The sequence below is a fragment of the Pseudooceanicola atlanticus genome (assembly GCF_000768315.1).
GTDB classification, from domain to species: domain Bacteria; phylum Pseudomonadota; class Alphaproteobacteria; order Rhodobacterales; family Rhodobacteraceae; genus Pseudooceanicola; species Pseudooceanicola atlanticus.
This window is the reverse complement of record NZ_AQQX01000001.1, coordinates 615,919-840,931: the sequence shown is the minus strand read 5'-3', so window position 1 is coordinate 840,931 and position 225,013 is coordinate 615,919. Positions and strand designations below refer to the sequence as shown.

Sequence of the window (225,013 nt, the reverse complement as noted above, 5' to 3'; positions counted from 1 at the left end):
AAGGTGCTCTACTTCTTCGTCAGCCATCTCAGCCTGAAACCAGAGAGCGTTGACGGCGGTGGTGGATACTGGCTCGGAATGCACGAAGGGCTGCTCCCAGATTATGAAATCGTTCAGAGCATCAAATGCGACCACGAGGAAAGGGAACGCGTCGACATCGGCGCGCCGGAACCTGTCCAGTAAACCCGGAGGCAACTATGAAACGCTTTAGAGTCACAATCGAAGAGATGGGCGAAGAAGTCCGCACTATCGGCAAGGCATGGGAGAAAGGTGCCGGAGAAGGCCCTGAGGCTTACGGCTACACCCCTGAGACACAAGCGACCCGGCAGTACAACCGCACGATCTACGAGCAAACCGTCGAAGAGCTCGACATCGGCCGTGTCGTCAGCGTCGTGAATGACTTGCCTGGCTAACCCCGCGAGGCAACTATGAAACGCTTTAAAGTCACAATCGAAGAGATGGGCGAAGAGGTCCGCACTATTGGAAAAACGTGGGAGAAAGGTGCCGGAGACAGCCCTGAGGCTTACAGCGTCTCCAAATCCTCTTCGCGCTCCCGGTCGATCTCGCCCCGGCGTGCATAGGTAGCCAATGAGCCACCAGTCTTCCGTTGGGTCGCTGGAGGCACCGGAAGACTTTTGTTTGTCACTGCTCGCGAAAGTGGCACGCCGCCCCGCACGAGGCAGTTGCCGAAAAGGGCCGTTGCGTGGTATAAATACTCTATCCCAAATGCACATTTTTACGTTCATTATTTATTGTTCGAGGTTTCACGATGACTACCTACTATTACGATGGCTCGTTCCTAGAAAATCTACACTTGGGCCCTGAATCCGGGTTCAATGCATTCTCCGACAACTTTTGGTCCGCCGTTACGGCCGACAACCAAAGCAACACGTTCAACCTCACAGGTATCCAAGCATACTTCGACTTGACCACATTCGAGCTTTATGATGGCGATGACACCTTTGCAGGGTCAGAGTTGGCTGAGATAATTCATGCCGGAGATGACAACGATGAAATACACGCCAATGGAGGCGATGACGTCATTACGGCGACTGACGGTACAAATATGCTCTTCGGCGGCTCCGGCGCGGACACATTGCTCGGCGGCGTCGGCGAGGATGTTCTAGACGGAGGTTCCGGGGACGATCAGATCAGGTTTGGATCTGGCGGGAGCAAGGATACAATTCTTGGCGGGACCGGATTTGATACGGCAATTTATGATGGCTCGTATCTCCAAGGTATGGAGCTCGGCGCGGCTGCGTCCATCGAGGTCTTGACAGGTATGGGCCACGGTGGGTTCTACGGCAATGCAGCTGCGAACGACTTTAATGTCAGCGGGGTCCAAGCTTACGGCCAAGAGGCGAACTTCCTGCTCGGCGGCGGGGCTGACACTTTCCAAGGGTCTGGGAATTCGGAAACCGTATATTCCGAGAATGGCCGTGACTTCCTCCGTGGCGGCGGGGGCAACGACCTGTTGTATGGCGGATCAGGCGACGACACGTTGAACGGCTCCTCCGGCGACGACACGTTAAACGGCTCATCTGGAAACGACACGCTGGACGGCGGCACCGGGGCGGACCTGCTGATCGGCGGGCAGGGCTCGGACCTGATCTTTGTCGATGACGTGGGCGATCGGGTGGCCGAAAGCCGCAAGTGGGCAGGCAGTGACATGGTGGTCTCGACAGTCGATTTCCGCATGGGCAGCAAGCACATCGAGGATCTCGAGCTCAGGGGCGACGCCACGATCGGTGCCGGCAACGGGCTGAAGAACGTGATCACCGGCAACCACGAGAACAATATCCTTGACGGGGGCAAAAACAACGACACGCTTGTCGGAGGGGAAGGGGACGACACATACATCCTGCGCGCGCCCGGCGACACTGCGGTGGAGGAGGCCGTTGGCGGGATTGACATCGTGAAGGCCTATGGCTCTTTCGCGCTGATGGCCCATGTCGAGAAACTCTACATGCAGAACGTTCTATCGAAGGAGGGCACCCCGGTGAACTTCAATGGGATCGGCAACGGGCTCGATAACACGATCGTGGGCACCCCGTTCGACAACACCATCGTCGGCCGCGAGGGGCGTGACGTGCTGAAGGGCCAGGCCGGAGCGGACACCTTCGTCTTCGACCGGGCGATCGGGGCGGAAAATGTCGATCGGATCATCGACTTCAACACCAACGAGGCCGACGAGGGCGACATTCTGAAGATGAAGGGTACGGTATTCGGCGGGCTGGCGGCGGGCATTCTCAACGCGGACCACTTCGTGGCCGGGACGGCGGCGGCGGATGTGGACGACCGCTTCGTCTTCGACCAGGCCTCGGGGCTATTATGGTTCGACGGTGATGGCGCCGGTGGTGCCGTGCAGGAGCTGGTCGCCACCTTCGAGCAAAACGCCCTGGTGACGGCCGCGGATATCGAGATTTTCTGAGTGGATTCCACTAGTCAACCCCGATTGGCGTAGCAGATGCCGGGCCATCCCAGTTTCAAGCGAGGTTATGTGGATTGCGGCGAAGGCCCACTTCAAGCCCGAAGCGGTCATCGGCGCAAGATGCAGCGAATGTCGACCAGGTGCCCTCATTAGCGTTTCTCGGAAGCGCTGCTAAGGTCAGCTTTCGGTAGGCGAAGGCATCAAACTCGGAAGGGTCGGGCTCCGGTAGGAACAGCACTACAAATCTGCGGCTAGCCATACACTTGAGCCTCTACTGACCGACCTATCGCCTAATGACCCGCGTGATCTGCATGGCCCCTGCCGTTAGGAAGTAAAACCCGGCGATGGTCTGGCCGAGGATCCGTTCGTTGTCGCCCAAGCCGTCGGTGACGCCGAGGCCGAAGATCTTGTCCCAGACGATCACCTTCCAAGTGAAAAGGATGAACGGCAGTGCCCATGCGGCCTGCATCACGGCCGTGACCTTGCCGCCGTTTATCAGCACCTTCTGACGGGCCTGCAGCTGCTCGATCTCCACGTCGGCCCGGATGCGCTCCGCCTCGGTATTGGCGTTCTGCTTCGCCTCATAGGCGCGGGCCAGGCGGTCGGCGATGCCCGTCAGCGGCGAGATCAGCCCGATCAGCCGGCCGATCATTCCTTCCGACCCAGCGGGGTCGTCGTCACCCGGCGCAGCTGCATGTTCACGATGGCGATGAACAGCGCGTAGAACGGCTGCCAGCCTTCCGGCAGGATCGCCGCGACCTCGGGCAAGTTGAGGATCGGGACCAGGAACACGCAGAACACGTTGAAGGCGATGGTACGCCAGCCTTTGGGGATAATCATTTCGAGAACCTTTCCATGATGAGTTGCAGGAGTGCCGACAGCCAATTGCCGGCCGGGGGCGGCGCGCTCGGCGCCGGGACTGCGTCGATGACCTCGATCCCGAGGCGCGGCATTGTCTTGAGGTGGCGATGCAGGGCGGCGCGGGTCTTCGGACCACAGATGCCGTCGGCGACGAGCCCCTGCCCCGCCTGGAAGCGAACAAGGCTTTCGATCTCGGCGAGCTCCTGTGCGACCACGTCGTAGAGCGCCAGCCGGTCGCTGTACCCGTTAAGCCCGCCGTTGATGCTACGGGTGACCATTTCGATATCGCCCGCCTCGACGTATTTTGCGGGGACCCGGGTCGTCCAATACCAGAGCGCCCCGAGACCAAGATATTGCGGATCGGTCAGCAGATCGGGCTGTGCTTCGAAATCAGGCGTGTCACGGCCCGTCTCGCGGCACCAGGCAGTCAGGGCCCGGTAATTGTAGCGACCGGTGATCTGCATCATATCGCGGCCCATGAAGAGCTTGCCGTCACCCTTCCGGGTGTTGCCGAGATCGCGCCGCCCCTCATAGCGCCTCTGCGCCTGGGTCGGCTTCCAGAGCTCCTGGACGTATTTCAGGCGCCCGCTTTCATGCAACACCTGGGGCAGGAACTGCGCGGCCGCGTGGCGCGGCATCAGCACGGCCGTTGTGTTGACGAGCTCGGCCAGGCGCGATTTGCGCGCGCCATATCGGGTATGGCCGGTCACCCGGTCCAAAAAAGGAACGTCGATCTTCATGGGATCCTCCAATAGAAAAAGCACGCTCGAAGGCGGGCTGTCTGGCGTGTGCAGTGCGAGGGCCGTTACCGGTCGCCGAGCTTGGCGCGTCGGTAGATCGTCAACAGGAAGGTTACGGCCAACAGACCCTTGGTCACCACGATCAGCCAGGGCACCACGGGCGCGCCGCCGATCGCCAGGTTGCGGATGACGAGCGTAAAGAGCACGCTGATCCCGATCAGCGCATAGCCTGCGGCGATAGCTCGTCCGGGCGGCCGGGAACGGCCGTTGATATGAGCAAGCCACCAGCACGCGAGGATGACCACGGCCGAGCTGACGTTGTTCGCAATCAGAAGCCAGTTCATTTGGCGCCCCCCTTTTCCAGAATGAAGCGGCGGAATCCCCGAATGGCGGCGATACCGCCCTCCCCCATCACGAAGCCGGCGGCCAGGTAGGCCCAGGTACCCCCGCCGGTGATGCTGTCGAGGACATGCCCGACCAGCCCGCCGAGGAAGATTGCGCCGAAGGCGCCGGCGACACCTTCCACGATGCGCCGCCGCCATGAAGCCTCCGGGGCAAAGACAGCCCGGACATAGGCGCCCGCAGCGCCGGACAACAGTAGCGCGCTGATTTGCTCGGGCATCTGGTCCAGCAGCTGGCGCGCAGCAATGACCAGGCTAGCCATCGTCACCGGGTCCTTGGTCGGATCACTCATCGGAGCCCCTCTTGAGTATGGAGCTGGCAAAGTTCTGGCTGATCATAGCGGCCCCTTTTCGGTTTTTTGTGGCGGCTCTCGGCCTGTCGTGCTGGAAAGGGGCAGGGGCACTTGGCTCAAACGCGAGCCAGCCTTTTCGGACAGCTCTGACAAATCGACCGGGGGCATCAGGGCAGAAACTCTGCAGAGTTAAGGCCCGCCTTCAATTCATCGACCATTTTCAATACTTTCATTTCGTTTGCGATTGCGCACTTGACCCTATGGCGCGTCAAGGCTGGTTAACCGATCAGCCAATTTGTCCCGTCGAAATAGACCGGCACCGTATTTGCCCCGCCGCCCGCCACCGTGCTAGCGAATGCCGTTGCGTTGGCGTCAGTTACCACAGCTTTCCGAAACCCTGCGTTGGCAGGAATATTCGCAAGGCTTGCGACGGTGGGAAGCCCTCCTCCGACGTAGTATTGGTCAAGGTCCATCAGGACGCCGCCCCCGCCCGAAGTGTTGGTCATGAGTGAACCGGACGTGAGAAACTTGCCTTGAATTTCCACCGGATTTGCGCCAACCGTGCCGGTTGCATTGATGGCTACAAGGTTGCCGGAGCCATCCGTACTATGCAGGCCAGTAATTTGCAGGGCCTTGTCCGGCAAGTCGCCACACACTATCTGGAATAATGGCTTGTTACCCATGTTCAGGAACGAAACGCCATTAAAACGGATTCCTGATATCGAATTCGAGACGCGGGTGTCCGTGATATAGACGCCCGCTCGTTGAGCGTCTGCCAAGTGTGACCCGTAAAAATCCAATTCGGCGCAACTATCAATGTGAATGAGATCATACCCCCCATTACCACTGCCATCGTCGTTTCCGTGACCGAAGTTAAAAACTCGGACACCTACGCACTCCTCAAGACGCAAGCCATCCTCGTTAATTCCTGCCGCGCTGGCATTGTGTGCATTTGCGCCGTAAACATTGCGCAGGACGACGTCCCCCCAACCTCGTAGCTTGACCGCGCACTGACCAGAACCACGAACCCTTATGTTGTCCATCGTCAGGCCGTAAACAGGGGCAGCGAAACTGCCAGAAGTGGAGAGGTAGATCGCGTGTTCTCCACTATCCTCAATGACAACATTCTTGACCACCATGTCAGCCGTGCCGCCAGTAATAGCGTTCTTGCCGGGATCCGGTGTGGCATTGGCGTTTTTAGAATATACTGTCAGGCCGTTCAGGTGAAATTTTTCTATACCTTGGAGAGATATGCCCGAAGCATAACGCCGAAGCTTACAGTTTAGGATGCGAATGTCTGACGGAGAACCTCCAGCCCAACCGTCGGCGCACTGGTAAATTCCATCCCATTCGACGCATTCGAGCTCGATGTCAGTTCCGTCGAACCGAACACAAGTGTCGTACCCAGAGTCATCAACACTAGCGGGCTGGTCCGTATCCGCACTGAACTTTACATGGCGAAGTCTGGTTCCGACTTTAAGGGCGAGAAAGCGTTCAAAGTAGTGCCCACTGCCACCGTTATCCGTCCAGCGAAAGTTTAAATTTTCGATGACCCCACCATTACCCAAAATGCCACGCTGATTATTGCTAGTGTCGGTTTCTGAGAATTGAATGGTCGCGCCATTCCCATCAACAACCGAACCCGCAGGAAATGCTAAGGATGCGCCCGCAGAAACAAGATCACTGGCCGCGTAAATGGTGTTCGACCTCAATTCCTTTTTAAGGACACTCGTGTCCGCCGCCCACTCAACAAGTGCAGTGCGCATATTTGTTGTGCCAGGCGTGTTGTTGTCAGCAAAGTGATCTGGCGTAGAAGGCGCTACAGGCTTAACCCCTGGCATGCCGCTAATGAAAGCATATACCGCCACGACAGACGGCACGCTGTTTGCGCCAAGCGCGCCGCTGAGTGAACCGGTAAGCTCGTTGGACGTATCGAAGTCGCCGACAACAGAGGTTACTACGAAAGACGAGCCCGTACCGCCCTCCTTCACGATACCCGTCGCTCCGCTGGTCGCTTGGGTCAGCGTCTCGCCGGTAGCTACCGTCACGGATCCGGTTAGGGTCAAAGTCCTGGCTTTATCCCACAAAAACCGTAGATCTCCGGCGTCGGAAACCACGCCATTTGCGAAGACACCCCCGGCCGCGATGAAGTCCTCAAGTTCGGAGCGTGCCAGAAAACCGCCCGAGCGATTGACGATCTGCCAGCCGGCCGGCGCCTCGCCCGGTGTCGCGGCCACCCCGGCCTTGGCCTGCAGCGTGGTGAAAGCGCCCGTCGTCGGATTGGAGATGAAGGCGACCCGGCCGTCGAGCTGGGAGAACCCGTCAGTAATCGCGTTGGTCATTTCCGTGACGCTGGTGAAGGTGCGGGTTTCCGTGAACCCGGCCTCTTCGCCGTGCACCACCGTGATCATGCCGCCCCGCGCGATGTTCTCGGCATCGATCGCCGCCTTCACGTTGTTGGGCACAAGACAGCCGGTCAGGTTCAGATAGGTCAGACCGGGCGGCATGTCTTCGGCGATGAAGTCGCTGAAGTCCAGGCCGGGCGCATCCTGCAGGCGCAGGGTCTCGACCGTGCGCGGGATGTCAGCCGCGATCACCCTGCCCTTCAGGTTCGTCGGGCCCGTCAGGTAAATCTGCGACAGCGGCGCATCCGGCGGGATGACGAGCGAGGTCAGGGAATTCTCCCCGGCCGGCTCCCCTGCCCCGATGTTCAGGCGCACCGGGTTGTCGCGTGCAGCAGCGGCCGCCGCGTAGGCGCGCAGCCGCACCCGGTTCGTGCTGTCGACCGTGTGACTGTAGGACGGCGATCCGCCCGTCGTCGTTCCGCCGTCGCGCGTAATCGTGCCGCCATCGTCCTTGACGTAGAGGACCGGAATGCCATTGGCGCCCGACGCAACCTGGACCTCGTCCGGGTCACCGCCGTCGTCGTCGGGATCGGTCGGGTCGAACAACATTTCGCCCAGCAGCACCATGGGTTGAGCCCGGAAGGTTTCGGTGTTCGGAAGCCCGCGCGGATAGCTGCTGTCGGAGGTCACACCCGCCGACTTGCCCAGGAAGATATCTGCCGTGCGGTAGCCAAGCTCCTGCAGAGACGCGCCATCGAAGTGCACCTGCAGCCCGACATCCTCACCAGTCAGCGCCAGGCCATCACTCGGCACCACGGCAAAGTTGGCGTATTTGCCCGAGGCCGCGATCTTGATCCATTCACGCGACACCTGCCAGGCGTCCCCGCCATCGGCCTCCTGGACAGGAAGGGTCGCAGCAAAGAAGATATCCTCTGACGCCCAGGACGCCGCCTTTGCGGCGGTGATGATCTCAGGCAGCCGGCTATCGCCCAGCGTCCACATGTTGGTCGTCAGATTGTAGGCATCCTCGCCCCAACCCATCATGAACAGATCGACCTTTTCCGTGCCCCAGAGATCGCCGTCAGCCAGGGCATCGGTGATGGCCGTGTCCATGGCGCTCCAGAACCCGCCCGAGGACGGGTCCCAATCGTTGATGCCGGTGCCGCCGACAGCCGTCATGACGATCAGGACCGGTCGACGCAGCGCAACGGACATCCGGTGTGCTGCGTGGAAGGCCATATTGTTCACCGTACCCTCGGCGGTGGTGAACGGCACAGCCCCTAGCGCCGCTTCGACGATCGCATCGCCGGCAACTTCGACCGCAGCCCCGGTTGTGCCCGCCGTGTAGCCGTTCCAGACCCAGACATCGCCGGCCCCGGTCTTGTCGCCGTTGGTCGCGGCTGAATTGCCCTTGGGATTCGACTGGCCAGTGACGAGAACCGTGAGCCAGTCGGGCGAGTACCAGGTAGACCCGATCTGGACTTTGTAATTCGCGTGCGACGGCTCGGTCGTGCCGCGCGACTTCCACCCCTGTTCGGTCACGCCCTTTATCGCGGCATCGAGTTGCGGGATCGCCGCGACGGCCGTGGCGCTGGCGCCGCTGCGACGGTAGAGATCGACCAGGTTCTCGCCAACGACCGAAAAGGTCTCGCCATCCGCAACACCGGCAATCCCCTCGGCCGTGCTGTCAAAGGTCGGAAACCCCAGGGTCGCCGCGATCGACAGCGCATCGATGCGCGATTGGAGCGTCGCGAATCCGGAATTGATACCCGCCTCAAGGTTGCCCTTGGACGCAATCTTGGGAACGCCGCCCGTGGTGGACAGCGAGAATACAGGGGCCGTGGCCATACGGATTTTCCTTATGCAGTCGTTGCCGACACCGCCGCGGTGAACGCCGAGGCGGATGAGAAATCGCCGCGCGAGCGGGCGAAGTAATAGCGGGTCACACCGGAGCCGAGACCGTTTTCCTCAAGGGCGATCACGGTGTTCTGCGCCGCATAGACCGGATCATCGAGCGCGGCCGCGTCCTCGGGATCGGAGGTGGGTCCGGCGAAGATTTCCAGGCCGCGGACGTCGGGATCATTGGGCAGCCTGAAGCTGACCGCGATCGTTCCCGGATCGGTTTCGCTGGCCTTGCCATTGGTGGGCAGATCGAGGTCGATTGACACGATCGCCGTCTGGTTTTCGAGAACCCGGAAGTCGCTCTTGCCGTTCGGGGTGATCGTCCGAACCCGGAAGTCCTGCGCCACGGCCGCGACGCCCGGCACATAGACAAACACGTCGTCCGACCCGTTCCGCACGTCGGCCGGGATCAGGCCCGATTGCTCGCCCCAGCTGCCGCCCGTCGTGGTCCGCATCTGCCATTCGTAGTATTCGACGCCGGAGGACCCGGACGGATCGAACTCATACAGGATCCGGGGTGTGATCGTGCCACCGCTGTCGAGATTGGCAGCAGCACCCGTCGTGGCGGTGATCGTGCCGGGCATCTGCACCGCGCTACGCGTGCCGTCATAGGGCTCGTCGACAACGGCCTCCTCATCGGTCGCCGGGTCCCAGTCGTAAATATCGGCCGAGTGCCGCACCAGCTTGACCGGCAGCCGCATGGCGACCTCGCCATCCTGGCCCAGCGGATCGAGGGCCGGGTTGATGCTTTCGATCTCGTAGACACCGTCGAGATCGGCAAAGGCGGCGTGCCCGGCCGCAATCGTCACCGTGGCGCCGCCGACCAGGTCGAAAGCCTCTGGTGGCAACACGCCCGAGAGGCGCCCCTGCCGGCGCAGTCGACCGCCCGCAATCTTTCGAACACGCATGGCCTGCGTCGCCGACGGACAATAGCTCAGCGGCAGGTCCTTCACCGACGGGATGCCGCCATCCTCGGTCAGCGCGCCGGGGATTTCCCAGGGCTGCAGGTCAGCGGTTTCATAGCCGCGGTCCGGGCTGAGATAGGTGACGCGCAGCGTGTTGGTCAGCTCATCTTCTGGCGCGAGGTCGGTTTCCTCGATCCCGCCCTGCAGGAAGTCCGTCACCGTGATCGTCGGCGCGCGGTACTCGCCCGCCGCATAGCCCAGCTTGCCACCGATACGGATGATATCGGCCGCGCCCGATGCGAAGAGCGGCAGAACGTGATCTTCGAACTCGCCAGTGTCGAACAGCATGGTTCCCGCCGCCCGATACCGCGCTTCGGACCCTCCGGCATTCAGCCCCACGCTTTCGTCGCAGGTCTCGGCACCATCGATGAAGCTCTGCAGATGCAGGCTCCCCACCTGGTAGGCCCGCACCGGGTGCTGCCGGACCGCGTCCAGGCAGATCAGGGCGTGATTGTCTGACCAGGTCCAGGTCGACGGATCATCGCCATCCTGCTCTTCGTCCCGTGGGTCCCACACCAGCGAGAACTTGCCCTCGACCTCGACGATCGGCGGCGTGTTCGGCCAGCGCTCCTGGCGGGTTTCGTTGGGGCCCGCATTGAAGGCGATCCAGATCACCGTCCGGCCTTGCCAGCCATCTGTCGCCTTCCACAATTCTTCATCGGCGCCCTCGGCCCAGGGCGCCTGTTCCCGGAACCAACGGGGCGGCGTCGTCTGGTCGCCCCGCCCGATCCAGCAATGGGCCCAATTGTCGAACGGCGCATTGCTGGCAATGGCACCGCCGTAATCCGATCCCGACCCTTCAAAGTCGAAGGCATCGCCGGTCAGGGTCACTGCGCGTTCATCCAGGTAGAGCGTGAAATCCGGCAGGTAGGATGGACGGCTGTTGAGGATCCAGCACCCCCAGATAAGCGGCCCCCGCACCGGCGTGCCGACGGGCGTGCCGGTTGCACGGGTCTCGCCATAGACAAAGCGATAGGCCGGGGCCGTGGTTGGCGCGGGCAATTCCCGCTTGTAATCCTGCGCGGTCTGGCCCCGGCCCGCCTGCAGGGCATTGACGGCCGTGTTGATCAACAGCGAGGCACCGATCCGCAGAAGCGCCCCGCCGAGGCCCAGGCCGCTGGCCGCGGTCGCCGCGCCACCGATGCCCAGACCACCGAGGAAGCCGGACCCCCAGAGACCACCCGACAGAAGACTGGCCAGGCCGGTTGTCAGGAACGGCATGTCATGACCCCCACGATATCTCCGCAATGAAACCGCACGCCCTCAGCGCCCTGGGCGGCCGCGACCTGGGCATCGATCGCAAGGCCCAGCACGATCCCGAACGGCGGGCGAAATTCCAGAAAGACCAGATCGCCCGGCGCCGGCACATCGCGCGGCATCAAGCCGTTGCGGGTGAAGTGGTGGCGACACCAGGCTTCATACCCGCCGAACCGCCGCGCGAGGCGGAGGGCCGACACCGGGCCGGAATAATCGAGCTCTGCCCCGGCCAGCGGATCGACCCCCCAGAGGCCACGGAACGCCCTGACAGGCCCGCGCAGGCAATCGCGGCGCGTCCAGTCGAAGGCCCCGGCCATATGCATCCGTGCCGCCTGCAGGGCGGCCGCTGATGTGACTGTCACGCCGCGGGCCAGACGCTCGGGTTCCGCGCCCGCTTCAGCGCGTTCTGCACCTGGCGCCCGGCCGTATCGCCTGGATAGGCCGCGATCTGGTCTTCATAGCCGTGTGTGATCGATGCGCGTGCCCGCGCGGCCGGCCCGATCCCGAGCTGCAGGATCATGTCGTGCAGGAAGGCTTCGGCCCCGCCCGAAAAGGAAAACGACCGCCCCGCGAAATACCCGGCGAAGATCTCGACCGGATCGCTCACCAGAGTGGTGCCGGCCCGCTCCGTCGTGGCCCCGAAATAGACCGTGAACGACCGATTGCGCAGCGCGACACCTTTTTCCGCCCGGATCGCATCCAGCGGCCCGGCCACGCGCACGCTGGCATCGCCCGTGGCCAGCCCGCCCTCCTCGGCCGGCAGATCAGGCCGCAGCAGCGAAATCAGCTTGCCGTCGCGGGTGATACTCGTCCCCGAATAGACATTGCCACCCCAGGTCAGATCGCCGACGCCGCTATGCAGGCGAACGACCTGGTCGGGCCAGTCCGCCACCATCAGCACGACCGGATGGAAATGACCCGCCAGGGCTGCGATCAGCGCAGCGGGGGCGCCCCGTGTCAGGCCCATGGGTTCAGCTCCGTCCAGCTTTCATATTCGTCCTCGAACACTTCGCGGAATTCCCAGGTGTAGCCGAAGGTGCCCCGCGCCGGCTGAACCGAGCGCGGCATGTTCAGCGCCTCGAAGACGATGGATTCGCGGCCGCCAATCGTGACATACCCGCTGGCCGTCACCGCCTCAAACAGGCGGATCGTGGCCACACCGTCCGCATCCGAAGTGGCCGGTGCCAGGACATGCCCGCCTTGGGTCGTCTCTCCATCAGTCACCGTGAGGTATTGCGACGGACGAGCCACGACCGTGTTGGCCGGCAATCCCGTGACCTGGATCGCAGGCCAGACCCCGTCCGTGGTCGGTTCACCGTATGGGCCGTAATCGCCCTCCAGGAACAGCACGTCATCACCGGAATAGGACCACAGCAGGTCGTCGGATTCGGCGGACCATTCGAGAACTGCATTGGTCAGATCCAAGCGACCGGCGGCGATGACCCAGAGCGGAGCGAGGGCCTCGACACGCACAAGATGTTCGCCGCCATCCAGCAACCGCTTCAGATTTTCCACGTAACCCGCGCCGTTACGGTCTGATCCGATCCCGGTAATCGTCGCAGTGGCCAATCGATGCGGCCGCTGGAACGACGACGTTCGCGACTTTCCCGAGAACATCATCTGCGACCGCGCGCCCGGCGCATTCCAGGACAGCTCCCAGGCGGTCAGACCCCATGGAGGGCAGGCGTAGACGTTCGTCATGCCAGACCAGTAATGGCTTTGGGCTGATTGCGCATGCGCTTTGCGATCGCATCCACGGTCCGGGCCTGTCCCTCGGACGCCATGACCCTGAACTGCGCCATGATTGCTCCGTCATCCGATAGGGTCAGATCGCCACCAACAACCCGAACCTCTGTGACGCCCGACTGCATGGATTGGCCTCTGGTGTGGTCGATGACGGTTTCCTGCGGGTGAAGAAGGCCCCAGAATCCACCTCTTCCATCGACACCGCCAACTCGGGGACCATCGCCCGTGTAGCCGCCGCCGTCGAAACTGAAGACGGATTTCAGCAGGCTGCCAAACAGCCCCCCTCCTGACTTCTTCGTCGCACCAAAGCCAAACGTCTCCATCAGCAGCGACTTGATGCCTGACGACAGCAGGTCAGCGGCGATCTGTTTGAACACCTGCCCCATGGCCTCGCCGAGGTTTTCGCCATTCACGATCGCATCGGCGATGGCGTCGGAGAAGGATTCGATGCCGTCGATGACATCGGCGAACTCGATTTCGCGAAGCTTTTGGCCCGTCAGATCGATGGCCTGAGCCAATTCTTGTTCGCTCAGGTAGCCCGCCTCTTTCAGCTTGGTCAGGTCGGCCACCTCATCAGCGTACCGCTCGGTGTAGGGCATCGCTTTTCGAGTGGCTTCGGTCAGCTCGTCGCGCACCTTTCTTGCCGTACGCTCCATCTGGGTCTCTTCGGCGGTCTTGCGAGCCGATGACGAGCCTCCGCGCCCTCCCCGGGTCACCCTGTGGGCCTCGTTGTACGAGAAGGCTGTCCCCAGAGCCCTTGCCCGGGCGGCCGCGCCTGGGTCCTGAGTTACCGGCATGCCCATCAGCGCATCCTCGTCCGACATCATCGGGGTGGTGGTCGACAGCGCGATGGCGCGGGTCAGCGAAATTCCTAGCCATTCGGCGAGCGCGCGCGCCTCATCAGTGGCCGGTGCAATGCCGCCTGCCATGTCGGTGCTGGCGAGGGAAATTGCCGCCTGAAGCGCACCCAGAAGGCTGTCGTAAACGTGGCGAGCCTCTTCGTCAGTGGCAGCTGCGCCGCCGGTCGCTTGATCCAGGAAGCGAACGACGTCGCCCAAGGCAATTGCCTGCGCCTCGAACGTGCCCGCTTGCCTGACCGCACGAAGCATTTCGTCAAGGCGGATCGCTTCGGATATCGTCATTCCCAGATCGTCGCTGAGATCGCCGGCGGCTGCGGCCACGTCTCGGATCGCCCGTGATGCGTCGACTTCCTCGACCATGCCCAAGCTGTCCGCCAAGAGCGCGGCCTCGCGCCGCAGAGAAGCTAGGATTGTCGCGCCCTGATCGAACCCACTGCCGGTCGCGATGCGGCTCTGCGCGTCACCCAGGGCTGCCAGGCGGTCAATCAGTGAAGATGTCGCCTCGCTCGTTTTTTCGGCCCCTTCGGTCGCTGCCTCGCCGACGTTTGCGATGGCGTGATCCGTGGCCGACAAGCGGGCCTCTGCCTCGATCAGTGCGGCTTCGAGTTCCTTCACTGCGGCGCTCGACCCAGCCAATTGCTCTCCAAGCTGCGTGGTATACCCCCCGACGCCCGGGATTGCGTTCACGAGGCTGCGCCAAGTCGTGTTGAAGATACCTTGATCAGACTGCGCCTGCGCACGTGCCACATCGAGCGCCGCCGCCACCTGGTCCCGCGCGGCCTGAGCTGCGGCTTTCATCGCAGCTGCGTTCGCCTGCGTCGTGTTGCGGTAGAATGCCTCGGTCGCTTCGTTCAAGCCCTCCTGGGCGCCCTTCGCCTGGTCCAGCGCTTCAGCCAGCTCCCGGGCCAACTGCGCGCGATCCGAGAAGGCGCTGTAGATGCTGGCCGCCGCGACCGCGAATGCGACATGAGGCACAGCCAGGCTCGCCACCCGGAAGGCCGCCATTGCCCCCGCAGCGACCCCGGCAGCCGTCGTGATGCCCGTCATCCCGGCAATGATCGCAGGCGCGGTGGTCAAAGCAAGGAAGCCCCCCGCCACCGCCATGTCATCGAAGCTGTCGGCGGCAAACTCGACAGCGGGCACCATGACGGTCAAGATCGCGCTGCCGACGTCCAGCATGTTGTCCGAAATCTCGGACATGGCGACGTTCAGGCGGTGTGCATCGTCCTGCGCCATCCGGCCAAAAGCGGTTGATGCCGCCCCTGCCTTCTGAGCCATATCGTCCAGGATTTCATTCAGCTTGATGCCCCCGCCGCCCGCGAACGACAGCACCGCATTCAGCGCCTCGACCGACCCGAACAGTTGCGCAAGGGATTCCTGTGACCCGTCCGACGCTTCGATCACCTCATTCAGGAAGGTCGCCAAGCCGACTTCATTCAGGCGGTCAACGCTGAAAGCGACCTTCAACCGCTCTGCCTCTTTGGCGGCCTGGGACGTGGGGCTGATGATAGCCGCGAGAACCTGGCGCAGCCCTGTCACCGCGACGTTGGTGGATTGGCCCTGCGTCGTCAGCGCTGCCGTAGCCGCCACCACCTCTTCGAATGACACCCCTGCCGCTGCAGCAATCGGCACCACATTCCCAAGCGCGCCGGCCATCTCGCCGATGGTCGTTTTGCCGGCCTTCATGCCAACGAATAGCGTGTCGGAAACCTCAGCGGCCTGAAGGCCAGACGAAGCGTAGGTGTTCATCGCGGTGGTCAGAATGTCCACGCCAGTCGTGACATCCGTCACGCCGCCGATAGCCAGCTGGTTGGCGACGTCCAACAGCTGTGCAGCCTCTTCGACCGACCCAGCACCAGCAGAGATTGCCTGGTAGAACGCTTTCGCCTGATCGGTTGCGGTCCCGCCGTAGGTCTGCGCAAGCCGCCGCGTTTCAGCTTCCAAGGCCGCCATTTCGGACGCCTCGCCAGACAAGAGCGTCGACACCTCGGAAATTGCAGTGCCCAGCTCTCGCCGCATCGCGATAGACTTCGAGGTTATGGCGCCGAACGCGATGCCGCCAATTGCCGAAGAGACGACGCCGGCCGCGATCTTTGCGGCCCGACCAATCATTGCCATGTCGTCCGAGACGCCCTTCGCGGCCCGGCCTGTACGCTTCTCCATGCGCTCGGCCGCATCGCCGAAGGAATCCTGGCGCTTTACACCGCGATCCAGATCCTCGGTGTCGGCCTTGATGCCTATATAGTGAACATCGGTCATGAGGTGCTTTCTGCGAGTTCCATAGGGGAGAAGGCGAATGGGTCTTTGCCCAAGGAAAGGCCGCTGCAGTACGCCCGGGACATCCCATGCAAGATGCGGCACTCAGGGCCGGTCAGGCCGCCGTATGCACGAAGCTCCGTCAGCGGGATGGGGGTCGGCCCAAACCCAGAGCCAACCGCGTAGCCCAGCTCCGCGAAGACCTCGAGGAGGCCTGTTGCATCGCCAAGGTCCGGGAATTCAAGCCGGGCGAACTTTTGTTGCCGCGTCTCCGTCCAGCCGTCCGGTTTCGAGCGGTAATAGCCTAGCTGCCGGGCGAAGAGAGTCAGTCGGTCCCGTCGCCCGGCCGCACGTTTCCCACATCACCCATATGGTCGATGATCTGGATTTGAATGTTGTCCGAGTTGCGCAGGACTGAATCCCGGTTGGCGTCATTGAACGGGTACTCTGCCCCGCCATCCATAAGGTTCTGCCAACCGGTCAGCGCCACCCGCGCCACGCGAAAGACTGCTTCTTTGGCCGGGATGCGCGCGCCGTTCGATTGTTCCTCTTCCATGGCGCGGCGCTCGGCCTGAACGGCGGACGCCTCGTTGCCCAGGACGTGGAACAGGACTGGCTTGTCCTTGTCCCGGTACAGCAGCGCGCCGCCAGTCTTGTGAGTGTCGCCGCGCCCCGGCTTTCCGAACGGATCGCGCAGGTGCATGTCGGAGCCGCGATCGGACGCGGCCCGTGCGTTCAGCTTCGAAATATCCATGGATTAAGCCGCCGGCTCGACATCGATGACAGCGAAATCGTTGGTGCGGAAGCTTGCGGAGAAGCCCTCGAAGCTGGTCGTGGTCGGCTGGTTCGGCAGGTAGCTGTGAAGAACACCCTGCGCGTACACCACGGGGTCGCCTTCGGCCAGCGCACCGCCGGTGCCAGATCCGACACCCATCTTGATCGACACGATCCCGTCGTTGTCGTTCGCTTGCGCCAGAACCGTGCCTTGGCCCGTATCGGACGGGACCTGCCGGAATTGCGCCTGGCTGTCGGTGCCGGTGGCGGCTCCCTTCACCGCTGTGGTGAAGCCCGTCAGAAGATCGGGGATGTCGATCATCGCGTGGGAGATGCCGAACTGGAAGCCCTGGATCAGCCCGTTCACCTGAACCCAGGTCAGGGCTTCATACCCAGCCTTGTCATTCGTCGCGGGCGCGGCAGTGGCGATGTAGAGCGAAGTGCCGATGGAATTGTTGGTCATTGGTCTACCCTTTCAGGTCTGTGATTGAGGTCGTCAGTCGCCACTGGCGTCCTGAGCGGGGGTATCGCCCGAGGCTTGCCCGGGTCCGATTTCAGGGGAGGTTCGCTGCCAGCCCTTGGCCAGCCACACATCCAGGTGCTCTTTGAGCGGCCGCGCAATGGCGCCTGTCTTTGGCCACACGATTTCGATCCGCTCAGTGGCGGGGGATTTCTGTTTCGTCATGATGGTTCTCCTAGAAGCTGTACTGCCCGCGGATGCGGATTGGCACCGCGTAGATACCCCTCGTCGTAGGCAACGCGGGTCGCGGCAGCGGCGCGTCGATGATCGTCACGCCATCGAAGCGATCGCCGGGGCGGAAGAGGGCGACCAGGGCGGCAACCAGCTCCGCGTTTTCCACGCTATATTTGGTGTTGGTCTCGACCCGAACGATAATTTCCGGGGTGCTGTCGGTATGCCCGTCCAGGCCCACCGTGCGTTGCGCCCCGCCCGCCTCTTGCACCACGTAGCGGGGGCAATCAGCAGCAGGGCCAGCTGGCAGAACGAGGTTGGGCCGCCCTGGCATATTGATGATGCGGGCGATCATGGCCTGCTGGCCGGCGGTCAATGACATGATGTACCCCTTGATCCCCAACAATGCCGCCGCGTAGGTTCCCTTTGACGAAGGGAGAATGTGATGGAAGCTATCCTTGGTGTGCTTGGCGCGATGGCCGTTCTTGCGGGGGGCGTTTTTGCGTTCGCCCCGACAGGCATCGGCAATATGACGCTTGGTGTCGCTCTGATCTGCGCGGGGTTAGGCTTCCTTGCCACGGCGAAGATCATCACTGTTCTGATGGAAATCCGGGATCGCCTCCCCGAACCTAAGACACCGCCTAAACCTTAAACGGCGCCACGTTCATGTCGAAGATAGTCGGCCACTGCTGAACGGCCCGCAGGACAAAGAACCGGCCAGGATGGTTGAACGTCCGGCCCAGCTTGTCTTCGCCACTGAACCCGTATTCGATCCGCCGGGCGTGAGGTGCGGTGTAAACCGCCTCGATCACGTCACCGACCTGCATCCCGGATATCAGTGCCACGTAGCTGACGTCCCCCTGCCCTACGACGCCGCCGTTGATCGCGACCTCTTGGCTCTGAATGAGCTCGGATGAGACAACCGGCACGAACCCTTCGATGAACGCGCCCCCATCTGCCAGGCCTTCAACCCGACGCGACATGAGCTCGCAAACGTCTTGGATTGCACCGCGCGCGATGTACTCGATCTTGTCCTGGGCAACATCCAAGGATTGCCTGATGCCAGCAGAGAAGGTTTGTGTCATGCTGCCTCCAAAAACATCAAGAAAACCAGAAGGGGTATTTGAAATATGTGGAAAGTAATTTCGGCTTGCATCCTATGCGCGCTCGGCTTCCCTGTTGTTGCCCAAGACAATCCTGCGGCTGACTACTTGGAATGCTTCAATATCAAAGATTCTGACGACGATAGGCTAACCTGCTACGATAGCTTGTCCCGAAAGATGCTTATTTTATCTAATTCCTTACGAGGCCGAATTCACAATAGCTCTGGCGGATGTAAAATTGAGGCGTGGAATTTCAAAAATCAATCAAACACAATAAAATTAACGGGATCGACAACCTGCTCATCTGGTCGGTTGGACTACCGCCTATACACCGAAAATGGCGGCCAGTTTATTACATCAGGCTTTACATACATTAAGGGATTTGCCTTTCAAACCTACGCTGACGGCTCGCCCCAAGACGAATTGCTGATTCGATACACCATCGAATAATCGCCATGCTGCCTCCGAATGTGTGAAGCGGCCCCCGAAGGAGCCGCTTTTGTCACCTCTACAGGTGGTGGGGGCTTCGTTTATGCTGCTTCGTCGCCTTTGGCGAAGATCTGCGCCAGCCTGGCCATCCCTTTCGGCGTGATCACCAGCGTCGCCGATACCTTATCCTCGCCGGTGTGCTGATCGGTGTACCGGCCAAGCTTGTGATCCAGATATCCGGCGTTTCGTTTCTCCACGTAGGCTTGCAGCGGCCCGCGACCGCCCTGCCGGAAGGCCCACCTGTTCAGTTCCAGCCACTTGGTGAACTTGTGCTCGGGAACGCCCAGCACCTTTGCTGCCGGCCGAACGGTCAAATTTCCCTCCGCCGTGTCGAGCCGGTCAAAGGCCTCGGCCTTCGGCGACATCTCCGTAACCTTGGCTTCCGCGATCTGGGTGCGCTGCGCATAGCTGGTCAGGAGGGGCACCAGTTGTGCTGGATCGTCCAGATTGATCGTCGCCGCCTGACTTACATCGTAAGAGCCCGTCTTGCGGATCGTCGGCAGGATTTCGTCCATCACCATCGCCTCGAACCGCTCGGCCGAGGGAAGCTTGGATCGGACGATCAGCCGGTAGACGTCACCTTCCGGGATGATCTTGGTCTGCGGGTCCAGATCGGAGGGGTGAACGTTTTGTTCACCCCCAACATCTTGTGCCTTTCGGCAATGGTCACGCACGGCCTTCTGCGGGTTGCTGTAGCCGAGCGCCCCAGCCACGTCCTTGCCGACGAACCACGGGTCACCGCTGATTTCCATGACGCGGATCGGTGCGCCGTCGAAGTTGAACGGAACGATCCCTCCCATCAGACTGCCCCCTCAAGCCGGACGCCCAGGCCGGGAAACCAATCGTGCCGAACACCAGGGCGTAGGTACAGCAGTTCGCCACCGCGCCGGGCGGTCGCCCAGACCGTCTCCTGGTTAATCTTGTCGTGCGCGTCGTTCCTGTACTGGAGGCCGACGAGGCGGGCACCATCGGGGAGCGTCTGCCGAAGGTGGCGGTTCAGGTTGATCAGATCCACTACCGCGTTCATCAGCGGGTCGCTGGTCGAGTCTTCCGTGAGGCGCTTTTTCCACCAGTCTGGAAGATCGGGTGTTTGCTCGTCGGGCATCTGGTAAGCCAGAGCCGGGATTGCGTTGGCCGCGAAGGCGGCGGCGGGTGCGAGCTTGAAAAGGTCGCGTCGTTGCAGTAAGCTCATTTCTGAACCTTTCGTCATTGTACGGTTTCACATTCAAAGCCGTCGGGATTGCAGTCCCGGCGGCTTTACTTTTCTGGCTTCTCGCTCAGCCGCATCACGATGTGCGTATTGAGCGATCGACCAAGGGCTTTCGCCTCCTTCTTCAGTTCTTCTCGGAGCATGAACGGAAGCCGAAGAGAAACTTGCGCCACTCCCTGCCCGCCCTGCGATCCGATAATGGTTTCCATATCTGCGTCCTCTCGTGATGCTATCAATACAGTTACAATCGTTTTGATTGCATTGACTGTCAAGCCTAAAAAATCACTTTGATTGCAGCGCAAGGAATCATCATGACAGACGACAGCAGCCAAAAACCAACAGTTCAGATCGCCCTTCGCCTCTCTCCAGACCTTCGCGACCGGATCAAGGGCGCAGCTCAATCGAACAACCGGTCAGTGAACAGTGAGCTTATTGCTGTTCTCGAAGAAAAGTACCCAGCCCCACGCCGATTGAGCGCAGTTGCGCAAGACCTTCTGGAAACCATTCGTGCCTACGAGAAAAAAACTGGCGTTCGCTTTTATGATGCGGTCGGTCCTGAAAAGGCTGAGGAACTGAAGGTTCAGCTTAAAACACTCGTCGCGTTGATGGACACGAAGCTGGAAGAGATCGATCGCGAAAATACTCCACCCACCACCTAACTCGCCACCATGGCCCAATCGATCCTGATGCGCTCAGAACACCGGCAATTCACCGTCTCGGCCGCCGGTGCTTCAGGGTCGTGTGGATGGGCCAAGAACGCCCCCGTCACAGGGCTTTGAAACTTCGCCTGCCAGCGGACTTCCTGACCTTGCATCGCCCGGTGGCTGTCGCGCGTCCTCGGCCCTGGCGTCGAATCCCAGATGCGTGTGATCGCCTCGACCGGAACCTTGCCGCTGTCGATCATCTGCTGCGTGGCCTCATGGCGCCCTGCGTTCATCGCGCCGTTGCCCTCGGTGCGGGCGATCATGTCGGCCCGGAGGCGTAGAAGCCGATCACTGTAACGGCCCGTGATCTTGTCGACATCAGCCTGCGAAAGAGGCCGGCCTTCCTTGATGGCCTTGCGCACCGTTCCGTCAAATCGGCGGTCCCGTTTCGCCCGGCGGAAATAGCAGCTATCCAGCGCCTCCAGTTCGACCCGTGCCTTTCGCACCGCTGCGGCCTGGCGACTGTGCAGTCCGATCAGCCCGCCCTTGCGCTGGTTGCCCTCGGTGCGCCCGATCAGGTCAAGTGTCGTCGCTCGGTAGCTCCGGTTCGTCTCCCGCGCCTCGACCAGCGTCTCCCGGATCACGGTCTCCACGCTTTCGCTGATCTCGGTGATCAGACGCCCAGCCAGACGGCGCGTCGTTTCGATGGCTCTCTCGTGGAACCCGTCGAACCGCACCACCAGCTTCGGCGCGGTATTTAATGCCCGCTTTGGGAGCAACCCCTGTTGGTACAGCCCCCCGGCAATGAAGGCGTTGGAGTGCGCCCGATCTAGGGGGGCGTAGAAGCCTCGCGCTGCGAACCCGATTGCAGCCCGCATGTCGAGAATAGCCGCCTCGATGTCCCCGGTCTCGGTGTACCGCTGCACGATCTCCTCAAGGGTCCGCTGAGCCGCAGCTGAACGCATGTCCGCGAAGGCCTCGATAAAGGCGTTCTCGATCTGGGTCAGATGCGGCGCCAGGGCTTCAAGAAACCGGCGGCGGGTATCGCGGGGCATTAGCTATCTCCACTCGCTGCCTGGCACTTCCAGTACAGCACTGTACCCCCCGGCTGTAGCGGATCGACAGCCTTGACGTGCAATGTGCGTCCGTCGCTCAAAACCACCGTATCGCCATTCTGCGGTTCAGTCACGTTGCCCGCGCTGTCGGCCAGCGGGACGGTCAGCATCAGCTTCACGTCCCGCTCGGTGATATCCGTCCCCTGACGATCCATCGCGCTGTACTGGTTGATCATGGCGACCGCCGAGTAGTCAGTTGGCTGGCCGGGGACGATGACAGGGTAGTTGCTCACGTCGTCCTCGCCAGGGCGGGTGATGGTGGCGATCAGCGGGTTGCCGTTGCCGACTTCTGCCGTGGCCTCAGCGACGGCCGCGAGGACCTCTGCTGCGATGTCAGCACCGCTCATACCGCCCACGCCCCGATGCCAACGATCCGCATGTAAGGCGCCAGCATGGCCTCAACCTTCGTGCTGACTGGCATGGCCCCCATGGCGCCCGAAGCGTCACCCCGCACGGTCCATTGGACATCACCAACCTTGGTCAGCGTCTTTTGCTGATCCGGGGTGAAGGTCTTTGACCAGAAGCCGGGTGTGGCCAGCTCCAGCTTGGCCAATTCGTAGACCGCCGCGTCAGCAATGGCATCCGGCGGGGCAGCGGACAGGCGCGGCAGCAGAGCATAGGTGTAGTGATCCTGAGCCCGCACGAGCGCCGCCGCACTGTCTGCGTCATCCGCCACCGCGTCACCGCGAGCCGCGGCATAGGCAATCCAGTCCTCGACGGAGGCAGTCATGGGTTAACCAGCGGTCCGTGCTGCCATGACTTCGTCCTTGACGCCTGGCCAGAGAGCATCGCGCTCTTCGGCAGTGAACGGCGCCGCATCGTCGGTCAGTTCGTCATTCAGAGCGCGCACATCGGGACGGCCGTCGGCGATGAAGTCGTCACCCGCAATTTCCATCGCGGCCAGCTTCAGCAGCTCCTGGCGCTCGACGCCGGACGGCGCGGGTTCGACGGGTACTGCGCCTTCAACAGGGTTCGTCACGGCAACCTTACCCACGGGGCGGCACTTGCCGACCAAGAAAGGCGGAATCTTGTCGCCTTCGAATTCCACGACCTCCCCAACGGGGATTTCGTCGCGCCCCTCGAAGACGCCCTTTTCAGTGATTTCGACCTTCATGTTGATGCCCTCCGGCTTTCTGGTGATCTCATGAAAGGGGCCAGGTCACCCCAGCCCCTCGCTCAGATCATCAGGAAGAATGCGCGATCCCTGATTGGTCTGCGGTGTCGTAGCGCACCTCGACCACAGCAGCCCCCATGGACATGAAGTTGTAATCGTCATGCGGGTTGGCGCGGAACAACGGCACTGTCGTCGGCGGCATCGCATTCAGCACCCGGATCAGCGTCGGGTCCTTGACAACAGCGATGATCTCATCGGCCGCAACGGACGACGACGGCACCACATTCGCCACACCGCTTTCGAGGACGCGCTGCGCGATCGTCTTGCCAGGATAGGACGTCGAGAAATCCGTCTCGCGTGCATATTTCCAGTCATTGATGTTCACGTAGAGGGTCGGCTCGGCGAAGACGTTCTTCGCGTAGAGCAGCGCCGTGGTCGCGTTGACATCCGCCAGCCACTCAGCACCGGTGCAGGTCGACAGATCGTTCGTCGTGGACCGGGTCGAACGCTTGGGGTGCGTGCGGATGCCGTAAAGCGGAGCCCCTGCGACCACCATCTTGGCGTTGCCATCCAGCGCCCAGGTCTCCAGGGTCTCGGAGATCTTGCGGTTGGAGTTCAGCCGGCCTGCATCATCCAGCTGGACGCCTTCGGTCTGAGCTGCTGCTACTTGCCGCCAGCCATAGCTGAACGTCGAATTGACGATCGGAACCGGGGTGCCGACATAGGCGTAGGTTTGCTGGTCCGTACGGGCGGTCGAGCGACCGTCCAGAGACACATTGACCTCTCCGGAGTCGCTGATCTGCTGGAAGTAGCTGATCAGCTTGCCGATCGGAAACGGACGGGCAACGGACGCGGCCAGGTCGTTGAACACGGCCAGCATCGACCGCTGAACCATCAGGCCATCGTTGTCCCATTCACCCCAGACATCGCGGGGCATCGGCGAGGCGTTGCCAAGCAGGTTCGCACCTTCCGCGGTGAGGCGGTGCGTTTCCGCCATTGCGATCTGCTGGGCGTTGAAGGCACGGCGCTGATTGACGACCGCGGCCTGCTGTTCTTCGGTGAAGCGAAGCATGTTTGCGGCCTCCTTATGCCGATGCCGTCAGGAAGCTGTTGGCGATGCGGACATCAGCCAGAGCCCCTGCGGAGATTGCGCCGGCGGTGCCGTCGAAGAACGCGAGGACGCGCTCCGACGCACCGGCAGCAGTGAGATAGCCCGAGGCGCCCACCGTCAGGGGAGCGCCTTTGGCGTAGGTCGCTGCCGCCAGGCGCGCCTGGTACACCTCGCCCGGCTTCGGCCGGTAGGCCACGCCCGTATCACCCGAGGCATAGGCCGTGGTGATGTCCTGGTCGTAGAACTGGCGGTTGCTGAGAATTAGCAGCTCGGCCTCGATGTCAGCTGCAGTTGCGACGGTGAACTCGTCACCGTCTTCAGTCACGAGGATGCCGGGCAAATAGGCGCCGGCGACGGTCATGTTGGAAACCGTTTCCGGCTCCTGATTGACCGGGTGGCGATAGATGACGTTGGCCATTATGCGGCCTCCTTCTTTTTGCCGTCGATGGCCGCGTTCAGCGAGTAGTCGGCCCACTCGTCATCGTCGCCGCCGGAACCGCCCGATGCGCCGTTGAGCGCGGCCGCCTTGCCGGGCTCCGCCTTCTTGGCGAGGGCGCGGGCCGCATTGAGCGTCAGCTCTTTCGCGGTGTCCTCGTCCATGAGGTTGGCTTTCACGATCTTGGCTGTCAGATCGGCCAGCTCGGCCTGTTCCTTCGCCTTGTTGGCCGCGTCGATCTGGTCGACGTGCTCCTTGATCGGCTTCACGGCCTCGGTAACGGCATTTGCGACCGTATCGCCGATGCCCTTGATGCTGTCCGAGAGGGATTTGACCTCTTCGGAAAGCGCGTTGAACTGTTCGTCAGAAACAGCCATGTCAGCTTCTCCATTTGCTGCTGAGGTTTCCCGCTCGGAGGCTCCGCGAAGAGCCTCTTTGATGGCGGATGCGATGCGCTCGACGATGGAAGCGCGTTCCATCTTGTCGACCGCGCGGATGGCCCAGTCGGCCGCCCACTCCAGTTCGCGCTCGGCCTCTTCGAGCGCGGAATTGATGACCTCGATTTCCTCGGTCTCGCCTTTGGCGTTGACCAGCATGCCGACACCCTGATCGGGAGTGGCCGCGCCCTCTTCGTTCAGCAGGATCGCGTCGTGGTCGAATTCGATATCGCGGGCGATGAAGTCGAACTTCTTTCCGTCACCCTCTTCCAGATTGCAGAGCAGCCCTGTCGAGGTGTGGATCGGTTCACCCTTATTGATGGCGTCGATGACCGCCTTGCCTTCGTCAGACCGGTTGGCCACCGTCACGTCGATGACCTTGTCGAGGAACACTCGCCCGTTCTCACGCCGCGCGTTTTCGTTCCACGCGCCTATGTACCCGACATTGATCCCCTCCGGATCGCGCGCGCTGACAAACCGGTTGCCAATCATCGGGTGGCCGTGCGGAGCCGGGGTGCGGTTCAGGCTGCGAAAGCTCTTCTCGATCTCGTCTGCCGGATACTGGATGCGGTTCATCACCACGTCGTCAGGCAACGTGGCCGAAGGAACGATAATGACCTGGCGCCCGTTCCGGGTTTCCCGGCGCACAGCGTTGGTGTTGGCCAACGAGCGAACGTTGACCCTGACCCGTTTCGTCATGGGCTTTCTCCTGTTCAGGTTTCGTCGTCGGCAGGGTCAAGCTCAGGCTCGACACCCATTTCATCGTCACTCGGCTCTGGCGCAGGGCCTTCCATGTCGATGGCCCCGCGGATTTCGTCGCCGGTAAAAACGTCGTCGCCGTTTGTCTGGTTGATGCCGGCCATCTTCACGGCCCTCTCAATCTTCTCTGCCATGCTGGCCTCGGTGAGGTCGGTCCAACTGAGGAACCAATCGCGCTCCGGCAGGATCCCGAACCGCTCAAGCCTGTTCACGAACTCCATGATCGTCGGAACAGTCACATCTGACCGGCGCCCCATGCAGGTCTGCGCCCACTCCCGGGCGTCTTCCTGGCTGGCTCTCTCTCCGGTCTGCATCCCGATGAGGATCTTCACCGGCATTTCGACCGAGGCCGCGAAGGAGTTCAGCGCCACCCCGTAGAAGTGTTCCGGGCTCGGCAGGTTAACCGGCAGAGTCTTTGCTGTAATGCCCTGCACCATGAGCAGCTTGTCGAAGCCTTTCTGCCAGGCCTCGGTCTGCTCATTCATGGCGTCGGTCAGTTCGGCCAGCTCAACGCCCATGGCCTGCGCCATCTCGGTCAGCTTTGCCTCTTTGTCCACCTCGAGGACTGGCGAGGACTTGGCGTTTTTCCAGAACCCTTCACCGCCAGCGCCAGAAACCTTCTCCAGGGTCATCAGGTCGTTGTAGCCGGCTTCCAGAAGGCTTTCGCCGAAGACCGTGCCGTCCTTGGAGAAGATGACCACCCGATCCGGGTGCACGCTGAAGGTTCGGCCACGCGACTTTGCGCCGGTCCCCACGGCCACCTCTCGGAACTCGAAAATTTTCGGCTGACCGTAGGTCTCGGACCTCTGGTCATCGTCCCATTCGGAAACGGTCAGCTGGTTTTCCCAGGCTGGAATGACCTCGACCAGCGCATCCAAGCCGCCCGACACCCGGTCAACCGGTTCGCGAAACTCCTTGCTGTCTGCCACCCTCAGGATCAGAGCGCCATAGTTTCCGACCAAGGACCGCCGCTCGGCCTCGGCTACCCGCTGCCAGACGCGCAGATCAGCGAACCGCTGGCGCAGCTCAGCCTCAAACTTCGTCTCTTCGTGCTGGTCTTCCCGCTCCTGCAGAAAGGGATAATCCTGCCAGACCTTGCGGGACGTCTTGCTCACCGCCGCCTTGGCGATCGAGTTGCGCCGCCAAGCCGAATACAGCTGGTCAAAGGTCAGCGTCGTCGGCCAACCAAAATCCGCGTAGTGGTTATGCTTGGCGTTCTGAAAGTAGCCCGGGAACATCGCCGACAGGTTGCGGGTCAGTGCATTGCTCAGCAGCGCATTGCGCAGCAGCTCGCTCACGTTCAGGACGGGCTTGTTCATGCTGTGGCCCTCCGCTTGCGTAGGAACATTTGCGCCGGAGCCGACTGCCCAAGCATCAATTCAGTAAGAGCCCAGACCAGCGCGTCGGCCCGGTCGGGCGAACCGCCCCCAACGAAGCCCGCCGAGGTGAAGTTGCACATTTGGTCCTCGAGGTCGGGGAAGTCCCCAACGTGGTGCACCCTGCCCTGCTCATAGAGCGCGCTGATCGGCTCCGCCCGCACCGCCTTGCCGCGGCTGGCCACCACTTCCTTGAACGAAGCATTCTTATCGGCGGTGGCGACCGTGAAGCGGACCATATCGCCGCCGAAGTTCCGCTCTCCGACGATCCGATCCGCGCCGTGGTGGTCGTACCTCTCCACGGCCCGGCGCCCCCAGCCTTCCGGCGACATCTGGCAGGTCGCATCCTCCAGGATATAGCCATGCCCATCGACACCGAGCCCAGCGACAACAATCCCGATGTCATCGCCACCGTCATCCCCCCGAGTCCCTGAAGGGTCCACTGCCACTACGATCCGTTGCAGCTCCGGCGCCGAAGCGACCCGCAAGCTGTCGAGACCGGGCATTGTCTTGCCATCAGGTGCCTTGCGGTCCTCAAGCGCCCAAAGCGCACCGTTGACCTCGCTGGCCCATTCGCCCGCCTCGAAACGCAACCGCTTGGCGGCCGACATGCTGGCCAGGACGTCGAAGTATTCAGCCGGAAGGTTGTCGACGTTGTCGGCCGGGTTCACCAGCATTTCGGCGTAGTCAGCCGGATTCGGCAGCGCTTCCTTGGTCCCGGGTTTCAGCTTCGCCCGAAACATCTGATAGGACCAATGTAGCTTCGATGGCGGGTTACAGTCGAAGTAGGCCTTGAGCGCCAAGGTCGCGCGGCCGGTCACCTCAGCGATTTCCGGCGCCAGCATGCATTTCTGAGCCAAGCGCGACATTGCTGTCTCGACAGACCCCCAAGGTATCTGACTGCTCTCATTGAAATACAGGGTGGCGTATTCCTGGCCGAGGATCTTCTCCACCCGCTCCTTATCGTCGAGACCCGCGATCCAGATTTGAGAGCCGTTCGGCAGCTCCACATAGAAGTCCGTCTTGTCGAACCTCACCCGAAGATCGGGAAAGCATAGCTTCAGAACCTTCGGAAGCGTGTCCGACCAAACCGAGGTCTTTGCGTGGTTGAACCTGAACCGGAAGATCGCATGGCGCGACCCTGGAGCGTTGATGGCCCGTTGGATGATGGCCCGGATCAGGATGAACGTCTTGCCCGAGCGCGACCCACCCCGGAGCATGATGTTGCGGGCCTTGCTCGCGAGTAGCTTGTTGGCCTCGCGCTGCTTGGGCGTCAGGGTCGCGATTGGCGGGCCGCCGTTGTGCCCGATACTGCTCACAGCTCGGCGTCGTCCTTGTTGACCGTCAAGCTGATCCCGCCCTTGTGCTCGACCTGGTCGCGGAAGGCTTGCACCTCGACATGCTTGCCGATGAGCTCAATCCGCTTGATGCGGTCGGAGATCTTGATCTTCTTCACATGCCCGACGACCTGGCCCTCGACGGTGATCTCTTCCACGTCCAGGCCAGCTACCAGGCCTTTGCGCCAGATGGCGGGCCATTCGTGGACCGGCTTCAGGTTTCCGTTATCGTCGTAGAGATCGGCCATGTCGGCATCTGCCTCATCCGCCAACCGTTTCAGCACCCAATCACTGTCGATCTTGGTCCGATCTGAGCGCTCACCCTTCGCGGAAGCTATCGCTTCAGCGATCTTAGGTTTTCTCAGGTTCTCATGGCCAACCGCGGCTGCCGTCTTCCCGCTGTAGCCGGCCCTGATAGCCGCCTGTGTCGCGTTCAGGTCGATGAGGTACTCTTCGACGAAACGCGCCTGTTTCGCCGTGAGGCTCATGCGCCAATTCCTTGTGCTGTGATGATCCCCACGCGCCTCGAATTCCCGGAAAAGGTCATGAAACCATCCCCAGCCACTCCGGGTTTACGCTGCCGCGCATAAGAGACTATGACCGCCGCGTGGGGGATGACGGGGGTAAGGACGGACTGGGAATGAAAAACGCCCGAGAGGGGTTTCCTCCGGGCGCATACGTCTTCCGATTATGCCAAGCATTGTGCCAAAATTAGTCGGATAGTCAATACCTGCGTATTGCCTCCCACATATCGCGCATCGCCTCCTTCTTGGCCGCATGCAGTGCCTGCTTTGACAACCCGGTTGCCGCGCAGACGGACCGGTCTCTTACACCGCATGCCTTCAGATAGACCGCCTTCTTTAGGCGCGACTTGGCGCCCTTCCTGGAAAGTGCGTATCCGTGCCAGACATCCAGAACAAAGGTGGCCCGATCGATCTGCTGAGACGAAGGGATCGGCTTGGCGGATACCTCCGAGGGCGCATCCTCCACCTCGCCTTTGATGTAGGCCATCATCAGATGCCAATAGGATACATCGTCGGGCGCATCAGGCATGGCAGACTTCGCCGGGAACCCGGTCCGTGGCGGCGCTGTAAAGGCCCGAGACGATACGTCTGCGGCCTCGCACAACAAAGCCCACATGACGTGGCTCTCATCCATCTTCACGTCGCTTCGGACCATGTCCTGGGCCATTTCCGTGCCAGCGGCGATCATGGCGCGAAGGTCGTTTTCCGCCAGCTTTCGCATCTGCATACCCATACGCCGTCCCCTTCTCTACGTTCGAACGTTGCTTTTTTTGTCTCTGTCCATCAGTTCAGCCCGTTGTGACGGGCATAGGACGACCAGCCCCAGCGAACGCTGAGGTTGGTCCCTGCACCCGCCGCAGTCTTGACCTGTCCATTCAGACGAGCCCGCCGCTTCAGGCCCAACAGGTCGCGCGTTCACGCCTGTCGGTTGGTGGCTACTTGCGGCGCTCGAACGCTGCGCCGGGGATCGGGCTTCCACCTTTCGGACTGCCCTTTGCCTTTGATCCCGCCCCGTGGTAGGCTTTCCGCAATATCTGGTGCCACTGTCTGTCAAACCGTCCACCAGTTGCGGCCCCGCGTTCCGAGAGCGCGGGGCCTCTCCATGCTCAACCCCCTCGCACTTCTCGCAAATGCACCGCCACAGCGCGGAGGCCGTGCTCTTGATGCATATCGTTGAAATCCCCAAGCGCGGGCGGCATGGTCCACACCCGCCCGCTCTTGGCCGCGTAGAACTCACCCGTGCCCTTCCCGTGCAACTGCTCGAGCGGCTTGTCATGGTCGGCGGCGATGATGCTGCCGGACAGCCCCTCAGCCACCTTCGCGACGTTGGCCGCAGAGAATGCGCTGAGGACGGTCGCTGAACGCCCCAGGAGGCGCAGAGCGGCACGCACAGACAGCGCGGTCGCATAGCCCTCAGCCACCCAGGTTTCTCGCCCGGTTGCCAGCCTGTGTGCCGCTCCCTTCATCGGAGCGGCCTTCATGTTCAGCTTGGCGCCCTCGGCATCGATCAGCTGGACCGTAACAACCTGCTTCGCGATCCGGCCCGGGATGACCAGGAAAGGCCCGGCCATCTGGCTTACCTGATAGCGCATGCCGTCGAAGAACTCGCCAGACGGGATCAGTCGCGCCGGATCATCCAGCACGTTGCCGATCTCGTCTGGGAAACCCTTCCGCTCAAGGTATGGATGGGCGAGAGGTTCACAGGCTGCTACCATTGCCGCTGATGCCCGCACGGCCGCCTGCCGGCGCTCCTGGTCTATACGCTCCGCCTCGGGGTCACGGCGTGGCGGCTTGACCTCACCAGGCCCAGCCAATCCATCCAGCTTGAAGCGCTGCTGCTGCCCCGAGGACCAATTCCACGCAATTCCGCCTCGTCCATCGTCGAAGATCAGAACTCGCCCGGCGCCGTTAGAACGCCCCTTTCCCACGACTGGGCAAGCAACCCACTCACCCGCCTTGGCCTTCCGGGGCGGTTCAATCTGCACTGCAGCGCAGGCTTGAAGCATGGCGTCGTGAATACTCATCGGATCACGCCTTCGGAGGGAAAGAACCGATGGCAATGTAGCCAGGAGGAAGCAGGGTCACTGCTCCATCCGAGACACGGACGGCTCCGGCGACCTCCATGCGGCGCAATGCCCTCAACGTAGACGGCCGATCCCGGTCGATCCGCTCGCTCAAAGCGGCGAGATCGCACCCCCCCCCAAGCACCCTCAGGTTGTCGATGATGCGGCCTCGCAGTTCGGTGATCCTCATGCCGCTCTCCGTGAATTCTTCCGGAAGCGCTTCACTTCGCGATCAATCAACGCGAGCGCCGAAGGATCGACGGACTGGGGGATCGGAGCATCGAACCACCCGAAGGGCAGTTTCTGGCCGGGGTAAATGTCCCTGAACACTCCATAACTCCAGCGCCGCGCGTGATCCTCTCCCTTCCTTGTCCGCTCGGACGTGAAGAAGAGGGCTGCGTCCCAGACCATGCGCGGGTTCTTGAGGCAGTCGGCGCGAAGCCCTGGCCGGGGCTCCATCAGCATTTCCTGAGGCTTGAACTCGTGCATTTCGCCAGCGACATTGACGACACCAGACCGCGCGGGCTTCTCCCACCCGCACGCCATGCAGGTGTTGCCTCTCAGCGTGCCACTGCACTCCGGACAAACGACCTTTTCGCGAACGTGCTCGCCGCGATCCCTCGGCTTGCTGTCGCGCTTGGCAGCATGAGACAGTTCGCCAACGCCATTTTCCCAGATGTCGAACATGTCGACACCAAACCGCTCGATGTTGCCCGAGTGATCAAGCCAGAGCGCGCCTTCCTTGTCGTCGTGCGTTCGCATGATCCGCCCGATCTCCTGCATGTGGCTCGACAGGCTCTTGCGGTAGGGCTTGCAGGATATGCCGCACTTCACGTCCGGCACGTCAAAACCCTTTGTCAGGACACCGCAGGAGACCAGACCGTCGATGATGCTGTCTGGCCGGCGGAACTCGGCAATCTTCTCGGCCCGCTCTTCGTCGCTGCGGTCGAGATAGCTGATCTGCTGAAAATTGAAGCCCGCTGCGGAAAACGCGGCGCACAATTCCCGCCCATGCTCGACAGTCGGCGAAAACACGATCGTCTTGACCGGCCCGCCGAATTCCTCGCGCGTCTTTGTGATCCACTCCTGGACCACATCACCGACGATCTGGATGCCGGCGGTCGAGGCGCTGCTGTCTGAGAACTCTCCGTAGCTGTTGAGCCCAAGCTCAGCGTCCTCAGGGGATTTCGCGATGAAGATCTTCGGCTCGACCAGAAACCCGTCGTCAATAAGCTTGCGGGTCGGGATGACGTTGACGACATCGTCCCAGTCATCAGCCATTCCGGCAGTGAACGGGGTAGCTGTCAGACCGATTTTCACCGCATCAGGATGCCGGGCGATGTATTCAAGCGTTGCCTTGTACCGGCAATGCGCCTCGTCCACCACGATTACAGCGGGGTCTCTCGGCAAGGTTCGGCGCGCCAGCGTCTGTGCGGAGCAAACCTGAACATTCTCGTTCGGCATCCATCGGTCGTTGATGCCCTGCACGATCCCGTGCTGAATGCCGTACTCGTCGAATACGGCGCTGGTCTGGTCGACCAGGGCAACCCGATCCACGATGAACAGCGCATAGCTACCCTTCCGGTCTGCCTCCTGCAGCAGATGCGCGGCGGTCAGCGTTTTTCCTGCCCCGGTTCCAGCACACAGCAATAGGCGCCGCTTTCCGTCCCTGATCCCGTTGCGCAGGTTCTCGATCGCGTCTGCCTGGTAGGGGCGCAAGTTGATCTCTTTGGGTTCCTTGAAGTTCAGCATTTGGCGGCCTCCCGCTTCATGATTTCCTCATAGGCTGCAGTTTCCGCTTCATGGCGGGCCTGGCCTCCGTCGAATTCCCTGATCGCAGCTCGCTCCAGCCAGTCGTCATATGATGGCCAGACCTCGCGCATGAGCTCGTCCCTGCGCTCTCCAATCCACTTGATCGCCGCATCGGTGAGACGGCCGCGCCGGAGCCTGATCCGCCATTGATCTCGGACGACCTCGCCTCCGTTGGCGCGTATGCGGTCGAGGATGCTCAAAGGGGTATCTCCTGCCCCTCAAGCTGCTTTCTGAGCCTGTCGATTTCGGTTTTCTGCGCGTTGACTTGGCGTTGCAGGCGGGCGGCGTTGGCTTGATGCTCCTTCGATCGCCCTTCGGACTCGCGCAGTGCGCGTCGAGCGTTGCCAAGGGCCCGGCCGCCCTCGAGGTCATCGAAGGCTTTGAGTTGGGCTTTCAGTTCTTTCACCTCGGACTGCGCCGCCTTGCGCTTGGCCTTCTCGTCCTGCAGGTCCGCCCGTAGGCCGATGACCTCGTCCTCAAGTCCCTCGCGCGACAGTTTCGAAAGCTCTTTGCGTTCCTTGGCGTGGGGGTCAGGTAGCGTATCGGGGGCTTTCGGTTGCGGATCTTCGGATTTCGGCTCCGGTTCGGCTCCGGTCGGTTGATGATCCGGCTGGGGTTCAGGCACGGGGGCGCTCTCCGCGGGGGGGCGCACCGCCTCTGCAGGCTTGCCGATCTTGGCCGTGTTCATGGTGGCCTCGGTGCCGTGCTTGGTGGTGTAGGTGCGCGGCTCACTGTCCAATTGGACAGTGACGGATTCCGATCGGTACTTAGAAACCGTCGTGGGTGAAGCGCCAACGTGCCGGGCTATTTCCCTGTCGGACCACCGCCCCCATTCCTCATCCTCCAGCATCATCATGATTGCCCGCCGCCTATCCTCGCGCGACCGCCGAAGACCGTGGGCCTTGTTGGCAGCAGCGGAGTGCAGCATCGCCCGACGCCGGTCTCCCTGACGGACCTCTGCCGGCACTTCCGTGCGCCCGACGCGGGCCCATGCCGCGACCCGATGAAAGCCATCGGCCAGCCAATAGCTCTTGCCGTCGTAGTAGACGATGCAAGGCGGGAAAACCGTGTCCGGATCAGCCATGGCCTCCGCGTACTCAGCCACGGTCTCCTCATGGATTTGGGCGCGCGACTGCGTCCCGCCGTCAGTTCGAATTTTCGCCAGTTCGATCATCGTGCATGTCCTTCTGAATCCTGCCCACGCACTTTCCTCCGGCTCCTCCGTGCGCCGAATGCACAGCCCTTCGAGCCAGCCGGGTTGATGCCAAGAGCCTTGCCCCGCGCCAGGAGCGCCGCCCGCTCGCCGGGAAGTTCGGCTCGGTATTTGCCGAGAACGCTCCACCAGCCTTCGACCTCACCAGCGGAGAGAGTGGCGATTTGATCGAGCTTGGGTGACGCGGCCATGTTCAATGCTCCACGAACGCGACCGGGCCACGGCTGGCCCAGCAAAAGCCGCAGTTGCCGCAGTGGCGCCCGTCGTCATCGCCGTTCATGGATGCCGTTTGCTCAGGGCAGACGATGGCATCCCCGATGCGCTTCTTCTCGGTCGGGAAGTCGATCGTGAAGCTGCCCCATTCGCCGGATCGCCCGCTCGTGCGGATCATGAAGCGGTCGGGACAATCAGACCGAAGGGCGTTGATCGCATCACCGATCGGTGTGCCCGAGGGGCGCGCGGTAAAGCCGAAAGCATTAAGGTTCGGCAGTTCGGCCAGCATGCTCCGCCAGAATTCGACGTATTCCACCGACCAGAAATCCCCGAGGATATGCAGCCGTACCAGGACCATTTCGTTGACCCGGCAAGCATCCTTCAGTTCTTCTGCCAGCTTGCGCATCAAGCCCGGGCCATGGGCAAACCGATGCGCATATTGCATGCCGTTGCCGTAGCACTCCCGGTAAACCAGGCAGGATCTCGGGCAGGTCGCCCGCTCCTCCAGCGTCAGGGTGAGGATCTTGGCCCCCTTCAAACGCCCCTTCAAAACGCCGCCACCGATTTTCGATGAATTCGCCCCGTCCTTCAGGACGGTCTGGCTTCCGTCCAACGGGTCCCGGCGCGAATGCGGGAACATGGTTTCGTGAAGATCCTGAGGCGCCAGCCGCGAGGCCTGGCCGGTTGGCACCGGTGTCGTCTTGAACCGCCGCCGGTCACGAACTTCTGCACGCTTACGCTCCGCCTTCCGGGCCTTCTCTTCTGCGATGTGATCAACCCGACCAGCTGCTCGGCCCCTCCGCGGGATCGAAATGCCGAGTTCAGTGCAGTCCTTGTAAATGGTCGCGCGGCTGCAACCGAGGCGCTGCGCGATTTGGGGGCCAGTCAGGCCTTCCTCGATCAGGCGGGGGATCTGAGCCCGTCGCCCCTCATTGCCGCCAGCATCCCGGCGCTGCGTCCGGTTCGGCGAAAGGCCGAGGCGCTTGCAATCCGCGCTGATGGCCGAGGTGCTGACACCGAACTTCTCGGCCAGCTGAGGATTGGTCATGCCGGATGCGACCAGAGCCGGCAGTTGAGATCGGCGCTCAATCGCCTCTTTCAGTTCGCGCTTGTAGGGTGAGGGTGGCGTCAGGCCGAGTGCCGACAGGTGACTTTTCACCGTCCGGATATGGATGCCGGTTTCCCGCCCAATCTGCGCTGCCGTTTTCTTGCCGTCGAAGGCGTCCCGGATTGCCGCCCGGTTCTTTTCGACGCGAGGGTCGTGCCGGGACTTCGCGGCGATGGCCTTGGGCGCAGTCTGGGCCGTCAATGCGGGCTTCGGCTTCGGTGCAGCCCGCCTTCTCGTCTTCTGTTGCTGCTTCACGCCCAGACCGAGGACGGAGCAATCCTTGTAGATGACTTGGAGGCTGACCCCGAGGGCATCCGCCGCTTCCTGGGCCGTCTTGCCATCGTGGATCAGGTCAGAAACCTTGATGCGGCGGGCCGCAACCTCTGGCGTTGTACCGCTCTTGCGGCTCTTGCGACGGTTCGCCTCCCGCCAGCTTGGGCCGGTGGATTCGAGCGTTCTTCCGTTCCAGACATACGGCGCTTGCGAAGTGGTCCCGGCTGGAACCTTGGTCACCTGGTTCTTTGCCAGAAAGGCATCGATCAAGGCTTGGTCGGATGAGGAGACAGCGTCAGGCATGGTTACGACACCGTCCGGGTTACCGGCAGAATACCGGCGCGGTGGTCGAGGTCCCGGATTGCATCGGAACAGGCGTCGCGGGCCTCGATGAGTTCGCGCCGCGTCTGATGCGGGCATGCACCGGAGTTCAGCGCAATGACGGCCTCGGAGTGCTCTTTGACGATGGCCGACACGTGCTGCGAAACGGACTGCGCCGGGGCTTGGTCGTGCGCGGTGAATGCGCCCCCGGCCAGCGCCGCGAAATGCTCGGCGATGGCGCGGGCATAGGCGGGATCAATGCGGCCAAGGCGGTCGAGGTAGTTGACCCCCAACCCACCTGGGCGGTGATCGTTGACCTCAGTGCCATAGCTTGCCGTCGAGAGAGCGATGCCGAGAAGCTCTGCGGCTTCTTCGACACCACCCGCTGCCCGATAGGTGGCCGCAACGGCGCTCTGGATTGTTCCTGCCTTCGTTGGCCTCATGTGAAAAATCCTCTGTCGGTTTCGCTTGGCGGCGGGAAAAGGGGCGCTCATTCTCGCCGGTATGTCAGTGAGCGATGCATATTCAGGCCGTTCAGGCGGCTGGGATGCGGATCGGCGAAAGCCGAATGATCCGTGTGATTTCGAGGCTTCCGACTTTGTGACGGATCTCGATTTCCTCGGCCTGGGCGGCGAAACGGTCCAGCACGTCCCAGAATTCAGAACGATTATCGTCGGAGACTTCTGTGGCCGTCGCCGCTGGTTCAGGTGTACCGCTCAAGCTGCCACCTCTCGATCCGGAGGAGGGTTGTCTGCCATGTACCGGCGGAGCCGTTCCTCGGCATCCTCTTCTCGCTCGAGTTTCTTCCGAAGCCGGTCGAAGTACCGACTGTTGTTCAGCACGCGCACCGCCAGAGTGGCCGGGCTGATACGCGCGGCGTCGCAGTATTCTTCGACGTCTTTGATGAGTTGCTCGGTCATGGCTCAATAAATGGCCAATTGTCCAGAATCTGTCAAGGACAAATGGCCAGTAGAATTGGCCTGCGCTACTGCATTTAGTGGCCACATGGCCAAAAACATCAGAGACCAGTTCCTTGACTACCTAGGCGCTACGGGAATGTCCGTCGCAGAGTTCTCCCGACGCTCTGGCGTGAGTTACGATGTGCTGAACAAGCTGAAGCGTCGCGACAGCTCAAGCACATCGGCTGAAAATGCTGAGAGAATTCGCAATGTGATCGAGACGGTAGTCGAATCGCAATACGAAGCGCAGATCGCAGCCCCAAGCCTCAATGAGGACACCCCCGCTTTCCAGCGCGTCGAACCAGGGGAACCCGTCCAGACCGAAATCGACCTTGTGCCAGTGTACGACCTATCCGCCAGCGCGGGATACGGCGCGGTAATAGACCAAGAGACTGAGGTCTACTCCCTCGCCTTCCCACCCGCCTATCTAAAACGCCTGACCAGCAGCAGTCCCGGCAACCTCGCCATCATCAGCGTGAAGGGCGAGAGCATGGAACCGACGCTCCTGGACGACGACATCGTCCTGCTCGACGCGAGCAAGACGAACCTCAGCTTTGACGGCCTGTTCGTGCTGCGCTTCAACGACGCCCTACACGTAAAGCGCGTGGGAAGGTCGGTGAAGCGGGGCCATGTCATGATCATCTCGGATAACCGGGAACTATATCCGCCTCTCGACGCTGCTGTCGATGACATCGAGCCAGTCGGGAAGGTGCTCTGGTATGGGCGCAAGGTATGACCCCGGAACAACGCATCCTTGCCTTGGAACGCGAGCTGGCCGACACCCGCTCCGCTTCCGCCCGCATGGTGGCGGATATCATCCGGGGCCTCGTTGAGACAGAGGCTGGCAGAGCCGAGGTGGCCGACGACTTGCTCGCCAGCGCAAACGACAGCAGGACGGCGCCGATCGAGGCCAGACTGGCAAGGCTGATGGCGGCTGCGTTGAGGGGGTGATATGGATTTTGCGGAGAATACCTGTTTTCGTTTGGCAGACGTGTACGCCGCGATCGCTGAATCAGATCCCAAAGGCAACCTTGTGCAGGGTCTTGCCGCGGCATTCCCAGAAGTCGACTCGGATGAGGCTCGGATCGCGATCATCCATTTGTTCGATGACGCCATTGAGGAGATTGCTCACCTGCCTGGCCTGCCCGAGCAGAATGTTCGTGACATGCTTAGCAGTGTCCGCCACTTTCAAGGATTAGCGCTGAAGGGACTTGCGCAAAATGCCGTCAAAGAGTTCGTGGCGGCCTCTCAGGCCAAGAACGTGATTGGAACCCTTCGCCTAGTCGGAAACACAGTCGCGACAAGCCGGATAGCTACGACACAGAAATTTGACCGACAAGAATTCATAGGAACTACCGAAACCATGCTGGAAGCCGTTAGGGCTTCTACACTTCCCGAGATGCAGAAGGCCGTCGTCGCCCTGAAACTGTCTGCATTGCTCCGCATCATGCATGAACGCGAAGGCGCTTCAGATGATCAGATTCGCCGTCGATTGAAGGGAATTTTCGCGGATCTGCGAGACGAGTTTGAAAACGTAGACGGCGAGCAAGCCGAATTTCTGGAAAAGTTCAGAGCATGGGTTGCATCTTCAATGAAGGGCGGTGCGTTCGCACTGGGATTGACGTCTGATGTCCTGACCCTGGCAATGATTGCAGGCCCTGTAGCCTTGGCGATTACCAACCAGAACTCGGAAGTCAAGTTGATCGAAGGTCCGGGTGCGGACGGTCAAATTAACACCAAGCCGACCGACGAGAAAACAGCGAACGACTGATCGCAGCCCCCTGCAGGATACCAAAAAGGTAAACTTGGGCCGGTGACAGCCAGCCCTCTATAACAAAGAAGAAGGTCATAGGTAGAGCGACCAACGCCGCTGCCAGAATTATCAACCTCATCCACCCTCTCCCGCCCGGCCCTGCGCCGGGCTTTTTCATGTCCGCCAGCACCGCGCTGACACCGGAACTGTAGCACAGCGATTCGGGATTGGCCAATTAAGTTTGGCCATTTGTCCTTTTTCTTGCTTGACGTTTGGCCAATTGTCCTATTATGCTATACCCATCACCCGCCGAAGACGCCACCCGGCAGATCGCGGAAACCGATGGAGAGAAGCACATGCTCACCTTGAACGAAGCCCTCAGCAAGATCGACCAAGGCTGGAACCTCAGCCGCGAGATCTCCGAACGCGCTGTCATTGTCCGGTCCCACGCTCAGAAGGGCCATGTTGAGCGGGCTGAAGAAGTTGCTTTCGAAATCGACACCCTTCAGCGCGCCATGTTCCACCGGAGCAACCCGACGAGCGTGTGGGAAGGCGACCGCACCGACGGTATCGTCTGGCGCATGTCCACCGCAGCCTGGGCCGACAAGGCCGTGCACGGCTATCTTCTTTCCCGCTACCTGGTCACGCCATTCGGCACGTCCCACGACAACGCTGAGGCGCTGGCTCGCCGCATTCTTCGCCCCCGGCTTCCGCTCAGCCTTGAGCGCGTCGACCAGTTTCAGCGGGTGGCGGCATGACCCCCGAACACTCACGGAACCCTGCCCGCTCCTCCTCCCTGGGTGGGTCCGTCGGACAGGGGCTCTCCTCCTCCCTGCCCCTGTCCGCCCCGATCACCGGAGAAGTCGGCGACTGGCTCATCAAGAGCCGCCGCGACCTCCGCATCCGCAACGCCGTCAAGGCCTGCCGCGAAGGAACGAAGATGCCGGGATACACCCCTTCCAGCAAACCTATCGCGGAGATCCCGCCGAAGCCTGCCAAGGCCTACTGGTTCGACCGCCCCAGTGCGTTCATGGCCGTCTGTGCTGTCATCAGCCTGATTGGCCTCGCGATCATCGCTTGGAGCGCTTGACCATGACCGGCAATGCCCATTTCATCGCCAGCTTGTACGGCGCGACGCGGGCGCACACCCGTTATCACGCGGAGCTCCTGTCATTCGAAGCGGGAAACCCCGCCAGACGGGTCGACCTCGGTTGTCCGCCCCACGTCGCCACTGCCACCGCCAAGGCTTTCAACCGCGCGATGCAGGCGCAGCTCGTCGAGACGTCCAATCGCCCTGTCTACGAATACCGCGGTTTCCTGTTCTGGCCGGATGGCCTCGACGACGCCTGGGAGCTTCGCCGCAAAGATTGCGTGATGGACGATATCCGGCCTGCCGCAGGCCTCTTCGACGCCATGGACCAGATCGACGCAATTCTCGACCGGGACGAAACCACGAACTCGGAGGACGCCGCATGACCACCCAGCAGAAAGTCAAAACCGACGGCGCAGCAGAAGTGCAGCCCAAGCCGACCGGCCTGGACCTTCTTCGTCAGCCGTTCGCCGCCCATCATATCTCGAAGCTTCCGAAACCCACCAGGAAGCAGACCGAGGAAGTCAGAGCGGATTTCAAGAAGGGCATCCGCTGCCAGCAGTGCGGCCAGTGGCATCATCCGCAGGTCCAGCACCTGGATTACGTCGGCCATGCCGCCCTGACCGACCGCCTTCTCGATTGCGATCCCAACTGGAACTGGGAGCCCGTGGCCTTCTCGGATAACGGCACTCCGCTCCTGGATGAGAACGGGGGCATGTGGATCAAGCTGACCGTCTGCGATCAGACCCGCCTTGGTTACGGCCACCCCGACGGCAAAAAGGGTGGCGACGCAATCAAGGAGGTGATCGGCGACGCGCTGCGGAATGCCGCGATGCGTTTCGGTGCCGCTCTCGACCTCTGGCACAAGGGCGACCTTCACGCCGATGAGCCCACGCCTGACGCAGATAGCGCCGACAAACGGACCCAGCAGCAGCCTGACAACCAGGTGCCCGAGTTCAATGCCAAGTCGGAGACCGACAACGTCATCGGCAAGCTTCAGGAGGCGCGCGGTATCGACACGCTGACCGAGCTTTGGCGGGAAGCCGGCGAAACCATTCTGAAAATCAAGGGCGCGTCGAAAGCCGAATACGACCGCCTCTCAGCCGAGAAAGATCGCCTGAAGGCCAAGCTCACCCAGACTCGCAACCACGATCTCGGCGACGACGAGATCCCGTTCTGAAAGGACGCCTCATGTTTATCACCTGCAGCTTCAAATCCGACGGCTCCGGTCGCGCATACACCTACCGGCATGAACTCGAAGAGCCTGTCGCGCCTGGCGACCGCGTGACGGTCCTTGGCCCTGACGGTGTCGAGAAGATCGTCACTGTGGTCGAGGTCGATGTCGATGAGCCCGCCTTCGCCTGCAAGGCGACCACAGGCATCTACCAGCCCGAGACCTCCGAAGAGCAGGAGACCTGAGCCATGGATGGATCGAACCCTGCTGTCGGGCACAATCGCCCGCCAGACCCGATAGACGAGGCTTTGGCCCCCTTCTCGGATGCCATCGCAGAAGCTGAAAACTGGCTGGATGGCGAGCCGGTCGAGAACGAAGGTCAGATGAAAGCCGTGGATGCGCTGATTGCCGACATCCGTAAGGCCGGAACTGCCCTCGCCAGCGCCAAGAAATCATCGACTGCCCCGCTCCATGACGCGTGGAAGGCGGAGATCGCCCGCTGGAAGCCGACGGAAGATGACATCGAGCGGATCAAGAAGAGCCTTGTCGCTCTCGTCGATCCGTTCAAACGCAAGCTTGCAGCCGAAAAAGCCGAGGCGGAACGGAAGGCCCGTGAAGAGGCCGAGGCCAAGCGTCGGGAAGCAGAGGCCAAGGCCCGTGAAGCCCGTGCAGGCGATATCGAAAGCCAGCGCGAGGCCGCTCGAGCCCAGGCGGAAGCCGAGGTGTCACAGAAGGCTGCGGCCAAGGCTGGCAAAGACAAGCCGAAGGGCCTCCGGACGGTCACGAAGTTCGAGATCACCAGCCACCGTGACCTCCTTGCCTGGCTCTACAAGAACCGACCCGACGACATCGCCGCCTTCCTCGAAGAGTGGGCGCGCCGGAACCATCGCGAGACCCAACAGGCTGACGGGCTGCGGGTCTGGCAGGAGAAGGAGGCATACTGATGCCAGCTCTTTCCGACGCCGACCTTCTCGCTGAAATCGAGCGCCGAGCCGAAGGAGCTGACCCGATGTGCGGCCCTGACTACCACGCGATCGTCAGCGACTTGGCCGAAGAGGCCGGCCTGCCGTTCGAGCATGTCCGGGGGATTTGGCTGGACAGCTGGAACATGAGCGGGGTGGCGTGAAATGGCGACACGCGTGATCCGTGATCCAGACGACATCGGAAAGCTGGCGACGTTCCTGTCGGCCCGGACAAAGTTCCCGTTGACGCTCACGGTTACGCAAGGTGTCAGCCGCCGTCCGGCTCAGAATCGCCTGGCACAACGCTGGTACACCGACGTGTCGCGCCAGTTGGGCGATCAGACCCATGAGGAAGTCCGTGCCTTCTGCAAGCTGCACTTCGGCGTGCCGATCCTCCGGTCAGAAAACGAGGCGTTCCGCCAGTCCTATGACCGGACGATGAAGCACCTGCCTTATGAGGAAAAGCTGGCCGCGGTTCAGGCCTTCGATCTGCCCGTGACGCGCCTCATGACGGTCAAGCAGATGACTGCGTTCATGGATGAAATGCAGCGCCATTGGGCTGGCCTGGGTGTCAGGCTGACCGATCCGGAAGCCCTCAAGTATGAGGAGGAATTCGCATGACCACAAAGGCAATACATTGCTGCGGGTGCGGTCTTGAGGTCGCCGCCCGGCTGACGAATGGAGCAGAGGTTTATCCGCATCGATCCGACCTGGCGAAACTGCCCTTCTGGCGGTGTGACGCATGTGGGAACTGGGTCGGGTGTCACCACAAGACAAAGAACCGCACCAACCCTCTAGGGTGTATCCCAACACCTGAGCTGAAGGCCGCGCGCCAGCACATCCACCGCGTTCTGGATCCGATCTGGCAGTCTGGAGATATGGAGCGAGGGGAGGTCTACCGCGCGATTGAGAGCCGACTTGGCATGACGACGCGATATCACACCGCCCAAATCCGAACGGTTGATGAAGCTCGCCAAGTCTACACGGCTGTACGTGACATCGCGGCCGAGAACGGTGGAGCTGTAATCGAATGAAACGCAGCATGTCCACCACCCGCCGCGCGCGCATCTTCGCAGCAGCAAACGGTATCTGCCACATCTGCGGTCAGCCAATCGATGGGACGAAGGAAGCATGGGATGCCGACCACGTCATCCCCTTGGAAATCTCGCGCGACGACAGCGACGACAACCTGCGTCCAGCACACAAGCGGTGCCATTCCAGGAAAACGGCTGAGAGCGACATGCCCGCCATCGCGAAGGCAAAGCGGGTGAAAGCGAAGCACGAGGGCGCGTTCAAAACCAGAAATCCGCTGCCTGGAAGCCGCGGCTCGGCGCTCAAGAAGCGCATCGACGGAACTGTCGTCAGGCGAGGGCCTGGATGAAAGCCATTCGACTACAACAACTGCTCGGCATGAGCTGAGCCCCACCCCGGCGCCAGTGGCGTCCCCCTATTTCATCAACCGGCGCAATAGCGCCCCCAAGCATGGCAGCGAGGGCAAGGGGGATCGAGGCGGCAGCGCCTCGGCCGGGACCAGATTTCAACGGAAGGACGGCCCATGAAAAAGACAGCCCGCGTTCTGATCGGTTGCGAGCGCAGCGGCATCGTCCGCAATGCCTTCCTGGCGCTCGGATACGACGCATGGTCCTGCGACCTGGAGGCGTCCGACGATGGGTCCAACCGCCATATCCGCGCCGATGTTCGCGACCTTCTGCAGGATGGCTGGGACCTGATGACCGTCATGCATCCCCCCTGCACCAGGCTGACTAACAGCGGCGTCCGGTGGTTGCACGTGCCGCCTCCAGGGCGGGACCTGTCGGACATGTGGGCCGAGCTGGACGAAGGTGCCGCTCTGTTCTCAGCCTGCTGGAACGCGCCGATCCCGTGCATCGCGGTCGAGAACCCCGTCATGCATCGTCACGCCAAGGAACGGATTACGAATTTCGAGCCGCACGCCCAGAGCGTCCAACCTTGGCAATTCGGCACGGACTCATCCGGCCCGGACAACGTCAAGAAGCGGACGTGCTTCTGGCTGCGCCGCCTGCCCCCGCTTGTGCCGACCGGATCGCTGGACGGCACGACCGCCCGGCCGGAAATCCATCGCGCCAGCCCTGGACCGGAGCGAGCCCGAATCCGCAGCCGATTTTTCCCCGGCCTCGCAGCCGCGATGGCAGACCAGTGGGGCCGAGCAGCAACGCAGGAGGCGGCGGCATGACCACCGCCACGCTCACAGGTTCCACCGTGCGACTGACCCTGCACACCTGGTCCGAGACGTTCCCGCTGGAACTCCTGCCCAGCCGAATTGCGCTCTATCGCGGACTACGGGACCGGGACGGCGGCGCATATGCCGCGATCTATGAACCGACCGTGGCCGCGCTGGAGGACTTGGAGCAGGGCGACTCCAAGTCAGTCGGAACATCCGGCGAAAAACCACAAGTGGAGGGCTGACGGATGGGCGCGCTGCCAGATTGGGCCATCGAACCGATCATCGGGATCGACAATGCCGCGCGCGTTCTCGGCATGTCACCGCGCGCTCTGTCTGACCTTCTGAAGTCGAATCCCTTTTATGAGCAACGCGGCCGCGCTTATGCTTTCTACCCGGAACACATCGCCAAGCTGAGGAACGCCCGATGCCGCTCAAACTCGACAAGGTCAAAGGCTCCGACAACTGGTATGCGATTGGAACCGTCGCCGGTCAGCGCATACGAAAAAGCCTTGGCACTCGCGACCGCCAAAGAGCGGAGGAACTGAGGGCACAGATCGAAGCGCGGGCCTGGAATGCCTCAGTCTATGGTGAAGCGTCCGTCGCCGTATTCGAGGATGCCGCCCTGTCCTATCTGGAAGATGGCCATGACGGCAGGTTCGTCGCACCTTTACTGCAGCACTTTCGCGGCCGTCCTTTGCGGGAAATCACCGGGAAGGAAATCCGGGACGCCGCAAAAGCGATCTACCCCAAAGCCTCGAACGCAACACGAAACCGCCAGGCCATCACGCCCGCGAGGGCCATCATCAACCACGCGGCCGACCAGGGCCTATGCAGCGCGATCCGCGTCAAACAGTTCCCCGTCGACAAATCACCCCGACAGGCAGCCACGCTGGACTGGCTGACGGCCTTTCGATCGATTGCCAGCGAGCGCAACCCGCGACTGGCCGCCCTGGCCTGGTTCATGTTCGAAACCGGCGCCCGGCTTGGCGAGGCCGTCGCCCTGTCCCCCGAGCGGATCGACCACATCAACTGCCGGGCAGACCTCGGCCGGACAAAGAACGGCGAACGGTATCATGCGGATTTCTCGGCCGAGCTGCGAACCGAGCTGATCCGCCTGGCGGCTAGGAACGGCAAGGTCTTCGGATACAAGAGCCGACATTCGGTTTATGGCCCATGGCAGACGACATGCCGCCTGGCCGAAATCCCCTACATACCGCCGCACCAGGCGGGCCGGCACAGCTTGGCGACACTTCTGAATGACATGGGGTGGACGGCCAACGACATCGCGGAAGCCGGTCGCTGGAAGAGCGTGCGGCTGGTGCAGGAAACCTACGTGCATCCGGATGGAAAAGGTAAGGCCGCAGCGGGCCTGATTGGCAAAAAAATGACAAAGCCCACCGGGCAGACCGGGCAGAAACGCAAGGAAATCAAGAGGAAGGGAGATAAGGGATAATCCCTTAGCAGGGGAGCGCCTTCGACCACTCGGCCACGTCTCCGTCGACCCGTGTAACCAGTGTACGACAGCGGAACAAGGGGATTTTGCCGGGTTTCGGGAAAATCCAACAGGATGCAATGCAGAAGGTTCGCGGGCCCGAAACACGGACCGGCGACAGGTGGCCGCCGGTCACGACCACCCCAGCAAGAGCCGCGCGGGCCCCAGCTCATGGGCAAAGGGCCGGCCTGCGCGCGGGCGATGGCTTATTCCGACGCGATCACCTCGGCAAAGGCGACGCGCAGGCTGTCGGTGGAATAGGGCTTCTGCACCACCTTCACATCCGGGAAGGTCTGCCGCATCGCGCCGGTTTCGCCATAGCCGGTGGCCAGCAGGTAGGGGATGCCCAGGGCCGCAAGACGTTCCGCCACGGCGACCGAGGTCTCCTGGCCGAGGTTGACGTCGACAAGTGCGACAGTGACATCGGTGCCGTCTTCGAGGAAGGAGAGCGCCTCGGCATTCGTGGCGGCGACGCTGACATCGTCACAGCCCAGCTCCTTCATCATGTCGGTCGCGTCGAGGGCGATGATCATCGTGTCCTCGACCACCAGCCCGTGCCCCTCCAGCGGGTGATCGGGCAGGGCCATCGCATTGTCGACCTCGGTCAGGGGCGATGTGCCCTCGGCATCCCCGCCCACATGACGTTCGGGGATCGAGAACTCCGCCACTAGGCCGGCGATGTTGTAATCGACCCGCGCCGTGCCCTGAAGCTCGTGCGGGACAGTGCGTTCGATGATGGCCGACCCGAAACCGCGCCGCTTGGGCGCGCGCACCGGCGGGCCGCCGCGTTCGGACCACAGGATCCGCAGAGCGCCATCATTGGCCCGCATCAACTGCACCGCAACACGGCCCGACTCCGTGCTGAGCGCACCGTACTTGACCGAGTTGGTGACCAGTTCGTGGAAGACCAGCGCCATGCCCGAATACGCCGCAGGCGACAGCAGAGGCGTCGTGCCCGAAATCTCGACCCGGTCGGGATTATCGGCCAGGAAGGCGCGGATCTCGACCTCGACCAGTTCGCGCAGGCTGACGGCGGACCAATCCTGGCGTGTCAGCTGATCATGGGCGCGGGCCAGCGACTGGATGCGTCCATCGAGACTGGCGATATAGGTTTCGACGCTGTCATCATCCACGCGGCTTTGCGACACCAGCCCGCGGATCAGGTTCAGGATATTGCGCACGCGGTGATTCAGCTCCGCGATCAGCAGCTCCTGCTGGTCATGGGCGCGCTTGTTGTCCGCGTTGGCCTTGTCGGTGATCTTGAGGACCACCTCCAGCAGGGTAACGCGCAGCGCATCAGCCATCCGGACCTCCGCATCCGTCCAGGGGGCGGAACAGCCGGTCACGGTCTGCTGCCAGGCCTCGAAGGATTTGCGCGGGGTCAGGCGCTGGCCGTTCGGGCCACCGGCCTCGACGGGCTTGTCGGGATTGCCCGCCCAGGTCACCTGCTGCATCAGTTCCTTGCGGAACAGCACGATATAGTCGCGCGGCGTGCGCGAAATCGGCAGGGCCAGCATCCCGCAGGCCCGGTCCGAAAAGCTTTCGCCCATCGGGTAGACCCGAGAAATCTCGTTCGTGGAATAGACCCGCGACAGCGGCGCGGTGTTCAGGAACCGCGCAAGGCCCAGGAACTCCTCCTTCGTGGGGGCAGAGCCATAGGCCTTGTACGCGCCACCGCTGAAGATCGCGATGCCGTCATGAGCAATGCTTTCGGACACGTCTTCGGCAAAATCGGAGAAGAACTCCAACAGCCCCTCCCCGTCCGCCATGCGGGAAATCACCCGGTCATGCAGCCCTTGAGCGCGCTGAAGCTCGACTGTTTCGGCCTCGCTTTCCCATTGCGCCAGCTCATAGGCGAACAGCTGGCCGAACAGCTCGATCGCGGTGCGTTTCTCGAAGTCGATGTAATGCGGTGTGCGGTTGTGGCAGGCCAGCAGGCCCCACAGCTTGCCCCGCCGCAGGATCGACACGGACATGGAGGCCTGAACCCCCATGTTCCGCAGGTATTCCAGATGGATGGGCGACACGGCCCGGGTCGCGGCGAGCGACAGGTCCAGCGGCTCCCCCTCCGGGTTCACGGCCGGGGTCACGGCCGAAACCGGCGCGTTCACATCGGCGATCAGGCGCAGCAGGTTGCGGGTGTAGAGCGCGCGGGCCTGTTTCGGGATGTCGGAGGCCGGGAACCGCAGGCCCCGGTAGCTTTCCAGCGACCTCTCTTTTGCCTCGGCCACGACCTCACCGCTGTCATCGGCGGCGAACTTGTAGACCATCACGCGATCGAACCCGCTGATCATGCGGATACCCTGCGCGGCCTGATCCAACATCTCCTGCATGGAGCCGCGGGTCGAGATTCGGTGAACCAGCGCCTGCACCGCGCCCAGATCGTCGCGGTCGGGGCTCAGATCGGCCTTCTGTTCGACCTCCAGAACGAAGGACCGGCCCGATTGGTGGATGGCGGCATCAAAACGACGGCCGTCCTCGAACAGGTCGAAATCAATGATCCGGACGGTCGCATCCTCATGCAGCAGGCCCTGCATCTTGGCCCGCATCTTGCGAATGGAGGCCTCGGGCAGCAGGTCGGCCACGGGCACGCCGTTGATCTCCTGTGCCGTCTGGCCCAGCAGGTCCGCAATGTTGTCGGATGCATGCGCAACGATCCAATCCGGCGACAGGGCCAGAAGATAGCCGTAGGTCTGAATTGTCCCGAGGATGTGGATCGGTTCCCGCTCGCAATTGGTCAGGTCGACCTGATCCGCGTCGAAGGCCCGTTCAGGGGTTGGTGGGGTCACGCGTGGCGTCTCCTTTCGGTGCGGAGGCTGTCCGCACCCTGATGTCCCCGGACCGGTCCCACCCGGTCGCAAAGAACTCGAAAATCTGTTCCGCATCCCCAGTGATACGGTCGGCCCGGTCGCCGCTGGCCGGTAGATCGCCCAGGTGCATGACAAGGTCACGCCAGGGCTGCGGCGGGCGCGGCAGGGTAAAATACTGCCCTGCGGCCCGAACGTCATCGTCGGTGCCCTCGGCCCAGCTGCGTCGCAGGACGGTGGTGCCAAGGCCCGATCCAAGAACCATGTAGTCGATGGCCAGACCCGACAGCGGCGGCTCGTCCGCCTCGGGCCGGTCTTCCTGCCCCGCCACGTCCCGCGCATCGGGCGCGTCCAGCGTGGCCAGATCGGCATCCAGCGCCTCGGCGATCCGGGACAGCAGCGGCGCGGTCGCCGGCGGATCCTGATCGTCCAGGCGGGCCATCACCTGCCTGAACCCGAACGATTGTGCAAACAGGAAACGCCGCAACCCCTGGCCTGTCGTCAGGTCGGCAAGCGACAGCCGGCTGTCCAACCGTTCGTGCACGTGGCTAAGGTCATCGCGCAACCTGGTGCGCAAAGACCGCTGATCCTGGAAAGGCATGTGAGTGTCCTAATCGCGCAGGGCCAAGCCCTATGATTCTACCGTAGGTTCAAGCGTCCTTATGTCAAAGAGACAAAGGCTAAAAGTTAATTTGGGACTATTCTTTTCCTGCCGGTTTTCTCGTTCTAGGGTGGTCCAAACGTTTGGCAGGAGACATTCATGATCGTGGCGGAATCCATCGGCTTCTCGGCAACCCACTCTATTTCCGAGATTTTGTCCGAGATACCGGGCTACGAGGTCAGCCATGGCTCCCAGCATTTCGTGAAGAAATGCCCACTGGGCCAAGGCAGCCAATCCGTTAACGAATTCATCGACAGCATGGCCGCCTCCGACGCGGCTGGAAACCGCACTGTCGCTGTGCATACCTTGTTTCCACCACAGGACCTGAAACCGGTCTGCCAGGCAGCGGGGGGCGACTACTGGTTGCTTGTCCGCGAACCGGTCGCGCAGATCGAAAGCTGCTTTGCCTGGATCTCCAACGGGGTGCTCAGCGGCAATCCCGGGCATTTCCAGCATGTGCTGAAGGCATCGCTGGCCGAACTGGCCCGGATCGGCGCGCCGGTGAGCCTGCCAAACGCCTGTTATTATTACGCAATAAACCATGTCCTAAGCTACAACCTCGTGGCGCTTGGCATGGAAACCCCGGTCCGGCGGATGGAGGACTTGCTGTCCGACGAGGCAGCGTTCCGCGCCGCCTTTGCCGTCCCCGAGGACGTGGAAATCCCTCATTTTCAAGGGGATGAGGTCCACCGCTCGTCGCATCGCAGCGAAAAGAAGCTGCAGGCGATGGCGGACCCCGATCGAGAGGCGCTGCGGGAAGGGTTCCAGATCAACCTGGCCGGCCGCAATTACGGTTTGCAGATCATGGAACGGCTGCTCGGCTACGCGGCCTGAGCCGCCCCCGGATCACCCGTTGAAAAGGAAGTGCAGGACGTCGCCGTCCTTCACGATATAGCTTTTGCCTTCCGCCCGCAGCTTGCCCTTGTCGCGCGCCCCGGCCTCGCCGTTGCATTCGACAAAATCGTCGTAAGCCACTGTTTCCGCGCGGATAAAGCCCTTCTCGAAATCCCCATGGATCACGCCCGCAGCCTGCGGAGCAGCGGTGCCGGACTTGATCGTCCAGGCCCGCGCCTCTTTCGGGCCAACGGTGAAATAGGTCTCAAGGTGGAGCAGTTCATAGCCCGCGCGGATCAGGCGGTCGAGGCCCGGTTCTTCCAGGCCCATCTCGCCCAGGAACATCTCGGCCTCTTCAGCGTCGAGCTGGCTGATCTCTTCCTCGATCCGGGCAGAGATGATCACGTGGGAATTGCCCTGCTCGGCGGCCATGGCGGCGACGGCGGCGGAGTGTTCGTTGCCCTCCCCGGCCTCTTCCTCGGACACGTTGCAGACGTAGAGCACCGGTTTCGTCGTCAGAAGTTGCAGCATTTTCCATGCCTTGGCGTCTTCTGCATCCACCTCGACGACGCGGGCGGGGCGGCCGTCCTCCAGGACTTCCTGCGCCGCGGCGAGAAGCCGATCCTGCTGCTGGGCTTCCTTGTCGCTGCCCTTGAGTTTGCGCACCAGGTTGGCGCGGCGCTTCTCGATCGACTCGAGGTCGGCCAGCATCAATTCGGTCTCGATGGTCTGGGCGTCGGCGACGGGGTCGACGCGGCCTTCGACATGGGTGACGTCGCCATCCTCGAAGCAGCGCAGCACGTGCGCGATGGCGTCAACCTCCCGAATATTCGCAAGAAATTGGTTCCCGAGGCCTTCACCCTTGGACGCGCCCTTCACTAGGCCAGCAATGTCGACAAAGGTCATCCGCGTGGGGATGATCTCCTTGGATTGGGCGATCTTGGCGAGGGTGTCCAGGCGGGCATCGGGGACCGCGACCTCACCGACATTGGGTTCGATCGTGCAGAAGGGAAAATTCGCCGCTTGCGCCGCGGCGGTCTTCGTCAATGCATTGAAAAGAGTGGATTTACCGACATTCGGCAGCCCCACGATCCCCATCTTGAACCCCATCGGATCCCCCTGATTTCGCACGTTTGGCGCTGTCTACGCCGCGGGGTCCGGCGAAGCAAGAGAGCGGTGCAAAACAAGGGCGGAACGGGCGTGAAAGCCGCAGGGAGAGGTGCCAGGACACCCCCATCGGTATCGCGTCGGTATGACGTCGGTATCACGTCGGTACTGCAGCGCAGCATCGGGGCGGCGCCGAAAGATCTGGTTACAGGGAAAAAGCCGGGCCAAACGGTCCGGTCAGGTCAGGCGCAGCGGCCTGCCCGGGGTCGAGCGCCCGCGCCGCGGCGCAGGCCGTGGCGTCAGACGTCCCAGTCGTCGCGTTCCGCGACCTCACCGATGGCCATCCATCCGATCCGGGCCCGCGCGATGCGGGTATCGCCCCATGTACGGAACACGATGTCGAAGCCGTTTCCGTCGATGCATTGCGCGGTGACATCGGCGCGCACATTGGCGCTGTTGTCCACGTCCCACATCGTCATCGAACAATGAACGACGGGCTGCCCCCGGAACCGTTCCTTGAAGATGATACGCTGGCGGCTTTCGCGGCTGCCTTCGCCCGTCCACATCTCACCGCCACTTTCACAGTCGGAAAACAGCACGGATTCGCCCTGTGCCACGCCAATCGAGTTGTTGTTGAGCTTCTGCATTGGAGTCTTCCTTGGTCTTGCCGACCCTGTGTGACCCAGAAATCCGGCAACAATGGGACGAAGAAATGGGAAATATCCGGTCGGCCGGCACAATTTCATACTCTCCGGTATGCCCGGCAAGACCCTGACGATCCTCACTTATTTACCTTACGTCATCCGGAGTCCCGGTGTGCAACGCCCGGTGCCGCGCGCCCGCAGCACATGAAATTCTTGCTTACCGGCCGGTCAATAAGTAGCCTCAGGGGACAAGAGCCGGTTTCAAACGGCCTGACATAGCCGCCCGTGAAAACAACCATGACGGGCGGTCCGGAGTTCAAGGGAGGAGAACCAGATGAACTTTCGTTTTGCACCTGTCGCCGCGGCGGCAGCCGGTATCGCTTTGGCTGCCAGTGCCGGGATGGCGCGCGAGCTGACCTATGGCAGCTATACCTCGCCCACGCATACGACCTATGTGAACGGCACCCTGCCGACGATGGAGCGCATCACCGAGCGCACCAATGGCGAGCTGACCTTCGAGAAATTCCCCGGCGGCGCCATGGGCGGGCCGAAGGAATTGCTGAACAACGTGGGCAATTCGATCCTCGACAGTGCCAGCGTCGTCGACATCTACGTCAAGGCATCCCTGCCCGTGTCGTCGATGCTGTCGGGCATGATCGTTGTGGGCGAAGACCCCAAGGTCATGGCCGCCGCGATGAACGAGATGCAGCTGCTGCATTGCCCCGATTGCGTGAAGGAACGCGAGAAGAACAATGTCGTGGGCCTGAGCTGGTCGGCCACCGGGTCCTACCACGTGATCTGCAAGGACCCGATCGACGGGCTGGACGACATCCAGGGCGTGAAGATCCGTGCGACATCGTCGGTGGGCCGCGGCATGCAGGCCATCGGCGCGGCGCCGGTGTCGATCACCACCGCCGAGATGTACGAGGCGATGCAGCGGGGCCAGATCAGCTGTGCCGCGGGGTCGACCGCCTGGCTGAACACCTACAACCTGAAGGATTTCGCCAAGGCCGCCTGGACCACATCGCTTGGGTCGTATTTCGGCACCATGAACTTTGCCATGAACGCCGACAGCTGGGAGGACCTGACCCAGGAACAGCGTGACATCTTCATGAGCGAGATGTCCCAGAACGTGGCAGATATCATGTGGGCCTATGTCGCCGATGGCGAGGCCGGCATGGACTGGCTGCGCGAGAACGGCGGCACGGTGGCCCCGGCGGATGACGCCTTTGTCGCCGCCTGGGACGAGGTGCAGGCCAACGCGGTCGCCGACACCATCGCCCAGGGCCAGGAAGACGGCATCGAGAATGCCGAGGAGATCGTCATGACCTTCATGGGCCTGGTCGAGAAGTGGACCGAGATCGTGGCCGAGGTCGGCCAGGACAAGGACGCCTATCGCGACGCCCTGGAAGCCGAGATCTTCTCCAAGCTGTGAGTTGCCGGGGCCGGGCCATCGGGTCCGGCCCCCTTCCCTCTCAAATATCCAAGGAACACCGATATGCGTGCGATCGAATCCGTCGCAAGCCGTGTTTCCGGCCTGGTCGCCTTGGTCGGCGGCGCCGTCATCGTGTTGATGATGCTTCAGATTTCTCTGGACGTGGCCATGAAATACATCTTCCACAAACCCATCACCGGCACGCTGGAGATCGTGTCCGCCTATTACATGGTTGCCCTGGTCTGGCTGCCGCTGGGGGCCGTGACACGCGATCACGAGCACCTGGAGGTCGAGCTGTTCACCCAGCACCTGGCCCCGCGCAAGCTGGCCTGGTTCAAGCTGTTCGGCTGCACGATCGGCGGCATCTACGCCGCGATCCTCTGCGTTCAGGGGTTCGAGGAAGCCCTGCACCAGACCGAGATCGGCGAGGTCTGGGAAACCGCCACCTTCGACATCCCCGTCTGGGGCGCGCGCTGGTTCTTCCCGCTGGGGACGTTCCTGGCCGCCGTCTACCTGGCGATCTACGCGCTGGACAACCTGGTCTTTGCCCTGCGCGGGGACAGGATCGTGCCGGACCGGTCGCTGCATTCCTCGGTCGAGGCGGCGCTGGCCGAAGCCGAGAAGGCCACGGCCAACAGGGGCGATGACGGCAATATCGGTGTCGGGCGGGGCGGCGGCTCTGCCGACTGAGCCCCCCTTATTCAGACAATGACGCCCTGCCCGGCGGCCCCGAGAGAGGGACCGGAGCAGCGGCGCAACAGGGAAGCTGACAGATGGATTCACTAACGATTGGTTTCATGGGCATAGGCGCCATCCTGGTGCTGCTGGCGGCACGGGTGCCGATTGCCTTCGCGCTCGGGTCGGTCTCGTTCGTCGGGATCATCATCGTGCGCAACGAACGCGCGGCCTTTGCCATGGTGGGGTCGCTGCCGCACGAGTTCACCTCGTCCTGGGAATTGTCGGCGATCCCGATGTTCCTGCTGATGGGGGCGATTGCCTACAAGACGGGGCTGACCTCGTCGCTATACGCTGCGGCGCGGGTCTGGCTGAACGCCTTGCCGGGCGGGCTGGCGGTGGCCACGAATTTCACCGCCGCGGGGTTCGCCGCGGCATCCGGATCGTCGGTGGCAACCTCGGCGGCCGTGGGGCGGCTGGCGATCCCGGAGATGCTGCGCTTCGGCTATGACAAGTCGCTGGCCACCGGGACGGTTGCGGCCTCGGGGACGCTGGGGGCGCTGATCCCGCCCTCGATCGCCTTCGTGATCTACGGCTTCTTCACCGAACAATCGGTGGGGCGGCTGCTGATCGCCGGGCTGATCCCCGGCCTGCTGACGGCGGGGGCCTACACGATCATGATCGTGGGCCGCTGCATCGTCTGGCCTGAGCTGGCGCCCAAGGTGCAGATGACCGTGACCTGGGCGGACCGGATCCGGGTACTGCGGGACATCTGGCCGCTGCCGCTGCTGGTGCTGGGCGTCGTCGGGTCGATCTATGCCGGCGTCGCCACCCCGACCGAGGCCGGAGCGCTTGGCGCGCTCTTTGCCATCGTGATCGGCTGGGCGCAGGGACGGGCATCGTGGGACGTGCTGAAGAGCTCGGTCATGGATGCGCTCAGGACAACGTCGTCACTGTTCTTCCTGGCGATCGGGGCGGTGCTGCTGACACGGTTCCTGGCGATGGCGGGGGTGCCCTCCTACATCGCCAACCTGGTGGCGAGCTACGACCTGGGAGAAATCCAGCTGGTGATCGCGCTGGCGGTGATCTACCTGATCCTAGGCATGTTCCTGGACCCGCTGGGGATCATGCTGCTGACCCTGCCGGTCTTCCTGCCGGCCTTCGACGCGATGAACGTGAACCTGATCTGGATCGGCGTGATCGTGGTGAAGATGATCGAGATCGGGTTGCTGACGCCACCGGTGGGGCTGAACGTCTATATCGTGAAGAACGTGGTCGGGGACGCGGTGCCGTTATCGACGATCTTCAAGGGGGTCGGCTGGTTCCTGGTCTGCGAGTTCTTCATCATGTGGCTGCTGATCTACAACCAGGGCCTGTCGCTCTGGCTGCCAAGCCTGATGATGGACGGGTGACGGATTGGAGAGGGGGCTTAGGCCTCCTCTTCTGCTTTTGTGGGGACGTGGCGGCCACCGAGGTTATCAACACGATCCTTGGCACGGGCTGAAAGCCCGGGCCGCGCCCGATCCTCCCCCCGGGAGGGCGCGGCCCTTGGTGAGGAGCGGCGGCTGGCCCATCCAAGTTCTGCGCTTGGCCCCGCGCCCGGCGCTGCTAAGGTCCGGGCACGCAACGCGAGACCCAGCCCTTGACCCGCCTCAATATCGAACAGCTCCGCAGTTTTCTCGAAGTCGTCCGGCTGGGCGGGGTGCGGCGGGCGGCGCAGAGCCTGAATGTCACCCAGCCCGCCGTCTCGGCCCGGATCAAAGCGCTGGAAACCGCGCTCGGGGTCGAGCTGTTCGACCGCAAGGGCGCGGGGCTCGTGCTGACCAAGCGGGGCGACATGCTGGTGCGCTACGCGGAGCAGTTCGAGACGCTGTCGGAACAGGTCACCGCCCATATCATCGCCCCCGAGGGGATCGAGCGGCAGTTGCGGCTGGGCGTGGCGGAAACCGTTGCGCAATCCTGGCTGCCGGATTTCGTCGCGGCCCTGCACCAGCGGTTCTCCAAGGTCGAGATCGAGGTCAATGTCGATGTCTCGACCAACCTGCGGGCCGGGCTGCTGGACCGCGAGATCGACCTGGCGATCCTGCTGGGCCCGATCTCGGAGGCGTCGGTGACCAACGTGATGCTGCCGGGATTCGACCTGGCCTGGTACGTGGCTGCTGAAACAATAAGCCCTCCGGGCGGCGATGCGGCCCTGATCGCCACGCGACCGGTGATCACCTATGCCCGCAACACCCGCCCGCACAGAGAGCTGAAACGCGAATTGTTCGACCGGGTCGGGACACAAGTGCAGGTCTTCACTTCGTCTTCGCTGTCGGCCTGTTTCCGCATGGTCGAGGCCGGGCTGGGCGTCGCGCCCCTGCCCCGCGCCCTGGGTCATGACCTTGAAAAGAGGGGGCTTTTGCGGGTCTTCGATCCCGGCTGGCTGCCCGCGCCGCTGCAATTCACGGCCTCTTACCTGGGCGATCCGAAAAGCCACGTGGTGGAAAGTGCCGGGCAGATGGCACTGGAGGTCGCGCAGGCCCATGCGCACAGCCGATAAAATTTCCTTATCGCAAACGCAAAAAATTCTGAGTTTGATTTAATAATTTTCCACGGCAACGCTTTGGCCAGACGCACCAAGCGCCAGATCAAAAGCGGATGCCTGCCCTGATGCCCAGACCCCGGATCACCATCGCCGTCGATATCGGCGGGACCTTCACGGACCTCGAATTCCGCGATGCCGCGACGGGCCGGGCACATAGCCTGAAATCGCCGACCACGCCGGACAACCCGGCGCGCGGCCTGACCGACGCGATCACTCAGGCGGGCGAGCGGTTCGGCTTTGGCACCGAGGATATCGCGCTGATCCTGCATGGCACGACCATCGCCACCAACGCGGTGCTGACCCGCGACCTGCCCCCCGGCGCGCTGATCACCACCGAAGGGTTCGAGGATGTGCTGGAGATCGGCCGCCATGCCCGCACCGACATCTACGCGCTGAAGGCGCCGGAACGGTCGGTGCTGATCCCGCGCCGCCACCGCTTTGGCGCGCCGGGCCGCATCGGCGCGGGCGGCGAGGTCATCCGCGAGATCGACGCGGCGGCACTGGATGCGGTCATCGACCAGGTTGCGGCCTCGGGCGCGGAGGCGGTGGCGATCTGCCTGCTGAACGCCTTTGCAAACCCCGAACAGGAAATCGCGATCCGCGACCGTTTGCTGGAGCGCTGCCCGGACCTGGCGGTGTCGTGCAGCCACGAGGTCTCGCCCGAGATCCGCGAATTCGAACGCACCGCGACCACGGTGCTGAACGCCCTGCTGGTGCCGGTCATCGCCCGCTATGTCGCCGCGCTGCGCACCCGGATGGCCGAGGCGGACATCACCGCGCCGCTCTACCTGATCCAGTCCAATGGCGGCGCGATCAGCCTTGAGGCGGCGGTGCAGGCGCCGGTCAAGCTGTTGCTGTCCGGCCCGTCGGGCGGGGTGCTGGCGGCGCAGAAACTGGCGCGGCGGCTGGACACGCCGGACGTGGTGGGCGTCGACATGGGCGGGACGAGCTATGACGTGGCGGTGGTTTCGGACGGGGTCCGGTCGGTCGTCACCCAGGGCGAGATCGACGGCCTGCCCGTGCGCGTGCCCATGGTCGAAATGCACACGATCGGCGCGGGCGGCGGCAGCGTCGCCTTTGTCGATCCGTCGGGCCGCTTGCAGGTGGGCCCGCGCAGCGCGGGTGCCGTGCCCGGCCCCGTCTGCTATGGACGCGGCGGCACCGAACCCACGGTGACGGATGTGAACCTGATCCTCGGACGGCTGGACCCGGCGACCTTCCTGGGCGGGCGGTTCGCGCTGGACCTGGACGGGGCCCGCGCCGCGCTGCATGACCGGATCGAGGCGCCGCTGGGGCTGAGCGCGGATCACGCGGCCTCGGGCATCCTGGCGGTGGTGAACGCGAAGCTGGCCGCGTCGATCAAGTTCTCTCTGTTCGCCAAGGGCCTGGACCCGCGGGATTTCGCGCTGATGAGCTTTGGCGGCGCGGGCGGTCTGCACGCGGTCGAGGTGGCAGAGGAGCTGGGGATCACGCGGGTGATCTTTCCGCGCGATCCGTCGACCTTTTCGGCGCATGGGATCCTGTTCTCGGACATTCAGCACGACCTGTCGCGGACCGAGATCCTGCCGCTGGTCCCCGACAGCCTGCCCGCGCTCGAGGCCATCGCGGCAGAGCTGCGCGAGAAGGGCCAGGCGCTGCTGGACGAGGATGGCATGGCCGCCGACCGGCGCCGCCTGATCCTGACCGGCGATCTGCGCTATGCCGGCCAGGCCTTCGAGCTGACGGTGCCGCTGCCCGAGGGCGGCCTGGACGCGGACGGGTTGGTGCAGTTGCGCGCCCGGTTCGAGGACGAGCATCGCCAGCGGTTTTCCTTCGACGATCCGAAAGAGGCGGTGGAGCTGGTGACACTGCGCCTGACCGCCATCGGTGTGCTGGGCGAGGATGACCTGCCCACCGACGATTACGCCCCAAGCGAGGCGGCTGTCGACCATACCCGCCCCGTCCACGTCAACGGCGCCTGGACGGACACGCCGGTGCATCGCCAGCTGTCGCTGGCCCCCGGGGCCCGGATCGACGGCCCGGCGATCATCGAACAGGAATACACCACCATGCTGCTGCCGGCGGGCTGGTCGATGACCATGACCCCGTCCGGTGACATGACCGCGAGGAAAGAGACATGAGCCGCCCCGATCCCGTCCTGCTGGAAATCGTCTCGGCCGCGCTGGTGTCGGTCGCCGAAGAAATGTCGGTGACGGTCTGGCGCACCTCGCGTTCGACCACCGTGCGCGAGCTGCTGGATTACTCGACCGCCGTCTTCGACGCAGAGGGCCGCAACGTGGCGCAGGCGGCGCGGATGCCGGTGCACCTGAACTCGATGGAGCTGTGCCTGCGCCACGTGATCGCCAATCACATCCCGCTGAAGGACTGGGCCGAGGGCGACGTGATCGTGACCAACGACCCCTATTGCGGCGGCCAGCACCTGCCAGATTTCATCGCCTTCAAGCCGGTCTTCGAGAACGGCCGCCGGATCGCCATCACCTGCGTGCTGATCCACCATGTCGATGTCGGCGGCGGGGCGGCGGGGGGCTATACGGCCAGCGCGGTCGAGGTCTTCCAGGAGGGGCTGCGCCTGCCCCCGGTGCGCATCGTGAAGGGCGGCGAGATGCAGGAGGACCTGTTCGCCACCATCCTTCAGAACGTGCGCGAACCCGAAACTTTCCGCGGCGATTTCCTGTCCCAGATCGCGGCACTGGATGTCGGCGCGCGGGCGATGCTGCGGCTGGCCGACCGCTATGGCACCGACACCCTGGAAGAAATCGGCGCCGCCCTGCTGGACCATGCTGAACACGAGATGCGCAGCGCGATCGAGGCGCTGCCCGACGGCAGCTGGACGGCCGAAGATTTCACCGATGCCGAGGTGTCGGGCGGAGAGCCGCTGCGCATCGCGGTGACGCTGACCATCGAGGGCAGCGAGATCGCCATCGACTTCACCGGCACCGCGCCGCAGGCCCGCGGGCCGATCAACGCGACCATGGCGACCACGACCTCGGCCGTCTATTACGCCGTCATCGCCGCGTGTGGGGTGACCGCGACGGTCAATGCCGGCTGCTATCGCCCGATCACCGTGACCGCGCCGGAGGGATCGCTGGTCAATGCCAGCTTCCCCGCGCCGGTGGCGATGCGGATGCTGCCAGGCCACAAGACCGCGACCGCCGTGCTGCGCGCCTTTGCCGGGGTCATCCCCGACCGCATCCCCGCCAGCTATTACGGCACGACCTTCAACCACGCGGTGAACATCCGCCACGCCGATGGCCGCCGCCAGGTCTATTTCGACGCCGAGCTGGGCGGCTGGGGCGCGCATCCCGAAAAGGACGGCGCCAACGGCCTGGCCGCGGGGTTCCACAATGGCCAGAACACCCCCGTCGAGATGATCGAGGCGCTGTTCCCGCTGCGGTTCACGCGCTACGGGCTGATCTCGGGGTCTGGCGGGGCGGGCCGGATGCGCGGCGGGCTGGGCATCGTGCGGGAATGGGAGTTCCTGGCCGAAAGCGGCTTGCTGAACTCGGCCTTCGACGTGTTCGACACGCGGCCTTACGGGCTGGATGGCGGCGCCGAGGGGCGCGGCGGGTCCCTGAGCGTGACCCGCGACGGCGAGACCGCACAGCTGAGCGCCAAGACGGTCGGACATCCCCTGCAGGCGGGCGATATCGTGCGGATGGAGACCCCCGGCGGCGGCGGTCACGGCGCCCCGTCCGAGCGCGACCCGGAGGCCCGGGCCGAGGATGAGGCGGATGGCTATGTCTGAGGCGGCAGGGATGGACCGGAGCGGGACCGCTGCGACGGGGGACATCCCTGCGGCCCTGGCGATGCGCCATGACGCGCCGAGGACCGCCGACGCAAAAGGGTCGTCCATCCTCTTGGCAGGATTGGTTGCACTCTGCCGCGCACCAGTGCTGAGGGCCGCGACCGGCCCGACGGGCGCGCGAAGTCGCGGCCCGTCCCAGCAAAAGTGGGGCAGACCAATTCGGCGTGCCGACCACGCGACGGGGCCGATCGGCGATGCACGGTGTGACCGCCGCACGGGACATGGGATCATCGGCCAGCAAGGCAAACAGCGCCTCACGCGCAGGGGGCGCGCGATTGCCAACGTCCTGCACCGGCACATGCAATCCAATTCACCTCTCCGCCCCTTCCGCACCGAGGCGCTCAAGACAAGGATGGACAGGGGCCACGCGGCATGCTCCGGTTTCCGCAACGGAGGCGCCGCATGACCGATCCCCTGGTGAACCGCATATCCCAATGGCTGGCCTGGATTGCCGGCGCGGTGGTCCTGTTCGGATGCGCCGTGCCGATCACGATCGACGTGCTGTCGCGCTATTTCTTCAACCGCAGCGCGGTGGAAAGCTTTGAAATCTCGGGCTTTGGCCTTGCCGCCTGTATCGGGCTGGGCATGGCGCACACGGTCACGACCAAGGCGCATATCCGGGTCGATTTCCTGGTCGCCCGCCTGCCCTTTGCCCTGCGCGCGGCCTGTGACCTGCTGGCCGCCTGCGTGCTGGCCGTCGTGGCCGCGGCGCTGGCCTGGTACGCCTGGAAGACCCTGGCACAGAGTTGGGACATGGGGGCGCGGTCGATTTCGCTTCTGCGGATCCCGATGGTGATCCCGCAGGGCCTGTGGTGGATCGGGCTGTTCTGGTTCGCCTTCGTCGCGGTGCTGGCGCCGATCCGGGCCGTGCTGCGGCTGGTGCGCGGGGATCGCGACGGGTTCCATGCCATCGTCGGCAGCGCCGATATCGACGCCGAGATCACCGATGCCGTGCACGCGGCGGAGGGGGGCCGATGATTTCGACCGCGCTCCTCCTGCTGCTGGGCATGATCGCGCTGAGCCTGCCGGTCGCGGCGGTGCTGGCGCTGACCGGCTATATCCTGTCCGAGAACTACGCCTTCTTCCCGATGACCGGGGCGGCGGGTGAGCTGGCGTGGAATTCGTCGGAGGATTTCATCCTCGTCGCCGCACCGATGTTCATCATGATGGGCGAGCTGATGCACCGGTCGGGCGTGTCGGGGCGGCTGTTCGATGCGCTGACACCGTGGTTCGCGCGGCTGCCGGGGCGGCTGATGCACACCAACGTGGCGTCCTCGGCCGTGTTTGCGGCGACCTCCGGTTCGTCACTGGCGACGGCGGCGACCATCGGTACGGTGGCGATCCCGCAGATGGACAAGGGGGGCTATAACCGGCCGCTCTTCCTCGGCTCCATCGCCGCGGGGGGCACGCTGGGCATCCTGATCCCGCCGTCGATCAACATGATCATCTACGCGGTGCTGACCGATACCTCTGTCACCGATCTCTACGCGGCGGGGTTCCTGCCCGGGCTGATGCTGGCGGGGCTGTTTTCCGGCATCATCCTGGCGCTGGTCCTGTGGCGGCGCGATTGGGGCGGGCACAAGATCGAACGCCGGGGCCTGTGGGGCGAACGGCTGCGCGGGCTGCCGCACCTGGTGCCGCCCATCGGGCTCTTCGCCATCGTGGTCGGGTCGATCTATGCCGGCCTTGCCACCCCGACCGAGGCCTCGGCCCTGGGGCTGGTGGCGACCATCGGGCTGGTGGCGCTGAACCGCAAGCTGACCCTGCCCGTGCTGCTGGAAGCCTTCGAGGGCACCGCGCGCACCACCTGCATGATCATGCTGATCGTGATCGCCGCGTCCTTCTTGAACTTCGTCATGGTCTCCATCGGCCTGGTCCAGGCGATTTCCGACGCGGTGCTGGGGCTGGGCTTCAGCCCGCTGGGCATGTTGCTGGCGATCATCTGCTTCTACCTCGTGCTGGGCTGTTTCATGGAAACCCTCAGCATGATGATCGCCACCACCCCGATCATCGCCCCCGTCGTGGTCAGCCTGGGCTATTCGCCGGTCTGGTGGGGCGTCGTCTTCGTCATCCTGATCGAAGCCGCACTGATCACCCCGCCCGTGGGCATGAACCTTTACGTGGTGCAGGCCGTCCGCAAGGGCGGCGGCGCCTTCACCGATCTTTTCAAGGGCGCGGCGCCGTTCCTGATCGCGATGCTGATCATGATCGCCCTGCTCATCTCGTTTCCGCAGCTGGCGCTGTGGTTGCCCACCATCGTCAATCCGAAGACCGGCGGATAACGCCGCAACCAACCAGGGAGATTATCCATGAAGTCCTTACTGCCCCTTGCCCTCACCGCCGCCATGGCCGTGCCCGCGCTTGCGCAGGACATGCCCGAGACGGAATTCAACGTCGTCGGCTCCATCGGCAGCCTGTCGATGTACATCGACAAGGAACTGCCCTTCTGGACCGAAACGGTCCCCGCCGAGACCGACGGCAAGATCACGGTCAACGTGAAACCCTTCACTGAACTGGGCTTCAAGGGCGGCGAGATCTTCCGCCTGGTCAGCAACGGCACGCTGCAGATGGCCACCACGGTGCTGGCCTACAATTCCGGCGAAGTGCCGATGAACGAATCCGCCGACCTCGTGGGCCTTCTGGGCAGCGTCGAGGAACTGGCCGAGGTCACCGGCGCCTGGCGCGAGGCCTATGCCGACTTCCTCGAGACCGAGCACAACATCAAGCTTCTGGGCTTCGGCACCTACCAGGCGCAGGTGATCTATTGCCGCGACGAATTCACCGCCATCGCAGATCTCGCCGGTCGCAAGGTGCGCGCCTCGGGGGCGTCGCAGCAGGCCTTTGTCAGCAGCCTCGGCGGTTCGCCCGTGTCGATGGCCTTCGCCGAGGTGCAATCCTCGCTGGCCAGCGGCGTGGTCGATTGCGCCATCACCGGCGCGCTGTCGGGCTACAAGGCGAAGTGGAGCGAGAGCGCGAAGTTCATCTCTCCGATGCCGGTCAATTTCGGCCTCGCCGCACAGCTGGCCAACCTGGACTGGTGGAACGGCCTGGACGCGTCGGTGCAGGACTACCTGACCGAGGGGCTGCTTGAACTTGAAGGCTCGATCTTCGACCTGGCTGCGACGGAAACCGAGACGGGCCTGGCCTGCAACACCTCCGGCCCCTGCCCCCATGGCGACCCGGCCGGCATGACGCTGGTCCCCCTGACCGAAGCCGACGAGGCGCTGGTGGCCGAAAGCGTGCAGACCGCGATCCTGCCGGCCTTCGCCGAGCGCTGTGGCGCGGAGTGCGTGACCACCTGGAACGCCACCATCGGCGAGACCATGGGCGTGACCATCGAATGATCGGCTAGAGCCATCCAATACGCGTAGACAGGCGCGCGGTCCGGCAACGGGCCGCGCGTCTTGCGTTTAGGCCGGTCGATGAGGCCCGGATCAGTCGGCAGGGCCCGGGATCAGGTCGGACGGCAGGCTGTCCTGTGCTGTCTGGATGAAGGCGCGGGTACCATCCACGTGCCAGGCCTGTGCGATACCGGAGGCAAGCGTTTCCAGCCGGAAGGCATTGACCGCCCCGCCCCGGAACGCGTCGTAGCGGGTCCAGTAGGTGTCGCCGTCGACCCCGTAGACCCCGCCCTCCGCCCGGCCATCGGCAAAGCGCAGGCGGCAGGTGCCGTCCGGGTCATAGGCCACCTGTGCGACCCGGTCGCCGGTGGCGGGGTCGAAGGCGTATAGGTCTTGGCCCGTCAGGAAGGCGCGCAGATCGTCGGCGTTCATCATAGGGCATGGATAGCGCGATTGCGCCGCGTGGGACAGGGGAACCGGCCCTGACCGCTGCGCTAGGCAGCCAGGGTTCCCACACGGCCCGGACCGCACCGCTAGGCGCCCCCGCGATCATCCCCCGGATGATCGCAAGGCATCGCGTGCGCCGCAGGCGCGCCGCTTGGCAACGGTTCAAAAAGAAAAGGCCCCGGAGCGGGTCCGGGGCCTTTCAAATCCGTCATGCGGATCGGATCAGAGGTTCGCCTGGGACGAATCCAGACCGATATGGCCACCCACGGCAACCATGTCGGCCAGCAGCTTGGCCGCGCTGTCGGCGGCGTCGCCGGAAGCCGCCTGGTGGGCTTCCTTTGCTTCCTTGACCCAATCGTTGAAGATGTCTTGCGTCATCTCCTTCTGGTGCAGCGCACGTTCCACCAGGACGGTGACGCCTTCGGCCGAGATCTCGGCGAAGCCGCCGGTGACGACGTAATCGTCGTCCCCGTCCGGACCGGACACATGCAGCAGCCCGGGGCGCAGAGTGGTGATCAGCGGGGCATGGCCTGCCATCGCCGTCAGGTCACCATCGGCGCCCGGGATCTGCACCTCTTTCGCAGACCCGGAGGCGAGGCTCCGTTCCGGCGAAACAAGGCTGAAGGTGAGGGTATCTGCCATGATGTCAGACCCTTACGCTGCTTCCGCGGCCAGCTTCTCAGCCTTGGCTTTCACTTCCTCGATGCCGCCAACCATGTAGAAGGCCGCTTCGGGCAGGTGGTCGTATTCGCCGGCCACAACGGCCTTGAACGACTTGACCGTGTCTTCCAGCGGAACCTGCACACCGTCAGAGCCGGTGAACACTTTCGCCACGTCGAACGGCTGCGAGAGGAAACGCTGGATTTTCCGGGCGCGGGCCACGGTCAGCTTGTCCTCTTCCGACAGTTCGTCCATCCCGAGGATCGCGATGATGTCCTGCAGCGACTTGTAGCGCTGGAGGATACCCTGCACGTCACGGGCAACCTGGTAGTGCTCCTCGCCGATCACCTGCGGGTCCATCAGACGCGAGGTGGAGTCGAGCGGGTCCACGGCCGGGTAGATGCCAAGCTCGGAGATCGCACGGTTGAGAACCGTGGTTGCATCGAGGTGGGCGAAGGTCGTGGCCGGTGCCGGGTCGGTAAGGTCGTCCGCGGGAACGTAGACGGCCTGGATCGAGGTGATCGAGCCGTTTTTCGTGGACGTAATCCGTTCCTGCATCGCACCCATGTCGGTGGCCAGCGTCGGCTGGTAACCCACAGCGGAGGGGATACGACCCAGCAGTGCGGACATTTCCGAACCGGCCTGGGTGAAGCGGAAGATGTTGTCGACGAAGAACAGAACGTCGGTCCCGGTTGCGTCGCGGAACTGCTCTGCCAGCGTCAGGCCGGTCAGGGCGATCCGTGCACGGGCTCCCGGCGGCTCGTTCATCTGGCCGAAGCACAGGGCGATCTTGGAGTCCGGCAGGTTGTCCGGGGTCAGAACGCCGGATTCGATCATCTCGTGGTAGAGGTCGTTCCCTTCACGGGTCCGCTCGCCCACGCCGGCGAACACGGACAGACCCGAGTGCACCTTCGCGATGTTGTTGATCAGTTCCTGGATGAGAACCGTCTTGCCCACGCCGGCGCCGCCGAACAGGCCGATCTTGCCGCCTTTTGCGTAGGGGGCCAGCAGGTCGATCACCTTGATGCCGGTCACGAGGACCTCGGCTTCGGTCGCCTGGTCGGCAAAATCCGGTGCCGGGGCGTGGATCGGGCGGTATTCGTCTGCCTCGACCGGGCCCTTTTCGTCGACCGGCTCGCCGATCACGTTCAGGATGCGGCCCAGGGTTGCGGTGCCGACCGGAACCGAGATCGGTCCGTCGGTGTCGGTCACTTCCTGGCCGCGGACCAGACCTTCGGTCGCGTCCATTGCGATGGTGCGGACGGTGTTTTCACCGAGGTGCTGCGCCACTTCCAGAACCAGCTTGCTGCCGTTGTTGTCGGTGGTCAGTGCGTTGAGGATCTCCGGCAGGTGATCGTCGAACTGCACGTCCACAACGGCGCCGATGACCTGGGTCACTTTGCCTTTTGCGTTTGCCATGTTTCGTCTCCGGTTCCGTTAAAGCGCTTCCGCGCCCGAGATAATTTCGATCAGTTCGTTGGTGATGACGGCCTGACGCGAGCGGTTGTACTCGATCGTCAGCTTGTCGATCATTTCGCCCGCGTTCCGGGTCGCGTTGTCCATTGCGGACATCCGCGCGCCCTGTTCCGAGGCTGCGTTTTCCAGCAGGGCCGCAAAGATCTGCGTTGCGACACCACGGGGCAGCAGGTCGGCGAGGATGGTTTCCTCGTCCGGCTCGTAATCGTACTGCACGCCACCATCGGCCTCGGCCCCGTCTTCCGCGGCCTCGAAGGTGGCCGGGATGATCTGCTGGGCCGTCGGCACCTGGCTGACGACGTTCACGAACTCCGAGTAGAAGATCGTGCAGACGTCGAATTCCTCGTCCTCGAACTTGCCCAGCAGGTCCTTGGCGATGTCCTGCGCATTGCCGTAGCCAATGCGCTTGACCTCGGTCAGGTCCACGTGGCCGACGAAGAGATCGGCATATTCCCGTTTCAGCTGCTCGCGGCCCTTCTTGCCGACGGTCAGGATCTTGACCGTCTTGCCGGAGGCCTTGAGCTCCGCGATCTTCTGTTTGGCGAGCTTCACGATATTGGTGTTGAAGCCACCGCACAGACCCCGTTCCGCCGTCATGACGACCAGGAGCTGCACATCATCCTTGCCCGTGCCGCGCAGCAGCTTGGGCGCGCTGTCGGACCCGCCGACAGACGCTGCGAGCTGACCCAGAACGGCGTTGAACCGTTCCGCGTACGGGCGCGCATTTTCGGCCGCATCCTGGGCCCGCCGCAGTTTTGCGGCGGCCACCATCTGCATGGCCTTGGTGATCTTACGAGTCGATTTGATCGACTCGATTCTGATCTTTAGGTCCTTAAGAGAAGGCATATCGCGATCTCCTTAAGCGAAGTCTTTGGCGAATTCGTCGATAGCAGCCTTCAGCTTGTCCGCGGCGTCGCCCTTGATCTTGGGATCCTCGTTGGTGATCCAGTCAAGCACGTCCTTCTTGGAGTTGCGCATGAACTTCAGCAGGTCGGCTTCGAACCGGGCCACATCGCCAAGCGGCAGGTCATCGAGGTAGCCGTTGGTGCCGGCGAAGATGACGCAGACGATTTCCGCGTTGGTCAGCGGCGCGTATTGCGGCTGCTTCATCAGCTCGGTCAGGCGCGCACCACGGGCCAGCAGACGCTGGGTGGAGGCATCGAGGTCGGAGCCGAACTGGGCGAACGCGGCCATCTCGCGGTACTGGGCGAGCGACAGTTTCACCGGGCCCGCAACCGAGGACATCGCCTTGGTCTGAGCGGACGAACCCACACGAGACACCGACAGACCGGTGTTCACGGCCGGGCGGATACCCTGGTAGAACAGTTCCGTTTCCAGGAAGATCTGACCGTCGGTGATCGAGATCACGTTGGTCGGAATGAACGCGGACACGTCGCCGCCCTGGGTTTCGATGACCGGCAGAGCGGTCAGCGAGCCGGAGCCGAAATCTTCGTTCAGCTTGGCCGAACGTTCCAGCAGGCGCGAGTGGAGGTAGAAAACGTCACCCGGGTAGGCTTCACGCCCCGGCGGACGACGCAGCAGCAGGGACATCTGACGATAGGACACGGCCTGCTTGGACAGGTCATCGTACACGATCAGGGCGTGCTTGCCGTTGTCGCGGAAGTACTCGGCCATCGCGGTTGCGGTGTAGGGGGCCAGGTACTGCATCGGCGCGGGGTCGGATGCGGTTGCGGCGACGACGATCGAGTATTCGATGGCGCCGGTTTCTTCCAGTTTCTTCACCAACTGGGCCACGGTGGACCGCTTCTGGCCGACGGCCACGTAGACGCAGTAGAGCTTCTTGCTCTCGTCGTCGCCGGCGGCGTCGTTGTAGGATTTCTGGTTCAGGATCGCGTCGAGGGCCACGGCGGTCTTGCCGGTCTGACGGTCGCCGATGATCAGCTCGCGCTGGCCACGGCCGATCGGGATCATGGAGTCGACAGCCTTGAGGCCGGTCGCCATCGGCTCGTGCACCGATTTACGCGGGATGATGCCCGGCGCCTTGGAGTCCGCGATGCGGCGCTCGGAGGCCTCGATCGGGCCCTTGCCGTCCAGCGGGTTGCCCAGACCGTCGACAACGCGGCCCAGCATCGCTTCGCCGGCGGGAACGTCCACGATGGCGTTCGTGCGCTTGACGGTGTCGCCTTCCTTGATGTCACGGTCGGAGCCGAAGATCACGATACCGACGTTGTCGGCTTCGAGGTTCAGGGCCATCCCGCGGATACCACCGGGGAATTCGACCATTTCACCGGCCTGCACGCTGTCCAGGCCGTGCACACGGGCGATCCCGTCACCGACGCTGAGCACGCGGCCCACTTCTGCAACTTCGGCTTCCTGACCGAAGTTGGAAATCTGCTCCTTTAGGATGGCAGAAATTTCGGCAGCTTGGATTCCCATTATCCGACCTCTTTCATAGCATTCTGGAGGGATGCGAGCTTGGATTTGACCGACGTGTCGATCATCTTCGAGCCCACTTTCACGACGAGACCACCGATGAGGCTTTCATCGACGGCAGTATTCAGTTTCACGTCCTTGCCGACCTGGGTCGACAGAACCTTGGCAAGTTTGGTTTCCTGGGTCTTGGTCAGGGCCTTGGCGCTGGTCACCTGCGCGGTCACTTCGCCTTTGTGCTCTGCGATCTGCTCGCGCAGCTGGGCGACCAGCTGGGGCAGAACGAACAGGCGGCGCTTTTGCGCCATCAGGCCGAGGCTGTTCTTCAGGACCTGCGGCAGGCCCATCTTGTCGGCCACGGCCGCGATCGCCTTGCCCTGCGCTTCGCGCGAATAGACCGGGGAAGTCGTCAGATCCCGCAGGTCCGCGCTGTCGGCCAGGGCAGTGCCCAGGTCATCGACGCCGGATTCCAGCGAGGCGAGATCATTGTTTTCGCGGGCAATTTCGAAAATCGCTTTGGCATAGCGCGCGGCGATGCCGGATGAAATCGAAGCTGGTTCGGACACGTCCACCCTTCCGATGTCTTGGCCCCTTTACGCGCGAGTGTGGCGCAGGCAGGGGGCGTTATGCCTCGGCCAAGGCCAAAGCGGTAAAATCGGCGTGGGTGTAGCAGAGGCCTTCCCCCCTATCAACCCGCTATGGAGAGCCTTTGAAAACGCCTGTTTTTCGGGCTGTTCCGGGATCGGATGGTCCTCCGCAATCCGCGATATGCGTGCATCCGGGACCCCGGGACCCGAAAAAGGATTGCGATTCCGTTACCTTTCAAAGCGCCCGGCCTCTCGCGGCGTCATTCACCCCGTCGCGGACCGGGCCGGACGGTTACCGCAAACATCATTCAGGCCCGCCGGCACACCTGCGGCATTAAGTGTCACTTTCTTCAGCAGAGCCCCGGTCGGGCGGTCACTGATTCTGCCCGGCGCCGCGGGAAATGCCACATTTCCGCTGCCTTAGATCGGAGGTCCGGTATTGATTCATGTGCGGCGCAACTTGCCAATGGCACCCCGGGAGGAAAGGTCAGGACGTCGCAGGCCCTTGAACCCCTCGTGTTTCCGCCGTCGGGATGACAGGAAGATGCCGCAACAGGTCATTTTGCGGGCGGTTTGGGTGACACCATTGCGGCAAACGACAGGGGCAAGTGTCGCATCGGCGCCGATTGGACCAGCCGAAACGCCCAGCATTTCAACGCCATCGTTAATTCTTGCACCTTCAGATACGACGAAAACCCCGTCGCACGTGAGACAAGAAACAATGCGTTTCCGGGGCCTTATATACAAACTTGCAACTTGCTGAATGTACGGGAAAGGTTAATATCCTCCCCAGACCAAGGCCCGACCTTTTCTATTTCCGCGCCTCTGGTTCATTTCAACATCGTTCGGTCTGGGGGCTGACATGGGGTTTCTATTCCTTTTTCTGGTCGGCGCGATCATCGCGTCGACAGCTGGCACATCAGATGCCGATGATGAACCGACACCGCAGGAGCCGCAGCCGGAACCGACCGGCCCGCAGGCCACGGATGGCGTCGATGTCTACAACCTCGGCCCGAACCCGCTCTTTTTCGAAGCGCAGGGCGGTGACGACGTCATTTCCAAGTCCGAGCGCGGGATCGTCTACGGTGAAAGCGGCGACGACCTGCTGACCGCCTATGCCGGCACCCGGGTCGAGGGCGGGATCGGCGACGACCATGTGCGCGCCGAAGGTGCCGGGGCCAAGGCCTTCGGCAATTCCGGTGACGACAGTGTCTGGGCCGAAGCCAATTCGCTAGGCTCCGGCGGGGTGGGCGATGATGCGATGACGCTCTGGGGCCAGGCCGATGGCTATGGCGGGGCGGGTGACGACAGCCTCACCGTCTACGAAAACGCCCGCGGCTTTGGCGACGCGGGCAATGACAGCACGACGCTCTACCAGGATGGGCGCGGCTTCGGCGGCTCCGGCGACGATTTCTTCCGTGTCTACGGCGATGGCAAGGCCTTCGGCGAAGAGGGCGACGACACGATCAGCGTCAGCAGCCGCGGCACGGGCCTGGGCGGATCGGGCGACGATTCCCTGCGCGTCTGGGGCGACGGGTTTGCCCGCGGCCAGCAGGGCGATGACAGTTTCTACATTCGGCACGAGGGCGTCGGGCGCGGCGATTCCGGCCAGGACAGCTTTGTCGTCGGCGACAGCGGGACCGCCTATGGCGGCGTGGATTCCGACACCTTCCATAGCTTCAACAAATCGACCTCCTACGGTGGTGAAGGCGCGGACAGCTTTATCGGCTTCCAGGATGCCAAGATCTACGGCGGGTCGGGGGACGACACCTACCTGAACCGCGAGGACGGCGACAGCGACGGTGCGGCCTATGGCGGCCAGGGCGATGATACGCTGGACGGGGGCGACGTGGACTTCATCCGCAATTTCCCCGACCGGGGCGTTCCGCCGGTGAACCTGCCCGACCACGTGGACCTGGAGGCCCAGGGCTACGCGCTTTTTGACGCCACGACATCGGTCGATGTCTACGGCGGCTCCGGCGACGACGTGCTGAGCGTCGGGCTGGAGGGCACCGGCGAAGGCGGGATCGGCGACGACGTGATCTCGGGCCGCGGCGAGATGTCGGGCCAGGCCGGCAAGGACACGATCACCGCCTATGGCCATGGCGAGATGGATGGCGGATCGGGCGACGACGCCCTGACCTTCGACCGCAAGGTCCACGCGGACGCGTTGCAGGGGGCGATCGACCTTTATGAAACCGGGTCCGAGGACATGATCGACATGACCGCGACCGGCGGCGCCGGGGCGGATACCTTTACGATCTCGAACCAGTTGTTCACACCCCAGATCGACTACCAGGACGGCCCCGCCGCTGCCGGGTCGGACGCGGAGGCCGATATCCTCGCCACCGCCTTCCCCGGTTCGGACATGGTCGGCACGATCACCGATTTCGACCCGGACGAGGACATATTGGTCCTGGAACTGCCCGAGGCCGCAACCGGCTACAGCCTGAGCGACATGACCGCCACAAAGGTCGACGGCGAAGAGGCCGTGGACCTGGCGATCACCATGAAGCACGGCACGGATGCGACCCAGCCGGACCTCATCCGCACGATCCGCCTGACCGGGCTGACCAGCTTCGACACCGACACAGTACTGCAGCTGAGCGCGGACCCGCCGCCGGTTGCCGTGGTGTGACGCTTCGGCCCCGGGCTTGTCCCGAGGGTGCCCGTTTCGAATGCCATCCGCCCCGGGCTTTGTCCCGGGGCGGTTGCTTTTGGGGGCCCGGAAACGCTTTCAACTGAGCGCCACCACCAACCGAAGCGATGCGGACAGCGGCGTGCCGCCGGGCGGCACCTGGGGGCATTGGTGGTCGCCAGGACCATGATCGAAGGCGGACGCAGAGGCCCCCTTTTAGCCTCCCCCCGTCAAACCTTCCGCGCCGGCTCCGGCTTGGGCGAGGTCAGTCCCTCCAGCACCTTCAGCCCCGAGGGCCGCGCCACCCGCTCGCCCGGGCCGGACGGCATGTAGACCCGTTTCGACGCCTCCACGATCAGCACCCCACCGGTCAGCACCATCGAGAACCGGCCGCCCATCTTCTCCCAGAAGGCGCCGGTCTTGCGCCAGAACCGTCGATGCGAGGGCGGCTGGTAAAGCGTGGCGGCATGGCGTTCGGGCAGGAAGGAATGGCGCTTCAGCTGTGCCTCCAGCTGGCCCTGGCTGTAGGGACGGCCATAACCGAAGGGCGTCTTGTCGGACCGGGACCAGAGCCCCGAGCGATGCGGCACGATGAAGAGCGCCTTGCCCCCCGGCCCCAGCACGCGGAAACATTCCTCCAGCAGGTCCGAGGGGTTCTCGGAGGTCTCGAGCCCGTGCAGCAGGATCAGCTTGTCGACATGGCCGGTTTCCAGCGGCCATTGCGTTTCCTCGCAGAGCACCGATATATTGGGCATCCCCGCGGGCCAGGGCATCACGCCCTGGGGGCCGGGCATCAGCCCGATCACCCGCTTCGCATCCGGCAGGTAGGGCCGCAGCAGCGGCACCGCAAAGCCGAAACCGGCCACGGTCTGGCCCTGTGCCTCGGGCCACAGCCGCAGCACTTCGCGCCGGACATGGGTCTGCGCCGCACGGCCCAGGGTCGAGCGGTAATAGAAATTGCGCAGGTCCTGTACGTCCAGGTGCATTGCAAGTCGCCCCTGTCTGGGTTTCCATGGGGGCACCATAACAACGAGGAGGCCAATTGCCATGCCCCTGGACATCGTCACGATCCCCTGCCGGTCCGATAATTACGCCTACCTCGTGAAAGGCCCCGACGGGATCTGCATCATCGACGCGCCCGACGCCGCCCCGATCATCGCCGCCGCGCAGGAGCGGGGCTGGGAACCGGGCGTGCTGATGATCACCCATCACCACGGCGACCACACCGAGGGCACCGCCGCGCTGAAAGAGGCCTTTCCCGGCCTCAAGGTCATGGGCCCCAAAGCCGAAGAGGCCAAGCTGCCGCCGCTCGACATGGCACTGACCGAGGGCATGAACGGCGGTGAGGGCGAAGGCTATACCGTGCCGCTGGACGTTCCCGGCCATACGCTGGGGCATATGGCGTTCCACTTCCCAAAGGCCGGGGTGATCTTTACCGCCGACAGCCTGATGTCCTGGGGATGCGGCCGTGTCTTCGAGGGCACGATGGAGATGATGCACGAGACGCTCAGCAAGCTGGCGGCCCTGCCCCCCGAGACGATGATCTATTCGGGCCACGAATATACGCTGGCGAACATGAAATTCGCCCTGTCGATCGAACCGGACAATCCCGACCTCAAGGCGCGGGCCGAAAAGGTGCAGGCACAGCGCGATGCCGGAGAGCCGACCGTGCCGGTCTCGCTGGCCGAGGAACTGGCCACGAACCCCTTCCTGCGGGCCCATACCGATGCCGTCGCAAAGGCCGTGGGCCTTGAAGGCGCCCCCGCGGCAGAGGTCTTTGCCGAGGTTCGGCGCAGAAAAGACAACTTCTGAATCGCTGCAAAGACAGGCCCAAATGACGTCAAGCAGATAAATGTGATGAGAACGCCGAAGAAAACCCTTGAAGAACGGCCAATATCGACCAAACTTTAATACTATGAGGCCATGGTTGATGCCGGGGCCGATACCCCCGCGCTCCAACCCAGATCGAAAAGGAGCATGCGAGTGCCCTCATTCTCGAACACGCTTGAACAGGCTATTCACGCGGCCCTGGCTCTGGCCAATGCGCGCCGCCATGAATTCGCAACGCTGGAGCATTTGCTGCTGGCCCTGATCGATGAACCGGACGCGGCCCGCGTGATGCAGGCCTGTTCCGTGGATGTCGAGGACCTGCGCAAGACCCTGCTGGAATTCGTCGAAGAAGACCTGTCCAACCTGGTAACCGATGTCGACGGCTCCGAAGCCGTGCCGACAGCGGCGTTCCAGCGCGTCATCCAGCGCGCCGCCATCCACGTCCAGTCCTCGGGCCGGACCGAAGTGACGGGCGCCAACGTGCTGGTCGCGATCTTCGCCGAACGCGAAAGCAACGCCGCCTACTTCCTCCAGGAACAGGACATGACCCGCTACGACGCGGTCAACTTCATCGCCCACGGTGTCGCCAAGGACCCGGCCTACGGCGAAAGCCGTCCGGTCACCGGCGCCGAGGAAGAAGAAGCACAGTCCCAGGCCGCCTCTGCCGCGCCCGAAGGCGACGGCAAGGAAAGCGCCCTGGCCAAGTACTGCGTCGACCTGAACGCCAAGTCGCGTCACGGCGACGTGGACCCGCTGATCGGCCGCGAATCCGAGGTGGAGCGCTGCATCCAGGTGCTGTGCCGCCGCCGCAAGAACAACCCGCTGCTGGTGGGCGATCCGGGCGTCGGCAAGACCGCCATCGCGGAAGGCCTGGCGCGCAAGATCGTGTCGGGTGAAACCCCGTCGGTCCTGGCCAACACCACGATCTACTCGCTCGACATGGGGGCGCTGCTGGCCGGCACCCGCTATCGCGGCGATTTCGAGGAACGGCTGAAGGCCGTCGTGACCGAGCTTGAGGATCACGAGGACGCGGTTCTGTTCATCGACGAGATCCACACCGTGATCGGCGCCGGCGCGACCTCCGGCGGGGCGATGGATGCCTCCAACCTGCTGAAACCCGCCCTGCAGGGCGGCAAGCTGCGGTGCATGGGCTCCACCACCTACAAGGAGTTCCGTCAGCACTTCGAAAAGGACCGCGCGCTGTCGCGCCGGTTCCAGAAGATCGACGTGAACGAACCGTCGGTGGATGATGCGGTGAAGATCCTCCAGGGCCTCAAGCCCTATTTCGAGGAGCATCACGCGATCCGCTACACCCACGACGCGATCAAGACCGCGGTGGAGCTGTCGGCCCGTTACATCAACGACCGCAAGCTGCCCGACAAGGCCATCGACGTCATCGACGAGGCCGGTGCCGCCCAGCACCTGGTCGCGGAATCCAAGCGCCGCAAGACCATCGGCGCCAAGGATATCGAGGCCGTCGTCGCCAAGATCGCCCGCGTCCCCCCGAAGAACGTCTCCAAGGACGATGCGGAGGTGCTCAAGGATCTCGAAACCTCGCTCAAGCGCGTGGTCTTCGGCCAGGACGATGCCATCGTGGCGCTGTCTTCGGCGATCAAGCTGGCCCGCGCGGGCCTGCGCGAGCCGGAAAAGCCCATCGGCAACTACCTGTTCGCGGGTCCCACCGGCGTCGGCAAGACCGAGGTCGCCAAGCAGCTGGCCGATACGCTTGGCGTCGAACTGCTGCGTTTCGACATGTCGGAATACATGGAGAAACACGCGGTCTCGCGCCTGATCGGCGCGCCTCCGGGCTATGTCGGGTTCGACCAGGGTGGCCTGCTGACCGATGGCGTGGACCAGCATCCGCATTGCGTGCTGCTGCTCGACGAGATCGAAAAGGCGCACCCGGATGTCTACAACATCCTGCTGCAGGTGATGGATAACGGCCAGCTGACCGACCATAACGGCCGGACGGTGAACTTCCGCAACGTGATCCTGATCATGACCTCCAACGCCGGGGCGTCGGAACAGGCGAAGGCCGCGATCGGCTTTGGCCGCGACCGCCGCGAAGGCGAGGATACGGCCGCGATCGAACGCACCTTCACGCCGGAATTCCGCAACCGCCTGGACGCCGTCATCAGCTTCCAGCCGCTGCCGAAGGACACGATCCTTCAGGTGGTCGAGAAGTTCGTGCTTCAGCTTGAAGCGCAACTCATGGATCGCGGCGTGAGCATCGAACTGACCAAGCCCGCCGCCGAATGGCTGGCCAAAAAGGGCTACGACGACAAGATGGGCGCACGTCCCCTGGGTCGCGTGATCCAGGAAAACATCAAGAAACCGCTGGCGGAGGAGCTGCTCTTCGGCACGCTCGCCAAGGGCGGTGTCGTCAAGGTTGGCGTCAAGGACGGCAAGATCGACCTCCGCATGGAGGGTCCGGGCAGGCCGCGCCTGTCGGGCAACAAGCCCCCGCTGCTGACCGCGGAATGATGTTCAAGGCACCGATAAGGGCGGGGATTTTCCCCGCCCTTTTGCTTGCCCTCGCCCCTGCCGCGCAGGGGCAGGACGACGCCCCTGCCCTTCAGCAGCCCATCGATTGCACGCTGGGGGACACCTGTTTCATCCAGAACTACGTCGACACCGATCCTGGCCCCGAATACCGCGATTTCACCTGTGCCGCGCTCAGCTATGATGGCCACAAGGGCACCGATTTCGCCCTGCCCTCGCTGGCCGCGATGGAGGCCGGCGTCGATGTCTACGCCGCCGCGCCCGGCGTGGTCCGGGGCCTGCGCGACGGCATGATCGACCGGCTCTACACGCGCGAGGAAGACACCCGGATCGACGGGCGCGATTGCGGCAACGGCATGGTGCTGGATCACGGCAATGGCTGGCAGACCCAGTATTGCCACATGAAGCAGGGCTCCGTCACCGTGGCCAAGGGCGACCGGGTCGAGGCCGGGCAGGTGCTGGGCCAGGTCGGCATTTCGGGCCGCAGCCAGTTCCCGCATCTGCATATCTCCGTCCGCAAGGATGGCGAGGTCGTGGACCCGTTCCTGCCCGGGCAGGCGCCCGATACGTGTGGCGCGCCGGGCGGCGATACGATGTGGTTCGGCGACATCGCCTACCAGGCCGGGGGTATCCTCTCTGCCGGGTTCGCCACTGCCGTGCCCGCCTATGACGACATCAAGGCCGGCACCGCCCACAGTGCCCGCATCGCGGCCACAGCGCCCGCCATCGTGGTCTGGGGCTATGCTTTCGGCGGTCGCCAGGCCGACGTGATGGAGCTGACGATCGACGGTCCGCAGGGGCGCATCTTCGACACCCGCCAGCTGATCAAGGGCAATAAGGCGCAGTTCTTCCGTGCCGCGGGCCGCCGCCTGTCGGACCCGCTAACCCCCGGCGCCTATACCGGCACGGTCAAGCTGGAGCGGCGCGGAGAGGTGATCTCCACCAAGACGGTGCCGCTGATGGTGGAGTGATCCACGGCTGACACACGGGGGACTTGGTCACGCCCTGACACCCTCGCTGCCCGGCCTTGCCGCCGGGCGGGACAACAGATCATGGGTCTTGTCAGTTAGAGGGTGGCGTCGCCTCCAAGCGTGCAGGACGCGTCTCTTGCACCCAAAGGCCAGTCGCGGCCCGACGAACGGCCCCTCACCGCTCCGTAAACTTCAGCTCGATCCGGCGGTTGCGGGCGCGGGCCTCGGAGGAATCGCCCTCGGCGATCGGCTGGTATTGCCCGAACCCGTTGGCCGACAGGCGTTCCGGCGGGAAGCCCAGGAAATCTTCCATGTAACGCACGACCGACAGGGCGCGGGCCTGGCTGAGTTCCCAGTTATCCGCGAACTCCGCCGCACCCGACAGCGGCACGTTGTCGGTGTGGCCGTCGACGCGCAGCACCCAGTCGATATTGTCGGGGATCTCGTCGGCCAGCGACCGCAGCGTTTGCGCGATCCCGGCGATCTGACGACGTCCGCCTTCCGAAAGGTTGGCCTTGCCCGGCGCGAACAGCACCTCGGAGGAGAAGACGAAGCGGTCGCCCACGATCTGCACGCCTTCCTGCCCGGCAAAGACGTCGCGAAGCTGGCCGAAGAACTCGGACTTGTACTTCTCGAGCCGCTTGCGTTCCGCCTCTTCCAGCTCCCGCCGGCGGCGTTCCTCGGCGGCTTTCTGGGCCAGCGCGGCGTTCAGGTCGGACCCCAGCGACTGGATCTGCACCTGGTTGGCCGCATCGCGATCCTTGTAATCGTCCAGGAGCGCCTGAAGGCTGGCCAGCTGCGTACGCATCTGCGCCACCTGCTGGTTTAGCAGGGCGGTGCGGCGGGCGCTTTCGCTCGAGGCGGCCTGTTCCTCGTCCAGCTCCTGCCGGGCCTGGCGCAGCAGGGCGGCGCGCTGTTCGGCCTCGGTCAGGGTCTCTTCCAGCTCCTGTTCGGCGGCGAGTTTCGCGGCAAGTGCTGCGGCCAGCTGACGGCGCACCTCGTCCCGGTCGGCGATCTGGGCCTGGGCGGCCTTTTCGGCGGCCACGGCCTCGGCCAGGCGTTGGCGCAGGCTGGCGATCTCTTCCTCGGACCGGGCGGCGGCGGCATCGCGGTCAGCCGTGGTGCGTTCGACCAGCGCCTCCAGCGTGGCGATGCGCTGTTCCAGCGTGCCGATCTGGTTCGAGGCGGTTTCGACATCGGCCTGCGCCGCGTCCAGCGCCTGTTCCAGCGACGCCTTGTCCTGGCGCAGCGCCTCGGCCTGGTCCTGGCTTTCCAGCGCCCCGGCCAGCCTGTCGCGCAGCCCCTCGGTTTCCGAATTGGCCCGGGCCAGCGCGGATTCCAGCGCGACGATCCGCAGTTCTACCGCGTCCAGCTCAGACACCTGTTCGCCCAGCCGGGCGCGCGCCAGGTCGAGCTCCGATTGCAGGGCCTGCTGGTCCTCGGCGGCCTGTGCGCGCAGGGTGGCGATCTCGGCCTCCAGTTCCTCCCGGGTGGCGCTGGCCAGGTCCTGCGCACGGGTCGCGCGATCCTCGGCGGCTTGCCGGGCCAGGCGTTCCTGGGCCAGTTGATCGTTCAGCGCCCCGGTCTCGTCGGCCAGCTGCGTCTGCAGCGCGTCGCGGTCGCTTTCCGCTGTCGCCAGCGCACGTTCCAGCACCCCCAGCCGCGCCGACAATTCCGCCAGCCGCGCGTCGCGATCCTCGACATCGTTCAGCGCCGCGGCCAGTTCCTGTTCCAGCCGCGAGAGCTGCCCGAAGGTGACCTGACGCCCCTCCTCGACCTCGGCCAGGCGGTCGCGGGTCTGGTCCAGATCGGCGGTGCGCTGGTCCAGCGCCGCTTCGGTTTCATCGAGGTTCAGCAGCGCCGCCGCCAGCCGCGCATCCAGATCGTCCGAAGCCTCCTGCGCCGCGGCCAGCATGGTCAGCGTGTCCTCGGCCCGCTTGCGTTCGGCCTCCAACGCCATGGTCATGGCGGTCAGCTCTGTCTCTGCGTTCTTCAGGCGCTCGCGCAGGGCCTCTGCCGCGGCGGCCTCCGCGATGCGGGCCTGTTCCTCTTCGCTCAGCTCGGTTTCCAGGTCGTCGACCCGGCCGGCCAGCGCGCCGCGCGTATCCGCGTTCTCGGCCGCCTGTTGTTCCAGGTCGGCAATCATCGCCTCAAGCGCCTCGCGGCGGGCGGCGGCCAGCCGGGCTTCCTCGGCCGAGGCGTCGATTTCGTCCCGCGCCTGGCTCAACGCCAGTTGCAGCGCCTCCTGGTCCGACAGCAATTCCTCGCGCTCCGCCTGCAACTCGGAAACGGTCCCGCGCGCCGCGTCCCGCTGGGACAGCAGCGATGCGACCTGGGATTCGAAACTGGTGATCCGGGCGCGGGCGGCCTCGAGCGCGACGTCCTGATCGGCGCGCGCCTGGGTCAGCGAGGCGATCAGCGCCGATTGCTCGTCGATTTCCGCCTCGGCCTCCGCCAGGGTGCGGTTGGCGGTGCCCAGCTGCGTCTCAAGCTGCGTGTTGCGGTCGCGCGCCAGGCCAAGCGCCTGCGACAGCGCCGCCACTTCGGACGACAGCTGATCCAGCTCGCTTTCCTGCCCGGTGATCGTCTCGCGCAGGACGAACTGCACCACCATGAAGATCGTCAGCACGAAGGTCAGGACCATCAGCAGCCCCGTCACCGCGTCCACGTAGCCGGGCCAGATGGAGCCCTGGAAACGGTTGCCGGATCTGCGTGACAGGGCCATGGATCAGCCCTCCTGCTCCTGGGAGTTGCGCGGATTGGCCGAGGTCGGGCGCCCGCCCCGCTGCGCGCCCGAGATCACCCGGCTGAGCGCCGCGATATCGGTGCGCAGCTCGGCCATGGTTTCCTGCCGCCCGGCCGAAATTTCTTCGAGGATACGCAGCATCTGCACGTCGATGGACCGCAGGCGCATCCGGCTTTCGGGGTCCATGCCTTCCGCCGACCCGCCAGAGCGCTGCATCTCGTGGATCAGCGCCTCCTGCCCCTGCGCGACGCGCAGCAGCGTGTCATGCAGCGGCCCCTGTTCGCCCAGCCGGTGGGTCAGCCGTTCGACACTGTCGGCCAGGTGGCCGATCTTTTCGTCGACCAGCGCGCGGCTGTAATCGGACTGGGTGAAGATATTCTGCAGCGCCTCGATCTGTTCGTTCATCGTATCGACAACCGCCGACAAGACCTGCGTATCGGTGCCGCCCTCGCCCTCGACCGAGGACAGGCCGACGCGGGTGATCGTGGACAGCCATTCCTCGAGCTCGCGGTAGAACCGGTTCTGGCCATGGCCCGCGAACAGCTCCAGCAGGCCGACGATCAGCGACCCGGTCAGGCCCAGCAGCGACGATCCGAAGGCCACGCCCATGCCGCCCAGCTGGCTTTCCAGCCCCTTCATCAGGCGGTTGAAGACATCCAGGCTCTGCTCCCCTTCCTGGGGGGCGAGGCTGCGGATCGTGTCTACCACCGCCGGAACGGTCGTGGCCAGACCGTAGAACGTGCCCAGAAGGCCAAGGAAAATCAGCAGGTTGACCAGGTAGCGGGTCATCTCCCGCGCTTCTTCCACGCGGGTCGCGACGGAATCGAGGATCGACGAGGTCGACGATGACGACAGGTGCATCCGCTTGTTGCGCGACCGCAGCAGCGTGGCCAGCGGCGCCAGCAATTGCGGCGCCCGGCGTCCCTCTTCCTCGAGCGTGCCGTTGGTGAAGGCCTCGATCCAGCGGACAGAGGCGACCAGCTGTGCGACCTGCCAGAAACAGGCCAGCACGCCCACCACGAAGACGAAGGCGATCAGACCGTTCAGATAGGGGTTGGCCTCGAAGATCGGCAACACCGATGGCGCGGCGAAAAACCCCGCGGTCACCGCCAGCCCCAATGCGATCAGCATCAGGATGATCTGGCGGACGGGTTGCGAAAATTGCGGCTCGGCCTCGCGGTCCGGCTGGTCCATATGGACAGCTCCCGACACTGTTCTACTGCCCTCAAACTAGGCGCTTTAACCTTTTAAGCCAAGCGATTATCCACAATCTCCCTGACCAGTGAGGACAATTGCGTCAACTCGTCATCGGCGATGCCCAGTTGCGCCAGGTGATCGGCGGTCTGCCACAGGTAGTCACGGTTCGGCCCCTTGCCCCCGGTGGCGCCCGCGATGATCCGGGCCTGGTCCTCCAGTGTGAGGTGCGCGCAATATTGCACGTGGTCGGGGTCGATCACGTAGGCCAGCGCCTGCACCTCGCGCCCGTCATCCAGAGCCAGCGTCACGGTCTGTTCCACATAGGCCGAGGAGACAAGCTCGCGTTCGCGCAGCCGTTCCAGGATCGCCGCCTCGCCCGCATCGGGGATCTGCAGCGCCACGCCGCGGCACTCAGCCTGCGGTGCGGCGTCCAGTGCCAGCACAAGGCCCGGCACCTCGACGCTGCCGCGATGGTGGATCGAGGACATGCAGAACGACCGGTGATAGCCCTTCAGCGTCGCGATGCACCGATCCGCCGGGTCGAATTCCGGGTTCCAGATCAAAGAGCCGTAGCCGAATACCCACGTTGCCATTTTGCTGGTCCTCCTGTCGCAACGCCCTATAAACACCCTGATGCGCCAAGAAAAAAGGGGCGGTTGTGAAACGTCTGTTGATTGTGATCCTGATCGCCGCCGGTCTCTGGTCCGGCTACTGGTTCGTGGGCGCAACCGGCGCGAAATCAGGCTTCGAGGCCTGGTTCGAGGCGCGCCGCGCCGAAGGCTGGGTCGCCGATTATACCGATTTCTCGCTACAGGGCTTTCCCAACCGCTTCGATGCCAGCTGGGAGGGGCTGACCCTGGCCGATCCGCAGACCGGCGTCGCCGTGGATATGCCGTTCTTCCAGGTGCTGGCCCTGTCCTACCGCCCGACCCATGTCATCGCCGTCGCCCCGCAAGAGATGCAGGTATCGACCCCCTACGAGAAATTCGGTGTGCAAAGCGAAGACCTGCGCGCCTCGCTCCGCCTGCGGCCCAACACCGCGCTGGAGCTGGAGAACGCGGTGCTGCACGGCGACCACCTGCGCATCACCGGGGCGCAGGACGCGGCGCTGCGCGAATTGCGCCTGGCCGCGGAACGCACCGGCGACACCACCTATCGCTACGGGGTCGAGGCGTTCGACCTGTCGCCCCCCGCGCCGGTGCTGCAACGCCTCGCCGGGCAGGAGGCCCTGCCCGAGGTGATCGAGGTCGCCTCGCTCGATGCGACGGTCAGCTTCGACAAGCCGTGGGATATCTCTGCTCTGGAGGTCGCGCGCCCCCAGCCCACCCGCATCGACCTGTCGGACATGCGCGCGATCTGGGGCGTGATGGAGTTCCGCGCGGCCGGCGAGATCGAGGTCGACGCCCAGGGGCTGGGCACCGGCACCGTGAACATCCAGGCCGAGAACTGGCGCGACATGCTGCGGGTCGCCGTCAATTCCGGCGCAGTCCCGGAAAACGCAGCGACCGCCACGGAACGTGCGCTCGGCATGCTGGCGGGGATGAAGGGCAACCCCAATTCCATCGACGCCACGCTCGAGCTGAAGAACGGACAGGTCTTCATCGGTTTCATCCCGCTCGGCCCCGCCCCGGTATTCCGGTTGCGGTGAGGGTGAGTTCGGAACGACCTTTCCAAACGCCCCGCCCCGTTCTGTTTCACAACGCGCGACCCTCCGAACTGAGGGCAGCGACCGACCCGAGGGGGGCGCAAAAGCGCCGCCCTGTGGGGCGGGTCGGCGCTGCCCGGTGTTGCCGCCGGGCGGTGAGATATGGCGGGCGTGTCTAGCGGAAACTACGCCGGTTCGCGCGGGGTCAAACAAAGGTCCAGAGCACGACGTCACCGATACAGGTTACGTCAGCAAGCCGTGACCCACCCCCTACCGACAATAAGACCCGGACCGATACCGCGCGGTGTCGAAATGGAAGTGATCCCGGTGAAACCGGTTCGCATCCGGGCCCAGCACCGTACCGAACGGACCGCAGGCCGAGCGGTGCATCTGGCGCAGCACGCCGCCATCCTTCTTCGTGTTCCACCCCGTCAGGACCGAGATCTCGGACCCGTCGCGCAAGGTGAACCCCGCAATGTCGATCGCGTGTCCCTTGGCGTGTTCCGACAGCTTCGCGCCCTTCTGGCTGTTGCGCGTGCGGCAGGCGTAATGGGCCACGACCCGCAGCTCGGACACCCCGCCGCCACGCCGCTTCACGGCCGGCTTCATCCCGGTTTCCACCCAGCGTTTCAACGACTTGGCCGTGGTGCAATCCATCACCGCATGGGTCGACAACCCGACCCCCGTGACCGAGGAGATGCGCACCGCATCCGACACGCCGCAGCCGCCAGGGCCGCCCACGGGTCCGATGGACACGCCCTGGATATCCAGGTCACCGCAGACCGCCCCCTTGCGGCGCAGCGCCGCGCGGGCGCGCCCGGTCTCTTCGACCTCGCGGGTCCGCTGCTTGGGGCGCAGCGCGCCGAACAGGCGGAATTTCTTGCGCGGCTCGGCCTCGGGCTTCACGCCCAGCGTCTCGGGGCTGGCAGTGCGGGGCGGGCGCGGACGGGTCAGCGCCTCGGCATCCAGGACCACGCCATTGCCGGTCACCTGCCCCCGCGCCACGGGCCGAAGCGAGGTCTCGGGCGGGCGGGCCAGCGACGGCCCGGCCAGCGCCAGGCACAGCAGGATCAGCCCCGCCCGCTTCACCGGGTGCCCTTGACCCGGCCGAAATCCGGGGCATCCGTATCCTGACCCGCCTCGATGATGCCGCGCCGGATGGCACGGGTGCGGGTGAAGTAATCGTGCAGCAGGTCGCCATCGCCGGTGCGGATTGCCCGTTGCAGGGCGAACAGCTCTTCGGTGAACCGGCCGAGGATCTCCAGCGTCGCGTCCTTGTTGGTCAGGAAGACGTCGCGCCACATCGTCGGGTCCGAGGCCGCGATCCGGGTGAAATCCCGGAACCCGGCGGCGGAATACTTGATGACCTCGCTGTCGGTGACGCGCCGCAGGTCATCGGCCACGCCGACCATCGTGTAGGCGATCAGGTGCGGCGTATGCGAGGTGACGGCCAGCACCAGGTCGTGGTGATCGGGGTCCATTTCCTCGACATTGGCGCCCATGCCTTCCCAAAGCGCGCGCAGCCGCGCGACGGCCTCGGGGTCCGATCCTTCGGTCGGCACGATCAGCAACCAGCGGTTGGCGAACAGTTCCGCAAACCCGGATTCCGGGCCGGAATGCTCGGTCCCGGCCAGCGGGTGGGCGGGGATGAAATGCACGCCCTCGGGGATATGCGGCGCCACGGTCGAGATCACGTCGCGCTTGACCGATCCCACATCCGACACGGTCGCGCCCGGTTTCAGCGCCGGGGCCATCTCCGCGGCAACTGCCCCCATGGCCCCCACCGGCACGCAGAGCACGACAAGATCCGCGCCCTCCACCGCCTCGGTGACGCTGTCGCACACCCGGTCGCACAAACCAATGCGGCGGGCCGTGTCCCGGGTCGCCTCGGACCGGGCATAGCCGGTGACTTCGCCTGCCAGCCCGGCGCGTTTCATCGCCCAGTACATGGACGACGCGATCAGGCCCAGGCCGATCAGGGCGACGCGATCATAGACCTGGCTCATCGCGCACCGCCCTTGAACTGGCCGATCGCATGGGCGACGCGGCGGCACGCGCTTTCGTCGCCGACGGTGATCCGCAGGCAGCGGCCCAGCCCGTAATCCGACACCAGCCGCACGATCAGCCCCTGGGATTTCAGGTAGGCGTCGCAGGCGGCGGCCTCGTCCTCGCTGCCGAAACGGGCGAGGATGAAATTGGCGCAGGACGTGTCCGAGGGCACGCCATGTTCCGCCAACGCCTCGGCCAGCCAGGCGCGCAGGCGGGTGTTGTTCTCGCGCGACTTGATGACGTGGGCAGTGTCCTTCACCGCGGCCTCGGCCACCATCAGCTGGGTGTTGGACAGGTTGAAGGGCTGGCGCACTCGGTTCAGCACGTCCACGATCGCCGCTGGGCCATAGCCCCAGCCGATGCGCAGACCGCCCAGGCCGTAGATCTTGGACAGGGTCCGGGTCATCACCACGTTCTGCCGCGCCTCGACCAGCGCGGCCCCGCCATCATAGCCCTCGACATATTCCGCATAGGCGCCGTCCAGCACCAGGATCGCCTGCGGCGGCAGGCTGTCGGCCAGGCGCGCGACCTCGTTGGCGCCGATCATCGTGCCGGTCGGGTTGTTGGGATTGGCAACATAGACCAGCCGTGTCTTGTCGTTGCAGGCCGCCAGGATCGCATCGACATCGACGACCCGTTCGTGTTCCTGCACCTTGACCGGGGTCGCGCCCACGATATTGGCGATGATCGGGTAGAGCGTGAAGCCATGCTCGGTGTAGATCACCTCGTCGCCGGGCCCGGCAAAGGCCTGGGCCAGCAGGGTCAGGATCTCGTCCGAGCCGACGCCACAGATGATGCGGTCCGGGTCCAGCGCGTATTCCTGCGCCAGCGCCTGGCGCAGGCCGGAATGGTCGGTGGGCGGATAGCGATGCAGATCGTGACCGGCGCGCAGATAGGCCTCGCGCGCGCCCTCCCCCGGGCCATAGGGGTTTTCGTTCGACGACAGTTTCACCACGTCGTTGATCCCGTCGATCTTGGAGGCGCCGCCCTTGTAGAGCTTGATCTCCATGATCCGGGGCTGGGGTTCGATCCGATCGCTCATCGTACTTCCAAACTAGGTTACCGCGCGGTTCTAACCAGACCCGCGGGCCAAGGCCAGACGTCCTTTGCCCGCGCGGCCTTTGATCGCGGGTTATTGCGTTTGTCCGGCAACAGCGCGTCTTTGTCCCTCCGGCGCAGGACAGACAGAGCCCCTTGCGGACAGGGTGACAGCACAACCGCCGCCCGCGAAAGGACCCCGCCCATGTACGTCGCCCTCGTCGATTTCCCAGTCACCGATTCCGCCGCCGCCACCGCGATCCTGCAACGCGATGCCGCCGCTGCCCGCGCCATGGCCGGCAACCTCGATTACCGTGCCCTCACCGATGCCGAGGACCCGACCCGAGTGCTGATCCTGCACCGCTGGACCGACAAGGCGGGGTTCGACGCCTACCTCGCATCCGACCTTTTCGCGGAAATGGGCGGCGCCCTGCGCGCGCTGATGTCGGGCCCGCCCGTATCGCTTCGCCTGACCGCGCAGCAAGACGCCACCGTCAACGGCTAGACCCGGCGCCGAGGGGGGCTAAACTCCCCCATGACCCCGCCACGCGTAAGGAGCGCCCATGACCACCCTGATCCTCGTCCTCGCCTGCTTGCTGGGCCTGGCCCATATCATCGCCGCGATCATGGTCGAAACCCGCATCCGCGGCACCGACTGGAATGCCGGCGCGCGGGACGAACCGGCCCCCGACCTGCCGCCCATCGTCGGGCGGCTGCAACGCGCCCAGACCAACTTCCTGGAAACCTTCCCGTTCTTCGCCGCGCTGTTGCTGGCCTGCATGATCCAGGGTGTCGCCGACTGGCGGGTGATCGCGGGCGGCTGGATCTACCTCGCCGCGCGGGCGATCTACCTGCCGCTCTACGCGCAGGGTGTGCCCAAGGTGCGCACGTTGATCTGGCTCGTTGCGATGCTGGGCGTCGCCCTTGTCGGCTGGGCCGCCGCGCTGCCATGACCCAGGCCCCGCCCGCCCAGGTGGTCCACGGCGATTTCCCGGCGGGCGGGCCGATCGATTTCTGCCCCGACCGGCATTACCTGCTCTATGCCCGCGACGGGGTGCTGCGCCTCGACGATGGCGGCCGGGTCTGGAGCCTGCCGCCCGCCCGCGCCGCCCTGATCGCCGCGACACGGCCGATCACCTTCTGGCTGCCCCGGCCGGTCACGGCACTTTCGGTGCTCTTCGATGCAACCCATGGCCCGGCCCCCGCCGCCGACCTGTCGGTCTTCGACATGTCCCCCCTCGCCCGCGCCCTGCTGGAGGAGCTGCGGCATTGCACCGACGGCCCCACGGACGCCCATGAACAGGCACTGTTCGACACGCTTCGCAAGGTCGTCTGGCGGCTGGCCGAAACCCCGTCGCCGGCGCAGCGCCCGGCGGGGCGGTCCGACCTGGTGCGCCGCGCGCTGGACCGGACGGAGGCGCAGCTGGACAGCCAGCCCTCCTTCGCCGCCCTGGCCGAAGACCTGGCCGTGACCCAGCGCACCCTCGCCCGTCACATCCTGGCCGAGACGGGCATGACCTGGCGCGCCAACCTGCGCCGGATGCGGGTGATCCGCGCCATCGAATGGCTGGCCGACCCGGATCGCAGCATCACCGATATCGCGCTTGGCACCGGCTATGCCTCGCTATCGGCCTTCAACGCGGCGTTTCGCGAGATCACCGGCCAGACCCCGTCGGACTACCGCGACAGCTTTCGCACCTAGCTGCCCCCCAGCTCAGAACGTATTCCAGCTGACCCCGACGAAGACCTCCTTCGCGCGGAACTTGTAGCCCGCCCGCAGCGCCACATCCGTGCCTTCCAGCGGCACCGACAGGGCCAGGGCGGTTTCGCGGAACCCGTCGTCGTCGCCCTGGTGGGTCAGCTCGACCGCCAGCCCCGCATCGCGCAACCCGACCGAGGCCAGCGCGAAATAGGCGTTGTCGATGGTGGAATATTCCCCCAGCAGGAAGATGTTGCCGAACTCGGTGGGCCGGTAATGTTCCGCCACGATCCGCGCCCCGGCCTTCCAGGTCTTCAGCCCCTCATATTGCACCGCAGGCCCGACACGCAGCGTCACCGGCGCGTTCGGGTCCCCCAGGGCAAAGGCGTAGGACAGCTGGAAGTTCAGGTCCGCCCCGTTGCCGTAATCGCTGTAGACCGTGCCATAACTCAGCCGCCCGCGCTGCGCGCTCAGCACCGCGGTGACGTCGCCCGGTGCCACGTCCAGCTGGGCGAACATGCCATCGGCGCGCGCCTCACCCGCCGGGCCAAGGGCCACGGCACCGGCCAGCGTCATGGCGGACAGCAGGGTCGCACGGGATCGGATCGGCATGGAACGCTCCTTAGATGTCATGGGCCCAGCATCGGGCCACGGCGCCAGAGGTCAATGCCCCGACCCCGAATGGAAGGAAAAACGCCGGGCGATATCCGACACCATTTCGGACAGGCGCACCGCGACGATCCCCGGCGTGTTGTCCGTCGCATGCAGCCTCAGCATCAGCGCCTCGCGCTGGTCCAGATCCGGGCGCAGCGCCAGGCGCACGCCGTCCTCGGTCTGCGATTTCACTTCGGCGCGGACGGGTCCGACCTCGTCCAGCGTCACCACGCCCTCGGTGCCGATCTCGTAGCGATGGCCACGCAGCCGGGCGCTGTCCATGGTCAGGCTGGCCAGCCAGACCGGCCGGTCCTTGCCCGCGGCGGCAAAGCTCACCCTCTCGGGCCGGTCGGCCACGTGGCGTTCGCGGCGCGGCAGCTCCACGCAGGCGACGCTGCAGATGATCAGCACGAACAGGTTGTAGATGGTCCAGAACAGGATCACCCATTTGCCGTCGCCCGCATCGTTGAACGCGAACCGGTCGAAGACCAGCCCCAGCACGAGCCCTATCAGGGTCAGTGCCAGCAGGCTGCCGAAGAACCGCATCATTCGCCATTGCACCACGACCTTGCTGCGGTCGCCGCCCTTTGCCGTCACGCTGAACGGGTGGCCGTTGGGCCACAACAGCCCCGTGACCGCCGCGCGGGTGATCGGCCATGCGCCGATCAGCTGGCTCACATCGTTCAGCAGCGGCACCACGGTGCCCCGCGACAGCAGGTTCAGCACCAGCAGCGTCCACAGGTAATAGGTGCCGAAATAGCTGATCACGTCGGGCAGGCGCGCATCCACCACGGTGATGTTGAAGAACCAGTAGAGCAGCGGATAGATCACCGCCGCCAGCCGGAAGGGAAAGGTCGTCAGCCAGTAAAAGACCGAATCCAGCACGCTCCACCGGTCGCGCAGGCGCAGCCCGTTGCGGCGCAGCGGGCCCAGGCTGGACCGGGCGATCTGCATCAGGCCGAGACACCAGCGCGCCCGCTGGGTCACGTATTCCTTCAGGCCTTCCGGGGCCAGCCCCTCGGTCAGGGCCTCGTTCAGGTAGACGGTCCGCCAGCCCCCGTTCTGAAGCGCCAGGGTCAGCATGAAATCCTCGGTCACGCTTTCGCGGGGGAAGCCGCCGATATCCTTCAGCGCGCTGAACCGGATGACCGAGGACGTGCCGCAGCAGAAGGCGATCCCCCAGCCGTCCCGCGACGGCTGCATGTGGTCGAAGAAGAAGCGCTGCTCGTCCGGGTAGGTTTCGCTGATCCCGAGGTTGTGCTGGATCGGGTCGGCGTTGAAGAAATGCTGCGGCGTCTGCACCAGACCGACCGACGGGTCGTGAAACAGCGCCAGCGAACGCGAGATGAACCCCCTGTGCGGCACGAAATCCGCATCCAGAACGGCCACGAAATCGGGCGGCACGGTGCGTTCCGACAGCCGCGCCAGCGCGTGGTTGATATTGCCGGCCTTGGCATCCAGGTTGTCCGGCCGGCGCATGTATCCCACGCCCTGAGCGGCGCAGAAATCCTGCAACCAGTCGCGCCGGCCATCATCCAGAACCAGGATCTCCTTGCTCTTGTGGCGCAGCGCCTTGGCCCCGATGATCGTGCGTTCCAGCACCTCCAGCTCTTCGTTGTAGGTGGCGATCATCAGCACCACATGCGGCTCTGCCCGGCTGCCCCACCACCCGGCATTGCGCGTCGCCTCCTCTCCGCGGTCGCGGTAGCGCATCATGATGATGAAGGCGCTGAAGGACCCGATCATCGCCAGGAACTCCATCGCGAAGAGAGACCAGCTCGCCGCCCAGTCGACGGTCAGGCCCAGCGGCGCGATGGTCTCCGTCGCGCGCCACCACAGGTAGCGCAGCGACAGTGCCATGGCGATGACGAACAGCGCCGTCCTCTGCACCCCGCTGCGCGGATTGACCAGGCCGGGCAGGATCAGCGCCGCGCCCAGAACCGGCAGCAGGTGCAGGACGCTCGACCCCGCTTCGCTTAGGTACAACGGCGGCAAGGGCTCAGTTCCACAGATCGCGCAGGAAGTTCAGCGGCCGGTCGTCGAAGAACACGCGCCCGGTGCGCCCGATCGGGCAGCCCTCTTCGGGCGTGTCCCGCAGCTCGGGCACCAGCAGGGTCACGTCGTAGCGTTCCAGGTGCTTCTGCGACGGCGCCACGGCCAGTTCGCGATAGACCGTCGCCGCGCCCGACCCGGCCAGCCGCGCCACCGTGCCCTGCATCGTCTGGCTCGACCCGTTGAAGCGGAACGTCGCCGCATCGCCGGTCTGTAGCGTGTTGTAGACGTTTTCCGTCACCGACAGCGTCACCAGGACCGCTTCGCAATTGGCGATGCGCAGCATCGGATCGCCCCGCTGAAGCACCACCCCGTCGGCCACCAGCCGTTCCCACAGCACGCCATGCACGGGGGTCGACACGTTCGCCCCGGCCAGCAGGTTCACCCGCTCCCGTTCCCGTTCGATCCGTGCCTCGTAGGCCGTAACCCGCGCCAGGGCCTCCTTCAGCTCCGCATCCGACACGCCCAGTGCCAGCGACGCCTCGAGGCTCCGCATCTGGTAGGACCAGACCGGGTTCGCCGACCCGTCCAGGTAGGTGCCCTTTTCGACCTCGTCGCGGCGGAATTGCTGTACCGACTGGCTCTCGGACGGGGCCGACCCCGCCCCGCGACGCGGCGGTTCCGGGTCGACCTGCAGCGGTTGCGCGGCCTCCTCGATCCGGTCCAGGCCCTCGCTCGGCACGACCTTGTCGCTTTCGAAGGCCGGCACCTCGCCAGACGTTGCCTCCCCCGACATCGCGGCCAGTTCCCGCCAGCGCGCCTCGCGGTAGGCCCGTGCCAGACCCGAGACCTCGCCGAAATGGTTGCTGCGCCGGTCGCGCACCGTGCGCAGACGGTTCAACTCCGCCAGGGCGAGGTCGCGTTCCATCAGCAGGTCGTTCAGCCGCACCCGGTCAGCCTGATTGTCGCGGATCTCGGCCAGCGGTTCGTCCCGCGTCACTACGGCGCCCAGGGCCAGCGGCGACAGGTCCAGCTGCCCGGCAATCGGGCTGCGCAGCGTCACCACGGGCGCATTGACGACCGCGTTGCTGCTGGCCCCGGCCATCTGTTCCACGACAATAAGATAGAGCGCGCCAACAATGACGACCGCTCCAAGCAAAAGGCGCAAATACCGCAAACCTACGTCTCCTTCACGGGACAACAAACATCCGAAGGAAGTGATTAACCATAGTATAGGGCAAACTTGAGGCAACTTGGCGGAAAGCAGCAAAAAATTGCCGTCAGGCGCAGCCCCCTTCGCGTCGGGCAATTGCCGCCAACCGGCCCAGGGTGGCGGGGTAATAGGGCTGGCTCGGCATCGCCCCGGGCAGGGGAATGCAGCGCACCAGCGCCCGCAGGGCCCGGAACCCCGCATAGTCGCTGACCTCCTGAACAATGCCGTCGGATGTCGCCACCACCGGCACCGGCCCGGCCTGATCGTAAAGCACCGCGCTGCGTGCCACGGCCGGATGGTCGCCACGCCCCGACCAGATCAGGTACAGCGCGACCCGCGCCGCATCGTACCCGTGCAGCGCCGAATGCCGCGGCGAGGGGCGGAACCCGTCTGGCGTCACCAGCGTCCAGTCGGGCACCAGCCCCTCCGCGCTGAGTTCGGCCAGAACCGTCTCTCCGTGATCCGCCGCGCGGATCAGCATGGGGGCGCCATGGGCCTGCCCCAGTTCGCGCAGCGCCCGGGACATGATGTAGGACGGGTTGAACAGCACCCCCGGCGCGCCGCGAGGGCTGTCGGCGGCGGGGGTCAGCAACGGTTCGTCCTCGGTGCGCGGATCGACCGCCAGGCAGTGCGACACCAGCCCCGCCACGATCGCCTCTCCCCGGCCCGCGAATTCGGTCCAGCCCGATTGATGCACCGCGCGCCACAGCGCCCAGGCCCGAAACAGATCGCCATCGGTGGCGGTCTGCGGATCGGGTGCCGCCTGCCCCGGCCGCCAGCGCCAGGACATCAGGCCATCATCGCGCACTGCCAGGACCTGCGCGGCCCAGGTCTCCATCCGCGCGAAAGCGGCCCGGTCTCCTTCGGCCTGGGCCAGCACCATGCCGTATCCCTGGCCCTCGGAATGGCTGGCGGCGTCCTGAAGATCGTCCACCACGCGCCCGTCGGGCCGCAGAAACGCATCCTTCCAGACCTGCCACCCCCGCGCGTCGCCGGCGCTGAGACCCGTCGCCAGGAAAGCGCCGCAACCGGCCAGAACTTGACGTCGCGGAAGCCTCAAATTCCCCTCAAACATTTCTAAAATTGCATCTTTCGGCCATCTTCTTAGCATAGCGTTAACCATCTCAGATCAAGAAGTGACTCGCAGACACGACAAAGTTAGGGCTTAGGCTAGAATGGCACAGAGCGACACCAATACCATCATCCCGACGCTGCCGCGCCCGCCACGGCTGCATAACGCCTTTGTCGGCGCCACCCTGATTTTCGGGATTGTCGCGGTGCTGGTCATTCTCGGCCCCATGGCCCGCTACGGCCGCACGTTCCAGGCCGAGGTTCAGGCCGAAAACGCCCTGCGCGGCGCCCTCGCGCTCGAGGTTGCGATGTCGCGCGCCATCGAACGGGAATGGGACAGTCTTCAGGCCGTGGCCAATGCCGCGGGTTCCGGCAATCTCGACGACATGCGCGAATTTGCCGATGCGGTGCTGGGCGCCGGGGGCCGGATCGCCTGGGCCGGTTTCGCCAATCGCAGCGGCACCATCGTCGTCGGGTCCAACGGCACCCGCCAGGGTGACCAGGTCGGCGAACGCCGCTGGTTCCGCGAGGGCCTGCAAGGCGGGTCCATCGGCAACGTCTACCGTGCCTCGAAGCCGCGCCCCGGATCGAATTACCAGATCGAAGAACTGCTGAACCTCTCGACCCCCGTTACCAACGAGGACGGAGAGGTCATCGGCGTCTTCGCCTACAACCTCCGCATGCCCTGGCTGGACGGCTATCTGAAATCCACGGCCGAGGAATTGCGCCTCGATGCCTTCGTCCTGAACCGCGAAGGCACCATCCTGGTGCAACGGCTTGGTCAGGGCGCGTCGCCGCTTGCCGAGACGACGATTGACCGGTTGCAACTGAACCGGACCCAGGTGATCCCCTCGGAAAGCCCTGCTGGCGATCGCGAAATCCTTGCCATCGTGCCCAATTTCGGGACTGACTCGATGCCGCCGCTGAACTGGTCGCTGATCGTGCGGATGCCCGCCGCTGTCATGGTCTTCGACGGACGGTCCCTGCCGATGACCCTGTTCATGAGCCTGGTCAGCCTCATGGCCCTGCTGCTGGTCTTCACCCTGGTCTTCGCGCGGCATTTCCTCGACCCGTTCGAGCGGCTCGCCGAAACCTCCCGCGCCATGGCCGAAGATCACGACGTCTACCCGGAGGAATTCTCGTCCTCCCGCGAAAGCTCCCTCCTGTCGCAATCGCTCAGCCGCCTGCAATCGCGCATCCCCGACTGACAGGCGCCTGCCCCTGCCCCTGCCCCAGCCGTGACGTGTCCGTCCCCTGTCGTGACCTGTCCGTTGCCCCTGTGACGGTCGTGCCAGCGATGCGCGACCGCACCGACCGGATACCGACGCAATACCGACGTGATACCGACGTCCCGTTCGGGGCGTTAACCCGATCTCTCGCTGCGCTGCGTCAAAGCAATGTGCAAGCGCGGCAAAAATGAAACATACAATGCAAATACTGCATATATTGACCTAGCGGCCCTGTAGATATTTTCAGGTATTTCAGGCACGAAGCAATCAATGAGCAGCGGCGCGTCTCCCCCGACGCGCATAGGATAAAAAACAAATAAAATAGGCACTTACCACGATGATCGGATTGCTTCTTCAAGGTGTCCTGGAGACCCGCGCCAACTTCATTCTGGCCGCCGCCGCCGTCTGTACGGTAATGGCCATGACCCTCGTGCTGCTGATGCGAAACAGCGCCACCGCGACCACCCGCCAGCGCCTGTTCGGCGCCGCCTGGATCGCGCTTGTCGCCGGGGTCGGTGTCTGGACCACCCATTTCGTCGCCATGATCGGCTACCGCCCCGACGCCGCCCTCACCTATGACCTTGAATTGACGTCGATTTCCATCCTCGTCGGCATCGTTTTCGTGGGCCTGCCCATCGCCGCGAGCGAGATTTTCCGCGACCGCCTGGAACGCATGGGCCTCGGCGCCTTCACCGCCCTCGGCGTGGCCGGCATGCACCTCACCGGGATGACCGCGGTCGAAAACTGCCTGCCCACCTATAACCCCCTTGTTCTGACGGCAGGAATCGTGATCTCGATCCTCTGTTTCAGCTTCGCGCTGACCCGCGTCGACACCGATTCCAAGGGTCTTCTGGGCAAGGCCGCGGGCATCATCGCCGGTGTCTGCAGCCTGCATTTCATCGCCATGGCCAGCGTGTCCCTGAACATGTTCGACATGGGCGAAACCGGCATCGGCGGCGTGACCCTGTCGATCATGGTCGCCATCGTCGCACTCAGCGTTTTCGCGGCCACGATGATCGGCACGTTCAACCACCGCCGCGCCCTCGCCACCGGCCGTCTGCAGGGCGATGACACGCTGGTGGCCTGAGCATAAAAACGCAGAAATCTCATTGAAATCAATAGGCTAACGCGATCCCACCAAAAACAAAGGCCCGCCAATGGCGGGCCTTTTAGCGTCAGGCCATGGCGGCTAGCTCCGGGATCGGCGGGTTCAGGTCCCCGGCAAAGTGGCAGGCCACCTAGTGCCCGTTCGTTACCTTGGACAGAACCGGTCTCTCGGTCCGGCACTTGTCCTGGGCGAAGGGACAGCGCCCCGCGAAACGGCATCCGGGCGGCGGGTTGATGGGCGATGGCGGCTCTCCTTCCACGGTGAACCTCTCGCGCCCCTGGTCCCGATCATCCGGCGACAGGGCCGCAGCCATCAGCGACCAGGTGTAGGGATGCTGGGCGCCCGAAAAGATCTCTTCCACCGGGCCGGTTTCCACGAACTCGCCCAGGTACATCACCGCGACATGGGTGCAGATATTCTGCACCACGGCGAGGTCGTGAGAGATGAAGATATAGGTCAGGTTCTTGGTTTTCTGCAGCCCTTTCAAAAGGTTCAGGATCTGCGCCTGGATCGCCACGTCGAGCGCAGGGACGGGTTCGTCACAGACGACAAGCCGCGGTTCGGTCACCATGGCCCACGCAATGCACAGCCGCTGTCGTTGCCCGCCCGAGAACTGGTGCGGGAATAGCCGCTTGGCATCGGGATGCAGGCCCACGGCTTCGAACATCTCGTCCACGCGGGCCTCGCGCTCGGCCTTGGTGCCGAAATCCATCAGGTCCAGCGGTTCCCGCACCGCACGCCCTGCCCGCAGTCGCGGGTTCAGCGAGGAGAAGGGATCCTGGAACACCGTCTGGATGTCCTTGTGTGCCTTGCGCAGCGGTTCGCCCTCTAGCCCCGACAGGCTGTGTGGGCCCAAAGACATGGACCCCGCGACCGGGTCCACCAACCGCATGAGCGCCTGCGCGGTCGTCGATTTTCCCGACCCGCTTTCGCCGACGATCCCAAAGCTCGACCCGGCCTCGACTCGGAAGGTCACGCCATCGACGGCCTTGACCACGTCGCCCGAGGCCAGCGGAAAATGGACCTTGAGGTCCTGAACATCAACGAGACTCATGCCAGGGCCTCCTCTTTCGCGTACCAGCAAAGGGCGGTTTGAGCGGTGCCGACGGGCAGCCGCGGCGGGTCTTCGGACCGGCAGCGTTCATCCGCCAGCGCGCAGCGCGGCGCAAAGCGGCAGGCCTTGGGGAACCGGCCCAGCGGCGGCACCATGCCGGGGATTTCGCCCAGCGACCCGGCATCGGGCAGACGCGCCGCCGCGCCCAGTTTCAGCCGCGGGGTGCGGGACATCAGGCCACGGGTATAGGGGTGGGCCGGCCGGTCGAGGATATCGCCCACCGGGCCGCTTTCGATCGACTTGCCGGCGCAGAACACCGCGACCTCGTCCGCCATTTCTGCCACCGCGCCAAGGTCATGGGTGATCAGCATGATCGCGGTTTCTGTATCCATCTGCAGGTCTCGCAACAGGCGGAAGATCTGAGCCTGCACCGTCACGTCGAGCGCGGTGGTCGGTTCGTCCGCGATGATGACCTTGGGGCGGCAGGCCAGAGCGATGGCGATCATCACCCGCTGCCGCATTCTGCCCAATAATTCATGGGGATAAGCGGCCAGACGGTCCTCCGGCGACGGGATCGGGATAGCGCGCAGCATCTCCAGCGCGATCTCGCGGGCCTTGGTCTTGTGCTGGTGCGGTTCGACCACCTCGGCAATCTGGCGTTCCACCGTCAGCAGCGGGTTGAGCGAGGTCATCAGCTCCTGGAAGATCATAGAGATCATGTTGCCGCGCAATTGCCGCAGCCGGGCGGGCTTGATCGTCGTCATCTCTTCGCCCGCCAGTTGGATGGAGCCGGACGCGACCGAAAACCGGTCGGGCAGCAGTCCCATCGTGGCCAGCGCGGTCATCGACTTGCCGCAACCGGATTCACCGACCACGCCCAATGTCTTGCCGGGAAAGAGGTCGAGGGACACGCCGTCAAGAACCCGGTGGACCTGGATCCCGGTACCCACGTCGACGCAGAGGTCACGGACAGAAAGGATGGGGTCCATCAGCGTCTCCAAAGTTTGGGGTTGAGGGCGTCGTTGATGCCATCGCCGACCAGCGAAATGCCCAGCACGGTGAGGAAGATCGCAATGCCGGGCAGCGTCACCGTCCACCAGGCATCGCGCAGGTAGTTGCGGTTCTCGCCGATGATCAGGCCCCAGCTCATCTCGTTGGGATCGCCAAGGCCGAGGAAGGCGAGGCCCGCCTCGAACAGGATCGCGCCACCGATGGCCAGGCCGGCGGCAACGATCAGCGGCGGCAGGGCGGGCAGGATCTGGAAGAACTCGGTCACCTTCAGCAGCGCGACATCGACCTAGCCGCCGAAATAGCCTGCGCAGGAGCCAATCAGGATGCCGACCACCACCGAAAGTCAGAGGATCGCTAGCAACTCCGGGTCGTCGCGGCGCAGAATGGCTCCAAAGGCCTCCCGGCCAACGCCGTGCCAGTTGAACACCGTCTCAACCAGCACGGCACCGGCCAGAAGCTGACCATCTGCAGGCCCAGCTTGGTGACCACGGGGATCTGCCCGTTGCGCAGGCCGTGGCGATAGGTGACCTGCCGTCCCGACAGCCCCTGGTGCGCGATACGGATGTCATCGGCTCCAAACACGTCGAGCATGGAGGCCCGTGCCAACCGCGAACAAAGCGCGATGTAGATCGAGGGGGCCTGGCGAGGATGGGTTTCATGGGATGCGTCGTGAGCGCGGACCGCGCCGATGTTTGGCATGCCGTGGTACAGCAATAGGCCTTTGATATCGACGCCCCCTGCGCAATCCTGGAGGGCAAGGGCCTGAAGGTTTGGGACCAGGCAGGACGCAAATTCCTCGACGCCGTGCCGGGCGGCTTCGACTACACCAACTCCGGGTCCGAGGCGAACGAGAAGGCGTTCAAGATCGTTCGCCAGATTGCCCATAAGAAGTATGGTGGCAAGAAGACCAAGTTCCTGTGCCGCGAACGCGATTACCACGGCAGCTCGATCGGCGGCCAGCCGGAGCGGGTCGCGCAATACGGCCCCCTCGCCCCCGGTTTCGTCGAGGTGCTGCATTACTTGGAATACCGGGCCCAATGAGATGTGGAAAATTATGGCGAACGCGCCGCCGACGCCATCGAAGAGGTCATCCTGCGCGAGGGGCCGGACACGGTCGGCGCGCTCTGCCTTGGACCGATCACTACGGGTGGCGGCGTCATCGCCCCGCCCGAAGGCTAATGGCCCCGCGTGCAGGAGATCTGGCGCAAGTACGATATCCTGCTGCATCTCGGCTTTCGGGGGGTGCACCGCCGGGCCCGCCACCGCTCTGGAAAACCTGCGCATCATCGAGGACGAGGACCTGCTGGGCAATTGCACCCGGATGGGAGAGCATCTGATGAAGCGGCTGAAGGACAGGCTCGCCATCATCGGTGACGTGCGCGGCAAGGGCCTGTTCCAGAAGCTGCATCTGGTGGCAGACCGCACGACCAAGGAACCGCTAGCCGCAAGGCTGTTCGCCCAGGTCTTTGCCGAATGCGTTGCGCGGGGCGTGTTGGTGGGGATGACGAACCGGTCGCTGCCGGGGCTGAACAACACGATCTGCCTGTCCCCTGCCCTGACCGTCACCGAAGACGAAATCGACCAGATTGCCGATACGCTAGACCTCGCCCTGGGCGTAGTCGGTGACGATATCTGTCAAGGCGTCCGGGCTGCCCTTTCCGAACATGACCGTTCCCTTCCGGACCTAGCAGCCTGACCGAGGCTTGTGGCGGCACTGCCCCGGCGGGTTGCCGCAGGCTGTTTGGAGCAACAAGAAACGACGTCCCTTTTTGCTTCGAACCGAAAATACTCGGACATGTGTCACATTTTCGATCAGGGTGCTTTTCGAGGCCGAATTCCAGCCCTCCGATCACTCCGCACATGCAGTCAATGTCCCCAACCATGAAGTTCCAGAAAGGCAACGAACGGCCTGTATACTTCACTATGACGAAGACTGGTCGTCCAGCGATGTAACGATCGCGCCGTCTGCATGCGATCCATATCGCGGGTAAGTTATTTCAGTCTACCGTTCGACAAGAAACCTAAAACCAAGAAATCAACTACTAATTCAAAATTGTTTTCTTGACCCATCAATTACCCGCGTGGTTCGCTATTGCTTACGCAAGGACCGGCGCTCGCTCACATTTTGTCGCCCGTCCAGCGCATGCATTTGAAAGGACATTTCCATGGGGACTTTGGACACGGTCAGTGGCTACCTGACTGTAGGCTCGTCAATTTTCCAAGCGGCAAGTATCGCAAACGGGCTGATCCAAGGCTTCGCCAACGGAGAGATCGACAGTCCTGAAGATTTCTTCAATGTGCTGTTCGGCGGTGGCACGGACGCTGCAAATCAAGAGATAAACCAGAAGCTCGACCAATTGCTGGTTGCTGTCGATGAGATCAGTTCACAGATCGATGTCCTTGGCGCCGAACTCAAGCAGATGATCGAAGAGCAAACCGACCTGCTGGTCGGTGTCGAGATGGCGCAACTCTTGTCCGACGTGTCGCGCGAACGAGAGCGGTTGGCGAGTTTCGACCCTTACGCAGAGCCGGGAGAGACTGGCTATGTCGCGCCAGATCAGCTCGACGGCTATTTCCAGGGTTATGTTGACGAATCCAGCCGACTGCTGGGCCGAATTTCGGCTATAGCGAACGAAGTTCTGGATATCCCTGGAACCGAAGCGAACGAGAAGCTGGAATTGAACGCCTCAATGGTGCTGGCGATCAATCACGCTTTGGAGCTACGGTTCCAAGTCGCCGCACGTTTTGAACAGGAAACCCTCGGTTCTACCCAGCTGACCTCGGTTCTCCAGGATGCGATCGCGCCGCTTGAAAAAGCGGTTAACAACATCCGAGGCATTGGCCCCAGCGTCTATGATCACGAGGTGTACTCGGAAAGTGTCAATTCCGAAGACCTGGACGGGCCCGTTTACATGGATATGAACGGCGACAACGTCGCCGATGAGGTTCATTTCTCCTACACATATTACGGCGTGCGACCTGATGCCAACAGCCTGAGTCCGATCCAATTTTCGACCTATCGCGACCCTGAGATCGCTCTGGCCGAGAACCTGCAGATTCCCATCTTTGCCCCGCCGATCCACATAGACCAAAACTACACGCTGGTTCAGGATCTCGGCAACGGGACATATAACGCAGTTATTGTCGACCACATCGCCAAGTACGAAAGCAGCATCCCAGGTATTGATGGCATCGAAAATCCGCTGGAGCCGGGCGACCCCAACCTAAGTCTGCGATGGCCCGACGACATTGATGATATCCTGAACGCCTTGCAGTCGATTGGTTACTACGAAACCGTCAACCGTCTCGGCGTGGAGCTGTGGCGCGAGCCGTTCGAGGTGCAATCCGCCTTCGGGGGAATCCTCGAGGTACTGAGGGACATGACCGGTGGTATCGAAAGCGACACCCCTGATGACCTTGGACACATCATTGGTAGTCAGTCCCGCGACTACTTGCGCGGTGATCCCGATGGCAACTTGATATCGGGTTTGTCCGACAACGACACCGTGCGCGGTCGCGATGGCGACGACACATTGTTCGGCGGCCCCGGCGATGACCTGGTCAAGGGTGACAGCGGAAACGATGAAATCTATGGAGGTGTCGGGGCAAACTACCTACTCGGTGGCAGTGGCGACGACACGATCGAAGCCGAAGAAGTCAGCCGTATGGAGGGGGGCTTCGGCAATGACATTCTTGATGCAAAAGGTGTTGGCTTCAGCGCTTTTGGTCATGATCTTCGCGGTGACGAGGGCAACGACACACTTCGCGGCAGTTCCAAAGGGGATGTCCTGATCGGCGGGGCGGACGACGACCTTCTCCTCGGGCGCGACGGGGACGACTTGATGAGCCCCGGTACGGGCAATGACTACGTCATCGGGGGCGTTGGCTTTGATACAGTTGTGTATGATGGGCCAATTGCAGATTTCGTCATCAGCGATGTGCAATTTGGATTCGACCCTGACTTGACGACGCCTTTCACCGGTTTCGGGGCCCAGGTCACTGGTCCGATGACGTCCGATTTACTGCATACGGATATCGAAAAGCTGGTCTTTTCGGATGACGAAATCGTTTTCGGCGTACGCCAGCTCTCAGGTGAGCGCGCTCCGACCGAAGGCATGGATATCCTTTTTGCCCCACCGTCGAACGACGTTATCGACATGTTGGGCGGCAACGACGCCATCCATGGCTGGCGCGGCGACGATACAATACGCGGCGGCACCGGCAACGACACCATGATCGGGGGCGAAGGCCTGGACGAATTGTTCGGCCAGAGCGGTGACGACGATCTGGATGGCGGCGAAGGCGCCGATACCATGACCGGCGCTGAGGGTTCCGACACGTACCACGTCGATGACATTGGCGACCTCGTGGTCGAGGTTGAGGGGCATGCTGGCCGCGATCACGTTCGCAGTGCTGTCGACTTCAGGATAGGCAGCTCGCATATCGAGGATGTCAGCCTTATAGGCTCCGCACGCATTGCGGTCGGGAATGCACTCGGCAACCAGCTTGTCGGTCACTACCTCGACAACATCTTGGACGGGATGGGTGGTGACGACACGATGATGGGCGGCACCGGTAACGACACTTACGTACGGAGAGACGCTGGCGATCGTATCATCGAGTACGAAAACCAGGGGCATGACCTTGTCAGGGCCCTGATGAATACCGGTCTGATGGACTTCGTAGAGGATCTCGAACTTCTCGGTGCGGATGACTTGAACGGCACTGGCAACGAACTCAACAACGTTCTTACCGGCAATTCAGGCAATAACCGGCTGAACGGCAAGGCCGGTAACGACACCATCTATGGAGGCGACGGCGAGGACGAAATGATCGGCGGTGCCGGAATCGACGTCATGAATGGCGGAAAGGGTGGAGACGTCTACCGCATCGATCACGCCGATGACCGGATTATCGAAAGCCGCAGCTGGACAGGCACCGACACGGCGATATCCTCCGTCGACTTCCGGACCGGCAACCGCCATATCGAGAATGTGGAATTGGTCGGCAGCGCCAAGGTCGGCGCCGGCAACGGGCTTCAAAACCACATCAAAGGCAACGCCGAGGACAACATCTTGGATGGCGGCAAGAACAATGACACCCTGGAGGGCGGCACTGGAGATGACCGCTACCTCGTCAGGGCTCCTGGTGACACTGTCATCGAAGCTGCCGACGAAGGTATAGATACCGTACTGGCATTCCGCAGTTACGCGATGGAGGCGCATGTCGAAAAGCTCTTCATGCAGACCGTCTACACGAAGGACGGCGACCCCGCGATCTTCAACGGGATCGGCAACGCGCTCGACAATACGATCGTGGGCACCCCCTTCGACAATTTCGTTATCGGGCGCGAAGGGCGCGACACCCTGAAAGGACAGGGCGGCGCGGACAGTTTCGTATTTGACCGTGCAATAGGCGCCTCCAATGTCGACCGGATCATAGATTTCAACACAAACAGCGCCAATGAAGGCGACAGGCTGTTGATGAAGAGTTCAGAATTTGGCGGCATGACCACCGGCTCACTTGGCGCAAGTGCGTTTGTCACAGGAACTGTCGCCGCTGACGCCTCGGACCGGTTCATCTTCGATCAAGCCGCGGGTCAGTTGTGGTTCGACGCCGATGGTTCTGGTGGAGCAGAAAAAGTACTGGTCGCCACATTCGAGCAAAACGCCACAGTGTCGGCTAGTGACATCGAGATTTTCTGATCTTGGACATACATGTATCGGAGGCTCCGCAGCCTCCAAGACGACGACAACAGCCGTGTCAACGGCTGCCGCGGAGATGCGGCTGGTTTACTGAATCTGCGGCGCCGAGCATCACGGCGCCAAAATCGAAACTGCCATTTGCAAACTAGCCCTTTTGATCTTTCGGCAGCGCCGCGGCCAGCTTGACCAGTTCGACCAGTGACCGAACGGCCAGCTTTTCCAATATGCGGGCGCGGTGATGGTCGACGGTCCGCGGACTGATCCCGAGGGCCGCCGCGATTTCCTTGCTCGAGGCTTCGGCCGGCTTGGCCAGGACCTGGTCGACGATCTCGGCCTCCCGTTCGGTCAAACGGGAAAACCGGGCGCGGATCTCGTCCGCTTCGGCGGTGGAGGCGCGTTTTGCCTCGGCCATGTCCAGCGCGACTTCGATCCGCTCGACCAGTTCGGACTGGCGGAACGGCTTTTCCAGGAAATCCACCGCGCCGCTCTTCATCGCCTGAACGGATTCGCGCACGCCGCCATGGCCGGTGATGAAAACGATCGCCAGGGGCCATCCGCGGGAGTTCAGCTCTTCCTGAAGCTCCAGCCCATTCACATCGGGCATGCCGTAATCCAGCACGAGACAGGCGGATCGGCTGCCGTCAAAGCCCGAGAGGAACGCCTTGGCGGACTCGAACGCTTCGACCTCGAAGCCACGTTGCCGCAAGGCCCGGGTCAGCGAGGTTCGGATATCCTGATCGTCATCGACGACAAAAACGAGGCGGTCCTGCTCGGTCATGCAACCCTGGTTTCCGGTTCTGCGACGCCCACGGTGAAATAGAAACGGGCGCCATGCGGCTCGCGACTTTCATGCCACAAGCGGCCTCCATTGGCTTGCACGATTGACTGACAAATCGAAAGCCCCAATCCCATTCCAGTGGGTTTCGTGGTTTCGAAATCGGCAAAAAGATTAATCTTCGGGTCAACACCCGGGCCATTGTCCGAAACGATCATCAGGATCTGGTTGTCCTGGCAATGCGCCGTCAGGTGCACGTGCCGATCCGCCTGATCCGTCGAGGCCAGCGCCTCGATCGCATTGCGAATGAGATTGACCAGCACCTGCGCAATCTGAAGGCGATTGGCGTGGACCGGGGGCAACCGCCCCAGATCCGCCGAGATCGAGACATTGGCCGCCCGCGCCTCTGCAATGACGAGGTGCCGGGTCTGTTCGACGAGGCCAGCCAGGTCGAAATCGCTGCGGATACCCTCGTCGCGGCGAATGAAGGCGCGCAGGGCCTTGATGATCTCGCCCGCCCGCATGGATTGTTCCGCGATTTCCTCGAGCGTATTGCGCAATTCCTTGTCGGGATTGCCCAGTTGATCGACCGAATAAAGCGCGGAATCCGCGTTTTGCGTGATCGCGGTCAGGGGCTGGTTCAATTCATGCGCCAGCCCGGCGGCGACCTGCCCCATCGTGTTGTCGCGTGACAGGTTCGACAATTCACGGCTGAGTTCCGCGATCTGGTCCTCGGTCTGCTTGGACTGGGTGATGTCCTCCATCGTGAGGACGTAATGCAGCGGCTTGCCGTCGTGGTTGAAGATCATGATGGCGTTGACCGCGACCCAGATCACCTCTCCGTCGCTGCGCAGGCAGCGCAGTTCGTGGTTGATCTCCTGCGGGACCTCGGGCTGCGCGGTGTCGAAGAGCAGGAAGAGCGGATCGTCCGGATGGGCCAGGTCGCCGAAATCCATCTGCATCAGGGCCTCGGCATCATAGCCGGTGATGGATGAGAATTTCTCGTTCACGCGCAGGAAGCGGCCTGTCTCGGTGTCGATCTGGGCCATCCCGCGCGAGGACAATTCGAAGGTGCGGCCATATTCGATTTCCGTCGCCCGCCGCGCCGCGATCTGCTGCATCAGGGTGCTATTGGCCTTTTCCAATTCGTCATAGGTTTTCGGCAGGGGATCGGCCGGGTCCAGTTCTCCCTGCGAAATCAGCGCGGATCGGACGGCAAAGGCGCGCACGGGCTTGTAGATGTAATTGGCCAGCCCCAGACCGGCCAGCCCGGTGATGGCGGCCACCAGCGCAGCGATCCAGATATTGTCCAGGCGGTTCTGCTTGATCACCTCGGTGAAATCGCTTTCAGGCGCGTAGGCGGCAGTGATCCAGGACAGGTTTTCATTGATCGGCGGCATGACGACCGAAACATAGGTTTCGCCGTTATAGGTGAATTGAGACAGCGTCTCTTCCTCGACCGAAACTGTGCCGCTATCCATCAGATGGGCAAAGGCGGCCCTGGCAATCGGGTCTTCGAATTGCCTGATATCGACAAATCGCAACGTGCCGTCCGCGTCCTGCGTTTTCAGCAAGTCCTTGTTCGGATGCGCGATCACGTCGCCATTGCTGTGGATGATCAACGCCCGGCCAGAGGCGCCGATCCTCAACCGGGCCAGGAAGTCAGAGATTTCGCTGATCTCGATGTCGACCCCGACGATTCCGCGGATCGCCTCCGGCCCGCCAAGCACCGGAGAGGCCAGAGTGATCCCCGGCCTCTGGGAGGAGAAGAAGATATAGGGATCGGTCCAGACCGTCGTCAGCCGTTCCCGCGCCAGCGTGTACCAGGGCCGCGTGCGGGGGTCATATGGATCGTCCGGGTCCATCCGCCGCTCGATCACGTTGAAATCCTTGTCGCGCCAGATCAGTTCCACCGTGCGGGTTTCGCCCTCGTTGCGGATGATCTTGGTGCGGAACGGCCCCGGCGATTCGCTGCGCATGACGTAGACGAAGCTGCCATCCTCGGTCCCGTGATAGAGACCGGAAAATTGCGGGGCCAACTGCAATTGCTGAAACAGAAGACGTTCCAGCAATTCGGGGACGTCGCTGGCAATCACCCGATCCTGCGCCAGACGCGCCGACAATTCCGCCGCGCCGCGGGCCGGTCCAAGGAACCCGCGGGAATGTTCAATCGTGTTGGTGCCGATATCGCTCAGCAGGTCGCGGGCATGGTCCAGCAGGGCCCGTTCGGACGTGACATAGGAAGAAAAGACCACGGCGAGAACGGCAATGAATTGCAGCCCCGCCAATCCGATCGCGAGCATTGCCCCCAGTGAGTTCCGCATGGCCTGTTTCCTTTCTTCACCGGCCAGCCGAGGCGCAACCGCAGGGCCCGAGTCTCCACAATTCGTCTCAGCGCGCAACTGCGGTGCCGGCACATCCTTATAGGCAATATTACGGAGGCAATCATGCGCATTTTACCCTTCGCCCCCATGTGCAACACTTGTCTTGCGAGCCACACCTGCCCAACCATCCCCAAAGCGTAAGTGTGGAGAATATTTAAAAAATTATTTGCACGGCGTTTGTGAGTGGGCGTCAATAGCAATCTATTTAGTCATCAGCCGGTGTCGGACTTTCGGGTCTGCGCCGGCTGAATTATTTTGACCTTTCCATTCATTCCAGCACAGGGCGACGCAGCAAAGGACAGCTTTCTCAAGGATGATGGTCGGGCCGTCTGCTTTGGTCGCGATCCGGTCCCGACTTCGGAAATCGCATGGCATTCGATCTGCGATCAGACCTTGTCCGAACGACAGGGGTGAGTTGCGCCGCCTGAGCAAAAACCAACCCGGGTCTGGGACCTGATCGTCAGAAAATCTCGATATCCCCGGCAGTCACGATCGCGTTCTGCTCGAAGGTGGCGACCAGGATTTAGGTTGCTACGCCGGTGCCGTCGCTTTCGCACTACATACTCCCCGAGGTCTGATCGAAAATGATCCGGTCAGACGTGTCGCCAGCCGTCGTGCCTGTCACGCAATCTGCAGTCGCGAGCGCTCCGGCCGTCATGCCGCCAAACACGCTGTCTTTCAGCAATAACCTGTCGCCCTCATTCACCGTGTCGACGTTGAAATCGATGATCCGGTCAACATTCGACGCGCCGAGCGCGCGGTCGAAGACAAAAGTATCCGCACCCTCCTAGCTCCTTCAGCAGATCGCCCGCCGCGCCCCCGTCCCGCGTGTCGTGACCGGAACCGTCGGAAGGCGTGTGGATATCCTTACAGCAAAATCATGTTGGCCAGAGCTGCGCCCAGAATGGCTAGGATATCCCCATCGGTCGGCCACTCGATATCGCTGTGCCTTTGTGCGCCGACTGTGTTGGTATTTGTGCGGAGCTCGGTACCAACCCGAGCTCACGTGCCGTCGAACCGCCGAGCGAGAATAACGTAACCCGCTGCGTCATCGCGGGTTGTTCCTGATGCTCCGCGTCTACGGAATTCATCAAAAAATCGGTGGGGGGTACCAAAAAGCTTTGTATATACACGGCGCCGTTCCTGATCGACTGAAAAAATCATCATGACGGCGCAATCGGTTCAGGTTACGTAACTTGTATCAAGCACAAACGTTCAGGTCGATCCGGGTGTGCGCCACCGCCCCCAAACGAGCGGCCGCGGCGTCCAATGCGCGCACGCGCTCTGATCAATCAGATAGACGGGATGATCGGCCTGTTGGTCAGCACGGACAGGCGCACTTTGCCCTTTGGGCCCCGGAACACCGCAAGACGCAAGACCGATGACACCTCGCCGCGATCCGTAGTGGTATATGGTCGTGGCAACCGCGATGGCCTGAACAGCTACAGCGGTCTCAGTTCAGGCAAGAGAGGCGCTCAGCGACCTGCGTCAGGGTTGCCGCCCGGTGTTGAGCCGGCTTTCGTCGCCATCCACGGCCTTGAGCAGCATGGGGTGGATGACCGCGAACCACAGCGGCGGCACCAGCATCAGAGCGAAGACGCCGGGATAGCCCGAGGGCAGCTCTGGCGCGCCGTCCACATCCGCCAATGTCTGGAATGGCTTCTGCGCGTTCGTGTGATGATCGGAATGACGTTGCAGGTTGAAGAACAGCAGGTTGGAAAAGAAGAAGCTCGAGTTCCAGGAATGCTCCGGTCGGCAGGGCTCCCTCTTGCCGTCGATCATGCGGCGGGCGATGCCGTAATGCGCGGTGTAATTCGCCATGGTGATGGTGAACCAGACCGACGCGCATATCAGCACGTAGACCCCGAGCGCGACGGGGCCGAAGGCCAGTGTCAGGCCCAGGGCCATGGCCGCCGTGACCGCCCAGCTTTGCGCGATCGCGTTCCGCCAGTGCCAGAACGGCAGCCCCTTGCGCGCAAGTCGCGCCCGTTCTGCCCGCAAGGCGCCGACGAACACGCCCGGAATTTCGCGCAGCGCGAAGCGGTAGATGCTTTCGCCGTAGCGGGCCGAGGCCGGATCGCGCGGCGTGGCCACGTGAACATGGTGCCCCGTATTGTGTTCGATCGAGAAATGGCCATACCCGATCAGCCCGAGGGCAATCTGGGCCACGCGCCGGTCGCGTTTGGATTTTGCATGCCCCAGTTCGTGCCCCACAAGCACGAGGGGAGCATGGATCAGGCCCAGGCCGATGCCGAACACGATGAGCTGCCCCGGGCCGAAAAGACCAGAAGCGGCCAGGCCGCAAGCCAGGATGATCGAAAGTGCGAAGAGCCCGGTCACGATGAACAGCAGGCGGCGGTAATACGGGTCGCCCTCGAGCTCCATTAGCACTTCGAGCGAGATATTGCGATGATCCCGACCGAAGATGTGGTCAATGGCCGTGCAGACGCCGAACAGCAGGACAAGCGGCGCGACCGCGATGGCCCAGGCTGGCGCTCCGAGGCCAAGCGCCAGAAGGCTCATGGGAACGATCATGGGCATCGTAAGGCCCACAGGCCAGAGAGCGCGACGGGGATCCACCGAGTGGGTACTGATAAGGCTCATGTAAAATCCGAAAGACTGAAATGCTGTCGGAAAATATCATGCAGAGGTCTCTTATCAAAGGACTATGCGCCAGAGGGGCAAATACCGAAGGAGACCGGCCTGCCCAGGGTGGGAGGCATGAGAAACGGCCGACCCGCCGTGAGGGACGGGCCAGCCTGATCGGGAGATTCATGTGCGGCGCGTCGGCCGAATTTCGGCATATCACATTGATAATTAAGCCAAGTCACCCGGCAGGACATCTGCCGGGACGTTCTGGTAGCAGACCGGCCGCAGGAAGCGGCGGATCGACAGGGTGCCGACGGAGGTCGCGCCGAAATTGGTGGAGGCCGGGTAAGGGCCGCCATGAACCATCGTATCCGCGACCTCGACACCGGTGGGGAAGCCGTTGACCAGCAGCCGGCCCGCCTTGCGTTCGAGGATCGGCAACAGGCGGCGCGCATCTTCGGCATCGCCCCCATCCATCTGGATCGTGGCGGTCAGCTGGCCTTCGAAGCCGCGGGCCAGATGCTCCATCTCCGCACGGTCCGAGACGCGGACAACAAGGCCGAGCGGGCCGAACACCTCTTCTCCAAGAGATTGATCCCGAAGGTAATTCTCGGCATCCGTCTCGTACAGGTTCGGCGTGGCCATGCGGCCTTCGGGATCGGTCGTCAGCACCGGACGCACCGCGTTGCGGGCGTCGAACCGGGCCTTTCCGTCCCGGTAGGCGGCGGCGATGCCGTCGGTCAGCATCTTCTGCGGGGCGACGTCCTGAAGGGCGGCCGCCGCGGATTTCACGAAGGCATCGCCCGCAGCCCCCTTGGCCACGACGGCGATGCCGGGATTGGTGCAGAACTGGCCCGCACCCATGGTCAGCGACCCGGCCCAGCCGGTGCCGATCTCTTCCCCGCGGGCCGAGGATGCCTGTTCGAGGATGAACATCGGGTTAACTGACCCGAGCTCCCCGAAGAACGGGATCGGTTCGGGGCGCTGCGCGCAGAGATCGAACAACGCCCTGCCCCCGCCGAGGGAGCCGGTGAAGCCCACGGCCTTGATCAGCGGATGCTGCACAAGTGCCTGACCCACATCGCGTTTTCCGCCCTGGATCAGAGAGAAGACACCGGCGGGCATGTCGCAGGCGACGATGGCGGCATGGATGGCCTCGGCCACGATTTCGCCGGTGCCGGGATGGGCGGAATGGCCCTTCACCACGACCGGGCAGCCTGCGGCCAGCGCCGCGGCGGTGTCGCCGCCGGCGGTGGAAAAGGCCAGCGGGAAGTTCGAGGCCCCGAAGACCGCGACCGGACCGATGGGGCGCTGCATCATGAAAAGTTCAGGCCGCGCAAGGGGTTGGCGGTCGGGCAGCGCCTGATCATGGCGGATGTCGAGGTAATCACCCTTGCGGATATGGCTGGCAAAGAGCCGCAGCTGACCCGTGGTGCGGCCGCGTTCACCTTCCAGCCGGGCCTCGGGCAGGCCGGTCTCAGAGGTACCGATGGCGGTGATGGCGGCGCCGCGCGCCTCGATCTCGTCGGCGATTTTACCAAGGAAAACAGCGCGCTGTTCGCGGGTCGTGTAGCCGTAGGTCCAGAACGCATCCTCGGCCGCGCGGCAAGCACGGTCCACCAGGTCGGGGGTGCCGACGGAATAGTCATGCGCCGGGCCATGGGCCGGCTCGGAGGTGAATCGCGTCTCTCCGGCGACCCAGTCTCCGGCGATCAGGTGCTTGCCATGGGGGGTGAAATCGGGGCTCGTTCCGTCCATCTGTAGGGTCCTTTCGGGTCTCGGATCCGGCATCGGCAATGCGTCGGTATCACGTCGGTATTACGTCGGTGCCCCGAAACGGGGCGTTCATCAGCTGTTCATCCCGCGTCGCGGGCGTCAGGCGCGTCGGTCAGGCCGGGGCCAGCAGCCCGCGGGCGGCAAGGTTGGCCATCAGGGCGCGGGTGCCGAAGGTCCATTCCGGCGCTTCGGTCGACAGGCGCACAATGTTGGTCAGCGCGCCGAGGCCCGGGGCCGAGATCGTGACGACATCGCCGGTCTTGTGGGTGAAGCCCTCGCCCGGGACGTCGCGATCCTCGGTCGGGGCGAAAAGCGTGCCGAGGAACAGCACCACCCCGTCGGGATACTGGTGATGGCGTCCCAGCGTCTGGGCGACCAGGTCTTCGGGGTCGCGGCTGATCTCGGACATCGAGGAATGGCCGGTCAGGCTGTAGCCATCCGTGCCTTCGACCGTCAGGGTCAGCTCGGCCCGGCGCACGTCGTCCAACGTCCAGTTCCCGTCGAAGAGCCGAATCATCGGCCCGATCGCGCAGGAGGCGTTGTTGTCCTTGGCCTTGCCCAGTAGCAGGGCCGAGCGGCCTTCGACATCGCGCAGGTTCACGTCATTGCCCAGGGTCGCACCCAGGATGCGCCTCGTGGAGGACACGGCGAGCACGATCTCGGGTTCGGGGTTGTTCCAGGTCGAGACCGGGTGCAGCCCGATCTCGGCCCCCGTCCCGACAGAGGCCATGGGCGGGCACTTGGTGAACACCTCGGCATCCGGGCCGATCCCGACCTCGAGGTATTGCGACCACAGCCCTTCGGCCTGAAGGGTGCGCTTGACCTCGGCCGCCTCGGGGGAGCCGGCGCGGAGGTTGCGCAGGCTGTCGCCGATGACCTGGCCGACGCGGGCGCGGATCGCCTCGGCCCGGGCAGGGTCGCCGGCGGCCTTTTCCTCGATCACGCGTTCGACCATGGACCGGGCGAAGGTGACGCCGCAGGCCTTGACCGCCTGCAGGTCGCAGGGCGCGAGCAGATGGAGCCGGTCGGGCGCGGGGGCATTGGCGGCGATGGTGTCGAAGTCGCCAAGGGGGGTGCCCTGCGCGTCGCGGATATGGGCGGCGGGGTCGGGCAGGTCCAGCACGTGGCTGACCGTCGGCGCGGTGGTGGAGGTGATGTCGATCAGCTGGCCGTCGCGCAGGGTGACGATGGCGGGGCCCTGCGCATCAGGGGTCCAGCACCGACCCAGCCAGAGGCCTTCGGGAGCGTCGATTGGTGTCATGGTCCGGGTCCTTAGCGGCGTTTGAAATCTGGGGCGCGCTTTTCGGCAAAGGCGGCGCGGCCCTCGGCGGCGTCATCGGTGGCAAAGCAGATGGCCTGCAGGTCACGCTCGTAGGCGACGGCCTTTTCCAGCGGCATGTTATAGGCGGCCTGAAGGTTCAGGCGCGCGGTTTCGGCGGCGACGGGGGCGCGGCTGGCGATGGTGCCGGCGATCTCGGTCGCGCGGGTCATCAGCGCATCGGGCGTCGTGACTTCCGAGACCAGCCCCCAGGCGAGCGCCTTGTCGGCGGGGATCGGATCGCCGGTCATCACCATCAGCGCCGCATTCGAGGGGCCGATGGAGTGGGCCAGCAGCGCGGTCATGCCGCCGCCGCCGATCCAGCCCAGCTTGATCTCGGGCGCAGCGAGTTTCGCGGTGTCGGCGGCGATGCGGATGTCACACGACAGCGCCATTTCCAGCCCGCCGCCCATGGCATAGCCGTTGATCGCGGCGATGGAGGGTTTCTGCAACGCCCGGAGCGCGTCGCAATATTCCGGGCGGTTGCGGAAATCCCAGGGCGTGGCGTACCGGTCGAGATCCGAGATGTCCGAACCGGCGCAGAACGCCTTGCCCGTGCCGGTCAGGATCACCGCCCGGGCCGTATCATCGGCGTTGATCCTGTGCACCGCATCCCACATCAGCTGCGCCATTTCGGGCGTCATCGCGTTCAGCTTTTCGGGGCGGTTATAGGTGATCGTGGCGATCCGGTTCTCGATCGTCAGGGTGAGCGGGGCGCTCATGCTGTGGTCCTTTCGGGTTGGCTGGCCTCGAACATGTCGCGCAGTCTGCGCGCGGCCTGGGGTGCCGGTGTGCGCGCGTCGAAGGCGTCGCGCAGGTAGGCCGAGGCGCGGGTTTGCAGGGCGATGTAGCCGTCATGGCGGGGGCGGATCGCGGCGGCCTCCAGCGTGGCGGCGGTCTGGCTGTAGAAATTCCCCCAGGCGGCGTTGACCTTCGGGTCGGCCCAGGCGGACCGCAGGCCGGGCTGGCCGTCGTGATCGGGGATGAAGCCGCGCTGTGTCGCGTCGGACATGAGCCAGAGCAGGTGATCGCGCAGCGTGTCGTCGACCTGCGCCCGGCGCGACACGCAGATGCCGGTGCCGCCGAGGATCGATCCGGGCCGCCCACCCGCGCGCGGCGCGTCCTGGAAGGCCACGGGACGGGACGCGCGGGTGTAGTTGACGTAGCCGTAGACCAGCGGGATCAGGCGGATGTCGTCGGCGCGGCCCATCAGGTCGAGCAGCCCGATCGGGTTGAGCGTCTTCGTGTGCGCGGGCGTGCGCGCGGCGAGGGGCGCGAGGATGTCATAGGCCCGTTCGGCGATGCCATCGGCGGGCCAGCCACCGTCGCGCATGTCGAGGGCGTCATCCAACGCGGCACAGACCGACAGGAAGGACAGCGCCGCATGGGGCCCCGCAAGCGACAGCGCGACGCCGCCCTGTTGCGACAGGGTCTCGACCTCGGCCCAGCTGGTGGGCGGGGTTTCAGCCAGGTCGGGGCGCAGGGCCATGACCTGTGTCGCCGCATCCAGCGGCAGCGCCCATTGGCGGCCCGCCATGGCATAGCTGGAATAGGCCGGGCCGATGGCACCGTCGGCAATGCGGGCCAGATCATCAGCGGCGAAAACCTGGTCCAGCGGGGTCAGGCAATCATGGGCCAGCGCCTCGCCCAGATGCGGATGGTCGAGCACGACGAGGTCGTATTCGGCACAAAGGTCGGCAATGGGGGCGGATTCGAAGCCTTCAAGGGGCTGGACCTCCCATGTGACGGGGCCTTGTGCGGCGGCCAGGGCGTTCAGGCCGCGGGGGTGATCCCATGTCAGACCGCGATAGCTCATTCCGTGCCCCGCGCGATGGCGCCGGCGCCTTCCATCTCGGCAATCTCGGCGTCGGAGAACCCGGCGGCGCGCAGCACCTCGTCGGTATGTTCGCCGGTCAGGGGGGCACCGCGGCGCAGTTCGGCCGGGCTGCGGGAGAAGCGGATGGGGAAGCCGGGGGTCTTCACGTGGCCTTCGGTCGGGTGGTCGTATTCGATGAAGGTGCCGTTATGGGCGATCTGCGGATCCGCGACGAGGTCGGCATAGCCGTAGACCGGCCCGGCCCAGATGCCCTCGGCCTCGAGCCGCGACAGGCAATCGGCGGTGGAGAATTTCGCGATGGCGTCCCGTACGGCGGCGAATGTGGCGTCGCGGTCGTCCCAGCCCGCGGTGGTTTCGTCGAGGTCTGCCAGCGCGGGTGCGTCGAGCGCGCGGGCAAGGCCCGGGAAGTTCGGCATGGCCAGCGCGATATAGCCGTCGGTGGTCGCGAAGGTGCCGTAGGGCGCCCGGATATAGACATGGGCGTGCGGCTCGGCCGAGCGTTCCTGCGGCTTGCCGCCCACGGTGAAGACCGACAATTCCTGCATCTGCAGCGTGGTGATCGCGTCGAGCATGTTGACCTCGACCTTCTGGCCCTCGCCGGTGCGTTCGCGGTGCAGGAGCGCGGCCAGCGCGCCCTCGAACGCGGTGTAGGCGGTGACGGCATCGACCAGGTATTGCCCGGCGGCCTGGGGCGGTTCGCCGGCGCGGCCGGTGGACATCATGGCGCCCGACATGGCCTGCAACAGCAGGTCCTGGCCGGGGCGCTGCGCGTGGGGACCGTCCTCGCCATAGCCGGTCATGGACACGTAGACGAGGCCGGGATTGATCGCCGACAGCGTGTCGTAATCCACGCCCAGCCGGCCGGCGACCCCGGCGCGGTAGTTCTGGATGAAGACATCGGCCTTCTCCACCAGCTTCCGGATGACCGCCTGCCCGGCATCGGATTTCAGGTCCACCGCGAGCGAGCGCTTGTTCCGGTTGAGCGACAGGAAGGACACGTTGATCCTGTTGCCGGTGATGCCGCCGGCGGGCGCGTGGCGCTGCCATTCACCGGCGATCGGTTCGACCTTGATGACGTCGGCGCCCAGGTCGCCCAGGCGCTGCGCCGCGAAGGGCCCGGCCATGGCGATGGAGCAGTCGAGTACGGTATAGCCGTCGAGAATTCCCATTGATGCGTTCCAGGGTTGAGGGTGTCAGGTCATGTTCCAGCCGCCATCGACGGCCAGGTTCTGGCCGGTGATGAAACCGGCCCCGTCGGAGGCGAGGAACAGGATGGCGGCGGCGATGTCATGCGGCGTCCCGCGCCGCTTGACCGCCTGGTGATCGAGCACGAATTTCCGATACCCATCCGGATCCGGATGGATCTTTTCGGCATCCGTGGGAAAGGCCCCGGGCGCGATGGCGTTGCAGGTGATACCCCACTTGCCGAACTCGCGCGCCCATGCCCGGGTCAGGCCCAGCAGGGATCCCTTGGATTGCACGTAAGGCGCCAGGTTTTCCCAGCCGCCGGTCAGGGTGATCGAGGTCACGTTGATGATCCGGCCCCAGCCCTGATCCCGCATGCCGGGAAGCGCGGCGCGGGTGCAGATCAGCGCGGCCTCCACGTTGACCTGGTGGACCAGGCGGAGCTCTTCCATCGTGAAATCCTCGAAGGGTTTCGACGGATAGATGGCGGCGTTGTTGATGACCACGTCGAGCGGTTTGTTGTCCGTGATCTGGGCCAGTTTCGCGGTCAGCGCGTCCTGGTCGGTCAGGTCCATTTCCAGCAGGTGCAGCCGGGCGGCGACATCGTCGGGTGTGTCGGCCAGCAGGCTTTCGTTCTTGGACTGGTCGCGGTCGAGGGCAAAGACCTCGGCCCCGGCGTCCAGCATGTCGAGCGTGGTCTGGTGGCCCAGCCCCCCCGAGGCCCCGGTATAGAGCACCCGGCGTCCGGCCAGCGCCCCCTGCCCCTGTGCCCCTTGGCCCTGTGCGGCCCCGCCTGTCATCGGTGATACGCGGTTCATGAGCAGCCTCCGATCGGAAGGTACTGGCCCGAGGGCGCGGGATAATCCTCGTCCGGCTGGGCGGCGATGGCGGTGATCCGGTCCTCGGCCGCGGCGATGGCGGCGGCGTCGGGCAGGATGGTGAAGGTGGTGTCGTAGCGGCGTTCCTCGCCATGGCTCAGGCGGATCAGTTCGCCGCGCTCGCGGGCGCCGCCATTGCCGGTGACATGGTTGGTCGAGGGTTCGATACCGAACGCATATTGCCCGGCTTGAAGGTTCTGCCACTCGTACATGCAGGGGAACTGGTCCTTGCGCGTGGTGACCATGAAGCCCAGCCCCAGCCGGTCATTGACCAGCGCGACGGGCACCTGACCCTCGGTGTCGGCGGCCATTTCGTGCTGCCAGACCTGTTCGTGGAACCCCATCTGCGGCGCCGGGATGGCGCGGTAGCCGACGCCCTGTTTGCGGTATTCGCCCTCATGCGCGGCCCAGACCACGTCGCGGATCGGAGCAAGGTAGCGCGCGCCGTCCTCGACCACCGGGTGGCCGACATTGATGTGATAGCAATACATGTGCGGGGTGGCATAGAAGCCGCGGTTCACCACGCGGTCGGTCAGGCGGATGTCGTCGCTGCCGACCTCGACCTCGATCCGGCGGTGCAGCTCCAGGTGTTCGCCAAAGACGGTGCCCTGGGTCACCACGCCTTCGGCCCAGAGGGTGCAGGTGTCGCCGTCCCATGCCTCGCCATAGCCGGTGAGCCGGGCGGGAATGGTGCCGACGCGGCCATGCAGGGAATGCTTGGCGGTCTGGCGGGGGCCGTAGACATATTCCGGCGTCTCGGCCTCGTGCATGAAGAGGATATGATCCAGCCCGCAGGTGATCATCAGGCCGGAAAAGCTGCGCATCCAGCCCAGGCCGCCCTCGCCTTCGTAATCGTGCAGGGAGGGATGGCGGAACCCTGCGGGAGAATGCCAGCCGATGGCCCGGCCGTTATGTTCGCAATCGGCGATATCCATTGCGCGGTCGACCAGAACGGTGAACCGCAGGCCCGAGCCGGTGCGGAATTCCAGCATGCGGATGCCGCGTTCCAGCCCGTCGCCCAGCGTCATCAACCGGACGCCCGCCGCGTGGCCGAGCGAGCCGCTGAGGGCCTCTGCCTCTGCCCTGTTCAGGTTCTTGCCGTAAAGCTTGACCATGACTTCTCCGTTCGCCGCCGCGGGTCCGGGGCGCCTTTTTCTTGTCCGAAACTTGGGGTGGCGGGCCGGGATCAGCCGGCCCGCCGATTGTGCTCAGCAGCCGTTGGCGCGCATCTTCTCGTCGATGAACTTCTTGGCGCGCGGCACGTCCGATTCATCCAGATGCTCGATGATCATCGGGATGTTGGGGTGCTTCTTCGCAAGGCGCTGGAAGTAGAGATCATAGTTCAGCTCTCCCAGACCCGGGGCCGGCAGCTCGATCTCGCCGACACCGCGGAAGGTGTGGCTTTCGGCGGCGCTGTCATCGCCGATATCGGCGTGCTTTTCGGCCTTGTCGTCGCCGGAGCGTTTCACGTCCTTGGCATGGGCAATGCAGATCTTGTCCGACAGGGCATCGAAGACGTGGTTCAGGATGCGATCCATGTCGTCGATATTGTGGGATTCGAAGTAGTTGGTCGGGTCCATCAGCAGGCCAAGGCCCGGGTGGTCGACCTCTGCGAACATGCGCAGGGTTTCCTCGACGCTGCCCACGACGTTGTTGACGTAGGTTTCCAGCAGGAAGACCGAGCCGTGGTCATAGGCGAACTGGGCGAGGTCGGCGATCACGTTGCGGCAGTCTTCCCAGCCCTCTTCGGTCTTGTTCTTGGGATGGTGGACCCAGTCGGATTCGGTATCGAACGTGCCCGTTTCCGAGATCACGTAGGGCGTGCCGAGGTATTGTGCATGCGCGATCAGTTCCTTCAGCCGCGCCAGGCGTTCCTTGCGGGTGCCCGCATCGGGATGCACGATGTTGGTGTAGCCCGAGATCGCACAGATCGGCAGGTTATAGTCGCGGAACGTGTCGCGGATGGTCCGGCACTTGTCAGGCGTCATCTGCCCTTCGCTGACGTCGATATCCTTGAAATGCAGGTCCAGCTGCACGGTGGAAAAGCCGTGACCCTTGATCGTCTCGCAGGTCTTCTTGAGGTCGTACGGGAAATATCCCGAGAAAATTCCGACTGGCATCATGGTGAATGTCCTCCCTTTAGTCTTTTGTCAGGTCGAGCCGGACGGTCCGGCCCTCTTCGATGGATTGGTAGGCGGTCTCGACAAGCGCCATGGTGCGCACGTTGTCGGCCACGTTCAGAACCGGCTCCGTGCCGGTGTCGATGGCGTGCTGGAGCTGCTCCATCACGCCGATGAAGGCATGCGGGAACCACATCGTGTCCCATTCGGGCGTGACCCACTTGCCCCCGGTTTCCTCGGTCGAGTTGTAGGACAGGGTCGACGCCGCACCGGTCGGCCAGCCGATCGTGCCCTTGGCGACACCCTTGGTGCCCTCGACCCGCCAGGTGATGTGCTGATCGTCCTCGTAGCCCTCCTCGCGCGGGCCGGACCAGACGTCCTCGGTGCTGAGCGCCATGAGGCCGGAGGGGAAGCGCATCGTGGTGATGACGATCCCGTCGGAATGGTCGAACTGGGTGCGCGGATCGGTGCGGGTGAGGCTTGTCACCTCCTCCGGGTCACCAAACAGGAACCGCAGCGCATCGAGGTGGTGCACCGACATGTTGGACAGGGTCAGGCGGTCATAGCCTTCCAGGAAGCCCTGCCAATGCGGGATCGCGTGCATGTCGATCTGGGCAAAGACCGGATCGCCCAGGGCACCGCGATCGAGGATCTGCTTGAGCACCTGCATCGATTGGTCGTAGCGCATGTTCTGGTTCACGCTGAGCGGCTTGCCCGCCGCCTTCGCCTCGTCCCTGAGGGCGCGGGCCTCGTCCAGCGACAGGGCCAGCGGTTTCTGGGCCAGCACGGCCTTGACGTGCGGCGCGGCCAGGGCCTTGCGGATCAGCGCGGGCTGCTGGTCGGGCGGATAGGCGATATCCACGATCTCGACCTCCGGGTCGTCGATCAGCGCCTCGGGCGTGTCGTGCACGGTGCCGATGTTCCAGCGATCCGCGACCGATTGCGCGTTGGCCCTGGTGCGCGACGCGATGGCATGGACCGGGAACCCGGCCTCTGCATAGGCGGCCAGATGGCAATCGGCCATGATCATGCCGGCGCCGATGGCCCCGATCCTGTACTTGCGGACCCGGACCTCCGGATCCGGCCTGTAGGCAAAATCTTTCATTGTCTCCTCCCTCTCCCTGTCTTCAATGTGCCGCGATTGCGGCGCCTCCGGCATCGAAAAAATGGGCCCGTCCGGAATCGACGGTCAGGCCCACCTTCTGGCCGGCGGTGAATTTCGGCTGTCCGCGCAGCGTGGCGCGCAGGTCCGTCCCCTCGAAAGTCAGGCCCAGTGTGGTGAAGCCTCCCAGCGGTTCGACCTCCACGATCTCGGCCATATCGCCCTCGCCGACGCGCAGGTTTTCCGGGCGGACCCCGAGGCTTTCGGCCCGGTCGGGCGCGGTCCCGACCTGCATCCTGGGGGCCAGCCCCATCGGCACGACATTCATCGCGGGCGAGCCCAGCATGCCCGCCACGTAGGTGGAATTCGGGCTGCGATAGAGGTCTTCGGGCGTGCCGGTCTGGCGGACCTTGCCGTTCTCGAACACCGCCATGCCATCGGCGACGGACATCGCCTCTTCCTGGTCATGGGTCACGTAGACCAGCGTCTTGCCCATCTCGCGCTGGATGCGGCGCAGTTCGACGCGGGTTTCCTCGCGCAGGCGTGCGTCGAGCGCGCTGATCGGGTCGTCCATCAGGTAGGCCACCGGGTCGCGCACCAGCGCACGGGCGATGGCGACGCGCTGGCGTTCCCCGCCCGACAGCTGCGCCGGCGGTTTGTGCAGGATGTGCCCGATATGAAGTTTCTCGCTGACCTCGGCGACGCGGGCGGCGATCCTGGCCGGGTCCTCGCGCCGTTCCACCAGCGGGAAGCGGACATTGTCCAGCGCCGACATGTGCGGAAACAGCGCGAGGTTCTGGAACACCATGGCCACGTTGCGTTTCGCGGGGCTGACATGGGTGACGGGGCGGCCGTCGATCAGGATCTCGCCCTCGTCCGGCTGTTCCAGCCCGAGGATCAGCTTGAGGATCGTGGACTTGCCCGACAGCGGCGGCCCGAAGAGGCAGAAGAAGGCGTTGTCGCGGATATCGAGCGACACGTCATCCACGGCGACGATATCGCCGAACCGCTTGGTCACGTTGCGGAAGGAAATCGAGGCCATCAGAGCGCCCTTTCGGTTTCAGCGTCGAAGAGGCGGACGTCGTCCGCATCCAGGGCAAAGCGGAAGGGCTGGCCCTGGTCCGGCACGGGCGTTTCGCTGTCCAGCACGGCCTTGGCGGTCATGTCGCCCGCGGCCAGGTGCAGGATGGTGCGCGCGCCGATCCGTTCGACGGTGGTGACGATCATCTGCAACGGTCCATTCGCATCCGGATGGACCTGTTCCGGGCGGAAGCCGAAGAGCACATCGCCCCCCTGCCCCGTGCGGACCGGGCAATGGCCCGCCGCGCCCAGATCGGCCACCAGGCCGGTATCGGCCCCGGTGATCCGCCCCTTCAGCAGGTTCATGCCGGGCGCGCCGATGAACCGGGCGACGAAGGTGTCGGCGGGGTGGTTGTAGACCTCGAGCGGGGTGCCGACCTGCAACAGCTTGCCGTGATCCATCACCGCGATGCGGTCGGCCATGGTCATCGCCTCAAGCTGGTCATGGGTGACGTAGACCATGGTCTGCTTGAACTGGCGTTGCAGCGACTTCAGCTCGGCCCGCATGACGGCGCGGAAGGCCGCATCGACGTTCGACAGCGGTTCGTCCAGCAGGAAGATCGCGGGTTCGACCACGGCCGACCGGCCGATGGCGAGGCGTTGCAGGATGTTCACCGACAGCCCTGCCGCCTTGCGGTCGAGCATCGGGGTCAGCTGCAACAGCTCGGCGATCTCACCGACGCGGCGGTTGGTTTCCGCGCGGCCCACGCCCTGCGATTTCAGCCCGTAGGCCAGGTTGTCGCGCACCGTCATGTGGGTGAAGATCGCGTAGTTCTGGAAGACGAAGCCGACGCCGCGTTTGGCCATGGGCACGCCGTTCATGTTGCGCCCGTCGAACCGGATTTCCCCGTGGCTGGGATCGAGCATCCCGGCGATCATGTTCATCGTGGTCGACTTGCCGCAGCCCGAGGGGCCAAGCAGCGCCACGAATTCCCCGGACCCGATCGTCAGGTCCATCTCGGCCAGGGCGGTGAAGGCACCGAAATCCTTGCCGAGGTTCTGCATCACGATCTCGGTCATTGCTGAGCCCCCCGCAGTTTCTTGATGGCCAGGGCCGAGACGACGGACAGCGTGATCAGGATGGCCAGCGCGATGGCCGCGACATAGCCCCAGATCAGCTCCTGCTGGGTGACCTTGTAGATGTAGATTGAGATGGTTTCGGTGGCGACGCCCGGGCCGCCGCCGGTCATGATGTAGAAGTTGTCGAAGACCTTGAAATTCTCGATCACCCGGATCGCGATGGCGATGATGATGATCGTCTTCATCCGTGGCAGCACGATGGTGAAGAAGCGCCGGGTCCAGGACGCGCCCAGAAGGACGGCGGCCATCTGCTGGTCCTGCGGCACGGACACCATGCCAGCCAGAAGGATCAGGAACATCAGCGGCGTCCATTGCCAGATGTCCGACACGATGGTGGCGAACAGCGCCAGGTCGGGGTCGGACAGCCAGGCGATGGTCACCGGGCGGCCTGCGAAGAAAGACAGGATGTCGTTCACCGGCCCGCCCGACTGGAAGAGCATGAAGAACATGTAGCCGGCCACCGCAGGCACCACCATCATCGGCACCAGGATCGTCGAATAGAGCACCCGCTTGCCGCGGAAATCGTCGACGAAGAGGATCGCCAGCCCGAGGCCGAGGAAGAACTGCACCGGCACGCAGATCGCCATCACGATGCAGGTGCGCCACATGGCGGACCAGAACCGGGGATCATTGGCCAGGTCGACATAGTTCAGCAGGCCGATCCACAGCTCGTAGGCCTGGTACCAGGGGATGCCGTCCAGCGGCGACCAGTCCGTCAGCGAGATGTAGACCTGCATCAGGATCGGGAAGAGCGCGATGAAGAGCACCAGCAGCTGGGCCGGAAGGGTCAGCCAGAAGCCCAGCTTCCGTTCCTCGGCGCCGCCATGCAGGGCGGTCTCGTCACCCGCGTCGTCGGGCAGGGTATCGGTGGTCATGTCGGTCATTCCTTGAGCGCTCCGAATGTCAGGCCGCGGACCAGCTGTTTCTGGATGGCGATGCCCATGATGACGGGTGGCACGGCGGCGATCAGGCCAAGTGCTGCCTTGGCGCCATAGAGCTGCCCGGTCATCGAGGACGACAGCGAGGCCATGTAGACGGGGATGGTGACCCAGTCGCGCGTCGTCAGAAGCAGGGCGATCAGGTAGTCGGACCAGTTCAGGATGAAGACGAAGAGCGCGGACGAGGCGAGCGCAGGCCGCATCATCGGCAGGGTGATCTTGAGGAAGACACGCCAGCGCGAACAGCCTTCGACCAGGGCGGCATCCTCGATCTCTCGTGGCAGGTCATCGAAGAAGGTCTTCATCAGCCAGAAACTGAAGGGCATGGTGACGATGCCGTAGATCAGCGCGAGGCCATACCAGGTGTCGATCAGGCCCAGGAAGGCCCACATGATCATCACGGGGATCATCACCGCCATCGGCGGGAAGATCCGCAGCTGGATCAGCGCCAGCGGCAGGTTGCCCCCGGCCCCGAAGCGCGACAGCCCGTAGGCGGCGGCGGTGCCGGCGGCCATGGCGATCAGCGTGCCGAAGGTGGCTGACAGAAGCGAGGCCAGGATCGGGCGGCCCGCCGTGCGTTCCAGCGCGACGATCAGGTCCGATCCGCTTTCGCCGAAGATGAAGCGGAAATTGTCGAGGGTCGGGTTCTTGGGCCACCAGGTCAGGTCGGCGCCGGAGGCCTGCCATTCCGCGATCGGCTTGAAGGCCATCGAGAACATCCAGATCGTCGGGATGAGCGACAGCGCGAGAAAGCCGAAGATCGCGGCATAGCGAAAGATCTCGAATGAGAGCGAGCGTTGCATGGTCGGTGTCTTTTCGAATAGGTCGCGAGGCCGCCGTCAGGAACGGCCCCGCGAGGGAGGAACCGTCAGCTGGACGCCGGGTCCATGATGGTGGGCCAGGCGGCCTTGTTGGCCTGGATCGCCTCGATCAGCTTGTCTTCGCCGACGCGGCGGGCGATGCGTTTCCATTGCCGTTCGGTGTTGGCCATGGCCTGTTCGGCATCCATGCCCCCGGTCAGCGCCGCCATCAGGTTTTCGTCCAGCGCGTTGTGGAAGGCGGTGGCGCCTGGGTAGTTGATCGTCGGTACGGTGCGCTTCACGCTCTCGCGGACCACATCCATGTGGTAGTCGTGGTAGGTTTCGCGCACCAGCGGATCGGCGAAGTTGGCCAGTTGGAACGGGTCGAAATAGCCGCCCGGGTTGGCCGTCATCCAGCTGTAGATGCGGGACGAGCCCAGCCATTGCAGCAGCAGGTAGGACGCCTCGGGGTGGTCGGATTGCGAGGACACGCAGGCGGTCAGGTTCAGCCACAGCACGGTGCGGGCGGAAATGCCGTCGTCATGCTCGCGGCCCGGCGGCAGGTGGGTGCCGACCTTGCCGGTGACCTTCGACCCTTCGTTGGCGGGGTTGTCGAGGAACTTGGGCAGGTTCGAGAAGGCACAGGTCATCGCCGCACCACCATTGCCGAAATTGCCGTATTGCTCGGGCCAGCCCCAGCTGATCGCGTCGGGGGAATGATGCGACAGGCTGTCGACATATTCCTGCGTCGCCATCCAGCCCGCTTCGGAATTGATCAGCGCGGTGCCGTCATCGGCAAAGAGGAACTGGTTGGGCGACCCCATCGAGACATAGCGCTGATACCAGTTGGTATAGCCCCAGCCCTGGTTGCGCAGGTCGGTCGAGCCGAAGAGCCCCTGGTCGGGCCGGTGGAAGAAGGCCGCGATCTCGTCATGCTGTTTCCAGGTCTTCGGCGGGGCCAGTTCGTAACCGTATTGATCGGCGAAGGCCTTCTGTTCCTCGGGGTTGTTGAACAGGTCGGTGCGGTGGTTCCAGGTCTGGAAATCGCCGTCCAGCGACACCCCGTAGACGGACCCGCGATACTGGTTCAGCAGCGACACGCCCTGTTCGCCGTTCACGTAGCCGCGTTCGGGATCGTCCCATTCCGGCTTGTGGCTGGCGACGAAATCGTCCAGCGCGACGATGCCGCCGGTTTCGGCCAGGTCGCCCAGGCGGTTCCATTCGACGGCGTAGATGTCAAAGCCGCCGCCCTTGGTGGAAACGTCCTGCATCACCTTGGTGAATTCCTGGCCGTTCGGCACGCCGACGATGTCGAGGGTGATGCCGGTCTCCTGCTCCCACAGCTCTTTCACCGAGGGGGCGCCTTCGGGGAAGGGCTGGGTGATCTGGCCGATGGAGCCGTCCGAAAGGCCCAGCACGATCCGGTCGGGGGCCTTGCCGGCCGCCTTGAGCGCCTTGACGGCCTCGATCGCGCGGCCTTCGGGCGTGTCGGGCCCGTATTGATAGCGTTCCGCCCCGGCAAAGCCGGTCGGCCCCCCGATCATGCCCTCGGCCAGGTCACTGGCAGCGCGGGCGCGGTCGGCGCGCAGGATCAGCGGCGATGACAAGGCGACGAGCGCAGTTGTCTGGGCAGCAGCCGACATGAATCGGCGCCGCGAAAAGTGCGGTTGTTGCGTCATTTTTCCCTCCCTGGTCGCGCCCCTCCCGGACGCGATCTCCAATGAGGGAGAGCATCATACGGCCTCAGCATACCGGCAATCTTCAAAAATACTCAAAACCCATCATTTTGCCTGATTTACCCGTCAAATTACGGAAAACAGGTCATATGACGCGGGATAGCTTCGCATTTTGATTGCATCCAATCAGTATAATGATGTGAAATGATGTTATCCCGGAATCAGGAAGGATCACCATGCGCACCACCGTTTCCCAGATCGCCCGCGAGGCCGGGGTTTCTCCGGCCACGGTGGACAGGGTCCTGAACGACCGCGACGGGGTGCGCCCGCGCACCCGCGACATCGTCTTGCAGGTGGCGCGCAAGCTGGGCTATTTCGGCCCGCCCGATGCGGAACCCTCCGGCATGAAGGTGCGGCTGGATTTCGTCCTGCCGGCGGGCAGCAATTCCTTCATGCGGACGCTGAAGAACAACCTCATGCAGGAAAGCCATGCCCGCGAGGACGTGACCGCCACCCTGCACGAGATCGAGGGCTTCGACCCCGAACGCCTGTCCGCCCGGCTGGCCGATCTGCGCGGGCGCACCGATGCGGTCGGACTGGTGGCGCTGGATCACCCGCAGGTGCGCGAGGCGATCAATGCGCTGGCGGCGTCGGGCGTGCGGATCGGCACGCTGGTGTCGGACATCCCGACCGTGGACAAGGTGGGCTATGTGGGCGTCGACAACCGCGCGGCGGGGCGACTGGCGGGGCTGCTGCTGGGGCGGTTCCTGCCGCCGGGCCAGCACCGCATCGCCGTCTTCATCGGCTCGCTCGCCTATCGCGGCCACGAGGAACGCGAGATGGGCGTGCGGTCGATCCTGTCCGAGGAATTCCCCGAGATCCGCATCGCCGGCACCGCCGAGGTCAGCGATGACCGCGACCTGGCCTATGCCGAAACCATGCGGTTCCTGGAACATCACGACATTTCCGGCATCTACAATATCGGGTCGGGCAACCAGGGCATCGCCCGCGCCCTGCGCGAGGCGCACAGGGAACGCGACATCGTCTTCATCGGGCATGACCTGACCGACGCCACCCGGCTGATGCTGCTGGATCGGACCATGGATGCGGTGATCGACCAGAACCCCCGCGTCGAGGCGCGCGAGATCGTGCGCCTTCTGGCGTCCTCGGTGAAGGGCACGGCAGAGCCGGAATACCTGCCGCGCCTCCAGGTCGTGTTCAAGGAGAACATCCCGACCAGCTGAGGCCGGGGCGTTCCCAAGGGACGCCTGGGCATGGCGTGGCCATTCGGCTCAGCAGTCGCGGCAGGTCTTCAGGCCGACGAGGCTATAGAGCGGGCACATGCCCACCACAGATGTCAGGACAAAGATTGCGGCCACGATCAGGGCCAGCCAGTGCAGCACGCCCGCGGCCGCGACGCTCGTGCCGAAGGCGACCCAGACAAGGATCAGCGCCACGACGATGCGCAGGCCGCGATCCAGTTTTCCCATATTCGTTTTCATGCCGGTAATCCTCCGCGGCGACTCAGGTGATGAGCTTTCATCGCATGACCCGCCCACAGGCGACGGTGACTTGGTCACAGACCCCGGAGGTTTGGTGCAACGGAGCTAGGCCGACCGGGCCAGCCGCTCCAGCCCCTCGCGCCCCACCAGGTCGACCTGGCCGCGCGATTGTTCGACCCAGCCGCGGCGGTGGAACTCGGCCAGGGTACGCGAGATCACTTCGCGCGCGGTCCCCAGTTCCGTGGCCAGCACCGCATGGGTCGCGCGGACGATGCCGCCGTCGTCGGCCAGCTCCAGCAAGCGAGCGGCCAGCCGGACATCCAGCTTCTGGAAGACGATATCGTCGATCAGGGCGAAAAGATCGGTGATGCGGCGGGAATAGGCGGTGTAGACGAACTCGCGAAAGACCCTGGACCGGGCCACCAGGTCGTCGAACGTGGCACGCGGAATCAGTGCGGCGGTCACGTCCGTTTCGGCGATGCCATCGGCGGAATAATCTTCGAAGGCCAGCATGCAGGCGGTGGTCAGAATGCAGCTTTCCCCGGCATGCACCCGGTAGAGGAAAACCTCGCGCCCGGTTTCCGAACGCTGCTGGACCCGCACAAGGCCGTCCAGCAGCAGCATCAGGTTGTCCGCCGATTGCCCCGGCGCGAAGATCTGTGTGCCCGCCGGGACCGACACGGTCTGGCTGCCCGCGGTCAGGTCGGCGCGGATGTCCTGCGGCAGCCCGGCCAGGCCCGCGAACCGGTCGATCCAGCTATCGTCTGTCTCCATCCGAACGGTTCCCATTTTGCGCTGCCGTGGCGCCAGATTTGGCCAAACCGGGCCCTGCCGCAACAGCGGGGTGACCGAGTGCGACGATCCTGCCCGGCCCGCATGTCACCCAGACCAGCACGGCCGGGCTATTCCGGTTGGCAGATCTCTCCGGCGAGGGCGGCGCGGGCGGTGCGCAACAACAGCCCGGCAATGGTCAGCACCAGCCCGGCCAGCAAGGCGTAGCCCAGCAGACGATGTGCGTCAGAGCCGGTCAGTGCGGCATATCGGAAACTGGCCGTGGTGATCGCGGCAAAGGGGAAGGACAGCGCCCAGAAAGACAGCGCGAAGGGCAGCCGGGCCAGCGCCGGCACCTGAAGCGCCACCAGCGCGGTGAAGAAATAGCCCAGGTTCAGCAACATCTGCGCCGGGGCGTCCAGCACCCCGCCGTTCAGCGTCAGCCAGGAAAGGAACCCGACCGAGGGCGGCGCGATCAGGATCACCAGCGTCGGGCGCAACCGGCCCGGCAGCGGGTCGTGAAAGATCAGCCGGTTGAAGACCAGCGTCAGCAGCACGATCCAGAACAGCACGCCGACGGAAAAGAAATACCAGCTGGCATCGACATGGCCCAGCGGCACCCCCGACAGCGGCACCACCACGTTTCCGACGGCGGGGATGAACCAGGCGGGCGACAGCTGCCCCGGCCCGAAGGCGCGGTGCGAGATCCAGGTGTTGATGACCGCCAGCGTCAGGATCGCCTGGGCCACCGCGCCCGCCATCCAGACAAGGTTGGCAAGGCCCGGCGCCTCGTCCCGCAGGACGGTGGCCAGCAGAAGGAACGAGATCGAGATCGCGGGGAAGAAGGCCAGTCGCACCGGGTGCCCCCATTCGGCGGCCACCGCGGCGGGATGGCGGATCGCCTTGGCCACATAGATCGTCCCGAGCAGCAGCAGCGACAAGGCCGCCGCCGCCCCGGCCACGCGCCCCGGCGGCACGAAGCCGCCCGCGCGCAGCGCCAGGGCCAGGCCGAACAGGCCCATAGTGATCCCGAAGATGCTGATCGGGTAATGTTGCAGCCGCGCGCCCTGTGGCGCCTCGTCCGTTCCGGCGGTCATGTCTGTATCGTCCCTTGCTGTCCGGTCCCTGCCCCGGCGCGCTGGCACGTTGAGCTGAGCCGGGGCCGCGCGGGCCGGTTATCCTACCGCTGCCCGGCGCGCCGGGTCGGTGACATCGTCACATTGCCCCAGCCGGATGCCGGGCAAAAGGGCAAGACGCGATACGGTCCCGTTCGGGTCGCGGCGGGGTCGATTTTCAGGCAGGCCGGATCGCCGGTGGCCGGGGACGGTCGGGGGCCAGCCCCCGCCCCCAAAGCTGCGCTTTGGCGGCCCCCCCGGAGTATTTTCGGCAAGATGAAGCAGGGGCGCCGGCGCGGATTGCGACGGCGCCCCTTGAAGGCAAATTCGGGTCCCGGTCAGGGACAGGTCGTGTGACCTGCGGCCCTTACGGGCCTTCGAACATCTGGCCGGTGCCGGTCGAGGCGCGCGCTGCGGTCTGCCGTTCGTTCGACGCCTCGAAGGCCTGGCGTTCGGCGCGGGCGATGACGTGGTGGTGCACCTCGTCCGGGCCGTCGGCGAAGCGCAGGGTGCGCTGCTTCATGTACATCTCGGGCAGCGGGGTCCACTGGCTGATCCCCGTCGCGCCATGCACCTGCATCGCGTCGTCGATGATCTTGCAGCATTTTTCCGGCACCATAGCCTTGGCCTTGGAAACCCAGATCCGGGCTTCCTTGTTGCCCAGCACGTCCATCGCCTTGGCCGCCTTGAGCACCAGCAGGCGCATCGCGTCGATCTCGATCCGGGAGCGCGAGATCGTCTCCATGTTCTTGCCGAGGTCGATGATCTTCTTGCCGAAGGCCTCGCGCGTCAGGCCGCGGTGGATCATCAGGTCCAGCGCCTTTTCCGCCGACCCGATGGAGCGCATGCAATGGTGGATGCGGCCCGGCCCGAGGCGGAGCTGGGAGATCTCGAAGCCCTTGCCCTCGGCCCAGAGGATGTTCGCCTCGGGCACGCGGACGTTGTTGAAGCGGATCTGCATGTGGCCATGCGGTGCGTCGTCATGGCCGAAGACGTTCATCGGCCCGACGATTTCCACGCCGGGCGTGTCGATCGGCACGAGGATCTGGCTCTGCTGGCGGAAGGGTTCGGCATCGGGCGAGGTCTTGACCATGGTGATCATGATCTTGCAGCGCGGATCGCCGGCGCCTGAGATGTAGTATTTCTCGCCGTTGATGACCCATTCGCCGTTTTCCAGCACCGCGCGGGTGCCGATGTTCTTGGCGTCCGACGAGGCGACATCGGGTTCGGTCATCGCGAAGGCCGAGCGGATCTTGCCCTCGAGCAGCGGCTTCAGCCATTGCTCCTTCTGTTCGGGGGTGCCGACGCGTTCCAGCACTTCCATGTTGCCGGTATCGGGCGCGGCGCAGTTCATCGATTGCGAGGCCAGCGGGTTCTTGCCCAGCTCGAAGGCGATATAGGCGTAGTCGAGGTTCGACAGGCCTTCGCCGGTTTCCGCATTGGGCAGGAAGAAGTTCCACAGCCCCGCCGCGCGCGCCTTGGTCTTGAGATCCTCGATGATCTCCAGCTGGCCGGGCGCATATTCGAAGCGCGAGGGCTTCTTGGCGTTCAGCGCCTCGTATTCGACGAAGGCCGGGTCGCAATTGTCGCGGATATGCCGGATCACCTTGTCCAGCAGCGGACGCGCCGCATCGGACATGGCCAGGTTGTTCAGCTCACTCTGTGGGTCTTCGCTCATTCTTGTCTCCTTCCTTGGGCCCCTGGGGGCGCCGTCATGCTATGTCTTGTGGACGGGCGCGGGGACGACAGAAGGGACAGCGCAAATACAGGTTTGATATCAAAGACATCCCCCGGCCTCCCCTCCGGTCTGATCCCTGCCGGCGGGCGCGGGATCGCGGCGCCTGACACTTGTCAGCGGCCACTTTGGGGGCAAGGCCCGGCAAGGTCAAGGCCCAGCCGAAAGCCCGACGAAAGGCGGTGAGGCCTCAGGCCGTGCCGGAGGCCGCGGCCAGTTCCCGGGCCAGGCGCCGTTCCTCTTCGACCTTGGGCTTGGAGAACCGCGCCAGCAGCAGGTAGGCGACCGGCGTCAGGTAGAGCGTCGACAGCGTGGCCAGGCCCAGCCCGCCGACGATGACCCAGCCCAGGGCCTCGCGCGCCTCGGCCCCCGCGCCCGAGGACAGGATCAGCGGCACCCCCCCCAGCACGGTCGAGGTCATGGTCATCATCACCGGGCGCAAGCGGATCGTCGACGCCTCGAAAATGGCCTCGCGGAGCGGCGCGCCCCTGTCCCGCAACTGGTTAGCGAATTCGACGATCAGGATCCCGTTCTTGGCCATGATCCCTATGAGCATGACGAGCCCGATCTGCGAATAGACGTTCAGCGACATGCCGGTCAGCACCATGGCGATGGCCGCGCAGGCCAGGCCCAGCGGCACGGTGCACATCACCACGATGGCCGAGATGAAGCTTTCGAACTGCGCCGACAGCACCAGGAAGACCACGAGGATCGCAAAGCCGAAGGTCATCAGCATCCCCGACGAGGTCTGGTCCAGCGTCGCGGCCTCGGCCAGGGGGACGATGCGGTTTTCCTCGGCCAGGACATCCTCGCCCAGGCGCTCGACCTCGACCATGGCCTGACCCAGCGACATGGCCGGCGTCAGCCCGGCCGATATCTCGACCGACCGGTTCTGGCCTTCGCGGTTCAGCTCGGGCGCGACGGCGCGTTCGGACAGGGTCACGAAGGTCGACATCGGGATCATCTGGCCGTCGCCCGCGCGGACAAAGACGTTCTCGAGGTCCGACGGATCGTTCACCGGATGCGACGAGGACAGCATCTGGATGTCGAACGAGGTGTCGTCGATGAACAACTCGCCCACCGACCGTCCATCCAGCACGGCGCGCAGCGCCTCGCCCAGGCCGGTGATGTCGACGCCCAGATCCGAGGCGCGGCGGCGGTCGATCTCGATGAAAAGCTGCGGCATCGTGGTTTCGAATTCCAGCCGGACGGCGCCGAAATCGGGGTTCTCGGACATCCGCGCCACCAGGTCTTCGGCGACACTGGCCAGCTGGTCGTAATTGTTGCCGGTGATGGCAAAGGACAGGCCCCGCCCCGCCCCCCGGATGCCCAGAGAGTTCGGCTGGATCACGAAGGCGCGCAGGCCGATCACGTTGCGCTGTGCGGCGTTAATGTCGCTGGCGATCTCGTCCTGGCTGCGCTCCCGTTGATCCCAGGGCGACAGCGCCATGACCATGAAGCCCCGCGAATTGTTGCCGCCCCAGCCGGCGATGGAAAAGACCGAGGTGACCTCTCCGCTCTCGCGCAGGTTCTGGATGCCGTCCTCGATTTCCGCCATCTTCCCGGTGGTGTAGCTCAGCGCCACGCCCTGCGGCGCGGTGATCGACAGCAGCACCAGCGCGCGGTCCTCGCGCGGGGTCAGCTCGTTGCGGATACCCCCGGCCATCAGCCAGGCGGTCGCGGCGAAGAGCGCGGCGATCACCAGCACGACCAGCGGCCCCGACAGCGCCCAGTTCAGCGTCATCCGGTACAGCCCGGCCAGACGGTTGCCCAGCCAGATGATCGGGCCGCGCGGGTTTTCGTTGACCGGCTTGGTCAGCAGGCGGCTGGCCAGGACCGGGCACAGCGTCAGCGCCACGACCGAGGACAGCATGACCGCGATGGCCAGGGTAAACCCGAACTCGCGGAACAGCCCGCCCACCTGACCCGGCAGGAAGGACAGCGGCACGAAGACGGCGGCCAGCGTCGCGGTGGTGGTGACCACGGCAAAGAACACCTCCTGCGTGCCGATCACTGCGGCGGCGCGCGGGCCGGTGCCCATGGTGCGGTGGCGCACGATGTTCTCCAGCACAACGATCGCGTCGTCGACGACCATGCCCGTCGCCAGCACCAGCGCCAGCAGGGTCAGGATATTGACCGAGAACCCCACCAGGTAGAGCGCGGCAATCGTCCCGATCAGGGCCACCGGCATGGTCAGCGCCGGGATCAGCGTCGCGCGGATGTCCCGCAGGAACAGGAAGATGATCGCGATCACGATGGCCACGGCCAGAAGCAGCGTGTTCAGCACCTCGGTGATCGACCCGTTGATGAAGGTCGCGTCGTCGGAAGTGACGAAGATGTCGACGTCTTCGGGCAGCGATTGCGACAGCTCTCCGACCACGCGGCGGACGTTCTGCGAGATCTCCAGCGTGTTGGAGGTCGCCTGCCGGATCACGCCGATGCCGATGCCGGTCTGGCCATTGGCGCGCAGTACCGTTTCGTTCGGCGCCGGGCCCAGCGACACGCGGGCCACGTCGCCCAGCAGCACGTTGTCGGCGACCTCGAGCGCCTCGAACGCCTCCGCGGTCGAGATCAGGGCGGTGGTCCGCACGTTGATCGTCTGGCGTTCGCCCGACAAATCGCCCGCCGGCACGTCGAAGGCCACGGTGCCCAGCGCGTTGCGCAGATTGGCCAGGGTCAGGCCCCGCGCCGCCAGTTTCCGCTGGTCGATATCGACGCGGAAGATCGGTTCCCGGTCGCCATAGACCTGCAAATCCGCCACCCCGGTGACCGAGATCAGGCGATCCTCGACCCGGTCCGAGACCAGCTGCGTCAGTTCCTGCGGCGAGCGGGTGGGCGATGTCACTGCGATCCGCAGCACCGGCTGGGCATTGGCGTCAGCCTTGACGATGCGCGGGTCCTCGGCCCCGTCGGGCAATTGGTTCGAAATACGCGCCATCGCGTCACGAGTGTCCGTCGCGGCCACGTCCAGATCGACATCGTCGCCAAATTCCAGCGTCACCCGGCTGCGCCCGTAGCGCGAATTCGACGAAATGGTACGGATGCCCGACACCCGGCCCACCGCGCCCTCGACCCGCGACGTGACCTCCTGGTCCACTGTTTCCGGCGAGGCGCCGGGGAAATCCGTGGTGACCGTCACGACCGGGCGGTCGACATCGGGCAATTCGCGGATCTCGACGCCCGCCAGCCCGGCAATGCCCGCGATAACGATCAGCGCCGACAGCACGAAGGCCAGGATCGGGCGGCGCACGAAAAGCCCCGTGCCGCCCCCAGCGCCCGGGGCCAGCGCCGGGTCCTCTGCCGGTTCGGCGGAATCAGACATATCTGTACCGGTGGACTTGTCGGACGTATCTGCCGCAACCGTCTTGTCCGAAGCCTCCGACGATGCGTCCTTCGACGTCACCTCATCGGGTTTGGAGGTCTCGGCCTGATCTTTCCCGGCCTCGTCCTTGTCGGTCTTGCCCGACCCGTCCGCGTTCTTGTCCGCCATGGCCCCGGTCTCCGATCAGGATTTGCGCGCCGGCGCGGCCTTGGCTTCCAGCCCCGCCGCGTCATCGCCGTCAATCGCCACCTCGGCCCCGGGCCGCAGCGTCTGCACGCCCTCGATCACCACCGGTTCGCCGGTTTCCAGCGCGCCTTCGACCAGCACCGCTTGGGCGTTGCGCTGGCGGATCTCGATCGGCACGCGGGTCGCCTTGCCCTCGCGCACGGCCCAGACAAAGGCGCCGTCGCTGGACCATTGCACTGCCAGCGGATCGACCGTCGGGAACGGCTCGCCCTCGAAGGACAGGCTGACCGTCAGGGACATGCCGTCGCGCAGCCGGTCGCCTTCATTGCCCAGCTGGCCCAGCACCCGCACCGTGCGGCTGTTGCGGTCCACCTGGTTGTCGATGGCCACGACCTCTCCGGCGATTTCGACACCGGGCAGGGCCAGGGGTTCGGCCCTCAGCGGCATGCCCGGCGACAGCTTGGTCAGGATGCGTTCGGGCACCCGGAAATCGATCTGGATCTCGCTGCGATCCGAGATCACCGCCAGTTCCTCGGTCGCCGAGACGCGGTCGCCGACCTCGTGCTCCAGCAGGCCCATCCAGCCGCTGATCGGCGCGACGACCTGGCGCTGATCCAGGTCGAATTCGGCCTGGCGCACGCTCAGTTCCGCGGTGCGCAGGGCCAGTTCCGCCTCGCGCAGGGCCACGGCGGTGGCCGATCCGGCCTGGCGCAACCGGTCCAGCCGGTCCGCATCCTCGCGCGCATCGTCCAGCACCAGCCGGGCCCGATCCAGCGCGATCCGCTCGGCCTCGTCATCGAGGTGGAAGATCACCGTGCCTTCCTCGACCATCTCGCCGGCGCGGAACCCGATCTCGGTGATCCGCCCGCTGGTTTCCGCCCGCACCGTGACCGAGCGCAGCGCGCGCCCGTCGCCGATCGCGGTGATCCGGTCGTTCAGCGCCCCGGTGCCCACCGGCGCAATCACCACGCGGGTCGGACCGCCCGGCCCGTATCCCCGCGGCCCCTGCCCCGCCTCGGCCGCCTCGACCGGCGGCAAGCCCAGCATCTCGGAGATCCCGACCTGGTCCAGCCACGGCCGCGCCGACGGCACCTGTGTGACCCACAGCGCCAGGAACGCCCCGATGACGATCGCCGCCAGGATGATCTGGCTCAGCGCCGACTTGATCCAATTGAGCCACATGGGAGGGACCCCTTTCTCGCGCCGCAGCGCCATGTTCGACCTGCCCCGACCGGGCATCGTACTAACCTACCAGCAAGTCACGTCACCGCGCCAGAGCGCGCAGCACAAGCCGGCCCGCCGGGCGACCCCGCGGATTTTGCAAAACACTAGGGCGCAGCGCGGCGGGTGTCTTTTCATATTCCGGTGAGGTGCCCTGCAATCACGCCCCTGCACGGATGAAAGCGTGAATTTCCAAGCACCTGGGCGGCCCCCGCCCGCCACGCGTCAACTCCCCTTAAAGCCATAACCTCACATTATCGAAAACATCAGAAGATTGCGGGTTATCCTGATGGATCACCCTTGTTACCTTTCGCGCGATCTGACCGAGTCAGGACCCGATTCACCATCCAGAGGGAGAGAAGACATGGACGGTAACGATACTCCAGCCACCGGCGGTTGCCCGGTGATCCACGATTTCACCAAAGGCCGCACCAACCGTGACTGGTGGCCCGAACAGCTCAATCTGAACATCCTGCACCAGAACGGCGCCGAAGCCAGCCCGATGGACCCCGATTTCGACTATGCCGAGGCGTTCAAGGGGCTCGACCTGAAGGCGCTGAAGGCCGATATCGCCGCGCTGCTGACCGACAGCCAGGAATGGTGGCCCGCCGATTGGGGCCATTACGGGCCCTTCATGATCCGCATGGCCTGGCACTCGGCCGGGACCTACCGGATCGGCGACGGTCGCGGCGGCTCCACCGCCGGGTCGCAGCGTTTCGCGCCGCTGAACTCCTGGCCCGACAACGCCAACCTCGACAAGGCCCGCCGCCTGCTCTGGCCGATCAAGGCCAAGTACGGCAACGCGATCTCCTGGGCTGACCTGATGATCCTCACCGGCAACGTCGCGCTTGAATCCATGGGCTTCAAGACCTTCGGCTTCGGCGGCGGCCGCGAAGACATCTGGGAACCCGAACAGGATGTCTACTGGGGCACCGAAGAGGAATGGCTCGCCCCCTCCGACAACCCCAAATCCCGCTATTCCGAGGGCCGCGCCCTGGAAAACCCGCTGGCCGCGGTGCAGATGGGCCTGATCTACGTGAACCCCGAAGGCCCCGACGGCAAGCCCGACCCGCTGGCCGCCGCCTTCGACATCCGCGACACGTTCGGCCGGATGGCGATGAATGACGAGGAAACCGTCGCGCTGATCGCCGGCGGCCACACCTTCGGCAAGACCCACGGCATGGGCGACCCGGAACAGGTCGGCGCCGAACCCGAGGGCGCGGACCTGCACGAAATGGGCTTCGGCTGGACCTCCGGCGACGGCAAGGGTGGCAACAACACCTTCACCTCCGGGCTCGAAGTGATCTGGACCACCACGCCCACGCAGTGGAGCCATGGCTTCTTCAAGAACCTCTTCGAATACGAGTGGGAACTGACCAAGTCGCCCGCCGGCGCCTACCAATGGGAACCCAAGAACGCTGAGGCGCAGGATACCGTCGACGATCCGCATGAGCCGGGCAAGAAACGCACGCCCAACATGCTGACCACCGACCTCGCGCTGCGGATGGACCCGGACTACGAAAAGGTTTCCCGCAAGTTCTACGAGAACCCGGAGCTTTTCGCCGATGCCTTCGCCCGCGCCTGGTTCAAGCTGACCCACCGCGACATGGGCCCCAAGGTCCGTTACCTCGGCGAAGAGGTCCCGGAAGAAGAGCTGATCTGGATGGACCCGGTGCCCGAGGTCGACCACCCGCTGGTCGACGCCGCCGACATCGCCGCCCTGAAAGAGGCGCTGCTGGGGGCCGTGTCGCAGCGTGACCTGATCTACACCGCCTGGTCTTCGGCCGCGACTTTCCGCGGTTCGGACAAGCGCGGCGGGGCCAACGGGGCCCGCATCCGCCTGGCGCCGATGAAGGATTGGGACGTGAACGAGCCCGAAACCCTCGCCAAGACGCTGAAAGCGCTTGAGGGGATCAAGGCCGAGTTCGACGCCAAGGGCGACAAGAAGATCTCGCTCGCCGACCTGATCGTGCTGGGCGGTTCGGCCGGGATCGAGGCCGCGGCCAAGGCCGCCGGTCACACGGTCGAGGTGCCCTTCACCCCGGGCCGCACCGATGCCACCGAAGAGCAGACCGATGTCGACAGCTTCGAACCGCTCGAACCCAAGGCCGACGGTTTCCGCAACTACCTGCAGACCGACGCCAAGGTCCCGTCCGAGAAGATCCTGGTCGACAAGGCCCAGCTGCTGACGCTGACCGGCCCGGAAATGACCGCCCTGATCGGCGGGATGCGGGTGCTCGACGTCAACCATGGCGGCTCCAAGCACGGCGTGCTCACGGATCGTCCCGGCCAGCTGACGACGGACTTCTTCGTCAACATCCTCGACATGGCGACCGAATGGACGCCGGAAACCGAGGACGCGATGACGTTCGAAGGCAAGGACCGCAAGACCGGCGCGGCCAAGTGGACCGCGACCCGCGTCGACCTGGTCTTCGGCTCGAACTCGCAGCTGCGCGCCCTGGCCGAGGTCTATGGCCAGTCCGACAATGGCGAGAAATTCGTCAAGGATTTCGTCGCCGCCTGGACCAAGGTGATGGAAGCCGACCGCTTCGACATCTGATCCTGCAGCGGCGCGGCACGGCCCGCCCCTCGCCTGAAAACCGAACGGCGCCGCACTCAGCGGCGCCGTTTTCTTTTGCCCGTCCCGTGCGGCACGCAGGTCCCCCTGCGCGGCACACCGGCAAAGTGGCGAAGACCGATCCCGCACCGATGCGATACCGACGCAATACCGACGTGATACCGACGTGGCGTTCGGTGGTGAAACCTTACCGCGCCGTGCCGGTGCTTCGGTGTTTCGGCAACAGTGCAGCCAGCGCAGCGATCAGCTGATCGGCCGCCTCCTGGTGGGCCATCACCCCCATCTGGGTCCGGGCGACGGGTGCCTCCATCTGGGAAAAGATCATGCCCTCCGCCCCGGCCCGCAGCGCGGCGTCCGAGGGGACGGTAGTGACCAGCCCGGCCAGCTTTGGCCCAAGCACCTTCAGCATCGCCGGATCGACGAAAAGCGGCTCGCTTTGCGCCGGATCGGCCAGGTCGCGCGCGCCGTCCTCGGCCATCCTGCGGGGGGCGAACCAATGCATCAGAACAGGCCCCCGAGCCGCATCGATCAACTGGCCCATCCGCGCGATCCAGGCCGCCTTCAGCTCTGTCTCGACAATGGCGAACCGGTCGGCCGACAGCTCCCGCAGGGCCTGTAACATGTGGCGTGTAAAGTGAAATTCCGTGAAATCCACATCCCGGAACACGGCCTTCATCACCTCGGAGGCCTGCAGGAACCGGTCATTGCGGCGCGGATGCACGGCGTAATAGCGGTTCGAGATATTCTGCGCCCCCATCACCTGGATGACGACCGCCTCGGCCCCGGCGATCACCTCCAGCAGCGCCGGATCGTTGAGGTAGATATCCGCCCCCGCATTGACCGCGCCCAGGTTGACGCAGACCCGGCCCAGCCCGGCCTCCACCAGTGCGGGATAAGGCTCTGCCAGGAACTTTCCGTAGGTCTCCGTCCCGCCCAGGAAGGCAATATAGGGCCTGTCCAGACGCCGCCGCGGCCCCCGGAACAGGATCTTCGAGGACCCATAGCGACAAGGCATGTAATCAAGGGCCGCCGGCCCTATCCGTTCATAGGTCATCACACCCACCATCAAATTCACCCGGTCCCTTCTTGAACTCCAAACCTTTCCAAAGACCTAAACCTTGCATTTGATCGACCTGCATGGGTATTGCAGGCCGTGCCTCCGCAGGTCAGTGTGGGGCCGTGGACATGAGGAGTTGGTCATGGAAATTGCATCGGTAGGTGTCATCGGCGCCGGTCAGATGGGCAACGGGATCGCGCATGTCTGCGCCCTGGCGGGTTATGATGTCGTGCTCAACGATATCAACCAGGAGGCGCTGGACCGCGCCATGACCCAGATCGACCGGAACCTCGCCCGGCAGGTGTCGCGCAGCCTCATCACCGAAGAGGACAAGCAGGCGGCGCAGGCCCGTATCTCGACCACGATGACCCTGACCGATCTCGGCAAGATGGACCTCGTGATCGAGGCCGCAACCGAACGCGAGACGGTCAAGGACGCCATTTTCAAGGAGTTGGTGCCCCATCTCAAGGATGACACGATCCTGACTTCGAACACCTCCTCGATCTCGATCACGCGCCTCGCCTCGCGCACGGACCGGCCGGAAAAGTTCATGGGCTTCCACTTCATGAACCCGGTGCCGGTCATGCAGCTGGTCGAATTGATTCGCGGCATCGCCACGGACGAGGAAACCTACAAGGCCTGCCTCGCGGTGGTGGAACGCCTGGGCAAGACCGCCTCCTCGGCCGAGGATTTCCCGGCCTTCATCGTGAACCGCGTGCTCGTTCCGATGATCAACGAAGCGGTCTACGTGCTCTACGAAGGCGTCGGTAACGTGAAGTCCATCGACGAGGCGATGAAGCTGGGTGCCAACCACCCGATGGGCCCGCTGGAGCTGGCCGATTTCATCGGGCTCGACACCTGCCTCGCCATCATGAACGTGCTGCATGATGGGCTGGCGGACACGAAATACCGCCCCTGCCCGCTGCTGACCAAATATGTCGAGGCCGGATGGCTCGGCCGCAAGGCCGGCCGCGGCTTCTACGATTACCGGGGCGACACGCCGGTTCCCACGCGCTGACGCCCCCCTTTCATCTGGCCGGTAAATATCCCGGGGTCCGGGGCAGAGCCCCGGCTGCGCGACGGCGAAGCCGGCGCAAAATCAGGGCATTACGCCCCGCCCTCAGCCCGAGAAATCCGGCCCGTCCTTGCGGCGGCGTCCGAACACGGTCAGCCGCCCGGGGCCCTGGGCGGCGAGGATCAGCAGCCCCCCGGCAATCGCCCAGTTCTTCACCACGATGGTCACCTGCCAGGGATCGGCCCGCAGCTGCCAGTGGAAATAGCTGGTGAAAATGCAATAGCCCGCCAGCACGATGGCCCAGCTGCGCACGCCCGGCCCGACGATCAGGCTCAGCGCTGCGACCAGGTTGAAGGCCGCGACCGCCCAGACCAGGTTCGCGGGCAGGCCGAGGGACGTGATCATCTCCATCACCGGCGCGGGATCAAAGACCTTTTGAACGGCGCCACCCAGAAACAGGATGGCGACCATGATCCGGCCCAGCAGGTTGACGAAATCCGACATGGGCGCACCGTCTCAGCCATGACGCAAAAGCGCAAGAGGGGGACGGACACGGCGTCGTCACGAGACCGGCAAGAGCCCCGTCCAGGGGCGGGTTCCCGCGCAAGATCGTGCCTTCAACGCGTTGAATAGGCGGAAAACCTCAGCCGCGGCCGATATAGGGCATCTTGGTCGCCATGACGGTCATGAACTGGACGTTGGCCTCGGGCGGAAGATCGGCCATGTGCAGGACGGACCGCGCGGCATGGGCGACGTCCATGCTGGGCGGCGGCGCGTCGGGGCTGGCGTCGATCAGGCCCTGAAGCAGCTCTGTCCGGGCATTGCCGATATCGATCTGGCCGCAGGCAATGTCATATGCGCGGCCATCCAGCGACAGGGTCCGGGTCATGCCCGTCACCGCGTGCTTGGTCGCCGTATAGGCGATGGAGCCTTCGCGCGGCACATGGGCCGAGATCGACCCGTTGTTGATGATCCGGCCACCCTGCGGGTCCTGTGCGCGCATCCGGGCAAAGGCGGCGCGGGCGGCCAGGAACATGCCGGTGATGTTCAGATCGACCGTGGCGCGCCATTCCTCCAGCGGGATCGTGTCGATCGTCCCGCCCTGCCCGAAGCGGCCCGCATTGTTGAACAGGACGTCCAGGCGACCGGCGCTGTCGACAAAACGGTCGAAAGCCTGCTCGACCCCGGCCTCGTCCGTGACATCGGCGGGCAGAAGCACGGCGTTTTCCGCCCCGCCGAAGACCTGCTCCAACACGTCGCCGCGACGGGCGACGCAGCCGACCTTCCAGCCTTCCTTCAGGAACAGCTCTGCAGTTTCGCGGCCGATGCCGGCGCTGGCACCGGTGATGAGGATGGATCTCATGGCGTGTCGTCCTCGCTGGTCAGGCTCATTTCCAGAGGTGCCACGGGGGTGGCGCGCAGGTCGTCGACGCCCAGCGGGACCGAGGGCTTGGCCAGCCGGTTGCGCACGATCCAGTGCAGGCGCGTTTCCGCCCGGGTGATCGCCACGTAGGCAAGCCGTTTCCACAGGGGTTGCCCCGCCTCGACCCGCCCGACCCGTGCCGCGGCAAAGAGGTCAGGGGCGAAGACCTGCACCTCGTTCCATTGCGAGCCCTGGGCCTTGTGGATCGTCACCGCAGCCCCATGCAGGAAGGTCGCGCCCATGCGGGCGGCGAAGGGGATGAAGGGTTCCTCTTCGTCCGGCTTCTCGATCTTCACGATGGAGGCGGCGGAGACCTGCGGGCTTTCGGCGCCGACCACGTGCAGGCGGGAAAAGCCGGGCTTCGAGCCGGGGCCGAGATAGACCACCTGCGCCCCCTTGATCAGGCCCCGCGCCTCGAGGTCCAGGCGCTTCTTGCGGTGCTTCAGGGGCAGTTCGATGCCGTCGCAGATAAGCGGCTCCCCGGGGAGGAGCGCATCTTCGGGCGCGTCATGGACCCTGCGGAATGCGTTGATCAGGCGGATCCGCGTGGCATTGCGCCAGACCAGAACCGGGGAGCGCGCCATCAGGTCGACCTCCACCCGCTGGCCCCAGACGACGCGGTCGTCCTGGCGGGCCTTGTCCTCGATCATGCGTTCGAAATCCTCGAAGCCCAGCTGCGGATCGGCCAGCGCATGGGCAAGGTCGAGGATCGGGTTGCCTGCATCCTGGCGGTGGATCCGGTCGAGGTTGAGCTTTTCCGGTGCCGCAAGCCGGTCAAAGACCATCCGGCCCGACTGGCCCACCGGCGACAGCTGCGCCGGGTCGCCGAACAGCAGCAGGGTCGGAAAAATCTCTCTCAGATCATCGTATTGCTTGTCGTCGAGCATCGAGGCTTCGTCGATCAGCCCCATGTCCAGCGGGTCGTCGCGGCGTTTCCAGCCGGTGATGAAATCCGATCCGCGCAGTCCCGCGGCGGCCAGCGCGCCGGGCACCGACTTGTTGGTCTGGTAGAAGGCCAGCGCGCGGTCCAGCGCGGCATCGGTCAGGCCCTCGATCTCGGGCTTTTCACCCTCGCCCGCCAGCCATTCGGCAATGCGTTCGTATTCCGGGTCATAGACCGGGGTGTAGAGGATGCGGTGGATCGTCGTCGCCGGCACGCCGCGCAGGCGCAGGACCGAGGCCGCCTTGTTGGTCGGGGCGAGAATCGCCAGCGTGCGGCGGTCGCGATGCTTGCGCGGTTCGTAATCGCCCGAGACGAGGGTGACACCGGCCTCTTCGGCGGCACTGGCGATGGCCGAGAGCAGCAGCGTCTTGCCCGACCCGGCCTTGCCCGTGACGGCGATCACCTGCCCCTTGCCCGCGCCGGCGGGCCGGGTGGAGCCATCTTCGAGGTCCACGCCCTCGCCCCGCAGCACTTCGGCGATGCGGTCGAAGGCCTGGGCCTGGTCGTCGGAAAAGGTCACGGAGGGCAGCGTCATGGCGCAGACGCTACCCCGGCTCAGCGGGATGTGCCAGCGCCCGATTGCACGCTGGCGCCCTTTGGATCGGAGCGTTGGTCGGGTGGCGCGGTCCGGAGCCTCCGGCGGGGATATTGACCGGCCAGATGAAAGGGGGGCGTGGCGCGAGCGGACCGGGAGTGGGTCACGAAAAAGGGCGCGGCCCGATGGCCACGCCCATTGTCTAATTATTCTTACAGGATCAGGCCTTGCCGGCTTCCAGCACGTCCTCGACCGTGCGCAGGCCGGTGCGGGGAGACTGGACCAGAACCGCCATGTTGCCCGGCTTGTGCTCGTTGCGGAGCATCTTGGTGTGGGCCTGCGGGATCTCCTCCCACGGGAAGACCTCGGACATGCAGGGGTCGAGGCGCCGCTCCAGCATCAGCCGGTTGGCCGAAGCCGCCTGTTTCAGGTTCGCGAAGTGCGAGCCCTGCAGGCGCTTCTGGTGCATCCACATGTAGCGGACGTCGAAGGTGGTGTTGAAGCCGGAGGTGCCGGCGCAGATCACCACGATACCGCCCTTCTTCACCACGAGGGTGGAGACCGGGAAGGTCGCCTCGCCGGGGTGTTCGAAGACCATGTCGACGCTCACGCCCTTGCCGGTGATGTCCCAGATCGCCTTGCCGAACTTGCGGGCCTCTTTCAGCCATTCGTTGTATTCGGGGGAGTTCACCGTGGGCAGCTGGCCCCAGCAGTTGAAATCCTTGCGGTTGATGACGCCCTTGGCGCCCTGATCCATCACGAACTGGCGCTTGCTTTCATCCGAAATCACGCCGATCGCGTTGGCACCGGCGGTGTTGGCCAGCTGGATCGCATAGGAACCGAGGCCGCCCGAGGCGCCCCAGACCAGCACGTTCTGGCCGGGCTTGAGCTCATGCGGGTGATGACCGAAGAGCATCCGGTAGGCGGTGGCGAGGGTCAGCGTGTAGCAGGCCGCCTCTTCCCAGGTCAGGTGCTTGGGGCGCGGCATCAGCTGCTGCGCCTGCACCCGGCAGAATTGCGCGAAGGAGCCGTCGCCGGTCTCGTAGCCCCAGATACGCTGGGTCGGAGAGAACATCGGGTCGCCGCCGTTGCATTCCTCGTCGTCGCCGTCGTCCTGGTTGCAGTGGATCACGACCTCATCGCCCACTTTCCAGTTCTTCACCTTGTCGCCCACGGCCCAGATGATGCCCGAGGCATCGGAGCCGGCGATGTGGTAATCCTGCTTGTGGACGTCGAAGGGGCTGATCGGCTGGCCGAGGCCGGCCCACACGCCGTTATAGTTCACGCCCGCCGCCATGACGAGAACGAGAACCTCGTGGCTGTCGATCTCCCAGGTGTCGACGACCTCTTTCTGGAAAGAGGTTTCGGGTTCACCGTGACGTTCGCGGCGGATCGCCCATGCGTACATCTGCTTGGGCACGTGGCCCAGCGGCGGCATTTCCCCCACTTCATACAGGTCTTTTTTCGGCGCGTCATACGCCGCGATGGCGGAATCGGTGTCCAGAGCCATGTGAGCCTCCTGAGTCATTTGTGCCGCAATGCAGAATCGCGGGATTGCCCCACCGAATATCGATGGCCGCGCAACAATGCAATGCCCAGAACGTCGATATTGTAATTTTATGTCCGAGACGTTGCGGCGCGTCAGGCAAAATCGGGCCAAAATCGCGTATTTGGCTCGTTTTCCACGATTTTCCGGCCGGAAGGGGCCGGTTGGGTCTAGTCTGAGGTTACGCCGCATTGCGGCGAATTGACATGGCCACATTCTTTCATATACCTACGGCCAGACGTAATTTTATTGCCCGCCCGACTCGAGAGAGGCCCGACATGACCGCACAGCAGAAAGACCGCCCCTGGCTGTTCCGCACCTATTCCGGACATTCCACGGCCAAGGCCTCGAACGAGCTTTACCGGGGGAACCTGAAAAAGGGGCAGACCGGCCTGTCCGTGGCCTTCGACCTGCCCACCCAGACGGGCTATGACAGCGATCACGTACTGGCCAAGGGCGAGGTCGGAAAGGTCGGCGTGCCGATCTGCCACCTGGGCGACATGCGCACGCTGTTCGACCAGATCCCGCTGGCAGAGATGAACACCTCGATGACGATCAACGCGACGGCGCCCTGGCTGCTGGCGCTCTATATCGCGGTGGCCGAGGAACAGGGCGCCGACCCCAAGGTATTGCAGGGCACCGTGCAGAACGACCTGATCAAGGAATACCTGAGCCGCGGCACCTATATCTGCCCGCCCGCGCCCAGCCTGAAGATGATCGCGGACGTGGCCGAGTATTGCTATCGCGAAGTGCCCAAGTGGAACCCGATGAACGTATGTTCCTACCACCTGCAGGAGGCCGGTGCGACGCCGGAGCAGGAGCTGGCCTATGCGCTGGCCACCGGGATCGCCGTCCTGGACGAGCTGAAGCCGCGCGTCCCCGCAGAGGATTTCCCGATGGTCGTCGGGCGGATTTCCTTCTTCGTGAATGCGGGCATCCGGTTCGTCACCGAGATGTGCAAGATGCGCGCGTTTGTCGACCTTTGGGACGAGATCTGCGCCGAACGGTACGGCGTCGAGGACCCCAAGTTCCGCCGCTTCCGCTATGGGGTTCAGGTGAACTCGCTTGGGCTGACCGAGCAGCAGCCTGAAAACAACGTCTACCGCATCCTGATCGAGATGCTGGCGGTGACCCTGTCGAAAAAGGCCCGCGCCCGTGCCGTGCAGCTGCCCGCCTGGAACGAGGCGCTTGGCCTGCCCCGCCCCTGGGATCAGCAATGGTCCCTGCGGATGCAGCAGATCATGGCCTACGAGACCGACCTGCTGGAATATGGCGACCTGTTCGACGGCAACCCGGCGGTGGATGCCAAGGTCGAGGCGCTGAAGGAAGGTGCCCGGGCGGAACTGGCGAACCTCGATTCGATGGGCGGCGCGGTGTCGTCGATCGAATACATGAAATCGCGACTGGTCGATTCCAACGCGGACCGCCTGAACAAGATCGAAACCGACGAGACCGTGGTCGTCGGTGTGAACAAGTGGACCGAGGCCGAGCCCTCGCCGCTGATGGGCGAGGATGGCGGCATCATGACCGTCAACCCGGCGGTGGAGGCCGACCAGGTCGACCGGTTGAACGCCTGGCGCGCCGAGCGGGACGAAACCGCCGTGAAAGCCGCGCTGGCCGCCCTGCGTGAGGCAGCGGCGAAGAACGAGAACGTCATGCCCGCCTCCATCGCGGCCGCCAAGGCCGGGGTGACCACCGGGGAATGGGCGGCGCAGATGCGGTCGGTCCATGGTGAATATCGCGGGCCAACCGGGGTGTCGGCCTCTGTCTCGAACAAGACCGAGGGGCTGGACGATATCCGCGACGCGGTGGATGCAGTGTCGGACAAGCTGGGCCGGCGTCTGAAATTCGTCATCGGCAAGCCGGGGCTGGACGGCCATTCCAACGGCGCCGAGCAGATCGCCTTCCGCGCCCGCGATTGCGGCATGGACATCAACTACGACGGCATCCGCCTGACGCCCGAAGAGATCGTGACCCGCGCCAAGGAGCAGGAGGCGCACGTGGTTGGCCTGTCGATCCTGTCGGGCTCACATCTGCCGCTTGTCGAGGACACGCTGACCAGGATGCGCGAGGCCGGCCTGGGCCATATCCCCGTCATCGTCGGCGGCATCATTCCCGAGGAGGATGCCAGGCGGCTGAAGGAAATGGGCGTGGCCAAGGTCTATACCCCCAAGGATTTCCAGCTGAACGCGATCATGATGGACGTGGTCGAGCTGGCCGCCCCCAAGGATGTCGCCGCGGAATAGGCCTGCGGCCCTTGCGCGGCGACGGGGTCAGGGGGGCGCTGCCCCCCTCTTGAGCCTGTGGCTCAATTCACCCCCCGGAGTATTTCCGGCAAGATGAAGCTGGGGCGGTCCCCGTCTGTGAAGGCGCGCGGGGTGTGCAATCGCCTGTCCCGGCCTAGCTGGTGACGGGAAAGGGGAGGATTATGCGGGATATCAGTCGACATCTGAGGATCACGGGTCGCGTGCAGGGCGTGGCCTATCGTGCCTGGACCCAGGCGGAGGCGCAGGCCAAGGGCCTGACGGGCTGGGTGCGCAACGAAGCGGACGGGTCGGTGACCGCGCTGGTGCAGGGGCCCGAAGACGTGGTTCAGGCGATGATCACCAATTGTCATTCCGGGCCGGGCGCGGCGGACGTGCGCGATGTTCAGGTCGATCGCGCCGAGGCGGAGGCCGTGGAAGGGTTCGAGATCAGGCGCTGAGCGGTTTTTTTGGCTATCAGCGTTTAGCTGTCGGGCAGGCCGACGGTGGTCCCTGGTGCCTCAAGTGCGCCCGCGTTTTCCTTGAGCCCGGTGCCGGTCAGTTCCAGGCGGAGCGCCTGGCGCAGCAGCCAGCAGATCTTGTGGGCGGCGAGGTCGGCGGACAGCCCGCCGCGCGTATGGATGTTGGAGATGCAGTTGCGGCGGCTGTCAGGCGTGCCGGGCCGGGCCATGTAGGTGATATAGGCGCCCAGGCTGTCGGCCACGGTCAGGCCGGGCCGTTCGCCGATCAGCATGACCGCGATGCGTGCCCCGGTGGCCTGCGCGATGGCATCGCCGAGCGCGACACGGGACTGGGTGGCGATGACGGGCCGCGCGACATCCGTGTCGCCCAGCCGGTCGAGACAGGCGCGCAGGACCGCCGCGCCATGTGCTTCCAGAGCAGCCGAGGACAGCCCGTCGCCCAGGACGAAGAGGACCTCGCCGGTGACGCCGGAGAGGTCGGCCTCGTCCGACAGGCGGCGGCCAAGATCGGGACGGCGCAGATAGGTGGCGCGGTCCGGAGCGGCGGAGGTGACGGTGACCGGATCGAGGCCCTCCAGCTGATCTTTCAGCATGGCGAGGTCGAGCGGCGCATGCACCGCGTCGCGGGCGCGGGCATGGGCGAACTGGAATTCCAGGTTGGCGCGGGTGGGCAGGCCCGCCCCGCTGCGGCCCAGCCCGATCCGGGCGGGGGTGGCGGCACGCAGGCGGGCCCAGGGATCGGCGCCGCTCATCCCGCCTCCAGCAGGCGGAGGGTGGCCGCGCGGTCATCGGTCAGCTGGCCTGTGCCCGACACGATGCCGGTCCGGGCCAGCCAGGTTTCGAATTCCGGCGCGGCGCGCAGGCCGAAGGTGTTGCGCAGGTAGGCGATGTCGTGGAACGACAGGCTCTGGTAATTCAGCATGATATCGTCGGCGCCGGGCACCCCGATCAGGAAATGCACCCGCGCATCGGCCAGCAGGGTCATCAGAACGTCCATGTCGTTCTGATCGGCCTCCGCATGGTTGGTGTAGCAGACGTCGCAGCCCATGGGCACGCCCATCAGCTTGCCGCAGAAGTGGTCCTCCAGCCCTGCGCGGATGATCTCGCGCCCGTCAAAGAGGTATTCGGGGCCGATGAAGCCGACCACGGTATTGACGATCAGCGGATCGAAGGCGCGGGTCACCGCTTGGGCGCGCGCCTCGAGCGTCTGCTGGTCGATGCCGTGATGCGCATCGGCCGACAGGGCCGATCCCTGCCCGGTTTCGAAATACATCACGTTGGTGCCGACCGTGCCCCGATTCAGTGACAGGGCGGCCTGGCGGGCATCGTCCAGCATGGCAAGGGTCACGCCGAAGCCCTCGTTCGCTTTCTCGGTGCCGGCGACGGATTGGAAGACCAGGTCGACCGGGGCACCGGCGCCGATCATCTCGATCGTGTTGGTGACATGGGTCAGCACGCAGGTCTGGGTAGGGATGTCGTATTTCGCGATCAACTCGTCCAGCATCAGGAGCAGTTCGGTCGCGGTCGGGATATTGTCGGTGGCCGGGTTGATGCCGATCACCGCATCGCCGATCCCGTAGCTGAGCCCGTCAAGGGTCGAAGCGGCGATGCCCTGAAGGTCGTCGGCCGGGTGATTGGGTTGCAGGCGGGAGCCCAACCGCCCCTCGAGCCCCAGCGTGGTCCGGAAGGCGGTGGTGACGTGGCACTTGCGGGCCACGGCGATCAGGTCCCGGTTGCGCATCAGCTTGGCTGCGGCGGCGACCATTTCCGGGGTCAGACCTGGGGCCAGCGCGGCCAGGGTCGCGGGGCTGGCAGCATCCGACAGCAGCCAGTCGCGGAAATCGCCCAGGGTCATCGACCGCACCGGGGCAAAGGCCGCGGCATCATGGGTGTCGAGGATCAGGCGCGTGACCTCGTCCGTCTCGTAGGGGATCAGCGCCTCGGTCAGGAAGGTCGACAGGGGCAGATCGGCCAGCACCATCTGCGCCGCCACGCGCTGCACGTCGCTTTCGGCGGCGATCCCGGCCAGTTCATCGCCGGACCGGGCGGGTGTGGCGCAGGCCATGACCTGGGCCAGGGTGTCGAAGCGGAAGGTCTCTCCGCCCAGAAGGGTGCGATAGGCCATCGAAAGCTCCGTCTTGGCCGGGGCGCGCCTTTGTGGCGCACCCCGATCTTAAACCTGCGATCAGCGGTAGGGATAGCCCGCCTTCTCCATCGTGGCGGCGTAGGTCTTGAAGGCGTCGACGACCTTCTTGGGGCGTTCGCCGCTTTCGGCAACGCTGTCCCAGAAGGATTCGGCGTCCTTGACCACAGTCGCCCATTCGTCGGCGGGGATCGAGGTCAGCTCCATCTTCTCGCCTTCGACGCGCAGCTTGGCCTCGCCGCCCCAGTACCACTGGGCGCGGTAGTAATGCGACTGGTCGATGGACATGCGGAACAGTTCCTGAAGATGCGGCGGCACCTTTTCCCAGCTTTCGGTATTGGCGAAGTAGGAGCCGAACCACGCCCCGGTGACCGAGTTGGTCAGCGCGTAGTTGCAGATATCGGCCCAGCCGACCTCGTAGGCTTCGGTGAAGCCGCACCAGGCGACGCCGTCCAGTTCACCGGTCTGCAGCGCGACCTCGACATCGTCCCACGGCACGGTCACGGGGATCAAACCGTATTGCGACAGGAAGCGGCCGGCGGTCGGCACGCCGAAGACGCGCTTGCCGCGCATGTCGCCAAGCGAGTTGATCGGTTCCTTGGTGAAGATGTGCAGCGGGTCCCAGGCGCCAGCGGAGAGCCAGGTGACATTGTCGACCTCGGAATAGGCGTCTTCCCAGATCTCCTTGAGGCCGTAATAGGAAAACAGCGACGGCACATCGAGCGAATAGCGCGTGGCGAAGGGGAAATAACCGCCGAAGACCGCGATATCGACCGGGGAGGCCATGGTCGCCTCGTCCGATTGCACCGCGTCGATGACGCCCGATTGCATGGCGCGGAACAGCTCTCCGGTGGGGACCAGCTGATCGGCGTAATACAGTTCGATCTCCATCTCGCCATTAGCGGCGGCGTTGAAGGCGTCGATCTGCGGCTTGATCACATGCGCGCCCAGCGGGGCGCCGGAATATGTCTGCAGGCGCCACTTGATCGCGCCGGTCTGGGCGATCACGGCCGGGGCAGCCAGGGCGCCCACGGCACCGGCGGCGGTGCCGGTCAGGAACTTCCGGCGCGAGGCCAATATCTTTTCGGAGGGTGTCTGGGGTTTCTTCTCAGTCATGGTCTTGTCCTCTCTGTTGGTCGTTCGGTCTGTTGGTCGTTCAGTTTCTTGGCGGCTCAGTAGGACCGCATGGTTTCCGGCAGCCACAGGGCGATCTGCGGGAAGATCATTACCAGCGCGATCGTGACGGCCATCATCAGGACGAAGGGCCAGATCGAGCGGTAGATGTCGGGAAGGGTGATGTCGCCGGGGGCCATGGCGCGCATCAGGAACAGGTTATAGCCGAAGGGCGGGGTGATATAGGCGATCTGGCAGGTCATCGTGTAGAGCACGCCGAACCAGATCAGCTGATTGTCGATCCCCAGATCCAGCAGTTTGACCAGCGGGATGTAGAGCGGCGCGACGATCACCAGCATCGCGGTGTCGTCCAGGAACATGCCCATCACGATAAAGCTGAGCTGCATCATGATGATGACCTGCCAGGGCGTCAGCTCCCACCGGTTGATGAAGAGGTTCTCGATCGCGCGGACCGCGCCGATGCCGTCGAACACCGCGCCAAAGGCCAGCGCGGCCAGGATGAGCCACAGGAACATGCAGGACACGCCCAGAGTCTTGCGCGCCGTTTCGTGCATCATCTTCAGCGTGAAGCGCCGCTTGATGATGGCCGCCAGCGTCGCCGCCGTCGCCCCCACGGCCGAACTTTCGACGAGCGAGGTGATGCCCTTGACGAACAGCCCGGTCATGGCGAAGAAGATCAGGAAGGGGATGATGCCCGCGCGCAGCAGCTTGAGCTTTTCGCGCGGCGGCATGTTCAGCTCCTCGTCCGAGACGACCGGCGCGAGGGACGGGTTCAGTCGGGCACGGACGACCACGTAGATCACGAACATGGTCGCCATCAGCAGGCCCGGGATCACGCCCGCCAGCCACAGCTGCGACACCGGCTGGCGCGCGATCATGCCGTACAGCACCATGACGACCGATGGCGGCACGAGGATGCCCAGCGACGACCCGCCCTGCACGACCCCGGTGATCAGCACCTTGTCGTAGCCCCGGCGCAGCATCTCAGGCAGGGCGATGGTGGCCCCGATGGCCATGCCTGCAACCGACAGCCCGTTCATCGCCGAGATGATGACCATCAGGAAGATCGTACCGATGGCCAGCCCGCCGCCGATCCGGCCGAACCAGACATGCAGCATCTTGTAGAGGTCCTCGGCGATGCCGGATTCGGACAGGACGTAGCCCATGTAGATGAACAGCGGCAGCGTCAGCATCGGGAACCAGTTGAACAGCTTGAACGCTGCCGAGAACGGGATCTCGATCCCACCCGGCCCGTAGAGGAACAGCACCATGATGGAGGCGACGAACCCGATGGCGGCAAAGACCCTCTGCCCCGTCAGCAGCAGCACCATCATGCTGGCGAACATGGTGATCGCGATCATCTCGTAGGACATCACAGATGCTCCCCGCGCAGATCGGCCACGTGTTTGACCACCTCCGACAGCGTCTGCAGGATCATCAGCAGGATGCACCCGACCATCAGCGACTTGATCGGGATCATCGACGGGTTCCACATGGAAAACCGTCGTTCACCGGTCTGGATCGCGTATTCCAGCGAAGAGATCGACCCCCAGAGCAGGATGCACAGGTAAAAGAGCAGGCACAGGATCGTCACCAGGTCGGTGACCGTCTTGTCCCGCGGACTGAGCCGTTCATAGAGCAGGTCCATGCGCACATGGTCGCCGTCCTTCAGCGTCTTGGCCCCGCCCATGAAGTAGTAAGCGGCCAGCGTGAATTGCGCCGCCTCGATGCACCAGTGCAGGGGAATGTCGATGACGTTGCGTGTCACCGCATCCAGCAGAAGCACCCCGACCATCAGGAAGATCAGGTACATCGCGACGACGCCCACGACGTCGGCGATCCTGTCGATGATCCGGACGTATCCTCGTAATATTGCTGGCATCCTGCCCTCTGCCCTGGTCTTCAATTCGTCTGGTGGCAGGCCGGTCCGGGGACGGCCCCGTCCAGAGCGGCGCAATTTTGATCAACCGGTCAACGGGGTGCTGGCGCTTCCCCTTTGCCGATGCGAATATTTTTGACGGCAGCCAATGCTGCTGCGCAGAAAAGAGGCACAGGAGACAGGTTTTGGGCGCAGCGACATCCTCGGAGACACCATATGACGTGGCGGTGATCGGCGCGGGCGTGATCGGCTGCGCCATCGCCCGTCGCTTCACCCTCGACGGGGCCCGCGTGGTTGTCCTGGAAAAGGCGCCGGACATCCTCGACGGGGCGTCCAAGGCGAACTCCGCCATCCTGCATACGGGGTTCGACGCGCCCACCGGATCGCTCGAGCTGTCCTGCGTTCAGGCCGGCCATGCCGAATACGAAACCATCCGCGAGGCGATGAACCTGCCCATCGACCGCTGCGGCGCGCTTGTCCTGGCCTGGGATGCGGCACAGGCCGACCGCCTGCCCGACCTGGTCGCCCAGGGCCAGGCCAACGGCGTCGACGACCTCGAGATGCTGACCCGCGACCAGGCCCTGGCGCTGGAGCCAAACCTGGCCCCGCATCTGCACGCCGCCTTCCGCGTCCCGCGCGAGGCGCTGATCGACCCGTGGTCCGCCCCCCATGCCTACCTCTTGCAGGCCCTGTTGAACGGGGCGGAGCTGCGCCGCAATGCCGAGGTCACGAGCGGCCATTACGACGGGGTCTGGCACCTTCAGACGCCGACGGGCCCGGTGCGCACCGCCCATGTCATCAACGCCGCCGGCAATTGGGGCGACGTGGTCGATCAGCGGCTGATCGGCGCCAGCGCCTTCACCATACGCCCCCGCAAGGGCCAGTTCGTGGTCTACGACAAGAGCGCCGCGCGCCTGGCCCGCCACATCCTGCTGCCCGTGCCCACGGACAAGACCAAGGGCATCGTCGTCTGCCGCACGATCTGGGGCAACCTTCTGGTCGGCCCCACGGCCGAGGACCAGGAGGACCGGACCACGGCCGACCTCGTTCCCGAAACGCTCCAGCAGCTGCGCGACAAGGGGGCGGAGATCCTGCCCGCCCTCGCGGCCGAGGAGATCACCACCGTCTATGCCGGACTGCGCCCCGCCTGCGAGCACAAGGATTACCAGATCAGCGCCCGCCCCGAGCAGGGCTATGTCACCGTGGGCGCGATCCGGTCCACCGGCCTCAGTTCGGCACTCGGTACGGCGGCGCATGTTGCCTCGCTGGTGACGGGCGGCTGGACGGCCCTACCCGACCCCGTTGTGCCCGAAATACCGATGCTGGCGGAAACCGAAACCCGTGACTGGCAGCGCCCCGGCAATGACGGCATCTTGTGCCATTGCGAACGCGTGACCCGGCGCGAGGCGAAGGCGGCGATGCAGGGTCCGCTCGCCCCGCAGACCGCTGCCGGGCTGAAACGCCGGACCCGAATGACCATGGGCCGCTGCCAGGGCTTTCATTGTACCGCAGCGTTCGAGGCCTGCCTGAACGGGGATGCCCCATGACGCTGCCCGACATGGTCGATGTCGCGATCATCGGCGCCGGCCCCGCCGGCCTGTCCGCCGCCCGCCACCTGGCCGAGGCCGGTATCGCCTCGGTCCACGTCTTGGAGCGGGAGGCAGAGGCCGGCGGCATCCCCCGCCATTGCCTGCATTCGCCCTTCGGCCTGCGCGAATACGGGCGCCCCATGACCGGCCCGGCCTATGCGCGGTTGAACCTGCGCCGGGCATTGAGCGCCGGGGCGCAGGTCCATACTCGCGTCACGGTCACAACCCTCGGCCCCGGCGGCGCGCTGGAGCTGTCGACGCCCGATGGCCTGCACCAATTGCGGGCCCGTGCCGTGATCCTCGCCACCGGTGCCCGCGAAACCAGCCGCGCGGCGCGGCTGATCGGCGGCACCAAGCCCGGCGGCGTGCTGACCACCGGCGCGCTGCAACCCTTGGTCCATGTGAATGGCGCACGACCCTTCCTGGCGCCCCTGATCCTCGGGACGGAGCTCGTGTCCTTCTCCGCCCTGCTGACCTGTCGCAGCGCCGGGGCAAAGCCTGTCGCCATGGTGGAACCTGGCCCCCGCATCCGCGCCCGCTGGACCGCGCCGCTCCTGCCGCGCCTGCTGGGCATTCCGGTCCTGACCGGCACCGAACTGCTGGCGATCCACGGCGGGTCGCAGGTTACCGGCGCAACCTTGCGCAACGCCACCGGCAAGACCCGGGAAATCGCCTGCGACGGTGTCGTCATCACCGGCGCCTTCCGCCCCGAAAGCGCCCTTCTGGCCGGATCGGGCTGCGACAAGGACCCGCGCAGCCTCGGCCCCGTGGTCGATCAATATGCGCGGCTGACCGACCCGGCCTATTTCGCCTGCGGCAATGCATTGCGCGGCGTCGAAACCGCCGGGGCCTGCTGGCGCGAAGGACGCCGCGTGGCCCGCAGTGTGGCGCTTGCCCTGCTGGACGGCCTGCCCGACCCCCAGGCCACCCGCACGATCCCTGCGGACACGCCCGAAGCCCCCGGCGCCCTGGCCTACGCCCTGCCCCACCGTTTGGCCCCGGACACGGCGCCGCCCGCGCTGCCGCACATGCAATTGCGGGTGACGCGGGATTACTCCGGCCCGCTGACCCTGGGCCGCGACCAGGGCCAGCTACACGCACGCCCCGATCGCCGCATACATCGCCCCCTGCCCCGCATGCCATGAAGATCCTCGCAATCGATCCAAGCACGACCTCGACCAGCGGGTTCCTCTTCGACACCGACGGCCCGGCGAACGCGGCCCGCATCTTTCACCGCGACCATCGGCAGCACTACCCGGCCCCCGGCCATGTCGAACATGACCCGGCCGAGATCCTGACCGACCTGCGCGCCGCCATCTCCGCAGGTCGCGCCGCCGGGGCCGATGCGCTGGCGCTCACCAACCAGGGCGAAAGCTGCCTCGCCTGGGATGCCGAAACCTGCGAACCGCTCTCGCCCATCCTGGTCTGGCAGGACAACCGGACAGAGGCGTTCTGCAAGGCGCTGGCCACCCACAATGCCGACGCGATCCGAACCCGCGCCGGATTGCCGGTCGAGCCCTATTTCTCCGCCCCCAAGATGCGCTGGCTGCTGGACTATCTGCCCGCCGTCCAACAGGCCCGGCAGGCGGGCCGGCTCAGGCTCGGCACAACCGATGCCTGGTTCCGCCACGTGCTGACCGGGTCCTGCGACACCGATATCGCCACGGCCTCGCGCACCTCCCTGCTGAACCTGGCGACGGGGGCGTGGGACGACACACTCTGTGCGATCTTCGCCGTGCCGATGGACACCCTGCCCCGGATCACCGCCAATACCGGCGCGCTCGGGATGGTCGACGGGCTGCGTCTGACCGCGGCCATCGTGGATCAGCAGGCGGCGATGGCGGGACACGGGCTGACCCGGCCGGGCGACACCAAGATCACCTTCGGCACCGGCGCCTTCGCCCTGACGCTTTGCGGCACGACCCCGCCATCAGGCAACGGCGGCGCGCTGCCCACCATCGCCTGGCAAGAACACGGCACACCACTGACCTATGCGCTGGATGGCGGGCTCTACACCGCGTCGGCGGCCGTGAACTGGGCGCGCGAGCTTGGCCTGTTCGGCGGGTTCGACGAGATTACCGATTTCGACGGCCCCAGTCCGATGGATAAAGGGCTGGTCTTTGTCCCGGCCCTGTCGGGCCTCGCCTGCCCGCATTGGGATCTGCGCGCGCGCGGCTCATGGCTGGGCCTGTCGCTCGACACCAGCCGGGCCGACATGATGCGAGCCCTGCTGGACGGGATCGCCTACCGAACGGACCAAATGCTGAGGGCCATGGCCTGCGACCAGCCGCTGAGCGACCCGATCCGCATCGATGGCGGCATGTCAGCCAATCCGTGGTTCTGCCAGGCGCTGGCCGATATCACCGGTCGCCAGATCGCGGTCAGCGCCCTGCCCGACCTGACCGCCTTCGGCGCAGCACGGCTGGCCGCGCGGCACATGGGCCAGGACCTGCCCGCCCCGGCGCTCCCGCACTGCTTCGCCCCCGATCCCGCGGCCCGCCCCGACCCGGACCGTTTTGCCGCTGCCTGCGACCTCGTCAGCCACTGGGCCGACACGGTCACACAATAGCAGTCGCACCGTTTCGCGACGGGGGCTCTGCCCCCGACATCGGTCTGCACAGATTGAAATCGCGCGCCCGCCCCCGGAGTATTTCCGGCAAGATGAAGAGAGGATCCCAAGCTTCATCTTGCCCAAAATACTCTCGCCGGCAGGCGAAATCCGCGTCTTTTGGTGCAACGCGTGAAATCCCGCTGTCGCGACGGCGTCGATGGACTTTCACGGCGGTCAACCGGATACTCTGCCTGACAGATCAGAGGGAGCCGCCAGAATGACCATCCATATCGGAGCCGAACCGGGACAGATCGCAGAGACCGTGCTGATGCCCGGCGACCCCTACCGCGCCAAATGGGCGGCGGAGACCTTCCTGGAAGGGGCCGAACTGGTGAACGAAGTGCGCGGGATGCTGGGCTTTACCGGCACCTGGAAAGGCCACCGCGTCACCATCCAGGGATCGGGGATGGGCATGCCCTCCCTGTCGATCTACGCCAACGAGCTGATCCGCGATTACGGCGCCAAGACGCTGATCCGGATCGGGTCCTGCGGCGCGATGCAGGAAAAGGTGGCGATCCGCGACGTGATCCTGGCCATGTCCGCGACCTCGATCTCGACCCCGTCGCTGAGTTTCTTCAAGGAGGTAAACTTTGCCCCGACCGCCGATTTCGACCTGCTGCGCAAGGCCTGGGACGCGGCACAGGCCAAGGGGATCACCACCCATACCGGCGGCATCTATTCCGCCGATGTCTTCTATGCCGAACGCCCCGACCTCGACGAGGTGATGGAGCGCCACGGCATCCTCGCCGTCGAGATGGAGGCGGCTGAGCTCTACACACTCGCGGCCCGGTTCGGGGTGCGGGCGCTGGCCGTGCTGACCGTGTCGGATCATCTAAAAACCCATGAAGCGCTGCCCTCCTCGGACCGCGAGAAAAGCTTTGGCGACATGGTCGAGATCGCGCTGGAGGCGGCTTTCGCATGAGCTTCAAACAGGTTGAACTGGGACGCAACGGCCCTAAAATCGCCCAGCTGGGCTTCGGCGCGATGTCCTTTGCCGGGTTCTTCGGACCAACGGATGAAGAGACCTCTCTCGCCACGCTGGACGCGGCGATCAAGGCCGGGATCAATTTCTGGGACACCGCGAACATCTACGGGATGGGCGTGTCGGAAACGGTGATCGGCAAGTACCTGGCGGCCGAAAAGCCCGATATCGTGCTGGCCACCAAGGGCGGCATCGTGCCGGGCCCGCCGCGCGCCATCGACAATTCCGCCTCGCATCTGCGCGAAGAGCTGGAGAAATCCCTGACCAAGCTGCAGGTGGACCGCGTCGACCTGTACTACATCCACCGCCACGAACCCGGCCGCCCGATCGAGGAGGTCGTGGAAACCCTCGCCGGCTTCATCGAGGAAGGGCTGATCGGCGGCTACGGCCTGTCGGAAGTCATGCCCGGCACCCTGCGCCGCGCCCATGCGATCCATCCCTGCCGCGCCGTGCAGAACGAATATTCGCTGTGGACGCGCCTGCCGGAACTGGGCCTGATCGACACCTGCGCGGAGCTTGGCACGGCCTTTGTCGCCTTCTCGCCGCTGGCGCGGGGGATGATCGGCGAAACCTCGGTCGATCCGGCGCAGATGTCGGAACGGGACTGGCGCCGCGTGAACCCCCGGTTCGAAGAGCCGAATTACAGTTACAACCTGGCCGCCATCGACGCCTTCCGCGACTATGCCCGGTCGAAGGGCTGGAAGACGGCGGCGCTGGCCCTGGCCTGGGTGATGCAGCGCGGCGATCATGTAATCCCGATACCCGGCACCCGGACGGCGGCGCACCTTTCGGAATGGCAGGGGGCGGCGGAGATCACGCTGGGCCCCGATGAACTGGCCGAGATCGCGGCGATCCTGCCCGCGGGCTTTGCCCATGGCGACCGCTATTCCGATGCGCAGATGATGGGCGTCGAACGCTATTGCTGAGCCTTGCGCCGGGCCTGCGGGTCCGGCGCGGAATCGCGCGACCTCAGCCGTCCTTTTCGGGCGGGCCCGCGTCGGATGTCGCCTTGTCGCGGTGGAACCAGCCGCTGCCCTCTGGGCCGTACCATTCCTCGTTCCGCGTCGCGAACATGGTGGCGGCCAGCGCCAGGAAGGCCAGTGTCGATCCGGCCAGCAACGCGTAATCGGTGCTGCGCAGGATCAGGTAGAGCACCGCGTAGACCAACACCAGCAGCGCGCCCAGCACCAGGGATCGCCGCCCCAGGCCCAGCCCTGCCCAGCCGAAGAGCGTCAGCAGCAGCGTCACCGCACCGGCGGCCAACAGGTAGGCCGGGCCGAAACCGATCTGTTCGGCATAGGACACCATCAGCAGCACGAAGGTGGCCTGCACCAGCCCGATCAGCAGGTATTGCACCGGGTGCACCGGCTTGTCGCGGCCCCGGTCGATCAGCAGCACGGTCAGGAAGGTCAGCGCGATATAGAGGATGCCGTAGCGCGCCGCGCGAAAGGCCTTCTGGTAGAAATCGTTGGGCTCGAAGTATTCGACACCGAAGCTCATGAACCGCCGGGTTTCGTCGTGAAAATCGTCCCGCGTCATCTGCGGCAAGGTGCGCGCCAGGTGCGGGATCGTCCATTCGGCGGAAAATCCGTCTTCGTCGATCTCGGACTGGTCGGGCAGGAAGGCCCCCTGGAAGGACGGATCGGGCCAGTCAGACCGCATCCGCACCGTCGTGTCCCGCCCCACCGGCGTCACGAAAAGCTGCGAGGCCCCGTTGAGACCCAGCTGAAGCTCGAACCCGCCCTGGTCACGCGGATCGCCGACCTGCGCGACGATGCCCGGGGTACGGGCATCGGGGTTGGGCTCCAGCGCGATTTCTTCGCCGGCGCGGGTCAGGCGCGCCTCGCCGCGCAGGGCGGCGTTGCTGGACAGGAAGACCTCGATCCGGGCGCGGTCCCAAAGCAGCTCCTCGTCGTTGCCCAGAAGCGGCGCGGCGCCGTCGGTGTCGAAGCCGAACTGCGCCAGCAGACGCGCGCGATAGACCGGCGCGGTAAAGATGCCGCGGTGACGCAACTCCGTCTCGCTGTCGATCTCGATCAGGTAATCGGTGGGATAGAGGATCAGCGGCGCGCGGTTCACGCTGACCCGTTCCGTGATGCTCTGTTGCCGGGGCTGGGCGGTTTCGGGGTCGATCACCGCGCGACCCGTCGACGGATCGACCATGTCGCGCTGTGTGACGCGGTCGACCTCGGCGCGAACGGGGATCGACAGGCGCGGGCCCGAGATCGTCTGCTCGCCGCCCCATTGCGCACCGATTTGCCGGATCGTCTCGCGCGAGAGGCTGCGCCGGTCGCCGACGACCTCGGCGACGAAGAAAAGCGGGATGAACATCAACAGGATGAGCAGCCCCACAATCAGGAACCGCGTGCCCAGACCCTTGCGCATGATACCCCTCCTCGCCTCGGTACGACCGCCGCATCATAGGCCCGTCAGGGCCCGCGTGTCATCGCCTCATCGCGTGACAAAGGGTGTCACGGGGTCAGAGCCCGTGACTACCCGAATAGCCGTTGCGCGGCGAGCTTTGCCATCCCTCCAGCGCGCCCTCCTGCGGGGCGAAGACCTCGATCAGCAGGGGATGGCAGGCAGCAGCGTCCGAGGAATGCTCGGACGAACAATCGCCCCCCGGACAGGCCGACAGCGCGCCCAGCAGGTCGATCTCGGCGAAGAATTCCAGGTAATCGCCGGGGCGCACGGGGCTGGCCTTCATGAAATACTGACCGGTATCCTGGGTGAAACCGGTGCACATGAAGACGTTGAGAACGTCATGGACCAGCTCGGCCGCCTCGCCCACGCGCACGCCCTGGGCACGGGCATAGGCGCGGGTCAGGTTCGAATGGCAGCAATGGTGGTAATCCTCGCCGCTCAGCAGGTGGTGTGTATGCGGATCGCAGCGGGTGCCGATCACGTCATGTACGCGCCCGCCGAAGGCATCCGCGCCGTACCAGGCCAAAGTATCGTCGATGATCGTGGCCATGGGGCGGAGATGGGGAAAATTGCTCCACATCCGGTGGCCGTTCGTCAGGTGCGTGCCGTGCAACGCGCGGGTCTTGCCGGAATAGAACCGTTCGCCCGGGTCGTGCAGGTTCCACAGGTTCAGGTCGCCGACCTGCGGGCCTTCGACGCTGGTGATGCGGAAGAACTGACCGGCCTGCACGCGGAACGCCGCGGCCTCCCGCGGTTCCGCGATGACCTCGTCGATCTTGACCGCCCCGGCCCGCGCCGCGCGGTACAGCACCAGGTCGGGTTGGGGCAGCGTGTCGGTCGGGTAGCAGATCACCGGGGGCACGGCGCGGCGGGCCTCGGCATCGGGCGGAAGGGCCATGGGCAGGTCGTCATTGGTCATGCGCTCACAATGTCCTCAACGGGTCGGGCGTGCAAAGGGATTGTACCTTCCGCCCGTAAAGTGTCTGTTCTGGTCAGCAACAGGACCCCGAGAGAAAGGCACATCATGAGTGACCCGACCTACACCCCGCCCGACGTCTGGACATGGGACAAGGAAAGCGGCGGCCGTTTCGCCAGCATCAACCGCCCGATCGCCGGCGCGACCCATGACAAGGACCTGCCGGTCGGCAAGCATCCGTTTCAGCTCTATTCCCTGGCCACGCCCAACGGCCAGAAGGTCACCATCATGCTGGAGGAGCTTCTGGCCGCCGGTCACGACGCGGAATACGATGCCTGGCTGATCAATATCGGCGAAGGCGACCAGTTCGGTTCGGGCTTCGTGGACGCCAACCCGAACTCCAAGATCCCGGCCATGGTGGATCATTCCGGTGACACGCCCCAGCGGGTCTTCGAATCCGGCAACATCCTGTTCTACCTGGCGGAAAAGTTCGGGGCCTTCCTGCCGACCGACCACGCCGCCCGGACCGAGGCAATGAACTGGCTGTTCTGGCTGCAGGGCTCCGCCCCCTATCTCGGCGGCGGGTTCGGCCATTTCTACGCCTATGCCCCCGAGAAGTTCGAATACCCGATCAACCGCTTCGCAATGGAGGTCAAGCGCCAGCTGGACCTGCTGGACAAGCGCCTGGCCGACAACGAATTCCTCAGCGGATCGGACTATTCCATCGCCGACATGGCCACCGTGCCGTGGTACGGGCGCATGGTCACGACCGGCGCCTATGACGCGGCGGAATTCCTTTCGGTGCACGAATACAAGAACGTCATCCGCTGGGCCGAGGCGATCTTCGACCGCCCTGCCGTCAAGCGCGGCCGCATGGTCAACGCCGTCTCGGGTGAGCCATCCGAACAGCTGCGCGAACGCCACGACGCGTCGGATTTCGAGACCCGGACCCAGGACAAGCTGGAAGACTGAGATCTGCGCGCGGCCATGTCGCATACCGACACGGCCGCGCCCATCTATGCTGATGGCGCCCGGAACAACCCTTGCAGGTTTCCCATGCCTCAGCGCACCGACGTGCCACCCGGCACCCTGATTGCCGCCCAATCCGAACGGATTGGCGGGTTTGCCGACACCTTCGTCACCCGCGTGCCCGGACAGGTGCCATTGTCGGATTACGTCGCGGCCTTCTATACCAGCCCCGTCTTCAAGGCCGAACGCCTGATCCTGCGGCTGGCCGGCCATCCTTCGACGGACGACGATGCCATCGCCGTGGCGCAAGGGACGAAAGACAGGTTCGCCATCTGGCGCGACCCGATACGGACCCAAACGGAACTGCTGATGCAGGAGGCCTCGGGCGCCACTGCGTCGTGGTTCATGGTGGAGCCGGGGTCGGAAGAAACCACGCTCTATTTCGGATCTCACGTGCGCCCCAGGGCGGATGGCTCCGGAATGCCGTTTCTCTTCAAGGTGCTCGCAGGCTTTCACAATGTTTATTCGCACGCGCTGCTGTCTGCTGCGGCGCGCCGCCTGCGCGCCATGTGAAAAAGGCGCGGGACGTTACCATCCCGCGCCTTCCTCACTGACGCGATCCTCCGCCTCCCCCGGCGGGGTTCAAGCGCGGATCAGATCACCACGACGTCCAGCGGCGGGAAGCCGTTGAAGCCGATCGACGCATAGGTCGAGGTGTAGGCGCCGCAGTTCCGGATCAGGAAGCGGTCACCGGATTTCAGGCCCAGCGGCAGTTCCACGGGACGCTTTTCGTACAGGACGTCAGCGCTGTCGCAGGATGGACCGGCCAGGATGCAGGGGCCCATGGCTTCGTGATCGCGGTCGGTCGTGAACTGGTAGCGGATCGCCTCGTCCATGGTTTCGGCCAGGCCCGAAAACTTGCCGATATCCAGGTAGACCCAGCGGTGCAGGTCGTTGTCGGATTTCTTCGACACCAGCAGCACTTCGGCGGCGATCATGCCGGCCTCTGCGACCAGGCCACGGCCCGGCTCTGCCATCACGTGGGCGACATCGCCGAAACGGGCTTCGATCAGTTCCATGACCTTGCGGGCATAGGGGGTCGGGCCTTCGATTTCTTCGCCGTAATAGGCCGGGAAACCGCCGCCGATGTTGAGCAGGGACAGGTCGTGGCCAGCCTCTTTCGCGGCTTTCCAGACGGCCGCAACCTGGTCCAGCGTCGTGGTCCACATGGTGGCGCGTTTGGTCTGCGATCCGACATGGAACGAGAACCCGACCGGGTCGAGGCCCAGATCGCGGGCCATGTCCAGCAGGGCAATCGCCTTGTCACGGGCGCAGCCGAACTTGCGCGACAGCGGCCAGTCCGCTTCGGAGGCGTCGACGATCAGGCGGATGTAGACCTGCGCGCCGGGGGCGAATTCCGCGATCTTCTCCAGCTCTTCTTCCGCGTCGGCGGCAAAGAGGGTGACACCGGCGTGGAAGGCGAACTCGATGTCGCGCACCTTTTTCACGGTGTTGCCAAAGGAGATGTGGTCGGGACGCGCGCCCAGCGACAGGCAGAGCTCGATTTCCGCACGCGATGCCGCGTCGAAGCCGGAGCCGAGATCGACCAGGCGTTCGATGATTTCACGGGCCGGGTTGGCCTTCACGGCATAGTGGATGCGGGCATGACCCAGGCCGGTCTTCAGGGCGTGGTACTGCTCTTCGACGCGGTCGACATCCAGCACGAGGGTCGGACGGTCGAAGGTGTTTGCACGGATGAAGGTTTCGATACGGGACGCACGTGCAACAGCACCGCGCGCCGAGAAATCGGCTACGTAAGCGTTCATGGTCATCTCCAATAGACCCGGCCATATATGGCCGCTCAGTTCCAAGGGAGACGTTACCGTCGCTACGTAACCATAGGGGTTGAAACCCTTACGACAGAGGCGCGTGCGTTGGCGTCTGGTAAATCCGCATATCGGGCCAAACGTTGAGTCGCGCAAGTAGGAAAATTCGGCCGATTGAAAATAATTTCGCGGCGCTCGCCGGGGTGGCCAAAGTGTTGCCGGGCGGACTCTAATCGCGCTCCCGGAGACGCGAAACCCCTGCCCGCCGGTCGCGGTGCAGGGGTCTGATACGCAGGGTCTGACCTGTGAAGGCGGCTCAGGCGGCCTTTTCGTAGGGCAGGTATTCCGCGGCCTTTTCACCAACTTCGGTGGCGGTCACGGGCGCGGGCGTGAAATACTCGTAGGCGACGTTGACGGCGTCGAGAGCGGCCTGCATGCGGCGAAGCTCTTCACGGGTGGGTTTTGCGATCTTTTCCATAAGGTGCCTCTAAAGCGTTAAGGCCCCTCCCTGCCGCGCAAAATGCGCCTGATTGCCGCTTGCGTCATCCCACAATCGGACAATGCCGCATTGCAGCATCGGCATGTCTCACGCCTCGCGCCCCGCCGCGCGGCCGGAAAAGATGCAACCGCCCAAAAAGGTGCCCTCCAGCGCGTTGTAGCCGTGGTAGCCGCCGCCGCCGAAGCCCGCGACCTCTCCGGCGGCAAAGACGCCGTCGATCACCGCGCCCTGCCCGTCCAGCACCCGCGCCTTCACATCCGTGTGCAGCCCGCCCAGCGACTTCCGCGTCAGGATGTTCAGCCGCACCGCGATCAGTGGCCCGGCGGCCGGATCGAGGATGCGATGCGGCTTCGCCGTGCGCACCAGCCGGTCCCCGCGATAGGCCCGCGCGACCCGGATCGCCGTGACCTGCGCATCCTTCGCGAACGGGTTGTCGATCTGGCGGTCGCGCGCCTCGACCTGCCGGGCAACGTGGCCCGGGTCCAGCGGCGCGTCCGGCGTGATCCGGTTCATGCCCGCGACAAGGTCCCCGATCGTGTCGGCGACGACGAAATCCTCGCCCTTGTCCTTGAACGCCTCCACCGGCCCTGGCGCGCCCTTGCCCAGCCGGTTCTTCAGCACTTCGCGCCACTTGCCCGAGGTGAAATCGGGGTTCTGCTCGGACCCGGACAGCGCGAATTCCTTTTCGATGATCTTCTGAGTCAGGATGAACCAGCTGTGCTCGTGCCCCGTCGACAGGATGCGTTTCAGCGTGGCCAGCGTGTCGAAGCCCGGCAGGCAGGGTGCCTCCATCCGCTGCCCCTTGGCATCGAGCCAGATCGAGGACGGCCCCGGCAGAATGCGGATGCCGTGATTGGGCCAGATCGGGTCCCAGTTGCGGATGCCTTCGCAGTAATGCCACATCCGGTCGGTGTTGATCAGGCCCGCGCCGGCCTGCTCCGCGACCTCCTGCAATTGCCCGTCCACGTAATCCGGTACACCCGAGACCATGCGCTTCGGCGGCTGGCCCAGCCGGTCGACGGGCCATAGATGACGGACCTTGTCGTGGTCCCCGCCAATACCGCCCGTCGTCAGGACAAGGCTTTCCGCCTCCGCCTCGAAGACGCTGGTGATCTCGCGCGAGGTCGAGGCACCGCGCACCGCCTCTGTCTCGGCCAGGATGTCGCCGGTGATGCCCCGCGCTGTCAGGTCCAACCCGGTGACGCGGTGGCGGAAGGCGGTCCTGATCTGCCCGGTCGCCATATGCGCACGGACCTGTTTTTCGAAAGGGGCCACGACGCCCGGCCCGGTGCCCCATGTCAGGTGAAAGCGCGGCACGGAATTGCCGTGCCCGTCGGCCCGTGCCCCGCCCCGTTCGGCCCAGCCGACGACCGGGAACCAGCGCATGCCCAGCCCGTGCAGCCAACTCCGCATCTCTCCGGCGGCGAAGTCGAGGTAGGCCTCGGCCACCTGCCGCGGGTTGTCATCCTCGGGCCGGTCGAACCCCGCCGACCCCATCCAGTCCTGCGCGGCAAGCTCCGCGCTGTCGCGGATGCCCATCCGGCGCTGTTCCGGCGTATCGACCATGAAAAGCCCGCCCAGCGACCAGAAGGCCTGCCCGCCCAGGCTCTGTTCCCCTTCCTGGTCGATCAGAAGCACCTTGCGCCCCCTGTCGGCGGCGGTCGCGGCGGCCACCAGCCCCGCGAGGCCGGCCCCGATGACGATGACATCGGCCTTGTAGCTCTGCGTCATGTGAAATCCTCCCTGTCCGGGAGCGTAGTCCGGCGCGTGCAGCTCTGCAAAGCCGGGGCGTTGCGTCATGCCCGGGGGCAAGCCGTGCGGGGGCGTCGCAACTCCGATGGCGACAGCCCAATAAAAAAGGCCCCGCCAGATGGCGAGGCCCTTTCCGATATCAGTGACGGATCACACGGTCCGTTCGACCATCATCTGCTTGATATGCGAGATCGCCGCGGCCGGGTTCAGGCCTTTCGGGCAGGTCTTCGCGCAGTTCATGATCGTGTGGCAGCGATAGAGTTTGAAGGGATCTTCCAGGTCATCCAGCCGCTCGCCCGTGGCTTCATCGCGCGAGTCGATGATCCAGCGATAGGCGTGCAGCAGCGCGGCCGGTCCAAGGTACCGGTCGCCGTTCCACCAGTAGGACGGGCAGGACGTCGAGCACGATGCGCACATCACGCATTCATACAGGCCGTCCAGCTTCTTGCGGTCCTCGATGGACTGCTTCCATTCCTTCGCGGGGCGGTTGGTCTTGGTTTCCAGCCACGGCATGATCGAGGCGTGCTGCGCATAGAAATGCGTCAGGTCGGGGATCAGGTCCTTCACCACCGGCATGTGCGGCAGCGGGTAGATCGTCACGTCGCCCTTGATCTCGTCCAGACCGTAGATGCAAGCCAGCGTGTTGATCCCGTCGATCATCATCGCGCAGGACCCACAGATGCCTTCACGGCAGGACCGGCGGAAGGTCAGGGTCGGATCGATCTCGTTCTTGATCTTGATCAGCGCGTCCAGAACCATCGGGCCGCACTTGTCCATGTCCAGGAAATACGTGTCGACCCGCGGGTTTTCCCCGTCATCGGGGTTCCAGCGGTAGATCTTGAACTTGCGGACATTGGTCGCGCCATCCGGCTTGGGCCATGTCTTGCCCGTCTTGATGCGCGAGTTCTTGGGGAGTGTCAGTTGTACCATGAAGTCCTCCTTAGAACGTCCGCGCCTTGGGCGCGATCCGCTTGAGTTCGATGCCACCCTCTGCTTCCGTCGACAGCGGGTCGGTGATGACCGGGCGGTAGCTCAGGTCGACCTTCGCATCCTCGACGCGGCTGATCGTGTGGACACGCCAGTTTTCGTCGTCACGCTCGGAATGATCCTCGTGGGCATGGGCACCACGGCTTTCCTTGCGGGCCTCTGCGCCATAGATCGTCGCCAGGGCGTTCGGCATCAGGTTGGTCAGCTCCAGCGTCTCCATCAGGTCGGAGTTCCAGATCAGCGACCGGTCGGTGACCTTCAGATCGCCCATCTTGCCGGCGATCTCGGTCATCTTGGTCACGCCTTCCTCCAGCGTCTTCGACTCGCGGAAGACGGCGGCGTCGGACTGCATGGTGCGCTGCATCTCGAGCCGCAGGTCCGCGGTCGGGATGGAGCCCTTGGCATTGCGCAGCCCGTCGAACCGGTCGAACGCCTTGTCGACGGAGGCCTGGTTGGCCTCGGGAACGGCCGTTTCGGGATCGACGACCTTGCCCGCCTTGATCGCGGCGGCGCGGCCGAAGACCACGAGGTCGATCAGCGAGTTGGAACCGAGACGGTTCGCCCCGTGCACCGACGCACAGCCCGCCTCGCCCACGGCCATCAGGCCCGGCACGATGGCGTTCGGGTCGTCCTTGGTCGGGTTCAGCACCTCGCCCCAGTAGTTGGTGGGGATGCCGCCCATGTTGTAGTGAACCGTCGGCAGAACCGGGATCGGTTCCTTCGTCACGTCGACACCGGCAAAGATCTTGGCCGATTCCGAGATGCCCGGCAGACGTTCCGCCAGCGCTTCGGCGGGCAGGTGCGACAGGTTCAGGTGGATGTGGTCGCCATGTTCGCCGACACCGCGGCCTTCGCGGATCTCCATGGTCATGGAGCGGCTGACGTAGTCGCGGGGCGCGAGGTCCTTGTACTGGGGCGCGTAACGCTCCATGAACCGCTCGCCTTCGGAGTTGGTCAGATAGCCGCCCTCGCCCCGTGCGCCTTCGGTGATGAGGCAGCCGGAGCCGTAGATGCCGGTCGGGTGGAACTGCACGAATTCCATGTCCTGCAGCGGCAGGCCCGCACGGGCCACCATGCCGCCACCGTCACCGGTGCAGGTATGGGCCGACGTGGCCGAGAAATACGCGCGGCCATAGCCGCCGGTGGCCAGCACGACCATCTTGGCGCGGAAGACGTGGAACGTCCCGTCATCCAGCTTCCAGCAGACGACACCGGTGCAGACGCCGTCTTCGGACATGATCAGGTCGACGGCGAAATACTCGATGTAGAATTCCGCGTTGTTCTTCAGCGACTGGCCGTAGAGCGTGTGCAGGATCGCGTGGCCGGTCCGGTCGGCGGCGGCACAGGTCCGCTGCACGGCGGGGCCTTCGCCGAATTCGGTGGTGTGACCGCCGAAGGGACGCTGGTAGATCTTGCCCTCTTCGGTCCGCGAGAAGGGCACGCCGTAATGTTCCAGCTCGTAGACGGCCTTGGGCGCTTCACGGGCGAGGTATTCCATCGCATCCGTGTCGCCAAGCCAGTCGGAGCCCTTGACGGTGTCGTACATGTGCCACTGCCAGTGGTCGGGGCCCATGTTCGACAGCGACGCCGCGATGCCGCCCTGGGCAGCCACAGTGTGAGAGCGGGTCGGGAACACCTTGGTCACACATGCCGTGCGCAGCCCCTGTTCCGCCATGCCGAGCGTGGCGCGCAGGCCGGCGCCGCCGGCGCCCACCACGACCACGTCGTATTCATGCGTTTCGTATTCGTAAGCAGCCATTGGTTACCTCGGACTTTGGGGGCCTTACAGCGCCAGCCGGATCAGGGAGAAGACCGCAAAGGCGGCGATCGCATAGGACAGGATCGTCACGCCGATGATGGTCAGGCGGCCGGTCAGGCCGTGCACGTAATCCTCGATGGCCATCTGGGCGCCATTCTTGAAATGCGCCATGCCGACGATGAAGGTCAGCGCGGCGATGACCGCCGGGAAGGGACGGGAATAATAGGCGACGACCTCTTCGTAGGGGGCGCCGATGATCCAGCCGGTGGTGAAGACGAAGAGCGGCACCAGGATCAGCAGGGCGATCGAGGAGACCTGCATGGACCAGTGATGTTCGGTCCCGGTCTTGGAAGCGCCCATGCCGGTGGCGCGCTTGCGGTCGGTGAGAAAACGCATGGGGCAGGCTCCTCAGACGATGATGGCGGTCAGAAGGGTCAGGACGATCGACCCGCCGATGATGACCCAGCCGAGCTTGTCGGCGGTTTCCACATCCAGGCAATAGCCGTTGTCCCACAGCAGGTGCCGGATGCCGGCGAGGCTGTGATACCACAGGCCCAGCACCGAGAAGAACATGATCACGTCGCCGATGAAGCTTGTGATCACGAAATCCGCCACGGCGAAATATTCCGGTCCCGACCCTGCGGCCAGAAGCCACCAGGCGATCAGGATGGCCGCGACGATCATCGCATTGCCGCTGATCCGGGTCAGAATGGACGTGACGGAGTTGAGCTGAGGCCGGTAATATTGCCCCAACATGAACGGCGAGAGCGGGCGGTTGCCCCGGTTCACATCGGCCATGAAATCCCCTTTCGGTTTCCCTTGAGGGTGTTTCTAGCGGAATTTGTGACGTTGTCATCCATTTGAAAGACGGAATTGGCGCTTTTCGGCAGAACGGACGGCTTGTCGCAACCTCTGTGATCACAAATTCCATCGCAGTGATCACACTTGGCGGTCATTTGCTCGCCGAACCCCGCGACTCAGTATAACCTGACAAAATCACTGGGTTTTTCTTTGTTCCCAAGGCCTCTCCCGGGAAGTGCGCCTGCGGCGCGTTCGATTTTATCTTGCTCGGGCCGCAAGGGCCCTCAAGGGCGCTGCCCTTGAGAATCCCGGAGTATTTCCGGCAAGATGAAGATCAGGGCGCTTGGTCGGGGCGTGGACATGCGAAGGGCGGCCGAAAAGCCGCCCTTCAATAAAATAGTATGCGCCGCAGGCGCGCCTTTGGATCACGCCGGCATCAGGGCCCAGTAATCGAGATCGAGCAGGACCTGGGGCAGATACTTGCCGTCCTCTCCCTTCAGCTCCCCGACCGAGGCATCGCTGACCGCGACCAGCCGCAGGCGGATCGCGCCGACACCCGGCGCCGCGGTTTCGGCCTTGTCCAGCACTTCGGACCAGGCCTTCACGGTCGTGCCCGAGAAGCAGGGGTTCGCATGGGCCCCGCCATTCAGCCCGACGATCATCTGCGCATTGGCCAACCCGTTGAACGACAGGGCGCGCGCCATCGAGATCACGTGACCGCCGTAGATGAGCCGCTGGCCATCGGGGCGGAAGGTCGCGTCGAAATGCACCTTGGCGGTGTTCTGCCACAGGCGCGTGGCCATCATGTGCTCGGCTTCCTCGATCGTCACGCCATCGACATGGCCGATCACCTCGCCCACCTCGTAATCCGCCATCCGGTGCGGTTCACCGGCGAGGGTGTAATCGTAGTCCGAGAAATCCAGCCCGTCCGGGATCACCAGGTCGGCGGGGTCGATCACCTTGGCCAGGTCCGGCACCACCGGCTCGGGCGCAGGGGCGTCGACGTTGTTCTTCCGCACCATCACCCAGCGGACATATTCCATCACGACCTCGTCGCGCTGGTTCATGCCGCGGGTGCGGACATAGACCACCCCGGTCTTGCCGTTGGAATTCTGCTTCAGCCCGATCACCTCGGAAGACGAGCGCAGCGTATCACCCGCGAAGACCGGTTTCAGCCAACGCCCCTCGGCATAGCCCAGGTTCGCGACCGCGTTCAGCGACACGTCCGGCACCGTCTTGCCAAAGACCACGTGGAACGCCGCCAGATCGTCGATCGGCGAGGCCGGCAAACCGCAGGCTTGGGCGAAGGCGTCAGAGGAATAGAGCGCATGCCGCGCCGGGTAGAGCGCGTGGTAGAGCGCGCGTTCCCCGCCAGAGACGGTGCGCGGCACGGCGTGGTCGATCACCTGGCCGATGCTGTAATCCTCGAAGAAACGGCCCGGATTTGTCTTGGTCATTCAAAGCTCTCCCAGCTTCATGTCGGGGGAATACTCGCCCTCGACCTCCTTGGTCACGGCCTGGCCGCAGCGCATCACGCCGGTGGTAGCGTCATGGGCGTAGGTGGGGCTGCCATGCAGCTCCCACCCCTTGGCCAGCGCCTTGGTGACCTTGTGGCAAAAGGCCGACGTGTCGTCGGCGGACAGGAAACGATAGGCTTTCATGGGATCCTCCGTTCAGCCGAATGTCGGGTAGCCGAGCCAGGTATGCACCCAGCCGATCACCGCCAGCAGCACCAGCGACGCGACCAGGAACATCCCGTCCTTGGCGATGGAGCCCTTGGCCGGCGGGGTCCAGTTCGGCTCGGCCCGGTTGATGACGATCATCTCGGCCACGGCCCACAGGCCCAGCCCACCGAAGAGGACAAAGGACGGCACATCGCCGTTCACCAGCAGGTGCGCGATCGTCCACAACAGGAAGCCGGTCAGCATCGGGTGACGCATCCTGTAGAACAGCGCCCCCTTCTTAGGACCCGGCGAGGTAAAGTAGAGCGCGGCGATCATCAGCAGGTTGTTGATCCCCACCGTCGCGGGGTGCCGTCCCCAGAAAAAGGCGCCATCGGCCATGCGGTAGCCGAAGATCATCATAAGGATGGATGCTGCCAGCGCCGCGGCGACCAGGCCTTTTCCGCCATCGCCCATCCGGGCGCGTGGCCCCGGCGCCATGCGTTTGAAGAAATGGGCGGCGGCCCAGAGAAGCACACCGAGAACGAGCAAAGCCATGGGGATCCCCTTCGGATCATGTGAACAGGGTTTACTTTGCCAACCCTATCCCATGCGTGCAATCGCTTCGGCCTTGGCGATGGTCTTTTTGGCCGTGTCGACATGCAGGTTCTCGACGATCTTGCCATCCACGACGGCCACGCCCTGGCCAGTGCGCTCGACCTCTTCATGGGCTTCGATCTGGCGCTTGGCCAGGTCGATCTCGGCCTCGGTCGGGGCGAAGGCGGCGTTGGCACCGGCCACCTGGGCCGGGTGGATCAGCGTCTTGCCGTCAAAGCCCAGGTCGCGGCCCTGTTCGCATTCCGCGGCCAGCCCCTCTTCGTTGAGGTATTCGTTATAGACCCCGTCGACACAGATCACGTCGTGGGCACGCGCGGCCAGCAGCATCTGCTGCAGGGCGAACATCATCGGCAGACGGTCGTCGCGGGACCGGCAGTTCAGCTCTTTCGCCAGGTCGTTGGTGCCGGCGACAAAGCCGGTCAGGCGCGAATGGGCCGCGATTTCCAGCGCGTTCAGCACGCCCAGCGGGGTCTCGATCATCGCCCAGATCGGGGTATCGCCGCCCAGCAGGTCGTCCAGCGCCTCGATATCCTTGACCGAATTCACCTTGGGCAGAAGGAAGGCATCGGCGCCCGCATCCTTCAGCACCTTCACGTCATCGGCGCCCCAGTCGGTGTCCAGCCCGTTGATGCGGATGATCCTGGCGCGTTCGCCATAGCCACCCTCGGCCAGCGCGGCTTTCAGGGTTTCGCGCGCCGAGCCCTTGGCGTCTGGCGTCACCGCGTCTTCCAGGTCGAAGATGATCGCGTCGCAGGCCAGGCCCCGGGCCTTGTCCAGCGCCCGTTCCTTGGAACCGGGGATATAAAGGACAGAACGATAGGGGCGGAAAGTGGTGTCCATGGCGATCTCCGAGTCGCGGGCGGCAGCCCTTTGGGTAACAATGTTGCGCACCAATGCCACTTTTTGAGGAAAAAGTTCAAGGCCAATGGCGCCGCATCGCAGAAAAAAGCCCGGCAGGGCGAGGCCTTTCGCTTTGTAAGTAAATGGCGGCCGGTGCGTTAACCACTTCTTCGGCGACGTGGCTGCAAAGTTTTCCCATCGACGCGAGGGAGGTCCGGACCCGCAATAGGCGCAGGACGGATCAGCGTTCGACAGGGACGGAACCGGCGCAAAAGCCCGGACTGTCCAGACCGAAACGGAACCTGTCCTGAAACGGAACCAGAAAGGAATAGTCCCATGCGGAAACTCTCCCCCGGCGGCCTCGCCCTCTCCCTGGCCCTCGCCGTCACCGTGCTCTCCCTGCCCCAGGCCGCCGCGACCGCGAATTCCTGCGCGCCGCGCAAGATCGTCGTGGACCGGCTGGCGGAAAAATACGGGGAAACCCGTCAATCCATCGGCCTCGGCGCCAATAACCAGATGGTCGAAGTCTTTGCCTCCATGGATACCGGGTCCTGGACGATCACGGTGACCCAGGCAAGCGGCCTGACCTGCCTTGTCGCCTCCGGCCAGGCCTTCGAAACGCTGGCAGAGGCATTGCCGACGCCCGAGAAAGACGCCTGACCTAGCCTGCCCCGCACGCCCGGTCGCGCGGCAGCGCTGACGAGAATCGCGGGACCCGGCCCGGCCGATCTGCCCGCGAAGACCGTCAGCCGGCCCTCCGGGCGGCAAAGGTGTACAGGTCGGAACAGGTGCCAAATTGTTGGGCTGACTAGAGTTTTCCGAAACCATGCGGGGCTTTTCCGGCCCCCGGACGGCGCCTGACGCGCCAGCGCCCTTGCGCAACCGTGTCAAAAACCCTACCCATCCGGCGAGATATCATCGGACCGGAGTACACTTCCATGGCACGACCCAAGATCGCCCTTATTGGCGCAGGTCAGATCGGCGGCACGCTCGCGCATCTCGTCGCACTCAAAGAACTGGGCGACGTCGTCCTCTTCGACATCGCCGAAGGCACCCCCGAGGGCAAGGCGCTCGACATCGCGGAATCCGGCCCCTCCGAAGGCTTCGACGCGACGCTGAAGGGCACGCAGGATTACGCCGACATCGCAGGCGCAGATGTCTGCATCGTCACCGCCGGCGTCCCGCGCAAGCCGGGCATGTCGCGCGATGACCTGCTGGGCATCAACCTCAAGGTGATGAAGGCCGTCGGCGAAGGCATCAAGGCCAACGCACCCGACGCATTCGTCATCTGCATCACCAACCCGCTCGACGCGATGGTCTGGGCTCTGCAGAAATTCTCGGGCCTGCCCACCAACAAGGTCTGCGGCATGGCCGGCGTTCTCGACAGCGCACGCTTCCGCCACTTCCTGTCGGTCGAATTCGGCGTCTCCATGAAGGATGTCAGCGGCTTCGTCCTGGGCGGCCACGGCGACACCATGGTCCCCTCCGTCCGCTATTCCACCGTCGCCGGCATCCCGCTGCCCGACCTGGTCAAGATGGGCTGGACCACGCAGGAGAAACTGGACGCCATCGTTCAGCGTACCCGTGACGGCGGCGCCGAAATCGTCGGCCTGCTGAAAACCGGCTCCGCCTTCTACGCGCCGGCCACCTCCGCCATTGAAATGGCAGAGGCCTACCTGAAGGACCAGAAGCGCGTTCTGCCCTGCGCCGCCTATTGCGACGGCGAAATCGGCGTGAAGGACATGTATGTCGGCGTGCCGACCGTGATCGGCGCCGGCGGCATCGAAAAGGTCGTCAACATCAAGCTCAACAAGGAAGAGCAGGAGATGTTCGACAAGTCGGTCGACGCGGTGAAGGGCCTGGTCGAGGCCTGCAAGGGCATCGACGACTCGCTCGCGTGAACCGATCGGCTCTGGCGTGACGCCAAGCGATGACACTTCGGGATCGGCCCGGTTTCCTGACGGAGACCGGGCCGATGCTCTTTCCAGGGCGCGCGCCCTGTTCGACACCGCCGATTACCGGGGAGCAGAGGCGATCTATCTCGACCTCCTCGCCCGCGACCCCAACCACGTCACCGCCCTGATCGGCGCCGCCGTCTGTGCCAGCCGCGCCCGCCGTGACGTGACCGGGGCCATGACGCTTCTCGACCGGGCCGAGGCGCTCGCCCCCCGCAACCCGCACCTGCACCAGACCCGCGCCGCCCTGCTGAACGCCGCCGGGGATTTCGACGGGGCGGTCGCCGCGGCGCGCCATTCGCTCGACCTCGATCCGCATTGGGCGCTGGCCTATGTGAACCTGACCGATTCAACCAAGATCGCGCCCGGTGATCCGGTCTTCGCCCAGGCCGAAACCGCGCTGAACGCCGATCTGCCCGTCACGGATCGCGTTCTGATCCATTTCGCGCTTGGCAAGGCGTATCAGGATTGCGGGGACTGGGACGCCGCCTTCACCCATTTCAAGGCCGGGAATGACGGCAAGCCCGACAGGGCCGACATGACCGGGTTCGCACCGGCGGCGGATCGTCAGAAAGGCTTGTTTGATCAGGGCTTTGCCGCAACCCTCACCGGCGCGACGCGGACCACGCCGCGCCCCGCCTTCATCCTCGGCATGCCACGGTCGGGCACCACCTTGCTGGAACGCATGCTCGCCGCGCATCCGGAGGTCTCCACCACCGGCGAACGTCCCGAATTTGGCCGGCTGACCGACGACCTGATCCGCCAGGCGCAGCTGGCTCGCCGCGACCTGCCACCCGATCAGGCCATCCGCGCGGCCCTGACCCGGGACAATTGCGCCACCATCGCCCGCACCTACCTGCAGGCGATCCTGCCTCATGCGGATCGCGCGGCCCCGGTGCTGATCGACAAGCTGCCGCTGAATTTCTGGAATATCGGCATGATCGCCGCCGTGTTCGAAACCGCGCCGATCATGCATATCCGGCGCCATCCGCTGGACACCTGCCTGTCCAATTACATGGCCAATTTCGAAACCGGGCTGAGCTACAGCACCCGGCTCGACACGCTGGGACAGTATTTCCGCATCTATGACGACCTGATGCAGCATTGGGACCGCGTCTTCCCCGGTCGCATCATCGCTGTGAATTACGAAGACCTCGTCACCGATCCCGAACCGCAGCTGCGCCGCATCCTGGCGGCCTGCGACCTGGACTGGAGCGACGCCTGCCTGCGCCCCGAGGAAACCGGCGGCGTCATCGCCACGGCCAGCCGCTGGCAGGCCCGGCAGAAGGTTTACCAAAGTTCCGTGCAGAAATGGCGGCGCTACGAACGGCACCTCGACCCGCTGGTCGCCGCCCTCGGCGGGATGAGCTGGATCGAGGGGCACGAGGCCCGCCGCTTCTCCTGAGCCGTCAGCGTCGGGGCGTCAGCACCTCGTCCAGCAATCGCGCCGCCAGCATCGCGGTGCCTGCCATCATCAGCGACCGGCCCAGCTGTGCCGACATGTTCTCGGGCGCGGCGTGATCCGCCCCGTCCCGCGTCCAGGCCAGAACCTGGCCGACCCGGCCCGACGGCTCGGCCCGTTCCGGTGCCGCCTCGGGCAGGTCCAGCGCGGCGGGGCGGAACCGCGACATCAGCGCCCCCGCGGCCACGATCCCGGCGCCAAAGGCAAACGGGGCGAAACGCTCCCACCGGGCGGCGCGGTGGCGGCGAAGCGGGTTGAGGTCTGCGGGATGTCGGGTCATAGTCATGCGGCTCTCCTTTAGGCGACAAACCCGCAGCGGGCCGCATCTGTTCCCCGGACGTTCCGCAACGGGCCCCGCAAGGCCGATTCAAGCGGAACCGGGCCGTGCCCCACCCCTGTCGGTTAACTTGTGATCACACCCCGGAAGCGTGTGATCACAAATGTCGGAAAATCGGCCATAAACAGCCGTATACCCCAGAAAAGAATTCATAGGCCCGAAACACTATGCCACTACCGTCCCCAATCGTATCTGAAACGAGGGACGGAGTTCATGAACATCCATGAATATCAGGCGAAGGCTATCCTTCGCGACTATGGCTGCCCGGTCTCGGATGGCCGCGCGGTCACCAAGGCCGAAGAGGCAAAGACCGCTGCCGGCGAACTGGACGGCCCGCTCTGGGTCGTCAAGGCGCAGATCCACGCAGGTGGTCGCGGCAAGGGCTCCTTCAAGGAGGCCGATGCAGGCGAAAAGGGCGGCGTCCGCCTGACCAAATCGGTCGAAGAGGCCGCCGAGGAAGCCAAGAAGATGCTGGGGCGCACCCTCGTCACCCACCAGACCGGCCCCGCCGGCAAGCAGGTGAACCGCATCTACATCGAAGACGGCTCCGACATCGAGAGCGAGTTCTACCTCGCGCTGCTGGTGGACCGTGTGACCTCCCAGATCTCGTTCGTCTGCTCGACCGAGGGCGGCATGGACATCGAGGAAGTCGCGGCGTCGACCCCTGAGAAAATCCTGTCCTTCTCCGTCGACCCGGCCGCGGGCTACCAGCCCTACCATGGCCGCCGCGTCGCCTTCATGCTGGGCCTCGAAGGCAAGCAGGTTAAGGCCTGTGTCGACCTGATGGGCAAGCTCTACAAGGCCTTCGTCGAGAAGGACATGGAGATGCTGGAGATCAACCCGCTGATCCTGATGCCCGACGGGAACCTCAAGTGCCTCGACGCCAAGGTCGGCTTCGACGGCAACGCGCTCTACCGCCACGCCGACATCCTGGCGCTGCGCGACGAGACCGAGGAAGACCCCAAGGAACTCGCCGCGTCCAAGTACGACCTCAACTACATCGCTCTGGATGGTGAGATCGGCTGCATGGTGAACGGCGCAGGCCTCGCCATGGCGACGATGGACATCATCAAGCTCTACGGCGCCGAACCGGCCAACTTCCTCGACGTCGGCGGTGGCGCCACGAAAGAGAAAGTGACCGAGGCGTTCAAGATCATCACTTCTGACGACAACGTCAAAGGCATCCTCGTGAACATCTTCGGCGGCATCATGCGCTGCGACGTCATCGCCGAGGGCGTGGTCGCCGCGGTCAAAGAGGTCGGCCTGCAGGTTCCGCTGGTCGTGCGCCTGGAAGGCACCAATGTCGAGAAGGGCAAGGAGATCATCAATACCTCCGGCCTGAACGTCATTGCGGCAGACGACCTGTCCGATGGTGCTGAAAAGATCGTAAAGGCGGTCAAAGGGTAAGGTGATGCCGATCTGTTCGTTCCGGTACGCAACTACGGTGGCAGGCGTGAGTCGATCGCGCCGGCGCCTGCCGTGCGGCCCGGTTCGGACGGATCTTGTCCTGACCTATCGGCGACGTGTGCTTGCGCGCGTCTTCCAAGGGCGGGGCAGACCGGCATGACCGTTGCAACGCAGGATATGGCAGAAACGCATCATCAGGACGATCCAAAGGTCGCAGGCACCCAAGTGCCCGCGGTTCGTCCTGACGCGCTGATCCATATCGGGATGCAAAAAACCGGTACAACCACGCTGCAGGAATGGCTGCATGCCAACGCCGACAAGCTGGCGAAGCAGGGGATTCTCTTTCCTCAATTCAAGCGGCAGAATGGCAAGGCGATGCAGCAACAGCTGGCGCTCGGATTGTTCGGCTTTCATCTCAGCGAACGTATGCCGCCTCGCGGCACGTTCCGGCGCCATCTCGGGATCAAATCCTTGGACGACCAGGCCGCCTATTGCGATGAAACGCTGCGGCAACTTGGCAAGATGATTGCAGAGCAACCCTATGATGGGGTTATCCTGTCTTCCGAATATATTGGGGGCTGGCTTAACAGCCGCGCTCAGATCGAAAAGCTGGATCAGCTTTTCTCCGGTATCTTCGGAACCGTTGTCTACGTGCTTTACCTGCGTGAACCGGGTGATTGGATCCTCAGCCGCTACGTACAATCCCTGCGCTCCGGCGGAGTGCAGACCTTGGATGAATACGTATCGAAACATGCTGCGGCCGGGTTGTTTCGGCGGGCCAATCTCTGGTCCGATACGATCGGCAAGGATCGTGTCCAAATTCGGCTCTACGATCGGGCCGTCATGCCCGAAGGCGATATTGTTGCGGATTTCTGTGACGTCGCGGGGCTGGACCGGTCACAATACAGCACCGTCGTGGATCGCAACGCCTCTCTCTCGCAAGGTGAGGCAAAGGCGTTGCTGCAAGTCAACCGGATACAGCGCCGTCTCCGAAAACGGCCTTACCAAACGAACCCGCGTCGCTGGTTCATCCGTGCCTTTGCCAATCGCAAGAAGCTTCGCCTCTCGGTGGACCAACGCCGCCTCATCGACGAAAAGAACGCCGATCAATTGGCTAAGCTAAGAAACAAATATTTCCCGGAGCGCCCCTTCCTCTTTTCGGCAAGCGGCGCTCCCACCCAATCCACCTCAATACAGCAGGAACGTTAAATGGCAGTCCTTGTAGACGAAAACACCAAAGTCATCTGCCAGGGCCTCACCGGCTCGCAGGGGACCTTTCACACCGAACAAGCCATTGCCTACGGCACCAAGATGGTCGGCGGCGTCACGCCCGGCAAGGGCGGCACCACGCACCTTGACCTGCCGGTCTTCAACTCCGTGCACGAAGCCAAGCACGTGACCGAAGCCAACGCCTCGGTCATCTACGTGCCCCCGCCCTTCGCGGCCGACTCGATCCTCGAAGCGATCGACGCCGAGATGGAGCTGATCGTCTGCATCACCGAGGGGATCCCGGTCCTCGACATGATGAAGGTCAAGGCAGCGCTGAAGAACTCCAAGTCGCGCCTGATCGGCCCGAACTGCCCCGGTGTCATCACGCCGGACGCCTGCAAGATCGGCATCATGCCGGGCCACATCCACAAGCGTGGGTCCGTGGGCGTGGTGTCGCGTTCGGGCACCCTGACCTACGAGGCGGTCAAGCAGACCTCCGATGCGGGTCTGGGCCAGTCCTCCGCTGTCGGCATCGGCGGCGACCCGATCAAGGGCACCGAGCACCTCGAAGTGCTGGAAATGTTCCTGGCCGACGAGGAAACCCAGTCGATCATCATGATCGGTGAAATCGGCGGCTCCGCCGAGGAAGAGGCCGCTCAGTTCCTCGCCGACGAGAAGAAGAAGGGCCGGTGGAAGCCGACCGCTGGCTTCATCGCCGGCCGCACGGCGCCTCCGGGCCGCCGCATGGGCCACGCGGGCGCGATCGTCGCCGGTGGCAAGGGCGGCGCCGAGGACAAGATCGAGGCGATGAAATCCGCCGGTATCGTTGTCGCCGACAGCCCCGCCGGGCTGGGCGAGGCCGTGCTGAAGGCCATCGGCTAAGGCCCCAGGGCCATCCAGGACAAGGTCACGGGCGGTGCGCCGCCCGGACCGCTAGAAGGGGTCCCGCCCGCAAGGGGCCCGAAACAAAGGACATCCCCATGGCGTTCCGCCATCCAACCGCGCCGCTTTCCGCCCTGCCCGTCTCCGGGCCATGGGGTCTTGCGTGCCCGGCGGGCCTGTCCCCGATCGCGAGGCCACGTGCATGAGCTTCACGGATGCGATCCGCACCTGCCTGCGCAAATATGTCACCTTCTCGGGCCGCGCCTCGCGCCCCGAATACTGGTGGTTCATCCTGTTCCTTTTCCTCGGCGGAATGGTCGCCAGCGTCCTTGACGGGATGCTGTTCGGCACCGTCTCCGTCGAAACCGCCCCCGGCCGGGTCGAGGCGACAAGCGACGGCCCGATCTCCTCGCTGTTCTCGCTCGCCACGCTGCTGCCGCTGCTCGCCGCCGGCTGGCGACGCATGCATGATACCGGCCGCTCCGGGCTCTACCTGCTCTATCCGCTGATCGTGATGGTCGGCATCGGAACCTTCGCCACCTTCATCGGCGCCGGAGAGGCGCTGCTGTCGGGCGATTTCGCCGCCGCCTTTGTCGGTCTCTTCGGCATCGTCATGGCCGTCGCCGTCGTGGTCGCGGTGATCTCTCCGCTGATCGTCATCTGGTGGCTGACCCGGCCGACCCAGCCCGAAACCAACCAATGGGGCCCGCCGCCCGCGAAAACTGGCGGGGCCACATCATGACCCTAGTTACCACGCCTATGTCCATCGCCACCCCCAACCCCCATGAGGTCTCGTCATGACCGAACAAAGCCCCAACGACGTCTTCCACGCTTCCAGCTTCATGCAGGGGCACAACGCGGAATATCTCGAACAGCTTCAGGCCCGCTGGGCCAACGACCCGGCTTCGGTCGATGATGCCTGGGCCGAGTTCTTCAAACAGTTGGGCGATGCCGAACAGGACGCCAAGGCCGAGGCCGCTGGCCCCTCCTGGGCGCGCGCCGACTGGCCGCCGCAGCCGACGGACGAGCTGACCGCGGCGCTGGACGGCATGTGGCCCGTCGCCCCCGAAGAGGCGCGGGGCGCCGGCGACAAGATCAAGGCCAAGGCGGCCGAGAAGGAAATCAAGGTCTCGGACGAGGCGGTGAAACAGGCGGTGCTCGATTCCGTCCGTGCCCTCATGCTGATCCGCGCCTACCGGATCCGGGGTCACCTGGCCGCCGATCTCGATCCGTTGGGGATGCGCGACGAAACCAACCATCCCGAGCTGGAGCCGAAATCCTACGGCTTCACCGAACAGGACATGGATCGCCCGATCTTCCTCGACAACGTGCTGGGGCTTGAAATCGCCTCCATGCGCCAGATCGTGGACATCGTGAAGCGCACCTATTGCGGCACCTTCGCCCTGCAATACATGCACATCTCGAACGCCGAAGAGGCCGGCTGGCTGAAAGAGCGGATCGAGGGGTTCGGCAAGGAAATCAAGTTCACCCGCGAAGGCCGCAAGGCCATCCTGAACAAGCTGGTCGAGGCCGAAGGCTTCGAAAAGTTTTTGCACGTCAAGTACATGGGCACCAAGCGCTTCGGTCTCGATGGCGGTGAGGCCCTGATCCCGGCGATGGAACAGATCATCAAGCGGGGCGGCAACCTCGGCGTCGAGGAAATCGTCATCGGCATGCCCCACCGTGGCCGCCTGTCGGTGCTGGCCAACGTGATGAACAAGCCCTACCGCGCGATCTTCAACGAATTCCAGGGCGGGTCCTTCAAGCCCGAGGATGTCGACGGATCGGGCGACGTGAAATACCACCTCGGCGCGTCCTCGGACCGCGAATTCGACGGCAACGAGGTGCACCTGTCGCTGACTGCCAACCCCTCGCACCTCGAGGCGGTGAACCCGGTCGTCATCGGCAAGGCCCGCGCCAAGCAGGACCAGCTGAACGACAGCGACCGTACCAAGGTGATGCCGATCTTGCTGCACGGCGACGCGGCCTTTGCGGGCCAGGGCGTCGTCGCGGAATGCTTCGGCCTGTCGGGCCTGCGCGGTCACCGCACCGGCGGCACGATCCATATCGTGGTGAACAACCAGATCGGCTTTACCACCGCGCCGCATTTCTCGCGCTCCAGCCCCTACCCGACCGACATCGCCATGATGGTCGAGGCGCCGATCTTCCACGTCAACGGCGACGATCCCGAAGCCGTGGTGCACGCCGCCAAGGTCGCGACCGAATTCCGCCAGAAGTTCCACAAGGACGTGGTCATCGACATCTTCTGCTACCGCCGCTTCGGTCACAACGAAGGCGACGAGCCGATGTTCACCAACCCGCTGATGTACAAGAACATCAAGGGCCACAAGACGACGCTCAACCTCTACACGGAACGGCTGGTCAAGGACGGCCTGATCCCCGAGGGCGAGATCGAGGACATGAAGGCGTCCTTCCAGTCCTACCTCAACGACGAATTCGAGGCCGGCAAGGAATACAAGCCCAACAAGGCCGACTGGCTGGACGGGCGCTGGTCTCACCTCGACCGCGAGAAGGACGATTACCAGCGTGGCGAAACCGCCATCGCCAAGGAAACTTTCGACGAGATCGGCAAGGCGCTGACCACCGCGCCCGAGGGCTTTGCCACGCACAAGACCGTCGACCGCCTGCTGGAAAGCAAGCGCAAGATGTTCGAAACCGGCGAAGGCTTCGACTGGGCCACCGGCGAGGCGCTGGCCTTCGGGTCGCTCCTGACCGAGGGCTACCCGGTTCGCCTGGCGGGCCAGGATTCCACCCGCGGCACGTTCTCCCAGCGGCATTCCGGCCTGGTCAACCAGGAGACCGAGGAGCGCTACTACCCGCTGAACAACATCCGCGAGGGCCAGTCCCATTACGAGGTCATCGACTCGATGCTCTCGGAATACGCGGTGCTGGGCTTCGAATATGGCTACTCGCTGGCCGAACCGAACGCCCTGACCCTGTGGGAAGCGCAGTTCGGCGATTTCGCCAACGGCGCGCAGATCATGTTCGACCAGTTCATCAGCTCGGGTGAATCCAAGTGGCTGCGGATGTCGGGCCTCGTCTGCCTGCTGCCGCATGGCTACGAAGGCCAGGGTCCGGAACACTCCTCCGCCCGCCTGGAACGCTTCCTGCAGCAATGTGGTCAGGACAACTGGATCGTGGCGAACTGCACCACGCCCGCCAACTACTTCCACATCCTGCGCCGCCAGCTGCACCGGTCCTTCCGCAAGCCGCTGATCCTGATGACGCCGAAATCCCTGCTGCGCCACAAGCTGGCCGTGTCGGATGCCGACGAATTCACCACCGGCTCCAGCTTCCACCGCGTGCTGTGGGACGATGCCGATGCGCAATACGGCAAGGCCCGGTCGGAAACCAAACTGGTCGACGACAAGAAGATCAAGCGCGTCGTCATGTGCTCCGGCAAGGTCTATTTCGACCTGCTCGAGGAACGCGACAAGCGCGGCATCGACGACATCTACCTGCTGCGGATCGAACAATTCTATCCCTTCCCCGCGATTTCACTGGTGAAGGAACTGGAACGGTTCAAGCAGGCCGAAATGGTCTGGTGCCAGGAAGAACCCAAGAACCAGGGCGCCTGGACGTTCATCGAACCCAACATCGAATGGGTGCTCGGCCGCATCAAGGCAAAGCATCCGCGCCCCGTCTATACGGGCCGCGTCGCCACGGCCTCCCCGGCCACCGGCCTCGCCGCCCAGCACAAAGCCCAACAAGCCGCCCTCGTTGACGAGGCGCTGACCATCGAAGGGAAATAAGACCCATGACCACCGAAATTCGTGTGCCCACCCTCGGCGAAAGCGTCACCGAGGCCACCGTCGCCACCTGGTTCAAGAAACCCGGTGACACCGTCGCCGTGGACGAAATGCTGTGCGAGCTGGAAACCGACAAGGTAACGGTCGAGGTCCCCTCGCCCGCCGCTGGCACGCTGTCCGACATCGTCGCCGAGGAAGGTGAAACCGTGGGCGTCGATGCCCTGCTCGGCAATATCTCGGAATCCGGCAGCGCCGGCCCCGAAGAGACCAAGCCGCGCGACAAGGAAACCAAGGAAACCGAGGCCGACGCACCGGCCAATGGCGGGTCCGAAGGCAAAACCGTTGAGGTCATGGTCCCCACCCTGGGTGAATCCGTGACCGAGGCGACCGTCGCCACCTGGTTCAAGAAGGAAGGCGACAGCGTCGAGGCCGACGAGATGCTGTGCGAGCTGGAAACCGACAAGGTCTCCGTCGAGGTGCCCGCGCCTCAGGCCGGCACCCTGACCAAGATCCTCAAGGGCGAAGGCGAAACCGTCGAGGCCGGCGGCCAGCTGGCCGAGATGTCTTCGGGCTCCGGCGGCGCCGCGTCGTCCTCCTCCTCCTCCTCCGACGCCCCCGTGCAGGAAGAGGGCGCCAAGGGCGAAGCCTACGACACCCCGCCCGCAGGCCAGGGCACTCGCACCGATGTCGAAGATGCGCCCTCGGCCAAGAAGGCGATGGCGGAGGCCGGGATCTCCCGTGACCAGGTCACCGGCACCGGCCGCGACGGCCGCGTGATGAAGGAAGACGTGGCCAAGGCCGTGTCGGCCGCGCAATCCGCGTCCTCCTCCGCTCCGGCCGCGTCCCAGCCGCAGCGCGCCCCCTCGCCCGCTGCCGATGCGGATCGCGAGGAACGGGTCAAGATGACCCGCCTGCGCCAGACCATCGCCCGCCGCCTGAAGGACGCGCAGAACACCGCCGCGATGCTGACGACCTACAACGAGGTCGACATGACCGAGGTCATGGCCCTGCGGAACCAGTACAAGGCCGAGTTCGAGAAGAAGCATGGCGTCCGCATCGGCTTCATGTCCTTCTTCACCAAGGCCTGCTGCCACGCCCTGAAAGAGGTCCCCGAGGTCAACGCCGAAATCGACGGCACCGACGTGGTCTACAAGAACTTCGTCCACATGGGCATCGCCGCCGGCACGCCCCAGGGCCTCGTCGTTCCGGTGATCCGCGACGTCGACAGCATGTCCTTCGCCGAAATCGAAAAGGCGATCGCCGAAAAGGGCGCCCGCGCCCGTGACGGCAAGCTGTCGATGGCGGAAATGCAGGGCGGCACCTTCACCATCTCCAACGGTGGTGTCTACGGCTCGCTGATGTCCTCGCCGATCCTGAACCCCCCGCAATCGGGTATCCTCGGCATGCACAAGATCCAGGACCGTCCCATGGTCGTCGATGGCGAGATCAAGATCCGCCCGATGATGTACCTGGCACTGTCCTACGATCACCGCATCGTCGACGGCAAGGGCGCCGTGACCTTCCTGGTCCGCGTGAAAGAGGCGCTCGAGGATCCGCGCCGCCTGCTGATGGATCTCTGATCCGTCGCCGCACGCAGAATGGCCCGCCGCTCCCGGCAGGATCTGATTGAAGAGGTCCATCGCCTTTCCGACACGTTCGAAACGGCGATGGACATTTTATGCGAGATCGACCCGCGCTGGCAGGCGGACCGTCATCTCGTCATTACCCGCGAAAACATGGTCTCCGCGATCGAACAGGGTCGCGCCACCCCGTCGGAAATCCTCGCCGGTCTCCGTGCGGGGCTTTCGGATCTGGTGGGCCACCCCCAATTCGGCGATCCTCACCGCGACCCGGTGGGTGCCGAAATGGCCCGGCGATACCGCGACCGGACCGGGCGGGCCCTGCTGACGGATGCCGGGGATCCACGCCGCGTCGCCCGCCAGGTGCTGCGCCGCGGCCTGATCCGGGACGATGACGAGGCGCGGCTGATCTCGGGCTACCTCGCCGACACGACCGGCGGCCTGTTCACCCCCGACCAGAGGGACCGCGCAACCGCGCTGCTGCGGGATTACGAAACCACGCAGTCGGGCGACAGCTGAAACCAATCCTCCACCGGATACGTGACTTCCGGGCCCTGCCACAGCAAAGGCCCGATGATGTCTCTCACGCCCCGCGACCGCCTCCGCCACCTGCTCGATACCGAAGCCGCCGCCCTGCGCAACGAAGTAGCCTCCCCCTCCCGCCTGATCTCCAACTGGGCCGCCCGTGCGCTGGCCCTTGCCGTGCTGGCCTGGTTCCTTGTCGAATGGCAGGGCAGCCCTCCGTGGCTCTGGATTGTGTGGGGGCTCTATGCCATCCTTTCTCTGGGCATTGCCCTCTATCTCAGGACCAGGCACCGCCGCGCCCCCGCCGTCGCCTACAGGCGCACCAGCCAGCGCTTTCGCGGGACCCAAGCAGAGAAGGACCCTCACCGATGACTGCCCTCACCACCCCGCTGGCCCTCTACGGCCTTGTCTGTCTGATCACCATCCTGGCGCAGGTCATGGCCGCCGGTCAGAAACTCGAACTGACCCAGCTCATGGGCAACAGGGAGGCGCTGCCGTCGCTGACCGGCATGCCCGGACGGCTGGACCGCGCCCAGGCCAATTCCGTGGTCGCCATGGCGCTGTTCGCGCCCGCCGTGCTGATCTGCGCGATCCAGCCCGAACCGCCCGCCGCCGCCTCGACCGCCGCCTGGATCTTCCTGCTGGCCCGGATCGCCTATTCGGTCGTCTACGCGCTTGGCATCGCCTACCTGCGCACTATCGTCTGGTTGGTGGGGTTCGCCATGACCTTCTGGCTGTACCTCCTCGCGATCTGATCACGTCCGTAGGAGGGACAGGATGGCCCTGCAATTGCTTTGCCGACTCGACAGCGACGACCTGAAGACCACGCGCCAGGCGCTGATGGACGATGCGGAAGACCAGCAGAATGCCGGCCTGACCCGCCTGCAGATGTGGGAGGATGCGGATGACACCACCCGCCTGTGGATCCTGTTCGAGGTCAATGACCGCGGCAAGGCCGATGGCTGGCTGAAACGCGCCGTGGCCGATACCCACGGCCCGACCGCCGCCGTCACCGGCAGCCAGGCGCATTTCCTGCGCACCGCCTGACGCACGCATCATTTACGACATCCATTTCAGGAAAGCGATCCCATGACCCCGGAACTTATCGTCCTCTGCCTCGCCGCGCTGCTCCAGGTGGGGCAGATCGCGCTCTATTCCGTCGCGGGCCAGGCCCAGGCCGGGACCAAGGCCGCGCTGAAACCCCGCGACCAGAAGATCGAGCTGACCGGCAAGGCCGGGCGCATCCACCGCGCCATGAACAACCATTTCGAGGCGCTACCGCTTTTTGCCATCGCCGCCCTCGTCACCGCCCATGCCGGGTCGACCGGGTTCACCGTCGCGATGGCCTGGCTCTACCTGCTGGCGCGTATCCTCTACATCCCGGCCTATGTCTTCGGCTGGGTGCCCTGGCGGTCCTTCATCTGGCTGGCCGGGCTGGTCGCGACGACGCTGATGCTGCTGGCCGCCCTGATCTGATCCCCTTCCTCTGCCGCGATATCCCGCTTGGCACACGCCACGGCCTGCCCGTCCGGCGGGCCGTGGCGCGCGCCATACGGCACGGAACGGCCCCGGCGTCACTTTCGACCGGGTTTTCCGGCCTACCGGCGTGACACCGACGAAATACCGACGTAATACCGACGTGATACCGACGTCGCCAAACGACACAGGAGAACCCGAATGGCTTCCTACGACGTAATCGTGATCGGCGCAGGCCCGGGCGGCTACCTTGCCGCGATCCGCTGCTCCCAACTCGGCCTGAAAACCGCCTGCGTGGAGGGCCGTGAGACCCTCGGCGGGACCTGCCTGAACGTGGGCTGCATCCCGTCCAAGGCGCTGCTTCACGCCACCCACCAGCTGCACGAGGCCGAGCACAATTTCGTCACCATGGGCCTGAAGGGCAAATCGCCCTCCGTCGACTGGAAGGTGATGCAGGAATACAAGGATACGGTCGTCAGCCAGAACACCGGCGGCATCGAATTCCTGTTCAAGAAGAACAAGATAGACTGGCTCAAGGGCTGGGGCTCCATCCCCGAGGCCGGCAAGGTCAAGGTCGGTGACGAGGTCCACGAGGCCAAGAACATCATCGTCGCGACGGGCTCCGAGCCCGCCTCCCTACCGGGGATCGAGATCGACGAGAAAATCGTCGTGTCCTCCACCGGCGCGCTGGCCCTGAACAAGATCCCCAAGAAGATGATCGTCGTCGGCGCCGGCGTCATCGGGCTCGAGATGGGGTCGGTCTATGCCCGCCTCGGCACAGAGGTGACCGTGGTGGAATTCCTCGACCACATCACCCCCGGCATGGACAAGGAGGTTCAGCGCAACCTTCAGAAAATCCTCAAGAAACAGGGGATGGAGTTCATCCTGAACTCCGCCGTGCAATCCGTCGAAACGACCAAGACCAAGGCCAAGCTGACCTACAAGTCGCGCAAGGATGACAGCGAATCCACCCTTGAAGCCGATGTCGTCCTGATCGCCACCGGCCGCAAACCCTATACCGACGGGCTGGGCCTGTCGGAGCTGGGCGTCGAGATGACCGAGCGCGGTCAGATCAAGACCGACGATCATTTCTCGACCAATATCAAGGGGATCTACGCGATCGGCGACGCGATCACCGGCCCGATGCTGGCCCACAAGGCCGAGGACGAGGGCTATGCCGTGTCCGACATCATCGGCGGCAAGCATGGCCACGTGAATTACGGCGTGATCCCGTCGGTGATCTACACCCATCCCGAGGTCGCCTCGGTCGGCAAGACCGAAGAGCAGCTGAAGGACGAAGGCCGTGCCTACAAGGCCGGCAAGTTCCCCTTCATGGGCAATGCCCGCGCCAAGGCAATCTTCGCCGCCGAGGGGTTCGTCAAGATCCTGGTCGACAAGGAAACCGACCGGATCCTCGGTGCGCATATCGTGGGGCCGTCCGCGGGCGACCTGATCCACGAGGTCTGCGTGGCGATGGAGTTCGGCGCGTCGGCGCAGGACCTGGCCCTGACCTGCCACGCCCACCCGACCTATTCCGAAGCGGTGCGCGAGGCCGCACTGGCCTGTGGCGACGGCCCGATCCACGCCTGAGCCGACCCGCCCGTGACCCAATTGAGCGCCGCCCTTCGGGGCGGCGCAAGTCTTTCTACTCGTTGGATTTCCCGCAAGCAGGAAATCCGCCTCGGGTTTGCCTCCGGCGGGAGTATTTTCGCAAGGTGAAGGGAAAGGGGGAATGCGGAGGGCGCGGCGCTCAGGAGGCCTTGTCGGCCTGTGCGGGGCGCGTATCGATGGGCATGCCGCCTTCGGCGAGCAGGCGGTTGGAGGCGGTTTCGATCCGGTCCTCAAGTTCGGTCATGAAGTCGAACCGTTCCCGGCCCGGTTCGATCGGCGGCAGGAATTCGACAACCGCGAGGCCGGGCTTGCGCCTGATCCCTGTGCGCGGCCAGAGCAGGCCCACATTGGTCGCGGCGGGGATACAGGTTTGGCCAGTTTCCTCGTAGATGATCGCGGTGCCCATCTTGTAGGGCATGCTGACGCCCGGTGCGACGCGGGTGCCCTGGGGATAGATGATCAGCTGGCCCGCCGGCGCATCGCCCGCGGTCACGCCCTTCATCATCTGGCGCATCGCCTCGGCCCGGCGGCCGCGATCCACGGGGACACAGCCGATGCGCAGCGCGTACCAGCCTAGGATCGGGGCGTAGCGCAGGCTGGATTTCATGATGAATTTCGGGCGCTTGACCACGCTCACGATCATGATGATGTCGAGAAAGCTCTGGTGTTTGGAAGCGATGACGACCTCGCCATCCGGGATGTCTCCGCGCACCTCGGTGCGGATGCCGACCATCCAGCGGGCGGACCAGCGGACATATTTGGAATAGGCCCGCACCGCGTTGTAGGCCGCCTGCCGCGAGAAGATCGCGAAGGGGGTGTAGAGGATCGCGTAGACGAGCATCGCCAGGTACATCTGGCCGACGAAGACCAGGGAGCGCAGGTATTGGATCATGTCAGGTCTCCCAGCACGCGCAGGGCGGCGCGGCGGGTGGCGAGGAAGGCCACGAGGGCGGCGACCGGCGGCAGCAGGATCGGCCAGAGCCATTGCCCGCCCTGGAAGCCCAGCCCGGTGAGGAACCCGCCTTCTTCCTGCGCGGATGGCAGGAAGAGGATTGCGACGATCCCCAGCAGCATGCCCACGAGTGCGCCGGTGGCCGTGCGCAGGGTGAAGCGGCGCACGAAGGCGCGGGCGATGTAGCGGTCCTCTGCACCGACGAGGCGCAGCACTTCGATCACCTGGGCATTGGCCGCAAGGGCGGCATTGGCGGCCAGGGTGATCATCGCGGCCATGGCGCCGCCGATCAGCAGGATCGACAGGAAACCGAGCGCGCGCAGCCGGTTGGCCGCCGCGACAAGAGGGCGGCGCCAGCGGGTATGGTCGTCCAGAACGGCGCCCGGGGCTTCGGCCGAAAGGCGCAGGCGCAGGCCGGCGGAATCGAAGCCGTCCGAGGTCTCGATCACCTCGATCAGTTGCGGGATCGGGAGCGCCTCCACCGGGACGTTGGCGCCGAACCAAGGCGCCAGCAGGGAGCGCTGTTCATCCGTGGTGAGTGCGCGGGCGGAGGAGACGCCCTCGGTCGTGTCAAGCACGCGCAGCGCGGCTTCGGTCTGGGCCTGGATCTGGTCCGGCGGGGCGGAGATGCGGATGGTGGAGGCGCGGGCCAGCTCGTCGCCCCAGCGATCCGCCAGCCGTCCGGTGGCCAGCGACAGGGCCAGTGCGAAGACGGCGAGGAAGGTCATCACGCCGGCGGCAAACAGGGTCAGATGCGCCGTGAAGCCCGAGGGCGGGACCACCCGGTCCGCCGATCCATCGCCCGAGAGGAGCGCCATGATCTGGTCACGCAGGCTCACAGGTCGGCCCCCGCGAGTTGCAGGCGACGGTTGGAAATGCGCAGGACGCGGGCCTGGACATGTTGCTTGGCGGCGCGGATCAGGCCCAGGTCGTGGGTCGCGATCATCACGGTCTTGCCCATGCGGTTCAGCTCCACCAGCAGTTGCAGCAGGCGTTGCGACATTTCCCAATCCACGTTGCCGGTGGGTTCATCGGCCAGGATCACGTCGGGCGACATGATGACCGCCCGAGCGAGGGCCGCGCGCTGGCGTTCGCCGCCGGACAATTCGGGGGGCAACGCGTTCGCACGGGGGGTCAGGCCGCACCAGTTCAGCAATTCGGTCAGGTTCTGCTGTTCCGAATTGGGATCGTGGCCCGACACGGTCAGCGGCAGCGCCACGTTTTCCGCCATCGAAAGGTGGTCGAGGAACTGGCAATCCTGGTGCACCACGCCGATGCGGCGGCGCACCAGGGCGATGTCGTCGCGGGTCATCTCGCGCACGTCCTGGCCGAACAGGCGCGCCTGTCCTGCCGTGGGGACCAGCGCGCCGTAGCACAGCTTGAGGAAGGTGGTCTTGCCCGCGCCGGACGGCCCGGTCAGGAAGTGGAACGACCCCGGTGCGAGCTTGAGGGATACACTGCTCAGCAGCTCCCCGCCCCCATAGCTGTAGGCCACGTTTTCTAGCTCGATCACGATCGTCCCCTGCTCCGCCGCCCGTTTCTGCACCAAGCCGTGCCAGGTTTCAATTGGCAGAGCATGGGCCGCGATTGCGTTTTGTCCTGAACTGGATACAAGATAGGCGCATATCCCGCGCCATGACAGGCAAATGCGTGGGTGGAGGAAGCATGCGACTGACTTGTCCCAATTGCGGCGCCGAATACGAAGTCCCCGACGAGGTCATTCCGACGGCCGGGCGCGATGTTCAATGTTCCAATTGCGGGGACACGTGGTTCCAGCAACATCCCGCCGCTTTGCCCGACGAGGACGAGACGCTGGACGAGGATATGGTCTCTCCCGATCCGGTCCCGCCGGAGGAGCCGCCCGCCCCCGCCCCGGACGAACCGGAGGAGGTCGAGGACCCCTATGACGGCGAACCCGAGCCGGTCGAGGAGTGGGACGAAGAGGACGACGATCCCGCCGAGGGCGAGGATTGGGACGAAGACGATGACTACGACGAGGAAGAGGACGACCCGCTGCCCGCGACCCAGCCGACGCGCCCGGCGCGGCGTCCGCTGGACCCGGCGGTTCAGTCGATCCTGCGCGAAGAGGCCGCGCTTGCGGATCGCGCGCGGTCCGGAGAAAACCTTGAAAGCCAGCCGGAGCTTGGTCTGGGCGATCCCGACCGGCCGGCCCCCACCCCGCCGTCACCGCCGATCAAGCAGAAACGACCCGACCGGCCCAAGGCCGACAGCGATACGCCCGAGGAGACCGGGTCGTCGCGCCGCAACCTTCTGCCGGATATCGAAGAGATCAACTCCACCCTGCGCCGCAAGGGCGATGGCCCGCGCAGCAGCGACCTTGTCGAGGACGAGGAGGTGCCGGCCGAACGTCGCCGCGGGTTCCGCAGCGGGTTCCTGATGGCCATCGTGGCCATCGTGCTCTGCGCGATTGTCTATTTGCAGGCGCCACGCCTTGCGCAATCCGTGCCGTCGCTGGCCGGGCCGCTGACCAGCTATGTGAACATGGTCAATCGCGGGCGGGTCTGGCTGGACGAGAATGCCCAGGCACTGGCGGAAAAGCTGGACGCGATGTCGGCGGAAACGCCGGAAGACACCGGCAACTGACGCACCACATCACGGCATGAACGGATCGCCCTGCCCAGTCCGGGCGGGGCTTCACGCTTGGCTCAGAACCGTTCCAGCAGCCGCTTGAGGTAATCGCGCTCGATCTCGGGGCGGTCGCCCTCGCCCGACCGGCGGCGCAGTTCCTCTTCCAGTTCCAGCGCGCGGCGGTAGACGTCTTCGCCCTGCAGCATCTCGCGCTGGTTGCCCATCTCGCCATTGCTGCCCGAGGACCGGCCCAGCGGATCGTTGCGTTCGCCGCCCGCATTGCCATCGGCCTGGCCCTGCTGCCCGGCCTGGCGGCGCTGTTCCTCGGCCATCGCTTCGCCCATGTTGCGCAGACCCTCGCGGAGGGCCTCCATCGCTTCGGACTGGCGGTCGATCGCTTCGGCCAGGTCGTCGCCGCGCAATGCCTCTTCGGCGCCGCGCATGGCGCGTTCGGCACGGTCCAGCGCGTCGCGGGCGGCCTCTCCGGCCTCGCCGCTCATGCCGGGCAGGTTGCCGCGCTGGCGGTTCAGTTCGTCCCGCAGCGCCTGCTGGCGGTCGGCGAGGTCGCCCTGCATGTCACCGCCGGATTGGCCACCCTGGGCCTGGCCCTGCGGCTGCCCCTGACCGGGCTGCTGGCCGGGCATCGTGCCCTGCCCCTGGCCCTGACCTTGCTGCTGGCCCTGCTGTTCGCCGCCCTGACCGGTCTGACCCTGGCCCTGGTTGCCGCTCTGGCCCTGTTGCTGCTGGCCTTCACCCTGCTGGCCGTTCGGGTTGAACCGCTCCTGCAGATCGCGGAACGCCTGGTCGGACAGGCCCTGCTGATCACGCAGGGTTTCCGACAGCCCCTCCATCGCCTGCTGGCCGGGCGATTGCTGCTGGCCGCCCTGGCCTTGGGTGACGCGCATGTTCTCCATCAGCTCCTGAAGCTCCTGGAGGGCCTGTTCGGCCTCGGCCATGCGGCCCTGCTCCATCAGTTCCTGGATGCGGTCCATCATCCGCTGCAGATCGCTCTGGTTCATCTGCATGGAGTTTTCCATCTGTTCGGAGGTCATCTGCTGACCGTCCTGGCCCTGTTCGGCGGCCTCGCGGGACAGCTGGCGCATGTAATCCTGCGTCGCGTCGCGCAGTTCCTGCATCAGGCGGGCGATTTCCTCGTCGCTGGCACCGTTCTTCATCGCCTCGGACAGGCGTTCCTGGGCGCGGGCCATGCGTTCGCGGGCGTCGTCCAGATCGCCATCCTCGATCAGCAGGGCCAGGTCCCACAGCGCCTGGGCCATTTCCTCGACCTGGTCGTCCGACAGGTCGCCGTATTTCGACACGGTATCCATCCGGCGCATCAGCACCCGCAGGCGCAGATAGGTGGTATCGGACCGGAACAGCCCCTCGGGTTCCCACGACACGGCCTTGAGGACCTGCACGATCCGGCGGTCGTTTTCGCGGTTCCACAGCAGGTCCCGGCGCATCTCTATCAGGGTCGCGGCCAGCGGATCGAAGAAGCGGCGCGCGCTGAGCGTCGTTTCGTATGGGGCTGCCATGCCCACCTGATCGGCCGCATCGCGGGCGGAGAGGGTGATGGTGATCGGCAAGTTGGCCCAGGGATGTTCCGACAGGTTCTCGACCAGCACTTCCTCGAAGGCACTTCGATCCCCGGCAATCGGCAGGGGCAGCGGCAGCCGGATATCGGGGCGCGGTTCGGGGTCGATTTCCAGGCCATAGCGCCGGTCGATCCGATCCAGATCGAGCGAGATCACCGCCTCGCCGCCCTCGACGCCGTAATCGTCGCTTGCCTCGAACGGTACCTTGAATTCACCGCGCAGGCTGGCCTCGGTCTCTCCGGCGACGGCGACATCGGGGGCCATGTCGGTCGACAGGCTGACCGTCCAGGTCTCACCGCCCTGGCCGGTGATCTCGATCGTGCCGTCGTTCTGCAATTCGAAGCTTTGCGAGGGGGCGGCAGGGTCTTCCTGTGCGGGGCCGACATCCTGCGTGACGCTCAGCGCGCCGACCTCGCCGTAAAGGCGCAGGGTGGCCTTGCTGCCCTCTGGCACGTTGAACGTGCCGTCCTGATCGGCAAGGTAGAGCACCGGCAACCCGGTATAGAGCGGCGGTTCGATCCAGCCCTCCCAGGACGGGCCAGCGGCCATAGCGGCCCCGCCCGGCGCCATGTCGGACACCGACCCGACCCGCCAGAACGACCCGAACAGCACCGCGACCATGAAGACAGTCAGCGCGATGAAGCGCAGGCCAAAGACATCGCGGGTCGACACACGCAGGTCAGGTTCGACCGCCCTGGCCGATGCCGCGCGCTCTGCCATGCGGCGCTGGTGTGCCTGCCACAAGGATTCCGACCCGATATCGCCCGCGCCGATCGCCTGCGCATCGCGCAGCGTCTGAAGCGGCCGCCCCTTGAGCGACGCGTCCAGCCGCGCCAGCGCCGCCTCGCGCGAGGGCCAGCGGAACCGCATCGCCCCGCGGATCGCGAAACCTGCCGCCAAAATCAGCAGAACGGCGCCGATACCCCAGACGATTTCGACCCGGACCATGTCCTGCACGCCCAGCATCAGCAGACCGAGGGTCAGAATCACCACCGACCAGAAGGGCCAGAAAGCCCGTGCCAGTGCTTCGGCCACCATGCCCAGACGGGTCAGTGCCAAGGGTCTGGAAAGGCGGGCCAATGTGTCTGTGAAGGCGTCGCTGATACTTTGGCGGTCGGTCATACCACTCCTCACGGCCGGGACGGGGATCGTCCTATAGCCATGAAGGTAGGGTATCGCGGTTTATGATATCGTCAAAGCTTGGCCGGGGTCTGATGACAGCGAATTGATCCCCTTTGACCAAAACTTCGGGGATCAGGGGACGGGTATTGTATTCGCTGCTCATCACAGCGCCATAGGCCCCGGCAGAGCGGAAGGCGACGAGGTCCCCCTCGGCCAGCGGCGGCATCATGCGCTGCTTGGCGAAGGTATCGCCGGATTCGCAGACCGGGCCGACGATGTCGTAGGGCTGCTGTTCGGTGCCCGGCGCCGGTTCGACGACCGGCACGATATCGTGGTGCGCGTCGTACATGGCGGGCCGGATCAGGTCGTTCATCGCCCCGTCGAGGATCAGGAAATCCCTGCCCTCGCCCGATTTCACATAGATCACGCGGCTGACCATGATGCCCGCATTGCCCGCAACAAGGCGGCCCGGCTCGATCTCGATCTCGCAGCCCTTGTCGCCCAGGGTTTCCCGGATCAGGTCGCCATATTGCGAAGGCAGCGGCGGCGCCTCGTTCGAGCGGGTATAGGGAATGCCCAGCCCCCCGCCCAGGTCGAGGCGCTGGATCTCGTGCCCCTCGGCGCGCAGCGCGTCGGTCAGCTCACCGACCTTGAGGAAGGCCTGCCGGTAGGGCTCCAGGTCGGTCAGCTGCGACCCGATATGCACGTCGATGCCGACGGCCTTGAGGCCGGGCAGGTCCTTGATCCGGGCATAGACCTCTTTCGCGCGGCTGATCGGGATGCCGAACTTGTTCTCGGACTTGCCGGTGGCGATCTTGGCATGGGTCTTGGCGTCGACATCGGGGTTCACCCGCACCGTCACCGGCACTTCGACACCCATCGAGGACGCGATGCGGCTCAGCCGTTCCATCTCGGGTTCGGATTCCAGGTTGAACTGGCGAATGCCGCCCTCCAGCGCCATCCGCATCTCTTCTTCGGTCTTGCCAACGCCGGAAAAGACGATCCGGTCCCCCGGCACGCCCGCCGCCCTGGCGCGGGCATATTCGCCGCCCGACACCACGTCCATGCCGGCGCCAAGATCGGCCAGCGTCCTCAGGATCGCCTGGTTCGAGGCTGCCTTCATCGCATAGCACACCATGTGCGGCATGCCCGACAGGGCCTCGTCGAACAGGGTGAAATGGCGCGTCAGGGTTGCCGTGGAATACAGGTAGAACGGCGTGCCGACCTGGGCCGCGATTTCGGCCACGGGCACGTCTTCGGCATGCAGCACACCGTCACGATACAGGAAATGGTCCATCAGGGGCTCCGGGGGTAAGGTCTCAGACCGCGCGGGTCCGCAGGAAAAGGTAAAGCGGCAGGCCACAGCTGACGCCGATGAAACAGGTGGCGGGGATCGCCAGAAGCGCGGACCAGTTGCGGCGCACCGCGACCTCGGCCAGGATCCACAGGATCAGCGCGACGGCCGCGATCACAAGGTCCACGGACAGGCCGGTCACCGCGTCGTTTGCCGTCCAGGCGGCCACCATGGCGGACAGGCTGAACCCATTCTCGCCGAACCAGGACAGGAAGTACCACATCGGATGCACCGCGCCCCAGACTGCCAGCAGCAGATAGAGGATGCGCAGCCCCGACAGCGACCCGATCATTGGATCCGGACCACGCCGACGGCCACGCGGCCCGACACGGTAATGCCCGGCTCGGGCCGTTCGGGACGTTCCGGTTCGCCATCGACACCGCAGGCGCCCAGCAGGGCCGCCGCCAGCATCAGCAGGGAAAAGACAAGGATACGGGTCATGCCAGCGCCTCTTTCCAGCGGCCGACCTGTTCACGCACGCGCACCGGGGCGGTCCCGCCATAGGAGGTGCGCGAGGCGACGGAGTTGTGCACGCCCAGGACGGTGAACACGTCTTCGGTGATCGCGGAATGCACGGCCTGCATCTCGTCCAGGGACAGGTCCGGCAGGTCGCAACCCTTGGCCTCGGCCTTGGCGACCAGCGATCCGGTCACGTGGTGCGCCTCGCGGAAGGGCATGTCCAGCACCCGCACCAGCCAGTCCGCCAGGTCGGTGGCGGTCGAGAACCCATGCGCAGCCGCGGCCTCAAGCGCCGGGCGGTTGGCGGTCATGTCGGACACCATGCCGGTCATCGCGGCCAGCGCCAGCATCAGGTTGTCAGCGGCGTCGAAGACCTGTTCCTTGTCTTCCTGCATGTCCTTGGAATAGGCCAGCGGAAGCCCCTTCATCACCGTCATCAGCGCGACATTGGCACCGAAGATTCGGCCGATCTTGGCGCGGATCAGCTCGGCCGCGTCGGGGTTCTTCTTCTGCGGCATGATCGAGGACCCGGTCGAGAACCGGTCGGACAGGGTGACGAAGCGGAACTGGGCCGAGGACCAGATCACCAGCTCTTCGGCAAAGCGCGACAGGTGCATCGCGCAGATCGACGCGCAGGACAGGAATTCCAGCGCGAAATCGCGATCCGACACCGCATCCAGAGAGTTTGCCGCCGGCCGGTCGAAACCAAGCGCCTGCGCGGTCATGTCCCGGTCGATCGGATAGGAGGTCCCGGCCAGCGCCGCGGCCCCCAGCGGGCTTTCGTTCATCCGGGCACGGGCGTCCCGGAACCGCGACAGGTCGCGGCCCAGCATTTCGACATAAGCCATCATGTGGTGGCCCCAGGTCACGGGCTGCGCGGTCTGCAGGTGGGTAAAGCCGGGCATGACCCAATCGGCGCCCTGTTCGGCCTGTTCCAGCAGCGCGCGCATCAGGGCCTGCAGCCCCTCGATCGCGGCATCCATCTGGTCGCGGGTCCACAGCTTGAAATCGGTCGCCACCTGGTCGTTGCGCGACCGGCCCGTATGCAGCCGCCCGGCCGGGTCGCCGATCAGGTCCTTCAGGCGGGCCTCCACGTTCATGTGGATGTCTTCGAGCGCGGTGGAAAAGACGAACTTGCCTTCTTCGATCTCTGACAAGATCGTGAGAAGCCCTTCCCTCATCGCCTCGGCGTCCTTATCGCTTACGATGCCCGTCGCGGCCAGCATGGCGGCATGGGCGCGCGAACCCGCGATATCCTGTGCGGCCATGCGCTGATCGAACCCGATCGAGGCGTTGATCGCCTCCATGATGGCATCGGGTCCGGCGGCAAAACGGCCACCCCACATCTGGTTCGCGTTCTTGTCGGTCATGGGTCACCCGCTGGAGGAAAGATGAAAAACCTGCTCACCGCGCTCCTTTATACGGGGTTGATCGCCACTGCAAACCCGGGCTGGTCGGAAACCGACCTTGCCGCACTGCGGGACGGCGATCTGCGCAAGCTTGTCCTCCACGAAAGCCCCAAACCGCTGGCCGACGCGACCTTTGAGGGTCCCCACGGGCCGGTCAGCCTGGCCGAACATTATCGCGGGCAGGTCGTGGTCCTGAACTTCTGGGCGCTCTGGTGCGCCCCCTGCCGCGAAGAGATGCCGACGCTGGACGCGCTGCAACAGGAATTCGGCGGAGAGGATTTCGCCGTCGTGACCGTCGCCACCGGCCCGAACGCGCCCCCCGCCATCGACAAGTTCTTTGACGAGGTCGGCGTGGAAAGCCTGCCGAAATACCGCGACCCGCGCAGCGGTCTGGCCCGCGCCAACGGCGTGCTGGGCCTGCCCGTCACCGTTCTGCTGGATCGTGACGGCCAGGAAATCGCCCGCCTCACCGGTACGGCCGACTGGCACAGCGACAGCGCCCGCGCGATCGTGTCCGCGCTGATCGAAGAGTAATCCCCGGGGGCGTCGCGCCCGCGCCAGCTCAGCCGGCGCGCAGGCGCCCGCCATCCAGCCGCAGAACGCGGTCCATCCGCGCGGCCAGCTCCATGTTGTGGGTGGCCACCAACGCGGCCAGCCCGGTCTTCCGCACAAGGTCCATCAATGCGCCGAAGACACGGTCCGAGGTTTCGGGATCCAGGTTGCCCGTCGGCTCATCCGCCAACAGGACGCGCGGCGCATTGGCCAGCGCCCGGCAGAAGGCCACCCGCTGCTGTTCGCCGCCCGACAGCGCCGCCGGGCGATGACCGGCGCGATCCGCCACACCGACGGTGGCCAGCAGATCCCGCGCGCGATCTTTCGCCGCGCCACGCGCCACGCCGTTGGCCAGCTGCGGCAGGACGATGTTTTCCTCGGCCGAGAACTCGGGCAGCAGGTGGTGGAATTGGTAGACGAAACCGACATCGGCCCGCCGCACCGCCGTACGCCGCCGGTCGGGCAGGTCCTGCATCGCCTCGCCGCCGATCTTGACCGCGCCGCTATCGGGCAGGTCCAGCAGCCCCGCGATATGCAGCAGCGTCGACTTGCCCGCGCCCGACGGGGCGACCAGCGCCACGGCTTCGCCCGCGTTCAGCGTCAGGTCGACGCCGCGCAACACGTTGATCTCACCAGGTTCACCACGGTTGTAGACCTTCTCGATCCCCGACAATTCCAGCACCGCATCACTCATAGCGCAGGGCCTCCACCGGGTTCATCCGGGCGGCACGGCGCGCCGGGAAAATCGTGATGACAAAGCTCAGGCCAAGCGCAAGCGCCACCGCCGACACGATGTCCTGCCATTGCAGAAGCGCGGGCAGCGCATAGATGCCGCGCACCGAGGGGTCCCAGACATTGCCGCCCGACAGCCCGTCCACCAGAGCAAAGATCGGATCGATGTAGATCGCGAACAGGCAGCCGATGATCACGCCGATCACCGTGCCGATCAACCCGGTCGACGCCCCGCAGAGGAAGAAGACCCGCAGCACCGAGGCCTCGGTCAGGCCCATCGTGCGCAGGATGCCGATATCGCGGCCCTTGTTCTTCACCAGCATGATGAGACCCGAAACGATGTTCATCGACGCGATCAGCACGAGGACGGACAGGATGATGAACATCACGTTGTCCTCGATATCCAGAGCCCGCAGGAACGACCCGGAGGCATCCCGCCAGGTCCAGATCAGCGCCCTGTCGCCCCCCGCGCGCAGCAGGTCGAAGGCCATCTGGTCCACCCTCTCGGGGTTTTCGACCATCACCTCGATCTCGTCGGCCACGCCCTCGCGGTTGAAATAGCTCTGTGCTTCGGCGAAGGGCATGTAGACGCGGGTCTGGTCGATATCATAGCGACCGGCGGTGAAAAGGTACACGATTTCAAAGGTCTTGACGCGGGGCGAGGTGCCGAATGCCGTCTTGACCCCGTCCGGAGAGATCAGCTTGACCCGGTCGCCCACGGTCAGGTTCAGGCTGCGCGCCACACCCGATCCCATGGCGATCCCCTCGATATCGGGACCGAAGCGCGACAGGTCGCCCTGTGCCTCGATCGGGTCGGCGATGCGCGGGATGGTGGCCAGGTCCTCGGCCCGGATGCCGAAGACCTCGACCCCGGTGGTCGCCCCACGGGCCGAGGCCATGACCTGCCCCTTGACCAGCGGCGCGGCGCGGGTGACACCCTCGACTTCGGCCAGGCGGCCGGTCAGGTCGGCATAATCCGCGATGGTCCGGCTGATCTGGCCGTTCGGCCCGCTTTCGCCCGTGTAATAAACCGTGACATGGGCATTGGCGCCCAGGATCGTGTCGACGAATTCCGCCCGGAACCCGGCACGGACCGACAGGGTGATGATCAGCGCGGCCACCGCCAGCGCGATGCCGATCAGGCTGATCCAGGTCATGATGCTGACGCCGCCCTCGGCACGGCGGGCACGCAGATAGCGCCAGGCGATCATCCATTCGAACGGGGCAAAGGGGGCGGTCCGACCGGGCATGGTCTCTCCTCGTTGGGTCCCGAACATGTGCGGCGCGCAGGCATTGGCGTCAAGGGGGCGCGCGGGGGGCGGCCAACGCCGGGCGCGATGCAACCGAAGTGCCATCAATGCGTTGGCCAAGCGGAGGTCGCATATGCTCGATTGGCTTGCACAACATGGACAGATCATCACGACCGGCGTGCAGATACTCACGGCGCTCGTCTGGATCGTCTATCTGCACATCCTGATCACCGGTTTCCGCCGGCAGAAACGGTCCAACATCCTGCTGACCCGGGTCGCAGGCAACAAGGACCGCGCCCACCTGATGGTCGGCAATATGGGGGCGGAGCCGATCTTTGTCTCTGCCGTCATGGTCGAGATGCTGGTGGATAGCGACACCCACACCGCCTTCATCACCGATACCGACGCGCAGGACGAGGGCGACGCGCTTGGCCATTCCAGCCAGGGCCCGCTGAAAAGCGCCGAACACCGCGACCTCGGCGCCCTCGGCGATATCACCGATCACGCGCTGTCAGTGGCCGGGCTGGATACCGGGACCCAGGTCGAAGAGTTGGTGGTCACCGTGATGGCCGAGGGCACCTACGACGCACAGCTGGTCGCCGCGAGGCAGGGCTATTGGATCAACCACGAGACCGACCGCCGCCTGTTCCATCCGCAATGGACCCGCACCCGCCAGATCCGCAAACGCCGGACGCGCAAGGATCTGCTGGGCCAGTTGGACGACCACCTGCGCAACGAGGCGCAGGATGTCAGGCGGTCCGACCGCGACGCGACGGGGCACGACGCCGCCGCCGCACCGGCCAAAGCAGCAGCCTGAGCACGTAAAGCACCGTCGCGATGGCAAGCCATCCGACGAACAGCCCCACGGCAGCAAAGCTGATCCCCTCGAAGGTCAATGGCATGGCGGGTTTGAAATCCTGCGCCGCGCGGCGCGCAATTTCCATGTCGTCGAAATGCGCGGCCTCGTAGGCGCGGGTGAACGGCCCGGCGCCCCGCAGAGCGGCCAGGTCGGCCTCGAGCCGGGATTTGCGTTCGATGGTCCGGGTCATGTCGACCCGCCGCCGTTCGACAAAGCCGCTTCCGGTCATCGCATCCAGCGCGGCCTGCCGGTCCAACCCTTCCGCCGCGGCGGAGCGGTCGAAATCCTCGACCACGCGGGACAACTCGTCGACCGCGCCCGCCAGCCTTTGGGTATATTGCTGCGAGAATTCGGGGAATTGCGACAGCCCGGCCGCCCCGGCCAAACCGCCCGCGAGTGTCAGCATCCGCGCGATCATCTATAACTCTGGTCCTGCTCTTTTTCCGGCATCATAGCCGAAAATGCGTCGCAGGTCAGGGATTCCGTTCGCAGGGTCCTGTAAAAGAAAGGGCCCGGCGCATCGCTGCACCGGGCCGCTCGTGGACGTCACGCCAATCAGGCGCGGATCAAAGCGCCGCGTAGATCGCCGCGACCTTCTTGACCGCCTCTTCGGGGGGCATTTCCTCGCTCTCGCCGGTGCGGCGCGAGGTCAGTTCGACCACGCCGTTCTTCAGGCCACGCGGCCCGACGGTGATGCGCCAGGGCAGACCGATCAGGTCCATCGTGGCAAACTTGCCGCCCGCACGTTCGTTGCGGTCGTCATACAGCGGCTCAAGCCCCAGGGTGGTGAAGCTGTCATACAGTGCCTGGCACGCCGCATCGGCCTCTTCGTCGCCCTGCTTCAGGTTGACGATGCCGACATGGAACGGGGTCACGCCCTCGGGCCAGATGATGCCCTTGTCGTCATGGCTGGCCTCGATGATGGCCCCCAGCAGACGCGACACGCCGATCCCGTGGGACCCCATATGCACCGGCACCTGCTCGCCTTCGGCATTCTGCACCGTGGCGCCCATGGCGTCCGAATACTTGGTGCCGAAATAGAAGATCTGCCCGACCTCGATGCCGCGGGCAACGCGGCGGCGATCCTCGGGCACCTCGGCCCAGACGGCCTCGTCATGGGTTTCGTCGGTGCGGGCGTAGCGCGAGGTGAATTCCTCGAGCACGGCCTGGCATTGGTCGACCGAATCGTAATCGATCTGGCGGTCGCCGAATTTCAGGTCGGTGATCTGGCTGTCATAGAACACCTCGCTTTCCCCGGTTTCGGCCAGCACGAGGAATTCATGGGTGTTGTCGCCCCCGATCGGACCCGAATCCGCGCGCATCGGGATCGCCTGAAGGCCCATCCGCTCGTAGGTGCGCAGGTAGCTCACCAGGTGGCGGTTATAGGCATGCAGCGCGTCTTCCTTGGTCAGGTCGAAATTGTAGCCGTCCTTCATGTAGAATTCGCGGCCGCGCATCACGCCGAAGCGGGGGCGGATCTCGTCCCGGAACTTCCACTGGATATGATACAGCGTCAGCGGCAGGTCCTTGTAGGACCGCACGTAGGACCGGAAGATGTCGGTGATCAGCTCTTCGTTGGTCGGACCGTACAGCATGTCGCGGTCGTGACGGTCGCGAATCCGCAGCATTTCAGGGCCATAGGCATCGTAGCGCCCCGATTCACGCCAGAGATCGGCGGATTGCAGGGTCGGCATCAGCATCGGGATATGGCCCGCGCGCTGCTGTTCCTCGTGCACGATGTTTTCGATCTTGCGCAGCACCTTGAAGCCGAGCGGCAGCCAGGAATAGATCCCGGCGCTGGCCTGCTTGATCATGCCCGCACGCAGCATGTAGCGGTGGCTGACGATCTGGGCCTCGGCAGGGGTTTCCTTGAGAACGGGCAGGAAATAGCGGGACAGGCGCATCCTAAAGACCTTTGTTGTTTGGTGCGGATCGTCTAGGCGATTTTCGGCACGCTCACAAGCAGCGCGGTCCTTTGTGCAAGGATGTCATGGCGGATGCGGACAGACGGCCCCGATGGGGGCCTGCGCCGTTCCGGAAGGGTGGGGATGAGAACGGCGCAGGCTGTCGCCAATGGTCGCGGGGAGACCCGGGCGACGGGACGATGCCCCGACAGACCCGCATTATACCGGGCCGCCGGGATCAGGGTGGTTCCTTGGGGCCTAGCCCCCTGGGCCGGGGCTAAGCCCTTCATGGCCGGAACATCCCCAATGTGACGCGGCGTCGGAAAAACCGACAGTCAGGGATTCCTTACCCGGCGTCACAAATCGTCGGATGCCGGCGCAGTCGCGGATTGCACCCTGGGGAACCTGACCTGGCCGGTCGCCGAGGCGACGGAGAAAACCGTCCGCCAACAGCGCCTTGTGCCCCAGTACCGCCGCGGGAACCGGCAGACCAAGCGGCCAAATCCCACCAGCGCCCGCGTTCAAGCCCCCTTGACCCGCTTCGCCGGGCAATCCACTTGAAGCCATGAGGCAATGCGGCGAAACTCGCCGCTCAGGAAAGGGGTGGCGCATGGCTCTGCCAGTCAAGGATCAGCTGAAATACTGGGGGCTCGCCGCGGCGATCTTCCTGCTGGCATTGTGGTGGCTGGGCGACGTGATCCTGCCTTTCGTGCTGGGCGGCGCCGTGGCCTATTTCCTCGACCCAGTCGCCGACCGGCTGGAGGCCATGGGCGCCTCCCGCGCGTTGGCCACCGGGATTATCACGCTGGTGGCGCTGCTGATCTTTGTGGTCCTGCTGCTGCTCGTCGTGCCGACGCTGATCAACCAGGCCATCGACCTGTTCAACATCGCGCCCAAGGTGTTCCAGGATTTCCAGGCCTTCCTGACACAGCGCTTCCCCGAATTGCTGGACCAGGACAGCACGTTGCGCCAGTCGCTGACCTCGCTGGGCGAGACGATCCAGTCCAAGGGCGGGCAATTGCTGCAGGGGGCACTGTCCTCGGTCGGGTCGCTGATCAACGTGGTGATGCTGTTCGTGATCGTGCCGGTGGTGGCGTTCTACCTGCTCTACGACTGGGACAACATGGTCGGCGATATCGACGACCTGCTGCCCCGCGACCACGCCCCCGTCATCCGCCGCCTCGCCGGGGAAATCGACGCGACGCTCGCCTCGTTCATCCGGGGCATGGGCACGGTGTGCCTGATCCTCGGCACCTATTACGCCATTGCGCTGATGCTGGTGGGGCTGCAATTCGGCCTTGTCGTCGGGGCCGTCGCGGGACTGATCACCTTCATTCCCTATGTGGGCGCGCTGGTCGGTGGCCTTCTCGCCATCGGTCTGGCTTTCTTCCAGTTCTGGGGCGATTGGCTCTCGATCGGACTGGTCGCCGGCATCTTCGTCATCGGCCAGGTGATCGAAGGCAACGTGCTGACCCCGAAACTGGTCGGCGACAGTGTCGGGCTGCACCCGGTCTGGCTGATCTTTGCCCTGTCGGTCTTCGGCTCGCTCTTCGGCTTCGTGGGGATGCTGGTCGCCGTGCCCGTGGCCGCCGCGATCGGCGTGCTGATGCGGTTCGTGCTGTCGCAATACAAGGACAGCCGGCTCTATCGCGGGCTGGAAAGCCATTCCGACCAGGACTGACACGATGCAACCGCCGCTTCCCCTGCGCCATGCCCGCATCGCCGGGCTGGGCCGCGCCGATTTCGTGGTCTCTCCGGGCAACGCCATGGCGCTTGCCCTGCTCGAGGGCTGGCGCGACTGGCCCGACCGGAAATTCGTGCTGACCGGACCGTCCGGCTCAGGCAAGACGCACCTGACCCATATCTGGGCCGAAGCCGCCGGCGCCCGCATCGTCAGCGCCCGTGAGCTGGACAAGGACGCCGTGCCAACGCTCGCCACCGGTCCCGTCGCGGTCGAGGATGTCGATGCCATCGACCGCCCCGAGACAGAGGCCGCACTGTTCCACCTGCACAACCTGACCCGGGCCGAGGGCCAGCCGCTGCTGCTGACCGGCGCGGGCCCGGTGAAGACCTGGCCGCTGCGCCTGCCCGACCTGATCAGCCGGTTGCAGGGCGCGTCCTCGGCCACGTTGTCGCTGCCAGACGACGCGCTGATGAGCGCACTTCTGGTCAAGCTCTTCGCGGATCGCCAGCTGCATGTGCCCGATCAGGTGATCCAGTACCTTCTGAAACGGATGGACCGGTCTTTCACTTCCGCCCAATCCGTGGTCACGGCCATCGACACCGCCTCGCTTCAGCAGCGCAGGACGATTTCCCTGCCCTTCGTGCGCGGCTTGGATCTGGACTTGGGCGAGGCCGAAGAGTCATAAAACCGTCTCACAGGTAAAGTTATACGTCGGGCGCATTATGCGAGGGTTTTCCATATGATATCGGCCGATTTTCTCAATTCCCCCCTGCCCGAGCCGCAGGAATTGCCGGGGGCGGATCTGGCCGGTCCGGGGCGTTTCGTGAACCGCGAACTCAGCTGGCTGGGTTTCAACTGGCGCGTCCTGGAAGAGGCCGAAAACACCCGCGTGCCGCTGTTGGAACGGCTGCGGTTCCTGTCGATCTCGGCCACCAACCTGGATGAATTCTACACCGTCCGCGTCGCCGGTCTGCGAGAGCTGAAGCGCGAAGGCCAGACCAACCCCGCCGCCGACGGGCTGACCCCCGCCGAACAGCTGGTGCTGATCGACGAGGACGCCCGCAACCTGATGCATCGCCAGCAGGAGATCCTCAGCAACCTGACGCAGGAAATGCGCGAGGCCGACATCTTCGTCCTGACCAAGGACGAGCTGACCGAGGCCGACCGCCAGCACCTGGCCGAGGTGTTCCTCTACAAGGTGTTCCCGGTCCTGTCGCCGCTGGCCATCGATCCGGCGCACCCTTTCCCGTTCATCCCGAACATGGGCTTTTCCTTTGCGCTGATGCTGGAACGGCGCCGCGATGGCCGGTCGCTGCAGGCGCTATTGCCGATCCCGCAGCAGATCGACCGGTTCATTCCCCTGCCCTCCACCGGCGACACCCGCCGCTTCCTGCCGCTTGAGGAATTGCTGCTGCTCAATATCGACCAGCTGTTCCCGGGCTATCGCACCATCGGATCCTGTACCTTCCGGGTGCTGCGCGACAGCGACCTCGAGGTCGAGGAAGAGGCCGAGGACCTGGTGCGCGAATTCGAAACCGCGCTCAAGCGCCGCCGCCGGGGCGAGGTCGTGCGGATGAAGATCAGTGCCAATTCGCCGGACAGCCTGAAAAAGGTGATCATGCGCGAATTGCATGTGTCCCCCGAAGAGGTGATCGAGGTCGACGGGCTGATCGGGATCTCCGACCTTTCGGAACTGGTGATCGACAGCCGACCCGACCTGCTCTGGCCCACCTTCACCCCGCGCGTGCCGGAACGGGTGCAGGATCACGGCGGCGACATGTTCGATGCGATCCGGCAGAAGGACATGCTGCTGCACCACCCCTACGAGACGTTCAACATGGTCGTGCGCTTCCTAGAACAGGCGGCCCAGGACCCGGATGTCGTGGCGATCAAGCAGACGCTCTACCGGACCTCCAAGAATTCGCCCATCGTCAAGGCGCTGTGCGACGCGGCGGAGGACGGCAAATCCGTCACCGCGCTGGTCGAGCTGAAGGCGCGCTTCGACGAGGCCGCCAACATCCACCAATCCCGCCGCCTGGAACGCTCTGGCGCGCATGTGGTCTATGGCTTCGTCGACTGGAAGACCCATGCCAAGATCTCGACCGTGGTGCGGCGCGAGGGCGACAGCCTTGTCACCTACACCCATTACGGCACCGGCAATTACCACCCGATCACGGCGCGGATTTATACCGATCTCAGCTTTTTCACCTGCGATGCCAAGCTGGGGCGCGATGCCACGAAGGTGTTCAATTACCTGTCCGGCTACGCCCAACCCGAGTCGCTGGAAAACCTGAAGATCTCTCCGCACCGGATGAAGGATTTCCTGCTGGAGCAGTTCGAGGCCGAGGCCGACCATGCCCGCGCCGGACGCCCCGCGCAGATCTGGGCCAAAATGAATTCACTGATCGAGCCGGACGTGATCGACGGGCTTTACCGCGCGTCGCAGGCGGGTGTGAAGATCGACCTGGTCATTCGCGGCATCTGCGGCATCAGGCCCGGCGTGCGCGGCCTGTCCGAGAATATCCGGGTCAAGTCCATCGTCGGCCGTTTCCTGGAACACAGCCGCATCGTCTGTTTCGGCAATGGCCAGGGCCTGCCGTCGCGGGGATCGCGGGTCTTCATCTCGTCGGCCGACTGGATGGGGCGCAACCTGAACCGCCGGGTCGAGACCCTGGTGGAGACGACGAACCCCACCGTGAAGGACCAGATCGTGCGCCAGATCATGGCTGCGAACCTCGCCGACCAGGCGCAGAGCTGGATCATGCAGCCCGACGGCCATTTCACCCGCGCGGAGCTGCCCGAGGGCGCCTTTGCCTTCAATTGCCATCGCTTCTTCATGGAGAACCCGTCGCTGTCCGGTCGCGGATCGGCCGGGGCGGCGGATGTGCCCGTCCTGACGCATGAGGAGGAGTGACGCGCTGTCCTGCGGGTCTTCCCGTGGCCGGCCGGTCAAAGCCTCCGGCGGGAGTATTTCTGGCAAGATGAAGAATGGAGGGGCGCTTTGGGTTTGGCCGGGGGTGCTTCTGCGTGGGGGCGGGCGATCTGTATTGGGCGTTAGGTGTTTGATCCGGGCGGGTGTGGGAGCTCGGGGTGTTAACCTTAATCAGCGTTAAGGTTAATTCAGGTTAGGGTTAATGGTTTCCGCGGCTGAGCGGGTCTGCAAGGTTTTGACTGGCCGGCCGGTCGTCGCGGCCTGCCATTCCCCAGGCGAAGGGACTCGTTACATTCTGTATTCGCAAGATTTTTTCGAGCGAGACAAGGCCAGACACTCCCATGCCTCCATCAAGAATCAGACCTGTTCTCCGCTCACCCCGACCTATTGCCACAGCCCCTTGGTTGACGCCCCCGGCTGGCGCTGCAATGAAGGTCGGGAAGATCAGGAACAGGCTGACCATGGAAGATAGCCCGGACACAGCGATCCCGCATGATGACGACCTCGAACCGTTCGGGCGTCCGCTGTTCAAGGACCCTTCGGTCCGCCACCTGCGCAGGGTCGGGGTGGTCGATGTCGGCTCGAACTCCGTCCGGCTTGTCGTCTTTGACGGTGCCGCGCGCAGCCCCGCCTATTTCTACAACGAAAAGATCATGTGCGCCTTGGGGGCCGGCCTGTCCGAAACCGGCCGGCTGAACCCCGAGGGGCGGCAACGTGCCCTCGCCGCGATCCGCCGGTTCCAGATCCTCGCCCAGGGGATGGAGGCGACGCCGCTGACCGCCGTGGCCACCGCCGCCGTGCGGGACGCCGAGGACGGGCCGGATTTCGTGGCCGAGGTCGAACGCACCACAGGCCTGCGCGTGCGGGTCGTGTCGGGCGAGGAAGAGGCGCGACTGTCCGCCCAGGGCGTCCTGCTGGGCTGGCCCGGATCCTACGGGCTTGTCTGCGATATCGGCGGATCGTCGATGGAGCTGGCGGCGATCAAGGGCGGCGATGTCGGGCTGCGCATGACCTCCCCGCTCGGGCCGCTGAAGCTGAAGGAGATCAAGGGCGGGCGCAAGGGGCGCCGCGCCTTCATCAAGGACCAGGTCGCGGCCATGGCCGGCGAGATGGGCGCCCAGCGGGACCGTTTGTTCCTTGTCGGCGGCTCCTGGCGGGCGATCGCGCGGATCGACATGGACCGGCAGGGTTATCCGCTGCACGTGCTGCACGAATACCGCATGACCGCCAAGGCGGTGCGCGCCACGGTCGACTATATCCGCCAGGAAGACAGCAACGCCCTGCGCGCGCGTTGCGGCATTTCCTCGGCCCGGATGGACCTTGTGCCCCTCGCCTCGGAAGTGCTGGCCGAGGTGGTCCGCGTCTTCCGGCCCCGGGACATCGCCGTGTCCAGCTACGGGATCCGCGAGGGCATGCTCTACCAGCAGATGCCGCAGCAATTGCGCGATCGCGATCCCCTGATCGAGGCCTGTCGTTTCGCTGAATCCAAGGATGCCCGCCTGCCCGGCTTCGGCAAGACGCTCTACAAGTTCATCCTGCCGCTCTTCAAATCCGCCAAGCCCGACCGGCTGCGGATCATCAAGGCGGCCTGCCTGTTGCATGACGTGACCTGGCGCGCCCATCCCGATTATCGGGCCGAGGTCTGTTTCGACAACGCCACCCGCGCCAACCTGGGCGGGCTGAAGCACGTGGAACGGATCTTCCTCGGCCTCGCCTTGCTGCACCGCTACCGCAACAAGCGCGAAGGCACGTCCTTTGAAGAGCTGTATGACTACCTGCCCGAGGCCGACCGCCAGCAGGCCGAGGTCGTCGGCAAGGCGATGCGCTTCGGGGCCATGCTCTGGCCCGAAGAGGACGCGATCCCGGGCGAATTCCGCTGGTTCCCCAAGAAGAAGGTGCTTGAGCTGCGCCTGTCCGAAGCCGCCTGGCCGCTGCTGGGAGAGGTCGCGCTGGCGCGGCTGAAATCCCTCGCCAGTTCGCTGGGGGCCGAGGTCGACCTGAAGATGCAGCGCTAGGGCGCGCTACAGCTCGATCTCTTCGCCCTCTTCGATCTCGGGCACCGGGTCCGGGTCCAGCGGTTCACGGCGGCGCATGATGATGTCGCCATTGGGCAGGATCTCGGGCGGATGATAGACCGAGAAGTCCTTGATTTCGCTCAGGACATCCGCGAAAGCCGGGCCCATTTCCTGCATGAAGCTCTGCATGGCGGGGCCGGCTTCCTCGACCAGGCCCTGCAGGTCGCGCATGGCGGGCTCCATTTCCTCCATCAGGCCGCGGAAGAACATCTTGGCGCCGCGTTCCATCAGCGACGGGTTGCCGTCATCCTGCGCGAAGGCAGGCAGGGGCGCCGCGAGGGCGAGGATCAGGACGAGCCGTTTCATGCCCTGCAATATAGGGCGCCACCCGCCCGATTTACAGGTCAGAGGTCGATATCCATCAACACGGGGAAATGGTCCGAGGCCGTGATCAGCGCCTGTCGCAGTTCCGGGTTGCGCCAGCATTCCGGGTCGTCGAAGGGATGCAGGATGCGCCAGCGCGGGCCGCGGTGGCGCAGATCGGGCGAGACCATGATGTAATCCAGCAGCGCCTGCAGGTAACGACCCTCGGGCTTGATGAAGAAGCGCGCGGTGGTGGGTGCCGCGCTCAGCCGGCTGTTCAGCGCCTTGCGCGCATGGGGATCGTACAGCTGCGGCGGCTCCGCCCCCATCACGATCTCGACCGAGGATCGGCCGAACAGGTCCTCGTATTCGTCCAGCCCCGGACCGTCGTTCAGATCGCCCATCACGATCAGCGCCTCTTCGGCCAGCAGGTGCTGGGCGATGCGCTGGCGCAGCCAGATCGCCTGGGCCAGCTGCTTGCGCCGGTTGGCGATGGACAGGCGCATGACCTCGTCGCGGTTGGTCGCGCCATGCGGGGCCTTGGACTTCAGATGCGCCCCGATCAGGCGCAGCTCCGCCCCCTGCATCGTGCGCACGGCCAGTTCCAGTGGCGGCTTGGAAAACCGCACCTCGTCCTGGGTGGCGTCCACGTCCAGATCGATCCGGAATGTCCCGTCGAACCGCGGCGCATGGGGCGCGCCGACCAGGCCCTGCGGATTGTGGCGCACTTCCATAGCATCGGGATCGTAAAGCAGCGCGATTTCCTGCTGCGTATCGTTCGGAAATCCGATCACCGCCTTGCGGGCCCGCAGGTCAAAGGCCTCCGCGAAGGTTTCCAGCGCCGGCACGGTGGCGCGGCGATTGTTGTGGTCGGGCGCCTCGATCACCATGACCGCATCGGCGTCCATCGCGGTGAAGACGATGCCGAGCGCCTCGATCTGCTGCGCGCGCGTGATGTCGCGTCGCGCGGACCAGCGATCGTCCATCAGCAGGTCGCCCTGATCGTCGAATAGGGCGTCGAACCATTCCACGTTGTAGCTGGCGAACCGCATGGGCCGTCAGGCCGTGACCCGGTCCGAGGACCCGCGCGCCGCCGTGATCTCTTCCCAGGCGCGGTTGATGTCGATCAGGCGTTTCTCGGCCATGCCGATCGCCTCTTCCGGCAGGCCACGGGCGGCCAGGCGGTCCGGATGGCAATCGCGGACGGCCTGCCGCCAGGCCTTGCGCGCCTCCTCATAGGACGCGCCGGGCTCGATCCCGAGGATCGCATAGGGGTCGGGGGCGCAATCCTGCACGAACCGGGCGCGCAGGTTGCGGAACCGGGCCTCGTCCATGCCGAAGATGCGGGCGACGTTGGACAGGTATTCGTCCTCCGCCGGGTGATAGCCACCGTCGGCCAGGGCGATGTGGAACAACCCTTCCATCAGGTCGCACAGCGTTTCGCTGCGCGGCCCGAACATGCTGGCGATGTTGCGGGCATAGATTTCGTATCCGGCGACGTCCTGACGGGCGAGGTTGAACACCTTGGCCGCCTGTTCCTCGTCCTTCTTGGCGATCTGGAACACCTCGCGGAAGGCCGTGACCTCGTCTCGGGTGACCATGCCGTCGGCCTTGGCCATCTTTGCGCCCAGGGCGATCACCGCGATGGTGAAGGCAACCGAGCGTTCGGGCGGCGTGCGCAATTCCTCGAAAACCCGGCTCAGGCTTTCGCCTCGGGCCAGGGCGGCAATCGCTTCGGAGATGCGGGACCAGATCGACATGGGCTCAGTCTAACGTGACAGCGCAGCGCTGTCAGAGAATTTTCTGCATCAGCACAAGGTCCAGCCAGCGGCCGAACTTGCGCCCCGATTCCGGGATCCGGCCGACCTGTTCATAGCCGACCGCACCGTGGAAGGAGATCGCCGCCAGGTTCTCTCCGCTGATCCCGGCCATCATCGTATGCGCGCCGCGATCGCGGGCGTGATCCTCCACCGCCAGCATCAGGGACCGGCCGATCCCCTGCCCCCGCGCCTGCGGGCCCAGCACGATGGTATGTTCCATCGCGTGTACGTATCCATCGCCGCCCCGGAACTGGTCATAGGACGCAAACCCCGCCACGACGCCCGCCAGTTCCGCAACGAAGAATTCGCGCCCCATGTCGCGACGCCCCTGAATATAGCTGGCCAACGTTGACAAAGTCTTTTCGACCGAGGCGAAAGTGATCGTCGTGTCGCGGACCACCGGCCCCCAGATGTCCAGGATGGCGGGATAATCCGCCTCGTCTGCCGGTCGAATTACAGCGCCCGCCATGATGTTCTCCGTGATGATTGCCCACCGGATCGCCGCCCGGCCGGGCCCTGCCCGCCATCTTTCAAAGCCTCCCGGCAAAGGCAAGCCAGAGGCCCCCGTCGACATCTCAGGAAGAGGAAAAAGGCACGGTTCTTAGACAGTTCTTAAGATCTCGGATGCGACAACAACCCTGACAGTCGGATGGAGAACAGAATGGGCCGGATCGATTTGACGCCTTGGTTGGACGTGCCCCCGGAACAGCGCGATCCGCTCAGCTATGCGGTGTCCGCTCGCGACCGCTCGACGCTTGCAATGGTCGCCGAAGCGATGCGTCACGGCAACCTCGCCCTGGCGTTCCAGCCCGTTTGCGCCGCCGGCAGCGGCCGTATCGCCTATTACGAAGGGCTGATCCGCATCTATGACGAGACCGGGCGAATCATCCCCGCCGCCGACTTCATCGGTGCGGTCGAAACCACCGAACTCGGCCGCCGAATCGATTGTGCCGCGCTCGACATGGGGCTGCGGACCCTCGCCCAGCAGCCCGACCTGCGCCTGGCCATCAACATGTCCGCCCGCTCCATCGGGTTCTCCGACTGGATGAAGACGCTGCGCAATGGCCTGATGCGCGATGCGACGGTCGGGGAACGGCTGATCCTGGAAATCACCGAAAGCTCTGCGATGCTGGTGCCCGAACTCGTCACCGGCTTCATGGCGCAGATGCGCCGCCAGGGGATCAGCTTCGCGCTCGACGATTTCGGCGCGGGCTACACATCCTTCCGATATCTCAGGGATTTCCTGTTCGACGTGCTCAAGATCGACGGCCAGTTCATCCGCGGCGTGGCCACCGATCCGGACAACCAGGTGCTGACCTCGGCGCTGATCGCCATCGCCCGCCAGATGGACATGATGACCATCGCCGAACAGGTCGAATGCGCCGACGATGCCGCCTGGCTGGAACAGGCGGGGATCGACTGCCTGCAGGGCTATTACTACGCCGCACCCACCGTGCACCCGCCCTGGGCCCCCTCTCAGATGGCCGCGCAGTAACGCTTCTGCGCCGCGGCAAATCCCCCCGCCCCGCAAGCATGCGTTGAGGCGAAGGGCAATTTGCGCTACGTCACCGACATGGAGGCGTGGGGGGAGAATCTCCTGCGTCATATCAGTTGGAGGACAATCCATGACCAATGTCGTCATCGCTTCTGCCGCGCGAACCCCTGTCGGCTCTTTCCTAGGTTCCTTTGCCAATACGCCCGCCCATGAACTGGGTGCGACGGTTCTGGCCGAGGTCGTGAAACGCGCCGGGATCGACGCAAGCGAAGTCTCCGAAACCATTCTGGGCCAGGTGCTGACCGCCGGTCAGGGCCAGAACCCCGCACGCCAGGCGCATATCAATGCGGGCCTGCCACAGGAATCCGCCGCCTGGGGCATCAACCAGGTCTGCGGCTCCGGCCTGCGTGCCGTGGCGCTCGCCGCGCAGCACATCCAGCTGGGCGATGCGGATATCGTGATCGCCGGCGGCCAGGAAAGCATGTCGCTGTCGCCCCATGTCGCGCATCTGCGCGCCGGCCATAAGATGGGCGATGTGAAATACATCGACTCGATGATCAAGGACGGCCTCTGGGACGCGTTCAACGGCTACCACATGGGTCAGACCGCTGAAAACGTTGCCGAAAAATGGCAGATCTCCCGCGATCAGCAGGACGAATTCGCCGTGGCCAGCCAGAACAAGGCCGAGGCTGCGCAGAAGGCCGGCAAGTTCGCCGACGAAATCGTCCCCTTCACCGTGAAGACCCGCAAGGGCGAAACGGTCGTCGACCAGGACGAATACATCCGTCACGGCGCCACGATCGAGGCGATGCAGAAACTGCGCCCCGCCTTCACCAAGGACGGCTCGGTCACCGCGGCCAACGCCTCGGGCATCAATGACGGCGCGGCGGCCACCCTGCTGATGACCGCCGAGAACGCGGAAAAGCGCGGGATCACCCCGCTGGCCCGCATCGTGTCCTACGCCACTGCCGGGCTCGACCCCTCGATCATGGGCGTCGGCCCGATCCACGCCTCCCGCAAGGCGCTGGAAAAGGCCGGCTGGAAGCCCGAGGACCTCGACCTGGTCGAGGCGAACGAGGCTTTTGCCGCCCAGGCCTGCGCCGTGAACAAGGATATGGGCTGGGATCCGTCGATCGTGAACGTGAACGGCGGCGCCATCGCCATCGGTCACCCGATCGGGGCCTCCGGCGCCCGCGTTCTGAACACCCTGCTGTTCGAAATGCAGCGCCGCGACGCCAAGAAGGGCCTCGCCACGCTTTGCATCGGTGGCGGCATGGGCGTCGCCATGTGCGTCGAACGCCCGTAAACCCGGCAACGACCCGAAACATACGCTTTCGAAGGGTGCCCCGTTTGGGGCACCCTTTCTTTTGTCCGGGTTCACCGTGTTAGGAGAGTGTTAGCCAAGGGTGCGACAAAGAATCTGCCCGACCGGGCAAAATTCATTGCGCAACAATATTGCGTGAACCTGACTAAATGGGTAACAGCGTTACTCAAGAACTGTATCGGAGGAGGAATCATGGCACGGACAGCATTGGTCACCGGGGGCTCGCGCGGGATTGGCGCGGCGATCTCCAAGGCATTGAAAGACGCGGGTTATCAGGTTGCGGCGACCTATGCCGGCAACGACGAGGCCGCGGCAAAGTTCACCGAAGAGACCGGGATCAAGACCTACAAGTGGAACGCGGCGGATTACGCGGCCTCCAAGGCCGGGATCGAGCAGGTCGAAACGGATCTCGGCCCCATCGACGTGATCGTGGCCAATGCCGGCATCACCCGCGATGCGCCGTTCCACAAGATGACGCCCGAAACCTGGCACGAGGTGATCGACACCAACCTGACCGGCGTCTTCAACACCGTGCACCCGGTCTGGCCGGGCATGCGCGAACGTGGCTTCGGCCGGGTCATCGTGATCTCGTCGATCAACGGTCAGAAGGGTCAATTCGGCCAGGTCAACTACGCCGCCACCAAGGCCGGTGACCTCGGCATGGTGAAATCGCTCGCACAGGAAGGCGCCGCCAAGGGCATCACCGCGAACGCGATCTGCCCCGGCTACATCGCCACGGAAATGGTCATGGCCGTGCCCGAAAAGGTGCGCGAAGCCATCATCGGCCAGATCCCCGTCGGCCGCCTGGGCGAGCCCGAGGAAATCGCCCGCTGCGTGGTCTTCCTGGCCTCCGACGATGCCGGGTTCATCAACGGTTCCACTATCACGGCCAATGGCGGGCAGCATTTCGTCTGATCCAACAGATCATACCGAAAAACCAGAAAGGCCGGGTTTCCCGGCTTTTTTTCATGTCCGGCGGCGAAACGACCTGTCACGGCCTTGACGGCCAGGGCCCCAGCCCGCAATCACGCCGCATGACCCGCACCCGTGCCACCGCCATCGGCTTTGTCGCCGTCCTTCTCTGGGCCCTTCTCGCGCTTTTCACCGTGGGCAGCGCGCCGGTGCCGCCGCTACAGCTGAACGCGATGTGCTTTGCCATCGGGGCGGTGATCGGGCTGGTCTGGGCCGCCTGGAACGGGCAATTGTCGACCCTGCGGCGCATCCCGCCGGCGGCCTTCGCGCTCGGCACGATCGGGCTTTTCGGCTATCACGCGCTCTATTTCGCGGCCCTGCGCAATGCGCCCCCGGCCCAGGCGGGACTGATCGCCTATCTCTGGCCGCTGCTGATCGTCCTGTTTTCGGGGCTGTTGCCGGGCGAAACCCTGCGCCCCGGGCACCTGCTGGGGGGACTGGCCGGGTTCGCCGGGGCCGCGCTCATCATCCTGGGCGGCGGCGATTCCTTTTCGCTGACCCACATGACGGGCTACCTGCTGGCACTGGCCTGCGCCTTCACCTGGTCGAGCTATTCGGTCCTCTCACGCCGGTTCGGAGAGGTGCCGACCGCCGCGGTCGGCTTGTTCTGCCTGGCCACCGCCATAGGCTCCACCCTGCTCCACCTCGCGTGGGAGCAAACAGTCTGGCCCGCGGATGCGGTGACATGGGCGGCCATCGCCGGTCTGGGCCTCGGCCCGGTCGGGCTGGCCTTCTACACCTGGGATGTGGGCGTGAAACACGGCGACATCCAGATGCTCGGCGTGGCGTCCTATGCCGCGCCGCTGTTTTCGACGATCATTCTGGTCGCGACGGGGATTGCCCCGCCCAGCCTGCAACTTGCGGTTGCGACACTCTTGATCACAGGCGGCGCAGGATTGGCCGCCCGTGCCAGCATGCGCGGGGCTCGCGCCGCCGCGCCTCAGCCGGACCCGTTACCGGGTGTCAGTGCACCGAAAGACGAGTGATCTCTTCCTTCAGGCGCAGTTTCTGCTTCTTCATCTGAGTGATCTCGGTATGCGAGATACCGGGCGACCGCTGGGCATGTTCTACCGCGGTCGAGAGGGATTCATGCTTCTTCTTCAGTTCCTCGAGATGTGAACTCAAGCTCATTTGGTAGTCTCCTCTCAGTAGTGCTCCCACCCGAAAGTGGACCACAGTTTCATGATTCTGTCACGTTGCACCCGCGAGGAAATGCCGAAAGCCTTACTGAAACATTAACGACCCTCAGGGCCGAGGGGGGCTGCATCACGCAAAATCCCCAATGCTTCAGGGGTATAATCCTCTCCGTCCGTCTGGTGGACAGGGCCGCTGTGGACCACCAGTCCGGCATGCAATCGGAAGGCCGCACGCCCCTCTTTCCGCCCCCTGACCAGTGAAAGTTGCGAATCACGCCCCTCGCGGGGAATTAATGGAAAGGTTTCCAGCGATCCGAGACAGGAATCAAAAGCCGCCAGGAGTTCGGGCAGACGCTCCGTCCGGTGGATGAAACTGACATAGCCGCGCGGGCGACAGCGCTTCGCCGCCGCCCGTACCCAGTCCGCCAGCGGGGTCTCCTCGCCCATGGCGCCTTCGCGGGCGGCATCCGGTCCGGCCAGGCTGCGGTCGCGCCGGAAATAGGGCGGGTTGGCGATCACATGGTCGAACACCCGCTGTTTCAGCGCCTCGGGCATCTGCGCCAGGTCGCCCTCGACCACCTCGATCTGCTGCCCGTTTTCGGCCCCGTTTCGCCGCGCCAGCGCCGCGTAGAGCGGCTGCCGCTCCAACCCGGTCAGGCTCAGCCCTGGCACCCGCGCGGCAAGGCTCAGACAGGCCGCGCCGGCACCGCAGCCCAGGTCCAGAACGCTCTGGCCAGGCTTCGCCGGCACCCAGGCGGCGAGGAAGATCGGATCAACCCCTGCGCGATATCCCTTGCGGGGCTGCCACAGATGCACGCGCCCTCCCAGGATCGTGTCACGGGTCAGATCGTCGCTCATTCGCCCAGGTCGATGCCGTTGTCGGTCAACGTACGGCGGGCGCGGTCGTAATCGGCCTCGCGGACCATCATCCGGCGCGGCAAAACGCCCACGGATCCTTCGAGAACGCTCATATTTACGTCCATTTCAAAGCAGTCTATACCCTCGCCCTGAAGCAGCGCCCGGGCAAAGGCCAGGTCGGCCGGATTGTTCGTTCTCAGAAGCTGTTTCATAATGGGGACTTAAGGTCAGAACCCTCGATTTGTCGAGAGGCTGGCAGAGGTGTAACGGGCTTTGGACAAACCCGTCGACAAACCACATGAGCAGATCGCGGCCCTCCTGGCCGACGATCTTGGTGCGGTCAACGACCTGATCCGCGCGCGCATGGCGTCGCGTCACGCGCCGCGCATTCCCGAGGTCACGGCCCACCTGGTCGAGGCTGGCGGCAAGCGTATCCGCCCCATGCTGACCCTCGCCGCCGCGCGGCTCTGCGGCTATGACGGCCCCTGGCATGTACATCTCGCCGCAACGGTGGAATTCATTCACACCGCCACCCTGCTGCATGACGACGTGGTCGATGAAAGTGCACAGCGCCGCGGCCGTCCGACCGCCAACCTGCTGTGGGACAACAAGTCTTCGGTCCTGGTGGGCGATTACCTCTTTGCCCGCGCCTTCCAGTTGATGGTCGAGCCGGGCAACCTGCGCGTGCTCAACATCCTGTCCGACGCCGCCGCCACCATCGCCGAGGGCGAGGTGCTGCAACTGACCGCCGCCCAGGATCTGAAAACGACCGAGGACACCTACCTCCAGGTCGTGCGCGGCAAGACCGCCGCGCTCTTCTCCGCCGCGACCGAGGCCGGCGCGGTCATCGCCGGCACCGACGAAGACAACGTCCAGGCACTCTTCACCTATGGCGACGCGCTCGGTATCGCCTTCCAGATGGCCGATGACCTTCTGGACTGGCAGGGCGACGCGGCCCAGACCGGCAAGAACGTGGGTGACGATTTCCGCGAACGCAAACTCACCCTGCCACTGATCCGCGCCATCACGGAGGCCGACGCCGAAGAGCAGGAGTTTTGGCGCCGCACGATCGAAAAGGGCCGCCAGACCGAGGCCGACCTCGACACTGCTCGCGCCCTTCTGGACAAGCACGGCGCGCTGGACAGCACCCGCCAGACGGCACTGGACTGGGCCGACGCGGCCAAGGCCGCCCTCGCCCCCCTGCCCGATCATCAGTTGACCGACCTCCTGGACGAACTTGCGGATTACGTCGTCGCGCGCCTGCGCTGATCCCACCGATACCGATATCTGAAAATGCGGAAAGGGGCTCTGCCCCTTGCGCCCAAAGCTTCGCTTTGCGCGCTACCCCGGAGTATTTCTGGCAAGATGAAGCAGGGGGGCGGCGCGGGTTGAGCACTCTTGCGCCCGGCAGCCCCGGCGGGATGGCGCGGCAAGGTCAAAACTCACGCCACCGCCGCCTTTCATCTGGCCGGGAAATATCCCGGGATTCTCAAGGGCAGCGCCCTTGAGCGCCCTTGCGGCGTGAGCAAGATCAAATCGTGTGCGCCGCAGGCGCGCCTCTTGATGAAAGGCCGGCCGGATCAGAGACGGGTGAGTGTTGCGCCCAGCCCCGTCATCAGCGGCTCGAAGATCGGGAAGGATGTCGCGATCGGGCCCCCGTCATCGACGCGGACGGGCTGTTGCGCGGCCATGCCGAGGCAGAGGAAGGACATGGCGATGCGGTGATCCAGGTGGCTTTCCACCTCGGTCCCGCCGGGCACCTTGCCATGGCCCATGCCGGTGACGATCCACCAATCGGGTCCATCCTCGACCTCCACGCCATTGGCGCGCAGTCCTGTGGCCATCGCCTCGATCCGGTCGCTTTCCTTGACCCGCAGCTCCTTGACCCCGCGCATTACCGTCTGCCCCTGGGCAAAGGCCGCGACGACGGACAGCACCGGGTATTCGTCGATCATCGAGGCCGCGCGTTCGGGCGGCACCTCGATCCCTTTCAGGTCAGGCGAGAAGCGCGCGCGCAGGTCGGCGACGGGCTCTCCGCCCTCTTCGCGCGGGTTCTCGTAGGTCAGGTCGGCGCCCATGTCGCGCAGCGTCTCGAACAGGCCCGCGCGGGTCGGGTTCAGCCCGATATTGGGCACCAGTACGTCCGATCCCGGCACGATCAGCGCCGCGCAGACCGGGAAGGCGGCCGAGGACGGGTCGCGCGGCACGGCGATCACCTGCGGCTTCAGCTCGGGCTGGCCGGTCAGGGTGATGACGCGGCCCTCTTCCGTGACCTCTGTCGTGATCTCGGCGCCGAAGCCTGCCAGCATGCGTTCGGTATGATCGCGGGTCGCCTCGCGTTCGATCACCACGGTCTGGCCCGGGGCGTTCAGCCCGGCCAGAAGCACCGCGGATTTCACCTGGGCCGAAGGCACCGGCACCTCGTAGCGCACCGGCACGGGGTCTGCCGCGCCGACGATGGTCATGGGCAGCCGCCCGCCGTCGCGCCCGACGGCCTGCGCTCCGAACAGCGCCAGCGGATCGGTGACCCGCGCCATCGGCCGTTTGTTCAGGCTGGCATCGCCGGTGAAGGTCGCCGTGATCGCCGAGGTCGCCATGGCCCCCATGATCAGCCGCACGCCGGTGCCGGAATTGCCGCAATAGATCACATTCGCAGGTTCGGCAAAGCCGCCGACGCCGACGCCGTGAACCGACCAGTTGCCCTCGCCCAGATCGGTGACCTCGGCGCCGAAGGCCCGCATGGCCTTTGCGGTATCCAGAACGTCCTGACCTTCCAGAAGCCCGGAGATCTTCGTCTCGCCGACGGACAGCGCGCCGAGGATCAGCGACCGGTGCGAGATCGACTTGTCACCGGGCACATTCGCGGTGCCGTTCAGCGGCCCGCAAGGGGCGGATTGCATCGGGATCGGGGTGCCATGGGCGGACATGTCGGGCCTCCTCGCCAGCGTCTCAGCGCTCTTATCGCAAGGCCGGGGGATGGTCCATCATTGATGGATCGCGCCCCGCACAAGCTCAGGTTCAGGCGTTGCCCACCTCGATAACCCCCGCCTCGGTCACGATCATGTCCAGCGGCTGGTCGAGCGGATCATGGGGCAGCGCCTCGGCCTCCTGCGCGGCATAGGCAAAGCCGATGGCCAGAACCGGCCCCTCGGCGCGCAGCCCTTCCAGCGTGCGGTCGTAGAACCCGCCGCCATAGCCCAGCCGCGCCCCGTCGCGGGTGAAGGCAACGAGCGGCACGATCACGATCTGCGGCACCATCGCCACCTGCTCGGCGGGGATCTGCGCGCCGAAGGGGCCGTCGACCAGCTGGCCCTCGGGCTCCCACCGGGCAAAGGTCAGCGGCGCGCCATTGGCGACGATCACCGGCACGCCCACAGGCCCCCAGGCCGCGGCCTCGGCCATGGCGGGACGGGGGTCAATCTCTGTCCGGATCGGCAAATAGCCCGAAACCGGCACGCCACGATGGCCGGCCAGCACCTCGGACAGCACGCCGCTGGCACCGGGCCAGGCCGCCACATGGGCCGCCTTGCGCCGGGCAAACGCCGCCTTGCGCGCGGCGGCCTTTTCCTCTGCCAGGCTCACGCGGGCGCCCTCACAGCAGGATCACCCCGGCGAGGCCCAGGAAGGCGAAGAAGCCGACGATATCCGTCACCGTTGTCACGAAGGCGCCCGAGGCCAGGGCCGGGTCGATGCCGAACCGGTCCAGCGCCACCGGGATCACCGTTCCCGCCAGCCCGGCGATCACCAGGTTGATGACCATGGCCGCCGCAATCACGTAGCCCAGGCCCGGCGATCCGAACCAGATCAGCCCGACGATGCCCATGACCACCGCAAAGATCACCCCGTTCACCAGCCCCACCAGGCATTCGCGGCGGATCACCCGCCAGACGTTGGCCCCGGTCAGGTCCTTGGTCGCGATGGATCGCACCGCAACGGTCAGCGATTGCGTCCCCGCATTGCCCCCCATCGAGGCGACGATAGGCATCAGCACCGCCAGCGCCACGAATTGCGCGATCGTCGCCTCGAACTGCGCGATCACCAGCGAGGCCAGGATCGCCGTCACCAGGTTCACAGCCAGCCAGGGAAACCGCCGTTTCGTCGTGTCGATCACCCGGTCGGTCAGAGAGCTTTCCTCGCTCACACCGGCCAGTCGCAGGATGTCCTCGTCATGTTCCTCGTCCAGCACGATCATCGCGTCGTCGATGGTGATGACACCGACCAGCCGGTCATCGTCATCCACCACCGGGGCCGAGATCAGGTGATACTGGTTGAAGGCATAGGCCACGTTGCCCTCGTCCTCGGTGGCCGAGAACGTGCGGAACATCGGCTCCACCAGGTCGGCCAGCTGGGTGACGCGGGGGCTGGCCATGACCTTGCCCAGGGTGACATGGGCGACGGGCTTCATCCGGGGATCGACCAGGATGATGTGGTAGAACTGCTCCGGCAGGTCCTCGCGTTCGCGCATGTAGTCGATGGCCTGGCCGACATTCCAGTGTTCGGGGGCCGCGACGACCTCGCGCTGCATCAGGCGGCCGGCGGATTCCTCCGGATAGGTCAGCGCCTGCTGGACGGCGACCCGGTCGCTGGCTTCCAGCGCGCCCAGGATCGCGGCCTGCTGTTCGTCCTCCAAGTCTTCCAGAAGGTCGACGACGTCGTCGCTGTCCAGTTCCCGGACGGCTTCGGCCAGCACGTCGGGGTTGAGGATCGTGATGACCTCTTCGCGGATCGATTCGTCCAGTTCCGACAGGATCTCGCCGTCGAATTCCTTGTCGTAGAGCAGCACCATCCGCCGCCGGTCGAAGGCGTTGATCTGTTCCAGAAGGTCGGCGATGTCGGCGGCGTGCAGCGGCTCCATCAGCTCGACGAGCTTTTCGCGATCCTCGGTGTCGACGGCATAGAGGATGCCGGTGATCACCTTGCGGTCGAGCGTGTAGTCATCGCTGTCCAGCCGCTCTTCCAGCTCCTCGACCTCTGCCTCTTCGCTCATGCCGCGCTCCTTCTGCTGATCCGGACCATAGGAGAGGAAAAGAACCGAAAACAATGGCGGATCGGTCGATTTCACCGCTTCGTTTGTCCCGTTTACCTGCTGACGCCGCCGCGCTACGCTGCACCGCGGAACCGGAGACATCTGCATGCCTGACCCCACCCTTCTGACCGGGCGCGTCCTGCGCGTTCTGGACAATCCCTTCGACGCCCCGCCAGAGGACGCGCTGAAGATCGAGGACAAGTGGGGCCTGCTGATCGAGGCCGGGCGCATTTCGGATCTGGGGCCGGCGGAACAGATGCGCATGGCCTATCCGGTGGCCACCGAAATCGCCTATGGCTCGGACCTGATCTGCCCCGGTTTCATCGACGCCCATGTGCATTTCCCGCAGACCGCCATCATCGCGTCCTGGGGCAAGCGGCTGATCGACTGGCTCAACAGCTACACCTTCCCCGAAGAGATGCGCTTCGGCGATCCCGCCTATGCCGCCGAAATCGCCGCGCGCTATTTCGACCTGGTCACGGCCCATGGCACGACGACGGTCTGTTCCTTCTGCACGATCCACCCCGACTCCGTGGACGCCTTCTTTACCGAGGCGCAGGCCCGCAACATGCGCGTCGTCGGCGGCAAGACCTGCATGGACCGCAACGCGCCCGAGGGTCTGCGGGACACCGCGCAAACGGCCTATGACGACAGCAAGGCGCTGCTGGCGAAATGGCACGGGGTTGATCGGCTGTCCTACGCGATCACGCCGCGGTTCTCCCCCACCTCGACGCCCGATCAGTTGCAGGCCATGGGCGCGCTCTGGGCCGAGAACCCCGATTGCCTGATGCAGACGCACCTTTCGGAACAGACCGACGAAATCGCCTGGGTCAAATCGCTCTTCCCCGAGGCCCGCGATTACCTCGACACCTACGAGGCGCATGGCCTGCTGGGTGAAAACGGGCTCTACGGTCACGCCATCCACCTGGAGCCACGCGAACGCGACCGGCTGAGAGAGGTCGGCGCGGCGCTGGTCCATTGCCCGACCTCGAACACCTTCATCGGCTCGGGGCTATTCGACATGAACGGGCTGATGGACGAAGGACACCGGATCGGGCTGGCCACCGATACCGGCGGCGGGTCCTCCTTCTCGATGCTGCGCACCATGGCCGCCGCCTACGAGATCGGCCAGCTGCGCGGTACGCCCCTGCACGCGGCACAGCTGATCTGGCTGGCGACCGCCGGGTCTGCCACGGCGCTCAAGCTCGACCGCCGCGTCGGCGCCCTGGCCCGCGGGATGGAGGCCGATCTCTGTGTGCTCGACCTCTCCTCCACCCCCGCCATCGCCCAACGCTCTGCCCGCGCCGAGGACAGCTGGGAAGAACTCTTCGCGACGATCATGATGGGCGATGACCGCGCCGTGCGCGCCACCTGGGTCAACGGCAAGGTGGTGTGAGCGGGGCAGCCGCCCCGCGAAAAAACCCAATCAGCAACTTAGCCCCGAACGGCACCAAGGCGGCGCCACCCAACCATGACGGCGCCCTCACGGCCAGCGTCGCAACCGCCCCCCCTCAGACCAGCGCCCGCGCCAGCGTATTCGCCCGCGCCACCACCGCCGGCAGATCAAGCGTCACGACATGCCCGTCGCGCACCACCTGGCGGCCCTCGACGAACAGATCCCGCACCCGCTGCGGCCCGGCCAGCAGCAGCGCCGCCGGGTCCCAGGACCCGACGCTCTCGACGCCCGACACGTCCCACAAAGCCACGTCGCCCCGCGCGCCCACGGCAATCCGGCCGCAATCGGGGCGGCCCAGCACATCCGCGCCGCCGCGCGTCGCGATCTCCAGCGCCTCGCGGGCCGACATCGCGTCCGCGCCCAGCGACACCCGCTGCAACAGCATCGCCTGCCGCGCCTCGCCGATCAGCTGCCCCATGTCGTTGGAGGCCGATCCGTCCACGCCCAGCCCCACCGGCACGCCCGCATCCCGCATCGCACGCACCGGCGCGATGCCGGAGCCGAGGCGGCAATTGGAACAGGGGCAATGCGCGACGCCGGTGCGCGATCCGGCGAACAGGTCGATCTCGGCCCCGTCCAGCTTGACGCAATGGGCATGCCAGACATCGGGGCCGGTCCAGCCCAGATCCTCGGCATATTGGCCGGGACGGCAGCCGAACTGCGCCAGCGAATAGGCGATATCCTCGTCATTCTCGGCCAGGTGGGTGTGCAGCATCACCCCCTTGTCCCGCGCCAGAATCGCCGCATCTCGCATCAGCTCGCGAGAGACCGAGAAGGGCGAACAGGGCGCCACGCCAACCCGCACCATCGCGCCCTCGCGCGGGTCGTGAAAGGCGTCGATCACCCGGATGCAATCGTCGAGGATTGCCGCTTCCTGTTCGACCAGCGCATCGGGCGGCAACCCGCCCGCGCTTTCGCCGATGGACATGGACCCACGGGTCGGGTGGAACCGCATCCCGATCTCGCGCGCCGCCGCGATCGTGTCGTCCAGCCGCGCGCCATTCGGGTAAAGGTACAGGTGATCCGAGGTCAGGGTGCAGCCCGACAGGACCAGCTCCGCCAGGCCGGCCAAGGCCGAGACATGCATCTCTTCGGGCCCGAATCGCGACCAGATCGGGTAAAGCGTCTTGAGCCAGCCGAACAGAAGCGCATCCTGCCCCCCCGGCACCGCCTTGGTCAGCGTCTGGTACAGATGGTGGTGGGTGTTCACCAGGCCCGGCGTCACCACGGTATCACCCGCCAGAATCACCTCACCATCCGAGGTCAGCCCCTCACCGATCTCGGCGATCACACCATCGCGGATCCGGATATCCGCACCCGACAGCTCCCGCCGGTCATCGTCCATGGTCAGGATCGTACGGGCACCCCGGATCAGGATTTCTGCGGCAGGGTCGGACATTGGCGGGCTCCTCGGGCTGCTGTGGGGCTAAAGGGCTATAGGGTCACTCGGCCTCGGACAGGATGGCCAGCGCGGCCGCATGCAGCGACGGGTTGGCGGCGGCGATAACCCGGCCCCCCATATGCACCGGCCCGCCGGTCCAGTCGGTGACGATGCCGCCCGCCGCCTGCACCACGGCCATCGGCCCCTGGATGTCATAGGATTGCAGCCCTGCCTCGATCACCAGGTCCACATGGCCCGAGGCCAGAAGCGCATAGGCATAGCAATCCATCCCGTAGCGGGTCAGCTTGGCCTGCGCGGCGACGGCGTGAAATGCCG

General features: G+C 64.7%; 216 protein-coding genes and 2 pseudogenes (2 of these 218 running past the window's edge). 84 read left to right on the top strand and 134 right to left on the bottom strand.

Annotated features, from left to right (window positions below):
• From ATO9_RS04130 to ATO9_RS23385, 4 genes and pseudogenes are all read left to right on the top strand, one after another.
• Positions 1–183: the 3' portion of a hypothetical protein gene (locus tag ATO9_RS04130; protein ID WP_043745307.1), read on the top strand. It extends 150 nt beyond the left edge of the window; 183 of the gene's 333 nt are visible here — the last part of the coding sequence; its start codon lies beyond the left edge, outside the window; its stop codon occupies positions 181–183.
• Positions 184–197: 14 nt separating this feature from the next.
• On the top strand, positions 198–413 hold the full coding sequence (locus ATO9_RS04125; RefSeq protein ID WP_043745304.1) for a hypothetical protein: 216 nt from the start codon (positions 198–200) through the stop codon (positions 411–413).
• A 356-nt stretch (positions 414–769) separates the two neighbouring features.
• Positions 770–1,156 (top strand): annotated as a pseudogene (locus ATO9_RS25040) (calcium-binding protein); the annotation flags it as partial.
• An 84-nt stretch (positions 1,157–1,240) separates the two neighbouring features.
• Positions 1,241–2,431: a calcium-binding protein gene (locus ATO9_RS23385; RefSeq protein ID WP_238318660.1), complete on the top strand. Its 1,191-nt coding sequence runs from the start codon at positions 1,241–1,243 to the stop codon at positions 2,429–2,431.
• A 283-nt stretch (positions 2,432–2,714) separates the two neighbouring features.
• Here the strand turns inward: ATO9_RS23385 and ATO9_RS04115 are convergent, their stop codons facing one another.
• The 15 genes from ATO9_RS04115 to ATO9_RS04040 form a co-directional block, all read right to left on the bottom strand.
• Entirely contained in the window at positions 2,715–3,083 is a 369-nt protein-coding gene (locus ATO9_RS04115; RefSeq protein ID WP_043745301.1) for a hypothetical protein, read from the bottom strand.
• Entirely contained in the window at positions 3,080–3,271 is a 192-nt protein-coding gene (locus ATO9_RS04110; protein ID WP_043745298.1) for a hypothetical protein, read from the bottom strand. Before ATO9_RS04110 ends, ATO9_RS04115 begins: the two co-directional genes overlap by 4 nt.
• Positions 3,268–4,032 (bottom strand): hypothetical protein, encoded by a 765-nt coding sequence (locus tag ATO9_RS23380; RefSeq protein ID WP_052418087.1) that lies wholly within the window; start codon positions 4,030–4,032, stop codon positions 3,268–3,270. Before ATO9_RS23380 ends, ATO9_RS04110 begins: the two co-directional genes overlap by 4 nt.
• A gap of 65 nt (positions 4,033–4,097) precedes the next feature.
• Positions 4,098–4,376 (bottom strand): hypothetical protein, encoded by a 279-nt coding sequence (locus tag ATO9_RS04100; protein ID WP_043745295.1) that lies wholly within the window; start codon positions 4,374–4,376, stop codon positions 4,098–4,100.
• Positions 4,373–4,726, bottom strand: a complete 354-nt coding sequence (locus ATO9_RS04095) for a hypothetical protein (protein ID WP_043745291.1) — start codon at positions 4,724–4,726, stop codon at positions 4,373–4,375. Before ATO9_RS04095 ends, ATO9_RS04100 begins: the two co-directional genes overlap by 4 nt.
• 278 nt (positions 4,727–5,004) lie before the next feature.
• Positions 5,005–8,919: a sialate O-acetylesterase gene (locus ATO9_RS04090; protein ID WP_043745290.1), complete on the bottom strand. Its 3,915-nt coding sequence runs from the start codon at positions 8,917–8,919 to the stop codon at positions 5,005–5,007.
• A gap of 11 nt (positions 8,920–8,930) precedes the next feature.
• A complete protein-coding gene (locus tag ATO9_RS04085; RefSeq protein WP_043745286.1) occupies positions 8,931–11,159 on the bottom strand; it encodes a phage tail protein in 2,229 nt (742 codons plus the stop codon).
• Positions 11,147–11,557: a DUF6950 family protein gene (locus ATO9_RS04080; protein WP_156127776.1), complete on the bottom strand. Its 411-nt coding sequence runs from the start codon at positions 11,555–11,557 to the stop codon at positions 11,147–11,149. Before ATO9_RS04080 ends, ATO9_RS04085 begins: the two co-directional genes overlap by 13 nt.
• Positions 11,554–12,162 carry a hypothetical protein gene (locus ATO9_RS04075; protein WP_043745280.1) on the bottom strand — a complete coding sequence of 203 codons (609 nt, stop codon included), beginning with the start codon at positions 12,160–12,162 and terminating at the stop codon, positions 11,554–11,556. Before ATO9_RS04075 ends, ATO9_RS04080 begins: the two co-directional genes overlap by 4 nt.
• Positions 12,153–12,896, bottom strand: coding sequence for a hypothetical protein (locus tag ATO9_RS04070; RefSeq protein ID WP_043745277.1), 744 nt, complete (start codon positions 12,894–12,896; stop codon positions 12,153–12,155). Before ATO9_RS04070 ends, ATO9_RS04075 begins: the two co-directional genes overlap by 10 nt.
• Entirely contained in the window at positions 12,893–16,060 is a 3,168-nt protein-coding gene (locus tag ATO9_RS04065) for a phage tail tape measure protein (protein ID WP_043745272.1), read from the bottom strand. Before ATO9_RS04065 ends, ATO9_RS04070 begins: the two co-directional genes overlap by 4 nt.
• A gap of 322 nt (positions 16,061–16,382) precedes the next feature.
• On the bottom strand, positions 16,383–16,811 hold the full coding sequence (locus tag ATO9_RS04055; RefSeq protein ID WP_043745263.1) for a hypothetical protein: 429 nt from the start codon (positions 16,809–16,811) through the stop codon (positions 16,383–16,385).
• Between the two features lie 3 nt (positions 16,812–16,814).
• Positions 16,815–17,294, bottom strand: a complete 480-nt coding sequence (locus tag ATO9_RS04050) for a hypothetical protein (protein WP_043745262.1) — start codon at positions 17,292–17,294, stop codon at positions 16,815–16,817.
• Positions 17,295–17,327: 33 nt separating this feature from the next.
• Positions 17,328–17,516 carry a hypothetical protein gene (locus tag ATO9_RS04045; RefSeq protein WP_043745258.1) on the bottom strand — a complete coding sequence of 63 codons (189 nt, stop codon included), beginning with the start codon at positions 17,514–17,516 and terminating at the stop codon, positions 17,328–17,330.
• A gap of 10 nt (positions 17,517–17,526) precedes the next feature.
• Positions 17,527–17,904 (bottom strand): hypothetical protein, encoded by a 378-nt coding sequence (locus tag ATO9_RS04040; protein WP_156127774.1) that lies wholly within the window; start codon positions 17,902–17,904, stop codon positions 17,527–17,529.
• Positions 17,905–17,967: 63 nt separating this feature from the next.
• Here ATO9_RS04040 and ATO9_RS04035 point away from each other — a divergent pair, with 63 nt between their 5' ends.
• The gene (locus ATO9_RS04035) at positions 17,968–18,174 is read left to right on the top strand and encodes a hypothetical protein (protein WP_043745252.1); all 207 of its coding nucleotides are present in this window, start codon (positions 17,968–17,970) and stop codon (positions 18,172–18,174) included.
• Here ATO9_RS04035 and ATO9_RS23375 read toward each other — a convergent pair.
• From ATO9_RS23375 to ATO9_RS23825, 4 genes are all read right to left on the bottom strand, one after another.
• Entirely contained in the window at positions 18,164–18,607 is a 444-nt protein-coding gene (locus tag ATO9_RS23375) for a hypothetical protein (protein ID WP_052418086.1), read from the bottom strand. The genes ATO9_RS04035 and ATO9_RS23375 overlap by 11 nt on opposite strands.
• Before the next feature lie 548 nt (positions 18,608–19,155).
• Positions 19,156–19,914, bottom strand: coding sequence for a BRO family protein (locus ATO9_RS24475; RefSeq protein WP_052418085.1), 759 nt, complete (start codon positions 19,912–19,914; stop codon positions 19,156–19,158).
• Positions 19,914–20,324: a hypothetical protein gene (locus ATO9_RS04020; protein WP_156127772.1), complete on the bottom strand. Its 411-nt coding sequence runs from the start codon at positions 20,322–20,324 to the stop codon at positions 19,914–19,916. The genes ATO9_RS24475 and ATO9_RS04020 overlap by 1 nt, the downstream gene beginning before the upstream one ends.
• A gap of 47 nt (positions 20,325–20,371) precedes the next feature.
• Positions 20,372–20,533, bottom strand: a complete 162-nt coding sequence (locus ATO9_RS23825) for an Arc family DNA-binding protein (protein WP_081979431.1) — start codon at positions 20,531–20,533, stop codon at positions 20,372–20,374.
• A gap of 102 nt (positions 20,534–20,635) precedes the next feature.
• Between ATO9_RS23825 and ATO9_RS04015 the strand changes: the two genes are divergently transcribed.
• Positions 20,636–20,983, top strand: a complete 348-nt coding sequence (locus tag ATO9_RS04015) for an Arc family DNA-binding protein (RefSeq protein WP_043745247.1) — start codon at positions 20,636–20,638, stop codon at positions 20,981–20,983.
• Here the strand turns inward: ATO9_RS04015 and ATO9_RS04010 are convergent.
• The 20 genes from ATO9_RS04010 to ATO9_RS03920 all read right to left on the bottom strand — a co-directional run bounded on the left by ATO9_RS04010 (position 20,980) and on the right by ATO9_RS03920 (position 37,100).
• Entirely contained in the window at positions 20,980–22,023 is a 1,044-nt protein-coding gene (locus ATO9_RS04010; protein ID WP_052418084.1) for a phage minor head protein, read from the bottom strand. The two genes, ATO9_RS04015 and ATO9_RS04010, sit on opposite strands and share 4 nt — an antisense overlap.
• Positions 22,023–22,430, bottom strand: a complete 408-nt coding sequence (locus ATO9_RS04005; RefSeq protein ID WP_043745244.1) for a hypothetical protein — start codon at positions 22,428–22,430, stop codon at positions 22,023–22,025. Before ATO9_RS04005 ends, ATO9_RS04010 begins: the two co-directional genes overlap by 1 nt.
• Positions 22,427–22,813, bottom strand: coding sequence for a hypothetical protein (locus ATO9_RS04000; protein ID WP_043745241.1), 387 nt, complete (start codon positions 22,811–22,813; stop codon positions 22,427–22,429). The genes ATO9_RS04005 and ATO9_RS04000 overlap by 4 nt, the downstream gene beginning before the upstream one ends.
• Before the next feature lie 3 nt (positions 22,814–22,816).
• Positions 22,817–23,197 (bottom strand): hypothetical protein, encoded by a 381-nt coding sequence (locus tag ATO9_RS03995; protein ID WP_043745238.1) that lies wholly within the window; start codon positions 23,195–23,197, stop codon positions 22,817–22,819.
• A gap of 70 nt (positions 23,198–23,267) precedes the next feature.
• Positions 23,268–24,269 carry a major capsid protein gene (locus tag ATO9_RS03990; RefSeq protein WP_043745236.1) on the bottom strand — a complete coding sequence of 334 codons (1,002 nt, stop codon included), beginning with the start codon at positions 24,267–24,269 and terminating at the stop codon, positions 23,268–23,270.
• Between the two features lie 13 nt (positions 24,270–24,282).
• Entirely contained in the window at positions 24,283–24,726 is a 444-nt protein-coding gene (locus tag ATO9_RS03985; protein WP_043745233.1) for a hypothetical protein, read from the bottom strand.
• Positions 24,726–25,880, bottom strand: coding sequence for a DUF2213 domain-containing protein (locus ATO9_RS03980; RefSeq protein WP_156127770.1), 1,155 nt, complete (start codon positions 25,878–25,880; stop codon positions 24,726–24,728). The genes ATO9_RS03985 and ATO9_RS03980 overlap by 1 nt, the downstream gene beginning before the upstream one ends.
• Positions 25,881–25,894: 14 nt before the next feature.
• Positions 25,895–27,259: an anti-CBASS protein Acb1 family protein gene (locus ATO9_RS03975; RefSeq protein WP_156127768.1), complete on the bottom strand. Its 1,365-nt coding sequence runs from the start codon at positions 27,257–27,259 to the stop codon at positions 25,895–25,897.
• Positions 27,256–28,635 (bottom strand): phage terminase large subunit, encoded by a 1,380-nt coding sequence (locus tag ATO9_RS03970; RefSeq protein ID WP_202902097.1) that lies wholly within the window; start codon positions 28,633–28,635, stop codon positions 27,256–27,258. Before ATO9_RS03970 ends, ATO9_RS03975 begins: the two co-directional genes overlap by 4 nt.
• Positions 28,632–29,141: a terminase small subunit gene (locus tag ATO9_RS03965; protein ID WP_043745230.1), complete on the bottom strand. Its 510-nt coding sequence runs from the start codon at positions 29,139–29,141 to the stop codon at positions 28,632–28,634. The genes ATO9_RS03970 and ATO9_RS03965 overlap by 4 nt, the downstream gene beginning before the upstream one ends.
• A gap of 235 nt (positions 29,142–29,376) precedes the next feature.
• Positions 29,377–29,910: a hypothetical protein gene (locus tag ATO9_RS03960; RefSeq protein WP_043745228.1), complete on the bottom strand. Its 534-nt coding sequence runs from the start codon at positions 29,908–29,910 to the stop codon at positions 29,377–29,379.
• 373 nt (positions 29,911–30,283) lie between these two features.
• Positions 30,284–31,201 carry a toprim domain-containing protein gene (locus ATO9_RS03955; RefSeq protein ID WP_043745226.1) on the bottom strand — a complete coding sequence of 306 codons (918 nt, stop codon included), beginning with the start codon at positions 31,199–31,201 and terminating at the stop codon, positions 30,284–30,286.
• A 4-nt stretch (positions 31,202–31,205) separates the two neighbouring features.
• On the bottom strand, positions 31,206–31,430 hold the full coding sequence (locus tag ATO9_RS03950; RefSeq protein WP_043745224.1) for a hypothetical protein: 225 nt from the start codon (positions 31,428–31,430) through the stop codon (positions 31,206–31,208).
• Positions 31,427–32,992 (bottom strand): DEAD/DEAH box helicase, encoded by a 1,566-nt coding sequence (locus ATO9_RS03945; RefSeq protein WP_052418083.1) that lies wholly within the window; start codon positions 32,990–32,992, stop codon positions 31,427–31,429. Before ATO9_RS03945 ends, ATO9_RS03950 begins: the two co-directional genes overlap by 4 nt.
• On the bottom strand, positions 32,986–33,252 hold the full coding sequence (locus ATO9_RS03940) for a hypothetical protein (RefSeq protein WP_043745223.1): 267 nt from the start codon (positions 33,250–33,252) through the stop codon (positions 32,986–32,988). The genes ATO9_RS03945 and ATO9_RS03940 overlap by 7 nt, the downstream gene beginning before the upstream one ends.
• Entirely contained in the window at positions 33,249–34,226 is a 978-nt protein-coding gene (locus tag ATO9_RS23365) for a ParB N-terminal domain-containing protein (RefSeq protein WP_052418082.1), read from the bottom strand. Before ATO9_RS23365 ends, ATO9_RS03940 begins: the two co-directional genes overlap by 4 nt.
• A gap of 232 nt (positions 34,227–34,458) precedes the next feature.
• The gene (locus ATO9_RS03930) at positions 34,459–36,162 is read right to left on the bottom strand and encodes a helix-turn-helix domain-containing protein (protein ID WP_043745219.1); all 1,704 of its coding nucleotides are present in this window, start codon (positions 36,160–36,162) and stop codon (positions 34,459–34,461) included.
• Between the two features lie 2 nt (positions 36,163–36,164).
• Positions 36,165–36,623: a hypothetical protein gene (locus ATO9_RS24190; RefSeq protein ID WP_052418081.1), complete on the bottom strand. Its 459-nt coding sequence runs from the start codon at positions 36,621–36,623 to the stop codon at positions 36,165–36,167.
• Positions 36,624–36,714: 91 nt separating this feature from the next.
• On the bottom strand, positions 36,715–36,900 hold the full coding sequence (locus ATO9_RS24185; protein ID WP_156127766.1) for a hypothetical protein: 186 nt from the start codon (positions 36,898–36,900) through the stop codon (positions 36,715–36,717).
• Positions 36,897–37,100 carry a hypothetical protein gene (locus tag ATO9_RS03920; protein WP_043745216.1) on the bottom strand — a complete coding sequence of 68 codons (204 nt, stop codon included), beginning with the start codon at positions 37,098–37,100 and terminating at the stop codon, positions 36,897–36,899. Before ATO9_RS03920 ends, ATO9_RS24185 begins: the two co-directional genes overlap by 4 nt.
• 136 nt (positions 37,101–37,236) lie before the next feature.
• On the opposite strand from ATO9_RS03920, the gene ATO9_RS25100 reads away from it, so the two are divergent.
• From ATO9_RS25100 to ATO9_RS03840, 16 genes are all read left to right on the top strand, one after another.
• A complete protein-coding gene (locus ATO9_RS25100; RefSeq protein ID WP_238318659.1) occupies positions 37,237–37,875 on the top strand; it encodes a S24 family peptidase in 639 nt (212 codons plus the stop codon).
• On the top strand, positions 37,872–38,090 hold the full coding sequence (locus ATO9_RS03910; protein ID WP_043745213.1) for a hypothetical protein: 219 nt from the start codon (positions 37,872–37,874) through the stop codon (positions 38,088–38,090). Before ATO9_RS25100 ends, ATO9_RS03910 begins: the two co-directional genes overlap by 4 nt.
• A gap of 1 nt (position 38,091) precedes the next feature.
• Positions 38,092–38,910 carry a hypothetical protein gene (locus tag ATO9_RS03905; protein ID WP_043745210.1) on the top strand — a complete coding sequence of 273 codons (819 nt, stop codon included), beginning with the start codon at positions 38,092–38,094 and terminating at the stop codon, positions 38,908–38,910.
• A 338-nt stretch (positions 38,911–39,248) separates the two neighbouring features.
• Positions 39,249–39,650 carry a hypothetical protein gene (locus ATO9_RS03900; RefSeq protein WP_043745208.1) on the top strand — a complete coding sequence of 134 codons (402 nt, stop codon included), beginning with the start codon at positions 39,249–39,251 and terminating at the stop codon, positions 39,648–39,650.
• Positions 39,647–39,982, top strand: a complete 336-nt coding sequence (locus ATO9_RS03895; RefSeq protein ID WP_043745205.1) for a hypothetical protein — start codon at positions 39,647–39,649, stop codon at positions 39,980–39,982. The genes ATO9_RS03900 and ATO9_RS03895 overlap by 4 nt, the downstream gene beginning before the upstream one ends.
• 2 nt (positions 39,983–39,984) lie before the next feature.
• Positions 39,985–40,368: a hypothetical protein gene (locus ATO9_RS03890; protein ID WP_043745202.1), complete on the top strand. Its 384-nt coding sequence runs from the start codon at positions 39,985–39,987 to the stop codon at positions 40,366–40,368.
• Positions 40,365–41,162 (top strand): hypothetical protein, encoded by a 798-nt coding sequence (locus tag ATO9_RS03885; protein ID WP_052418079.1) that lies wholly within the window; start codon positions 40,365–40,367, stop codon positions 41,160–41,162. The genes ATO9_RS03890 and ATO9_RS03885 overlap by 4 nt, the downstream gene beginning before the upstream one ends.
• 11 nt (positions 41,163–41,173) lie before the next feature.
• Positions 41,174–41,401, top strand: coding sequence for a hypothetical protein (locus tag ATO9_RS03880; protein ID WP_043745200.1), 228 nt, complete (start codon positions 41,174–41,176; stop codon positions 41,399–41,401).
• A 3-nt stretch (positions 41,402–41,404) separates the two neighbouring features.
• Entirely contained in the window at positions 41,405–42,100 is a 696-nt protein-coding gene (locus ATO9_RS03875) for a hypothetical protein (RefSeq protein ID WP_043745197.1), read from the top strand.
• Positions 42,100–42,282 (top strand): hypothetical protein, encoded by a 183-nt coding sequence (locus tag ATO9_RS03870; protein ID WP_043745194.1) that lies wholly within the window; start codon positions 42,100–42,102, stop codon positions 42,280–42,282. Before ATO9_RS03875 ends, ATO9_RS03870 begins: the two co-directional genes overlap by 1 nt.
• Before the next feature lies 1 nt (position 42,283).
• Positions 42,284–42,739, top strand: a complete 456-nt coding sequence (locus ATO9_RS03865) for a hypothetical protein (protein WP_043745192.1) — start codon at positions 42,284–42,286, stop codon at positions 42,737–42,739.
• Positions 42,736–43,152: a zinc-finger-containing protein gene (locus ATO9_RS25025; RefSeq protein WP_043745189.1), complete on the top strand. Its 417-nt coding sequence runs from the start codon at positions 42,736–42,738 to the stop codon at positions 43,150–43,152. Before ATO9_RS03865 ends, ATO9_RS25025 begins: the two co-directional genes overlap by 4 nt.
• On the top strand, positions 43,149–43,499 hold the full coding sequence (locus ATO9_RS03855) for an HNH endonuclease (protein ID WP_081979428.1): 351 nt from the start codon (positions 43,149–43,151) through the stop codon (positions 43,497–43,499). Before ATO9_RS25025 ends, ATO9_RS03855 begins: the two co-directional genes overlap by 4 nt.
• Positions 43,500–43,673: 174 nt before the next feature.
• On the top strand, positions 43,674–44,330 hold the full coding sequence (locus ATO9_RS03850; RefSeq protein ID WP_043745186.1) for a hypothetical protein: 657 nt from the start codon (positions 43,674–43,676) through the stop codon (positions 44,328–44,330).
• Positions 44,327–44,563, top strand: coding sequence for a hypothetical protein (locus ATO9_RS03845; RefSeq protein ID WP_043745182.1), 237 nt, complete (start codon positions 44,327–44,329; stop codon positions 44,561–44,563). Before ATO9_RS03850 ends, ATO9_RS03845 begins: the two co-directional genes overlap by 4 nt.
• A gap of 182 nt (positions 44,564–44,745) precedes the next feature.
• On the top strand, positions 44,746–45,774 hold the full coding sequence (locus ATO9_RS03840; RefSeq protein ID WP_052418077.1) for a tyrosine-type recombinase/integrase: 1,029 nt from the start codon (positions 44,746–44,748) through the stop codon (positions 45,772–45,774).
• 245 nt (positions 45,775–46,019) lie between these two features.
• Here ATO9_RS03840 and ATO9_RS03835 read toward each other — a convergent pair whose 3' ends face one another.
• Both ATO9_RS03835 and ATO9_RS24170 read right to left on the bottom strand, forming a co-directional pair.
• Entirely contained in the window at positions 46,020–48,602 is a 2,583-nt protein-coding gene (locus ATO9_RS03835; RefSeq protein WP_043745180.1) for an HWE histidine kinase domain-containing protein, read from the bottom strand.
• Positions 48,583–49,221: a heme oxygenase-like domain-containing protein gene (locus ATO9_RS24170; protein WP_043745178.1), complete on the bottom strand. Its 639-nt coding sequence runs from the start codon at positions 49,219–49,221 to the stop codon at positions 48,583–48,585. Before ATO9_RS24170 ends, ATO9_RS03835 begins: the two co-directional genes overlap by 20 nt.
• Positions 49,222–49,380: 159 nt before the next feature.
• Here ATO9_RS24170 and ATO9_RS03825 point away from each other — a divergent pair, with 159 nt between their 5' ends.
• The gene (locus tag ATO9_RS03825; RefSeq protein ID WP_043745176.1) at positions 49,381–50,115 is read left to right on the top strand and encodes a hypothetical protein; all 735 of its coding nucleotides are present in this window, start codon (positions 49,381–49,383) and stop codon (positions 50,113–50,115) included.
• A 12-nt stretch (positions 50,116–50,127) separates the two neighbouring features.
• On the opposite strand, the gene ychF is transcribed toward ATO9_RS03825, so the two are convergent.
• Together ychF and ATO9_RS03815 are read right to left on the bottom strand one after the other, a co-directional pair.
• Positions 50,128–51,225, bottom strand: a complete 1,098-nt coding sequence (ychF, locus tag ATO9_RS03820; protein WP_043745174.1) for a redox-regulated ATPase YchF — start codon at positions 51,223–51,225, stop codon at positions 50,128–50,130.
• 296 nt (positions 51,226–51,521) lie between these two features.
• Entirely contained in the window at positions 51,522–51,869 is a 348-nt protein-coding gene (locus tag ATO9_RS03815) for an H-type lectin domain-containing protein (RefSeq protein ID WP_043745170.1), read from the bottom strand.
• A 331-nt stretch (positions 51,870–52,200) separates the two neighbouring features.
• Here ATO9_RS03815 and ATO9_RS03810 point away from each other — a divergent pair, with 331 nt between their 5' ends.
• The 9 genes from ATO9_RS03810 (at position 52,201) to ATO9_RS03765 (ending at position 63,712) form a co-directional block, all read left to right on the top strand.
• Positions 52,201–53,301: a C4-dicarboxylate TRAP transporter substrate-binding protein gene (locus tag ATO9_RS03810; protein WP_043745168.1), complete on the top strand. Its 1,101-nt coding sequence runs from the start codon at positions 52,201–52,203 to the stop codon at positions 53,299–53,301.
• Between the two features lie 63 nt (positions 53,302–53,364).
• A complete protein-coding gene (locus ATO9_RS03805; protein WP_043745166.1) occupies positions 53,365–53,991 on the top strand; it encodes a TRAP transporter small permease in 627 nt (208 codons plus the stop codon).
• Between the two features lie 83 nt (positions 53,992–54,074).
• Positions 54,075–55,388, top strand: coding sequence for a TRAP transporter large permease (locus ATO9_RS03800; protein WP_043745163.1), 1,314 nt, complete (start codon positions 54,075–54,077; stop codon positions 55,386–55,388).
• Between the two features lie 230 nt (positions 55,389–55,618).
• Positions 55,619–56,518, top strand: coding sequence for a LysR family transcriptional regulator (locus ATO9_RS03795; protein ID WP_052418076.1), 900 nt, complete (start codon positions 55,619–55,621; stop codon positions 56,516–56,518).
• Positions 56,519–56,628: 110 nt separating this feature from the next.
• Positions 56,629–58,683, top strand: coding sequence for a hydantoinase/oxoprolinase family protein (locus ATO9_RS03790; RefSeq protein ID WP_043745657.1), 2,055 nt, complete (start codon positions 56,629–56,631; stop codon positions 58,681–58,683).
• Entirely contained in the window at positions 58,680–60,308 is a 1,629-nt protein-coding gene (locus ATO9_RS03785; protein WP_043745160.1) for a hydantoinase B/oxoprolinase family protein, read from the top strand. Before ATO9_RS03790 ends, ATO9_RS03785 begins: the two co-directional genes overlap by 4 nt.
• Before the next feature lie 462 nt (positions 60,309–60,770).
• Positions 60,771–61,346 carry a TRAP transporter small permease subunit gene (locus ATO9_RS03775; RefSeq protein WP_043745154.1) on the top strand — a complete coding sequence of 192 codons (576 nt, stop codon included), beginning with the start codon at positions 60,771–60,773 and terminating at the stop codon, positions 61,344–61,346.
• Entirely contained in the window at positions 61,343–62,650 is a 1,308-nt protein-coding gene (locus ATO9_RS03770; RefSeq protein WP_043745151.1) for a TRAP transporter large permease, read from the top strand. Before ATO9_RS03775 ends, ATO9_RS03770 begins: the two co-directional genes overlap by 4 nt.
• Before the next feature lie 27 nt (positions 62,651–62,677).
• A complete protein-coding gene (locus tag ATO9_RS03765) occupies positions 62,678–63,712 on the top strand; it encodes a TRAP transporter substrate-binding protein (RefSeq protein ID WP_043745149.1) in 1,035 nt (344 codons plus the stop codon).
• 90 nt (positions 63,713–63,802) lie between these two features.
• On the opposite strand, the gene ATO9_RS03760 is transcribed toward ATO9_RS03765, so the two are convergent.
• From ATO9_RS03760 to ATO9_RS03735, 6 genes are all read right to left on the bottom strand, one after another.
• A complete protein-coding gene (locus ATO9_RS03760; protein WP_043745146.1) occupies positions 63,803–64,144 on the bottom strand; it encodes a hypothetical protein in 342 nt (113 codons plus the stop codon).
• Positions 64,145–64,378: 234 nt separating this feature from the next.
• Positions 64,379–64,798, bottom strand: coding sequence for a F0F1 ATP synthase subunit epsilon (locus ATO9_RS03755; RefSeq protein ID WP_043745144.1), 420 nt, complete (start codon positions 64,796–64,798; stop codon positions 64,379–64,381).
• A 12-nt stretch (positions 64,799–64,810) separates the two neighbouring features.
• Positions 64,811–66,235: a F0F1 ATP synthase subunit beta gene (gene atpD / locus ATO9_RS03750; protein WP_043745142.1), complete on the bottom strand. Its 1,425-nt coding sequence runs from the start codon at positions 66,233–66,235 to the stop codon at positions 64,811–64,813.
• Between the two features lie 18 nt (positions 66,236–66,253).
• Positions 66,254–67,138: a F0F1 ATP synthase subunit gamma gene (locus ATO9_RS03745; protein WP_043745139.1), complete on the bottom strand. Its 885-nt coding sequence runs from the start codon at positions 67,136–67,138 to the stop codon at positions 66,254–66,256.
• A 12-nt stretch (positions 67,139–67,150) separates the two neighbouring features.
• Positions 67,151–68,689, bottom strand: coding sequence for a F0F1 ATP synthase subunit alpha (gene atpA, locus ATO9_RS03740; protein ID WP_043745136.1), 1,539 nt, complete (start codon positions 68,687–68,689; stop codon positions 67,151–67,153).
• Entirely contained in the window at positions 68,689–69,255 is a 567-nt protein-coding gene (locus tag ATO9_RS03735; RefSeq protein WP_043745133.1) for a F0F1 ATP synthase subunit delta, read from the bottom strand. The genes atpA and ATO9_RS03735 overlap by 1 nt, the downstream gene beginning before the upstream one ends.
• 877 nt (positions 69,256–70,132) lie before the next feature.
• On the opposite strand from ATO9_RS03735, the gene ATO9_RS03730 reads away from it, so the two are divergent.
• The gene (locus tag ATO9_RS03730) at positions 70,133–71,908 is read left to right on the top strand and encodes a hypothetical protein (RefSeq protein WP_043745130.1); all 1,776 of its coding nucleotides are present in this window, start codon (positions 70,133–70,135) and stop codon (positions 71,906–71,908) included.
• A gap of 230 nt (positions 71,909–72,138) precedes the next feature.
• Here the strand turns inward: ATO9_RS03730 and ATO9_RS03725 are convergent, their stop codons facing one another.
• On the bottom strand, positions 72,139–72,894 hold the full coding sequence (locus ATO9_RS03725; protein WP_043745127.1) for a class I SAM-dependent methyltransferase: 756 nt from the start codon (positions 72,892–72,894) through the stop codon (positions 72,139–72,141).
• 61 nt (positions 72,895–72,955) lie between these two features.
• Between ATO9_RS03725 and gloB the strand changes: the two genes are divergently transcribed.
• From gloB to ATO9_RS03710, 3 genes are all read left to right on the top strand, one after another.
• Positions 72,956–73,720 carry a hydroxyacylglutathione hydrolase gene (gene gloB / locus ATO9_RS03720; protein ID WP_052418075.1) on the top strand — a complete coding sequence of 255 codons (765 nt, stop codon included), beginning with the start codon at positions 72,956–72,958 and terminating at the stop codon, positions 73,718–73,720.
• 171 nt (positions 73,721–73,891) lie between these two features.
• Positions 73,892–76,222, top strand: coding sequence for an ATP-dependent Clp protease ATP-binding subunit ClpA (gene clpA, locus ATO9_RS03715; RefSeq protein ID WP_043745125.1), 2,331 nt, complete (start codon positions 73,892–73,894; stop codon positions 76,220–76,222).
• Positions 76,219–77,211, top strand: coding sequence for a M23 family metallopeptidase (locus tag ATO9_RS03710; protein ID WP_238318658.1), 993 nt, complete (start codon positions 76,219–76,221; stop codon positions 77,209–77,211). Before clpA ends, ATO9_RS03710 begins: the two co-directional genes overlap by 4 nt.
• A gap of 175 nt (positions 77,212–77,386) precedes the next feature.
• Here ATO9_RS03710 and ATO9_RS03705 read toward each other — a convergent pair whose 3' ends face one another.
• Genes ATO9_RS03705 through ATO9_RS03695 form a run of 3 tightly spaced genes read right to left on the bottom strand, consistent with a single transcriptional unit; the run spans position 77,387 to position 81,747 of the window.
• Complete coding sequence (locus tag ATO9_RS03705; protein ID WP_043745122.1) at positions 77,387–79,936, bottom strand: peptidoglycan -binding protein; 2,550 nt, start codon at positions 79,934–79,936, stop codon at positions 77,387–77,389.
• 3 nt (positions 79,937–79,939) lie between these two features.
• Positions 79,940–81,151 (bottom strand): hypothetical protein, encoded by a 1,212-nt coding sequence (locus ATO9_RS03700; RefSeq protein ID WP_043745119.1) that lies wholly within the window; start codon positions 81,149–81,151, stop codon positions 79,940–79,942.
• Between the two features lie 53 nt (positions 81,152–81,204).
• Positions 81,205–81,747, bottom strand: coding sequence for a gamma-glutamylcyclotransferase (locus ATO9_RS03695; protein ID WP_043745117.1), 543 nt, complete (start codon positions 81,745–81,747; stop codon positions 81,205–81,207).
• A 65-nt stretch (positions 81,748–81,812) separates the two neighbouring features.
• Here ATO9_RS03695 and ATO9_RS03690 point away from each other — a divergent pair, with 65 nt between their 5' ends.
• Positions 81,813–82,802, top strand: a complete 990-nt coding sequence (locus ATO9_RS03690) for a DUF2125 domain-containing protein (RefSeq protein WP_043745114.1) — start codon at positions 81,813–81,815, stop codon at positions 82,800–82,802.
• Positions 82,803–83,069: 267 nt separating this feature from the next.
• On the opposite strand, the gene ATO9_RS03685 is transcribed toward ATO9_RS03690, so the two are convergent.
• From ATO9_RS03685 to hisC, 3 genes are read right to left on the bottom strand one after another with little or no spacing between them, the layout of a single operon-like run.
• Entirely contained in the window at positions 83,070–83,888 is an 819-nt protein-coding gene (locus ATO9_RS03685; protein ID WP_043745112.1) for an extensin-like domain-containing protein, read from the bottom strand.
• Entirely contained in the window at positions 83,885–84,805 is a 921-nt protein-coding gene (locus ATO9_RS03680; RefSeq protein ID WP_043745108.1) for a prephenate/arogenate dehydrogenase family protein, read from the bottom strand. Before ATO9_RS03680 ends, ATO9_RS03685 begins: the two co-directional genes overlap by 4 nt.
• Positions 84,802–85,890 carry a histidinol-phosphate transaminase gene (gene hisC, locus ATO9_RS03675; protein ID WP_043745105.1) on the bottom strand — a complete coding sequence of 363 codons (1,089 nt, stop codon included), beginning with the start codon at positions 85,888–85,890 and terminating at the stop codon, positions 84,802–84,804. The genes ATO9_RS03680 and hisC overlap by 4 nt, the downstream gene beginning before the upstream one ends.
• Positions 85,891–86,091: 201 nt before the next feature.
• Here hisC and ATO9_RS03670 point away from each other — a divergent pair, with 201 nt between their 5' ends.
• From ATO9_RS03670 to ATO9_RS03660, 3 genes are read left to right on the top strand one after another with little or no spacing between them, the layout of a single operon-like run.
• The gene (locus tag ATO9_RS03670) at positions 86,092–86,391 is read left to right on the top strand and encodes a putative quinol monooxygenase (protein WP_043745102.1); all 300 of its coding nucleotides are present in this window, start codon (positions 86,092–86,094) and stop codon (positions 86,389–86,391) included.
• A gap of 58 nt (positions 86,392–86,449) precedes the next feature.
• Entirely contained in the window at positions 86,450–86,839 is a 390-nt protein-coding gene (locus ATO9_RS03665) for an MAPEG family protein (RefSeq protein ID WP_043745099.1), read from the top strand.
• The gene (locus ATO9_RS03660) at positions 86,836–87,588 is read left to right on the top strand and encodes a helix-turn-helix domain-containing protein (RefSeq protein ID WP_043745096.1); all 753 of its coding nucleotides are present in this window, start codon (positions 86,836–86,838) and stop codon (positions 87,586–87,588) included. Before ATO9_RS03665 ends, ATO9_RS03660 begins: the two co-directional genes overlap by 4 nt.
• Positions 87,589–87,600: 12 nt before the next feature.
• Here ATO9_RS03660 and ATO9_RS03655 read toward each other — a convergent pair whose 3' ends face one another.
• The 4 genes from ATO9_RS03655 to ATO9_RS03640 all read right to left on the bottom strand — a co-directional run bounded on the left by ATO9_RS03655 (position 87,601) and on the right by ATO9_RS03640 (position 92,504).
• Positions 87,601–88,197, bottom strand: a complete 597-nt coding sequence (locus ATO9_RS03655) for a hypothetical protein (RefSeq protein WP_052418074.1) — start codon at positions 88,195–88,197, stop codon at positions 87,601–87,603.
• A gap of 51 nt (positions 88,198–88,248) precedes the next feature.
• Positions 88,249–90,234 carry a glycosyltransferase family 2 protein gene (locus ATO9_RS03650; RefSeq protein ID WP_043745094.1) on the bottom strand — a complete coding sequence of 662 codons (1,986 nt, stop codon included), beginning with the start codon at positions 90,232–90,234 and terminating at the stop codon, positions 88,249–88,251.
• A 4-nt stretch (positions 90,235–90,238) separates the two neighbouring features.
• Entirely contained in the window at positions 90,239–91,408 is a 1,170-nt protein-coding gene (locus ATO9_RS03645) for an HlyD family secretion protein (RefSeq protein WP_043745091.1), read from the bottom strand.
• Between the two features lie 103 nt (positions 91,409–91,511).
• A complete protein-coding gene (locus ATO9_RS03640; protein ID WP_162183054.1) occupies positions 91,512–92,504 on the bottom strand; it encodes a family 8 glycosyl hydrolase in 993 nt (330 codons plus the stop codon).
• A gap of 115 nt (positions 92,505–92,619) precedes the next feature.
• Here ATO9_RS03640 and ATO9_RS03635 point away from each other — a divergent pair, with 115 nt between their 5' ends.
• The gene (locus ATO9_RS03635) at positions 92,620–93,723 is read left to right on the top strand and encodes a cache domain-containing protein (RefSeq protein WP_043745088.1); all 1,104 of its coding nucleotides are present in this window, start codon (positions 92,620–92,622) and stop codon (positions 93,721–93,723) included.
• Positions 93,724–94,081: 358 nt separating this feature from the next.
• Complete coding sequence (locus tag ATO9_RS03630; protein ID WP_043745085.1) at positions 94,082–94,831, top strand: MHYT domain-containing protein; 750 nt, start codon at positions 94,082–94,084, stop codon at positions 94,829–94,831.
• Between the two features lie 151 nt (positions 94,832–94,982).
• On the opposite strand, the gene ATO9_RS03625 is transcribed toward ATO9_RS03630, so the two are convergent.
• The 3 genes from ATO9_RS03625 to ATO9_RS03615 are packed head-to-tail and all read right to left on the bottom strand — an operon-like array spanning position 94,983 to position 97,182.
• Positions 94,983–95,906: an oligopeptide/dipeptide ABC transporter ATP-binding protein gene (locus ATO9_RS03625; protein ID WP_043745648.1), complete on the bottom strand. Its 924-nt coding sequence runs from the start codon at positions 95,904–95,906 to the stop codon at positions 94,983–94,985.
• A complete protein-coding gene (locus tag ATO9_RS03620; RefSeq protein WP_043745082.1) occupies positions 95,903–96,895 on the bottom strand; it encodes an ABC transporter ATP-binding protein in 993 nt (330 codons plus the stop codon). Before ATO9_RS03620 ends, ATO9_RS03625 begins: the two co-directional genes overlap by 4 nt.
• Complete coding sequence (locus ATO9_RS03615; protein WP_052418072.1) at positions 96,895–97,182, bottom strand: ABC transporter permease subunit; 288 nt, start codon at positions 97,180–97,182, stop codon at positions 96,895–96,897. Before ATO9_RS03615 ends, ATO9_RS03620 begins: the two co-directional genes overlap by 1 nt.
• A gap of 461 nt (positions 97,183–97,643) precedes the next feature.
• Between ATO9_RS03615 and ATO9_RS23815 the strand changes: the two are divergent.
• Positions 97,644–98,538 (top strand): annotated as a pseudogene (locus ATO9_RS23815) (aminotransferase class III-fold pyridoxal phosphate-dependent enzyme); the annotation flags it as partial.
• Between the two features lie 544 nt (positions 98,539–99,082).
• Positions 99,083–102,622, top strand: a complete 3,540-nt coding sequence (locus ATO9_RS03600) for a calcium-binding protein (RefSeq protein ID WP_043745077.1) — start codon at positions 99,083–99,085, stop codon at positions 102,620–102,622.
• Positions 102,623–102,767: 145 nt separating this feature from the next.
• Here the strand turns inward: ATO9_RS03600 and ATO9_RS03595 are convergent, their stop codons facing one another.
• From ATO9_RS03595 to ATO9_RS03515, 17 genes are all read right to left on the bottom strand, one after another.
• Positions 102,768–103,400 (bottom strand): response regulator transcription factor, encoded by a 633-nt coding sequence (locus tag ATO9_RS03595; protein WP_043745074.1) that lies wholly within the window; start codon positions 103,398–103,400, stop codon positions 102,768–102,770.
• A complete protein-coding gene (locus ATO9_RS03590) occupies positions 103,397–105,721 on the bottom strand; it encodes an ATP-binding protein (protein ID WP_043745072.1) in 2,325 nt (774 codons plus the stop codon). Before ATO9_RS03590 ends, ATO9_RS03595 begins: the two co-directional genes overlap by 4 nt.
• Before the next feature lie 1,548 nt (positions 105,722–107,269).
• On the bottom strand, positions 107,270–108,304 hold the full coding sequence (locus tag ATO9_RS03585; protein ID WP_238318657.1) for an alkane 1-monooxygenase: 1,035 nt from the start codon (positions 108,302–108,304) through the stop codon (positions 107,270–107,272).
• A 294-nt stretch (positions 108,305–108,598) separates the two neighbouring features.
• Complete coding sequence (locus ATO9_RS03580; protein WP_043745067.1) at positions 108,599–110,128, bottom strand: aldehyde dehydrogenase (NADP(+)); 1,530 nt, start codon at positions 110,126–110,128, stop codon at positions 108,599–108,601.
• Between the two features lie 130 nt (positions 110,129–110,258).
• Positions 110,259–111,407 (bottom strand): fumarylacetoacetate hydrolase family protein, encoded by a 1,149-nt coding sequence (locus tag ATO9_RS03575; protein WP_043745066.1) that lies wholly within the window; start codon positions 111,405–111,407, stop codon positions 110,259–110,261.
• 11 nt (positions 111,408–111,418) lie between these two features.
• Positions 111,419–112,186, bottom strand: coding sequence for an enoyl-CoA hydratase/isomerase family protein (locus ATO9_RS03570; RefSeq protein ID WP_043745061.1), 768 nt, complete (start codon positions 112,184–112,186; stop codon positions 111,419–111,421).
• Positions 112,183–113,280 carry a type 2 periplasmic-binding domain-containing protein gene (locus ATO9_RS03565; protein WP_043745058.1) on the bottom strand — a complete coding sequence of 366 codons (1,098 nt, stop codon included), beginning with the start codon at positions 113,278–113,280 and terminating at the stop codon, positions 112,183–112,185. The genes ATO9_RS03570 and ATO9_RS03565 overlap by 4 nt, the downstream gene beginning before the upstream one ends.
• Complete coding sequence (locus tag ATO9_RS03560; protein ID WP_043745055.1) at positions 113,277–114,470, bottom strand: CaiB/BaiF CoA transferase family protein; 1,194 nt, start codon at positions 114,468–114,470, stop codon at positions 113,277–113,279. Before ATO9_RS03560 ends, ATO9_RS03565 begins: the two co-directional genes overlap by 4 nt.
• Before the next feature lie 24 nt (positions 114,471–114,494).
• Positions 114,495–115,304, bottom strand: a complete 810-nt coding sequence (locus ATO9_RS03555; protein WP_081979423.1) for an SDR family NAD(P)-dependent oxidoreductase — start codon at positions 115,302–115,304, stop codon at positions 114,495–114,497.
• Entirely contained in the window at positions 115,301–116,479 is a 1,179-nt protein-coding gene (locus ATO9_RS03550; RefSeq protein WP_043745052.1) for an aldose 1-epimerase family protein, read from the bottom strand. Before ATO9_RS03550 ends, ATO9_RS03555 begins: the two co-directional genes overlap by 4 nt.
• A gap of 93 nt (positions 116,480–116,572) precedes the next feature.
• Positions 116,573–117,487 carry a sugar phosphate isomerase/epimerase family protein gene (locus ATO9_RS03545; protein ID WP_043745049.1) on the bottom strand — a complete coding sequence of 305 codons (915 nt, stop codon included), beginning with the start codon at positions 117,485–117,487 and terminating at the stop codon, positions 116,573–116,575.
• 16 nt (positions 117,488–117,503) lie between these two features.
• Positions 117,504–118,589 (bottom strand): Gfo/Idh/MocA family protein, encoded by a 1,086-nt coding sequence (locus tag ATO9_RS03540; protein WP_043745047.1) that lies wholly within the window; start codon positions 118,587–118,589, stop codon positions 117,504–117,506.
• Between the two features lie 22 nt (positions 118,590–118,611).
• A complete protein-coding gene (locus ATO9_RS03535) occupies positions 118,612–119,628 on the bottom strand; it encodes an ABC transporter ATP-binding protein (protein ID WP_043745044.1) in 1,017 nt (338 codons plus the stop codon).
• Positions 119,628–120,686 (bottom strand): ABC transporter ATP-binding protein, encoded by a 1,059-nt coding sequence (locus ATO9_RS03530; RefSeq protein WP_043745042.1) that lies wholly within the window; start codon positions 120,684–120,686, stop codon positions 119,628–119,630. The genes ATO9_RS03535 and ATO9_RS03530 overlap by 1 nt, the downstream gene beginning before the upstream one ends.
• The gene (locus ATO9_RS03525; protein ID WP_043745039.1) at positions 120,683–121,630 is read right to left on the bottom strand and encodes a carbohydrate ABC transporter permease; all 948 of its coding nucleotides are present in this window, start codon (positions 121,628–121,630) and stop codon (positions 120,683–120,685) included. Before ATO9_RS03525 ends, ATO9_RS03530 begins: the two co-directional genes overlap by 4 nt.
• Positions 121,627–122,487, bottom strand: coding sequence for a carbohydrate ABC transporter permease (locus tag ATO9_RS03520; RefSeq protein ID WP_043745036.1), 861 nt, complete (start codon positions 122,485–122,487; stop codon positions 121,627–121,629). Before ATO9_RS03520 ends, ATO9_RS03525 begins: the two co-directional genes overlap by 4 nt.
• Before the next feature lie 65 nt (positions 122,488–122,552).
• On the bottom strand, positions 122,553–124,163 hold the full coding sequence (locus ATO9_RS03515; RefSeq protein ID WP_043745033.1) for an extracellular solute-binding protein: 1,611 nt from the start codon (positions 124,161–124,163) through the stop codon (positions 122,553–122,555).
• 233 nt (positions 124,164–124,396) lie between these two features.
• On the opposite strand from ATO9_RS03515, the gene ATO9_RS03510 reads away from it, so the two are divergent.
• Positions 124,397–125,404: a LacI family DNA-binding transcriptional regulator gene (locus ATO9_RS03510; RefSeq protein WP_043745030.1), complete on the top strand. Its 1,008-nt coding sequence runs from the start codon at positions 124,397–124,399 to the stop codon at positions 125,402–125,404.
• A gap of 48 nt (positions 125,405–125,452) precedes the next feature.
• Here ATO9_RS03510 and ATO9_RS03505 read toward each other — a convergent pair whose 3' ends face one another.
• The 6 genes from ATO9_RS03505 to ATO9_RS03480 form a co-directional block, all read right to left on the bottom strand.
• Positions 125,453–125,662: a YgaP family membrane protein gene (locus ATO9_RS03505; RefSeq protein ID WP_043745028.1), complete on the bottom strand. Its 210-nt coding sequence runs from the start codon at positions 125,660–125,662 to the stop codon at positions 125,453–125,455.
• A 105-nt stretch (positions 125,663–125,767) separates the two neighbouring features.
• Complete coding sequence (locus ATO9_RS03500; protein ID WP_043745025.1) at positions 125,768–126,436, bottom strand: Crp/Fnr family transcriptional regulator; 669 nt, start codon at positions 126,434–126,436, stop codon at positions 125,768–125,770.
• A 128-nt stretch (positions 126,437–126,564) separates the two neighbouring features.
• Complete coding sequence (locus ATO9_RS03495; protein WP_043745022.1) at positions 126,565–127,530, bottom strand: SLAC1 anion channel family protein; 966 nt, start codon at positions 127,528–127,530, stop codon at positions 126,565–126,567.
• A 385-nt stretch (positions 127,531–127,915) separates the two neighbouring features.
• Positions 127,916–129,226: an acyl-CoA dehydrogenase family protein gene (locus ATO9_RS03490; RefSeq protein ID WP_043745020.1), complete on the bottom strand. Its 1,311-nt coding sequence runs from the start codon at positions 129,224–129,226 to the stop codon at positions 127,916–127,918.
• 247 nt (positions 129,227–129,473) lie between these two features.
• Positions 129,474–132,605, bottom strand: a complete 3,132-nt coding sequence (locus ATO9_RS03485) for an efflux RND transporter permease subunit (protein WP_052418104.1) — start codon at positions 132,603–132,605, stop codon at positions 129,474–129,476.
• A 183-nt stretch (positions 132,606–132,788) separates the two neighbouring features.
• A complete protein-coding gene (locus ATO9_RS03480) occupies positions 132,789–133,973 on the bottom strand; it encodes an efflux RND transporter periplasmic adaptor subunit (protein WP_043745017.1) in 1,185 nt (394 codons plus the stop codon).
• 403 nt (positions 133,974–134,376) lie between these two features.
• Here ATO9_RS03480 and katG point away from each other — a divergent pair, with 403 nt between their 5' ends.
• Positions 134,377–136,572, top strand: a complete 2,196-nt coding sequence (gene katG / locus ATO9_RS03475; protein WP_052418068.1) for a catalase/peroxidase HPI — start codon at positions 134,377–134,379, stop codon at positions 136,570–136,572.
• 205 nt (positions 136,573–136,777) lie between these two features.
• Here the strand turns inward: katG and ATO9_RS03470 are convergent, their stop codons facing one another.
• Positions 136,778–137,656, bottom strand: coding sequence for a DUF6473 family protein (locus tag ATO9_RS03470; protein WP_238318664.1), 879 nt, complete (start codon positions 137,654–137,656; stop codon positions 136,778–136,780).
• Positions 137,657–137,789: 133 nt separating this feature from the next.
• Between ATO9_RS03470 and ATO9_RS03465 the strand changes: the two genes are divergently transcribed.
• Positions 137,790–138,665, top strand: coding sequence for a 3-hydroxybutyryl-CoA dehydrogenase (locus tag ATO9_RS03465; protein ID WP_043745015.1), 876 nt, complete (start codon positions 137,790–137,792; stop codon positions 138,663–138,665).
• A gap of 102 nt (positions 138,666–138,767) precedes the next feature.
• Here ATO9_RS03465 and ATO9_RS03460 read toward each other — a convergent pair whose 3' ends face one another.
• The 4 genes from ATO9_RS03460 to ccrA all read right to left on the bottom strand — a co-directional run bounded on the left by ATO9_RS03460 (position 138,768) and on the right by ccrA (position 143,073).
• On the bottom strand, positions 138,768–139,166 hold the full coding sequence (locus ATO9_RS03460; RefSeq protein ID WP_043745012.1) for a DoxX family protein: 399 nt from the start codon (positions 139,164–139,166) through the stop codon (positions 138,768–138,770).
• Between the two features lie 139 nt (positions 139,167–139,305).
• On the bottom strand, positions 139,306–140,025 hold the full coding sequence (locus tag ATO9_RS03455) for an SDR family oxidoreductase (protein ID WP_043745009.1): 720 nt from the start codon (positions 140,023–140,025) through the stop codon (positions 139,306–139,308).
• Positions 140,022–141,563, bottom strand: coding sequence for an AAA family ATPase (locus tag ATO9_RS03450; RefSeq protein ID WP_043745006.1), 1,542 nt, complete (start codon positions 141,561–141,563; stop codon positions 140,022–140,024). The genes ATO9_RS03455 and ATO9_RS03450 overlap by 4 nt, the downstream gene beginning before the upstream one ends.
• A gap of 220 nt (positions 141,564–141,783) precedes the next feature.
• Positions 141,784–143,073, bottom strand: coding sequence for a crotonyl-CoA carboxylase/reductase (gene ccrA, locus ATO9_RS03445; RefSeq protein WP_043745001.1), 1,290 nt, complete (start codon positions 143,071–143,073; stop codon positions 141,784–141,786).
• Between the two features lie 314 nt (positions 143,074–143,387).
• Between ccrA and ATO9_RS03440 the strand changes: the two genes are divergently transcribed.
• Both ATO9_RS03440 and ATO9_RS03435 read left to right on the top strand, forming a co-directional pair.
• Complete coding sequence (locus ATO9_RS03440; protein WP_043744999.1) at positions 143,388–145,355, top strand: protein meaA; 1,968 nt, start codon at positions 143,388–143,390, stop codon at positions 145,353–145,355.
• Positions 145,356–145,537: 182 nt separating this feature from the next.
• A complete protein-coding gene (locus tag ATO9_RS03435) occupies positions 145,538–145,813 on the top strand; it encodes an acylphosphatase (RefSeq protein ID WP_043744994.1) in 276 nt (91 codons plus the stop codon).
• 23 nt (positions 145,814–145,836) lie between these two features.
• On the opposite strand, the gene eutC is transcribed toward ATO9_RS03435, so the two are convergent.
• The 5 genes from eutC to ATO9_RS03410 form a co-directional block, all read right to left on the bottom strand.
• Positions 145,837–146,586, bottom strand: coding sequence for an ethanolamine ammonia-lyase subunit EutC (gene eutC / locus ATO9_RS03430; protein ID WP_043744991.1), 750 nt, complete (start codon positions 146,584–146,586; stop codon positions 145,837–145,839).
• Positions 146,583–147,959, bottom strand: a complete 1,377-nt coding sequence (locus ATO9_RS03425; protein WP_043744987.1) for an ethanolamine ammonia-lyase subunit EutB — start codon at positions 147,957–147,959, stop codon at positions 146,583–146,585. Before ATO9_RS03425 ends, eutC begins: the two co-directional genes overlap by 4 nt.
• Before the next feature lie 60 nt (positions 147,960–148,019).
• On the bottom strand, positions 148,020–149,054 hold the full coding sequence (locus ATO9_RS03420) for a type 2 periplasmic-binding domain-containing protein (protein WP_202902100.1): 1,035 nt from the start codon (positions 149,052–149,054) through the stop codon (positions 148,020–148,022).
• 95 nt (positions 149,055–149,149) lie between these two features.
• Positions 149,150–150,484, bottom strand: a complete 1,335-nt coding sequence (locus ATO9_RS03415) for a TRAP transporter large permease (RefSeq protein ID WP_043744983.1) — start codon at positions 150,482–150,484, stop codon at positions 149,150–149,152.
• Positions 150,484–150,993 (bottom strand): TRAP transporter small permease subunit, encoded by a 510-nt coding sequence (locus ATO9_RS03410; protein WP_043744980.1) that lies wholly within the window; start codon positions 150,991–150,993, stop codon positions 150,484–150,486. The genes ATO9_RS03415 and ATO9_RS03410 overlap by 1 nt, the downstream gene beginning before the upstream one ends.
• Positions 150,994–151,175: 182 nt before the next feature.
• On the opposite strand from ATO9_RS03410, the gene ATO9_RS03405 reads away from it, so the two are divergent.
• From ATO9_RS03405 to ATO9_RS03385, 5 genes are all read left to right on the top strand, one after another.
• A complete protein-coding gene (locus ATO9_RS03405) occupies positions 151,176–152,537 on the top strand; it encodes an NAD(P)/FAD-dependent oxidoreductase (RefSeq protein ID WP_052418067.1) in 1,362 nt (453 codons plus the stop codon).
• On the top strand, positions 152,534–153,724 hold the full coding sequence (locus ATO9_RS03400) for an NAD(P)/FAD-dependent oxidoreductase (RefSeq protein ID WP_052418066.1): 1,191 nt from the start codon (positions 152,534–152,536) through the stop codon (positions 153,722–153,724). Before ATO9_RS03405 ends, ATO9_RS03400 begins: the two co-directional genes overlap by 4 nt.
• The gene (locus ATO9_RS03395; protein WP_052418065.1) at positions 153,721–155,148 is read left to right on the top strand and encodes an FGGY family carbohydrate kinase; all 1,428 of its coding nucleotides are present in this window, start codon (positions 153,721–153,723) and stop codon (positions 155,146–155,148) included. Before ATO9_RS03400 ends, ATO9_RS03395 begins: the two co-directional genes overlap by 4 nt.
• Before the next feature lie 259 nt (positions 155,149–155,407).
• On the top strand, positions 155,408–156,112 hold the full coding sequence (gene deoD / locus ATO9_RS03390) for a purine-nucleoside phosphorylase (RefSeq protein WP_043744977.1): 705 nt from the start codon (positions 155,408–155,410) through the stop codon (positions 156,110–156,112).
• A complete protein-coding gene (locus tag ATO9_RS03385; RefSeq protein WP_043744975.1) occupies positions 156,109–157,098 on the top strand; it encodes an aldo/keto reductase in 990 nt (329 codons plus the stop codon). The genes deoD and ATO9_RS03385 overlap by 4 nt, the downstream gene beginning before the upstream one ends.
• A gap of 43 nt (positions 157,099–157,141) precedes the next feature.
• Here the strand turns inward: ATO9_RS03385 and creD are convergent, their stop codons facing one another.
• Positions 157,142–158,557: a cell envelope integrity protein CreD gene (creD, locus tag ATO9_RS03380; RefSeq protein ID WP_043744970.1), complete on the bottom strand. Its 1,416-nt coding sequence runs from the start codon at positions 158,555–158,557 to the stop codon at positions 157,142–157,144.
• Between the two features lie 94 nt (positions 158,558–158,651).
• On the bottom strand, positions 158,652–159,515 hold the full coding sequence (locus ATO9_RS03375) for an urea carboxylase-associated family protein (RefSeq protein WP_081979422.1): 864 nt from the start codon (positions 159,513–159,515) through the stop codon (positions 158,652–158,654).
• A 105-nt stretch (positions 159,516–159,620) separates the two neighbouring features.
• Here ATO9_RS03375 and yghU point away from each other — a divergent pair, with 105 nt between their 5' ends.
• Positions 159,621–160,484 (top strand): glutathione-dependent disulfide-bond oxidoreductase, encoded by an 864-nt coding sequence (gene yghU / locus ATO9_RS03370; protein WP_043744967.1) that lies wholly within the window; start codon positions 159,621–159,623, stop codon positions 160,482–160,484.
• 84 nt (positions 160,485–160,568) lie between these two features.
• Positions 160,569–161,054: a hypothetical protein gene (locus ATO9_RS03365; protein ID WP_156127758.1), complete on the top strand. Its 486-nt coding sequence runs from the start codon at positions 160,569–160,571 to the stop codon at positions 161,052–161,054.
• Between the two features lie 80 nt (positions 161,055–161,134).
• On the opposite strand, the gene ATO9_RS03360 is transcribed toward ATO9_RS03365, so the two are convergent.
• From ATO9_RS03360 to ATO9_RS03315, 11 genes are all read right to left on the bottom strand, one after another.
• Positions 161,135–162,307: a type III PLP-dependent enzyme gene (locus ATO9_RS03360; RefSeq protein ID WP_043745628.1), complete on the bottom strand. Its 1,173-nt coding sequence runs from the start codon at positions 162,305–162,307 to the stop codon at positions 161,135–161,137.
• A gap of 316 nt (positions 162,308–162,623) precedes the next feature.
• A complete protein-coding gene (locus ATO9_RS24165; protein WP_156127756.1) occupies positions 162,624–162,785 on the bottom strand; it encodes a hypothetical protein in 162 nt (53 codons plus the stop codon).
• Between the two features lie 108 nt (positions 162,786–162,893).
• A complete protein-coding gene (locus ATO9_RS03355) occupies positions 162,894–164,537 on the bottom strand; it encodes an FAD-binding dehydrogenase (RefSeq protein WP_043744964.1) in 1,644 nt (547 codons plus the stop codon).
• 171 nt (positions 164,538–164,708) lie between these two features.
• Positions 164,709–165,488: a succinate dehydrogenase iron-sulfur subunit gene (locus ATO9_RS03350; RefSeq protein WP_043744961.1), complete on the bottom strand. Its 780-nt coding sequence runs from the start codon at positions 165,486–165,488 to the stop codon at positions 164,709–164,711.
• Between the two features lie 10 nt (positions 165,489–165,498).
• Positions 165,499–167,304 carry a succinate dehydrogenase flavoprotein subunit gene (gene sdhA, locus ATO9_RS03345; protein ID WP_043744958.1) on the bottom strand — a complete coding sequence of 602 codons (1,806 nt, stop codon included), beginning with the start codon at positions 167,302–167,304 and terminating at the stop codon, positions 165,499–165,501.
• A 24-nt stretch (positions 167,305–167,328) separates the two neighbouring features.
• Positions 167,329–167,700 (bottom strand): succinate dehydrogenase, hydrophobic membrane anchor protein, encoded by a 372-nt coding sequence (gene sdhD / locus ATO9_RS03340; RefSeq protein ID WP_043744954.1) that lies wholly within the window; start codon positions 167,698–167,700, stop codon positions 167,329–167,331.
• A 12-nt stretch (positions 167,701–167,712) separates the two neighbouring features.
• Positions 167,713–168,102 carry a succinate dehydrogenase, cytochrome b556 subunit gene (sdhC, locus tag ATO9_RS03335; protein ID WP_043744952.1) on the bottom strand — a complete coding sequence of 130 codons (390 nt, stop codon included), beginning with the start codon at positions 168,100–168,102 and terminating at the stop codon, positions 167,713–167,715.
• 428 nt (positions 168,103–168,530) lie between these two features.
• Positions 168,531–169,562 (bottom strand): MaoC family dehydratase, encoded by a 1,032-nt coding sequence (locus ATO9_RS03330; protein WP_043744948.1) that lies wholly within the window; start codon positions 169,560–169,562, stop codon positions 168,531–168,533.
• Positions 169,563–169,766 (bottom strand): DUF1737 domain-containing protein, encoded by a 204-nt coding sequence (locus ATO9_RS03325; RefSeq protein ID WP_043744945.1) that lies wholly within the window; start codon positions 169,764–169,766, stop codon positions 169,563–169,565. It abuts the gene before it with no gap.
• 12 nt (positions 169,767–169,778) lie between these two features.
• Positions 169,779–170,324, bottom strand: a complete 546-nt coding sequence (locus ATO9_RS03320) for an NnrU family protein (RefSeq protein ID WP_043744943.1) — start codon at positions 170,322–170,324, stop codon at positions 169,779–169,781.
• 45 nt (positions 170,325–170,369) lie between these two features.
• Complete coding sequence (locus ATO9_RS03315) at positions 170,370–171,224, bottom strand: HpcH/HpaI aldolase/citrate lyase family protein (protein WP_043744939.1); 855 nt, start codon at positions 171,222–171,224, stop codon at positions 170,370–170,372.
• Positions 171,225–171,560: 336 nt separating this feature from the next.
• Here ATO9_RS03315 and ATO9_RS03310 point away from each other — a divergent pair, with 336 nt between their 5' ends.
• From ATO9_RS03310 to ATO9_RS03300, 3 genes are all read left to right on the top strand, one after another.
• A complete protein-coding gene (locus tag ATO9_RS03310; RefSeq protein ID WP_043744936.1) occupies positions 171,561–171,884 on the top strand; it encodes a hypothetical protein in 324 nt (107 codons plus the stop codon).
• A 278-nt stretch (positions 171,885–172,162) separates the two neighbouring features.
• Positions 172,163–173,125 (top strand): malate dehydrogenase, encoded by a 963-nt coding sequence (mdh, locus tag ATO9_RS03305; protein ID WP_043744933.1) that lies wholly within the window; start codon positions 172,163–172,165, stop codon positions 173,123–173,125.
• 16 nt (positions 173,126–173,141) lie between these two features.
• On the top strand, positions 173,142–174,584 hold the full coding sequence (locus tag ATO9_RS03300; protein WP_052418063.1) for a tetratricopeptide repeat-containing sulfotransferase family protein: 1,443 nt from the start codon (positions 173,142–173,144) through the stop codon (positions 174,582–174,584).
• Positions 174,585–174,588: 4 nt separating this feature from the next.
• Here the strand turns inward: ATO9_RS03300 and ATO9_RS03295 are convergent, their stop codons facing one another.
• A complete protein-coding gene (locus tag ATO9_RS03295; protein ID WP_043744930.1) occupies positions 174,589–174,927 on the bottom strand; it encodes a hypothetical protein in 339 nt (112 codons plus the stop codon).
• 264 nt (positions 174,928–175,191) lie between these two features.
• Here ATO9_RS03295 and sucC point away from each other — a divergent pair, with 264 nt between their 5' ends.
• The 12 genes from sucC (at position 175,192) to lpdA (ending at position 187,417) form a co-directional block, all read left to right on the top strand.
• Positions 175,192–176,385 carry an ADP-forming succinate--CoA ligase subunit beta gene (gene sucC / locus ATO9_RS03290; RefSeq protein ID WP_043744927.1) on the top strand — a complete coding sequence of 398 codons (1,194 nt, stop codon included), beginning with the start codon at positions 175,192–175,194 and terminating at the stop codon, positions 176,383–176,385.
• A 156-nt stretch (positions 176,386–176,541) separates the two neighbouring features.
• Positions 176,542–177,594 carry a sulfotransferase family protein gene (locus tag ATO9_RS03285; protein ID WP_043744923.1) on the top strand — a complete coding sequence of 351 codons (1,053 nt, stop codon included), beginning with the start codon at positions 176,542–176,544 and terminating at the stop codon, positions 177,592–177,594.
• Entirely contained in the window at positions 177,595–178,476 is an 882-nt protein-coding gene (gene sucD / locus ATO9_RS03280; protein WP_043744920.1) for a succinate--CoA ligase subunit alpha, read from the top strand. It abuts the gene before it with no gap.
• 202 nt (positions 178,477–178,678) lie between these two features.
• Positions 178,679–179,218, top strand: coding sequence for a DUF805 domain-containing protein (locus ATO9_RS03275; protein ID WP_043744917.1), 540 nt, complete (start codon positions 178,679–178,681; stop codon positions 179,216–179,218).
• A gap of 55 nt (positions 179,219–179,273) precedes the next feature.
• Positions 179,274–182,249, top strand: coding sequence for a 2-oxoglutarate dehydrogenase E1 component (locus ATO9_RS03270; protein WP_043744915.1), 2,976 nt, complete (start codon positions 179,274–179,276; stop codon positions 182,247–182,249).
• 5 nt (positions 182,250–182,254) lie between these two features.
• On the top strand, positions 182,255–183,826 hold the full coding sequence (odhB, locus tag ATO9_RS03265) for a 2-oxoglutarate dehydrogenase complex dihydrolipoyllysine-residue succinyltransferase (protein ID WP_043744912.1): 1,572 nt from the start codon (positions 182,255–182,257) through the stop codon (positions 183,824–183,826).
• Between the two features lie 18 nt (positions 183,827–183,844).
• Positions 183,845–184,345 (top strand): hypothetical protein, encoded by a 501-nt coding sequence (locus ATO9_RS03260; RefSeq protein ID WP_043744909.1) that lies wholly within the window; start codon positions 183,845–183,847, stop codon positions 184,343–184,345.
• 54 nt (positions 184,346–184,399) lie between these two features.
• Positions 184,400–184,723, top strand: a complete 324-nt coding sequence (locus ATO9_RS03255; protein WP_156127754.1) for a hypothetical protein — start codon at positions 184,400–184,402, stop codon at positions 184,721–184,723.
• Complete coding sequence (locus ATO9_RS03250) at positions 184,720–185,106, top strand: MAPEG family protein (protein ID WP_043744904.1); 387 nt, start codon at positions 184,720–184,722, stop codon at positions 185,104–185,106. The genes ATO9_RS03255 and ATO9_RS03250 overlap by 4 nt, the downstream gene beginning before the upstream one ends.
• A gap of 22 nt (positions 185,107–185,128) precedes the next feature.
• The gene (locus tag ATO9_RS03245; protein WP_043744902.1) at positions 185,129–185,398 is read left to right on the top strand and encodes a hypothetical protein; all 270 of its coding nucleotides are present in this window, start codon (positions 185,129–185,131) and stop codon (positions 185,396–185,398) included.
• 42 nt (positions 185,399–185,440) lie between these two features.
• Entirely contained in the window at positions 185,441–185,827 is a 387-nt protein-coding gene (locus tag ATO9_RS03240; RefSeq protein WP_043744900.1) for an MAPEG family protein, read from the top strand.
• 201 nt (positions 185,828–186,028) lie between these two features.
• Positions 186,029–187,417, top strand: a complete 1,389-nt coding sequence (gene lpdA / locus ATO9_RS03235; RefSeq protein WP_043744897.1) for a dihydrolipoyl dehydrogenase — start codon at positions 186,029–186,031, stop codon at positions 187,415–187,417.
• A gap of 160 nt (positions 187,418–187,577) precedes the next feature.
• On the opposite strand, the gene ATO9_RS03230 is transcribed toward lpdA, so the two are convergent.
• From ATO9_RS03230 to ATO9_RS03220, 3 genes are read right to left on the bottom strand one after another with little or no spacing between them, the layout of a single operon-like run.
• Positions 187,578–188,330 (bottom strand): lysophospholipid acyltransferase family protein, encoded by a 753-nt coding sequence (locus tag ATO9_RS03230; protein WP_043744895.1) that lies wholly within the window; start codon positions 188,328–188,330, stop codon positions 187,578–187,580.
• Positions 188,327–189,208, bottom strand: a complete 882-nt coding sequence (locus ATO9_RS03225) for a cell division protein FtsX (protein ID WP_043745622.1) — start codon at positions 189,206–189,208, stop codon at positions 188,327–188,329. The genes ATO9_RS03230 and ATO9_RS03225 overlap by 4 nt, the downstream gene beginning before the upstream one ends.
• 17 nt (positions 189,209–189,225) lie before the next feature.
• Positions 189,226–189,903: a cell division ATP-binding protein FtsE gene (locus ATO9_RS03220; RefSeq protein WP_043745620.1), complete on the bottom strand. Its 678-nt coding sequence runs from the start codon at positions 189,901–189,903 to the stop codon at positions 189,226–189,228.
• Positions 189,904–190,055: 152 nt separating this feature from the next.
• Between ATO9_RS03220 and ATO9_RS03215 the strand changes: the two genes are divergently transcribed.
• Entirely contained in the window at positions 190,056–190,994 is a 939-nt protein-coding gene (locus ATO9_RS03215; protein WP_043744892.1) for a zinc-ribbon domain-containing protein, read from the top strand.
• 62 nt (positions 190,995–191,056) lie between these two features.
• On the opposite strand, the gene ATO9_RS03210 is transcribed toward ATO9_RS03215, so the two are convergent.
• Genes ATO9_RS03210 through argH form a run of 5 tightly spaced genes read right to left on the bottom strand, consistent with a single transcriptional unit; the run spans position 191,057 to position 196,879 of the window.
• Complete coding sequence (locus ATO9_RS03210; protein ID WP_052418062.1) at positions 191,057–193,696, bottom strand: DUF4175 domain-containing protein; 2,640 nt, start codon at positions 193,694–193,696, stop codon at positions 191,057–191,059.
• A 31-nt stretch (positions 193,697–193,727) separates the two neighbouring features.
• Entirely contained in the window at positions 193,728–194,993 is a 1,266-nt protein-coding gene (gene lysA / locus ATO9_RS03205) for a diaminopimelate decarboxylase (RefSeq protein ID WP_043744890.1), read from the bottom strand.
• A 22-nt stretch (positions 194,994–195,015) separates the two neighbouring features.
• The gene (locus ATO9_RS03200; protein ID WP_238318656.1) at positions 195,016–195,342 is read right to left on the bottom strand and encodes a DUF2834 domain-containing protein; all 327 of its coding nucleotides are present in this window, start codon (positions 195,340–195,342) and stop codon (positions 195,016–195,018) included.
• A complete protein-coding gene (locus ATO9_RS24520; RefSeq protein WP_202902096.1) occupies positions 195,339–195,491 on the bottom strand; it encodes a hypothetical protein in 153 nt (50 codons plus the stop codon). The genes ATO9_RS03200 and ATO9_RS24520 overlap by 4 nt, the downstream gene beginning before the upstream one ends.
• Positions 195,488–196,879 (bottom strand): argininosuccinate lyase, encoded by a 1,392-nt coding sequence (gene argH / locus ATO9_RS03195; RefSeq protein ID WP_043744888.1) that lies wholly within the window; start codon positions 196,877–196,879, stop codon positions 195,488–195,490. Before argH ends, ATO9_RS24520 begins: the two co-directional genes overlap by 4 nt.
• A 21-nt stretch (positions 196,880–196,900) precedes the next feature.
• Here argH and ATO9_RS03190 point away from each other — a divergent pair, with 21 nt between their 5' ends.
• The gene (locus tag ATO9_RS03190) at positions 196,901–197,452 is read left to right on the top strand and encodes a TlpA disulfide reductase family protein (protein WP_043744883.1); all 552 of its coding nucleotides are present in this window, start codon (positions 196,901–196,903) and stop codon (positions 197,450–197,452) included.
• A gap of 28 nt (positions 197,453–197,480) precedes the next feature.
• Here the strand turns inward: ATO9_RS03190 and ATO9_RS03185 are convergent, their stop codons facing one another.
• Complete coding sequence (locus ATO9_RS03185; RefSeq protein WP_043744879.1) at positions 197,481–198,164, bottom strand: ABC transporter ATP-binding protein; 684 nt, start codon at positions 198,162–198,164, stop codon at positions 197,481–197,483.
• Positions 198,157–199,452, bottom strand: coding sequence for a lipoprotein-releasing ABC transporter permease subunit (locus ATO9_RS03180; RefSeq protein WP_043744877.1), 1,296 nt, complete (start codon positions 199,450–199,452; stop codon positions 198,157–198,159). The genes ATO9_RS03185 and ATO9_RS03180 overlap by 8 nt, the downstream gene beginning before the upstream one ends.
• A gap of 133 nt (positions 199,453–199,585) precedes the next feature.
• On the opposite strand from ATO9_RS03180, the gene ATO9_RS03175 reads away from it, so the two are divergent.
• Positions 199,586–200,269, top strand: a complete 684-nt coding sequence (locus ATO9_RS03175) for a hypothetical protein (RefSeq protein ID WP_043744875.1) — start codon at positions 199,586–199,588, stop codon at positions 200,267–200,269.
• Here the strand turns inward: ATO9_RS03175 and ATO9_RS03170 are convergent.
• Positions 200,202–200,729, bottom strand: coding sequence for a DUF2937 family protein (locus ATO9_RS03170; protein WP_043744872.1), 528 nt, complete (start codon positions 200,727–200,729; stop codon positions 200,202–200,204). The two genes, ATO9_RS03175 and ATO9_RS03170, sit on opposite strands and share 68 nt — an antisense overlap.
• A gap of 148 nt (positions 200,730–200,877) precedes the next feature.
• The gene (proS, locus tag ATO9_RS03165; protein ID WP_043744868.1) at positions 200,878–202,215 is read right to left on the bottom strand and encodes a proline--tRNA ligase; all 1,338 of its coding nucleotides are present in this window, start codon (positions 202,213–202,215) and stop codon (positions 200,878–200,880) included.
• A gap of 610 nt (positions 202,216–202,825) precedes the next feature.
• Between proS and ATO9_RS03160 the strand changes: the two genes are divergently transcribed.
• From ATO9_RS03160 to ATO9_RS03145, 4 genes are all read left to right on the top strand, one after another.
• Positions 202,826–203,896, top strand: a complete 1,071-nt coding sequence (locus tag ATO9_RS03160) for an AI-2E family transporter (protein WP_043744865.1) — start codon at positions 202,826–202,828, stop codon at positions 203,894–203,896.
• 4 nt (positions 203,897–203,900) lie between these two features.
• A complete protein-coding gene (locus tag ATO9_RS03155; protein WP_052418061.1) occupies positions 203,901–204,584 on the top strand; it encodes an HdaA/DnaA family protein in 684 nt (227 codons plus the stop codon).
• A gap of 54 nt (positions 204,585–204,638) precedes the next feature.
• Positions 204,639–206,813 (top strand): RNA degradosome polyphosphate kinase, encoded by a 2,175-nt coding sequence (locus ATO9_RS03150; RefSeq protein WP_043744862.1) that lies wholly within the window; start codon positions 204,639–204,641, stop codon positions 206,811–206,813.
• 479 nt (positions 206,814–207,292) lie between these two features.
• Positions 207,293–208,846: a Ppx/GppA family phosphatase gene (locus ATO9_RS03145; RefSeq protein WP_043744859.1), complete on the top strand. Its 1,554-nt coding sequence runs from the start codon at positions 207,293–207,295 to the stop codon at positions 208,844–208,846.
• A 6-nt stretch (positions 208,847–208,852) separates the two neighbouring features.
• Here the strand turns inward: ATO9_RS03145 and ATO9_RS03140 are convergent, their stop codons facing one another.
• From ATO9_RS03140 to ATO9_RS03125, 4 genes are read right to left on the bottom strand one after another with little or no spacing between them, the layout of a single operon-like run.
• Entirely contained in the window at positions 208,853–209,212 is a 360-nt protein-coding gene (locus tag ATO9_RS03140) for a hypothetical protein (RefSeq protein ID WP_043744855.1), read from the bottom strand.
• Between the two features lie 38 nt (positions 209,213–209,250).
• The gene (locus ATO9_RS03135) at positions 209,251–210,261 is read right to left on the bottom strand and encodes an endonuclease/exonuclease/phosphatase family protein (protein ID WP_043744851.1); all 1,011 of its coding nucleotides are present in this window, start codon (positions 210,259–210,261) and stop codon (positions 209,251–209,253) included.
• A 6-nt stretch (positions 210,262–210,267) separates the two neighbouring features.
• A complete protein-coding gene (locus tag ATO9_RS03130) occupies positions 210,268–210,969 on the bottom strand; it encodes a molecular chaperone DjiA (protein WP_043744848.1) in 702 nt (233 codons plus the stop codon).
• A 31-nt stretch (positions 210,970–211,000) separates the two neighbouring features.
• Positions 211,001–211,498, bottom strand: a complete 498-nt coding sequence (locus ATO9_RS03125) for a GNAT family N-acetyltransferase (RefSeq protein WP_043744846.1) — start codon at positions 211,496–211,498, stop codon at positions 211,001–211,003.
• Between the two features lie 192 nt (positions 211,499–211,690).
• On the opposite strand from ATO9_RS03125, the gene ATO9_RS03120 reads away from it, so the two are divergent.
• From ATO9_RS03120 to yddG, 4 genes are all read left to right on the top strand, one after another.
• A complete protein-coding gene (locus ATO9_RS03120) occupies positions 211,691–212,524 on the top strand; it encodes an EAL domain-containing protein (RefSeq protein WP_043744843.1) in 834 nt (277 codons plus the stop codon).
• 130 nt (positions 212,525–212,654) lie between these two features.
• Positions 212,655–213,830, top strand: a complete 1,176-nt coding sequence (locus tag ATO9_RS03115) for an acetyl-CoA C-acetyltransferase (protein WP_043744840.1) — start codon at positions 212,655–212,657, stop codon at positions 213,828–213,830.
• A gap of 210 nt (positions 213,831–214,040) precedes the next feature.
• The gene (gene phbB, locus ATO9_RS03110) at positions 214,041–214,763 is read left to right on the top strand and encodes an acetoacetyl-CoA reductase (RefSeq protein ID WP_043744837.1); all 723 of its coding nucleotides are present in this window, start codon (positions 214,041–214,043) and stop codon (positions 214,761–214,763) included.
• Between the two features lie 119 nt (positions 214,764–214,882).
• Complete coding sequence (gene yddG, locus ATO9_RS03105) at positions 214,883–215,806, top strand: aromatic amino acid exporter YddG (RefSeq protein ID WP_081979440.1); 924 nt, start codon at positions 214,883–214,885, stop codon at positions 215,804–215,806.
• Here the strand turns inward: yddG and ATO9_RS23810 are convergent.
• The 3 genes from ATO9_RS23810 to ATO9_RS03095 all read right to left on the bottom strand — a co-directional run bounded on the left by ATO9_RS23810 (position 215,784) and on the right by ATO9_RS03095 (position 217,026).
• Positions 215,784–215,951, bottom strand: a complete 168-nt coding sequence (locus ATO9_RS23810) for a YdcH family protein (protein ID WP_081979421.1) — start codon at positions 215,949–215,951, stop codon at positions 215,784–215,786. The two genes, yddG and ATO9_RS23810, sit on opposite strands and share 23 nt — an antisense overlap.
• Before the next feature lie 104 nt (positions 215,952–216,055).
• Positions 216,056–216,814: a tRNA1(Val) (adenine(37)-N6)-methyltransferase gene (locus tag ATO9_RS03100; RefSeq protein ID WP_043744834.1), complete on the bottom strand. Its 759-nt coding sequence runs from the start codon at positions 216,812–216,814 to the stop codon at positions 216,056–216,058.
• Positions 216,811–217,026: a putative signal transducing protein gene (locus ATO9_RS03095; RefSeq protein WP_043744832.1), complete on the bottom strand. Its 216-nt coding sequence runs from the start codon at positions 217,024–217,026 to the stop codon at positions 216,811–216,813. The genes ATO9_RS03100 and ATO9_RS03095 overlap by 4 nt, the downstream gene beginning before the upstream one ends.
• A gap of 61 nt (positions 217,027–217,087) precedes the next feature.
• Here ATO9_RS03095 and ATO9_RS03090 point away from each other — a divergent pair, with 61 nt between their 5' ends.
• A complete protein-coding gene (locus ATO9_RS03090; RefSeq protein ID WP_043744830.1) occupies positions 217,088–218,083 on the top strand; it encodes a polyprenyl synthetase family protein in 996 nt (331 codons plus the stop codon).
• 311 nt (positions 218,084–218,394) lie between these two features.
• Here ATO9_RS03090 and aroA read toward each other — a convergent pair whose 3' ends face one another.
• The 3 genes from aroA to mgtE all read right to left on the bottom strand — a co-directional run bounded on the left by aroA (position 218,395) and on the right by mgtE (position 221,801).
• Complete coding sequence (aroA, locus tag ATO9_RS03085) at positions 218,395–219,741, bottom strand: 3-phosphoshikimate 1-carboxyvinyltransferase (protein ID WP_043744828.1); 1,347 nt, start codon at positions 219,739–219,741, stop codon at positions 218,395–218,397.
• A gap of 91 nt (positions 219,742–219,832) precedes the next feature.
• Positions 219,833–220,396, bottom strand: a complete 564-nt coding sequence (locus tag ATO9_RS03080) for a 5-formyltetrahydrofolate cyclo-ligase (protein ID WP_043744825.1) — start codon at positions 220,394–220,396, stop codon at positions 219,833–219,835.
• Positions 220,397–220,406: 10 nt separating this feature from the next.
• Complete coding sequence (gene mgtE / locus ATO9_RS03075; protein WP_043744822.1) at positions 220,407–221,801, bottom strand: magnesium transporter; 1,395 nt, start codon at positions 221,799–221,801, stop codon at positions 220,407–220,409.
• A gap of 145 nt (positions 221,802–221,946) precedes the next feature.
• Between mgtE and guaD the strand changes: the two genes are divergently transcribed.
• A complete protein-coding gene (guaD, locus tag ATO9_RS03070) occupies positions 221,947–223,236 on the top strand; it encodes a guanine deaminase (protein WP_043744819.1) in 1,290 nt (429 codons plus the stop codon).
• A 115-nt stretch (positions 223,237–223,351) separates the two neighbouring features.
• On the opposite strand, the gene ATO9_RS03065 is transcribed toward guaD, so the two are convergent.
• Positions 223,352–224,695 (bottom strand): 8-oxoguanine deaminase, encoded by a 1,344-nt coding sequence (locus tag ATO9_RS03065; protein ID WP_043744816.1) that lies wholly within the window; start codon positions 224,693–224,695, stop codon positions 223,352–223,354.
• A 43-nt stretch (positions 224,696–224,738) separates the two neighbouring features.
• Positions 224,739–225,013 carry the final stretch of a histidinol-phosphatase gene (gene hisN / locus ATO9_RS03060; RefSeq protein ID WP_043744813.1) on the bottom strand. The gene runs 514 nt beyond the window's last position, so only the last 275 of its 789 coding nucleotides appear in the window; the start codon falls outside the window, past its right edge — the gene reads right to left on this strand; the stop codon is at positions 224,739–224,741.

What these genes read in the sequence shown, in the direction of transcription:
- ATO9_RS04125 (WP_043745304.1), top strand. Translation starts at nt 198, where the DNA reads ATGAAACGCTTTAGAGTCACAATCGAAGAGATGGGCGAAGAAGTCCGC.
- ATO9_RS23385 (WP_238318660.1), top strand. Translation starts at nt 1,241, where the DNA reads ATGGAGCTCGGCGCGGCTGCGTCCATCGAGGTCTTGACAGGTATGGGC.
- ATO9_RS04115 (WP_043745301.1), bottom strand. Translation starts at nt 3,083, where the DNA reads ATGATCGGCCGGCTGATCGGGCTGATCTCGCCGCTGACGGGCATCGCC.
- ATO9_RS04110 (WP_043745298.1), bottom strand. Translation starts at nt 3,271, where the DNA reads ATGATTATCCCCAAAGGCTGGCGTACCATCGCCTTCAACGTGTTCTGC.
- ATO9_RS23380 (WP_052418087.1), bottom strand. Translation starts at nt 4,032, where the DNA reads ATGAAGATCGACGTTCCTTTTTTGGACCGGGTGACCGGCCATACCCGA.
- ATO9_RS04100 (WP_043745295.1), bottom strand. Translation starts at nt 4,376, where the DNA reads ATGAACTGGCTTCTGATTGCGAACAACGTCAGCTCGGCCGTGGTCATC.
- ATO9_RS04095 (WP_043745291.1), bottom strand. Translation starts at nt 4,726, where the DNA reads ATGAGTGATCCGACCAAGGACCCGGTGACGATGGCTAGCCTGGTCATT.
- ATO9_RS04090 (WP_043745290.1), bottom strand. Translation starts at nt 8,919, where the DNA reads ATGGCCACGGCCCCTGTATTCTCGCTGTCCACCACGGGCGGCGTTCCC.
- ATO9_RS04085 (WP_043745286.1), bottom strand. Translation starts at nt 11,159, where the DNA reads ATGCCGTTCCTGACAACCGGCCTGGCCAGTCTTCTGTCGGGTGGTCTC.
- ATO9_RS04075 (WP_043745280.1), bottom strand. Translation starts at nt 12,162, where the DNA reads ATGGGCCTGACACGGGGCGCCCCCGCTGCGCTGATCGCAGCCCTGGCG.
- ATO9_RS04070 (WP_043745277.1), bottom strand. Translation starts at nt 12,896, where the DNA reads ATGACGAACGTCTACGCCTGCCCTCCATGGGGTCTGACCGCCTGGGAG.
- ATO9_RS04065 (WP_043745272.1), bottom strand. Translation starts at nt 16,060, where the DNA reads ATGACCGATGTTCACTATATAGGCATCAAGGCCGACACCGAGGATCTG.
- ATO9_RS04055 (WP_043745263.1), bottom strand. Translation starts at nt 16,811, where the DNA reads ATGGATATTTCGAAGCTGAACGCACGGGCCGCGTCCGATCGCGGCTCC.
- ATO9_RS04050 (WP_043745262.1), bottom strand. Translation starts at nt 17,294, where the DNA reads ATGACCAACAATTCCATCGGCACTTCGCTCTACATCGCCACTGCCGCG.
- ATO9_RS04045 (WP_043745258.1), bottom strand. Translation starts at nt 17,516, where the DNA reads ATGACGAAACAGAAATCCCCCGCCACTGAGCGGATCGAAATCGTGTGG.
- ATO9_RS04040 (WP_156127774.1), bottom strand. Translation starts at nt 17,904, where the DNA reads ATGTCATTGACCGCCGGCCAGCAGGCCATGATCGCCCGCATCATCAAT.
- ATO9_RS04035 (WP_043745252.1), top strand. Translation starts at nt 17,968, where the DNA reads ATGGAAGCTATCCTTGGTGTGCTTGGCGCGATGGCCGTTCTTGCGGGG.
- ATO9_RS23375 (WP_052418086.1), bottom strand. Translation starts at nt 18,607, where the DNA reads ATGACACAAACCTTCTCTGCTGGCATCAGGCAATCCTTGGATGTTGCC.
- ATO9_RS24475 (WP_052418085.1), bottom strand. Translation starts at nt 19,914, where the DNA reads ATGGGAGGGATCGTTCCGTTCAACTTCGACGGCGCACCGATCCGCGTC.
- ATO9_RS04020 (WP_156127772.1), bottom strand. Translation starts at nt 20,324, where the DNA reads ATGACGAAAGGTTCAGAAATGAGCTTACTGCAACGACGCGACCTTTTC.
- ATO9_RS23825 (WP_081979431.1), bottom strand. Translation starts at nt 20,533, where the DNA reads ATGGAAACCATTATCGGATCGCAGGGCGGGCAGGGAGTGGCGCAAGTT.
- ATO9_RS04015 (WP_043745247.1), top strand. Translation starts at nt 20,636, where the DNA reads ATGACAGACGACAGCAGCCAAAAACCAACAGTTCAGATCGCCCTTCGC.
- ATO9_RS04010 (WP_052418084.1), bottom strand. Translation starts at nt 22,023, where the DNA reads ATGCCCCGCGATACCCGCCGCCGGTTTCTTGAAGCCCTGGCGCCGCAT.
- ATO9_RS04005 (WP_043745244.1), bottom strand. Translation starts at nt 22,430, where the DNA reads ATGAGCGGTGCTGACATCGCAGCAGAGGTCCTCGCGGCCGTCGCTGAG.
- ATO9_RS04000 (WP_043745241.1), bottom strand. Translation starts at nt 22,813, where the DNA reads ATGACTGCCTCCGTCGAGGACTGGATTGCCTATGCCGCGGCTCGCGGT.
- ATO9_RS03995 (WP_043745238.1), bottom strand. Translation starts at nt 23,197, where the DNA reads ATGAAGGTCGAAATCACTGAAAAGGGCGTCTTCGAGGGGCGCGACGAA.
- ATO9_RS03990 (WP_043745236.1), bottom strand. Translation starts at nt 24,269, where the DNA reads ATGCTTCGCTTCACCGAAGAACAGCAGGCCGCGGTCGTCAATCAGCGC.
- ATO9_RS03985 (WP_043745233.1), bottom strand. Translation starts at nt 24,726, where the DNA reads ATGGCCAACGTCATCTATCGCCACCCGGTCAATCAGGAGCCGGAAACG.
- ATO9_RS03980 (WP_156127770.1), bottom strand. Translation starts at nt 25,880, where the DNA reads ATGACGAAACGGGTCAGGGTCAACGTTCGCTCGTTGGCCAACACCAAC.
- ATO9_RS03975 (WP_156127768.1), bottom strand. Translation starts at nt 27,259, where the DNA reads ATGAACAAGCCCGTCCTGAACGTGAGCGAGCTGCTGCGCAATGCGCTG.
- ATO9_RS03965 (WP_043745230.1), bottom strand. Translation starts at nt 29,141, where the DNA reads ATGAGCCTCACGGCGAAACAGGCGCGTTTCGTCGAAGAGTACCTCATC.
- ATO9_RS03960 (WP_043745228.1), bottom strand. Translation starts at nt 29,910, where the DNA reads ATGGGTATGCAGATGCGAAAGCTGGCGGAAAACGACCTTCGCGCCATG.
- ATO9_RS03955 (WP_043745226.1), bottom strand. Translation starts at nt 31,201, where the DNA reads ATGAGTATTCACGACGCCATGCTTCAAGCCTGCGCTGCAGTGCAGATT.
- ATO9_RS03950 (WP_043745224.1), bottom strand. Translation starts at nt 31,430, where the DNA reads ATGAGGATCACCGAACTGCGAGGCCGCATCATCGACAACCTGAGGGTG.
- ATO9_RS03945 (WP_052418083.1), bottom strand. Translation starts at nt 32,992, where the DNA reads ATGCTGAACTTCAAGGAACCCAAAGAGATCAACTTGCGCCCCTACCAG.
- ATO9_RS23365 (WP_052418082.1), bottom strand. Translation starts at nt 34,226, where the DNA reads ATGATCGAACTGGCGAAAATTCGAACTGACGGCGGGACGCAGTCGCGC.
- ATO9_RS03930 (WP_043745219.1), bottom strand. Translation starts at nt 36,162, where the DNA reads ATGCCTGACGCTGTCTCCTCATCCGACCAAGCCTTGATCGATGCCTTT.
- ATO9_RS24190 (WP_052418081.1), bottom strand. Translation starts at nt 36,623, where the DNA reads ATGAGGCCAACGAAGGCAGGAACAATCCAGAGCGCCGTTGCGGCCACC.
- ATO9_RS03920 (WP_043745216.1), bottom strand. Translation starts at nt 37,100, where the DNA reads ATGACCGAGCAACTCATCAAAGACGTCGAAGAATACTGCGACGCCGCG.
- ATO9_RS25100 (WP_238318659.1), top strand. Translation starts at nt 37,237, where the DNA reads ATGTCCGTCGCAGAGTTCTCCCGACGCTCTGGCGTGAGTTACGATGTG.
- ATO9_RS03910 (WP_043745213.1), top strand. Translation starts at nt 37,872, where the DNA reads ATGACCCCGGAACAACGCATCCTTGCCTTGGAACGCGAGCTGGCCGAC.
- ATO9_RS03905 (WP_043745210.1), top strand. Translation starts at nt 38,092, where the DNA reads ATGGATTTTGCGGAGAATACCTGTTTTCGTTTGGCAGACGTGTACGCC.
- ATO9_RS03900 (WP_043745208.1), top strand. Translation starts at nt 39,249, where the DNA reads ATGCTCACCTTGAACGAAGCCCTCAGCAAGATCGACCAAGGCTGGAAC.
- ATO9_RS03895 (WP_043745205.1), top strand. Translation starts at nt 39,647, where the DNA reads ATGACCCCCGAACACTCACGGAACCCTGCCCGCTCCTCCTCCCTGGGT.
- ATO9_RS03890 (WP_043745202.1), top strand. Translation starts at nt 39,985, where the DNA reads ATGACCGGCAATGCCCATTTCATCGCCAGCTTGTACGGCGCGACGCGG.
- ATO9_RS03885 (WP_052418079.1), top strand. Translation starts at nt 40,365, where the DNA reads ATGACCACCCAGCAGAAAGTCAAAACCGACGGCGCAGCAGAAGTGCAG.
- ATO9_RS03880 (WP_043745200.1), top strand. Translation starts at nt 41,174, where the DNA reads ATGTTTATCACCTGCAGCTTCAAATCCGACGGCTCCGGTCGCGCATAC.
- ATO9_RS03875 (WP_043745197.1), top strand. Translation starts at nt 41,405, where the DNA reads ATGGATGGATCGAACCCTGCTGTCGGGCACAATCGCCCGCCAGACCCG.
- ATO9_RS03870 (WP_043745194.1), top strand. Translation starts at nt 42,100, where the DNA reads ATGCCAGCTCTTTCCGACGCCGACCTTCTCGCTGAAATCGAGCGCCGA.
- ATO9_RS03865 (WP_043745192.1), top strand. Translation starts at nt 42,284, where the DNA reads ATGGCGACACGCGTGATCCGTGATCCAGACGACATCGGAAAGCTGGCG.
- ATO9_RS25025 (WP_043745189.1), top strand. Translation starts at nt 42,736, where the DNA reads ATGACCACAAAGGCAATACATTGCTGCGGGTGCGGTCTTGAGGTCGCC.
- ATO9_RS03855 (WP_081979428.1), top strand. Translation starts at nt 43,149, where the DNA reads ATGAAACGCAGCATGTCCACCACCCGCCGCGCGCGCATCTTCGCAGCA.
- ATO9_RS03850 (WP_043745186.1), top strand. Translation starts at nt 43,674, where the DNA reads ATGAAAAAGACAGCCCGCGTTCTGATCGGTTGCGAGCGCAGCGGCATC.
- ATO9_RS03845 (WP_043745182.1), top strand. Translation starts at nt 44,327, where the DNA reads ATGACCACCGCCACGCTCACAGGTTCCACCGTGCGACTGACCCTGCAC.
- ATO9_RS03840 (WP_052418077.1), top strand. Translation starts at nt 44,746, where the DNA reads ATGCCGCTCAAACTCGACAAGGTCAAAGGCTCCGACAACTGGTATGCG.
- ATO9_RS24170 (WP_043745178.1), bottom strand. Translation starts at nt 49,221, where the DNA reads ATGCCTTTCCAGGATCAGCGGTCTTTGCGCACCAGGTTGCGCGATGAC.
- ATO9_RS03825 (WP_043745176.1), top strand. Translation starts at nt 49,381, where the DNA reads ATGATCGTGGCGGAATCCATCGGCTTCTCGGCAACCCACTCTATTTCC.
- ychF (WP_043745174.1), bottom strand. Translation starts at nt 51,225, where the DNA reads ATGGGGTTCAAGATGGGGATCGTGGGGCTGCCGAATGTCGGTAAATCC.
- ATO9_RS03815 (WP_043745170.1), bottom strand. Translation starts at nt 51,869, where the DNA reads ATGCAGAAGCTCAACAACAACTCGATTGGCGTGGCACAGGGCGAATCC.
- ATO9_RS03810 (WP_043745168.1), top strand. Translation starts at nt 52,201, where the DNA reads ATGAACTTTCGTTTTGCACCTGTCGCCGCGGCGGCAGCCGGTATCGCT.
- ATO9_RS03805 (WP_043745166.1), top strand. Translation starts at nt 53,365, where the DNA reads ATGCGTGCGATCGAATCCGTCGCAAGCCGTGTTTCCGGCCTGGTCGCC.
- ATO9_RS03800 (WP_043745163.1), top strand. Translation starts at nt 54,075, where the DNA reads ATGGATTCACTAACGATTGGTTTCATGGGCATAGGCGCCATCCTGGTG.
- ATO9_RS03790 (WP_043745657.1), top strand. Translation starts at nt 56,629, where the DNA reads ATGCCCAGACCCCGGATCACCATCGCCGTCGATATCGGCGGGACCTTC.
- ATO9_RS03785 (WP_043745160.1), top strand. Translation starts at nt 58,680, where the DNA reads ATGAGCCGCCCCGATCCCGTCCTGCTGGAAATCGTCTCGGCCGCGCTG.
- ATO9_RS03775 (WP_043745154.1), top strand. Translation starts at nt 60,771, where the DNA reads ATGACCGATCCCCTGGTGAACCGCATATCCCAATGGCTGGCCTGGATT.
- ATO9_RS03770 (WP_043745151.1), top strand. Translation starts at nt 61,343, where the DNA reads ATGATTTCGACCGCGCTCCTCCTGCTGCTGGGCATGATCGCGCTGAGC.
- ATO9_RS03765 (WP_043745149.1), top strand. Translation starts at nt 62,678, where the DNA reads ATGAAGTCCTTACTGCCCCTTGCCCTCACCGCCGCCATGGCCGTGCCC.
- ATO9_RS03760 (WP_043745146.1), bottom strand. Translation starts at nt 64,144, where the DNA reads ATGATGAACGCCGACGATCTGCGCGCCTTCCTGACGGGCCAAGACCTA.
- ATO9_RS03755 (WP_043745144.1), bottom strand. Translation starts at nt 64,798, where the DNA reads ATGGCAGATACCCTCACCTTCAGCCTTGTTTCGCCGGAACGGAGCCTC.
- atpD (WP_043745142.1), bottom strand. Translation starts at nt 66,235, where the DNA reads ATGGCAAACGCAAAAGGCAAAGTGACCCAGGTCATCGGCGCCGTTGTG.
- ATO9_RS03745 (WP_043745139.1), bottom strand. Translation starts at nt 67,138, where the DNA reads ATGCCTTCTCTTAAGGACCTAAAGATCAGAATCGAGTCGATCAAATCG.
- atpA (WP_043745136.1), bottom strand. Translation starts at nt 68,689, where the DNA reads ATGGGAATCCAAGCTGCCGAAATTTCTGCCATCCTAAAGGAGCAGATT.
- ATO9_RS03730 (WP_043745130.1), top strand. Translation starts at nt 70,133, where the DNA reads ATGGGGTTTCTATTCCTTTTTCTGGTCGGCGCGATCATCGCGTCGACA.
- ATO9_RS03725 (WP_043745127.1), bottom strand. Translation starts at nt 72,894, where the DNA reads ATGCACCTGGACGTACAGGACCTGCGCAATTTCTATTACCGCTCGACC.
- gloB (WP_052418075.1), top strand. Translation starts at nt 72,956, where the DNA reads ATGCCCCTGGACATCGTCACGATCCCCTGCCGGTCCGATAATTACGCC.
- ATO9_RS03710 (WP_238318658.1), top strand. Translation starts at nt 76,219, where the DNA reads ATGATGTTCAAGGCACCGATAAGGGCGGGGATTTTCCCCGCCCTTTTG.
- ATO9_RS03705 (WP_043745122.1), bottom strand. Translation starts at nt 79,936, where the DNA reads ATGGCCCTGTCACGCAGATCCGGCAACCGTTTCCAGGGCTCCATCTGG.
- ATO9_RS03700 (WP_043745119.1), bottom strand. Translation starts at nt 81,151, where the DNA reads ATGGACCAGCCGGACCGCGAGGCCGAGCCGCAATTTTCGCAACCCGTC.
- ATO9_RS03695 (WP_043745117.1), bottom strand. Translation starts at nt 81,747, where the DNA reads ATGGCAACGTGGGTATTCGGCTACGGCTCTTTGATCTGGAACCCGGAA.
- ATO9_RS03680 (WP_043745108.1), bottom strand. Translation starts at nt 84,805, where the DNA reads ATGAGCCAGGTCTATGATCGCGTCGCCCTGATCGGCCTGGGCCTGATC.
- hisC (WP_043745105.1), bottom strand. Translation starts at nt 85,890, where the DNA reads ATGAGCGATCGGATCGAACCCCAGCCCCGGATCATGGAGATCAAGCTC.
- ATO9_RS03670 (WP_043745102.1), top strand. Translation starts at nt 86,092, where the DNA reads ATGTACGTCGCCCTCGTCGATTTCCCAGTCACCGATTCCGCCGCCGCC.
- ATO9_RS03665 (WP_043745099.1), top strand. Translation starts at nt 86,450, where the DNA reads ATGACCACCCTGATCCTCGTCCTCGCCTGCTTGCTGGGCCTGGCCCAT.
- ATO9_RS03660 (WP_043745096.1), top strand. Translation starts at nt 86,836, where the DNA reads ATGACCCAGGCCCCGCCCGCCCAGGTGGTCCACGGCGATTTCCCGGCG.
- ATO9_RS03655 (WP_052418074.1), bottom strand. Translation starts at nt 88,197, where the DNA reads ATGCCGATCCGATCCCGTGCGACCCTGCTGTCCGCCATGACGCTGGCC.
- ATO9_RS03635 (WP_043745088.1), top strand. Translation starts at nt 92,620, where the DNA reads ATGGCACAGAGCGACACCAATACCATCATCCCGACGCTGCCGCGCCCG.
- ATO9_RS03630 (WP_043745085.1), top strand. Translation starts at nt 94,082, where the DNA reads ATGATCGGATTGCTTCTTCAAGGTGTCCTGGAGACCCGCGCCAACTTC.
- ATO9_RS03625 (WP_043745648.1), bottom strand. Translation starts at nt 95,906, where the DNA reads ATGAGTCTCGTTGATGTTCAGGACCTCAAGGTCCATTTTCCGCTGGCC.
- ATO9_RS03620 (WP_043745082.1), bottom strand. Translation starts at nt 96,895, where the DNA reads ATGGACCCCATCCTTTCTGTCCGTGACCTCTGCGTCGACGTGGGTACC.
- ATO9_RS03600 (WP_043745077.1), top strand. Translation starts at nt 99,083, where the DNA reads ATGGGGACTTTGGACACGGTCAGTGGCTACCTGACTGTAGGCTCGTCA.
- ATO9_RS03595 (WP_043745074.1), bottom strand. Translation starts at nt 103,400, where the DNA reads ATGACCGAGCAGGACCGCCTCGTTTTTGTCGTCGATGACGATCAGGAT.
- ATO9_RS03590 (WP_043745072.1), bottom strand. Translation starts at nt 105,721, where the DNA reads ATGCGGAACTCACTGGGGGCAATGCTCGCGATCGGATTGGCGGGGCTG.
- ATO9_RS03585 (WP_238318657.1), bottom strand. Translation starts at nt 108,304, where the DNA reads ATGAGCCTTCTGGCGCTTGGCCTCGGAGCGCCAGCCTGGGCCATCGCG.
- ATO9_RS03580 (WP_043745067.1), bottom strand. Translation starts at nt 110,128, where the DNA reads ATGGACGGAACGAGCCCCGATTTCACCCCCCATGGCAAGCACCTGATC.
- ATO9_RS03575 (WP_043745066.1), bottom strand. Translation starts at nt 111,407, where the DNA reads ATGACACCAATCGACGCTCCCGAAGGCCTCTGGCTGGGTCGGTGCTGG.
- ATO9_RS03570 (WP_043745061.1), bottom strand. Translation starts at nt 112,186, where the DNA reads ATGAGCGCCCCGCTCACCCTGACGATCGAGAACCGGATCGCCACGATC.
- ATO9_RS03565 (WP_043745058.1), bottom strand. Translation starts at nt 113,280, where the DNA reads ATGAGCTATCGCGGTCTGACATGGGATCACCCCCGCGGCCTGAACGCC.
- ATO9_RS03560 (WP_043745055.1), bottom strand. Translation starts at nt 114,470, where the DNA reads ATGGGAATTCTCGACGGCTATACCGTACTCGACTGCTCCATCGCCATG.
- ATO9_RS03555 (WP_081979423.1), bottom strand. Translation starts at nt 115,304, where the DNA reads ATGAACCGCGTATCACCGATGACAGGCGGGGCCGCACAGGGCCAAGGG.
- ATO9_RS03550 (WP_043745052.1), bottom strand. Translation starts at nt 116,479, where the DNA reads ATGGTCAAGCTTTACGGCAAGAACCTGAACAGGGCAGAGGCAGAGGCC.
- ATO9_RS03545 (WP_043745049.1), bottom strand. Translation starts at nt 117,487, where the DNA reads ATGATGCCAGTCGGAATTTTCTCGGGATATTTCCCGTACGACCTCAAG.
- ATO9_RS03540 (WP_043745047.1), bottom strand. Translation starts at nt 118,589, where the DNA reads ATGAAAGATTTTGCCTACAGGCCGGATCCGGAGGTCCGGGTCCGCAAG.
- ATO9_RS03535 (WP_043745044.1), bottom strand. Translation starts at nt 119,628, where the DNA reads ATGGCCTCGATTTCCTTCCGCAACGTGACCAAGCGGTTCGGCGATATC.
- ATO9_RS03530 (WP_043745042.1), bottom strand. Translation starts at nt 120,686, where the DNA reads ATGACCGAGATCGTGATGCAGAACCTCGGCAAGGATTTCGGTGCCTTC.
- ATO9_RS03525 (WP_043745039.1), bottom strand. Translation starts at nt 121,630, where the DNA reads ATGACCGACATGACCACCGATACCCTGCCCGACGACGCGGGTGACGAG.
- ATO9_RS03520 (WP_043745036.1), bottom strand. Translation starts at nt 122,487, where the DNA reads ATGCAACGCTCGCTCTCATTCGAGATCTTTCGCTATGCCGCGATCTTC.
- ATO9_RS03515 (WP_043745033.1), bottom strand. Translation starts at nt 124,163, where the DNA reads ATGACGCAACAACCGCACTTTTCGCGGCGCCGATTCATGTCGGCTGCT.
- ATO9_RS03510 (WP_043745030.1), top strand. Translation starts at nt 124,397, where the DNA reads ATGCGCACCACCGTTTCCCAGATCGCCCGCGAGGCCGGGGTTTCTCCG.
- ATO9_RS03505 (WP_043745028.1), bottom strand. Translation starts at nt 125,662, where the DNA reads ATGAAAACGAATATGGGAAAACTGGATCGCGGCCTGCGCATCGTCGTG.
- ATO9_RS03500 (WP_043745025.1), bottom strand. Translation starts at nt 126,436, where the DNA reads ATGGAGACAGACGATAGCTGGATCGACCGGTTCGCGGGCCTGGCCGGG.
- ATO9_RS03495 (WP_043745022.1), bottom strand. Translation starts at nt 127,530, where the DNA reads ATGACCGCCGGAACGGACGAGGCGCCACAGGGCGCGCGGCTGCAACAT.
- ATO9_RS03490 (WP_043745020.1), bottom strand. Translation starts at nt 129,226, where the DNA reads ATGAGCGAAGACCCACAGAGTGAGCTGAACAACCTGGCCATGTCCGAT.
- ATO9_RS03485 (WP_052418104.1), bottom strand. Translation starts at nt 132,605, where the DNA reads ATGTCTGATTCCGCCGAACCGGCAGAGGACCCGGCGCTGGCCCCGGGC.
- ATO9_RS03480 (WP_043745017.1), bottom strand. Translation starts at nt 133,973, where the DNA reads ATGTGGCTCAATTGGATCAAGTCGGCGCTGAGCCAGATCATCCTGGCG.
- katG (WP_052418068.1), top strand. Translation starts at nt 134,377, where the DNA reads ATGGACGGTAACGATACTCCAGCCACCGGCGGTTGCCCGGTGATCCAC.
- ATO9_RS03470 (WP_238318664.1), bottom strand. Translation starts at nt 137,656, where the DNA reads ATGGTGGGTGTGATGACCTATGAACGGATAGGGCCGGCGGCCCTTGAT.
- ATO9_RS03465 (WP_043745015.1), top strand. Translation starts at nt 137,790, where the DNA reads ATGGAAATTGCATCGGTAGGTGTCATCGGCGCCGGTCAGATGGGCAAC.
- ATO9_RS03460 (WP_043745012.1), bottom strand. Translation starts at nt 139,166, where the DNA reads ATGTCGGATTTCGTCAACCTGCTGGGCCGGATCATGGTCGCCATCCTG.
- ATO9_RS03455 (WP_043745009.1), bottom strand. Translation starts at nt 140,025, where the DNA reads ATGAGATCCATCCTCATCACCGGTGCCAGCGCCGGCATCGGCCGCGAA.
- ATO9_RS03450 (WP_043745006.1), bottom strand. Translation starts at nt 141,563, where the DNA reads ATGACGCTGCCCTCCGTGACCTTTTCCGACGACCAGGCCCAGGCCTTC.
- ccrA (WP_043745001.1), bottom strand. Translation starts at nt 143,073, where the DNA reads ATGGCTCTGGACACCGATTCCGCCATCGCGGCGTATGACGCGCCGAAA.
- ATO9_RS03440 (WP_043744999.1), top strand. Translation starts at nt 143,388, where the DNA reads ATGACCGCACAGCAGAAAGACCGCCCCTGGCTGTTCCGCACCTATTCC.
- ATO9_RS03435 (WP_043744994.1), top strand. Translation starts at nt 145,538, where the DNA reads ATGCGGGATATCAGTCGACATCTGAGGATCACGGGTCGCGTGCAGGGC.
- eutC (WP_043744991.1), bottom strand. Translation starts at nt 146,586, where the DNA reads ATGAGCGGCGCCGATCCCTGGGCCCGCCTGCGTGCCGCCACCCCCGCC.
- ATO9_RS03425 (WP_043744987.1), bottom strand. Translation starts at nt 147,959, where the DNA reads ATGGCCTATCGCACCCTTCTGGGCGGAGAGACCTTCCGCTTCGACACC.
- ATO9_RS03415 (WP_043744983.1), bottom strand. Translation starts at nt 150,484, where the DNA reads ATGTCCTACGAGATGATCGCGATCACCATGTTCGCCAGCATGATGGTG.
- ATO9_RS03410 (WP_043744980.1), bottom strand. Translation starts at nt 150,993, where the DNA reads ATGCCAGCAATATTACGAGGATACGTCCGGATCATCGACAGGATCGCC.
- ATO9_RS03400 (WP_052418066.1), top strand. Translation starts at nt 152,534, where the DNA reads ATGACGCTGCCCGACATGGTCGATGTCGCGATCATCGGCGCCGGCCCC.
- ATO9_RS03395 (WP_052418065.1), top strand. Translation starts at nt 153,721, where the DNA reads ATGAAGATCCTCGCAATCGATCCAAGCACGACCTCGACCAGCGGGTTC.
- deoD (WP_043744977.1), top strand. Translation starts at nt 155,408, where the DNA reads ATGACCATCCATATCGGAGCCGAACCGGGACAGATCGCAGAGACCGTG.
- ATO9_RS03385 (WP_043744975.1), top strand. Translation starts at nt 156,109, where the DNA reads ATGAGCTTCAAACAGGTTGAACTGGGACGCAACGGCCCTAAAATCGCC.
- creD (WP_043744970.1), bottom strand. Translation starts at nt 158,557, where the DNA reads ATGCGCAAGGGTCTGGGCACGCGGTTCCTGATTGTGGGGCTGCTCATC.
- ATO9_RS03375 (WP_081979422.1), bottom strand. Translation starts at nt 159,515, where the DNA reads ATGACCAATGACGACCTGCCCATGGCCCTTCCGCCCGATGCCGAGGCC.
- yghU (WP_043744967.1), top strand. Translation starts at nt 159,621, where the DNA reads ATGAGTGACCCGACCTACACCCCGCCCGACGTCTGGACATGGGACAAG.
- ATO9_RS03365 (WP_156127758.1), top strand. Translation starts at nt 160,569, where the DNA reads ATGCCTCAGCGCACCGACGTGCCACCCGGCACCCTGATTGCCGCCCAA.
- ATO9_RS03360 (WP_043745628.1), bottom strand. Translation starts at nt 162,307, where the DNA reads ATGAACGCTTACGTAGCCGATTTCTCGGCGCGCGGTGCTGTTGCACGT.
- ATO9_RS24165 (WP_156127756.1), bottom strand. Translation starts at nt 162,785, where the DNA reads ATGGAAAAGATCGCAAAACCCACCCGTGAAGAGCTTCGCCGCATGCAG.
- ATO9_RS03355 (WP_043744964.1), bottom strand. Translation starts at nt 164,537, where the DNA reads ATGACGCAGAGCTACAAGGCCGATGTCATCGTCATCGGGGCCGGCCTC.
- ATO9_RS03350 (WP_043744961.1), bottom strand. Translation starts at nt 165,488, where the DNA reads ATGGTACAACTGACACTCCCCAAGAACTCGCGCATCAAGACGGGCAAG.
- sdhA (WP_043744958.1), bottom strand. Translation starts at nt 167,304, where the DNA reads ATGGCTGCTTACGAATACGAAACGCATGAATACGACGTGGTCGTGGTG.
- sdhD (WP_043744954.1), bottom strand. Translation starts at nt 167,700, where the DNA reads ATGCGTTTTCTCACCGACCGCAAGCGCGCCACCGGCATGGGCGCTTCC.
- sdhC (WP_043744952.1), bottom strand. Translation starts at nt 168,102, where the DNA reads ATGGCCGATGTGAACCGGGGCAACCGCCCGCTCTCGCCGTTCATGTTG.
- ATO9_RS03330 (WP_043744948.1), bottom strand. Translation starts at nt 169,562, where the DNA reads ATGACCAAGACAAATCCGGGCCGTTTCTTCGAGGATTACAGCATCGGC.
- ATO9_RS03325 (WP_043744945.1), bottom strand. Translation starts at nt 169,766, where the DNA reads ATGAAAGCCTATCGTTTCCTGTCCGCCGACGACACGTCGGCCTTTTGC.
- ATO9_RS03320 (WP_043744943.1), bottom strand. Translation starts at nt 170,324, where the DNA reads ATGGCTTTGCTCGTTCTCGGTGTGCTTCTCTGGGCCGCCGCCCATTTC.
- ATO9_RS03315 (WP_043744939.1), bottom strand. Translation starts at nt 171,224, where the DNA reads ATGGACACCACTTTCCGCCCCTATCGTTCTGTCCTTTATATCCCCGGT.
- ATO9_RS03310 (WP_043744936.1), top strand. Translation starts at nt 171,561, where the DNA reads ATGCGGAAACTCTCCCCCGGCGGCCTCGCCCTCTCCCTGGCCCTCGCC.
- mdh (WP_043744933.1), top strand. Translation starts at nt 172,163, where the DNA reads ATGGCACGACCCAAGATCGCCCTTATTGGCGCAGGTCAGATCGGCGGC.
- ATO9_RS03295 (WP_043744930.1), bottom strand. Translation starts at nt 174,927, where the DNA reads ATGACTATGACCCGACATCCCGCAGACCTCAACCCGCTTCGCCGCCAC.
- sucC (WP_043744927.1), top strand. Translation starts at nt 175,192, where the DNA reads ATGAACATCCATGAATATCAGGCGAAGGCTATCCTTCGCGACTATGGC.
- ATO9_RS03285 (WP_043744923.1), top strand. Translation starts at nt 176,542, where the DNA reads ATGACCGTTGCAACGCAGGATATGGCAGAAACGCATCATCAGGACGAT.
- sucD (WP_043744920.1), top strand. Translation starts at nt 177,595, where the DNA reads ATGGCAGTCCTTGTAGACGAAAACACCAAAGTCATCTGCCAGGGCCTC.
- ATO9_RS03275 (WP_043744917.1), top strand. Translation starts at nt 178,679, where the DNA reads ATGAGCTTCACGGATGCGATCCGCACCTGCCTGCGCAAATATGTCACC.
- ATO9_RS03270 (WP_043744915.1), top strand. Translation starts at nt 179,274, where the DNA reads ATGACCGAACAAAGCCCCAACGACGTCTTCCACGCTTCCAGCTTCATG.
- odhB (WP_043744912.1), top strand. Translation starts at nt 182,255, where the DNA reads ATGACCACCGAAATTCGTGTGCCCACCCTCGGCGAAAGCGTCACCGAG.
- ATO9_RS03260 (WP_043744909.1), top strand. Translation starts at nt 183,845, where the DNA reads ATGGCCCGCCGCTCCCGGCAGGATCTGATTGAAGAGGTCCATCGCCTT.
- ATO9_RS03255 (WP_156127754.1), top strand. Translation starts at nt 184,400, where the DNA reads ATGATGTCTCTCACGCCCCGCGACCGCCTCCGCCACCTGCTCGATACC.
- ATO9_RS03250 (WP_043744904.1), top strand. Translation starts at nt 184,720, where the DNA reads ATGACTGCCCTCACCACCCCGCTGGCCCTCTACGGCCTTGTCTGTCTG.
- ATO9_RS03245 (WP_043744902.1), top strand. Translation starts at nt 185,129, where the DNA reads ATGGCCCTGCAATTGCTTTGCCGACTCGACAGCGACGACCTGAAGACC.
- ATO9_RS03240 (WP_043744900.1), top strand. Translation starts at nt 185,441, where the DNA reads ATGACCCCGGAACTTATCGTCCTCTGCCTCGCCGCGCTGCTCCAGGTG.
- lpdA (WP_043744897.1), top strand. Translation starts at nt 186,029, where the DNA reads ATGGCTTCCTACGACGTAATCGTGATCGGCGCAGGCCCGGGCGGCTAC.
- ATO9_RS03230 (WP_043744895.1), bottom strand. Translation starts at nt 188,330, where the DNA reads ATGATCCAATACCTGCGCTCCCTGGTCTTCGTCGGCCAGATGTACCTG.
- ATO9_RS03225 (WP_043745622.1), bottom strand. Translation starts at nt 189,208, where the DNA reads ATGGCGCTCCTCTCGGGCGATGGATCGGCGGACCGGGTGGTCCCGCCC.
- ATO9_RS03215 (WP_043744892.1), top strand. Translation starts at nt 190,056, where the DNA reads ATGCGACTGACTTGTCCCAATTGCGGCGCCGAATACGAAGTCCCCGAC.
- ATO9_RS03210 (WP_052418062.1), bottom strand. Translation starts at nt 193,696, where the DNA reads ATGACCGACCGCCAAAGTATCAGCGACGCCTTCACAGACACATTGGCC.
- lysA (WP_043744890.1), bottom strand. Translation starts at nt 194,993, where the DNA reads ATGGACCATTTCCTGTATCGTGACGGTGTGCTGCATGCCGAAGACGTG.
- ATO9_RS03200 (WP_238318656.1), bottom strand. Translation starts at nt 195,342, where the DNA reads ATGATCGGGTCGCTGTCGGGGCTGCGCATCCTCTATCTGCTGCTGGCA.
- ATO9_RS24520 (WP_202902096.1), bottom strand. Translation starts at nt 195,491, where the DNA reads ATGACCCGTATCCTTGTCTTTTCCCTGCTGATGCTGGCGGCGGCCCTG.
- argH (WP_043744888.1), bottom strand. Translation starts at nt 196,879, where the DNA reads ATGACCGACAAGAACGCGAACCAGATGTGGGGTGGCCGTTTTGCCGCC.
- ATO9_RS03190 (WP_043744883.1), top strand. Translation starts at nt 196,901, where the DNA reads ATGAAAAACCTGCTCACCGCGCTCCTTTATACGGGGTTGATCGCCACT.
- ATO9_RS03185 (WP_043744879.1), bottom strand. Translation starts at nt 198,164, where the DNA reads ATGAGTGATGCGGTGCTGGAATTGTCGGGGATCGAGAAGGTCTACAAC.
- ATO9_RS03180 (WP_043744877.1), bottom strand. Translation starts at nt 199,452, where the DNA reads ATGCCCGGTCGGACCGCCCCCTTTGCCCCGTTCGAATGGATGATCGCC.
- ATO9_RS03175 (WP_043744875.1), top strand. Translation starts at nt 199,586, where the DNA reads ATGCTCGATTGGCTTGCACAACATGGACAGATCATCACGACCGGCGTG.
- ATO9_RS03170 (WP_043744872.1), bottom strand. Translation starts at nt 200,729, where the DNA reads ATGATCGCGCGGATGCTGACACTCGCGGGCGGTTTGGCCGGGGCGGCC.
- proS (WP_043744868.1), bottom strand. Translation starts at nt 202,215, where the DNA reads ATGCGCCTGTCCCGCTATTTCCTGCCCGTTCTCAAGGAAACCCCTGCC.
- ATO9_RS03160 (WP_043744865.1), top strand. Translation starts at nt 202,826, where the DNA reads ATGGCTCTGCCAGTCAAGGATCAGCTGAAATACTGGGGGCTCGCCGCG.
- ATO9_RS03155 (WP_052418061.1), top strand. Translation starts at nt 203,901, where the DNA reads ATGCAACCGCCGCTTCCCCTGCGCCATGCCCGCATCGCCGGGCTGGGC.
- ATO9_RS03150 (WP_043744862.1), top strand. Translation starts at nt 204,639, where the DNA reads ATGATATCGGCCGATTTTCTCAATTCCCCCCTGCCCGAGCCGCAGGAA.
- ATO9_RS03145 (WP_043744859.1), top strand. Translation starts at nt 207,293, where the DNA reads ATGGAAGATAGCCCGGACACAGCGATCCCGCATGATGACGACCTCGAA.
- ATO9_RS03140 (WP_043744855.1), bottom strand. Translation starts at nt 209,212, where the DNA reads ATGAAACGGCTCGTCCTGATCCTCGCCCTCGCGGCGCCCCTGCCTGCC.
- ATO9_RS03135 (WP_043744851.1), bottom strand. Translation starts at nt 210,261, where the DNA reads ATGCGGTTCGCCAGCTACAACGTGGAATGGTTCGACGCCCTATTCGAC.
- ATO9_RS03130 (WP_043744848.1), bottom strand. Translation starts at nt 210,969, where the DNA reads ATGTCGATCTGGTCCCGCATCTCCGAAGCGATTGCCGCCCTGGCCCGA.
- ATO9_RS03125 (WP_043744846.1), bottom strand. Translation starts at nt 211,498, where the DNA reads ATGGCGGGCGCTGTAATTCGACCGGCAGACGAGGCGGATTATCCCGCC.
- ATO9_RS03120 (WP_043744843.1), top strand. Translation starts at nt 211,691, where the DNA reads ATGGGCCGGATCGATTTGACGCCTTGGTTGGACGTGCCCCCGGAACAG.
- ATO9_RS03115 (WP_043744840.1), top strand. Translation starts at nt 212,655, where the DNA reads ATGACCAATGTCGTCATCGCTTCTGCCGCGCGAACCCCTGTCGGCTCT.
- phbB (WP_043744837.1), top strand. Translation starts at nt 214,041, where the DNA reads ATGGCACGGACAGCATTGGTCACCGGGGGCTCGCGCGGGATTGGCGCG.
- yddG (WP_081979440.1), top strand. Translation starts at nt 214,883, where the DNA reads ATGACCCGCACCCGTGCCACCGCCATCGGCTTTGTCGCCGTCCTTCTC.
- ATO9_RS23810 (WP_081979421.1), bottom strand. Translation starts at nt 215,951, where the DNA reads ATGAGCTTGAGTTCACATCTCGAGGAACTGAAGAAGAAGCATGAATCC.
- ATO9_RS03100 (WP_043744834.1), bottom strand. Translation starts at nt 216,814, where the DNA reads ATGAGCGACGATCTGACCCGTGACACGATCCTGGGAGGGCGCGTGCAT.
- ATO9_RS03095 (WP_043744832.1), bottom strand. Translation starts at nt 217,026, where the DNA reads ATGAAACAGCTTCTGAGAACGAACAATCCGGCCGACCTGGCCTTTGCC.
- aroA (WP_043744828.1), bottom strand. Translation starts at nt 219,741, where the DNA reads ATGTCCGCCCATGGCACCCCGATCCCGATGCAATCCGCCCCTTGCGGG.
- mgtE (WP_043744822.1), bottom strand. Translation starts at nt 221,801, where the DNA reads ATGAGCGAAGAGGCAGAGGTCGAGGAGCTGGAAGAGCGGCTGGACAGC.
- guaD (WP_043744819.1), top strand. Translation starts at nt 221,947, where the DNA reads ATGCCTGACCCCACCCTTCTGACCGGGCGCGTCCTGCGCGTTCTGGAC.
- ATO9_RS03065 (WP_043744816.1), bottom strand. Translation starts at nt 224,695, where the DNA reads ATGTCCGACCCTGCCGCAGAAATCCTGATCCGGGGTGCCCGTACGATC.